Source organism: Streptomyces sp. NEAU-YJ-81 (assembly GCF_017592595.1).
Classification (GTDB): Bacteria; Actinomycetota; Actinomycetes; order Streptomycetales; family Streptomycetaceae; genus Streptomyces; species Streptomyces hygroscopicus_B.
In genome coordinates, this window is the sequence record NZ_JAGFNO010000024.1 from 1 (window position 1) to 186,489 (window position 186,489).

The 186,489-nt window shown below is 69.7% G+C and carries 167 protein-coding genes, 1 tRNA gene, 14 pseudogenes and 1 riboswitch; of the genes and pseudogenes, 102 read left to right on the plus strand and 80 right to left on the minus strand.

The genetic code is table 11. The annotated features are described in order from the left end of the window. Positions 1–165, minus strand: a pseudogene (locus J5X86_RS35945) (methylmalonyl-CoA carboxyltransferase); the annotation flags it as partial. Positions 166–431: 266 nt separating this feature from the next. Between J5X86_RS35945 and J5X86_RS35950 the strand changes: the two are divergent. The 6 genes from J5X86_RS35950 to hutH all read left to right on the plus strand — a co-directional run bounded on the left by J5X86_RS35950 (position 432) and on the right by hutH (position 8,481). Next, positions 432–1,319 carry a biotin--[acetyl-CoA-carboxylase] ligase gene (locus tag J5X86_RS35950; RefSeq protein ID WP_208520875.1) on the plus strand — a complete coding sequence of 296 codons (888 nt, stop codon included), beginning with the start codon at positions 432–434 and terminating at the stop codon, positions 1,317–1,319. Between the two features lie 147 nt (positions 1,320–1,466). Next, positions 1,467–2,657: an adenylate/guanylate cyclase domain-containing protein gene (locus tag J5X86_RS35955; protein WP_208520876.1), complete on the plus strand. Its 1,191-nt coding sequence runs from the start codon at positions 1,467–1,469 to the stop codon at positions 2,655–2,657. A gap of 234 nt (positions 2,658–2,891) precedes the next feature. Continuing rightward, the gene (locus J5X86_RS35960) at positions 2,892–4,424 is read left to right on the plus strand and encodes a cytochrome P450 (protein ID WP_208520877.1); all 1,533 of its coding nucleotides are present in this window, start codon (positions 2,892–2,894) and stop codon (positions 4,422–4,424) included. 93 nt (positions 4,425–4,517) lie between these two features. After that, complete coding sequence (locus J5X86_RS35965; RefSeq protein ID WP_208520878.1) at positions 4,518–5,312, plus strand: enoyl-CoA hydratase/isomerase family protein; 795 nt, start codon at positions 4,518–4,520, stop codon at positions 5,310–5,312. 353 nt (positions 5,313–5,665) lie between these two features. Beyond that, entirely contained in the window at positions 5,666–6,787 is a 1,122-nt protein-coding gene (locus J5X86_RS35970; RefSeq protein ID WP_208521010.1) for a sensor domain-containing diguanylate cyclase, read from the plus strand. Between the two features lie 149 nt (positions 6,788–6,936). Further along, entirely contained in the window at positions 6,937–8,481 is a 1,545-nt protein-coding gene (gene hutH, locus J5X86_RS35975; protein ID WP_208520879.1) for a histidine ammonia-lyase, read from the plus strand. 55 nt (positions 8,482–8,536) lie between these two features. Here hutH and J5X86_RS35980 read toward each other — a convergent pair whose 3' ends face one another. Further along, complete coding sequence (locus tag J5X86_RS35980) at positions 8,537–8,833, minus strand: hypothetical protein (protein WP_208520880.1); 297 nt, start codon at positions 8,831–8,833, stop codon at positions 8,537–8,539. A 99-nt stretch (positions 8,834–8,932) separates the two neighbouring features. Here J5X86_RS35980 and J5X86_RS35985 point away from each other — a divergent pair, with 99 nt between their 5' ends. The 3 genes from J5X86_RS35985 (at position 8,933) to J5X86_RS35995 (ending at position 11,829) form a co-directional block, all read left to right on the plus strand. Next, positions 8,933–9,259, plus strand: coding sequence for a hypothetical protein (locus J5X86_RS35985; protein ID WP_208520881.1), 327 nt, complete (start codon positions 8,933–8,935; stop codon positions 9,257–9,259). 286 nt (positions 9,260–9,545) lie between these two features. Continuing rightward, on the plus strand, positions 9,546–10,808 hold the full coding sequence (locus tag J5X86_RS35990) for an Ig-like domain-containing protein (RefSeq protein ID WP_208521011.1): 1,263 nt from the start codon (positions 9,546–9,548) through the stop codon (positions 10,806–10,808). A 238-nt stretch (positions 10,809–11,046) separates the two neighbouring features. Further along, complete coding sequence (locus J5X86_RS35995; protein ID WP_208520882.1) at positions 11,047–11,829, plus strand: VOC family protein; 783 nt, start codon at positions 11,047–11,049, stop codon at positions 11,827–11,829. 22 nt (positions 11,830–11,851) lie between these two features. Here J5X86_RS35995 and J5X86_RS36000 read toward each other — a convergent pair whose 3' ends face one another. Next, positions 11,852–13,315 (minus strand): DUF2079 domain-containing protein, encoded by a 1,464-nt coding sequence (locus tag J5X86_RS36000; RefSeq protein WP_208520883.1) that lies wholly within the window; start codon positions 13,313–13,315, stop codon positions 11,852–11,854. Positions 13,316–13,398: 83 nt separating this feature from the next. On the opposite strand from J5X86_RS36000, the gene J5X86_RS36005 reads away from it, so the two are divergent. The 4 genes from J5X86_RS36005 to J5X86_RS36020 all read left to right on the plus strand — a co-directional run bounded on the left by J5X86_RS36005 (position 13,399) and on the right by J5X86_RS36020 (position 16,394). Next, the gene (locus tag J5X86_RS36005) at positions 13,399–14,109 is read left to right on the plus strand and encodes an HNH endonuclease family protein (protein WP_243982351.1); all 711 of its coding nucleotides are present in this window, start codon (positions 13,399–13,401) and stop codon (positions 14,107–14,109) included. A gap of 144 nt (positions 14,110–14,253) precedes the next feature. Next, on the plus strand, positions 14,254–14,871 hold the full coding sequence (locus J5X86_RS36010; RefSeq protein WP_208520884.1) for a SurA N-terminal domain-containing protein: 618 nt from the start codon (positions 14,254–14,256) through the stop codon (positions 14,869–14,871). Beyond that, positions 14,832–15,890, plus strand: a complete 1,059-nt coding sequence (locus tag J5X86_RS36015) for a nucleoside triphosphate pyrophosphohydrolase (RefSeq protein WP_243982352.1) — start codon at positions 14,832–14,834, stop codon at positions 15,888–15,890. Before J5X86_RS36010 ends, J5X86_RS36015 begins: the two co-directional genes overlap by 40 nt. A 120-nt stretch (positions 15,891–16,010) precedes the next feature. Continuing rightward, positions 16,011–16,394 carry a DUF6479 family protein gene (locus J5X86_RS36020; protein ID WP_208520886.1) on the plus strand — a complete coding sequence of 128 codons (384 nt, stop codon included), beginning with the start codon at positions 16,011–16,013 and terminating at the stop codon, positions 16,392–16,394. A 210-nt stretch (positions 16,395–16,604) separates the two neighbouring features. On the opposite strand, the gene J5X86_RS36025 is transcribed toward J5X86_RS36020, so the two are convergent. The 7 genes from J5X86_RS36025 to J5X86_RS36055 all read right to left on the minus strand — a co-directional run bounded on the left by J5X86_RS36025 (position 16,605) and on the right by J5X86_RS36055 (position 23,358). Further along, positions 16,605–17,978 (minus strand): tryptophanase, encoded by a 1,374-nt coding sequence (locus J5X86_RS36025; protein ID WP_078641891.1) that lies wholly within the window; start codon positions 17,976–17,978, stop codon positions 16,605–16,607. 47 nt (positions 17,979–18,025) lie between these two features. After that, positions 18,026–19,171 carry a tryptophan dimethylallyltransferase family protein gene (locus tag J5X86_RS36030; RefSeq protein ID WP_208520887.1) on the minus strand — a complete coding sequence of 382 codons (1,146 nt, stop codon included), beginning with the start codon at positions 19,169–19,171 and terminating at the stop codon, positions 18,026–18,028. 342 nt (positions 19,172–19,513) lie between these two features. Further along, positions 19,514–20,860, minus strand: a complete 1,347-nt coding sequence (locus J5X86_RS36035; RefSeq protein ID WP_208520888.1) for a cytochrome P450 — start codon at positions 20,858–20,860, stop codon at positions 19,514–19,516. A 9-nt stretch (positions 20,861–20,869) separates the two neighbouring features. Continuing rightward, the gene (locus J5X86_RS36040) at positions 20,870–21,460 is read right to left on the minus strand and encodes an ATP/GTP-binding protein (RefSeq protein WP_208520889.1); all 591 of its coding nucleotides are present in this window, start codon (positions 21,458–21,460) and stop codon (positions 20,870–20,872) included. Beyond that, complete coding sequence (locus J5X86_RS36045; protein ID WP_014061272.1) at positions 21,435–21,806, minus strand: DUF742 domain-containing protein; 372 nt, start codon at positions 21,804–21,806, stop codon at positions 21,435–21,437. The genes J5X86_RS36040 and J5X86_RS36045 overlap by 26 nt, the downstream gene beginning before the upstream one ends. Beyond that, positions 21,803–22,204, minus strand: coding sequence for a roadblock/LC7 domain-containing protein (locus J5X86_RS36050; RefSeq protein WP_014061271.1), 402 nt, complete (start codon positions 22,202–22,204; stop codon positions 21,803–21,805). The genes J5X86_RS36045 and J5X86_RS36050 overlap by 4 nt, the downstream gene beginning before the upstream one ends. Continuing rightward, complete coding sequence (locus J5X86_RS36055; RefSeq protein WP_208520890.1) at positions 22,201–23,358, minus strand: sensor histidine kinase KdpD; 1,158 nt, start codon at positions 23,356–23,358, stop codon at positions 22,201–22,203. The genes J5X86_RS36050 and J5X86_RS36055 overlap by 4 nt, the downstream gene beginning before the upstream one ends. A gap of 651 nt (positions 23,359–24,009) precedes the next feature. Between J5X86_RS36055 and J5X86_RS36060 the strand changes: the two genes are divergently transcribed. From J5X86_RS36060 to J5X86_RS36100, 9 genes are all read left to right on the plus strand, one after another. Then, complete coding sequence (locus tag J5X86_RS36060) at positions 24,010–25,287, plus strand: cytochrome P450 (RefSeq protein ID WP_208520891.1); 1,278 nt, start codon at positions 24,010–24,012, stop codon at positions 25,285–25,287. Between the two features lie 146 nt (positions 25,288–25,433). Then, a complete protein-coding gene (locus J5X86_RS36065; protein ID WP_208520892.1) occupies positions 25,434–26,471 on the plus strand; it encodes a transglycosylase family protein in 1,038 nt (345 codons plus the stop codon). A gap of 255 nt (positions 26,472–26,726) precedes the next feature. Then, a riboswitch (cyclic di-AMP (ydaO/yuaA leader) is annotated at positions 26,727–26,894 on the plus strand. Positions 26,895–26,901: 7 nt separating this feature from the next. Beyond that, positions 26,902–27,597, plus strand: coding sequence for a transglycosylase family protein (locus J5X86_RS36070; RefSeq protein WP_208520893.1), 696 nt, complete (start codon positions 26,902–26,904; stop codon positions 27,595–27,597). 254 nt (positions 27,598–27,851) lie between these two features. Next, positions 27,852–29,132: a phosphopyruvate hydratase gene (gene eno, locus J5X86_RS36075; RefSeq protein ID WP_208520894.1), complete on the plus strand. Its 1,281-nt coding sequence runs from the start codon at positions 27,852–27,854 to the stop codon at positions 29,130–29,132. A 118-nt stretch (positions 29,133–29,250) separates the two neighbouring features. After that, a complete protein-coding gene (locus J5X86_RS36080) occupies positions 29,251–29,733 on the plus strand; it encodes a septum formation initiator family protein (RefSeq protein WP_014061265.1) in 483 nt (160 codons plus the stop codon). Positions 29,734–29,802: 69 nt separating this feature from the next. Then, positions 29,803–30,351 carry a DUF501 domain-containing protein gene (locus J5X86_RS36085; RefSeq protein ID WP_208520895.1) on the plus strand — a complete coding sequence of 183 codons (549 nt, stop codon included), beginning with the start codon at positions 29,803–29,805 and terminating at the stop codon, positions 30,349–30,351. Further along, positions 30,348–31,307 carry a Ppx/GppA phosphatase family protein gene (locus J5X86_RS36090; protein ID WP_208520896.1) on the plus strand — a complete coding sequence of 320 codons (960 nt, stop codon included), beginning with the start codon at positions 30,348–30,350 and terminating at the stop codon, positions 31,305–31,307. The genes J5X86_RS36085 and J5X86_RS36090 overlap by 4 nt, the downstream gene beginning before the upstream one ends. A 395-nt stretch (positions 31,308–31,702) precedes the next feature. Beyond that, the gene (locus J5X86_RS36095) at positions 31,703–33,082 is read left to right on the plus strand and encodes an NAD(P)/FAD-dependent oxidoreductase (protein ID WP_078641881.1); all 1,380 of its coding nucleotides are present in this window, start codon (positions 31,703–31,705) and stop codon (positions 33,080–33,082) included. Positions 33,083–33,280: 198 nt separating this feature from the next. Continuing rightward, positions 33,281–34,594, plus strand: a complete 1,314-nt coding sequence (locus J5X86_RS36100) for a cyclopropane-fatty-acyl-phospholipid synthase family protein (protein ID WP_208520897.1) — start codon at positions 33,281–33,283, stop codon at positions 34,592–34,594. A gap of 76 nt (positions 34,595–34,670) precedes the next feature. Here the strand turns inward: J5X86_RS36100 and J5X86_RS36105 are convergent, their stop codons facing one another. Both J5X86_RS36105 and J5X86_RS36110 read right to left on the minus strand, forming a co-directional pair. Continuing rightward, entirely contained in the window at positions 34,671–37,214 is a 2,544-nt protein-coding gene (locus J5X86_RS36105; RefSeq protein WP_208520898.1) for an ABC transporter permease, read from the minus strand. A 66-nt stretch (positions 37,215–37,280) separates the two neighbouring features. Beyond that, positions 37,281–38,063 carry an ABC transporter ATP-binding protein gene (locus tag J5X86_RS36110; protein WP_208520899.1) on the minus strand — a complete coding sequence of 261 codons (783 nt, stop codon included), beginning with the start codon at positions 38,061–38,063 and terminating at the stop codon, positions 37,281–37,283. 403 nt (positions 38,064–38,466) lie between these two features. Here J5X86_RS36110 and J5X86_RS36115 point away from each other — a divergent pair. Together J5X86_RS36115 and J5X86_RS36120 are read left to right on the plus strand one after the other, a co-directional pair. Then, a tRNA-Leu gene (locus J5X86_RS36115) sits at positions 38,467–38,549 on the plus strand. A 185-nt stretch (positions 38,550–38,734) separates the two neighbouring features. Further along, positions 38,735–39,613, plus strand: a complete 879-nt coding sequence (locus J5X86_RS36120; protein ID WP_208520900.1) for a Bax inhibitor-1/YccA family protein — start codon at positions 38,735–38,737, stop codon at positions 39,611–39,613. 158 nt (positions 39,614–39,771) lie between these two features. On the opposite strand, the gene J5X86_RS36125 is transcribed toward J5X86_RS36120, so the two are convergent. After that, positions 39,772–40,002, minus strand: coding sequence for a DUF4287 domain-containing protein (locus tag J5X86_RS36125; RefSeq protein WP_014061257.1), 231 nt, complete (start codon positions 40,000–40,002; stop codon positions 39,772–39,774). 141 nt (positions 40,003–40,143) lie between these two features. Between J5X86_RS36125 and J5X86_RS36130 the strand changes: the two genes are divergently transcribed. Then, positions 40,144–40,464, plus strand: a complete 321-nt coding sequence (locus tag J5X86_RS36130) for a hypothetical protein (RefSeq protein ID WP_243982376.1) — start codon at positions 40,144–40,146, stop codon at positions 40,462–40,464. A 42-nt stretch (positions 40,465–40,506) separates the two neighbouring features. Here the strand turns inward: J5X86_RS36130 and J5X86_RS36135 are convergent, their stop codons facing one another. From J5X86_RS36135 to J5X86_RS36145, 3 genes are all read right to left on the minus strand, one after another. Beyond that, positions 40,507–41,427 carry a hypothetical protein gene (locus J5X86_RS36135; protein ID WP_208520902.1) on the minus strand — a complete coding sequence of 307 codons (921 nt, stop codon included), beginning with the start codon at positions 41,425–41,427 and terminating at the stop codon, positions 40,507–40,509. A 300-nt stretch (positions 41,428–41,727) separates the two neighbouring features. Next, complete coding sequence (locus J5X86_RS36140; RefSeq protein WP_208520903.1) at positions 41,728–42,948, minus strand: acetyl-CoA C-acetyltransferase; 1,221 nt, start codon at positions 42,946–42,948, stop codon at positions 41,728–41,730. A 1,078-nt stretch (positions 42,949–44,026) separates the two neighbouring features. Then, positions 44,027–45,055, minus strand: a complete 1,029-nt coding sequence (locus J5X86_RS36145) for an SGNH/GDSL hydrolase family protein (protein WP_208520904.1) — start codon at positions 45,053–45,055, stop codon at positions 44,027–44,029. A 198-nt stretch (positions 45,056–45,253) separates the two neighbouring features. Between J5X86_RS36145 and J5X86_RS36150 the strand changes: the two genes are divergently transcribed. Next, the gene (locus tag J5X86_RS36150; protein WP_208520905.1) at positions 45,254–46,639 is read left to right on the plus strand and encodes a cystathionine beta-synthase; all 1,386 of its coding nucleotides are present in this window, start codon (positions 45,254–45,256) and stop codon (positions 46,637–46,639) included. Positions 46,640–47,222: 583 nt separating this feature from the next. Here the strand turns inward: J5X86_RS36150 and J5X86_RS36155 are convergent. Further along, positions 47,223–47,660, minus strand: coding sequence for a hypothetical protein (locus J5X86_RS36155; RefSeq protein ID WP_208520906.1), 438 nt, complete (start codon positions 47,658–47,660; stop codon positions 47,223–47,225). 119 nt (positions 47,661–47,779) lie between these two features. On the opposite strand from J5X86_RS36155, the gene J5X86_RS36160 reads away from it, so the two are divergent. The 4 genes from J5X86_RS36160 to J5X86_RS36175 all read left to right on the plus strand — a co-directional run bounded on the left by J5X86_RS36160 (position 47,780) and on the right by J5X86_RS36175 (position 52,602). After that, a complete protein-coding gene (locus tag J5X86_RS36160; RefSeq protein WP_208520907.1) occupies positions 47,780–49,159 on the plus strand; it encodes an acyl-CoA synthetase in 1,380 nt (459 codons plus the stop codon). A gap of 103 nt (positions 49,160–49,262) precedes the next feature. Then, positions 49,263–49,538 carry a hypothetical protein gene (locus J5X86_RS36165; protein WP_078641870.1) on the plus strand — a complete coding sequence of 92 codons (276 nt, stop codon included), beginning with the start codon at positions 49,263–49,265 and terminating at the stop codon, positions 49,536–49,538. After that, positions 49,525–50,148: a DUF6879 family protein gene (locus J5X86_RS36170; RefSeq protein WP_243982356.1), complete on the plus strand. Its 624-nt coding sequence runs from the start codon at positions 49,525–49,527 to the stop codon at positions 50,146–50,148. The genes J5X86_RS36165 and J5X86_RS36170 overlap by 14 nt, the downstream gene beginning before the upstream one ends. Positions 50,149–50,202: 54 nt before the next feature. After that, positions 50,203–52,602: a tetratricopeptide repeat protein gene (locus J5X86_RS36175; protein ID WP_308124819.1), complete on the plus strand. Its 2,400-nt coding sequence runs from the start codon at positions 50,203–50,205 to the stop codon at positions 52,600–52,602. 16 nt (positions 52,603–52,618) lie between these two features. Here the strand turns inward: J5X86_RS36175 and J5X86_RS36180 are convergent, their stop codons facing one another. Genes J5X86_RS36180 through J5X86_RS36200 form a run of 5 tightly spaced genes read right to left on the minus strand, consistent with a single transcriptional unit; the run spans position 52,619 to position 57,603 of the window. Further along, the gene (locus J5X86_RS36180) at positions 52,619–54,094 is read right to left on the minus strand and encodes a cytosine permease (RefSeq protein WP_208520908.1); all 1,476 of its coding nucleotides are present in this window, start codon (positions 54,092–54,094) and stop codon (positions 52,619–52,621) included. A 16-nt stretch (positions 54,095–54,110) separates the two neighbouring features. After that, the gene (locus J5X86_RS36185; protein ID WP_208520909.1) at positions 54,111–55,049 is read right to left on the minus strand and encodes an ABC transporter substrate-binding protein; all 939 of its coding nucleotides are present in this window, start codon (positions 55,047–55,049) and stop codon (positions 54,111–54,113) included. A gap of 37 nt (positions 55,050–55,086) precedes the next feature. Further along, the gene (locus J5X86_RS36190; RefSeq protein ID WP_208520910.1) at positions 55,087–55,764 is read right to left on the minus strand and encodes an ABC transporter permease; all 678 of its coding nucleotides are present in this window, start codon (positions 55,762–55,764) and stop codon (positions 55,087–55,089) included. Position 55,765: 1 nt separating this feature from the next. After that, entirely contained in the window at positions 55,766–56,407 is a 642-nt protein-coding gene (locus tag J5X86_RS36195) for an ABC transporter permease (protein ID WP_014061241.1), read from the minus strand. Next, a complete protein-coding gene (locus tag J5X86_RS36200) occupies positions 56,404–57,603 on the minus strand; it encodes an ABC transporter ATP-binding protein (RefSeq protein WP_208521015.1) in 1,200 nt (399 codons plus the stop codon). Before J5X86_RS36200 ends, J5X86_RS36195 begins: the two co-directional genes overlap by 4 nt. 160 nt (positions 57,604–57,763) lie before the next feature. On the opposite strand from J5X86_RS36200, the gene J5X86_RS36205 reads away from it, so the two are divergent. The 3 genes from J5X86_RS36205 to J5X86_RS36215 all read left to right on the plus strand — a co-directional run bounded on the left by J5X86_RS36205 (position 57,764) and on the right by J5X86_RS36215 (position 61,108). Next, a complete protein-coding gene (locus J5X86_RS36205; protein ID WP_208520911.1) occupies positions 57,764–59,290 on the plus strand; it encodes an aromatic amino acid ammonia-lyase in 1,527 nt (508 codons plus the stop codon). A gap of 31 nt (positions 59,291–59,321) precedes the next feature. Further along, complete coding sequence (locus J5X86_RS36210) at positions 59,322–60,365, plus strand: MurR/RpiR family transcriptional regulator (RefSeq protein ID WP_208520912.1); 1,044 nt, start codon at positions 59,322–59,324, stop codon at positions 60,363–60,365. A gap of 152 nt (positions 60,366–60,517) precedes the next feature. Beyond that, positions 60,518–61,108 (plus strand): hypothetical protein, encoded by a 591-nt coding sequence (locus J5X86_RS36215; RefSeq protein WP_208520913.1) that lies wholly within the window; start codon positions 60,518–60,520, stop codon positions 61,106–61,108. A 25-nt stretch (positions 61,109–61,133) separates the two neighbouring features. Here the strand turns inward: J5X86_RS36215 and J5X86_RS36220 are convergent, their stop codons facing one another. Next, positions 61,134–62,489 (minus strand): diaminopimelate decarboxylase, encoded by a 1,356-nt coding sequence (locus J5X86_RS36220; RefSeq protein ID WP_243982361.1) that lies wholly within the window; start codon positions 62,487–62,489, stop codon positions 61,134–61,136. A 4-nt stretch (positions 62,490–62,493) separates the two neighbouring features. Then, positions 62,494–63,415 (minus strand): annotated as a pseudogene (locus J5X86_RS36225) (helix-turn-helix transcriptional regulator). 427 nt (positions 63,416–63,842) lie between these two features. On the opposite strand from J5X86_RS36225, the gene J5X86_RS36230 reads away from it, so the two are divergent. Continuing rightward, positions 63,843–64,784, plus strand: a complete 942-nt coding sequence (locus J5X86_RS36230; protein WP_208520914.1) for an SDR family NAD(P)-dependent oxidoreductase — start codon at positions 63,843–63,845, stop codon at positions 64,782–64,784. A gap of 64 nt (positions 64,785–64,848) precedes the next feature. On the opposite strand, the gene J5X86_RS36235 is transcribed toward J5X86_RS36230, so the two are convergent. After that, a complete protein-coding gene (locus J5X86_RS36235; RefSeq protein ID WP_208520915.1) occupies positions 64,849–65,865 on the minus strand; it encodes an NADP-dependent oxidoreductase in 1,017 nt (338 codons plus the stop codon). Positions 65,866–66,065: 200 nt separating this feature from the next. On the opposite strand from J5X86_RS36235, the gene hutU reads away from it, so the two are divergent. The 4 genes from hutU to hutI all read left to right on the plus strand — a co-directional run bounded on the left by hutU (position 66,066) and on the right by hutI (position 71,705). Further along, positions 66,066–67,724, plus strand: a complete 1,659-nt coding sequence (hutU, locus tag J5X86_RS36240; RefSeq protein ID WP_208520916.1) for a urocanate hydratase — start codon at positions 66,066–66,068, stop codon at positions 67,722–67,724. Positions 67,725–67,858: 134 nt separating this feature from the next. After that, on the plus strand, positions 67,859–69,046 hold the full coding sequence (locus J5X86_RS36245; RefSeq protein ID WP_208521017.1) for an allantoate amidohydrolase: 1,188 nt from the start codon (positions 67,859–67,861) through the stop codon (positions 69,044–69,046). Beyond that, positions 69,037–70,455, plus strand: coding sequence for a formimidoylglutamate deiminase (locus J5X86_RS36250; protein ID WP_208520917.1), 1,419 nt, complete (start codon positions 69,037–69,039; stop codon positions 70,453–70,455). Before J5X86_RS36245 ends, J5X86_RS36250 begins: the two co-directional genes overlap by 10 nt. A 44-nt stretch (positions 70,456–70,499) precedes the next feature. Beyond that, entirely contained in the window at positions 70,500–71,705 is a 1,206-nt protein-coding gene (gene hutI, locus J5X86_RS36255; RefSeq protein ID WP_208520918.1) for an imidazolonepropionase, read from the plus strand. A 120-nt stretch (positions 71,706–71,825) separates the two neighbouring features. On the opposite strand, the gene J5X86_RS36260 is transcribed toward hutI, so the two are convergent. Then, positions 71,826–72,773, minus strand: a complete 948-nt coding sequence (locus J5X86_RS36260; RefSeq protein ID WP_119989190.1) for an RNA polymerase sigma factor SigF — start codon at positions 72,771–72,773, stop codon at positions 71,826–71,828. Between the two features lie 252 nt (positions 72,774–73,025). Between J5X86_RS36260 and J5X86_RS36265 the strand changes: the two genes are divergently transcribed. The 6 genes from J5X86_RS36265 (at position 73,026) to J5X86_RS36290 (ending at position 78,659) form a co-directional block, all read left to right on the plus strand. Beyond that, on the plus strand, positions 73,026–73,394 hold the full coding sequence (locus tag J5X86_RS36265) for an STAS domain-containing protein (RefSeq protein ID WP_014061225.1): 369 nt from the start codon (positions 73,026–73,028) through the stop codon (positions 73,392–73,394). Positions 73,395–73,577: 183 nt separating this feature from the next. Continuing rightward, a complete protein-coding gene (locus J5X86_RS36270) occupies positions 73,578–74,096 on the plus strand; it encodes an ATP-binding protein (RefSeq protein ID WP_208520919.1) in 519 nt (172 codons plus the stop codon). A gap of 304 nt (positions 74,097–74,400) precedes the next feature. Further along, positions 74,401–75,138, plus strand: coding sequence for an LPXTG cell wall anchor domain-containing protein (locus J5X86_RS36275; protein ID WP_208520920.1), 738 nt, complete (start codon positions 74,401–74,403; stop codon positions 75,136–75,138). A gap of 26 nt (positions 75,139–75,164) precedes the next feature. Next, entirely contained in the window at positions 75,165–76,133 is a 969-nt protein-coding gene (locus J5X86_RS36280) for a hypothetical protein (protein ID WP_208520921.1), read from the plus strand. Then, positions 76,130–77,251: a hypothetical protein gene (locus J5X86_RS36285; protein WP_208520922.1), complete on the plus strand. Its 1,122-nt coding sequence runs from the start codon at positions 76,130–76,132 to the stop codon at positions 77,249–77,251. Before J5X86_RS36280 ends, J5X86_RS36285 begins: the two co-directional genes overlap by 4 nt. 1 nt (position 77,252) lies before the next feature. After that, on the plus strand, positions 77,253–78,659 hold the full coding sequence (locus J5X86_RS36290; RefSeq protein ID WP_208520923.1) for a hypothetical protein: 1,407 nt from the start codon (positions 77,253–77,255) through the stop codon (positions 78,657–78,659). Between the two features lie 94 nt (positions 78,660–78,753). Here J5X86_RS36290 and J5X86_RS36295 read toward each other — a convergent pair whose 3' ends face one another. Beyond that, positions 78,754–80,280 carry a peptide MFS transporter gene (locus tag J5X86_RS36295; RefSeq protein WP_208520924.1) on the minus strand — a complete coding sequence of 509 codons (1,527 nt, stop codon included), beginning with the start codon at positions 80,278–80,280 and terminating at the stop codon, positions 78,754–78,756. A 325-nt stretch (positions 80,281–80,605) separates the two neighbouring features. Between J5X86_RS36295 and J5X86_RS36300 the strand changes: the two genes are divergently transcribed. Together J5X86_RS36300 and J5X86_RS36305 are read left to right on the plus strand one after the other, a co-directional pair. Then, complete coding sequence (locus J5X86_RS36300) at positions 80,606–81,286, plus strand: response regulator transcription factor (RefSeq protein ID WP_014061218.1); 681 nt, start codon at positions 80,606–80,608, stop codon at positions 81,284–81,286. A 31-nt stretch (positions 81,287–81,317) separates the two neighbouring features. Beyond that, positions 81,318–82,568: an ATP-binding protein gene (locus J5X86_RS36305; RefSeq protein ID WP_208520925.1), complete on the plus strand. Its 1,251-nt coding sequence runs from the start codon at positions 81,318–81,320 to the stop codon at positions 82,566–82,568. Between the two features lie 24 nt (positions 82,569–82,592). On the opposite strand, the gene J5X86_RS36310 is transcribed toward J5X86_RS36305, so the two are convergent. Then, entirely contained in the window at positions 82,593–83,120 is a 528-nt protein-coding gene (locus J5X86_RS36310) for a GtrA family protein (protein ID WP_059145136.1), read from the minus strand. A gap of 43 nt (positions 83,121–83,163) precedes the next feature. Between J5X86_RS36310 and J5X86_RS36315 the strand changes: the two genes are divergently transcribed. From J5X86_RS36315 to J5X86_RS36330, 4 genes are all read left to right on the plus strand, one after another. After that, positions 83,164–84,432 carry a 5-(carboxyamino)imidazole ribonucleotide synthase gene (locus tag J5X86_RS36315; protein WP_374229324.1) on the plus strand — a complete coding sequence of 423 codons (1,269 nt, stop codon included), beginning with the start codon at positions 83,164–83,166 and terminating at the stop codon, positions 84,430–84,432. Further along, entirely contained in the window at positions 84,429–84,953 is a 525-nt protein-coding gene (purE, locus tag J5X86_RS36320) for a 5-(carboxyamino)imidazole ribonucleotide mutase (protein ID WP_208520927.1), read from the plus strand. Before J5X86_RS36315 ends, purE begins: the two co-directional genes overlap by 4 nt. A 194-nt stretch (positions 84,954–85,147) precedes the next feature. Next, complete coding sequence (locus J5X86_RS36325; protein ID WP_208520928.1) at positions 85,148–86,347, plus strand: dipeptidase; 1,200 nt, start codon at positions 85,148–85,150, stop codon at positions 86,345–86,347. A gap of 188 nt (positions 86,348–86,535) precedes the next feature. Further along, the gene (locus tag J5X86_RS36330) at positions 86,536–87,963 is read left to right on the plus strand and encodes an alkaline phosphatase family protein (RefSeq protein WP_208520929.1); all 1,428 of its coding nucleotides are present in this window, start codon (positions 86,536–86,538) and stop codon (positions 87,961–87,963) included. A gap of 71 nt (positions 87,964–88,034) precedes the next feature. Here J5X86_RS36330 and J5X86_RS36335 read toward each other — a convergent pair whose 3' ends face one another. Continuing rightward, positions 88,035–89,375 (minus strand): UDP-glucose/GDP-mannose dehydrogenase family protein, encoded by a 1,341-nt coding sequence (locus J5X86_RS36335; RefSeq protein WP_078641845.1) that lies wholly within the window; start codon positions 89,373–89,375, stop codon positions 88,035–88,037. A 164-nt stretch (positions 89,376–89,539) separates the two neighbouring features. Here J5X86_RS36335 and J5X86_RS36340 point away from each other — a divergent pair, with 164 nt between their 5' ends. The 3 genes from J5X86_RS36340 to J5X86_RS36350 all read left to right on the plus strand — a co-directional run bounded on the left by J5X86_RS36340 (position 89,540) and on the right by J5X86_RS36350 (position 92,660). Then, complete coding sequence (locus J5X86_RS36340) at positions 89,540–90,721, plus strand: acyl-CoA dehydrogenase (protein ID WP_279595601.1); 1,182 nt, start codon at positions 89,540–89,542, stop codon at positions 90,719–90,721. Next, positions 90,718–91,605, plus strand: a complete 888-nt coding sequence (locus J5X86_RS36345) for a 3-hydroxybutyryl-CoA dehydrogenase (RefSeq protein ID WP_208520930.1) — start codon at positions 90,718–90,720, stop codon at positions 91,603–91,605. Before J5X86_RS36340 ends, J5X86_RS36345 begins: the two co-directional genes overlap by 4 nt. Positions 91,606–91,829: 224 nt before the next feature. Continuing rightward, a complete protein-coding gene (locus J5X86_RS36350) occupies positions 91,830–92,660 on the plus strand; it encodes an oxidoreductase (RefSeq protein ID WP_208520931.1) in 831 nt (276 codons plus the stop codon). 85 nt (positions 92,661–92,745) lie between these two features. On the opposite strand, the gene J5X86_RS36355 is transcribed toward J5X86_RS36350, so the two are convergent. Continuing rightward, on the minus strand, positions 92,746–94,098 hold the full coding sequence (locus J5X86_RS36355; RefSeq protein WP_208520932.1) for an MmgE/PrpD family protein: 1,353 nt from the start codon (positions 94,096–94,098) through the stop codon (positions 92,746–92,748). Positions 94,099–94,418: 320 nt separating this feature from the next. After that, the gene (locus J5X86_RS36360; protein ID WP_208520933.1) at positions 94,419–95,696 is read right to left on the minus strand and encodes an MFS transporter; all 1,278 of its coding nucleotides are present in this window, start codon (positions 95,694–95,696) and stop codon (positions 94,419–94,421) included. Between the two features lie 738 nt (positions 95,697–96,434). On the opposite strand from J5X86_RS36360, the gene J5X86_RS36365 reads away from it, so the two are divergent. The 7 genes from J5X86_RS36365 (at position 96,435) to J5X86_RS36395 (ending at position 103,605) form a co-directional block, all read left to right on the plus strand. Continuing rightward, the gene (locus tag J5X86_RS36365) at positions 96,435–97,517 is read left to right on the plus strand and encodes a zinc-binding dehydrogenase (RefSeq protein ID WP_208520934.1); all 1,083 of its coding nucleotides are present in this window, start codon (positions 96,435–96,437) and stop codon (positions 97,515–97,517) included. Then, positions 97,514–97,675, plus strand: coding sequence for a hypothetical protein (locus tag J5X86_RS36370; RefSeq protein ID WP_208520935.1), 162 nt, complete (start codon positions 97,514–97,516; stop codon positions 97,673–97,675). The genes J5X86_RS36365 and J5X86_RS36370 overlap by 4 nt, the downstream gene beginning before the upstream one ends. Before the next feature lie 38 nt (positions 97,676–97,713). Next, complete coding sequence (locus J5X86_RS36375) at positions 97,714–98,484, plus strand: IclR family transcriptional regulator (RefSeq protein ID WP_208520936.1); 771 nt, start codon at positions 97,714–97,716, stop codon at positions 98,482–98,484. A gap of 552 nt (positions 98,485–99,036) precedes the next feature. Next, positions 99,037–100,107 carry an MBL fold metallo-hydrolase gene (locus tag J5X86_RS36380; RefSeq protein ID WP_208520937.1) on the plus strand — a complete coding sequence of 357 codons (1,071 nt, stop codon included), beginning with the start codon at positions 99,037–99,039 and terminating at the stop codon, positions 100,105–100,107. Positions 100,108–100,118: 11 nt separating this feature from the next. After that, complete coding sequence (locus J5X86_RS36385; RefSeq protein ID WP_208520938.1) at positions 100,119–100,856, plus strand: alpha/beta hydrolase; 738 nt, start codon at positions 100,119–100,121, stop codon at positions 100,854–100,856. A gap of 251 nt (positions 100,857–101,107) precedes the next feature. After that, on the plus strand, positions 101,108–102,523 hold the full coding sequence (locus J5X86_RS36390) for an aldehyde dehydrogenase family protein (protein WP_208520939.1): 1,416 nt from the start codon (positions 101,108–101,110) through the stop codon (positions 102,521–102,523). Between the two features lie 41 nt (positions 102,524–102,564). Next, positions 102,565–103,605: an NAD(P)-dependent alcohol dehydrogenase gene (locus J5X86_RS36395; protein ID WP_374229325.1), complete on the plus strand. Its 1,041-nt coding sequence runs from the start codon at positions 102,565–102,567 to the stop codon at positions 103,603–103,605. Between the two features lie 73 nt (positions 103,606–103,678). Here the strand turns inward: J5X86_RS36395 and J5X86_RS52125 are convergent, their stop codons facing one another. The 3 genes from J5X86_RS52125 to J5X86_RS36405 form a co-directional block, all read right to left on the minus strand. Then, the gene (locus J5X86_RS52125; protein WP_279595603.1) at positions 103,679–103,810 is read right to left on the minus strand and encodes a hypothetical protein; all 132 of its coding nucleotides are present in this window, start codon (positions 103,808–103,810) and stop codon (positions 103,679–103,681) included. 234 nt (positions 103,811–104,044) lie between these two features. Next, positions 104,045–104,794 carry an N-acyl homoserine lactonase family protein gene (locus tag J5X86_RS36400; RefSeq protein WP_208520940.1) on the minus strand — a complete coding sequence of 250 codons (750 nt, stop codon included), beginning with the start codon at positions 104,792–104,794 and terminating at the stop codon, positions 104,045–104,047. Next, positions 104,791–106,176 (minus strand): MFS transporter, encoded by a 1,386-nt coding sequence (locus J5X86_RS36405; protein ID WP_208520941.1) that lies wholly within the window; start codon positions 106,174–106,176, stop codon positions 104,791–104,793. The genes J5X86_RS36400 and J5X86_RS36405 overlap by 4 nt, the downstream gene beginning before the upstream one ends. Positions 106,177–106,568: 392 nt before the next feature. Here J5X86_RS36405 and J5X86_RS36410 point away from each other — a divergent pair, with 392 nt between their 5' ends. Next, entirely contained in the window at positions 106,569–108,053 is a 1,485-nt protein-coding gene (locus J5X86_RS36410; RefSeq protein ID WP_208520942.1) for an aldehyde dehydrogenase, read from the plus strand. A 99-nt stretch (positions 108,054–108,152) separates the two neighbouring features. Here J5X86_RS36410 and J5X86_RS36415 read toward each other — a convergent pair whose 3' ends face one another. Continuing rightward, a complete protein-coding gene (locus J5X86_RS36415) occupies positions 108,153–109,757 on the minus strand; it encodes an FUSC family protein (protein WP_208520943.1) in 1,605 nt (534 codons plus the stop codon). Positions 109,758–109,842: 85 nt separating this feature from the next. Here J5X86_RS36415 and J5X86_RS36420 point away from each other — a divergent pair, with 85 nt between their 5' ends. Further along, entirely contained in the window at positions 109,843–110,463 is a 621-nt protein-coding gene (locus J5X86_RS36420) for a TetR-like C-terminal domain-containing protein (protein ID WP_208520944.1), read from the plus strand. 82 nt (positions 110,464–110,545) lie between these two features. Here J5X86_RS36420 and J5X86_RS36425 read toward each other — a convergent pair whose 3' ends face one another. The 6 genes from J5X86_RS36425 to J5X86_RS36450 all read right to left on the minus strand — a co-directional run bounded on the left by J5X86_RS36425 (position 110,546) and on the right by J5X86_RS36450 (position 117,466). Continuing rightward, positions 110,546–111,316: an IclR family transcriptional regulator gene (locus J5X86_RS36425; RefSeq protein ID WP_208520945.1), complete on the minus strand. Its 771-nt coding sequence runs from the start codon at positions 111,314–111,316 to the stop codon at positions 110,546–110,548. A 38-nt stretch (positions 111,317–111,354) separates the two neighbouring features. After that, positions 111,355–112,101: an enoyl-CoA hydratase/isomerase family protein gene (locus tag J5X86_RS36430; RefSeq protein ID WP_208520946.1), complete on the minus strand. Its 747-nt coding sequence runs from the start codon at positions 112,099–112,101 to the stop codon at positions 111,355–111,357. Beyond that, on the minus strand, positions 112,098–113,702 hold the full coding sequence (locus J5X86_RS36435; RefSeq protein WP_208520947.1) for a class I adenylate-forming enzyme family protein: 1,605 nt from the start codon (positions 113,700–113,702) through the stop codon (positions 112,098–112,100). The genes J5X86_RS36430 and J5X86_RS36435 overlap by 4 nt, the downstream gene beginning before the upstream one ends. Continuing rightward, entirely contained in the window at positions 113,699–114,874 is a 1,176-nt protein-coding gene (locus J5X86_RS36440; RefSeq protein ID WP_208520948.1) for a MaoC family dehydratase N-terminal domain-containing protein, read from the minus strand. Before J5X86_RS36440 ends, J5X86_RS36435 begins: the two co-directional genes overlap by 4 nt. 45 nt (positions 114,875–114,919) lie before the next feature. Then, positions 114,920–116,089 (minus strand): iron-containing alcohol dehydrogenase family protein, encoded by a 1,170-nt coding sequence (locus J5X86_RS36445; RefSeq protein ID WP_208520949.1) that lies wholly within the window; start codon positions 116,087–116,089, stop codon positions 114,920–114,922. A gap of 189 nt (positions 116,090–116,278) precedes the next feature. Next, on the minus strand, positions 116,279–117,466 hold the full coding sequence (locus J5X86_RS36450) for a CaiB/BaiF CoA-transferase family protein (protein WP_208520950.1): 1,188 nt from the start codon (positions 117,464–117,466) through the stop codon (positions 116,279–116,281). A gap of 335 nt (positions 117,467–117,801) precedes the next feature. On the opposite strand from J5X86_RS36450, the pseudogene J5X86_RS53025 reads away from it, so the two are divergent. The 6 genes and pseudogenes from J5X86_RS53025 to J5X86_RS36480 form a co-directional block, all read left to right on the plus strand. Beyond that, positions 117,802–118,737: pseudogene (locus tag J5X86_RS53025) on the plus strand (NAD(P)-dependent oxidoreductase); the annotation flags it as partial. Positions 118,738–118,773: 36 nt separating this feature from the next. Then, positions 118,774–119,160, plus strand: a complete 387-nt coding sequence (locus tag J5X86_RS36460; protein ID WP_208520952.1) for a carboxymuconolactone decarboxylase family protein — start codon at positions 118,774–118,776, stop codon at positions 119,158–119,160. Between the two features lie 253 nt (positions 119,161–119,413). Further along, complete coding sequence (locus J5X86_RS36465) at positions 119,414–120,826, plus strand: aldehyde dehydrogenase family protein (protein WP_208520953.1); 1,413 nt, start codon at positions 119,414–119,416, stop codon at positions 120,824–120,826. 13 nt (positions 120,827–120,839) lie between these two features. Next, a complete protein-coding gene (locus J5X86_RS36470) occupies positions 120,840–121,889 on the plus strand; it encodes an NAD(P)-dependent alcohol dehydrogenase (RefSeq protein ID WP_208520954.1) in 1,050 nt (349 codons plus the stop codon). Between the two features lie 63 nt (positions 121,890–121,952). Then, the gene (locus J5X86_RS36475) at positions 121,953–122,720 is read left to right on the plus strand and encodes an N-acyl homoserine lactonase family protein (RefSeq protein WP_208520955.1); all 768 of its coding nucleotides are present in this window, start codon (positions 121,953–121,955) and stop codon (positions 122,718–122,720) included. A gap of 177 nt (positions 122,721–122,897) precedes the next feature. After that, on the plus strand, positions 122,898–123,581 hold the full coding sequence (locus tag J5X86_RS36480) for a response regulator (protein ID WP_208520956.1): 684 nt from the start codon (positions 122,898–122,900) through the stop codon (positions 123,579–123,581). On the opposite strand, the gene J5X86_RS53030 is transcribed toward J5X86_RS36480, so the two are convergent. From J5X86_RS53030 to J5X86_RS36495, 3 genes are all read right to left on the minus strand, one after another. Beyond that, positions 123,485–123,832, minus strand: a complete 348-nt coding sequence (locus J5X86_RS53030; RefSeq protein ID WP_374229326.1) for an STAS domain-containing protein — start codon at positions 123,830–123,832, stop codon at positions 123,485–123,487. The genes J5X86_RS36480 and J5X86_RS53030 overlap by 97 nt on opposite strands. Positions 123,833–124,146: 314 nt before the next feature. After that, a complete protein-coding gene (locus J5X86_RS36490) occupies positions 124,147–125,166 on the minus strand; it encodes an aldo/keto reductase (RefSeq protein ID WP_208520958.1) in 1,020 nt (339 codons plus the stop codon). Between the two features lie 25 nt (positions 125,167–125,191). Further along, complete coding sequence (locus J5X86_RS36495; protein ID WP_208520959.1) at positions 125,192–126,088, minus strand: helix-turn-helix transcriptional regulator; 897 nt, start codon at positions 126,086–126,088, stop codon at positions 125,192–125,194. A gap of 283 nt (positions 126,089–126,371) precedes the next feature. Here J5X86_RS36495 and J5X86_RS36500 point away from each other — a divergent pair, with 283 nt between their 5' ends. From J5X86_RS36500 to J5X86_RS52615, 5 genes are all read left to right on the plus strand, one after another. Further along, the gene (locus J5X86_RS36500) at positions 126,372–127,406 is read left to right on the plus strand and encodes an alcohol dehydrogenase catalytic domain-containing protein (RefSeq protein ID WP_208520960.1); all 1,035 of its coding nucleotides are present in this window, start codon (positions 126,372–126,374) and stop codon (positions 127,404–127,406) included. A gap of 118 nt (positions 127,407–127,524) precedes the next feature. Next, positions 127,525–128,967, plus strand: a complete 1,443-nt coding sequence (locus J5X86_RS36505) for an MFS transporter (RefSeq protein ID WP_208520961.1) — start codon at positions 127,525–127,527, stop codon at positions 128,965–128,967. Continuing rightward, positions 128,967–129,851 (plus strand): aldo/keto reductase, encoded by an 885-nt coding sequence (locus J5X86_RS36510; protein ID WP_208520962.1) that lies wholly within the window; start codon positions 128,967–128,969, stop codon positions 129,849–129,851. Before J5X86_RS36505 ends, J5X86_RS36510 begins: the two co-directional genes overlap by 1 nt. A 37-nt stretch (positions 129,852–129,888) precedes the next feature. Then, a complete protein-coding gene (locus J5X86_RS52610; protein WP_308124821.1) occupies positions 129,889–130,161 on the plus strand; it encodes an alcohol dehydrogenase catalytic domain-containing protein in 273 nt (90 codons plus the stop codon). Between the two features lie 160 nt (positions 130,162–130,321). Continuing rightward, positions 130,322–131,710, plus strand: coding sequence for a hypothetical protein (locus J5X86_RS52615; protein ID WP_308124822.1), 1,389 nt, complete (start codon positions 130,322–130,324; stop codon positions 131,708–131,710). A 122-nt stretch (positions 131,711–131,832) separates the two neighbouring features. Here the strand turns inward: J5X86_RS52615 and J5X86_RS36530 are convergent, their stop codons facing one another. Beyond that, the gene (locus J5X86_RS36530; RefSeq protein ID WP_208520963.1) at positions 131,833–132,087 is read right to left on the minus strand and encodes a hypothetical protein; all 255 of its coding nucleotides are present in this window, start codon (positions 132,085–132,087) and stop codon (positions 131,833–131,835) included. On the opposite strand from J5X86_RS36530, the gene J5X86_RS36535 reads away from it, so the two are divergent. Then, entirely contained in the window at positions 132,068–132,454 is a 387-nt protein-coding gene (locus tag J5X86_RS36535; protein WP_308124823.1) for an SDR family NAD(P)-dependent oxidoreductase, read from the plus strand. The two genes, J5X86_RS36530 and J5X86_RS36535, sit on opposite strands and share 20 nt — an antisense overlap. A gap of 58 nt (positions 132,455–132,512) precedes the next feature. On the opposite strand, the gene J5X86_RS36540 is transcribed toward J5X86_RS36535, so the two are convergent. Then, complete coding sequence (locus tag J5X86_RS36540; RefSeq protein ID WP_208520964.1) at positions 132,513–133,115, minus strand: TetR/AcrR family transcriptional regulator; 603 nt, start codon at positions 133,113–133,115, stop codon at positions 132,513–132,515. Between the two features lie 204 nt (positions 133,116–133,319). Between J5X86_RS36540 and J5X86_RS36545 the strand changes: the two genes are divergently transcribed. The 7 genes from J5X86_RS36545 to J5X86_RS36575 all read left to right on the plus strand — a co-directional run bounded on the left by J5X86_RS36545 (position 133,320) and on the right by J5X86_RS36575 (position 139,265). After that, complete coding sequence (locus tag J5X86_RS36545; RefSeq protein WP_208520965.1) at positions 133,320–134,639, plus strand: MFS transporter; 1,320 nt, start codon at positions 133,320–133,322, stop codon at positions 134,637–134,639. After that, complete coding sequence (locus J5X86_RS36550) at positions 134,632–135,600, plus strand: D-2-hydroxyacid dehydrogenase family protein (protein WP_208520966.1); 969 nt, start codon at positions 134,632–134,634, stop codon at positions 135,598–135,600. Before J5X86_RS36545 ends, J5X86_RS36550 begins: the two co-directional genes overlap by 8 nt. A 50-nt stretch (positions 135,601–135,650) precedes the next feature. Then, complete coding sequence (locus tag J5X86_RS36555; protein ID WP_208520967.1) at positions 135,651–136,562, plus strand: MBL fold metallo-hydrolase; 912 nt, start codon at positions 135,651–135,653, stop codon at positions 136,560–136,562. 1,183 nt (positions 136,563–137,745) lie between these two features. Further along, positions 137,746–138,024, plus strand: a complete 279-nt coding sequence (locus J5X86_RS36560; RefSeq protein ID WP_208520968.1) for a hypothetical protein — start codon at positions 137,746–137,748, stop codon at positions 138,022–138,024. 84 nt (positions 138,025–138,108) lie between these two features. Next, positions 138,109–138,501 (plus strand): ANTAR domain-containing protein, encoded by a 393-nt coding sequence (locus J5X86_RS36565; protein WP_208520969.1) that lies wholly within the window; start codon positions 138,109–138,111, stop codon positions 138,499–138,501. 9 nt (positions 138,502–138,510) lie between these two features. Next, positions 138,511–138,867 (plus strand): PRC-barrel domain-containing protein, encoded by a 357-nt coding sequence (locus J5X86_RS36570; RefSeq protein WP_208520970.1) that lies wholly within the window; start codon positions 138,511–138,513, stop codon positions 138,865–138,867. Between the two features lie 89 nt (positions 138,868–138,956). Next, on the plus strand, positions 138,957–139,265 hold the full coding sequence (locus J5X86_RS36575) for an ANTAR domain-containing protein (RefSeq protein ID WP_308124829.1): 309 nt from the start codon (positions 138,957–138,959) through the stop codon (positions 139,263–139,265). Between the two features lie 192 nt (positions 139,266–139,457). Here the strand turns inward: J5X86_RS36575 and J5X86_RS36580 are convergent, their stop codons facing one another. The 5 genes and pseudogenes from J5X86_RS36580 to J5X86_RS51225 form a co-directional block, all read right to left on the minus strand. Beyond that, a complete protein-coding gene (locus tag J5X86_RS36580) occupies positions 139,458–140,174 on the minus strand; it encodes a GAF and ANTAR domain-containing protein (protein ID WP_208520972.1) in 717 nt (238 codons plus the stop codon). Positions 140,175–140,253: 79 nt separating this feature from the next. Then, positions 140,254–141,015: a GAF and ANTAR domain-containing protein gene (locus J5X86_RS36585; protein WP_308124824.1), complete on the minus strand. Its 762-nt coding sequence runs from the start codon at positions 141,013–141,015 to the stop codon at positions 140,254–140,256. Next, positions 141,005–141,874: a hypothetical protein gene (locus J5X86_RS53035; protein ID WP_374229328.1), complete on the minus strand. Its 870-nt coding sequence runs from the start codon at positions 141,872–141,874 to the stop codon at positions 141,005–141,007. Before J5X86_RS53035 ends, J5X86_RS36585 begins: the two co-directional genes overlap by 11 nt. 22 nt (positions 141,875–141,896) lie before the next feature. Continuing rightward, positions 141,897–141,959 (minus strand): annotated as a pseudogene (locus J5X86_RS53040) (hypothetical protein); the annotation flags it as partial. 310 nt (positions 141,960–142,269) lie between these two features. Further along, a pseudogene (locus J5X86_RS51225) lies at positions 142,270–142,647 on the minus strand (hypothetical protein). Positions 142,648–143,092: 445 nt separating this feature from the next. Between J5X86_RS51225 and J5X86_RS36600 the strand changes: the two are divergent. Then, positions 143,093–143,491: a DUF5994 family protein gene (locus J5X86_RS36600; RefSeq protein ID WP_208520973.1), complete on the plus strand. Its 399-nt coding sequence runs from the start codon at positions 143,093–143,095 to the stop codon at positions 143,489–143,491. Between the two features lie 52 nt (positions 143,492–143,543). Here J5X86_RS36600 and J5X86_RS36605 read toward each other — a convergent pair whose 3' ends face one another. Both J5X86_RS36605 and J5X86_RS36610 read right to left on the minus strand, forming a co-directional pair. After that, positions 143,544–143,840, minus strand: a complete 297-nt coding sequence (locus J5X86_RS36605) for a DUF5994 family protein (protein ID WP_208520974.1) — start codon at positions 143,838–143,840, stop codon at positions 143,544–143,546. A 317-nt stretch (positions 143,841–144,157) separates the two neighbouring features. Then, a pseudogene (locus tag J5X86_RS36610) lies at positions 144,158–144,388 on the minus strand (IS701 family transposase); the annotation flags it as partial. Between the two features lie 242 nt (positions 144,389–144,630). Here J5X86_RS36610 and J5X86_RS36615 point away from each other — a divergent pair. Genes J5X86_RS36615 through J5X86_RS36625 form a run of 3 tightly spaced genes read left to right on the plus strand, consistent with a single transcriptional unit; the run spans position 144,631 to position 145,776 of the window. Next, complete coding sequence (locus J5X86_RS36615) at positions 144,631–145,179, plus strand: hypothetical protein (protein WP_208520975.1); 549 nt, start codon at positions 144,631–144,633, stop codon at positions 145,177–145,179. Positions 145,180–145,201: 22 nt separating this feature from the next. Then, complete coding sequence (locus J5X86_RS36620) at positions 145,202–145,588, plus strand: hypothetical protein (RefSeq protein ID WP_208520976.1); 387 nt, start codon at positions 145,202–145,204, stop codon at positions 145,586–145,588. A 14-nt stretch (positions 145,589–145,602) separates the two neighbouring features. Next, positions 145,603–145,776 (plus strand): CsbD family protein, encoded by a 174-nt coding sequence (locus J5X86_RS36625; RefSeq protein ID WP_208520977.1) that lies wholly within the window; start codon positions 145,603–145,605, stop codon positions 145,774–145,776. 103 nt (positions 145,777–145,879) lie between these two features. Here the strand turns inward: J5X86_RS36625 and J5X86_RS36630 are convergent, their stop codons facing one another. Further along, complete coding sequence (locus J5X86_RS36630) at positions 145,880–146,131, minus strand: transposase (protein ID WP_208520978.1); 252 nt, start codon at positions 146,129–146,131, stop codon at positions 145,880–145,882. Positions 146,132–146,587: 456 nt separating this feature from the next. Between J5X86_RS36630 and J5X86_RS51230 the strand changes: the two are divergent. Further along, positions 146,588–146,731, plus strand: a pseudogene (locus tag J5X86_RS51230) (LD-carboxypeptidase); the annotation flags it as partial. Between the two features lie 94 nt (positions 146,732–146,825). On the opposite strand, the gene J5X86_RS36640 reads toward J5X86_RS51230, so the two are convergent. The 3 genes from J5X86_RS36640 to J5X86_RS36650 form a co-directional block, all read right to left on the minus strand. Continuing rightward, on the minus strand, positions 146,826–147,437 hold the full coding sequence (locus tag J5X86_RS36640) for a hypothetical protein (protein ID WP_308124825.1): 612 nt from the start codon (positions 147,435–147,437) through the stop codon (positions 146,826–146,828). A 214-nt stretch (positions 147,438–147,651) separates the two neighbouring features. Further along, positions 147,652–148,062 carry an integrase core domain-containing protein gene (locus J5X86_RS36645; protein WP_243982372.1) on the minus strand — a complete coding sequence of 137 codons (411 nt, stop codon included), beginning with the start codon at positions 148,060–148,062 and terminating at the stop codon, positions 147,652–147,654. Positions 148,063–148,229: 167 nt separating this feature from the next. Then, complete coding sequence (locus J5X86_RS36650; protein WP_208520980.1) at positions 148,230–148,640, minus strand: hypothetical protein; 411 nt, start codon at positions 148,638–148,640, stop codon at positions 148,230–148,232. 551 nt (positions 148,641–149,191) lie between these two features. Between J5X86_RS36650 and J5X86_RS36655 the strand changes: the two genes are divergently transcribed. Continuing rightward, entirely contained in the window at positions 149,192–149,449 is a 258-nt protein-coding gene (locus tag J5X86_RS36655) for a hypothetical protein (RefSeq protein ID WP_243982373.1), read from the plus strand. 474 nt (positions 149,450–149,923) lie between these two features. Here J5X86_RS36655 and J5X86_RS36660 read toward each other — a convergent pair. Then, a pseudogene (locus J5X86_RS36660) lies at positions 149,924–150,851 on the minus strand (transposase). Here J5X86_RS36660 and J5X86_RS52620 point away from each other — a divergent pair. Further along, positions 150,795–150,968, plus strand: a complete 174-nt coding sequence (locus J5X86_RS52620; protein ID WP_308124831.1) for a hypothetical protein — start codon at positions 150,795–150,797, stop codon at positions 150,966–150,968. The pseudogene J5X86_RS36660 and the gene J5X86_RS52620 overlap by 57 nt on opposite strands. A 452-nt stretch (positions 150,969–151,420) precedes the next feature. Here J5X86_RS52620 and J5X86_RS53045 read toward each other — a convergent pair whose 3' ends face one another. After that, the gene (locus J5X86_RS53045; RefSeq protein WP_374229327.1) at positions 151,421–151,759 is read right to left on the minus strand and encodes a transposase; all 339 of its coding nucleotides are present in this window, start codon (positions 151,757–151,759) and stop codon (positions 151,421–151,423) included. 250 nt (positions 151,760–152,009) lie between these two features. Here J5X86_RS53045 and J5X86_RS36670 point away from each other — a divergent pair, with 250 nt between their 5' ends. Together J5X86_RS36670 and J5X86_RS36675 are read left to right on the plus strand one after the other, a co-directional pair. Next, positions 152,010–153,020 (plus strand): aldo/keto reductase, encoded by a 1,011-nt coding sequence (locus J5X86_RS36670; RefSeq protein ID WP_208520982.1) that lies wholly within the window; start codon positions 152,010–152,012, stop codon positions 153,018–153,020. Between the two features lie 315 nt (positions 153,021–153,335). After that, positions 153,336–154,175 (plus strand): annotated as a pseudogene (locus J5X86_RS36675) (IS5 family transposase). A gap of 98 nt (positions 154,176–154,273) precedes the next feature. Here the strand turns inward: J5X86_RS36675 and J5X86_RS36680 are convergent. Continuing rightward, complete coding sequence (locus J5X86_RS36680) at positions 154,274–154,996, minus strand: TetR/AcrR family transcriptional regulator (RefSeq protein WP_308124826.1); 723 nt, start codon at positions 154,994–154,996, stop codon at positions 154,274–154,276. Between the two features lie 79 nt (positions 154,997–155,075). On the opposite strand from J5X86_RS36680, the gene J5X86_RS36685 reads away from it, so the two are divergent. Next, positions 155,076–155,390: a DUF1330 domain-containing protein gene (locus J5X86_RS36685; RefSeq protein WP_208520983.1), complete on the plus strand. Its 315-nt coding sequence runs from the start codon at positions 155,076–155,078 to the stop codon at positions 155,388–155,390. A gap of 84 nt (positions 155,391–155,474) precedes the next feature. On the opposite strand, the pseudogene J5X86_RS36690 reads toward J5X86_RS36685, so the two are convergent. The 3 genes and pseudogenes from J5X86_RS36690 to J5X86_RS36700 form a co-directional block, all read right to left on the minus strand. Continuing rightward, a pseudogene (locus J5X86_RS36690) lies at positions 155,475–156,343 on the minus strand (IS5 family transposase); the annotation flags it as partial. A gap of 177 nt (positions 156,344–156,520) precedes the next feature. Further along, positions 156,521–157,156 (minus strand): CBS domain-containing protein, encoded by a 636-nt coding sequence (locus tag J5X86_RS36695; protein ID WP_208520984.1) that lies wholly within the window; start codon positions 157,154–157,156, stop codon positions 156,521–156,523. Positions 157,157–157,580: 424 nt separating this feature from the next. Continuing rightward, the gene (locus J5X86_RS36700; protein ID WP_208520985.1) at positions 157,581–158,261 is read right to left on the minus strand and encodes a PepSY domain-containing protein; all 681 of its coding nucleotides are present in this window, start codon (positions 158,259–158,261) and stop codon (positions 157,581–157,583) included. Positions 158,262–158,424: 163 nt separating this feature from the next. On the opposite strand from J5X86_RS36700, the gene J5X86_RS52140 reads away from it, so the two are divergent. Continuing rightward, on the plus strand, positions 158,425–158,550 hold the full coding sequence (locus tag J5X86_RS52140; protein ID WP_279595605.1) for a hypothetical protein: 126 nt from the start codon (positions 158,425–158,427) through the stop codon (positions 158,548–158,550). Between the two features lie 573 nt (positions 158,551–159,123). Here J5X86_RS52140 and J5X86_RS36705 read toward each other — a convergent pair. Further along, positions 159,124–159,294: a hypothetical protein gene (locus J5X86_RS36705; RefSeq protein ID WP_208520986.1), complete on the minus strand. Its 171-nt coding sequence runs from the start codon at positions 159,292–159,294 to the stop codon at positions 159,124–159,126. Between the two features lie 104 nt (positions 159,295–159,398). Here J5X86_RS36705 and J5X86_RS36710 point away from each other — a divergent pair, with 104 nt between their 5' ends. After that, positions 159,399–159,833, plus strand: a complete 435-nt coding sequence (locus J5X86_RS36710; RefSeq protein ID WP_208520987.1) for an integrase core domain-containing protein — start codon at positions 159,399–159,401, stop codon at positions 159,831–159,833. A gap of 18 nt (positions 159,834–159,851) precedes the next feature. On the opposite strand, the gene J5X86_RS36715 is transcribed toward J5X86_RS36710, so the two are convergent. The 4 genes from J5X86_RS36715 to J5X86_RS36730 all read right to left on the minus strand — a co-directional run bounded on the left by J5X86_RS36715 (position 159,852) and on the right by J5X86_RS36730 (position 162,663). Further along, positions 159,852–160,046 (minus strand): hypothetical protein, encoded by a 195-nt coding sequence (locus J5X86_RS36715; RefSeq protein ID WP_208520988.1) that lies wholly within the window; start codon positions 160,044–160,046, stop codon positions 159,852–159,854. 485 nt (positions 160,047–160,531) lie between these two features. After that, positions 160,532–161,671 carry a hypothetical protein gene (locus J5X86_RS36720; RefSeq protein WP_208520989.1) on the minus strand — a complete coding sequence of 380 codons (1,140 nt, stop codon included), beginning with the start codon at positions 161,669–161,671 and terminating at the stop codon, positions 160,532–160,534. Then, entirely contained in the window at positions 161,668–162,222 is a 555-nt protein-coding gene (locus J5X86_RS36725) for a hypothetical protein (RefSeq protein ID WP_208520990.1), read from the minus strand. The genes J5X86_RS36720 and J5X86_RS36725 overlap by 4 nt, the downstream gene beginning before the upstream one ends. Positions 162,223–162,510: 288 nt before the next feature. Continuing rightward, a complete protein-coding gene (locus J5X86_RS36730; RefSeq protein WP_208520991.1) occupies positions 162,511–162,663 on the minus strand; it encodes a hypothetical protein in 153 nt (50 codons plus the stop codon). Between the two features lie 247 nt (positions 162,664–162,910). Here J5X86_RS36730 and J5X86_RS52625 point away from each other — a divergent pair, with 247 nt between their 5' ends. After that, positions 162,911–166,549, plus strand: a complete 3,639-nt coding sequence (locus tag J5X86_RS52625) for a hypothetical protein (RefSeq protein WP_208520992.1) — start codon at positions 162,911–162,913, stop codon at positions 166,547–166,549. A gap of 521 nt (positions 166,550–167,070) precedes the next feature. Beyond that, a complete protein-coding gene (locus tag J5X86_RS36740; protein ID WP_208520993.1) occupies positions 167,071–167,655 on the plus strand; it encodes a hypothetical protein in 585 nt (194 codons plus the stop codon). Between the two features lie 420 nt (positions 167,656–168,075). Here J5X86_RS36740 and J5X86_RS51245 read toward each other — a convergent pair. The 9 genes and pseudogenes from J5X86_RS51245 to J5X86_RS36785 all read right to left on the minus strand — a co-directional run. Beyond that, positions 168,076–168,362, minus strand: a pseudogene (locus J5X86_RS51245) (integrase); the annotation flags it as partial. A gap of 397 nt (positions 168,363–168,759) precedes the next feature. Further along, the gene (locus J5X86_RS36750; RefSeq protein WP_208520995.1) at positions 168,760–170,583 is read right to left on the minus strand and encodes an ABC transporter substrate-binding protein; all 1,824 of its coding nucleotides are present in this window, start codon (positions 170,581–170,583) and stop codon (positions 168,760–168,762) included. A gap of 109 nt (positions 170,584–170,692) precedes the next feature. After that, entirely contained in the window at positions 170,693–171,697 is a 1,005-nt protein-coding gene (locus tag J5X86_RS36755; protein ID WP_208520996.1) for an ABC transporter permease, read from the minus strand. Next, positions 171,681–173,198: a sugar ABC transporter ATP-binding protein gene (locus J5X86_RS36760; RefSeq protein WP_208520997.1), complete on the minus strand. Its 1,518-nt coding sequence runs from the start codon at positions 173,196–173,198 to the stop codon at positions 171,681–171,683. The genes J5X86_RS36755 and J5X86_RS36760 overlap by 17 nt, the downstream gene beginning before the upstream one ends. A 31-nt stretch (positions 173,199–173,229) precedes the next feature. Then, complete coding sequence (locus J5X86_RS36765; protein ID WP_208520998.1) at positions 173,230–174,261, minus strand: sugar ABC transporter substrate-binding protein; 1,032 nt, start codon at positions 174,259–174,261, stop codon at positions 173,230–173,232. A gap of 10 nt (positions 174,262–174,271) precedes the next feature. Further along, a complete protein-coding gene (locus J5X86_RS36770) occupies positions 174,272–175,114 on the minus strand; it encodes a polysaccharide deacetylase (protein ID WP_208520999.1) in 843 nt (280 codons plus the stop codon). 79 nt (positions 175,115–175,193) lie between these two features. Further along, positions 175,194–176,066: a nitrilase-related carbon-nitrogen hydrolase gene (locus J5X86_RS36775; RefSeq protein WP_208521000.1), complete on the minus strand. Its 873-nt coding sequence runs from the start codon at positions 176,064–176,066 to the stop codon at positions 175,194–175,196. Positions 176,067–176,097: 31 nt separating this feature from the next. Beyond that, on the minus strand, positions 176,098–176,832 hold the full coding sequence (locus tag J5X86_RS36780; RefSeq protein WP_208521001.1) for an SDR family NAD(P)-dependent oxidoreductase: 735 nt from the start codon (positions 176,830–176,832) through the stop codon (positions 176,098–176,100). 21 nt (positions 176,833–176,853) lie between these two features. Beyond that, complete coding sequence (locus J5X86_RS36785) at positions 176,854–177,573, minus strand: SDR family NAD(P)-dependent oxidoreductase (protein WP_208521002.1); 720 nt, start codon at positions 177,571–177,573, stop codon at positions 176,854–176,856. A 335-nt stretch (positions 177,574–177,908) separates the two neighbouring features. On the opposite strand from J5X86_RS36785, the gene J5X86_RS36790 reads away from it, so the two are divergent. Then, on the plus strand, positions 177,909–178,589 hold the full coding sequence (locus tag J5X86_RS36790; protein ID WP_208521003.1) for a nitroreductase: 681 nt from the start codon (positions 177,909–177,911) through the stop codon (positions 178,587–178,589). 235 nt (positions 178,590–178,824) lie between these two features. Here J5X86_RS36790 and J5X86_RS36795 read toward each other — a convergent pair. Further along, a pseudogene (locus tag J5X86_RS36795) lies at positions 178,825–179,058 on the minus strand (Tn3 family transposase); the annotation flags it as partial. Positions 179,059–179,144: 86 nt separating this feature from the next. Here J5X86_RS36795 and J5X86_RS36800 point away from each other — a divergent pair. After that, positions 179,145–179,966, plus strand: a pseudogene (locus tag J5X86_RS36800) (helix-turn-helix domain-containing protein). Here J5X86_RS36800 and J5X86_RS36805 read toward each other — a convergent pair. Further along, the gene (locus J5X86_RS36805) at positions 179,939–180,679 is read right to left on the minus strand and encodes a class I SAM-dependent methyltransferase (protein WP_243982374.1); all 741 of its coding nucleotides are present in this window, start codon (positions 180,677–180,679) and stop codon (positions 179,939–179,941) included. The pseudogene J5X86_RS36800 and the gene J5X86_RS36805 sit on opposite strands and share 28 nt — an antisense overlap. 229 nt (positions 180,680–180,908) lie before the next feature. On the opposite strand from J5X86_RS36805, the gene J5X86_RS36810 reads away from it, so the two are divergent. The 5 genes and pseudogenes from J5X86_RS36810 (at position 180,909) to J5X86_RS36830 (ending at position 185,700) form a co-directional block, all read left to right on the plus strand. Continuing rightward, positions 180,909–181,502 (plus strand): hypothetical protein, encoded by a 594-nt coding sequence (locus tag J5X86_RS36810; RefSeq protein ID WP_208521005.1) that lies wholly within the window; start codon positions 180,909–180,911, stop codon positions 181,500–181,502. A 307-nt stretch (positions 181,503–181,809) separates the two neighbouring features. After that, the gene (locus J5X86_RS36815) at positions 181,810–181,950 is read left to right on the plus strand and encodes a hypothetical protein (RefSeq protein ID WP_208521006.1); all 141 of its coding nucleotides are present in this window, start codon (positions 181,810–181,812) and stop codon (positions 181,948–181,950) included. 795 nt (positions 181,951–182,745) lie between these two features. Further along, a pseudogene (locus tag J5X86_RS36820) lies at positions 182,746–183,237 on the plus strand (nucleotidyl transferase AbiEii/AbiGii toxin family protein); the annotation flags it as partial. Between the two features lie 146 nt (positions 183,238–183,383). Continuing rightward, positions 183,384–184,157 carry a GNAT family N-acetyltransferase gene (locus tag J5X86_RS36825; RefSeq protein ID WP_208521007.1) on the plus strand — a complete coding sequence of 258 codons (774 nt, stop codon included), beginning with the start codon at positions 183,384–183,386 and terminating at the stop codon, positions 184,155–184,157. Positions 184,158–184,830: 673 nt separating this feature from the next. Continuing rightward, positions 184,831–185,700: an IS5 family transposase gene (locus J5X86_RS36830; protein WP_208521008.1), complete on the plus strand. Its 870-nt coding sequence runs from the start codon at positions 184,831–184,833 to the stop codon at positions 185,698–185,700. A 108-nt stretch (positions 185,701–185,808) separates the two neighbouring features. Here the strand turns inward: J5X86_RS36830 and J5X86_RS36835 are convergent. Further along, positions 185,809–186,489: DNA/RNA non-specific endonuclease (locus J5X86_RS36835; protein ID WP_208521009.1), on the minus strand; the 681-nt coding region annotated here is incomplete at its 5' end.

Below are 186,489 nucleotides of genomic sequence, written 5' to 3' on the forward strand. Positions count from 1 at the left end.
GTCGATGCGCTCGCGCGCGGTCAGCTTGCCCTTGGCGTGCTGCTTCTCCACCGCGCGCGCGGACCCCGCATGGGTCGCCTCTTCGATACGGCGCTGCAGATCCGCGAGCTTCCCCGCGGTGGTGTGACGGTCTGGAATCTCGGGGGCGATCTCCGGCTCGGACATCGGGATGCGGCTCCTGCTCGTCCTGGGGGTGGATACGGCGGACTTCTGGATACGGCGGGCTTCTTCGGGGTCGGGGGGAATCGGGGGAAGCGGTGGAAACGGGGTGAGGGGGCGGAATCGTGATCAGTGGGGCCTATGGACGTTCGGTGGTTACGGACCGTTCGGCGGCTGTTGCGCCGGCTGGGCTACCGGCACGTAGCGTATCGGCGGCACCGCTTGGTGGCACTGCGTCGTTGGCCACACCTCCTGACCCTAGGCTGGCCCTCATGACGCCTTCTGACACCTCAGGGAGCCCAGGTGACGGGCCCGGTCGCTGGTCCGATCTTGAGCGGCCCCCGCTGAACGCCACCGGGCTGCGCCGGGGGCTGGTGCTCCCCGGTGGGCTGTGGACCGAGTTCGAGGTGGTGCAGGCGACCGGCTCGACCAATACGGATCTGGTCACCCGGGCCCGGGCCGGAGCCCCCGAGGGCGCGGTGCTCGTCGCCGAGGAGCAGACCGCGGGGCGCGGTCGGCTCGACCGCGCCTGGACGGCCCCGGCCAGGTCCGGGCTCTTCTTCTCCATCCTGCTACGGCCCGCCGACGCCGGCGTGCCCACGGAGCGCTGGGGCTGGCTGCCGCTGCTCGCGGGGGTCGCGAGCGCCGGGGCGCTCAGCCGCACGGCGGGCGTGGACACCGCGCTGAAGTGGCCGAACGACCTGCTGGTGACGGTCGCGGGCGAGGAGCGGAAGTTCGGCGGGATCCTCGCCGAGCGAGCCGGGGACGCGGTGGTCATCGGCATGGGGCTGAACGTTTCGCTACGCGCTGATGAGCTTCCGGTGCCCACCGCCGGGTCGCTGGCCCTGGCCGACGCGATTTCCACCGACCGCGATCCGCTGCTGCGGGCGGTGCTGCGCTCGATCGCGGAGTGGTACGGGGAGTGGTGCCGCTTCGAGGGCGACCCCGGCGCGAGCGGCCTCCAGGAGAGCTACGCGGCGGGCTGTGCGACCCTCGGGCGGCAGGTGCGCGCCGAGCTTCCGGGCGGCCGGGAGCGGGTCGGCGAGGCGGTCGCGGTCGACGGCGACGGACGGCTGGTTCTGGCCACCGAGGGCGGGGTTCAGGAGCCGGTCTCCGCCGGGGACATCGTGCATCTACGCTCCGTACCGAGGGAGGAATGAACCCCTGCCGTGGAGAGTGAGCTACGGCACACCTGACGTATCGTGGTCGCGGTCGCTCCAGCTCGGGGCGGCTGTGGGCGATTCGGAACCCCAACCGGGAAGAGGGAACGGAAGGGCAGTGCGCAGGGATCTGACAGGGGGCGGGCGGTGACCGCCGACGACGCGGGTTCCGGCACGGCCGAGGAGCGCGAGGCGTGGGACGCCGCCGCGCCGGACGGGGCCGTACGGGACACCGGGGCGCGGGAGAGCGCCGCCGCGGAGGCCCCCGAAGAGGCCCCCGAGGATGAGGACCAGCCGGATCCCATCGCGCTCCGGCTGGAGCAGCTCATCCTCGGCGCCGAGCGGCGCTACACCCCCTTCCAGGCCGCCCGCAGCGCGGGCGTCTCGGTCGAGCTGGCCACCCGCTTCTGGCGGGCCATGGGCTTCGCCGACATCGGCCAGGCCAAGGCGCTGACCGAGGCCGATGTCCTGGCGCTGCGCCGGTTGTCCGGTCTGGTGGAGGCCGGGCTGCTGAGCGAGCCGATGGCCATCCAGGTGGCGCGGTCCACCGGCCAGACCAGCGCCCGGCTCGCCGACTGGCAGATCGACTCGTTCCTGGAGGGGCTCACCGATCCCCAGGAGACCGGGATGACCCGGACCGAGATCGCGTATCCGCTGGTCGAGCTGTTGCTGCCGGAGCTGGAGGAGTTCCTGGTCTACGTCTACCGGCGCCAGCTCGCGGCCGCGACCGGCCGGGTGGTGCAGGCGGCGGACGACGCGGAGATGGTGGACCGTCGGCTGGCGGTCGGCTTCGCGGACCTGGTGAGCTTCACCCGGCTGACCCGGCGGCTGGAGGAGGAGGAGCTCGGCGAGCTGGTCGAGGCGTTCGAGACCACGGCCGCCGACCTGGTGGCGGCGCACGGCGGGCGGCTGATCAAGACGCTGGGCGACGAGGTGCTCTACGCGGCCGACGACGCGGGCATCGCCGCCGAGATCGGGCTGCGCCTGATCGAGACGCTCACGCACGACGAGACGATGCCGGAGCTGCGGGTCGGGATCGCCTTCGGCACGGTCACGACCCGCATGGGCGACGTGTTCGGGACGACGGTGAACCTGGCGAGCCGGCTGACGTCCATAGCCCCCAAGAACGCGGTCCTGGTGGACGGCGCGTTCGCGGAGGAGCTGAGCCGCACCGGGGACGCCCCGGTGTCGGAGGCGGAGGCCGCGGAGGCGGCCGCCGCGGCGGAGAAGGAAGGCGAGGAGCCGCCCTCGTACCGGTTCGCGCTCCAGCCGATGTGGCAGCGGCCGGTGCGTGGTCTGGGGGTCGTGGAGCCGTGGCTGCTGAGCCGTCGCGCATGATCCCGGGTGGCCGTCGCGTATGACCCCGGGGCGCCGCCGGGCTGCCCGCGGCGGGCGACGTTCGTCCGGATCCCTTCGGTGGCTTCGGCCGGATCGTTGAACTGGGCGCGGATCCGGGCCTGTTGGGCTAGCCTACGTCCGCAAGATCCACTCGGTGGATCCCAGGTCCTGTCGTCGAAGTAGCACCGTCCGCGTCCGCCCGCGGGGTGGGCCCGGCGGTGTCCAGGAGCACGTGTGACCCCGCTTTACGATTCGAGTGCTCAGCGTCCGGGCGCCTTACCTCCGCCGGGCTGCCCCGCCCATGAGGGGGCCGGTGCCGAGCCGCTCCACGCGCCCGAGTTCGGAAGAGACCCCTTCGCGGTCTACCGGCGCCTGCGCGAGACCCACGGCCAGCTCGCGCCGGTGGAGCTGGACAGAGGCGTCCCGGCCATGTTGTGCCTGGGGTACGACACGGCACTGGAGATCATGCGGCGCCCCGAGACCTTCTCCAAGGACCCCCGTCACTGGCGGGCCAGGAACGAGGGCGTGCTGCCCGGGACCAGCTTCGCCCCGCAGGTCATCAGGCCCCGGCCGCAGGCCGACTTCGTGGACGGTGAGGAGCACCGGCGGCTGCGCGGCGCCATCGAGGACTGCACCGGCCGGATCGACTCCGGTGCGCTGCGGAACTATGTCGAGCGCATCGCCGACTCGCTGATCGACCAGTTCTGCGAGGCGGGCGAGACCGAGCTGATCGGGACGTACTGCGCACTGGTCCCGGTGCTCGTGACCAGCCAGCTCTTCGGCTTCCCGCAGCAGGCCATGGACCCGCTGCTGCGGGGCGTGGTGGCGTTCATCGACGGCTCGGATCCCGCGGGCGGGGACCGGGCCGCGGCCGCGGCGCTGCGCGAGCTGATCGGCCTCAAGCGGCGCGAGCCGGGCGCCGACATCACGTCCTGGCTGATCGCGCATCCGGCGCGGCTGACCGATGAGGAATTGGTCGAGCAGCTTCTGCTGCTGATCGGGATGGTGACCGGGCTGGTGCCCGGTCTGATCGGCAACTCGCTGCGGGTGCTGCTCACCGACGAGCGGTTCTCGGGCGAGCTGATGGGCGGCAGCATGCTCGTCGAGGACGCCTTGGACGAGGTGCTCTGGACCGACCCGCCGCTCGCCAACATGGGGCTCTACTTCCCGGTCCATGACACCAACCTCGCCGGGAAGCGGCTGCGCGCGGGCGACGCCGTGATGATCAGCTTCGCGGCGACCAACCGGGACGCCCTGCTGAGGTCCCCGCACAAGCAGGGCAACCGGGCCCATCTGGCGTTCGGCGCGGGCCCCCACGCCTGCCCCGGCCGGAGCTCGGCCCGGCTGATCGCCTCCGTCGCCCTGGAGAAGCTGCTGGACCGGATCCCGGACCTCGCGCTGGCCGGGGATGTCGAGGAGCTGAAGTGGCTGTCCGGGATCTTCGTACGGGGGGTGGTCTCCCTGCCGGTGCGGTTCGCCCCCGTCGCCAGGCCGGGGGGACGGCGCCCCGGCCCGCCCGCCGCCCGCCCCGGCGAGCGGGATCCGCAGGACCAGCGGTACGAGGCGCCGGGCATGCCGCAAGGGATGCCGCAGGGGGCGCCCCCGCCGCCGCCCATCCCGCCGCTCTCGCTGCCGCTCGCCACCGAGGGGGCGTCCGTGTCCGGAGGCGAGCCCCTGGAGGGGACGGACCTGGAGCAGCAGGGGGAGGACGGGCAGAAACAGTCGATCCTGCTGGGCTTCCTGAACCGGTGGCGGCGGGCCCGCTAGGCCCGGTCCGGGCGGCTCACAGGTTCCGCACACCCCGGGGAGCTGAAATGATCGCCGCATTGGGTTCACGGTCGTTAACCGGGAGAGTGCGTGATGAGTGAGCAGCGGTACGGGGAGTGGGTCGCGGTCCGTAAGGACGGCTTCGTGGCAGAGCTGGTGCTGGACCGGCCCAAGGCCATGAACGCCGTCTCCTCCGAGATGGCGCGCTGCATCACGGCGGCCTGCGCGGCACTGTCCGAGGACCGTGACGTCCGGGCCGTCGTGCTGACCTCGACCCATGAGCGGGCCTTCTGCGTGGGCGCGGACCTCAAGGAGCGCAACTCGCTCTCCGACGCCGAGATGCTGCGGCATCGGCCGGTCTCCCGCGCCGCCTACACCGGGGTGCTGGAGCTGCCGATGCCCGCCATCGCCGCGGTGCACGGCTATGCGCTGGGCGGCGGCTTCGAGCTGGCCCTGTCCTGCGACGTGATCGTCGCCGACCCCACCGCCGTGGTGGGGCTGCCCGAGGTGTCGGTCGGGGTGATCCCGGGCGGCGGTGGCACCCAGCTGCTGCCGCGCCGGGTGGGCGCCGCGCGCGCCGCCGAGCTGATCTTCTCCGCACGGCGGGTGGCCGCCGCGGAGGCCCATGAGCTGGGCCTGGTGGACCGGCTGGCGGCGGAGGGCGAGGACCGGGCCGAGGCGCTGGAACTGGCCCGGGGCATCGCCGCCAACTCCCCGGTGGGCGTGCGGGCCGCCAAGAAGGCGCTGCGGCTGGGGCAGGGACTGGATCTGCGGGCCGGTCTGGAGGTCGAGGACGCGGCGTGGCGGACGGTGGCCTTCTCCGGCGATCGCGCGGAGGGTGTTGCCGCGTTCAACGAGAAGAGGTCGCCTAACTGGCCGGGGGAGTGAGAAGCGGGTCGGCCGGACCGGCCGGGCCGTCCGGAGAGTGAGAAGCACGTCCGCCGTCCGCCGGACTGGCCGGGGGCCGGGGGAGTAGGGATCCCGGACCGGGGAAGCCGACCGGGTCCGGGGAGTGGCCCCGGCCCGGCGAGCGCGCGGTCACCGGGGGTGACCGTTCGCTCGGATACCCGGGGTGAACGGCCCGCAGCGGATTGTTCTCGACGTTCTTACGCTGGAGAGCAGAGCGAACGATGCATGGCCGTGAGGAATGCGAGGCCGTCGTGACGGACAACGGGGAGATCGGCGGACGGCCCGTCGGGGCCGATGGACGATTGCGGGCCGTCGTGGGGCTCGCCCAGGAGATGGCGGCGGCGCACACCTCGCAGGAGTCGGTGAGCGCGGCGGCCGAGGTGGCCCGCCGCGCCCTCGACGGCGGCTTCGCGGCGATCTCGGTGTGGGAGCGCGCACGGGGGCGGCTGCGGGTGCTGGTCAACGTGGGCGAGCTGATGGCGGGCGAGGAGCCGCTGCCGGAGGACGAGTCGTATCCGGTGCACGACTTCCCGGAGATCGCCGAGTTCCTGCATGAGCACTGGGCCGCGGGCGGGGAGCCGCACGCCTGGGTCGAGACCGCGGACGGCGTACGCCCCGGCGCGGCCCCGCCCGGCCACCAGGGGGCGCCTGCCAGCGGTAGCTGGGGGAGGGCGGCCGCCCTGCGGCGGCGCGGCCGGGGGAGCTGTGTGGTGGCCCCGATCGTGCTGCACGGGCGGGCGTGGGGCGAGCTGTATGTGGCCCGGGCGGCCGGACGTCCCGTCTTCGACCGCGACGACGCCGACTTCGCGACCGTGCTGGCCTCGGTGACCGCCGCCGGGCTGGCCCAGACCGAGCGCCTGGAGGAGGCCCGCCGCCTCGCCTTCACCGATCCGCTGACCGGCCTCGGCAACCGCCGCGCGGTGGACATACGGCTGGACGAGGCGCTGGAGGCGTATCACGCGGACGGCACGGTGGTGAGCCTGGTGGTCTGCGATCTCAACGGCCTGAAGCGGGTCAACGACACTCTTGGCCATGCGGTCGGCGATCGCCTGCTGGAACGGTTTGGCTCATTGCTCTCGCTCTGCGGCGCGATGCTGCCCGGGGCGCTGGTGGCGCGGCTGGGCGGCGATGAGTTCTGTCTGCTGGGGGTCGGCCCCCCGGCGGACGAGGTGGTCCGGGTGGCGGATGAGCTGTGCCGCCGGGCCGCCGAGCTGGAGATGGGCGAGGGGGTCGCCTGCGGGATCGCCTCCACGGGCGATCCGATCGGGCCCGTGCCGTCGGCCCGCCGCCTCTTCCGTCTGGCGGACGCGGCGCAGTATCGGGCCAAGGCGGCGCGCTCGCTGAAGCCGGTGGTGGCGGGGCGGGATGGAGAGACGGAGGACTCGGTGATTCGGCTGGCCGACACGTCTGCTGCGCACCCGCCGGAGCGGCGCCGCTTCCGGGGCCGCCGCTAGGGCGCACGACGCGCTCCGTATCCCACCCCGCCCCGGACCCCGCCCCGGACCCCGCTCCTCAATCGCCGGAGGGGCTAGAAGATCGGGCTCCGGTGGGGGAAGGGCCAGCGGGGTGACAAGGGGCGATTCACTCTCTAGGGTGCCTGAATATGGATATGCACTCTGTGGTCGTGGGGACGTCCGGAACGACCGCCGACGATGTCATCGCCGTGGCGCGCGGCGCCGCCCGGGTCGAGGTCTCCGAGGCGGCACTCGACGCCGTCTCGGCCTCACGGCAGGTGATCGACGATCTCGCCGCCAAGCCCGAGCCCGTCTACGGCGTCTCCACCGGTTTCGGCGCGCTCGCCGTACGCCACATCAGCCCCGAGCTCCGCGCCCAGCTACAGCGCAACATCGTCCGTTCGCACGCCGCCGGCATGGGCGCGCGGGTCGAGCGCGAGGTCGTGCGGGCGCTGATGTTCCTGCGGCTGAAGACGCTCGCGTCCGGCCGTACCGGGGTCCGGCCCGTCGTGGTCGGCACGATGGCCGCGATCCTCAACGCGGGGATCACTCCCGTGGTGCACGAATACGGCTCGCTGGGCTGCTCCGGGGACCTCGCGCCGCTGTCCCACTGCGCGCTGACCCTGATGGGCGAGGGCGAGGCCGAGGGCCCCGACGGGGCCGTGCGGCCGGCCGCCGAGCTGCTGGCCGAGCACGGCATCGAGCCGGTCGAGCTCCGCGAGAAGGAGGGGCTCGCGCTCCTCAACGGCACCGACGGGATGCTCGGCATGCTGATCATGGCCTGTGCCGATCTCGCCCGGCTGTTCACCGTCGCCGATGTGACCGCCGCCCTCTCGCTGGAGGCGCTGCTCGGCACCGACCGCGTCCTCGCGCCCGAGCTCCACGCCATCCGCCCCCATCCGGGGCAGGCCGCCAGCGCCGCCAACATGCTGCGGGTGCTGGAGGGTTCGGGGCTCACCGGGCACCACCAGGACGACGCGCCGCGCGTCCAGGACGCGTACTCGATCCGCTGCGCCCCGCAGGTCGCGGGCGCCGGCCGGGACACCCTCGCGCACGCCCGGCTGGTCGCCGACCGCGAGCTGGCCTCCGCCGTGGACAACCCCGTCGTTCTCCCGGACGGGCGGGTGGAGTCCAACGGCAACTTCCACGGCGCCCCCGTGGCGTATGTCCTGGACTTCCTGGCCATCGCGGCGGCCGACCTCGCCTCGATCGCCGAGCGCCGCACCGACCGGCTGCTGGACAAGAACCGCTCCCACGGCCTGCCGCCCTTCCTGGCCGGCGACCCGGGCGTGGACTCGGGGCTGATGATCGCCCAGTACACCCAGGCGGCGCTGGTCAGCGAGATGAAGCGGCTGGCGGTGCCCGCCTCGGTCGACTCCATCCCGTCCTCCGCGATGCAGGAGGACCATGTCTCGATGGGCTGGTCGGCGGCGCGCAAGCTGCGTACGGCGGTGGACAACCTGGCCCGCGTGCTGGCCGTCGAGCTGGTCGCCGCCACCCGCGGCGTCGAGCTGCGCGAGGGGCTGGAGCCCGCGCCCGCGAGCCGGGCGGTGCTGGCGGCGGTGCGCCGCGCGGGCGTCGAGGGACCGGGCGGGGACCGCTATCTGGCGCCCGACTTGGCGGCGGCGGACGCGTTCGTACGATCCGGAGAGCTGATCGATGCCGTGGAGTCGGTGACGGGTCGCCTGGACTGAACAGTTCAAGTGGATTGAGCGGTCCGCCCGGACCGAACGCGCCGCGCCGGCGGTGTCAGTACGCCTCCGGGCGGGTCCGCCGTACGGAGGCCGTCACCATCGCGACGCCCAGGCCCAGGAAGGCCGTGCCGCCGAAGAGATACGGGGTGACGTCCACACTGCCGGTGTCGGCCAGATCCCCGTCGGGCACGGCCTCGGTCCTGGGCCCGGATCCGGGCGAGGTCTGCGAGGGCGCCGACGACGACCCCGGGTCCTCCACCGTGGCGTTGGCGGACGGAACGAACCACAGGGCGCACAGCAGCGAACCGGCAGCGGCGGCCGTCAGCAGCGGTCGGCGTGCGGACAACGGCATCCTCCTTGAGGCTGCGGCAAATTGACCCCGTGCGCCGATCGTAGTGACAACTGCGGGTCGTGCGGAAGCGAGACGGGTAGGACCCCTAACCTCCGTCGCATGACGAGTACCGAGACATCCCGGTTTGTCCGGCTTCGCGTGGAGCTCGTGGTGGAGATCACCGATCCGGACGAGCTGCGGCGCGCGACGTACGAGCGGATCGACGGCGATGAGTCCCTGGCCGCGGAGGAGCGAGGACATGCGCGCCGCATGGTGGAGTCGGACGAGGCCGAGGCGCTGGCGTATCTGGTCGATCCGTTCGAGATGGTGGAGGAGGTGCCGGGGGTCGAACTGGCCCAGGCGTCCTGGAGCAGCGAGCACATCGACTACGATCCTCGCGCCGCCGAGTGGTCCGGGGCCTTCGCCGAGCTGGACGAGGATGACTAGGACGACTGAGCCGGCGGCGGCGCCCATGGCGGCCCCCAGGGCGGCGCACGCGGCGGCTCAGGGCGGCACCGAGGGGGCTCAGGGCGGCGAATCCGGGGCGAAGACGGCTGAGCCGTACGGGTCCGGGTGCCGGCGGGTCTTAGGCTTGTCCGGTGTCTTTGCTAAGTGGCCTTGCGCACAGTTTTACTGTGCGTGGAACCGGCCAAAAGGTACAGGCGTTCTTTTCAGGCAGGTCCGGGGTTTCTGGGGTCCAGATCAAGATCCAGGTCAAATGGAGAAGCGTGTGATGACGGACGGCAAGCGCCGTAAGGGGCTGGTGGCCGCGGCCGCCGTGCTCGGCGGCGTACTCACTCTCGCCGCCTGCGGCGGGGATGGCGGCGGCGACGACGCCAAGAACGACGGGAACAAGTCGCAGTCGCAGGTCGACGAGGCAGCGGCCAAGGACGCGTCGGACGCCCACATCAAGATCACGCCGAAGGCCGGTGCGACGAACGCGGGCATCAACAGTGACACCAAGGTCACGGTCAGCGGGGGCAAGCTCAGCTCCGTCACGATGACGTCCGCGGCGACCGGCGACACCGTGGCCGGGACCATATCTCCCGACAAGACGTCCTGGAAGCCGAGCGGGCAGCTGGAGCGGGCCACCCAGTACAAGATCGCCGCGTCCGCCGAGGACTCCAAGGGCCGTAAGGCGACCGAGAACTCGTCCTTCACCACCGTCTCGCCCTCCAACAGCTTCATCGGCAACTTCACGCCGGAGGACGGCTCCACGGTCGGCGTGGGCATGCCGGTGTCGATCCGGTTCGACAAGGCGGTGACCAACAAGAAGGACGTCGAGTCGCACATCAAGGTCACCTCCAGCAGCGGCCAGCAGGTGGTCGGCCACTGGTTCGACGGGAACCGGCTCGACCTGCGCCCGAAGGACTACTGGAAGGCCGACTCGACCGTCACCCTGAAGCTGGACCTGGACGGCGTCGAGGCGGCGCCCGGTGTCAAGGGCGTCCAGGAGAAGACCGTCAACTTCAAGATCGGTCACTCGCAGGTCTCCACGGTGGACGCCGAGTCCAAGGAGATGAAGGTCGTCCGCGACGGCAAGCTGCTGAAGACCATCAAGATCTCGGCCGGCAGCCCCGACAACACGACCTACAACGGTCAGATGGTGATCTCCGAGAAGTTCAAGGAGACCCGGATGAACGGCGCGACGGTCGGCTTCACGGACGATGACGGCAAGGGCGAGTACGACATCAAGGACGTGCCCCACGCCATGCGGCTGTCCACCTCGGGCACCTTCATCCACGGCAACTACTGGGGCGCCAAGTCCATCTTCGGCAGCGTCAACACCAGCCACGGCTGTGTCGGCCTGTCGGACACCAAGGGAGCGGGCGACGCCAACACGGACGGCGCCTGGTTCTACGACAACTCCCAGGTCGGCGACGTCGTCGTCGTGAAGAACTCCAACGACAAGACCATCCAGCCGGACAACGGCCTCAACGGATGGAACATGGACTGGAGCAAGTGGGTGGCCGGAAGCGCCGTCGGCGGCGCCTGACACACCCTCTTCTCACCACCGCCGGGCGGCGGTCGGCCTTCGGGCCGGCCGCCGCCCGGCGGTTTCACGGCAGACTCGGGAACGGCCGGTAAGCCGTGTGCACGGCCGGTCATGGATCGGTGCGCGCGGTGGCGATCCCCGTCGAGTGGCGTGCCGCCCCGGCCGGAGGAGAATGGGCCGAAGGGGGCCATCCCATCCGGCCATGCCCGGCCGGAGGTGGCGATACGGAGGCGGCCCCATGCCCGAAGTCACGTCCTATCAGCCCGGAACGCCCTGCTGGATCGATCTGATGATCCCCGACCAACGGGCCGCCCTGGACTTCTACTCCGGGCTGTTCGGCTGGGAGGCGGAGGTCGGCCCTCCGGAGACCGGCGGCTATGCGATGTGCACTCTGAAGGGCAAGCCCGTCGCGGGGGCCATGTCCGCGCAGTCGATGTCCGGTGAGGGCCCGCCGCCGACCGTGTGGACCACCTACTTCTGCTCCGCCGACGCCCAGGCCACCTCGGAGGCCATCAGCCGGGCCGGCGGCACCGTGCTGCTGCCGGTCATGGATGTGATGGACCTCGGGCGGATGCTGGTGGCGGCCGACCCGCTGGGGGCCGTCTTCGGCGTCTGGCAGCCGCTCGGCTTCTCCGGCGCGGGCCTCGTCAACGAGCCGGGCACGCTGATCTGGAACGAGCTCAACACCACCGACCGGGAGGCGGCTTCGGCCTTCTACGCGGAGGCGCTGGGCCTGGAGTCGACCCCGATGGAGGGCGCCGAGGGCTACTTCGCGCTCTCCGTCGACGGCCGCACGGTCGGCGGGCTCCAGCCGCTGCGGGAAGGGACGCCGGCGGAGGTGCCCCCGCACTGGCTGGTCTACTTCGCCGTCGAGGACGCCGACCGCTCCGCGGCCAAGGTGTCCGCGGAGGGCGGCACGGTCCTCCGCCCGCCGTACGACATGGTCGCGGGCCGGATGTCCCTGGTGAAGGACCCGCAGGGGGCGCCGTTCGCCCTCATCGCGCCGAAGCCCATGAGCTGAGCCGCGGCCCCGCTTGAGGACCTCAGCCCCGCTTGAGGACGAAGTAGCCCGAGGTGGAGCCGATGGGCGTGTACCGCGTGTCCGGGTGGAGCTGCCCCGCGTAGTCGACCACCTGCCGCACGGTGCGCTCCGGCGGCTCCTGCAGGGCTATGTAGTCCGGCTGTACGTCCCGCGTGGCGCCGACCCACAGCACCCGGCAGCGGCTGGTGAGCCGGCTTATCGGCCCGACGTTGGCCTCCACCGTCGCCCCGTCCGGGATCCGGTCCAGCAGCCGCTCCACCGCACCGGCCTGCGGCGGCTTGTCGTAGGTGGCGCCCTGGGTGAGGCTGTACAGCGGCATGGAGGACGACAGCGCCAGGGCCGCGCCGCACACCGCGGCGGGTAGCTGGCGGGCGTACGAGGCGAGCCAGGGCCGCTGGGTGGCGCGGGTGCGGTCCAGGGCGTCCACCAGGGCCAGCAGGACGACCGGCATCAGGACCGCGTTGTAGTGCCAGTCGGTGCCCCAGTAGTGGTCGTCGTGGGAGAGGAAGCGCCAGCCGAGGGTGGGCACGGCGGCCAGCAGCAGCGGGGAGCGCAGCGCCAGCAGACCGGTGGTCGGCAGCAGGATCCACAGCAGGGTGCGCAGCGCGGTGCCGAAGGGGATCGTGCCGGTCTGCTCACCGCCGTTGCCGACCTTGTCCCAGTAGTCGTACGAGCCCCCGCCGTTGAAGCCGGGGATGACGACGCCGAGCGCGAGCGCCGAGACCATGACGCCGAAGCCCATCAGCGCGACGGCGAGCGGAACGGCGCGGGGGCCGCGCTCGGGGTCGCGCCGGGCGCGGATCCACACGACCGCGCCGATCGCGGCCACGGTGGCGCCCATGTCCTCCTTGACGAAGACCAGCGGGGCGGCCCACAGCATCGCCGGATACCAGCGCCCCCGGATCACCGCCTCCAGGGAGAAGGCGATGAGCGGAACGGCGAAACATATCTCGTGGAAGTCGAAGTCCACAGCGCGCTGGATGCCCCAGGAGACCCCGTAGGCGATGCCGATCGCGAGCCCCCGGCCGCGCCCCAGCAGCCGGGCGGCGACGCGGGTGACGGGGACGGCGGAGACGGCGAACAGCGCCGCCTGCGCGACCAGCAGCGTGACGGGGCCGGGGAAGAGCCGGTAGACGGGCCCGAGCAGCGCCGTGATGGGGCTGAAGTGGTCGCCGAGGATATTGGCGCCGGGGCCCTTGAGATCGGCTATGGGGGCCTGGAAGTGCGCGTACGCCCGTATCGCCTGCTCGAAGATGCCCAGGTCCCAGGACATGGTGGCCATGCGGCGGAAGCGGCAGACCGACAGCGCCGTGAAGGCGGCGAAGAGGGCGAGGGCCAGCCAGTACGGATCGGCCCGCGGATGCCGCAGTAAACCTGCTCGCGCGACGAGCCGGGTACGCCCCGTGGTGACGGCGGTGGCCCTCTCGGCGCCGGTGCCGGGCGGAGCGGTTGCGGCCGTGTCCATCCAGGGTCCTTATCGTGTGGGCGGTCTGTGCGAAAAGATACGCGAAGGGGGCGGGAAGGTTGCAGGGACGGTTTCGCATACCGATGCGGAGTTCTGTGGCGGTGCTGGCCGCGCTGTTGGCGGTCGGCGGCTGCAAGGCCGGTGACCAGGACGGTGACCAGGGCGGCGGCAAGGGTGGCGGCAAGAGCGGGGGCGCTTCGAGCGGGCCCGCGGCGTCCGGATCGGCCCTCGCGGCTGTGTCCTCGCTCACAGTCAAAGGGCGTGCGCCGAAGACGGGTTATGAGCGCAGTGAGTTCGGCAGCTCGTGGGTGGACACCGACGACAACGGCTGCGGGACCCGCGATGACATCCTCAAGCGGGACCTGAAGGACGTGAGGTTCCGCGACGGCCACTGCCTGGTCGCCTCGGGCACGCTCACCGACGATCCGTACACCGGCCGCGATGTGCGGTTCGTCCGGGGCCGCAGCAAGGTGGACATCGACCATGTGGTCGCGCTGTCGGACGCCTGGCAGAAGGGCGCCCAGAAGTGGGACCGGGACAAGCGCCTGGCGTTCGCCAACGATCCGCTCAATCTGATCGCCGTGGACGCGTCCGCCAACCGCCGTAAGGGAGACGGCGACGCGGCGACCTGGCTGCCGCCCAACAAGGCGTACCGCTGTGCCTATGTGGGGCATCAGGTGGCCGTGAAGAAGGCGTACGGGCTGTGGGTGACCGAGGCCGAGAAGGGGGCGATGAAGCGGGTGTTGGGCGGCTGCCCCACGGCCAAACTGCCCGCGCGCTCCGGCGGCCGCTAGGCCCGCACCGGCCGATGGCGGCCGGAGGCTGACCAAGACCGCCGTGAATCGTTGTCCAAGCAGTGGCCTAGGCCGCGCCGACTCCATACCATCGATCAACGCCAGATCGTTTGTCGCGCCGCACGATCTCTGCCGGGAGGCTCAATGATCCGCCGCCATACTGCGCTCTCCGTCTCCGCCGCGTCCGCGCTCCTCCTCTCCGCCCCGCTGCTCACCGCGTGCGGCGAGGCCCCGCGGCCCGGCGCCGCGGCGGTCATGGACGGCGGCCGGATCACCGTGTCCGAGCTCCAGGGGCAGGTCAAGGCCGTCCGGGAGGCGCAGCGTCATGATCCGAGGGCGGCTCAAATGGTCGCGGGCAGCGGCCGGCTGAGCCAGGACACGTTGATCCGGATGATCCAGTTCCGGGTGATCGAGCGGGCCGGTAAGGACAACGGGATCAGCCTCACCCGCCGCGAGATCCAGCGCGCCCGCTCCGCCGCCGAGGGGCAGAGCGGCGGGGCCACCGCCCTGCGCGCCCTGTATCTGCAGCAGGGCATCGCGCCCGGCGGGATCGACGAGGCCGTCCGGATGGACCTCACGCGCAACGCCCTGCTGCGCAAACTGGGCACCTCCAAGGTCAACGAGGTGTTCGCCCAGACCTCCAAGGCGCTCGACATCAAGGTGAACCCCCGCTACGGAAAGTGGGACAACACCCAGGGCACCGCCGTCCTCGCCAGGGAGGCATGGCTGCGCACCTCCGGCGGCACCCCGGAGCAGGCGTAAGTTACGTTGCAAGGGTGACCGCAGCCGACTCGCCCGTCCCCGCCCACGCCGCCGCCCCCACCGGCCGCATCGTCCTCCTCACCACCACCCACCGGGTGGCGCCGGGGCTGCTGTCCTGGCCCGCCTGGCAGGCGCTGCACGGCGCGGACCGGGTGCTCTCCGGCGATCCCGGCCATCCGCAGCTCCCGTATCTGCGGGAGGCGGGCGTCGAGGTGGAGCCGGGCTCACCGGCCGCGCGCGAGCTGGTCGACTACTGCGTGGCCAAGGGCGGCCGCACGGCCGTCGTGCTCACCTCCGCCGAGGGCGAGTCCGAGCTGACCGACGGGCTGGCGCGGCTGGCCGGATCCGGCCGTGAGGCGATGCCGGACCTGGAGCTGCTGCCCGGTTCCTACGATCTGCCGGGCGCGCGGCTGCTCGATCTGGTGCAGGTCATGGACCGGATCCGCGCCGAGTGCCCGTGGAGCGGCACCCGGACCAACGAGGAGCTGGTGAAGTACGGCATCGAGGAGGCGTACGAACTCGTCGAGGCCATCGAGGAGGGCGACCGCGAGGCGCTGCTGGAGGAGCTCGGCGATGTGCTGCTGCAGGTCGTCTTCCACGCCCGGATCGCCCAGGACGACCCCGAGGACCCGTTCTCGATCGACGATGTGGCGGGCGGCATCGTGGACAAGCTGATCCACCGCCATCCGCATGTCTTCGGCGACGAGACCGCCGAGACCGCCGAGGACGTCCAGAGGCACTGGCTGCGGACCAAGGCGGCCGAGAAGCAACGCGATTCGGTCACCGAAGGGGTGCCACTCGGTCAGCCCGCGCTCGCGCTGACCGCCAAGCTGGCCTCTCGCGCCCGTACGGCCGCCCTCGACGTGGCCCTGCCGGACGGGGCGGGCGTCGGTTATGAGCTGTTGGCGCTCGCGGTGCGCGCCGAGGCGGACGGCGTGGACCCGGAGGCGGCGCTGCGCGCGGCGGCCCGTGCCTACCGTGACGCGATACGGGCGGCGGAGGGCTCCGCGGGGCGGTGACGCGGCGCGGTGATCCGGGGGCGGGGGCGCGGCGCGGGTGACGCGGCGCGGTGACGCGGGCAGGGCGTGACGCCCATGGGGCCGGAGTGATATCCGGGCCGGTCCGGGTACCCGGCCGCCATGGATACGTACACCGAGGATCTCGCTGTGACCCGGGGCCTGTTGATCGGGACCGGGCCGTTCATCGTCGGTCTGGTGGTCGTCATCCTGTGCCTCGGGGCCGTGTGGTGGGGGATACGGCTACGGGCCCGTGAACCGGTCCCGCCCCAGCAGCCGCAGCCCCGCGCCGGTGCCTGGCAGAAGGCCCAGGAGGCCGACCACGAGGCACGGGCGGCGGGCCACGGCCCGGGGCATCAGGACGACGACGGCAGCGTCGGCTATGTGACCCAGCACCGCGAGCCGGATGAGCTGGACCGGGACCGTGGCCGCCGGTTCCCGTCCGAGCTGGGCGGCTCGGGGACGCGGGACTCCGGCAAGGGCGGCGCCGAGGGCCGGCCGACCTGAACCGAGGGCGGCAGCGGCTCGTTCGGCAAGGGCTGAGGCGCGGACCCGGCCACGGGGCGCCGGGGACCCGGCCACAGGGCGCCGGGGTACGGGTCGCCCACCGCGGCGCGGGCGCATGACGCGGGCGCGCGATACGGGCGCATGACGCGGGCCCGGCACCGGTGGTGTCCGGTGCCGGGCCCTTGGCCGTGCCCCTGTCGTGCGGCGCGGTCAGCCCGTGATGGGCACCGGCACCAGCGTGGCGCGGAAGTGGCGCAGGATCGGCGACTGGTCGGTGATCCGGAAGCCGTACACCTGGTCCGCGTTCTTGGCGATCTTCGCGAGCGTCTCGCCCACGTGGTCGTAGTGGCTGCGGGTGTAGACCCGGCGCGGCAGGGCGAGCCTGACCAGCTCGTACGGCGCGCTCTTGATCGGGTTCCCGTGCTCGTCCTCCTCACCGAGGTAGAGCGAGCCCAGCTCGGCCGAGCGGATGCCGCCCTCCAGGTAGAGCTGGCAGGCCAGGGCGTGGCCGGGGTACTGGTGCGGCGGGATGTGCGGCAGCAACCGCCCGGCGTTGAGGTAGAGCGCGTGCATGCCCGGCGGTTCGACGATGTCCACGCCCGCGGCGCGGACCCGATGGGCGAGGTGGGAGGCGATCTCGGCGCGCTCGGCGAGGTAGCTCGGCTCGGTCACCTCAGTCAGCCCCTGCGCCATCATGTCGAGGTCGCGTCCGGCCAGACCGCCGTAGGTCGCGAACCCCTCGGTGGCGATGAGGAGCAGCTCGCACTTCTGGGCGAGCTCCGGGTCGTTGGTGCCGATGAAGCCGCCGATGTGGACGATGCCGTCCTTCTTGGCGCTCATCATGCAGCCGTCCGCCAGACGGAACGCCTCCTCCGCGACCTGCCGGGGGGTGCGGTCGCGGTAGCCCTCCTCATGGCGGGTGACCAGCCAGGCGTTCTCGGCGAACCGGGCGGCGTCCAGGAAGAGCGGGACGCCGTGCTGACGGCACAGGGCCGCCGTCCGCTTGAGGTTGTCCATGGAGACGGGCTGGCCGCCCCCGCCGTTGTTGGTGATGGTCATGACCACCACGGCGACCCGGGAGCCGTCGGGCCCGGACAGCGTCTGAGCGAGCGCCTCCAGGTCGATATTGCCCTTGAATGGCTCGGTGCTGTCGAGGTTCTTGGCCTCGGGACACGGCAGATCGCGCGCCTCGGCCTCGTTCAGCTCGACATTGGCCCGGGTGGTGTCGAAGTGGGTGTTCGACAGCACGAGGTCGCCGCGCTCCAGCAGGGTGGTGAACAGCACCCGCTCGGCGGCGCGCCCCTGGTGGGCGGGGAGGATATGCGCGTAACCGGTGAGCTCGGTGACCGTCTCGTGGAACCGGTAGAACGAGCGGGAGCCCGAGTAGGACTCGTCGCCGGCCATCCCCGCGGCGAGCTGGGCGGCGGAGAGCGCTCCGGTGCCCGAGTCGGTGAGCAGGTCGATGGTCACCTCTTCGGCGCGCAGATCGAAGAGGTTGTAGTTCACACGCTGCAGCGCCTCTTCGCGCTGCTGCCGGGTGGTGAAGGGTATCGGTTCGACGACCTTGATCCTGTACGGCTCCACGCTGACCGCTGCTCCTGTCTTTTCGTTGTTCCGTGTCTCGGCGGATGTCACAGCCGTGCCCGCACCCGGTCGCGGGTGGGGACCGTCTCGCGGGGCGGCCGGGTCCGGTACGCCTCGGAGGAGACGTAGACGGTCACCCGCTGCGGCCGGCCGCGCTCGTGGACCAGCGCCAGGTAGGCGATCAGGCCCACCCCGTCGCCGAGGGGGCGCGGGCTCACGGCGGCCAGCGCCCGGTCGAGGGCTGTACTGTCCATGTCATGGCTGCGCAGCACGGCGACCGCCCGCTCGCGCGCCTCGCCGTCGTGCCGGACGTAGTCGCGGACGGGCACGTGGAGGGTGTATCCGCTGGGCAGCCCGGTCGCCGTCTCCGTGAAGGAGTGGCAGGTGAGGGCGGGGCGTCCGGTGAGCCGGCCGGCGTCCTCATCGGCGGTGAGGCCGTCGGCGGCGGGGAGGTCCCCCGCGGTGCGGAAGAACTCCTCCAGCCGCTCCCGGCCCGGTGCGGGCGACATCCGGGGGAGGGAGCCCGCCTCGGTGGGGGACAGACCGGGGTGCTTGAGGTAGACCTTCACCCGCGGGGCGTCCCAGTCGCCGAGGTCCAGGGCGAAGAACGGGAAGCCGTCCGCCCGGGGCAGCGAGTCGAACGCCTGCCGATGGCCCAGCCTGGCCAGCGCCTCGCGTACGGTCTCGGCGGCCCGGCCGGCGCCGTTCGCCGAGGGGTTGAGGTAGACCTTGACCCCGGGGACGCCGCCGGGGCGGAGCTCCAGGGCGCACCACAGGGCCAGCGGGCCCTCGGGGGAGTGGGGGAAGAACAGGTCCTCGAGCCGGTCGAGCTGGTCGGTCGAGAACCCCCAGCGGTCCGCCATGGCGTGGATCGCCTGCAGACCGGCCCGGCCGTTCTCCGCGAGGTCGTCGCCCCGGGAGCAGCCCGGTTCCACCAGGACCCGCAGGTCCGGAGCCTGGCCCGGCAGAAAGGCCAGGGAGAACTCCACGGGGCTGTGGTCGTCGGACAGAAAGGTCCGTGACGGGGGTGGCAGCGCCAACGGCCGTCCGGCCGAGGCGCCCAGACTCTCGATCAGTACCCCTGTGTAGGCGGCCGTATCGGCCTCGCTGAGCCGCGCCACCTGACACAGCCGGGTGAGCTGGCCTGTGGCGAGGTCGCCGAGCAGTGCCTCACTCGAATTGAAACCGTTCATCGAACCTCCCGCTGAATCGAGAGGAACGGCTGTTTGGGTTTGTGCGGCGGGGTAATCGGGCGGTCATGCCCCACGAGAAGATACCCGCCCCGAGGGGCGGGTATCTCGGCTCCCATCGCGTGTGCTTCCGCGAAATTAGGGTAGGTGTTCGATTGGCCGCGGGGGTGGTGCAGTCGGGATATGAGTGAAACCGCGGATCGTCGACCGACAGTGGTGTCGTCGGCGGCGGGAGACCTCACGACAGCTCCTCTTAGGAATGGGCCAACAAAATTTGCGCGATAGTGCCTACCCGTTCAGTTGAACATTCATGCGGTATGAAATGGGTTCCGGATGTGGCGTGGATCACGCTCTCCACCACGAGAGGAACGAACTCCACAAGCCGCCCTTCTCCTGCTTGTTCTGGGCGTGGCCGCGATGGTCGCCCATTGGGATCTGTTGCTGTGCAACGGGCTGTTTGTCCGTACGTATCGGAGTGAATCGGGCAGGCAGTGCGGTCAGCCCGCGGTTGAACGGACCGGGGCGCCAAGTCAGGCTCGACTCGGGCACCGCGAGTTCAATATCGGGCAGCTGGTTGAGCAGTTTTTCGATGGCCACCACACCGATGAGCTGAGCGGTGTCCTTGGCCGGGCAGGCGTGCGGACCCGCGCTCCAGGCGAGGTGCGCCCGCTTGCTGAGCTGCTGGCGGGAGGCGGACAGCGCGGGATCGGTGTTCGCCGCCGCGATGGAGACCATCACCAGATCGCCCGCCCGCAGCCGGGTTCCGGCGAAGTCCACGTCGGAAACCGGGTAATGGGGGGCGTAGTTGGACATCGGCGGGCTGTTCCACAGCACATCGTCGAGGGCGTCCTCGACCAGCAGCCCAGCACCCGCGTACCGCTCGTCGGAGAGCAGCAGGAGAAGCGCGTTGGCGATGAGATTCCGCTGGGGCTCGGCGCCGGAGCCCAGCAGCAGCACCAGCTGGTGAACCATTTCCTCATCGGTCAGCTGGGCATGGTGCTGCATAAGCCAGGAGGTGACATCTTCCCCGGGCTGCCTGCGCTTCAGTGCGACGAGTTCGCTGACGCTCTGGCCGAGGACCTCGTTCGCCTTCTCCGCATTGATCCCGTCGAAGATCCCGGAAATGCCGAAGATGACCCGGTCGCCAATTTCCGCCGGGCATCCGAAGAGCTCATTGAAAACAAACAGCGGCAGCAGTTTGGCATAGTCATTGAGCAGATCGGCCGAGCCGCGGGAGATGAACTGGTCCATCAGGTAGTCCGCGACGCGCTCGACATGGCGGCTCAGTCGATGCGTATCGACCCGGGCCAGGCTGTCGGTCACCGCCTGACGCAGTCGCATATGCTCGGCGCCATCGGTGAACATGCAGTTCGGCCGGTATTCCAGCAACGGGACGACCGGATTGTCCCGGGTGACCTTGCCCTCGTTGTAATCGCGCCAGCGGCGCGAGTCCTTCCGGAAGGTGTCGGGGTTCTGCAGCAGCTGAAGCGCCGCCGAGTAGTCCGTGATCAGCGTGGCCTCGACACCCGGGGAGAGCTCGACCGGTGCGGCCGGGCCGTACGAGCGCATATACGTGTAATAGGCACCCGGATCGGCGGCAAACTCCGTCCCGTACAGCGGCACCCGCTTGCCACTGCCATGGGCGGGGCAGCCGGGTGGCGGTACCGCCGAAAAATCCGATTGCGTGTTCATCAGGTGCTCCTAGCGGGTACGTTCCTGTAGGTAACGGACAAGCGCCATCAGGGCATTGGCCGATGACTTCTCGTCACGTGCGTCACAGGTGACGATGGGGGTCTCGGGCAGCAGATCGAGCGCCTCGCGCAATTCTGCGTCGGGGCGGGTCGGCGTGCCGTCGAAGTGATTGACGGAAATCGCATAGGGAAGTCCGTAGTGCTCCACCAGGTCGATCACCGGGAAGGATTCCTTGATGCGTTCGGGATCGACGAGGATCAGTGCCCCGAGAGCGCCTCGGGTCATGTCCTCCCACACCTGGACGAAGCGCTCCTGTCCGGGCGTGCCGAAGAGATACAGGACAAGTCTCTCGCTCAGCGTGAGACGTCCGAAGTCCATGGCCACGGTGGTCGTGGTCTTGCCCCGGGTGCCCATGAGGTCGTCGACGTGGGCTCCGGCCTGAGTCATCCGCTCCTCGGTGCGCAGCGGAGGAATCTCGGACATGGTGCCGATGAACGTCGTCTTTCCGACCGCGAAATGCCCCACGACGAGGATCTTGGCCGCGATCTGCACCGCTTCGTTCAGATAGACGTCGTCATCCGAAACGGGCCTGGAGCCCATCCAGCACCTCCTGAAGGAGCGAAACGTCGACAAGCTGCGCGGGAGGCGCGGGGGCACGGGTGATGAGGTATCCGTCCGATGAGAGATCGGACAGCAGGACCTTCACGATGCCGATCGGCAGCCCCATATGCCCCGCTATCTCGGCAACCGAGAGATAACCACCCGCGCACAGCTCCAAGAGGCTGCGCTTCTCCGGATCGAGCTGACTGGGGGGTCTCTGTTCGGACGCGGTGACCAGCGTGATCAGGTTGAACTGGTCATTCTCCGGAAGCCCGCGACCGTTCGTGATGACGTACGGTCGCACTAATTGAGCGGACTGGGGCTCCTGCTCGCCTGGTGCCGTCATGCCTGAATTCCGGTGTTTTCGCGAGGTGGTGTGGACAGCGCCTTGCCGAGCTGCCCGACAAGCTGCTGCATCCGGAAGGTGATGTCGGCCATGTCGACATCCGGGGCGGAGGAGACCGCCAGATACGCGCCCTCACCCGCGGAGATGAGGAAGACCCAGCCACCGTCGAACTCGACCAGGGTCTGGCGCCATGTCATATGGGAGCCACCGCAGAAGCCGGCCATGGTGCGGCTCAGCGACTGGATGCCGCTCATCGCCGCGGCGACGGTGTCGGCCTCGTCCTTTTTGACCTCTTGAGAACGGGCCATCAGCAGACCGTCGGCGGAGACCAGGATCGCATGACGAGCCCCTGGTACTTCCAGGGCGCTCTCAAGCATCCATGACAGGTCGTTGTTCACTGAGGATCATGCCCTTCCCTGTTCGGGTTTGCTGAGCGTCCGGACTGCGTGCCGCGCTGGAACGCGCCCATGATCGATGCGGATTCCTCGCTCGTCCGGGCCGGGGCACTGGTGGAGTCCGCTCTGGGGACGATGGAAATCGAGCCCTTACGGCGACGTTTGGGCAGGCCCCCGGCGGTGGCACCGCTCACGGTCGAACCGCTGACGGTGGAACCGGTCATGGTGGAACCACTCGGCTGCGGCTGCTCGGCCTCGGCGGGAACGTGGGTCGTCGGCTGCTCTTCCGGCTCGGGCATATTGGTCAGAAGGTCCTCGGGGAGAAGCACGACCGCGCGTACACCACCGTAGGGAGAGGCCGAATCGACGGACACCGTGAAGCCGTAGCGCGCGGCGAGCACACCGATCACCGCGAAACCGAACTGCGGCGGATTGCCGAGTCCCGTTACACCGGTGGCGTGCGTGGCCGAGAGCAGCTTGTCCGCCCGGTTCTTCTCCTCCTCGTTCATACCGACACCGGCGTCGTCGATGATGACGCAGACGCCCTTGGGGACGGTGCGGATGGTGATGTCGATCGGCGAGTCGGGCGCGGAGTAACTGGTCGCGTTGTCCAAAAGCTCGGCCAGCGCCAGCGCGACCGGTTCCACGGCCCGGCTGACCAGGGCGAAGTTGCTCTGTGAGCGGATTTCCACCCGGGTGTAGTGACGGATGCGGCCCTTGGCGCTGCGGACCACGTCGTACACCGACGCGACCGCGCGCTGCCGGCCCAGCCAGCCGTCACACAGCACCGCGATGGACTGCGCACGCCGCCCGAACTGCGAGTTCATGTGGTCGATCTCCAGGAGGTCCTGGAGAAGCTGATGCTCGCCGTATTTGTCCTGCGTCTTGGAGATGGCCAACTGCTGCTCGTTGGCGAGGCCCTGAAGCGTACGCATAGCAGACTTCAGCGCGCTCTTGGTGGCCTCCTCAGCGCGGTTGTGCGCCTCCTGTACCGCGTCGGCGTAATTGTTCTCGAGGTCGGCCGCGCGTTTCTCTAGCTCCGCCTTCTCCTGGCGCAGATTCGCCCGCGCCTTTCGCCCGCGAATAATGGCGGTTGCGGCGAGAGGCGTGCCAGCGATCAGGGCCCAGAGTGCTGGATCCTGTAGATATTGCGTCATTAAGACTCTCTTTAAACGACTAGACCGCCAGGGACTTTAGGGAGGTGTGGTGCGTTATGCGTCTGGAATGTGCCTGAGCAGCGGTAAGTCAGCGCCCGTACGGCGCCCGCGGGTTCCGGGGACATCGCACTCGTCTTGCCGACGGCAGCGCACAGGCATCGGTGCGCCGGGACGGCTCCATATGCCCAACTGGCGGCATAATGCTCCTCAGAGTGGGGATCCTCTCGGCTGATGTGCCGGATCGCCGTGTGTCTTACGCGCCCTTGGCTCGCCTGGCAAGCGCGGTGATCGTATCACCGGTATCACTGGGCCCCGTGCATGTGCCCCAGTCCCATTCGTTCACCTGACGTCCTTTCAGCCACACCGCCAGTTCACCGCGTTGACCGACGTCAGGGCATGTCCCGGGGGTTCGTATCGGGGCGGCGCGGGCAACCACCGAACGGCGGTCGCAGCCATCAGATATCCGGGCATTCGACCCGCGCTGTGCATGGGTGGTGAAGGGTGTGTGGAGATGAATGGGGAATTCCGCTAGACATTCATCCCGGTCATTACTCTCTTATTCTCTTTGTTCTGCTTATTCACTTATTTCTCTTGTTGCCCGTTACTTCCGACAGGCCGGAGGGGGCGACTCCGCACGGGTATCGTCGGGGCGTGTCGGAACAGCCCCGTGACAGCTCCGCTCCCACCCTCTTCACCTGGGAGTTCGCCACCGATCCCTACCCTGCGTACGCCTGGCTACGCGAGCACGCCCCGGTGCACCGGACCACGCTGCCCAGCGGTGTCGACGCCTGGCTGGTGACCCGTTACGCAGATGCCAGGAAGGCGCTGGCCGATCCCCGGCTCTCCAAGAACCCCCAGCGGCACAGTGCGGCGGCCCACGCAAAGGGCAAGGTGGGCATTCCCGGCGAACAGCGTGCCGACCTGATGACACATCTGCTCAATATCGACCCTCCCGATCACACCCGGCTGCGGCGCCTGGTCTCCAAGGCGTTCACCCCGCGCCGGGTGGCCGCGTTCACCCCTCGGGTACAGACCCTCACCGATCAGCTCATCGACGCCTTCGAGGAAAGGGGAGAGGCGGACCTCATCCATGAGTTCGCCTTCCCTCTCCCTATTTATGCGATCTGCGATCTGCTCGGGGTGCCGCGCGAGGACCAGGACGACTTCCGGGACTGGGCCGGCGCGATGATCCGGCACGGCGGAGGCCCGCGCGGCGGAGTGGCCCGCGCCGTGAAGCGGATCCGCGCGTATCTCGGCGAGCTGATCCACCGCAAGCGCCTGGAGCTCGTGGAGCGGAGGGAAGGAGAGGACGGGGAGGACCTGATCTCGGGGCTGATCCGGGCCAGTGACCACGGTGAGCACCTCACCGAGAACGAGGCCGCGGCCATGGCCTTCATCCTCTTGTTCGCCGGCTTCGAGACCACCGTCAACCTCATCGGCAACGGCGTCTACGCACTTCTGCGCCATCCGGAGCAGCGCGCCGTCATGCAGCGGGCCCTGGAAGAAGGGGATGAGCGGCTGCTGGCCGCCGGGGTCGAGGAGCTGCTGCGCTACGACGGGCCTGTGGAGATCGCCACCTGGCGGTTCGCGACCGAGCCGCTCACCCTCGCCGGGCAGCACATCGCCGAAGGGGAGCCGGTGCTGGTGGTGCTCGCCGCCGCCGACCGGGACCCCGAGCGGTTCGCGGCGCCCGATGTCCTCGACCTCACCCGCCGCGACAACCAGCACCTCGGCTATGGCCATGGCATCCATTACTGCCTCGGCGCCCCGCTCGCCCGGCTGGAGGCGCAGACCGCGATCGCCACCCTGCTGCGGCGCCTGCCCGGACTGCGGCTCGCGGCGGAGCCGGAGGATCTGCGGTGGCGCGGCGGGCTCATCATGCGCGGGCTGCGCACGCTCCCGGTGACCTGGAATTCCGCGGACCGCTGAGGCTGCCAAGCCCCGTACGTACGGACATTGGTGACGAATGATCAGTCGTGTGACCGTGGCGTGACCTGGGATACATCGACTTGTGATGATCGAGTGCCCTCGCTATGTTCACCGGCAACCGAGTTCGCCATAGAGAGGGCAATCGCATGCGTTCCGGTAATGGTCGACACCGTCGCCCCCGTCAGGCTCCGGCCATCATCGTCGCGGCGGGGGTCACGGGAGCGAGCATCGCCCTGCCCCTCTTCGGGGCGTCCGGCGCACAGGCCGCCCAGACCGCCACCTGGGATCAGGTCGCCGAGTGCGAGAGCGGCGGTATGTGGAGCGCCAACGAGGGCAACGGCTTCTACGGCGGACTGCAGCTCACCCTCGACATGTGGAAGGACTACGGCGGTACGGAGTACGCCCCGCGCCCCGACCTGGCCAGCCGCTCCCAGCAGATATCCGTCGCCGAGTCGATCCTCGGCGACCGCGGTCCCGACGCCTGGCCGAGCTGTGCGCTGGGTGCGGGGCTCACCGACGGCTCCGGCGCCCCCGATGTGGACCCCGGTGGCACGGCCACCCGGGACCCGGGGGCGGGCCGGGGCGAGGCGGGGGACCGGGAGCGGGACGGCTCCTCCTCCCCGGAGTCGGACCGTTCGGGGACGTCCGACGGCGCCGGTAAGCCGGATTCGTCCGGATCGACCGAGAAGCCGGAGGCCCCCCACACTTCCAAGTCCCCCGACGGACTGGACGGCTCGGCATCGGACACCCCGACGTCGGACGGTTCGGCCTCGGACACCCCGACGTCGGACGGTTCGGCCTCGGACGACCCGGCCTCGGACGGCTCGGACGACTCGGCGTCGGACGGCTCGAAGGGATCCTCGGCGGATCCCTCCGCCGACCCCTCGCCCTCCGGCCGCCACCGCGGCTCCCCGGATGCCGGGGAGCGGGCCGAGGACGGCGATTCGGCGGACGGGCAGCCCTCCGGACGCCACGCCTCGCGCGACGCCGCGGACCGCGACCAGAGCCCCACGGACGACGATTACACCGTTCGCCCCGGTGACAATCTGTCAGGCATCGCCGAGGACCGGAATGTGTCCCGAGGTTGGGAAGGGCTCTACGAGAGCAACGAGGACCTCATCGGAATCGACCCCGACCTGATCATCCCTGGTCAGCGACTTGACCTCGCCATCAGGGAGCAGTGATTCGGGGGGAATTGCCCGATCTGGTTCCGGTGAGACATACATCTCGTCACAATTTCCGGGGCGCACCTCGTGTCCGTTCTCTCCTCACCCGGCCCTACCTGCGCCGATGTGGGCCGGGTGAGATCAATTACAGCCCCATTCGCTGCCATTGGGGTGTTTGAACGTTCTCGGGAGGTGTGTTTAACGTCTTTCCGCTCGCCACCGCGGGCACCGTCGATCGTCACGCCGAATCCTGCCGGCGGTCGGGGGGAATCCGACGCGTCAGCGCCGAAGGCAGGAGCGGGGGACCCAAGGTAGGTGCCGAGTGGCCTGTGGACACGGGCTCGTCGGCTAGGGGTGAAGCCGGGAGCGATCATCGCGACCGGCCGGGCAACTCACGTCCGAACCCGACAGCTCACCTCGTAGGCGTCGGTGAGGAAACGAACCAACGATGCTGAAGTCCAACGGGAAGCACCGCCGTCCCTCCAAGGCCACCCGTATCGCCGCGCTCACCGGTCTCGCCGGTGCCGCCGTGGCGGCGCCCCTCATCGGGGCGACCTCCGCCTCCGCCGCCACCAGCTCCCAGTGGGACCAGGTCGCGCAGTGCGAGGCCGGTGGCAACTGGTCGATCAACACCGGCAACGGCTACTACGGCGGCCTGCAGTTCTCGAGCTCCACCTGGGCCGCGTACGGCGGCACCGCCTACGCGCCCACCGCGGACAAGGCCAGCAAGAGCCAGCAGATCCAGATAGCCGAGAAGGTCCTCGGCAGCCAGGGCAAGGGCGCCTGGCCGGTCTGCGGCAAGGGTCTGACCTCCGGCGGCAGCCCGTCCGCGCCCTCCGCGCCGTCCGCGCCCTCCGGTTCGCAGGACCAGCCGTCGGCCTCCACCAAGTCGGCTCCGGCCGCCCAGCCTGCCCAGCCGAAGGCCCAGCCGCACACCGCGCCCGAGCGCGCCACGCGTGAGCAGCCCCGCGGCCCGATCAAGAAGGGTGACGGCGAGTACAAGGTCAAGTCCGGCGACACTCTCGGCAAGATCGCCAAGGAGCACCACGTCAAGGGCGGCTGGAAGAAGCTCTTCAAGCTGAACGACGACATCGTGGAGAAGGCCGACCTGATCTACCCGGGCCAGAAGCTGCACCTCGGCTGAGTCACGGTCGCAGCCGCGGCCTGAGGCCGCCGCGCGAGAACCCCTGAGACGAGCCCCGGTCGGGCGTGCCGCCTCTATGGCGCGCCCCATCGGGGCTCCCTCATTGCCCGATTCACCAGAAATCTGGATATGTGATTCGGAATCTGGCTTTTTGTGTCACGCCCTCGTCTCGTGGGGCGGGCGAACGCGGGGTGCAGCCCTCCCGGCCCGTTAGGCTCGTGCTGCTACCGCAGACCCATACGAAGGAGAACCTCGTGCCGTCCATCGACGTCGTCGTAGCTCGCGAGATCCTCGACTCGCGAGGCAACCCCACGGTCGAGGTCGAGGTCGGCCTCGACGACGGCAGCACCGGCCGTGCCGCCGTTCCGTCCGGCGCCTCCACCGGCGCCTTCGAGGCCCTCGAGCTCCGTGATGGCGACAAGAACCGCTACAACGGCAAGGGCGTGGAGAAGGCCGTCCTCGCCGTCATCGAGCAGATCGGCCCCGAGCTGGTCGGCTACGACGCCACCGAGCAGCGTCTGATCGACCAGGCGATGTTCGACCTGGACGCCACCCCGGACAAGTCCTCGCTCGGTGCCAACGCCATCCTCGGCGTCTCCCTCGCGGTCGCGCACGCCGCCTCCGAGGCGTCCGACCTCCCGCTCTTCCGTTACCTCGGCGGCCCGAACGCCCATCTGCTGCCGGTCCCGATGATGAACATCCTCAACGGCGGGTCGCACGCCGACTCCAATGTGGACATCCAGGAGTTCATGATCGCGCCCGTGGGCGCGGAGTCCTTCTCCGAGGCCGTGCGCTGGGGCGCCGAGGTCTACCACACCCTGAAGTCCGTGCTGAAGGAGCGCGGCCTGTCCACCGGCCTCGGCGACGAGGGCGGCTTCGCGCCGAACCTCGGCTCCAACCGTGAGGCCCTCGACCTGATCCTCGAGGCGATCAAGAAGGCCGGCTACCAGCCGGGCCAGGACATCGCGCTCGCGCTCGACGTCGCCGCCTCCGAGTTCTACAAGGACGGGTCGTACGAGTTCGAGGGCAAGTCCCGCACCGCCGCCGAGATGACCTCGTACTACGCCGAGCTGGTCGCCGCGTACCCGCTGGTCTCCATCGAGGACCCGCTGAACGAGGAGGACTGGGACGGCTGGAAGACCATCACCGAGCAGCTCGGCGACAAGGTCCAGCTGGTCGGCGACGACCTCTTCGTCACCAACCCGGAGCGGCTCGCCCGCGGTATCGACAGCGACACCGCGAACGCCCTGCTGGTCAAGGTCAACCAGATCGGCTCGCTGACCGAGACCCTGGACGCCGTCGAGCTGGCCCAGCGCAGCGGCTACAAGTGCATGATGTCGCACCGCTCCGGTGAGACCGAGGACGTCACCATCGCCGACCTGGCCGTCGCCACCAACTGCGGCCAGATCAAGACCGGCGCCCCGGCCCGCTCCGAGCGGGTGGCCAAGTACAACCAGCTGCTGCGCATCGAGGAGATCCTCGACGACGCCGCGGTGTACGCGGGCCGCTCGGCCTTCCCGCGCTTCAAGGGCTGACCTGCGTACGACCTCACGTAGCAGACACGTCTGACACCCGTCCCCGGCCGCGGTCCCGTACCGTGACCGGGGACGGCGTTACGCGTCACTCAAGCGAAGTCATCTCCGGGGAGGCGACGTGCCGGCGGATCGCGAACGGTTCTCCACCGCGACCAGGCTCAAGGCGCTCGGCGAGCACGCCGCCGCCCGGGTCTACCGGGTGCGGACCAAGCGCCGCCGGGGCCGGCTGACCGGCCGCGCGGCCCTGCTCGCGCTGGTCGTCTGCTCCCTGGTGGTGGCGCTCGCCTACCCGATGCGGCAGTACATCTCCCAGCGCTCCGACATCGCCGAGCAGCGGAGCGAGGCCCAGCGAGCCCGCGAGGACGTGAAGAAGCTGCGCGAGCGGAAGGCCCGGCTGCGCGACCCCGCCTACACCGAGCAGCAGGCCCGGGAGCGGCTGCACTTCCTGATGCCGGGGGAGACCGGCTACAGCGTGGTGGACGGCAGCGGCTCCACCGAGCGCTCCACCGACCAGGGCGCGGCCGGCCGCCCCTGGTACTCCAACCTCTGGGACGCCGTGGACACGGCGGACGCGGCGGGGGCGGGCAGCGCGCGCCGCTGAGGCGCCGCGCTGTGGCCGCCGGTCGCACCCGGTGACGAATCGAAACGAAGAAGAAGAACTTTCCCACTCATGGATACGCCCCCGCCCCAGACGGAGCCCACCGCGCCCACCGACGCGGACATTCACGCCGTACGGGAGCAGCTCAGCCGCGTGCCCCGGGGTCTGCGTGCGATCGCGCACCGCTGCCCCTGCGGCAATCCGGACGTCGTGGAGACCGCGCCGCGGCTCGAGGACGGTTCGCCCTTCCCCACCCTCTATTACCTGACCTGTCCGCGCGCCGCGTCCGCGATCGGCACGCTGGAGGCCGAGGGCGTGATGAAGGAGATGACGGCCCGGCTGGCCACCGACCCCGAGCTCGCCGCCGCCTACCGCGCCGCCCACGAGGACTACATCGCGCGCCGTGACGCCATCGAGGTGCTCCAGGGCTTCCCCAGCGCGGGCGGGATGCCGGACCGGGTGAAGTGCCTGCACGTCCTGGTCGCCCACGCCCTCGCGGCCGGGCCCGGTGTCAATCCGCTCGGGGACGAGGCGCTCGCGATGCTGCCGGAGTGGTGGCGCAAGGGCCCGTGTGTGAGCCCCTGTGGGGCCGAGGGCGCGAGCCGGGAGGGGAGCGCATGACCCGCGTCGCCGCCGTGGACTGCGGCACCAACTCGATCCGGCTGCTGGTGGCCGACGCCGATCCGGCCACCGGGGAGCTGATCGAACTCGACCGCCGGATGAAGATCGTCCGGCTGGGCCAGGGCGTGGACCGCACCGGCCGGCTCGCCCCCGAGGCCCTGGAGCGCACCTTCGCCGCGTGCCGCGAGTATGCGGAGGTGATCAGTGAGCTGGGCGCCGAGCGCATCCGCTTCGTGGCCACCTCCGCCTCCCGCGACGCCGAGAACCGCGAGGAGTTCGTGCGCGGGGTCGTGGAGATCCTGGGCGTGGAACCCGAGGTGATCACCGGGGACCAGGAGGCGGAGTTCTCCTTCACCGGGGCCACCAAGGAGCTCAAGGGCCATGATCATGTGGCCGGGCCGTATCTGGTGGTGGACATCGGCGGCGGTTCGACGGAGTTCGTCGAGGGCGGCGAGCGGGTGCGGGCGGCCCGCAGTGTGGACATCGGCTGCGTCCGGCTGACCGAGCGCCATCTGGTGGCGGACGGCCAGATCACCGATCCCCCGACGGAGGATCAGCTCGCCGCCATAAAGGGCGATGTGGACGCGGCGCTGGACCTCGCCGAGCGGACCGTGCCGCTCACCCGTGCCTGCCGTCCCGCGGACGGCCACGCACTGGTCGGGCTGGCCGGTTCGGTCACCACCGTGGCCGGGATCGCGCTGGGTCTGCAGGAGTACGACTCCTCCGCGATCCATCACTCGCGGATCACCGTCGACCAGGTCCGCGAGATCACCGCGAAGCTGCTCGGCTCCACCCACGCCGAGCGGGCGGAGATTCCGGTGATGCACCCGGGGCGGGTCGATGTGATCGGCGCGGGGGCCCTCATCCTGCTCTCGATCATGGAACGGACCGGCGCCGAGGAGGTCGTGGTGAGCGAACATGACATCCTCGACGGGATCGCCTGGAGCATCGCCTGAGCGGGCGGAATAACGTATGAGCGGCCACGGAACCCCCTTCGGGGGCCTTCCGTGAACCGCCTCCGAGAAAGTTCGTGAAACTCTTCACATGAAAAAGGCGCCTGGTGGCCGACCGATGCGGCCCTCCGGGGCGGTTTCGGTGGCCGTGCCCCGTCGCTGACCGGATCGTGAGGTGTCAGCGGGGTGTCGCGGGCCCCGGCGCGGACCGCTTGGTCTACTCCCGAGTTCAACCACAAGCCCTGCTCAGAGGGGGCGGGAACGTGCCGATCCGCCTTGTGGTTCCCCTCTGCCGATATGGCATCCATCACGGGGGCGGCGGAGTGTAGCAGATACTGTCACCATGCTTGTGAAGGGGCTCACGAGGTCCCCCTCGGGGGGTGCTGGATACTCGAAACATGAGCACCACGGAGCGTCCCAGGATCCTCGTTGTAGGCGGTGGGTACGTAGGCCTGTACGCGGCACGCCGCATCCTCAAGAAGATGCGGTACGGCGAGGCGACCGTCACGGTCGTCGACCCCCGCTCGTACATGACGTACCAGCCCTTCCTCCCCGAAGCTGCGGCCGGCAGCATCTCCCCGCGCCACGTCGTGGTTCCGCTGCGGCGCGTGCTCCCCAAGGCGGAGGTCCTCACCGGCCGAGTGTCGACCATCGACCAGGACCGCAAGGTCGCCGTCATCCAGCCGCTCGTCGGCGAGACGTACGAGCTGCCCTTCGACTACCTGGTCATCGCCCTCGGCGCGGTCTCCCGCACCTTCCCGATCCCCGGTCTCGCGGAGAACGGCATCGGCATGAAGGGCATAGAGGAGGCCATCGGCCTGCGCAACCACGTCCTCGAGCAGCTCGACAAGGCCGACTCCACCACGGACGAGGAGATCCGCCGCAAGGCGCTCACCTTCGTCTTCGTCGGCGGTGGCTTCGCCGGCGCGGAGACCATCGGCGAGATCGAGGACATGGCCCGTGACGCGGCCAAGTACTACCCGAACGTGAAGCGCGAGGACATGCGCTTCGTCCTCGTCGACGCCGCCGACAAGATCCTCCCCGAGGTCGGCCCGAAGCTGGGCCAGTGGGGTCTGGAGCACCTCCAGAAGCGCGGTGTCGAGGTCTACCTCAAGACCTCGATGGACTCCTGCATCGACGGCCATGTCGTCCTCAAGAACGGCCTCGAGGTCGACTCCAACACCATCGTGTGGACCGCCGGCGTCAAGCCCAACCCGGCGCTGGCCCGCTTCGGCCTGCCGCTCGGCCCGCGCGGCCATGTGGACACCGCCCCGACCCTCCAGGTCCAGGGCACCGACTACATCTGGGCCGCGGGCGACAACGCCCAGGTGCCGGACCTCGCCAGCGGCGAGGGCGCCTGGTGCCCGCCGAACGCCCAGCACGCGCTGCGCCAGGCCAAGGTCCTCGGCGACAACGTGATCTCGGGCATGCGGGGCTTCCCGCAGGGCCAGTACAAGCACGCCAACAAGGGTGCCGTCGCGGGCCTTGGCCTCCACAAGGGCGTCGCGATGATCGTCTTCGGCAAGATGAAGATCAAGCTGAAGGGCCGTCTCGCCTGGTACATGCACCGTGGCTACCACGGCATGGCCATGCCGACCTTCAACCGCAAGATCCGGGTGATCGCCGACTGGACGCTGGGGATGTTCCTCAAGCGCGAGGTCGTCTCGCTCGGTGCCATCGAGAACCCCCGCGAGGAGTTCTACGAGGCCGCCTCCCCGGTCAGCGCCGCCGCCGCGGTCAAGCCGTCGGCACCGGCCGAGAAGGCCAAGGCGTCCTGACCTCCGGGCCGGACCCGCACATCTGACGCCGAGGGCGTCCGCCATCCGTGGGGCGGACGCCCTTTCGTCTGCCCGCCGATGGCCCGCCTTTTGCAGCTGTTTTACCGATTCCAGACGTGTCGGCGGGACTGTAAAGCGGGTTCCATGGTGTTTACGTGGTGAGTGAATCTTCTTGACTCGCCATCACGGAGGTGTGACATGTCCGACGCCGCTGGGCGGATCGCCACCCTGGCCGAGGAGGTGCTGGGAGACCCCCTGCCCATCCGCGTCCGCGCCTGGGACCACAGCGAGACGGGCCCGCCCGGCGCCCCCACCCTGGTCATCCGGCGCCGCCGCGCGCTGCGCCGGCTGCTGTGGCGGCCGGGCGAGCTGGGCCTGGCCCGCGCCTGGGTCGCCGGTGACCTGGATGTCGAGGGCGATCTGTACGACGCCCTGGACCGGCTGTCCGGGCTGCTGTGGGAGCGCGGCCCCGCCACCGCGCCGCGGTCCCGGCTCCGCACCGCCATCCAGGCGCTGCGCGACCCCGCGCTGCGCACCGCCGCCGGGAAGCTGATCGCGCTCGCCGGACCGGGGCTGCCGCCGACCCCGCCCCGCGAGGAGGCGCGGACCGGCTTCGGTCCGCTGCACTCCCTGCGCCGCGACAAGAAAGCCATCAGCCACCACTACGACGTCGGCAACGACTTCTACGAACTGGTGCTCGGCCCCTCGATGGTCTACTCCTGCGCCTACTGGGACACCCCGGATTCGACGCTCGAGGACGCCCAGCGCGCCAAGCTGGACCTCGTCTGCCGCAAGCTGGCCCTGCAACCGGGCCAGCGGCTGCTGGACGTGGGGTGCGGCTGGGGCTCGATGGTGCTGCACGCGGCGCGCGAGTACGGGGTGCGCGCCGTCGGCGTCACGCTCTCCGAGGAGCAGGCGGCGTACGCCCGTAAGCGCATCGCGGACGCCGGGCTCACCGACCAGGTGGAGATCCGGGTCCAGGACTACCGCGAGGTTCCGGACGGGCCCTACGACGCCATCTCCTCCATCGGCATGGCCGAGCATGTGGGCTCCGTGCGCTACGCCGAGTACACCGCCATCCTGCACCGGCTGCTGCGGCCCGGCGGGCGGCTGCTGAACCACCAGATCGCCCGGCGCCCCCAGCCGGACGAAGAGGCTTACCACGTGGACGAGTTCATCGACCGGTATGTCTTCCCCGACGGTGAGCTCGCCCCGGTCGGCCGGACCGTCACCCAGCTGGAGGAGGCGGGCTTCGAGGTACGCGATGTGGAGGCCATCCGCGAGCATTACGCGCTCACGCTGCGCGGCTGGGTCGCCAACCTGGAGCGGTCCTGGCCGCAGGCCATGCGGCTGACCAGCCCGGGCCGGGCCCGGGTCTGGCGGCTCTACATGGCGGCCTCCGCCCTCTCCTTCGAACGCAACCGGATCGGGGTCAACCAGATCCTCGCCGTCCGCACCCCCGAGAGCGGGACCTCGGGGCTGCCGCTGCGCGCCCGCGACTGGCGCGGCTGAAACGCGGACGTCCCCGTCCGCCCCGGAGAGGGGGCGGACGGGGACGTCCGGTAGCGGTTCGCCGATCGGCTCGCCGCTACTCGGCCTTGATGGCCGCCAGCATGTTGAGCTTGGAGGCCCGCCGGGCCGGCCACAGCGCGGCGATCACGCCGACCAGCGCGGACATCAGCACGAACAGACCCATCCGGGCCCACGGCAGCACCAGCTCGTAGCTCGGCAGCTCGGTGGCGATCAGCTCACCGGCCGCCCAGCCGAAGAAGACGCCGAGGCCGAGGCCGAGCACCCCGCCGAAGAGCGAGATGACCAGGGACTCCAGCCGCACCATCCGCTTGATGCCGGCCCGGTCCAGGCCGATCGCCCGCAGCATGCCGATCTCCTTGGACCGCTCGAAGACCGACATCGCCAGGGTGTTGATGACCCCGAGCACCGCGACGATCACGGCCATGCCGAGCAGCCCGTAGAGCATGTTCAGCATCAGGGTGAAGGCACTGGCGATCTCGTCGGAGGTGTCCTGCTTGTTCTGGATCTTGATCGCGGGGTTCTCGCCGAGCGTCTTCTTCAGCAGGTCCTTGGTGTCCTGCGTCGCGCCGCCCTTGGTCTTCAGCATCACCTGGAAGTCGGCGACGGTCGTCATATGCGGGGTGACCGTGGCGTTGTCGAGCATGACCCCGCGGATCATCTGGTTGCCCTCGTAGACACCGCCCACGGTCAGCCGGCCGCTGCTGCCGTCCTCGTAGGTCACCGGGATGGTGGAGCCGACCTTCCAGTGGTTCTCATCGGCGATCTTGTCGTCGATGAGGACCTTGGTGCCCCCGAGCGCGCCGAACGAGCCCTCGGTGAAGTCCACGTTCACCAGGTCCTTGATGGCCTTGGGGTCGACGCCCGTCAGGGTGTCGCTGTCACCGGCGACCCGGGCCGGGGAGGAGCGCAGCGAGCTGATCGCGGTGACCTCGGGCACCTTGGCCAGGGTCTTGGACACATCCGGCGACATCGGCCGCGGGGTGGTCCCGCCCATGCTGACGACGTAGTCGGACTTCAGCCCGTCGGCGGCCATCTTGTCGATGCCCTTCTGCATGCTCCCCGCGATCACCGTCATACCGGTGATCAGCGTGAGGCCGACCATCAGGGCGGAGGCGGTGGCGGCGGTACGGCGCGGGTTGCGCACCGCGTTCTGCCGGGCCAGCTTGCCGGGCATCCCGAAGAGTCGCAGCACCGGGGAGGAGGCGGCGATCAGCGGGCGGGACAGCAGCGGGGTGAGGATGAAGACGCCGATCACCAGGACGGCCGCACCGAACGCCATCGGGCCCTGGCCGTCGCTGCCGCTCATGCCCGCACCGGACACCACCAGGGCGATACCGGCCGCGGCGAAGAGCGAGCCGATGGTGTTGCGGACCACCAGACCGCGGGTGGTCGGCGCGGCGTGCACGCTGTTCATCGCGGCGACCGGCGGGATCTTGGCGGCGCGGCGGCCGGGCAGCCAGGCGGAGAGCACGGTCACCACGACGCCCACGAGCACCGAGACCAGCACGGTGGTCGGCGCGACGATCAGCGGGCCGTCGGGGACGTTGGCCCCGGAGGAGTTGAGCACCGAGCGCAGCGCGGCGCCGATGCCGACACCGGCGGCGAGGCCCACCACCGCCGCGACGGCGCCGACGAAGGTGGCCTCGATCAGCACCGAGCGGGTCACCTGACGGCGGGTCGCACCCACCGCGCGCATCAGGGCGAGCTCCTTGGTGCGCTGGGCGACCAGCATGGAGAAGGTGTTGACAATGATGAAGATGCCGACGAAGAGCGCGATCCCGGCGAACACCAGCATCGCGGTCTGCATGCTGCTCATGCCCTCTTCGATCGCCTTGGCCTGGTCCTTGGCGAGCTTCTTGCCGGTGGTGGCCTTGGCCTGCTCGGGCAGGACCTTGTCGAGCGCGGTCTTCAGCGTCGCCTGCGAGGTGCCCGCGGCGGCCTTCACGTCGATCTCGTCGAACTGCCCGGGCTTGGCGAACAGCTTCTGGGCGGTGACCGTGTCGTACAGCGCGAGGGTGCCGCCGGCCGCGACATTGCCGTCGTCGGTGGTGAAGACGCCGACGACCTTCTCGGTGCGCACCGGGCCGTCGACGGACACCCGGATGGAGTCCCCGGCCTTGTACTCGCCGCGCTCGGCGGTCTTGAAGTCGAGCGCGATCTCACCCGGGGTCTTGGGGGCGCGGCCCTCGGTCATCGTGTACCGGGGGTCCTTGCCGTCGGCCCCCGGGTAGTAGTTGCCGCCGACGTTGGAGAAGCCGCCGCCGAGCAGGTCGCCCTTCTTGTCGGCGAGGGCGGCGTTGCCCTTCACGACACCGAAGGCGGAGTCGGCGCCGGGCGCCTTGGCGGCCTTGTCGAGCACCTGCTGGCTCAGCCGGGGGGCATCACCGGGGTTGGCGGAGTCGTCATCCTTCTTGTCGGGGGCGATGGCGACGTCGACGCCCTTGAAGCCCTTCTGGGAGCTCTTCTGATAGGCGTCGGAGATGGTGTTGGTGAAGACCAGGGTGCCGGCGACGAAGGCCACACCGAGCATCACGGCGAGCACGGTCATCAGCAACCGGGCCTTGTGCGCAAGCACATTGCGCAGGGCTGTACGGAGCATGAGTGTCAGTCCTGAGGGGTGGGGAGGGGAGTGCGAGGCGGCGTACGGATACGGGCGCGCCCCGCGTCAGCTCGTACGGCCCTTGGCGTCGAAGCGCCTCATGCGGTCGAGGACCGAGTCGGCGGTGGGGTTGGGCAGGTCGTCCACGATCCGGCCGTCGGCGAGGAAGACCACGCGGTCGGCGTAGGACGCGGCGACCGGGTCGTGGGTCACCATCACGATCGTCTGGCCCATCTCCCGCACCGAGTTGCGCAGGAAGCCCAGGACCTCGGCGCCGGAGCGGGAATCCAGGTTTCCGGTCGGCTCGTCGGCGAAGATGATCTCCGGCTGGCCGGCCAGGGCGCGGGCCACCGCGACGCGCTGCTGCTGACCACCCGACAGCTGGTTGGGCCGGTGCTTGAGCCGCCCGGCCAGACCGACCGTGGCCACGACCTGGTCCAGCCACGCCTGGTCGGCCTTGCGACCGGCGATGTCCATCGGGAGGGTGATGTTCTCCAGCGCGTTCAGCGTCGGCAGCAGGTTGAACGCCTGGAAGATGAAGCCGATCTTGTCGCGGCGAAGCTGGGTGAGCTTCTTGTCCTTGAGCGTGGTCAGTTCGACGTCGCCGATCCGGGCCGAGCCGCTGGAGATCGTGTCGAGACCCGCCATGCAGTGCATCAACGTCGACTTGCCGGAGCCCGAGGGGCCCATGATCGCGGTGAACTGCGCCTGGCGGAACTCGACGGAGACCGAGTCCAGGGCGATGACCTGGGTCTCGCCCTCGCCGTAGACCTTGGAGAGATCGGTGGCCCGGGCGGCCGCCGCTGACGTGCGGTAGGCGGTTTCGACGCCGAAGGGGGTGGTGGTCACGGTGGATGACTCCTGTCGTGCTCTACGGGAGTGGGCGGGACGTCACTCCATGGTTCCGGTTGTGAAGGGGGACGGGATCAGCCCGTGCTCCGGTTCTGCGGGGGGTCTCGCGATGTAGGTGGTGGTGGCGGAGTCCTCCTTGAGGAGGAGAAGACACCCCGGGCGGGGCGTCGAGATTGCGTCAATCCCCAGTTAATGGGGGTTCAGGGCATATCGGCAGGTCCAATGGCCGTCGGCATCTTCGGGTACCCCGCCCCGCTGCTGATGCACCCTCAGTTGCCAATAAAATAAGACAACCTCGGTCCGCGGATTCACTGTGCGGGGGCATGTCCCCGGATAGGCTCGTGCTGCTCTCTTCCAGGGGAGGGCCGTATGCGCTCCGTACGGCCCAGGGGGAACCGCCGCCCGGATGGTGGAATGCAGACACGGCGAGCTTAAACCTCGCTGCCCCTCGCGGGCGTACCGGTTCAAGTCCGGTTCCGGGCACCTTCAGATCCGGTGGGCGCACTCAGCGTGTGTGGATGGTCGCCCAATGTGTGTGCGCGGGGCCCGCAGGGGCCTCGCGCGGTCTCTCCCTGCGTGAAAAGATCCTCCCTGGGCACTAGGGTGCTTTCTTTGCTTACCTATTACTCTTGAGTCAAGGTCGCGCCCGGCGGCCATGGAGGAGTGAGATGAGGAGCAGCAACCCGGTCTTCTCGCGACGGGGGTTCAGCCGCAGCGGCGGCTACGCCGGTTTCGGCGCGGCACCGCAGGCCGGGAGCCCCGTCGCCGGTCAGGGCAATCCGTACGCGCAGACACAGGCGCCCACGAACCCCTATGCGGCGGGCGACCAGCAGAATCTGACCCCCCAGCAGCTGCAGCAGATGTACGGCGCGCCGCCGGCGGGCCCGCTGCAGACCGGCCGGATGACGATGGACGACGTCGTCATGCGCACCGGTATGACGCTCGGCACCGTCATCGTCGCCGCCGCGGCCGCGTGGATCGCGCAGCTTCCGGTGGGCGTGGGCATCGGCGCCGCGCTCGTGGCGATGGTGCTCGGTCTCGTCCAGGCGTTCAAGCGCACGGCCTCGCCTGCGCTGATCATGGGTTACGCCCTCTTCGAGGGCCTCTTCCTCGGCGTCATCAGCCAGGTGTACAACGAGCGCTGGTCCGGCATCCCGATGCAGGCCGTGCTCGGCACGATGGCCGTGTTCGTCGGTGTGCTCGTCGCGTACAAGACCCGTCTCATCCGGGTGAACGCGCGATTCCAGCGCTTTGTGCTCGCCGCCGCCATCGGCTTCGTGCTGCTGATGGCGGTCAACCTGCTGTTCGCCGCCATCGGTGGCGGGGACGGCCTCGGCTTCCGCAGCGGTGGCCTCGGCATCGTCTTCGGCCTCGTCGGTGTCGTGCTCGGCGCGGCGTTCCTGGCGATGGACTTCAAGCAGATCGAGGACGGCGTCCAGTACGGCGCTCCGCGCGAGGAGTCCTGGCTGGCGGCCTTCGGGCTGACGCTCTCGCTGGTGTGGATCTACCTGGAGCTGCTCCGGCTGATCTCGATCTTCAGGGACTAGCGTCGGGTGGTGCGGGCCCCGTCCGCACCACCGGCTCGGACCCGGCGCACCTGAAAGGGCCCGCGGAGGCGATGACCTCCGCGGGCCCTTCTTCCTGTGCGGCTTAAGCCGCCCGGTTCGGTGGGTCTGTCATACACGCTTCTGCCTCCGGGCAGCGGCTACAGCAGCTTGCGTGCCGCACGCCTCAAGTCGTGTTCATGGATGATGGCTTTCGCATGGCCGTAGGCGAGCTGGTGCTCGCCGCGCAACCAGCTCACCTTCTCCTCGAAGCGGAAGAAAGCGGGGCCATCGTCGACCGTGCGCAGCCAGTCGGCAACTTCACGGCCCGTGCACTGGGGGATGCGGGAGAGTAGGTTCCGGTGAGTCTCGTCGGAGAAGATTTGGGACATCGGCGCCTCCGGACGCTTCCATGCCGGCCCCCGGGTCCATGGCCCGGGTTTCCTTCAGCTCACCGTGCCTGAGTGTTCGCCCGTTGGCAACAGTCCCTCAGTGGCGCATACGCTCGGAGCGTGGACGATACGACCCCCCTCATGACCGCCGTCGACCGGCTCGCCGACCGGCTGCGGGCCCTTCCGCGGTCCCGGCTGCGCGCGGGCGCGGCGGCCGAAGGACTGGCGCTGGCCAGGGAATTGTCGGCGCGCGCACAGCGTCTGGAGGAGCCGGGAACCCCGCCGCGGATCATGCCGGACGCGGGGCTGTTCGTGGTCGCCGACCAGGTGGCGGTGGCCGGACATGACTTGGTGCACGCGCTGGAGCGTGCGCCGGGCGGCTCCGGGGGCGGCCAGGCGGCGCAGGGGGTCACCGAGGCGGTGGCGCTCGTGGTGGAGACGGCCGGGCGCTGCGGGGTCTGAGGGCGCCGGTCGCCGAGGCTTACCGCGGGTTCGTACCGGGGTTCACAGCGAGGCGATGACGCGGTCGGCCAGAACGTACACATTGTCCTCGCCGCAACCGAACGTGAGCGCATACGCACCGGAGACGCCCGAGCCGCCGAGCAGCACCGGGGTGGTGCCCTCGCGCAGCGCGTCCGCCAGCCGCTCGGCCGTCTCCCGGTGGCCCGGGGTCATGCAGATCGTGGTGCCGTCGGCGAAGACGTAGACATCCAGGGTGCCGAGGGGCCCGGGGCGCACATCGGACAGCGGGGTGCGGGCGTCGGCCAGCTCGGTGATCCGGGTCACCGTACGGTCGTGGTCGGCCACGGGTGACGACGGGGAGAAGTCGGGGTGGGACGGATGGCGTCGGCGGGCCGCCGCGAGCTCGGCCGACTCCCTGGGCTCGACCGCCGGCTCCGGCTCGACGCCCAGCTCCAGCTCCACCTCGGCCTCGACCTCGGGTTCCTGGTCCCCGGCGGAGTCCAGCGCCTCGGGGCCCAGCGCGTCCAGGCCGAGCAGCGGTTCGAGCCCGGCCAGATCGGCCTGGCGGGGCACGAAGAGCTGCGCGTCCTGTACGGCGTCCTCGCCGTACCCGCCGGGCCCGCCCAGCAGGGAGTGGGCGTCGGCCGTTCCGGCGGAGTCCCTGGCCTCCTGGGCGGCCCAGAACGCCCGCGCCTCGGCCAGCTCGCGCTCCCGCTCCTCGGCGAGCGCCTCGGCCACGGCCGCGCGTATCTCGGCGGCCGGGGTGGCGCGGGGTGCGGGCACCGTCACACCGTTCTCCTCGCCGCCGCTGCCCGCCTGGGCGCCGGCGGCGACGGTGGCCGCGAGCTCGGCGCGCAGCTCACAGATCTGCCGGCGCATACCGCGCGCGGTGTGCAGGGCGGCCGCCCCTACGGCCGTGGCGGTCACCGCGGCCAGGAGGAGGGCAAGAGTCGTGGGGCTCACTGACGTACTCCCGGTTGGCTGTTGATCCCCCGAATTCCTACCTCAGCTTGAGGCTTATCGCCTCTCGACGTCAGTGCATACCATCACCAAATGGACAGAATTCGGTACCGGAAGGGCCTTTGGTCACCCGTGCTGAGCTGGGCAGACGGCTCTCCCCCAGGACCTTTGTCACATCCTGGGGGAGATTCGGTCACGGCTCGATCGAAACCAGTGTCTCAGACGCGAGGCGGCTCGGCCCCTCGGCCCGGCCCGGCTCAGCCCGGCGGCTCGGCCGGACTCGGCCGCCCGGCTCAGCCCGGCTCAGCTCAGGCGCTCGATGACCATCGCCATGCCCTGGCCGCCGCCGACGCACATGGTCTCCAGGCCGAACTGCTTGTCGTGGAACTGCAGCGAATTGATCAGCGTGCCGGTGATCCGGGCGCCGGTCATGCCGAAGGGGTGGCCCACGGCGATCGCGCCGCCGTTGACGTTGAGCCGGTCCAGGTCGATGCCCAGGTCGCGGTAGGACGGGATGACCTGCGCGGCGAACGCCTCGTTGATCTCCACCAGGTCGATATCGCCGATCGACATCCCGGCGCGGGCCAGCGCCTGCTTGGACGCCTCGACCGGTCCGTACCCCATGATCTCGGGGGAGAGGCCGGAGACGCCGGTCGACACGATCCGGGCCAGCGGGGTCACGCCCAGCTCCCGCGCCTTGGTGTCGGACATGATCACCAGCGCCGCGGCGCCGTCGTTGAGCGGGCAGCAGTTGCCCGCGGTGATCCGGCCGTCGGGGCGGAAGACCGGCTTCAGGCCCTGCACGGCCTCCAGGGTGGTGCCCGCGCGGGGGCCGTCGTCCTGGCTGACGACCGTGCCGTCCGGGGTGGTCACCGGGGTGATCTCACGCTCCCAGAAGCCCTTCTTGATGGCTTCCTCGGCGAGGTTCTGGGACCGGACGCCGAACTCGTCCATGTCCTCGCGGGTGACTCCCTTGAGCCGGGCCAGGTTCTCGGCGGTCTGGCCCATGGCGATGTACACATCGGGGAGCAGGCCGTCCTCGCGCGGGTCGTGCCAGCCCTCGCCGCCCTGCTCGGCGCGCGTGGCCGTACGGGCCTCGGCGTCCGCGAACAGCGGGTTGTGGGTGTCCGGCAGCCCGTCCGAGGTGCCCTTCTTGGCCCGCGAGACCATCTCGACGCCCGCCGAGATGAAGACGTCGCCCTCGCCCGCCTTGATGGCGTGCATCGCCATCCGCGAGGTCTGGAGGGAGGAGGAGCAGTAGCGGGTGATCGTGCAGCCGGGGAGGTGGTCCATCCCCATCTGCACGGCCACGACCCGCCCCAGGTTGTGCCCCTGCTCACCGCCGGGCGCCCCGCAGCCGAGCATCAGGTCGTCGATCTCGCGCGGATCGAGCTCGGGGACCTTGGCGAGCGCGGCCTGGATGATCTCGGCGGTGAGGTCGTCCGGGCGCAGATCTTTGAGCGATCCCTTGAAGGCGCGGCCGATGGGAGAACGGGCTGCAGAGACGATCACTGCTTCGGGCATCACGGCTCCATGGGGGCGGGGGTGCGGGTGGGACTCTGAGGGAAGTTACCCGTACGTATCGGCAGGGTCACGGGGTGCGGGCTGTGACGCGGAACTCTTTTTTCCAAGCGTACGCTCAGCGGCCCCGGGGTTCGCCCTGCCCGCGGCGCTCTCCCTCGCGCCCTACGGGGCGCCGATACGCGCCCGGGTGCCGCCTCCAGGACCCAGCGGCCCCCGGGCCCCGAACGCGGGCCGCGCGCCCGCTACCCGAACGAGCGGGAGGTTCCGGGGCCGGGTGCCCCTGCCCCCGGCGCGCCAAGTACTTGACCTGAAGCAACTAATCCATCAAGCGATTTCCAGAGGGGTACCCCACCCCCTGCCCCCGGCATGGGCCTCGCCCCGGCCCACGGAAGCCGCCACCGCCCCAGCCGCCGACGGCGCGGCCCCGGCCCGGCCCCGCCTGCTGTCCGGCATCGGCCTTGACCCCCGCCGGCGGGAGCCGCGACCGGCTCTCGCCCCCCACCGGCCCGGCGGTCGGTGGCGAGGGTTCGGCTGGGCACTGCCTGCTGTCCGGCGTCGGCCTTGGGCCCTGTTGGCGGGGGCCGCGACCGGCTCTCGCTCCCTGCGGCCCGGCGGTCGGCGGCGAGGGCTCGGCCGGGCACGTCCGCCGCCGTTGCTCAATTGCGCCGAAGGCGCGAGATGAAGGGCGCGCTCGGCCGGGCAGATCAGCCCGCCCCGGAGGGGCACGGCAGCCGGTGTGCGGCCGCAGGAGCCGCGACTGGCTCTCGCCCCTGCGGCCTGGCGGTCGGCGGCGAGGGCTTGGCCGGGCACCTCTGCCGCCGCTGCTCAATTGCGCCGAAGGCGCGAGGCGAAGGGCGCGCCCGGCCGGGCAGATCAGCCCGCCCCGGGGAGGGCACGGCAGCCCGAGGAGGGGCCGCCGCCGTGGCGGCGTGGCAGCCGGAGTCCGGCGATGGCGTGGCAGCCCGGCCCGGGGCCCGCAGGCCCGGGTGGGCTGCGGTCGCAGACCCCGGGTGGCCCGGGGTCCGCAGGCCCGGGTGGGCTGGGGCCCCAGCCCAAGGGGAGCTGGGCCCGGCGGGGGTCAGGAGCCCGAAGGGGGCGGGGAGGTCGGGGACGAGGTGTCGGGGGAGCCGGACACGGTCGCGGGCTCCTTGGCGGGGCCCTGGCGCCGCAGCAACCGGGCCCAGGGCCCGCGAGCCGCGGTGACCTCGGTGCCACCCTCGGCGGCCGCCTCGGCCGCCGCCGTGGCGACCGGCAGGATGCCCTCGTCGAGCGTCTCCGCCGCCTCCTCGGGCCACAGGCCCAGCGAGTCGCACAGGGTCGGCAGAACGGCCATCGAGGCCGTGGCGTACCCCTCCGCCGAGGGGTGGAAGTTGTCCGGGCCGAACAGCTCGCGCGGATTGGCCGCGAACTCGGGGCCGAGCAGATCGCCCAGCGAGACCGTGCGCCCGCCCTGCTCCACCACCCCGATCGTCTGCGCGGCGGCAAGCTGTCGGCTCAGCCGCCGCGCGACCCAGCGCAGCGGCTGATAGACGGGCTCGATCGTGCCGAGGTCGGGACAGGTGCCCACCACCACCTCGCAGCCGCTCTCGCGCAGTCTGCGCACCGCGTCCGACAGCAGCCGCACCGACTTGGCGGGCGGCATCCGACGGGTCACGTCATTGGCGCCGATCATGATCACGCACACGTCGGGAAGCAGCTCCGCATCCCCCAGCACCAGCGTGACCTGGCGCTCCAGATCGCTGGACTGCGCCCCCGGCAGCGCCACATTCCGCAGGTCCACCGGGCGCTCGGCAACCGCCGCGAGCCCTGAGGCGAGCAGCGCGCCCGGTGTCTGACTAGGGCGGTGGACGCCCTGTCCGGCGGCCGTGGAGTCGCCGAGAAAGGCCAGCCGCAGTGGGGGCTGGCCGGTCCTGCGGGCGAAGGCGAAGCCATATCGGCCGTCCGCGCGCGGCGGAGGATCGTCCGACCCGCCCACGACCCGCTTCGCATGGGACACCTCAGTGAGCAACAGCACGGCGGTCACCCCGCCCAGCAGCCCGATCCCGCCGCCCCCGTACGCCGCCGCGGCCGCGATCCGCCGCGCCACCCTCGCCCTCGACATCGACATGGGTCCAGGCCACCTCCGTCCGCACGCGCACGCGCTTCCTTCTCCTTTGTACGCCTCGCTAACAACTTGTTGCCCCGCACAGCCTTCCTCCCAACGCACGGGTCGCAGGGCGGGGGGCGCGCAATAAGCTGACAGCACGGCGCCGCGATGGCGGCCGCCCCGACGCGGAGATCCCGCGGAACCGGACCAGGAGCAGGTGTGCAGTACTACGAATCGATGATTGAGCTGGTCGGCAACACCCCGCTGGTGAAGCTCAACACCGTGACCGAGGGCATCCGGGCAACCGTCCTGGCCAAGGTCGAATACTTCAATCCCGGTGGCTCGGTGAAGGACCGGATCGCGGTCCGGATGATCGAGGCAGCCGAGCGCTCCGGTGAGCTCGAGCCGGGCGGCACCATCGTCGAGCCGACGTCCGGCAACACGGGCGTGGGCCTCGCGATGGTCGCCCAGCGCAAGGGCTACAAGTGCATCTTCGTCTGCCCGGACAAGGTGTCCACGGACAAGATCAACGTGCTGCGGGCCTACGGCGCCGAGGTGGTGGTCTGCCCCACCGCCGTGGACCCCGAGCACCCCGACTCGTACTACAACGTCTCCGACCGGCTGGTCCGCGAGACGCCGGGTGCCTGGAAGCCCGACCAGTACAGCAACCCGAACAACCCGCTCTCCCACTACGAGTCCACCGGCCCCGAGCTGTGGGAGCAGACCGAGGGGAAGATCACCCACTTCGTCGCGGGCGTCGGCACCGGCGGCACGATCTCCGGCACCGGCCGCTATCTGAAGGAGGCCAGCGAGGGACGGGTCCAGGTGGTCGGCGCCGACCCCGAGGGCTCGGTCTACTCCGGCGGCTCCGGCCGCCCGTATCTGATCGAGGGCGTCGGTGAGGACTTCTGGCCGACCGCCTACGACCAGACCGTCGCGGACGAGATCGTCGCGGTCTCCGACAAGGACGCCTTCCAGATGACGCGGCGGCTGGCCAAGGAGGAGGGGCTGCTGGTCGGCGGCTCCTGCGGAATGGCGGTCGTGGCCGCGCTGAAGGTCGCCGAGCGGCTCGGACCGGACGATGTGGTGGTCGTGCTGCTGCCCGACAGCGGCCGTGGCTATCTGTCCAAGATCTTCAACGATGAGTGGATGGCCGACTACGGCTTCCTGGAGGAGGGCGGCCCCTCGGTGCGCGTCGGCGACGTCCTCCAGGGCAAGCAGGGCGGACTGCCCTCGCTGGTCCATATGCACCCGGACGAGACGGTGGGCGAGGCCATCGACGTGCTGCGCGAGTACGGCGTCTCGCAGATGCCGATCGTCAAGCCGGGCGCCGGGCACCCGGATGTGATGGCCGCCGAGGTCATCGGTTCGGTGGTCGAACGCGAGCTGCTGGACGCCCTGTTCGCCCGGCGCGCGGAGCTGACCGACCCGCTGGAGAAGCACATGAGCCCGCCGCTGCCGCACGTCGGCTCCGGCGAGCCGGTCGAGGACCTGATGGCGGTGCTGGGCACGGCGGACGCGGCGATCGTGCTGGTGGAGGGGAAGCCGAAGGGCGTGGTGAGTCGGCAGGACCTGCTGGCGTACCTGGCCAGCGGCGTCAAGTAAGGGCTCCCAAGGGGGCTCATCAGGGGGGCTCAAGCGGACCTGAACGGCGCCCAACTGCCCTTCGAGGGAGGCCCGCCATGGCTTCGGGGAAGTGGTACGTACGTGTCACGCGCCCGCAGCACAGGGTTAACACAGCTCCGGCAGATTAGTGGGTGTCGGAAGGACGACACCGACACCCAGGATGAGGCGACAGGACATCCGGAGCGGCTCCCGGACCTCCATGGTCGCCTGGACGCGGAAGTCCGGCCCTGACCCGGCCCGCGTCCCCCGCGGGGACCGCCGTCGTCCCGCCCTCGGTGCCCAGCACCGGGGTGCGGCGGTCCCCGCGCACGCCTCTTTTTTGGGGCTCGGTTCGCCTCCGGGGCGCTCAAGTCGCTGTCGACGGTCGACCGTGCTCGGTCGCTCGTTCCTCGCTCCCTGCGCGCGCTCTCCCTTTCGACAGCGACGCCCCCCTTCGGCTCACTCGCCGGTAAGCCCAAGCACTCGGACGCGCTTTGGCACCCTGCGGCTTACCCGGTCACCCTGGGGCGCGCCCCCGGCCGGTCGGACCAAGCGCCCGGAGGCTCTACGGCGTCCGCGAAACCTACTCCCGGCTCTCCTCCGGGCTCCGACCCCGGCGCAGCCAGGAGAAGCCGCCCGCCGCGTGGACCGCGTTGACCCCGAAGATCCCCGCCCAGGTGATCAGCAGGCCGGGCAGGCCCTCGTTCACCACGCCGATCGCCGACAGCGGGATCGCCAGCACCAGGGAGATCCCGACGAAGGCGAAGCGCTCGCCGATGCCCATCCCGTGGGGCTGGTCCGGATGGGCGCCGGTAACGTACGGGCGGGTGCCGCGTGCCGCCGCCATCTGCTGTTCGGCGAGCTGGCGGCGGACATGCCGGTCCGCCGTATCGTTGAAGCGCTGCTCGACCTTCTCCATGAAGGAGTCGACCAGTTCCGACTCGTACTCCGCACCCAGTTCCTTACGGGTCTGCAGGGCCGCGTCGAGTTCCTTTTTCAGATCCGGGTCACGGGCGTCCATGCTTAATGACGGTACGGTCACGGGGACGCTTTGTCGGTAGGGCTAGCCCCCGAAAGACGCGCGGGCGCGAAGAGGTACACCCCTGGTACCCCCGGCCCGCTGTGGAAGGAGTCAGTTCCGTGACCGCACCTCTCCTCACGTCCCTCGCCGCGCCCGGCGGCGACCGCCCCGACGCGCTGAGCGTCGGCGGCCGCTCCCTCTCGCGCGAGGAACTGCTCGGTGCCGCGGGCGCGGTGGCGGCCCGTATCGCCGGTGCGCCGGTCGTCGCGGTCCGGGCGACCGCGACCCCGGAGACGGTGGTCGCGGTGGTCGGCGCGCTGCTGGCCGGGGTGCCGGTGGTGCCCGTACCGCCGGACTCCGGCCCGGCCGAACGCGACCACATACTGCGGGACTCGGGCGCCACCCTGCTGCTCACCGGGGAGGCCATAGCGGCCCCGATCGAGACCGTCCCGGTGGACCCGGCCGAGCGGGCCGCGTGGACGAAGCCGGAGCCGGACGCGGAGTCCACGGCGTTCATCCTCTACACCTCGGGGACCACGGGGGCGCCCAAGGGCGCGCTGATCTCCCGGCGGGCGGTGGCCGCCGACCTGGACGGGCTCGCCGCGGCCTGGGCCTGGACCGCGGAGGACACCCTGGTCCACGGGCTGCCGCTGTTCCATGTGCACGGCCTGGTGCTGGGCGTCCTGGGCGCGCTCCGCACGGGCAGCCGTCTCGTCCACACCGGCAAGCCGACCCCGGCGGCGTACGCGGCGGCGGGCGGCAGCCTCTACTTCGGGGTGCCGACGGTCTGGAACCGGATCGTCCAGGACCAGGACGCCGCCCGCGCCCTGGCCTCCGCCCGGCTGCTGGTCTCCGGCAGCGCCCCGCTGCCCGCCCCGGTCTTCCGTGACCTCGAGCGGCTCACCGGGCAGCGCCCCATCGAGCGCTACGGCATGACCGAGAGCCTCATCACCCTCTCCACCCGGGCCGACGGAGAGCGCCGCCCCGGCTACGTCGGCACCCCGCTGGCGGGCATCCGCACCCGGATCGCCACCGAGGAGGGCGCCGAGATCGGCGAACTCCAGCTCACCGGCCCCACCCTCTTCGACGGCTATCTGAACCGGCCCGAGGCCACGGCCGGTTCGTACACCGAGGACGGCTGGTTCCGCACGGGCGACATCGCCGCGGTCGACCCGGACGGCTTCCACCGCATCGTGGGCCGCGCCTCCACTGACATGATCAAGTCCGGGGGCTACCGCATCGGCGCGGGCGAGGTCGAGAACGCCCTCCTCGACCACCCCGCCGTCCGCGAGGCCGCCGTCGTCGGCGCCCCGCACGAGGATCTGGGCCAGGAGATCGTCGCCTACGTCGTCGCCGACGGCATCGGGGAACAGGAGCTGATCGACTTCGTCGCCTCCCAGCTCTCCGTCCACAAGCGCCCCCGCAAGGTCCGCTTCCTGGAGGCCCTGCCGCGCAACGCCATGGGCAAGCCCCAGAAGAAGCTCCTGCCCCCGGCCTGACCTCGGCCCTCGGCCTGATCCCGCCACCGGCTCCCGGCCGCCGTTGCCATCCGTGACGCTCATTCCTACACTCAGTGACCACGACGGATGAGTGGAGAGACCGATGGTCCGCGCATGGGAAGCCGACCCGTCCGCATCGTTCGCGCGCCGATTAGGAAAGTCGGCGCGCGAGCTCGGAAACACCGGTGGACGCGACGGGTGTCCCGACATCTGGCAGCTCGACAACGGTGACATCGCGGTCATCGGCCGCGACCTCACCGACGCCTACCGGGCGAAACTCCCCGACGACGCCAGCATCGCCCCGGACGAGCGCCTCGTCGTCATCCCGGGTTCCACCCTGAGCGCCGCGAAACCGGACATCCCCGATGCTCGGACTTGACGGCCCTCGCCTCGACACCACCCGGGGCGAAGTGCTCACCCTCGACGCCTACCGCCGCGACTTCCGCGAGCGGCAGTGGACGATCGACGGCCAGGACTCCTGGAAGCTGGAGCGTCAACAGAGCTTCAGGGAGCCGGGATTCGCCAGCTGGGAGGCGTTCGCCCGGGGCGACTGGGACGAATCCCTGCGTCTCATCGAGGAGGAGCGCGATTATCTGCGGGAATTCTCGCAGGAGGTCGAAGACCACCGGATCACCCTCTACCGGGTCCGGGTGGTCGAGGAGCCCATCGCCCCGTACCTGCAATGGGAGCTGCATCTGCTGCGGCTGCGCGCCGAATGCGGGGAGAGGATCCGGGTGGTCGGCCCCGAACACCTCGGCGAGCTGGAGAGATCCGAAAAGCTGCCGGAGCTTTTGACGCTGGGCGACCGTACGACCTATCGGATCCGCTATACGGACCAGGGGATTCTCGACGGCGCGGTGCGGTTCACGGATGCCGGGACCACCGCCCGCTGCCGCGCGTTCACCAGGGATCTCTACGGTGCCGGTGAGGACCTGGAGTCGTATTTCGCTCGCGAAGTAGCGCATTTACCGCCACCACAGCCGGAGTAGCAGATCAACGAGGATCGTGGGACGCATTCCGAACTGTCCGGATCCGCGGGTGAGGTGGTGCAGGCCCGGGACATCAGCGGAGGCATCCACTTCCACAGCGGCGGCCACCGCGACCGCCCCAAGCCCCGGCAACTGCCCGGGGACGCCCGGGGATTCGTCAACCGGGGCCAGGAGCTGGGACGGCTCGACGCCATCCTGACCGACGGCGGCGGTGAATCCGTCTCCGTCCCGGTCTGTGTCCTCGCCGGGACCGCGGGCGTCGGCAAGACCTCCCTGGCGTTGCGCTGGGCACACCGCGCGCAGGACCGCTTCCCGGACGGCCAGCTGTATGTGAACCTGCGCGGCTACGACCCGGGCGCGCCGGTCACCCCGCAGGAGGCGCTGCACCGGTTCCTCTCGGCCCTGGGCGTACCGGTGGCGGCGATTCCGGCGGACCTGGAGGCGGGCGCGGCGCTCTACCGGTCGCTGCTGGCCGGGCGCAGGGTGCTGGTGATCCTGGACAATGCGGCCACCGTGGGCCAGGTCAGACCGCTGCTCCCGGGCGCCGCGGGCTGCCTGGTCGTCGTGACCAGCCGGAGCCGGCTGCCCGGACTGGCCGTCCGCGACGGGGCGCACACGCTGACCCTGAGCACGCTGGACGAGACGGAGGCCGTCGCGCTGCTGAGCGTCGTCACCGCCGCCTACCGCCCCCAGGACGACCAGGACCAGCTCATTGAGCTGGCGCGGCTGTGCGCCCGCCTTCCGCTGGCCCTGCGCATCGCCGCGGAGCGGGCCGCCAGCCGTCCGCGGATGGGGCTGGACGAGCTGATAAGAGACCTTCGCGACGAGTCAGCCCTGTGGGATGCCCTGAGCGTGGGGGACGACGAGGAGGCCGAGGCGGTGCGTACCGTGTTCGCTTGGTCCTATCGGGCGCTGCCCGCGGCGGCGGCGCGTCTCTTCCGGCTGCTCGGGCTGCATCCGGGCGCCGAGTTCGGCACCGCGGCCGCCGCCGCTCTCGGCGGGGGCGCGGGCACCGGCCGCATACGGCATCTGCTGGACGTGCTGGTCGGCGCCCATCTGCTGGAGCAGACCGGACCGGACCGTTACGAGTTCCACGACTTGCTGCGCGCCTACGCGGCCGACCAGGCGCGGCACGAGGAGCCCCCGGAGGAGCGCGCGGCGGCGCTGCGCCGGGTGCTGGTCTGGTACCTGCACTCCGCGGACGCGGCCCAGACCTGGATCAACCCCCAGGAGGCCCATATCCCGCTCGATCCGCCGGGCGATGACCTCACCCCCGCGTCCTTCGCGGACTACGAGGAGGCCATGCGGTGGTACGAGGCGGAGCGCGGCAATCTGCTGGCCGCGACCCGCGCCGCCGGTGAAGCCGGTCTCGATGTGATCGCCTGGCAGCTTCCCGCGGTGCTGCGCAGCGTGCACATGCTGCTGAACCCGTTCGAGGAATGGCTCGCCATGGGCCGTATCGGACTGCGCGCCGCACGCAGGCTGGGCGACCGCACCGCGGAGGCCGAGCTGCTGGAGAGCCTGGGGATGGCCTGTACGCAGTCGCATCGCCTCGCCGAGGGCGCGGAGTACCACCAGAGCGCCCTCGCCGCCCGTCGGGAGACCGGCGACCGGCTCGGGGAGGCGCTCTCGCTGAACGACATCGGGCTGATCCACTTGCGGGGACGCCGGCTGGAGGAGGCGAAGGAGCGGTTCGAGCAGGCCGCGGCGGTCTTCCGGGAGCTGGGTGCCGCCCAGTGGGAGGCCGTTGTGCTGGCGAACCTGGCCGAGGTGACGTACGAGCTCGCCCGGCCCGAAGAGGCGTCCGGCTTTGTGCGGCGGGCCCTGGAGATGCACCGCGGACTGGGCAACCAGGGCGGCGAGGGCAACGCGCTGCGCATCCTGAGCGCCGTTCAGCGGGACCGCGGGCAGCCGGAGGAGGCGCTGGGCTCCGCCGAGGGCGCGCTGGAGATCGCCCGAACCCACCGCAACCACATGTGGGAGGGGTACTGGCTGCTGGAGCTGGGCCGGGCGCAGCAGGCCAACGGCGCGTTCGACGCCGCCCTGGTCTCGTTCCAGCGGGCCGCCTCGCTCCAGCGCCGCCTCGGCGACCGGGCGCGGGAGGCCCGGGCGTGGGACGGCGCGGGGGAGACCTACCGGCGGCTCGGGCGGCCCGGCGAGGCGGCCGACTTCCACCGCCGCGCCGCGGCGGCCCACCGGGAGCTGGACGACCTGTGGCACGCGGCGCTCGCCCTCGACGGCCTCGCCGCCGCGCTGCGCGAGGCCGACGAGGCGGGCGGTGCCGACGAGGCGGACGGCGCCCAGGAAGCGGGCGGTGCCGAGGAAGCGGGCGGCGCCGAGGAGGCGCGGCGGCACTGGACCGAGGCCCTGCGCGCGCTCGCCTCGTACGACGATCCCCGGGCCGCCGCGCTGCGCGAACGCGTCCTCGCCGCCCTGGAGTCGGGCGGCAGATGAGCGGTGCCGGTCCGGCTCACCCGGGTTCGGTGGCGTACGGGCGGTCGGGGGACGGCTCCGGGGCGAGGATCATGTGGTCGGGGACGTGGGCGGTGTCGCGGTGGGCCAGGAGCCAGTAGAGGGCGGCGGGGATGGCGAGGCCGACGAGCCAGGAGATGTCCGCGCCGCCCAGCGGGGCGACGAAGGGGCCGGTGTAGAAGTGGGTGGCGAGGAAGGGGAGTTGGGCCAGGACGCCCACGGCGTAGGTGGACAGGGCCTTCCAGCGCCAGGCGCCGTAGCGGCCGTGGGGGTCGCTGAGGGCGGGGATGTCGTAGCGCTCCTTGGCGATGGCGTAGTAGTCGACGAGGTTGATCGCGCTCCACGGGGTGAAGAAGGTCAGCAGGAACAGCAGGAAGTCCTTGAAGGAGGACAGGAAGCTGTCCTTGCCGAGCAGCGCGACCGCCGTGCCCGCGACCATGATCCCGGCGATATAGGCGGCCCGGCCGCGCGGGGAGAGGGTGGCGTTGCCGCGGAAGCCGCTGATGCTGGTCACCATCGACATGAAGCCGCCGTAGGTGTTCAGGACGTTGATCGTCAGCTTGCCGAGGGCGATGACGAAGTAGAGCAGTGAGGTGATCACGGCCGCGCCGCCGCCGAGGCCGACGATGTAGGAGACCTCGTTGCCGACGAAGGCGTGGCCGGCCGCGGCGGCCGCGAGGGCGCCGAAGGTCATGGACCACTGCGAGCCGAGGACGGTGCCGGCCAGGGTCCAGGAGAAGGTGGCCTTGGGGGAGGTGGTGCGCGGCAGGTAGCGGGAGTAGTCGGCGACGTACGGGCCGAAGGCGAGCTGCCAGGAGGCGGACAGCGACACCGCGAGGAGGAAGAGCGGGAAGTCGAAGGTCCGGTCGTGGAGGAGGGTGGCCAGGTCGGTGCGGTCCAGCAGCCGGATGCCCAGGTAGACGAAGGCCAGGGCGCAGACGACGCCCGCGATCCGGCCCAGGGTGTGGATCAGGCGGTAGCCCACGGCGGCCGCCACGCCGGTGATGAGGGCGAAGAGGATGATCCCGGTGGTGTCGCCGAGATGGGTGAGTTCGCCGACCGCCTGGCCCGCCAGCACGCTGCCGCTGGCGAAGAAGCCCACGTACATGACGATGACCAGCAGCAGCGGGACGATCGCGCCCCGGACCCCGAACTGGGCCCGGGAGGAGATCATCTGGGGGAGGCCGAGCCGGGGCCCCTGGGCCGAGTGGAGCGCCATGACGGCTCCACCGAGCAGGTTGCCGAGCAGCAGGGCGATGATCGACCAGAAGGCGCCCGCGCCGAAGACGACGGCCAGCGCGCCGGTCACCACGGCGGTGATCTGGAGGTTCGCGCCGAGCCACAGGGTGAACTGGCTGAAGGCGGTGCCATGGCGCTCCGCGTCCGGGACGACGTCGATCGAGCGCTTCTCGACGAGAGAGTCGAGGGCGTCGAGCGAGTCGCGGGAGCCGGGGGAGTCGAGAGAGTCGGGCATAAGGGTGCTCCTGCCGCTATTTCTTGGTGAGGCCGTTCTTGGCCGCCCAGTCGGCGGCGACCCGGTCCGGGTCCTTCTTGTCGTTGCTCACCAGCTTGTTGAGACGGGCCAGTTCCTGGGTGGTGAGGGCGCCGCCCAGGCGGGCCAGGGCCTTGCGGACCTTGGCGTCGGCCTTGGCGGAGCGGACGACGGGCACGATGTGCTGGGCGGGGATGAGGGCCTTGGGGTCGGCGAGGATCACCCAGTCATTGGCCTCGATGTCGGGGTCGGTGGAGAAGAGGTTGGCGACGTCGACATCGCCCTTCTTCAACGCGCCCTTGACCAGCGGGCCGGAGGCGTCGAGGGCCTTGAACTCCTTGAAGGTCACGCCGTAGCGGTCCTTGAGGCCCACCAGGCCGACCACGCGGTTCTTGTCCTCGGCCGGGCCGCCGAAGATCAGCTTGCCGTTCTGCTTGGCCAGGTCGGCGAAGCTGCGCAGACCGTGCTTCTGCGCGGCCTCATGGGTGACGCAGAAGACGTCCTTGTCCTCGGCCGCCGCGTACGACAGGGCCTCCAGGCCGCTGGGGAGGGCGACGGTGAGGGCGTTCTGGAGGTCGCCGGCCTCGGTCTGGGGGGCCTTGTCGTCGAAGTGGAGCAGCAGATTGCCCTGGTACTCGGGGAGCAGATCGATATCGCCCTGCTGGAGGGCGGGGATGACGATCTCGCGCGAGCCGAGGTTGGGCCGCACGCTCGTCTTGATGCCCGCGCCCTTCAGCGCCTCGGCGTAGAGATAGCCCAGGAGCTGGTTCTCGGTGAAGTTGGCGGTGCCGATGACCAGGCCGCCCAGGCTGCTGCCGCCGCCCGACCCACCGCTGCCGCCGTCGCCCTTGAGCGAGGTGACGCCGCCGCTACAGGCGGCCAGCGCGGGTACGGAGGCGCCGGCGAGCAGGCCGCCGAGCAGTTTCCTGCGGTTCATGGGGTGCTCTCCTCGGATCCGGAGTGAGTCGGTGACGTCAGTGCGCGTGGGCGCGCGGGGGGCGGTTGCGGAACAGCAGGCGTTGCACTCCGGCCAGCGCCAGGTCCAGGGCGATGGCCAGCACGCCGACCAGCACCGCCCCGCCCAGCACCTGCACCAGATCGCGCTGGGCGAGCCCGTCGAAGACGTAGCGGCCGAGCCCGCCGAAGCTGACGTACGCGGCGATGGTGGCGGTGGCCACGACCTGGACGCAGGCCAGCCGCAGCCCGGTCATGATCAGCGGGAGCGCGAGGGGCAGCTCGACCTGGAACAGCACCTGGTACCAGCGCATGCCCTGGCCCCGCGCCGCGTCCCGGACCTCGGGGTCGACGGCGGCCATGCCCGCGTACGTATTGGTGACGATCACCGGGACCGCGAGGGCGACCAGCGAGATGTACACCGGCCACATGCTCAGCCCGCTGGCCAGGAAGACCAGGGTGACCAGGCCGACGGTGGGCAGCGCCCGCCCGAAGCCGGAGAGGTTGATGGCGATGAACGCGCCGCGCCCGGTGTGCCCGATGAGCAGTCCGACCGGGAGGGCGATGGCGGCGGCGACCAGGGTGGCCAGCAGGGAGTACTGGAGGTGTTCCAGAAGGCGGGTCGCGATGCCGTCGGTTCCGGACCACTGGGAGCCGCTGGTGAGCCAGCGGAGGAGGTCCTTCAGCAGTTCGATCATGTCAGGCACGCCTCCTCAGCCACGGGGTGCACAGCCACTGGATGGTGACCAGCACGGCGTCCGCGACCAGCGCGAGCAGCAGGGACAGAAGGACCCCGGCCACGACGGGGGTGGGGTAGTTGCGCTGGAAGCCGTCGGTGAACAGCTGGCCGAGACCGCCGTACCCGATGTAGCTGGCCACGCTGACCAGGGATATCGCCATCACCGTGGCGACCCGTACGCCCGCCATGATCACCGGGAAGGCGAGCGGCAGCTCGACGGTGAGCAGGGTGCGCAGCGGGCGGGCGCCCATCGCGGTGGATGCCTCGCGGACCTTGGTGGGGACGCTGTCGAGCCCCTCGACGGTGTTCCGGAGCAGCACGACCAGGGTGTAGACGGTCAGGCCGGTGATGGCGGTGGTGCGGGTGAGGCCGGTGACCGGCAGCAGCAGGACGAAGATCGCGATGGAGGGGATCGTGAACAGGATGTTCGAGAGCCCGAGCAGGAGTCCGCGCAGCGCCCGCACCCGGTGGGCGATCACGGCCAGCGGCAGCGCGATCAGCAGACCGAAGAGGACGGCGGGGACGGCGGTGGAGAGGTGGTCGAGGGTGAGCGTGACCAGGTCGCTTTGATGATCGGGGAACCAGCCCCAGTCGACGGTCATGCGGTCACGCTCGGGTCGGAGGCCGGGGTGTCGCCGGAGCCCTGGGTGCCCTCGTCGTCGGTCTCGCCGCGGGTCTTGACTGCTTCGGGGGCTTCGGCGGTCTCAGAGGCCCCGGCGGCTTCCGTGGCGTTCTTGAGGGCAGCCGCGCGGCCCGCCTCCGCGTGGCGGCGCCCCGCGAACTCGTGTATTCGCTCGCGCCCGGTGACCCCGGTCAGGACGCCGTCGGCGTCCACGCGGGCCACCAGACCGGCGGGGGACGCCAGCGACTCGTCCAGGGCGGTGAGCAGCGAATCGCCGTCCCGCAGCGCCCGCACCGGCAGCAGCGGGGCCCGGTCGCCTTCCGGCCCCTCGGTGTCGCGCCAGCCCAGCGGCTCACCGCGCTCGGAGGTGACCAGCCGCCAGCGGTCCCCATCGGCGGGGGCGGGTTCCTGCGGCAGCTCCGCGAGGGTGGACAGGGAGAGCAGCTTCAGCCCGCGCTCGGCGCCCAGGAAGCCCGCCACGAAGTCGTCGGCGGGGCTCGCCAGCAGCTCGGCGGGGGGCGCGCACTGGACGAGATGGCCGCCGGTGCGGAAGATCGCGATGCGGTCGCCGAGCCGTACCGCCTCGTCGATGTCGTGGGTGACGAAGACGACCGTCTTGCGCAGCTCGCTCTGCAGCCGCAGCAGCTCGTTCTGGAGCTGGGTCCGTACGACCGGGTCGACCGCCCCGAACGGCTCGTCCATCAGCAGCACCGGCGGATCGGCGGCCAGCGCGCGGGCGACCCCGACGCGCTGCTGCTGACCGCCCGAGAGCTGGTGCGGATAGCGCTTGCCGGAGTCGGTGGGCAGCCCGACCAGCTCCAGCAGCTCGGCGGCGCGGGCCCGCGCTTTGCGGCGGCCCCAGCCCAGCAGCAGCGGGACGGTGGCGATGTTGTCGAGGATCGTGCGGTGCGGGAAGAGCCCGGCCTGCTGGATCACATAGCCGATTCCGCGCCGCAGCTCGGCGGCGTCCGCCGCGAGGACATCACGCCCGGCCACGCTCACCGTGCCGCTGCTCGGTTCGACCATGCGGTTGACCATGCGGAGGGTGGTGGTCTTGCCGCAGCCCGACGAGCCGACGAGAACGGTGATGCCCCCTTCCGGGAGTTCGAGGCTGAGGCGGTCCACCGCGGTGGTGCCGTTCGGGTAGTGCTTACTGACGTCCTTGAAGCTGATCATCCGCTTCCCCTTGCCCTGTCTGCATATAGTCATGCACAGTCATAGTCGAGTGAATAGAAGTCAAGAGGTCTGCGTTAATCACCGGTTACTTCTGCTCGCGATGTGGACGAAGTGCCTGGCGGCTGGCCCGGAATGGGCGTTTCGAGAGGGGTTGCCCTGGATGTTGTCTCACATGCTGGATACTGATGCCGCGGCGGCCGACGGCACAGGCGGCACAGCTCAGCGGATCACATTGGACGGCCGGAGCCTACGCGTCGTCGATATCGCCCGCTTGGCCGATCGCATCAGCCGGCCCACAGCGCCCGACCCGACCGCGCTCGCCCTGGCCGAGCGCGCCTGGGAGACCGCGGACCGGCTGGCCGCCACCGGCCGCGTCTACGGCCGGAGCACCGGCGTGGGCGCCAACCGTACCGAGGACGTCGGCCCGGCCGACTCCGACCACGGGCTGCGGCTGCTGCGCAGCCACGCCGGCGCGATCGGCGCACCGCTGCCCGCGCGCGAGGTGCGCGCCATGATGACCGTCCGCGCCAATCAGCTACTGGCGGGCGGTGCCGGGCTGCGTCCCGCCGTCGTCACCGCGCTCGTCGAGGGGCTCGACAGCGGCGCCCACCCGGTGATCAACGAATACGGCGCGGTCGGCACCGGAGACCTCGCCGCGCTCGCCCAGACCGGTCTCGCGCTCGTCGGCGAGCACCCCTGGGACCTCACCGAGGCCGCCCCGGGGCGCCGCGCCCCCGACCCCATCGTGCTCGACAGCAACGACGCCCTCGCGCTCATCAGCAGCAACGCCCTCACCCTCGGCCAGTCCGCGCTCGCCCTCGCCGAGCTGCAGCGGCTGCTGTCCGCCTCGCTCTCGGTGGCCGCGCTCTCGCTGATCGCGGTCGGCGGGTCGTACGAGGCGTACGCCGAACCCGTGCACGCCGCCCGGCCGCACCCCGGCTCCGTCGCGGCCGCCGCCCGGATGCGCGCGCTGCTCGGCGCCCCGGCCCGGCCCACCCCGCCGCTCGGGCGCATCCAGGACCCGTACGGCTTCCGCTGTCTGCCGCAGATCCACGGACCGGCGCTGGACGCGGCGGAGTCGCTGGAGCGGGTGCTGACCGTCGACTTCAACGCGGCCACCGAGAACCCGCTGATCAGCTCCGCCGACGAGGCCGCCTACCACCACGGCAACTTCTACGCCGCGCACGCCGCCCTCGCCCTGGACGCCTTCCGGCTCGCCGCACTGCAGACCGCCCGGCTCTCCACGGCCCGGCTCGCCGCGCTCAGCGAACCGGACTTCACCCGGCTGCGCCCCTTCCTCGGCGACGCCGCGCCCGCGAGCTCGGGCGTGATGATCCTCGAATACGCGGCGGGGGCGGCCCTCGGCGAGATGCGCGCGGTCTCCCACCCCGCCTCGCTGGGCCATGCCGTACTCTCCCGCGGTGTCGAGGAACAGGCCAGCTTCGCCTCGCTCGGCGCCCGCCAGACGCTCCGGGTCGCCGATCACTACCGGCTGGTGCTGGGCTGTGAACTGGTCGCGGCCGTACGGGCGTTGCGCCAGCGCGGTCTGGAACCGGACCCGGAACTCCCGGCCGGTGTCGCCTTCGCCATGGCGTCGGAAGTGCTCGATCCCCGGATGGAGGACCGGCCGTTGACGGAGGATGTGGCGGTGGCCGCGCGTCTGCTCGACCGGCTGGCAGGGGTATGAGGGACGAGGGTACGAGGGTCAGGAGGACGCGATGAGTACGGACAATGGGGTGAGCGACGGGGTGAGCGGTGCTCGGATGGCGCCGGCGGGCGAGGATGCCGCGGTGGCGTCGGCGGGGGTGCCGGTGGGCGCGGGGGGCTCGGCCGGTGCGGGTGGCGCGGGTGGCGCGGTCGCTACGACGGGTTCGGTCGCGTCGGCCGCTTCCGGTGCCTCGGCCGCTTCCGGTGCCTCGACCGCTTCCGGTGCTTCGACCGCCGCTCGGCTGCAGGCGCTCTTCGAGGGCCACCGGCTGACCCCGACCCAGCGGCGGATCGCCCACTGCATGGTGCGGCGGGCCGCGGACGCGCCGTTCCTCTCCAGCGTCGAGCTGGCCGAACTCGCGGGCGTCAGCCAGCCGTCCGTGACCCGCTTCGCGGTCGCCCTCGGCTTCGACGGCTATCCGGCGCTGCGCAAGCATCTGCGCGATGTCGCCCCCGCCGAGCCGGAGGCGGACGAGGGGTCGTACAACGAGTACCAGCAGGCCGTGCAGTCCGAGATCGACAATCTGCGCCATCTCGCCGCGCTGCTGGCCGACCCGGCCCCCGTCGTCCGCGCCGGCCGGCTGCTCGCCGACTCCCGCCCACTGCTGGTCCTCGGGCTGCGCGCCGCCTCCGCGCAGGCGCGCGGCTTCACCTACTTCGCGCGCAAGGTCCATCCGGACGTCCGGCTGCTCGACGAGGGCGGCACGATGCTCGCCGACCGCGTCGACGCGGCGAAGCGCGCGGGCGCCACGGCACTGCTGTGCTTCGCGCTGCCGCGGCATCCGCGGGAGGTCGTGGAGGGTCTGGAGTACGCCCAGGAGGCGGGCCTGACCGTGGTCGCCGTCGCCGACAGCGCCTTCGCCCCGATCGCCCGCCACAGCGATCTGCTGCTGCCCGCGGCGGTCGGTACGGGCCTGGCCTTCGACACCGCGTGTGCGCCGATGCTGCTGGGGCGGGTGCTGCTGGAGGCGATGTGCGACGCGCTGCCGGATGCGCAGTCGCGGCTGGAGGAGTTCGACGCGAAGGCGGCGGAGCGGGGCCTGTTCGTGGAGTGAGCGGCGGCCCAAGGCTCTCGGGGCGCGCGGGATTTCCGGGCCGCTGTGTGTCCCGACCCCGTCCCTCTCACCCAATTCTCAGGCATCCTGGCTAGATTCCTCGATTCGACAGGGATTTCATCAGGGATTCGCCAGGGTGAGGGAGGTCGGTCGTGGGGCGCGGGGCGTATGCGCTGGCACGGGTGGCGGTGGTCGTGAGGGCCCCTGCGGGGTGGCTGTGGTGGCCCGGTGTGCTGGCCGCGGGAATCGGAGCGCTGGTGCCGGGGCTGACCGGGCGCCGGATCGGAGTGCTCGCGGGGGCGGCGCTCTTCCTGATCGCGGCGGTCGTGGTGTTCACGGCGCGTAGGAAGCGGTATCTGGAGTTGGCGCGCGGCGCCTCGCGCGCGAGCAAGTCGGTCTTCCTCCAGGACCGCGCGGTGACCGTACGGACGCGCCGACGCGCCCTGCGGTGGTGGCTGCTGTTGGCCTTCCTCGCCGCGATGGGCTCGTCCTTCGCCGTTCCGGCGGCGGGCGGGATGCTGATGGCGGGGCTCGGCGCCGGGCTGTGGGCCAAGGCGCTGTGGCTGGGCCGCTGGGAGCGCGCGAACGATGCGCTGCTGTGGGTACGCACCGAGCGGGTCTCCGGCGGGCGACCCGCGGGCAAGACGGTGGATGCGTACCAGACGACGGGGATCGTGGCCGGGGACGCGGGCCCGGGCGGCGCGCGCCGCTCCTCGCGGACCGTGGCGGCGGCCACGCGCTGAGAGGTCGCGGGCGCAGCGCGGAGGGCTACCGGAGTCGGCTGAGCCCCAGCGCATGCGCCGCGCCGCTCTCGACCACGATCTCGTCCACCGTCTGCGGCTCCCGCACCGTCGCGAAGCGCACCTGGTCGCCGGTGGCGTCGAAGCCGTAGATCCCGGGGCGGGGCAGGCTGTTGTACGCGAAGTGGTTGGAGAAGTAGTACGCGCCCGTGTCCAGCAGGCCGACCAGGTCGCCCGCCGCCAGCTTCGGCAGGGGCCGGTCTCGTGCGACCAGGTCGCCCGCGAAACAGCAGGGACCGGCGATGTCCTGGGGGACCTGGCCGTCGCCGGTCTCCGCCTTGGGGCGGCCCTCCGCGTCGTAGGCCAGGACGCGCAGCGGCCAGGCATCGGGGGCGAAGACCGTACGGGTGGCGAGCTGGGCGCCCGCGTGGGTGACCGCGATCGGGCGGCCGCCCGCGGACTTCGCGTACTCGACCCGCGCCAGCACCAGGCCGGACTTGGCCAGGAGGGACCGTCCGAACTCGGTGACCAGCTTGTACCGCCCGTCGAAGAGGCCCGGCACGGTGGTCCGCAGCAACTGTGCGTACTCCCGGTAGCTGGGGGTGATCTCGTCGGAGGCGAAGTTCACCGGGAGGCCGCCGCCGATGTCGAGGGCGTCGATCTGCTGTCGGCCGACCGCCTCGTTGATCTCTTCGGCCAGTTCGTAGGCCGCCCGTATGCCCGCCGCCATCAGCTCCAGCGGACAGCCCTGGGAGCCGACGTGTGCGTGCAGCCGGGTCAGCCAGGGGCGCTCGGCGAAGGCGCGGATGACCCACTCGCGCGCCCCGGGGTCCTGGAGGGCGACGCCGAACTTGGAGGTCGCGGTGGCCGTGCTCATCGCGTTGATGCTGCCGCCGCCCACCTGCGGGTTGATCCGCAGGCCCAGGGGTGCGGGCGGGTCCGCGCGGTGCCCCACCAGCGCACCGAGCCGGTCCAGCTCCTGTGGGTTGTCGGCGTTGACGGCGATGCCCAGGTCAAGGGCCTCGCGCAGCTCGGCCGGGGTCTTGGCGGGGGAGTCCAGGACGATCCGGTCGGGCGTCACCCCCGCCGCGCGGGCCAGCGCCAGTTCGCCGGGGCTGGCCACCTCGCAGCCCAGGCCCTCGTCGGCCAGCAGCCGCAGGACCGGGACGAGCGCGGCGGCCTTGACCGCGAAGGCGTGCAGGACGGGGGTGCCGGGCGTGACGACCTCCTCGAAGGCCGCGCGCAGTTCGGCGGCGGCGGCACGGATCCCGGCCACGTCCAGCAGCCCGACGACGGGCTGATCCGGGCCCAGCAGCCTCTGCTCCACGGCGGCCCGAACGGCCCGTTCGCGCCGGGCGGCCATCGCCACCGGTTTCGAAGTCATGACCTCAGCCAACCATCCGGGGACGGCTGCGGACCAACTGCCCCGGGTCGCTCCCGGGGCCGCTCCGGGGGCTGCTCCCGGGGTTGCTCCGCGGGCCTTGCCCGGCGTCGGCCGCGAGCCCCGACAGCAGCGCCAGGGCCTGTTCGGCGGGGCTGCCCGGGGCGGCGTGGTAGACCACCAGGAGCTGGCCCTCGGTGCCGGTGACGGCCAGCTTCTCGTAGCTCAGCTCGGATCGGGCCGATCTGCGGGTGCTGGAAGGTGGACGTACCGGCGCCGGCCTTGGGCTTGACGTCATGGCGGGCCCACAGCCGCCGGAACCGCTCGCTCCTGACCGACAGCTCACCCACCAGCTCGGCGAGGGGCGGATCGTCGACATCGGGGCCGACGAGCGCGCGCAGGCCGGCCACGACACCGGCGGTGGCGGCCTCGCTGCCGTGCGCCTCGCGGATCTCCGGGTCGAGGAAGAGCGCGCGGACGACGTTCACGCCGGGCCTGCAGAGCGGGGAGAGGGCGATGGCCAGCGGATTGGCGAAGAGGATGTCCATATAGCGGCTCTGGACGAAGGCTGGGTTCCGCGTCCAGGACAGCACGAGCTGCTGGATCCCGGCGGGCACCCGCTCCGGCCGCCGCGGACGACGGCGGCGGGGCGCGGGGCGGGCCAGCCGGTGCAGATGGGCGGTGGCGTCGTCGTCGAGCCGCAGCACGCGGGCCAGGGCGTCGAGCACCTGCTCGGAGGGGTGGCGGTCGCGGCCCTGCTCCAGCCGCAGGTAGTAGTCGCTGCTGATGCCCGCGAGGAGCGCGAGCTCCTCGCGGCGCAGCCCCGGCACCCGGCGCCGCCCCACGGCAGGCAGCCCGACGTCCTCGGGCCGCACCAGCTCGCGGCGCGCCCGCAGATACTCGCCCAGCCGATTCGCGCTCTCCGCCATACCTCCACGCTAGGCGCCCGGCGCGATCTGAGCCTGTCCCTGTGACTCCCGGGATCCGGCTGTGCGGCGGGCTGGACCGGCGGGCGGTGGGGAGGGGCGCGGCCCCTCCTCACCGGGAGCGGCCCGTCCGTCGTCCGGCATGAGGTCGTAGGTGAGGGTGGGGCGCCCGGCGCGGGCGGGGCCCGTGCCTGTCGCTCCCGGGGCAAGCGATCAGCCGTGAGCCCGGTTGATCGCGGCGGGCGGGCGGCTGCCCTCCCCGGCGTGCCGAAGAGGGCCCCGTGCCGTCCGGGGCGCGGGCGCGGCCCGCGTGGCCGTAGGGGCGGCCCGCGTGGTCGTGGGGGCGGTGGCGCGATCTGGAGCCTGTCCCTGTGACTCCCAGGATGCGTGGGGCCTGGCTGGGGGTGGTGGGCGGGGTGACGCTAGGAGCATGGACCGTAACGAAACACGCATCACGACACCTTTCGGCGCCCGTTCCACCGCCGCCGAGGTGGTCGACGGCATCGACCTGTCGGGCAAGCGCGCGGTGGTCACCGGGGCCGCCTCCGGCATCGGTATCGAGACCGCGCGGGCGCTGGCCGGGGCGGGGGCCGAGGTGACCCTCGCGGTGCGGAACCTCGAGGCCGGGGCCCGGGTGGCCGAGGACATCACCGCCACCACCGGCAACAAGCGGCTGCAGGTCGCACCGCTGGACCTGGCCGACCGGGTCTCGGTCGCCGCGTTCGCCGACGGGTGGGACGGGCCGCTGGACATCCTGGTGAACAACGCGGGCGTCATGGCCCTGCCCGAGGGACGTACGCCCGAGGGCTGGGACCGGCAGTTCACCGTCAACCACCTCGGCCACTTCGCGCTGGCGCGTGGCCTGCACGGCGCCCTGGCGGCGGCCGGGGCCGCGCGGATCGTCTCGGTCAGCTCGGCCGCGCATCTGCGCTCACCGGTCGTCTTCGACGACCTCCACTTCGACTACCGGCCGTACGAACCGATGCAGGCGTACGGGCAGTCCAAGACCGCGAACGTGCTCTTCGCGGTCGGCGCCCACGCGCGCTGGGCGGGCGACGGCATCACGGCCAACGCCCTCAGCCCCGGGGGCATCCGGACCAATCTGCAGCGCCACGTCGGGAACATCACGGCCCCGGCGATGGTGTGGAAGACCCCGGAGCAGGGGGCGGCCACCTCGGTGCTGCTGGCCGCCTCGCCACTGCTGGAGGGCGTCGGCGGGCGCTACTTCGCGGACTGCGCCGAGGCCGAGCCGGTGAGCCGCCGCCCCGAGGACCTCATCGCCATGATGGCGGGGGTCGCCCCGTACGCCCTCGACCCGGAGGGCGCCGACCGCCTCTGGGCGACGTCGGAGCGGCTCCTGGCCTCGGACTGACCGCGCTCGACAACCCCCACCAGCACCGCCCCGAGGGCTACCAGCCCCAGCACACCACCCAGGTCTACAGCTCCACCAGCACCGCCCCGAGGTGACGGCCCGCCACCAACTCGCAGAGCGCGCGCGGCGCTTGGCCGATCCCCGTCAGCCGGGTGTACGGATACGTGAGGGCGCCCTCGCGCAGCGCCCGGCCGAACTCGCGCATGTAGGCGGGCATGGCGTCCTGGTGGTCCATCGCGCTGATGCCGCGCAGCGTGACGCCCCGGGCGATGAGGGCCGGCGTGCTGATCCCGGTCGGGGCCGACGCGTCGTCCGAGAGCTGCGCGGCCAGCGCGCCGACCAGGGCGAAACGGGCGTTGCGGCGGGCCAGCGCCAGGGCGGCCCGGAGCTGTTCGCCGCCGACGGTGTCGAAGAGGACGTCGATGCCGTCGGGGGCGACCGCGCGGAGCTGCTCCTCGATCGGCCCGGCGCCCCGGAGGACGACCGCGTCGTAGCCCAGCTCCCGCGTCAGCCGGTCGGCCTTGTGGCGGGAGCCGGTGGAGCCGATGACTCGTTCGGCCCCGTGCAGCCGGGCGAACTGCCCGGCCAGGGAGCCCACGCCGCCCGCCGCGCCGGTGACGAACACCGTGTCGCCGCCCCGCACCTCAGCCCCGCGCACCACGCCCAGCCAGGCGGCGAATCCCTGTGACAGATGGGCGGCGGGGTCCGGCAGCGCCTCGGGGTCGACGGGCGACGCCTGCGCGGCGTCGAGCAGCGCGTATTCGCGCCAGCCCGCGCGGTGGCGGACGAGGGTCCCGGGGGCGAGTTCCGTGCCGGGCGAGCTGATCACTTCCCCGAGGGCCGGGCCCCGCATCACCTCGCCGGCCTTGTGTAGCAGCCGGGGAAGGCCGAGGGTGGCGGGGTCGGCGCGCGTGAGCGGGCGCATCACGGCGGAGACGCTCATCAGCCGGTTGCGCACCAGCACCTGTCCGGGGCCGGGGGTGGGGACGGGAGCGGTGACGACCTCGAAGTGACCGGGGGTGAGCGCCCCTTCGGGCAGGGCCGCCAGACGGACCTCGCGGTGGGTGGCGGGAAGGGACACGCAGGGCTCCTCGGCGGGCGGAGCGGACACCTCCCGGTGACGCTACCCCGGAGGGCCGGACCGTGCCGTTCGTGCCACCGCGAGCCCGCGCCGCTGAACCACCCGGGTGTATGCGCAGCTCCGTGGTATTGACTAGTCATATTCATCGGCATCAAGATGTGAATAACTCGATCCAATCGATGGCAGGGAGGCTTGGCCCCATGACAGGACCGCGACCCGTACGGGCGCCGCGTGGTGCAGAGCTCAGCACTCGGGGGTGGCAGCAGGAAGCCGCCCTGCGGATGCTGCAGAACAACCTCGACCCGGAGGTCGCCGAGCACCCCGACAAGCTCGTCGTCTACGGCGGCACCGGTAAGGCGGCCCGCGACTGGCGCTCTTTCGACGCCATGGTCCGCACCCTGCGCACGCTCAAGCAGGACGAGACGATGCTGGTCCAGTCGGGCCGCCCGGTGGGCGTCATGCAGACGCACGAATGGGCGCCGCGGGTGCTGATCGCCAACTCCAACCTGGTCGGCGACTGGGCCAACTGGGAGGAGTTCCGCCGCCTGGAGGCGCTGGGCCTGACCATGTACGGCCAGATGACCGCGGGCTCCTGGATCTACATCGGCACCCAGGGCATCCTCCAGGGCACCTACGAGACCTTCGCCGCGGTCGCCGCGAAGAAGTTCAACGGCACCCTGGCCGGGACGATCACCCTCACCGCGGGCCTCGGCGGCATGGGCGGCGCCCAGCCGCTGGCGGTCACCATGAACGACGGCGTCGCGATCTGCATCGACTGCGACCCGCGCGCCATCGAGCGCCGTATCGAGCACCGCTACCTGGACGTCCGCGCCGACAGCCTGGACCACGCCCTGCGGCTGGCCACCGAGGCGCGCGACGCCCGGCGCCCCCTGTCGATCGGCGTGCTGGGGAACGCGGCCGAGCTGGTCCCGCAGCTCCTCGCGATGAACGCCCCGATCGACATCGTCACCGACCAGACCAGCGCCCACGACCCGCTGGCGTATCTGCCGATCGGCGTGGACTTCGACGAGATGGCGTCGTACGCCGCCGAGAAGCCCGCCGACTTCACCCAGCGGGCGCGCGAGGCGATGGCCCGCCACGTGGAGGCCATGGTCGGCTTCATGGACGCGGGCGCCGAGGTCTTCGACTACGGCAACTCGATCCGCGGCGAGGCCCAGCTCGCGGGCTACGACCGCGCCTTCGCCTTCCCCGGCTTCGTGCCCGCCTACATCCGGCCGCTCTTCTGCGAGGGCAAGGGCCCCTTCCGCTGGGCAGCCCTGTCCGGCGACGCGAGGGACATCGCGGCCACGGACAAGGCGATGCTGGAGCTCTTCCCGGAGAACGAGTCGCTGGCCCGCTGGATCAAGATGGCGGGGGAGCGGGTCCACTTCCAGGGGCTGCCCGCCCGGATCTGCTGGCTCGGCTACGGCGAGCGCGACAAGGCGGGCGAGCGGTTCAACGAGATGGTCGCCGACGGCACGCTCGCCGCACCGCTGGCGATCGGCCGCGACCACCTCGACTGCGGCTCGGTGGCCTCCCCGTACCGCGAGACCGAGGCCATGCTGGACGGCTCGGACGCGATCGCCGACTGGCCGCTGCTCAACGCCATGGTCAACGTGGCCTCGGGCGCGTCCTGGGTCTCCATTCACCACGGCGGCGGCGTCGGCATGGGCCGCTCGATCCACGCGGGCCAGGTCACGGTCGCCGACGGCACCGCGCTGGCGGGCGAGAAGATCCGCCGGGTGCTGACGAACGACCCCGGCATGGGCGTGATCCGCCACGTGGACGCGGGCTACGACCGCGCGGACGAGGTGGCGGAGGAGCGGAACGTGAGGATCCCCATGAGGGAAGCGCAGTGAGCCGGGTTGTGGGCAATCGTCCCGCAGGGCGGGACGGGTGGGCACAACCCGACCACCGGGCCGCACCCGCGCATGAAACGGAAGGACCGGCGGCGGCAGGCGCACCCGCGACCACCGGCGCGTCGTTCCACGAGATGTGGCGCGACCTGGCGCCCATCGGCCGCAACACAACAACAAACGGTTACCGCCGCTACGCCTGGACGGAAGCCGACGCCGACTGCCGAACGTGGTTCAAGGAGCAAGCCCAGAACCGCGGCCTCACCTACGAGGTGGACCGCAACGGCAACCAATGGGCCTGGCTCGGCGACCCCACCGCCCAAGGCGCCGTGGTCACCGGCTCCCACCTCGACTCCGTCCCCGACGGCGGCGCCTTCGACGGCCCGCTGGGCGTCGTCTCCTCCTTCGCCGCCCTCGACGAGCTGCGAGCACGGGGTGCGCACCCCACCAAACCGCTCGCCATCGTCAACTTCGGCGACGAGGAGGGCGCCCGGTTCGGCCTGGCCTGCGTAGGCTCCCGGCTGACCGCCGGGCAGCTCACCACGGACCAGGCGCACTTGCTGCGCGACGCTGACGGGCTGAGCCTCCCCCAGGCGATGGAGCGCGCCGGATACGATCCGGACGCCATCGGCCCCGATCCGGAGCGGCTGGCCCGCATCGGCGCGTTCGTCGAGCTGCATATCGAGCAGGGGCGTGCCCTGGCGGACACTGACGACGCCGTGGGCGTCGCGTCCGCGATCTGGCCGCACGGCCGCTGGCGGTTCGACTTCCACGGCGAGGCCAACCACGCCGGGACGACCCGGATCGAGGACCGCCGCGATCCGATGCTCACCTACGCCAACACCGTCCTCGCGGCCCGTAAGAAGGCCAGGATCGCCGGGGCGCTGGCGACGTTCGGCAAGGTCAGCGTCGAGCCGAACGGAGTCAACGCGATTGCGAGCCTGGTCCGCGGCTGGCTGGACTCGCGCGCCGCCGACGAGGAGACCCTGGCCGCCGTGGTCGGCGAGATCGAGCGTGCCGCGCTGGAGCGCGGGGAGCGTGACGGGGTGGACGTGCGGGTCACCCGGGAGTCGTTCACACCGGTCGTCGAGTTCGCCCACGACCTGCGTGACCAGCTCTCGGGCCTGCTCGGCGGGGTCCCGATCCTCCCCACCGGGGCCGGGCACGACGCCGGCATTTTGTCCGCGTCCGTTCCTACGGCCATGCTGTTTGTAAGGAACCCCACCGGCGTCTCGCATTCACCCGCGGAGACGGCGGGCGAGGACGATTGCCTCGCCGGTGTGGCCGCACTCGCGGAGGTACTGGAGGGCCTGGCGTGTCACTGACGGCGCAGACGTACTGGGCGGAGCACGCCTGGGTGGACGGAAGCGTGCGGTCGGACGTGGTGATCGTGGCCGCGGCCAACGGACGGATCACGGCGGTGGTGCCCGAGAGTCCGCGCCCGCCCGCCGGATCCGTCACTCTCCGTGGTCTGACGATCCCCGGTCTGGCCAACGCCCACAGCCACGCCTTCCACCGGGCCCTGCGCGGTGTCGTACAGGCGGAGAGCGAGGCGGAGACCGAGGCGAAGGGCGCGCCGGCCCGGCAGCGCGAGGGACAGGGGAAGGGCGCGCCGGACTCCTTCTGGACCTGGCGCGAGGTGATGTACGAGGTCGCCGACCGGCTGACCCCGGACAGCTACTTCGAGCTGGCCCGCGCCGTCTACGCCGAGATGGCGATGGCCGGGATCACCTGTGTGGGGGAGTTCCACTACCTCCACCACGCGCCCGGCGGCGCCCGCTACGGCAACCACAACGCGATGGGGGAGGCCCTGATCGCGGCCGCGGCCGAGGCCGGTATCCGGATCACCCTGCTCGACACCTGCTATCTCTCCTCCGGTTTCGGGGCCGAGCCCAACGAGCATCAGTTGCGCTTCTCCGACGGCACGGCGGAAGCCTGGGCCGAGCGGGTCTCCGAGCTGAAGAGCGACGGCAACACCCGCATCGGCGCGGCGATCCACTCGGTGCGGGCCGTCCCCGCCGATCAGCTCGCGACCGTGGCCGGGTGGGCCCAGGAGCGCACGGCGCCCCTGCACGTCCATCTCTCCGAGCAGACCGCCGAGAACGACGCCTGTGTGGAGGCGCACGGCTTCACCCCCACCCGGCTGCTCGCCGACCACGGCGTGCTGGGCCCGGAGACGACCGCCGTGCACGCCACCCATCTCACCCCCGGCGACATCCGGCTGCTGGGCCACGCCGCCACCGGTGTCTGTATGTGCCCGACCACCGAGCGTGACCTCGCCGACGGGATCGGCCCGGCCGCCGAGCTGCAGAGCGCGGGCTCACCGCTCTCGCTGGGCAGCGACAGCCATGCCGTGATCGACATCCTGGAGGAGGCCCGCGCCATGGAGCTCGACGAGCGGCTGCGCACCCGCGCCCGGGGCCACTGGACCGCGGCCCAGCTGCTGCGGGCCGCCACCGTGGACGGTCACGCGGCGCTCGGCTGGGGCGCGGAGGCAGGCCGGATCGAGGTGGGCGCGCTCGCCGACCTCACCACGGTCGCGCTGGACTCGGTGCGCACGGCGGGGCCGCCGCCCCGGCTGGGCGTCGAGACCGCCGTATTCGCGGCGACCAACGCGGACGTCCGGCACACCGTGGTCGGCGGCCGCCATGTCGTACGGGACGGCACCCATCAGCTCGTCCCGCGCGTCCCGCAAGCGCTGGCCGAGTCCATCGAAGCCCTGCACGGGCGGTGATCCGGCCGCCACCGCAACGGCCGACGAAGGAGAACACCCCCACGATGACCACCGCGACGACTGCGACGACTGCGACGACCGCGCCGACCACGACCGCCATCACCGACATCGCCGGTCTGGTCACCAATGACCCCTCCCTCGGTGAAGGCCCCCTCGGCCTGATCCGGGACGCGGCTGTCGTCATCGACGGCGACCGCATCGCCTGGGTCGGTGAGTCCAGCAAAGCACCCGCCACCGACAACCGGGTCGACGCCGGTGGCCGGGCCGCCATTCCGGGCTTTGTGGACTCCCACTCCCATCTGGTCTTCGCGGGCGACCGGACCGAGGAGTTCAACGCCCGGATGTCCGGCCGCCCGTACAGCGCCGGCGGCATCCGCACGACCGTCGCCGCCACCCGCGCCGCGTCGAACAACGTGCTGCACGCCAACGTCGGCCGCTATGTGGCCGAGGCGCGCCGCCAGGGCACCACGACCGTCGAGATCAAGTCCGGCTACGGGCTGACCTCGCAGGACGAGGCCCGCGCGCTGACCATCGCCGGTGCCCACACCGACGAGGTGACCTTCCTCGGGGCGCATATCGTCGCCCCCGAGTTCGCCGACGACCCGGCCGCGTACGTGGATCTGGTCACCGGCCCGATGCTGGACGCCTGCGCCCCGTACGCCCGCTGGATCGATGTCTTCTGCGAGCAGGGCGCCTTCGACGGCGACCAGGCCCGCACCATCCTGACCGCGGGCAAGGAGCGCGGGCTGATCCCGCGGGTCCACGCCAACCAGCTCTCCTACGGCCCAGGGGTGCAGCTCGCGGTGGAGCTGGGCGCCGCCTCAGCCGACCACTGCACCCATCTGACCGATGCGGACGTCGACGCGCTGGCCCAGGGGGAGACGGTCGCAACCCTGCTCCCCGGGGCGGAGTTCTCCACCCGCTCGACCTATCCGGACGCGCGCCGGCTGCTCGACGCGGGCGCCACGGTCGCGCTGTCCCCGGACTGCAACCCGGGCTCGTCCTTCACCAGCTCCATGCCGTTCTGCGTCGCCCTGGCCGTACGGGAGATGGGGATGACGCCCGACGAGGCGGTGTGGGCCGCCACGGCCGGTGGGGCGCGGGCCCTGCACCGTACCGACGTGGGCCGGGTGAGCCCGGGTGCCCGCGCCGATCTGGTGCTGCTGGACGCCCCGTCCCATGTGCACCTCGCCTACCGCCCCGGTGTCCCGCTGGTCTCGGCGGTGTGGCACAACGGCAACCTGATCTGACGTGACCTGATCTGACGGAACGGCAGCGATCTGACGAGACCTGAGGGCGAACGGCAGCGCGCACGAATAAGGGCCCGTCCCGGTCGGCCGGGGGCGGGCCCTTACCCGTCTGCGGAGGCGTCACTCCTCGATCATCAGACCCTTACGGAGCCGACGGAGGGTGCGCGACAGCAGCCGCGAGACATGCATCTGGGAGATGCCCAGCTCCTCACCGATCTCCGACTGCGTCATATTCGCCACGAAGCGCAGGGAGAGGATCTTCCGGTCGCGCGCGGACAGATCGGCGATCAGCGGCTTCAGGGACTCGACGTACTCGATGCCTTCGAGTCCGTGGTCCTCGTAGCCGATCCGGTCCGCCAGCGCTCCCTCGGAGTCGTCCTCCTCCGGCTGGGCGTCCAGCGAGCTCGCGGTGTACGCGTTGCTCGCGGCCATGCCCTCGACGACCTCGGCCTGGCTGATGTCCAGCCGCTGGGCCAGCTCGCTGACGGTGGGGGCGCGGTCCAGCCGCTGGGCGAGTTCGTCGCCGGCCTTGGCCAGGTCGAGACGGAGCTCCTGCAGCCGCCGCGGTACGCGCACCGACCAGCTCGTGTCGCGGAAGAAGCGCTTGATCTCGCCGACGATCGTCGGCATCGCGAAGGTCGGGAACTCGACGCCCCGGCCGGTCTCGAAGCGGTCGATGGCCTTGATCAGGCCGATGGTGCCGACCTGGACGATGTCCTCCATCGGCTCGCTGCGGGAGCGGAACCGGGAGGCGGCGAACTTGACCAGCGCCAAGTTGAGCTCGACCAGGGTGTTACGCACATAGGCGTATTCGTGGGTGCCTTCCTCCAGCACCTCGAGACGCTCGAAAAGGGTCTTCGACAGAGCCCTCGCGTCTACCGGTGCTACCGTGTCATAAGGAGGTATTTCCGGCAGATCGGACAATTCCGGCAGCTCGTCGAAGAGGTGGCCAACGGTCGCCTGGGCGTCGGCGTCGGGGGTGAACTGCTCGGGCAGGGGGGCCGACGAAACGGTGGTCCGAGTACTCCCCGAGGGTTCGGTACGCGTGTCGTCGAGGCGGGGTGACATAGTCTCCTCCATCGTTCTCGGCATATGGCTGCCGGTGCCATAACGTGCTGCTCCGGTGAGCGGCGCCTCCAAAGCCGGGCCGTAAGCGGATGTGACTCTCTACGCCTACCTGCATCAGCCACCAAGTGGCAAGTCCACGTTGTCCATATTTGCCGAACTATGCGAAATGTTCAGCTACCAGAGGACCGGGTAGAAGGCGTAGGGTTCGATGCGCGCAATCGAAAGCAACGAGACGCCAGAAGAGGTGCGCAGATGGACCGCGGGATGGTCGGCAGCGCCAGCAAAGGCCGGCTCCAGGTCGAGGTTCGGCACCACGGGGCGAGCGCGATCGTGACACCGGCGGGTGAGCTGGATCACCACACCGCCGAAGTGCTGCGCGAGCCGCTCGAGAAGTGCGTAGAGGGGGGACGTGTCCGGCTGGTGGTGGACTGCTCGAAGCTGGAGTTCTGCGACTCCACCGGGCTCAATGTCCTCCTCGGCGCACGACTCAAGGCCGAGGCCGAAGGCGGTGGCGTCCATCTGGCCGGGATGCTGCCGATCGTTGCCCGAGTGTTCGAGATCACGGGCGCGGACGCCGTCTTTACGGTGCATGAGTCGCTTGACGCGGCCCTTGTCGAGTGACATAGATCACTCCTGTTTCCGGCGTGTCATCGGTGGGTCATCGATGCGTTGCCCGCGTCACATCGGTGGGGCGGAAGTAGTGGGTGTTCTCACGCTTTGGCCGGGCAGGAGACAGGCTGAAACTGTTGAAGAGATCAGGTATCCCTTGACCCTGAATCGGTGAATCGGTGAGGTGAAGCGCTGATGAGCACCACCCGGCCGTACCCGCCGGGCGACCGCGGCCCGGACCCGGACGGCCCCGCGGCTTCGGCCTCCCCACCGGCACCCCCGGCACCCCCGACCGCCGGCCCCATCCGCCAGACCCGCAGGCTCGCTCTGATCGGGGCCAGCGGGGCCGTTCCGCGCGCCCGCGACTTCACACGCGAGGCGCTGCGCGACTGGGGGTGGCTTCCGGCCGCGACCGCCGACCACCGGGCCGCCGCCGAGGACGTCCTGCTCGTCGTCTCCGAACTGGTCACCAACGCCTGTCTGCACGCCGAGGGCCCCGAGGAGCTGCGCGTGAGCTGCAACGCCAAGGTGCTCCGCCTCGAGGTCGTGGACCTCGGCACCGGTACGCCCGCGCCGCGCACCCCGCACCGCGCCGGCCGGCCCGGCGGCCACGGCATGTTCATCGTCCAGCGGCTGTGCCTCGACTGGGGGGTCGTGCGGAACGTGGAGGGATCCGGCAAGACGGTCTGGGCCGAACTCGCCGCGCCGGGCTGAAGAGCGCGGCTCAGGCCCCACCGTGATGCCACCGTCCACCCGCAGGCCCGGCTGATCCGCCGCGCCGGCCCGGCCGTGGTCGACCCGGCCGTGCCATCCACGGCCGGGGTCTCCTCCGGCTTTTCCGGCCCCGGGCCCGCCTGATCCCCGCCGCCGCGGCGGCCACTTCACCCCTCTTCTCCGCTTCGCGCCGATCCGGCGTGCTTTTTGTCTTCCCTTGGCAAGGTCCCCGGCGTACCGTCAGCGCCCAATCTGATGTGCCGTCAGTTACATTCGGCTGCGGCGCTTGACGAGAGGGGATCTCGTGGTGTCCCACAACCAACGGCGCCCGGCCGGCCGTGGCGGCGCCCTCACGCTCGCGGCGGCCCTGGCCGGCTCCGTGGTGCTCCTCACCGCCCCGGCCGCGCACGCCGACACCGTGGACGTCGACTACCAGTGCAAGACACCGATCGGCGACAAGAGCGCCGTATCGCCCATCGATATCAAGAGCGTCGCGAGCGGCGGCTCCTACAAGCTCACGATGTCCTTCGAGAAGGGCGTCTCCTCCAGCCCCGTCGAGCTCGGTAAGGGCGCCATGCACCCCAGCGCGCTCATCAAACTGGGCGGAGCGGAGAGCGGCACGCTGTCGGTGTCGGGGCCCGCCAACGACAAGGCCATCCCGGCCAACACCCCGATCAAGATCAGTGATCTGTCGGGCACCTACACCCCCAAGAAGAGCGGAAAGGTCACCTTCACCGCCTCCACCCTCACCATCAAGGCGCTGGGAACGACCACCACCTGCACCCCGGGCAACAACCCCAAGCCCTCGCTGACGCTGGACGTCAAGGGCGCGGGCGGCGGGGACTCCGGCTCCACCGGCGGTACGGGCAGTACGGGCGGCACAGGCGGATCCGGCGGTGCGCAGGGCGGCTCCGGCAACGACCAACTGCCACAGACCGGACCAGCGGACTCCGCCGTCGCGCTCGGCACCCTCGGCGGCACGGTGCTGCTCGCCGGAGTGGCCGGGGCGCTCTGGCTGACCCGCCGTCAGCGGACCCCCTGACGCTCGCGGCAGCCGAGGAGCCGCCGATGCCGTCGCGTATCCGTGCAGTGAGCCGAGCGGTCAGCCGTGCAGCCATGCACGCCGTCATCCGCCCAGCCGTCCGCGTCTGTGCCCCGGCCCTGCTGGCCGCCTCCCTGGTGACCCCGGCGAGCCCGGTGTCCTGGGCCTCCCCGGCTGCCGCCGCCGGACCCGACTGGTCGGCGGCTCCCGCCGCCGGGGGCGGCAGCGCACCGGGCGCGGGCGACCGGCCGTACATCTACCTCGAAGGCGGGCCCGGCGCCGTCCTGGAGGACAAGCTGTCGGTCACCAACAAGGGCGAGCGCCCCCGCACCGTCCGGCTGCGCGGCGCCGACGGCGCCCGTATCGCGCTCGCCGAACAGCGGGTGACGGTGCCGCCCCGCACCCGCGCCGACATCCCCTTCACCGTCACCGTCCCCTCCGACGCGGTGCCCGGCGAACGCCCCGGCGCGGTCATGGTCTCCTCCGGCGACCGCGAGATCGCGGTCCGGCTGCGGCTGCGGATCAGCGGCGCGACGCTGTCCGCCCTCGCCGTGGAGGACGTGACGATCCAGGGCCGCGGCGACCGGGCGGCCATCCGCTACGCCCTCGTCAACCGCGGCAACACCGTGCTCACCCCGCGGCTGGCCGTACGCGCCGACGGGCTCTTCGGCCAGGTGCTGCGCCGGGACCCCCGCACCCTGCCGGTCGAGCTGCCGCCGGGCAAACGGGTGCGGCTCACCGAGAGCTGGCCGCACCCGCCCGCCCTCGACTCGGTGGACGTGCGGCTCACGGTCACCGCGGACGGGGGCGCGCACGCAACGGCGACCGCCGGATACACGGCCGTCCCCTGGTGGCTGCTCGCCCCCGCGGCGGCGGCTCTGGTGGGCGCGGGCACCGGCGGAGGCGTCTGGCTGCTGCGAAGACGACGGCGCCGACCCCGCACCCCGCGACCGCAGCCACAACCGCAGAGCACAGGGGCAGGAGCGACCACGTGAACGCATGCCGATTCGCAGGCACCCCGGCCCGGCCCTCAGCCGTGGTCACCGTGCTCGCCCTGGTCCTCCTCACCCTCGGCGCGCCCCTTACGGGCGGCGCCAAGGCGGCCGAGGGCCCGACCGCGAAAGTCTCCCAGGCCGAGGCGGGCACGGGCGGCACGGTCACCGTGACCGGCGCCCGATGGCGGCCGCGTGCCCTGCTCACGCTGCTCATCTGCGGGCAGAACATGATCGGCGGCACCAACTCCTGCGCCAACGGCGACGGCAGGGCGGTCACCGTCGGCGCGGACGGCACCTTCACCAAGAAACTGCCGGTCGCCGAGCCGCCCAAACCCTGTCCCTGTGTCATCCATATAGCGACCGCGACCGGTGAGGCCGCCGCCGCGGACGTGGCGTTCAAGGTCGCCGGGCATCCGGTCGCGCCGCTGCCGAAGGAGCGGAGCGGAGGCGAGCGGCTGAGCGTGCTCTCGGCCCGGCTCGACGGGTCCAGCGGGCTGCTGACCTGGTTCGGCGCACCGCCGAGTCGACGGCTCGTCGTCACCGTCGGCAATCTCGGCTCGACCCCCGCCCGCGATCCGGTCTTCGAAGTGGGCACCTCGCATGGCGTCTTCGCCCCCTCCTGGGAGGAGCAGCGATGGCGGGGGACGCTCCAGCCCGGGAAGAAGACGCAGGTCAAGCTGGACGTCGAACTGTCGGCCGGGGCCCATGGCGACTATCTGGTCTCGCTGCGCTACGGAGCCAAGCTGCTCGTCGAACAGCCGTGGACGGTGGGGCGGCCCTGGGGCGTCACGCTCTTCTGGGTCCTGCTGTGCGTGGTGGTCGCGGCGACGGTCTTCCGGATCGGCATGGCCGTCGTGGACAAGGTACGGCCCCGTACGTCCCGGGCCGCGCCACCGCCGCGCCCATCCACGCCCCCGTCGTCCGGATCAACCGCGTCCGGATCAACCGCGTCCGGATCAACCGCGTCCGGATCAACCGCGTCCGGACCGGCCGCGGCGAACGGCGCGCATCCGGCGCTGCCCTGGTTCACCCCCGACACGGCGCCGGAGGCACCGCCGCACCACCAGATTTCCGCACCGTCCGAGGAGATCCGATCGACTCCGAAAGGAACCACCTGAGATGCGACGAAGAGTGAGTGCGGCCGCCGTCGCGCTGCTGCTCGGCGGTGCGGGCGTGCTGCTCGGCGCGGGCAGCGCAGAGGGCGCCGAGGTCTCGTACAAGACCGAGTGTCTACCGCCTCCGATCTCCGGTCTGCCGCCGGTGGAGGGCACCACGACCGTGGCCGTGACGGCACCGGCGACGGCCAAGGTCGGGGAGGAGGTCGAGGTGGTGTGGAAGACGGTGCAGGCCGCCTCCAAGAACCCGCCGATCCTCGACCTGGAGGCCAACACCATCCTGCCGACCGGCACCATCACGGTGGGCGGCGCACAGACCGGTGACCTGTCCCTGGAGGGGCCGCGGGAGAACCCGGCGATCCCCAAGGGCGGTGAGATGAAGCTCTCCGACATGAAGGGGAAGCTGAAGCTCACGAAGGCGGGCGAGGTGACGCTGACGCCCGGCGGCTACAACATCAATGTCAGCAAGCCGCTGTCCACGGACACCAAGTGCTCGGCTAAGGAGGCCGTCAAGGCCGCCGCGACCATCAAGGTGACGGACGGCGGCAGCGGTCCGGGCGGCACGACGAGCGGCACCACGAGCGGGACGACCAGCGGCACGACAAGTGGCACCACCAGTGGTACGACGAGCGGGACGACCAGCGGTACCACCAGTGGCACCACGAGCGGCACGACCAGTGGCACCACCAGCGGGAACACCGGTGGCGGGGGCGGCGGAGACGATTCGTACACCGGCAAGGAGGTTGAGGTCGCCTACGCCTGCAAGACCCCCATCGGCGACAAGAACGCGACCTCCCCGGTCCAGATCAACGCCACCAAGAGCGGCGGGAGCTTCGCGCTGACCGTGAAGTTCGGCAAGTCCGTGATGGACAGCCCGGCCGATATCCCCGCCGATTCGGTCAAGCCGTCGATGGCCGTCAAGGTCGGCGGTGCGGACAAGGGCACCGTCGCCGTGGCGGGGCCGACCAACAAGGGGCCCATCAAGTCCGGTGATCCGATCGAGATCCCCGACCTCACCGGCACCTACAAGCCGGGCGCGAGCGGCAAGTCGACGCTCACTCCCGGCGTGCTGACGGTCAAGGCGCTCGGTACGACCACCACCTGCACCCCGTCCAAGGACCCCGGCGCCTCGCTCGAACTGGACACCACCGGCCAGCCCGGCGGCACCACCGGCGGTGACACGACCGGCGGTGGCACGACCGGGGGCAGCGGCTCCGGGGGTGGCACCTCCGGCGGCAGCGGCACCTCGGGCAGCGGCGGTTCGGCCACCAGCGGCGGGCTCGCCGACACCGGTGCCAGTGACCACGGCGGGCTGAAGGCGCTCGCCCTGATCGCCGGTACCACCGTTCTGCTCGGCGGCGCCATCTTCACCCTCACCCCGTGGCGCAAGCTGCGCGGCACCACCCGCTGAACCGAGTAGTCACCCGGAACGGCGAAGGGCCCGGCGCGGTTTCCCGCGCCGGGCCCCTCGTATCGCTACGGAGTACGGCGTACCGCTGCCAACGTCAGTGGACGTCGGCCATCAGGGCCACGACCTTCTTCCGGTACATGAAGACCGCGAAGCCCGCGAGCGCCGCCATGGCCGCCTCCAACGTGATCACCCCGACGCCGCTCAGGTCGACCCCGGCGATGGACAGCAGCCCCGTGATGCAGTCGCCCGCGGTCACGGCCAGGAACCACACGCCCATCATCTGGCTGGCGTACTTCGCCGGCGCCATCTTGGTGGTCACCGACAGGCCGACCGGCGACAGGCACAGCTCACCCATCGTCTGGACCATGTAGATCGACACCAGCCACAGCGGGCTGACCTTCGTCCCGTCCTGGGCCATCCCCATCGGCACGACGAAGACGAAGAACGAGGCGCCGATCAGGACCAGGGCCATCGCGAACTTCAGCGTGGTGTTCGGCTCCCGGTCACGCCGCGCCAGCCACAGCCACAGCCAGGCGAAGACCGGGGCCAGCGCCATGATCATCAGCGGGTTGACCGACTGGAACCACGAGGACGGGAAGTGCAGCCCGAAGATCGTGTCCGCGGTCTTGGACTCGGCGAAGGCGGACAGCGTCGAACCGCCCTGGTCGTAGATCATCCAGAACACCGCGGCGGCCACGAAGAACCAGATGTAGCCGCTCACCTTGGTCTGCTCGACGGCCGAGAGGTCCCGGTCGCGCTTGATCCGGATGAGCACCCCGGTCGGAATGATCAGGCCCAGGATGGTGATCGGGATCAGCACCCAGTTGAGGGTCCAGCTCCCGCTGAGCACCACGCCGGTGTAGAAGACCGCGGCGACGATCAGCCAGATCATCGCCTTGCGCAGCCAGGAGCGGCGCTCCTCGGTCGCCAGCGGGGTGGGGACGACGTTGCTCTCCGGGCTCAGATGGCGGGTGCCGATCAGGAACTGGACCAGACCCAGCGCCATGCCCAGCGCGGCGAGTGCGAAGCCCAGGTGCCAGTTGTACGACTGGCCGACGGTGCCGATCACCAACGGAGCGGCGAAGGCACCGACGTTGATGCCGATGTAGAAGAGGGTGAAGCCGCCGTCCCGGCGCGGGTCCTGCGGACCGTCGTAGAGCTGGCCCACCATCGTCGAGATGTTGGCCTTGATCAGACCGGAGCCGAGCGCCACCAGGGCGAGGCCGACGAAGAAGGTCGCCTGGCCGGGGACGGAGAGCGCCAGATGCCCGGCCATGACGATCCCGGACGCGATGACCACCGTCTTGCGCGGGCCCCACACCCGGTCGCCGAACCAGCCGCCCGGCATGGCCAGCAGATAGACCATGGCCAGGTAGACCGAGTAGATGGCCACCGCGTTGCCCTCGGTCAGCCCGAGCCCGCCGCCCTGCCCGCCGGCCTTGGCGTCGGGGCCGCCGGAGATCAGATAGACCACGAGGAGGGCCCGCATGCCGTAGAAGCTGAACCGCTCCCACATCTCGATCATGAAGAGAGTGGCCAGGCCGCGGGGGTGGCCGAAGAAGGTCTTGCCGCCGGCAGGGGTCCCCTGCGCGGTGGCGCCCTTCGTCAGGCTGGACGCCATGGTGGTTTCCTTGCGTGCTCAGAGAGCGCTGCCGACAGGGCCAGCGCCCATGGGGGGATGGCTGAGCGACTGAGCGCCGGACGTGGTCCGGGCCGGTCGTGCCGGCCCCTTCCTCGCTCCGGACATGACAGAGACCCTTGGGTGCGTCGTCGTCACCAAAGGTCCCGGAGGAGTGCTACAGACGTTGTTTCACCATACGACACGTACTTGACACTCTTGGAGACGGTGAGAGATAGCTCACGGCGGAGGCGTGCAACCTTCCGTGCACCGTCCGTCGCGCCGTACGCGCCCCGTGCCCCGACCTCAGCGGACTACCATCACCCCCATGACCCGAGTACTGCTCGCCGAGGATGACGCATCCATCTCGGAGCCGCTCGCCCGCGCCCTGCGCCGCGAGGGGTACGAGGTCGAGGTGCGCGAGGATGGACCCACCGCGCTCGACGCCGGTTTGCAAGGAGGCGTCGACCTGCTCGTCCTCGACCTCGGCCTGCCCGGGATGGACGGGCTCGAGGTCTGCCGTCGGCTCCGTACGGAGGGCCACGGCTTTCCGGTGCTGGTGCTCACGGCCCGCGCGGACGAGGTGGACACGGTGGTCGGCCTGGACGCCGGTGCCGACGACTACGTCACCAAGCCCTTCCGGCTCGCCGAACTGCTCGCCCGGGTCCGGGCGCTGCTGCGGCGCGGTGCCGTCGAGACGCAGCAACAGCAGCCGGCCACCCATGGGGTGCGGATCGACGTCGAGTCGCACCGCGCCTGGATGGGCGACGAGGAGCTGCAGCTGACCGCCAAGGAGTTCGATCTGCTGCGCGTCCTGGTGCGGGACGCCGGGCGGGTCGTCACCCGCGATCAGCTCATGCGCGAGGTGTGGGACACCACCTGGTGGTCCTCCACCAAGACCCTCGACATGCACATCTCCTGGCTGCGCAAGAAGCTCGGTGACGATGCGGCCAACCCCCGCTATATCGCCACCGTTCGTGGCGTCGGCTTCCGATTCGAGAAAAGCTGAAGAAACTGACCAGGGCTGACACGGTAGGGCAATGCGCCGTCGCTTGATCAACTCCACGCTGGCCGTGGTGCTCGTCGTCATCGCGGTCTTCGGCCTGTCGCTGGTCATCGTCGAGACGCGGACCATCGAGAACAGCGCCCAGGAGAGCGTGAGCTCCGACGCGGTGCGCCTGGTCAGCATCGTCGACAGCAGGCTGCTGGGGGGCGAGGGGGTCACCCCCAGAGTGCTGCGCGAGCAGATCGAGCCCGGCCGCTATGCCGTGATCAGGATGCCCGACCACCGCAATGTGGAGATCGGCAAGCGCCCCACGGGCAGTGTCATCTCCGCCGAGGAGGCGGGTGAGCAGGGCGAGGTCGTACGGGTCGAGGCGTCCCGGACCACGGTGAGCCGCGAGGTCGGCCGCACCATGCTGATCATCCTCGCCGTCGCGCTGCTCGCCGTGCTCGCCGCCGTCGCCCTCGCCGTACGCCAGGCGCACCGGCTCTCCGCCCCGCTCACCGACCTCGCGGAGACCGCCGAGCGGCTGGGCTCCGGGGACCCCCGGCCGCGCCACCGGCGCTACGGGGTGCCGGAGCTGGACCGGGTCGCCGACGTGCTGGACGGGAGCGCCGAGCGCATCGCCCGGATGCTCACCGCGGAGCGGCGGCTGGCAGCGGACGCCTCTCATCAGCTCCGTACGCCGCTGACCGCGCTGTCGATGCGGCTGGAGGAGATCACGCTCACCGACGACCCGGAGACGGTGAAGGAGGAGGCGACGATCGCGCTGGGGCAGGTGGAGCGGCTCACCGACGTCGTCCAGCGGCTGCTGACCAATTCGCGCGATCCGCGCAGCGGCTCCGCGGTCGCCTTCGACCTGGACGAGGTCGTCAAGCAGCAGATCGAGGAGTGGCGCCCGGCCTCCCGCAGCGAGGGCCGCGCCATCGTGCGCTCGGGCAAGAAGGGGCTGCGCGCCGTGGGCACCCCGGGCGCGGTCGCCCAGGTGCTGGCGACGCTGATCGAGAACTCGCTGATGCATGGTGACGGCACGGTCGCGCTGCGTACCCGGGTCACCGGCAACCAGGCCGTGGTGGAGGTCTCCGACGAGGGGCCCGGGGTCTCCCCGGATCTGGGGGCGCGGGTCTTCGAGCGGACCGTCAGCGGACGGAACTCCACCGGGCTCGGGCTGGCCGTCGCACGGGATCTGGCCGAGGCGGACGGCGGCCGGCTGGAGCTGCTGCAGCAGCATCCGCCGGTGTTCGCGCTCTTCCTCAGCCGGGAGGCCGAGGACGCCTCGGGCTCCTGAGCGGCGCCCGAGGCCCCTCGGGCGCTACTTGCGGACCGGCTGCTTACGGGTGGCCTGGGCGGGCGGCGCGTCGGACAGGAAGGCTTCCGCGCGCACGACGGCGTCCCGCGCGGGCAGTGTCCGGAACACCCAGGTCCGGTAGGACCAGAAGCGGAAGAGGGTGCCCAGGCCGATGCCGAGGAACTTGAACACATTGCTCTGCAGCGAGCTGTCCCACCCGAAGCCGTAGGTGGCGGCGTAGAGCACACCGTTCTCGATGATCAGGCCGATGGCGCTGAACAGCAGAAAGAGGCTGAGCTCCTTGGTGCGGCCCTGCTTGTCGCGGTCCCGGTAGGTGAAGTAGCGGTAGCCCACGTAGTTGAAGCCGGTGGCGACCACCGTGGCCACGATGCTGGCCCGCACCACCGGCAGTTCGGTGACGCTGCGGACCAGGTTGAACACCGCGAGATTGACGAAGACGCCGGCACCGCCGACCACCCCGAACTTCGCGATCTCGCGGGCCAGTTGCCCCATCTGGGCGCGCAGCCCGCCGAGTGTGCTCCGTTCACTCATGGTGATCGTTCAGCCCCGTCCCGTCGGTGTCGTCCATCCCCCCATGCTAACCAGCGGCCGTGCCCCGTGCCCTTCAGGTCGCGATCAAGTGTCCGGTGCGTATCTCTGGAGGTTCCTCCGACGCAGGTCAGGGCCGGTCGGCGGAGGAAGTTACCCTGGGAGGGTGACATTCCCGGTAGTCGGCATGGTCGGTGGCGGCCAGCTCGCCCGTATGACCCATGAGGCGGGCATCCCCCTCGGCATCAAATTCAAGCTCCTCAGTGACACCCCCCAGGATTCGGCGGCCCAGGTGGTCAGCGATGTCGTCATCGGCGACTACCGCGACCTGGACGTTCTTCGTGCTTTCGCACAAGGCTGTGATGTGGTCACTTTCGACCACGAGCATGTCCCGGCGGAGCATCTGCGCGTCCTGGAAGCGGATGGGGTGGTCATCCGCCCCGGAGTCGAGGCGCTGCTGCACGCCCAGGACAAGGGGGTGATGCGCGAGCGGCTGAGTGAGGCCGGTGTGCCGTGCCCCCGCCACCGCATCGTGACCGACCCCGAGGACGTCGCGCGGTTCGCGGCGGAAGCGGGCGAGGGCGACGGATTTCCGGTCGTCCTCAAGACGGTGCGCGGCGGTTACGACGGCAAGGGCGTCTGGGTCGTCCGCGGTGTGGAAGAGGCGGCCGAGCCGTTCCGCGCGGGGGTCCCTGTCCTCGCCGAGGAGATGGTCGACTTCGCCCGTGAGCTCGCCGCCAACGTCGTACGGTCCCCGCACGGCCAGGCCGTCGCCTACCCCGTCGTGGAGTCGATCCAGGTGGACGGGGTCTGCGACACCGTGATCGCTCCGGCCCCCGGCCTCTCCGAGGAGCTGTCCGGCACGGCGCAGGAGATGGCGCTGAAGATCGCGGCGGAGCTCGGGGTGGTCGGCCATCTCGCGGTCGAGCTGTTCGAGACCCGCGACGGCCGGCTGCTGGTCAACGAGCTGGCGATGCGCCCCCACAACTCCGGTCACTGGACCCAGGACGGCGCCGTCACCTCCCAGTTCGCCAACCATGTGCGGGCCGTGCTGGACCTCCCGCTCGGCGATCCGCGGCCGCGCGCGCCGTGGACCGTGATGACCAATGTGCTCGGCGGCGACTACCCCGATATGTACGGGGCGTATCTGCACTGCATGGCGCGCGACCCGGCGCTCAAGATCCATATGTATGGCAAGGACGTGAAGCCCGGGCGCAAGGTCGGCCACGTCAACACCTATGGCGACGACCTGGCCGATGTGCGCGAGCGCGGCCGGCACGCTGCCGACTACCTCCGAGGGACCATCACCGAATGAGCGCTCCTGTGATCGGCATCGTCATGGGCTCCGACTCCGACTGGCCCGTCATGGAAGAAGCGGCCAAGGCCCTGGACGAGTTCGAGGTCCCGTATGAGGTGGATGTCGTCTCGGCCCACCGCATGCCGCGCGAGATGGTCGCCTACGGGGAGAACGCGGCGTCCCGCGGCCTCAAGGCCATCATCGCGGGCGCGGGCGGCGCCGCCCACCTCCCGGGCATGCTCGCGTCCGTCACCCCGCTGCCGGTGATCGGGGTGCCCGTACCGCTGAAGTACCTCGACGGCATGGACTCCCTCCTGTCGATCGCCCAGATGCCCGCGGGCGTCCCGGTGGCCACCGTCTCCATCGGCGGCGCCCGCAACGCGGGCCTGCTCGCCGCCCGGATCCTGGCCGCACACGACCCCGGACTCCAGGCGCGCATGTGCGAGTTCCAGGACGAACTCAACGCCCAGGCCACGGAAAAGGGCAAGCGCCTGCGGGCCAAGGTGGACGGGGCGGACTCTTTCGGCTTCGGCCGCTGAATTCCGTGCCCGGGGAGGCGCATCCCGGTCCGAGCTGGTGACTCCCGGCCCGGGCCGCATTTCCAGCCCCTCCGGCGTTTGAGGAGCGGGGTCCGGGGCGGAGCCCCGGTTCGGGAAGGGGCGGGGTGGGGGCCGGCCCGCCGCAGGCGCCCCCAACACGTGACTTCGACCCGGCCGCATACGAAAATGCCAGGATGACCGATCACCTCGCGCAAGCCCACGACCTGCTGGCCGCCCACCCCGTCGTCGACGGCCACAACGACTTCCCCTGGGCCCTGCGCGAGCAGGTCCGCTACGACCTCGACCAGCGCGACATGGCCGCCGACCTCACCCCGTACACCCACACCGACATCCCCCGCCTCCGCGCGGGCGGCGTAGGCGCCCAATTCTGGTCGGTGTACGTGCGCTCGGACTTCAGCGGCGACACCGCCGTCAGCGCCACCCTCGAACAGATCGACGTCGTCCGCCGCTTCACCGACCGCTACGCGACCGACCTGCGCCCCGCCCTCACCGCCGACGACATGGAGGCGGCGCGGGCCGAGGGCCGGATCGCCTCCCTCATGGGCGCCGAGGGCGGCCACAGCATCAACTGCTCCCTGGCCACCCTGCGCACCCTGTACGACCTGGGCGTGCGGTACATGACGCTCACCCACAACGACAACGTCCCCTGGGCCGACTCGGCGACCGACGAGCCGAAGGCGCACGGCCTCACCCGCTTCGGCGAGGAGGTGGTGCGCGAGATGAACCGTCTGGGCATGCTCGTCGACCTCTCCCATGTCTCGGCCGACACCATGCGGGACGCGCTCCGGGTGACCGAGGCGCCCGTGGTCTTCTCGCACTCCTCCGCACGCGCTGTCTGCGACCATCCGCGCAACATCCCGGACGATGTGCTGGGGCTGCTGCCCGCCAACGGGGGCGTGGCGATGGCCACCTTCGTCCCCAAGTTCGTCCTGCCCGAGGCGGTCGCCTGGACCAAGGCGGCGGACGAGAACATGCGCGCCCACGGGATGCATCCGCTGGAGATGACGCCCGCCGGGATGAAGGTCCAGCGGGCCTTCGAGGAGGCCAACCCGCGTCCCCTGGCGACCGTGTCGACCGTCGCCGACCACCTCGACCATATGCGCGAGGTGGCGGGCATCGACCACATCGGCATCGGCGGCGACTTCGACGGCACCGCCTTCACCCCCGAGGGCCTCACCGATGTCGCGGGCTATCCGAACCTGATCGCCGAGCTCCTCGACCGCCGCTGGTCACCGGCCGACCTCGCCAAGCTGACCTGGCAGAACGCGGTCCGTACGCTGCGCGGTGCCGAGGACGTGGCGCGCGCCGCGCAGAGCACTCGCGGCCCTTCCCTCGCGACCATCGACCAACTGGACGGCGTGGCCACCGCCTGACACACCGCCGCCCGGCGCACTGACCAACTGACCAACCTGACGCACCAACAGCCGCTTTAGCGGCTCTTGGTGCCTTTGCGATGCCTTGATGCATCGTTCACGCAACTCTCCTCTTCCTCGTTGCCTTGCGGGCGAGAGAGTCGAAGCGGTCTGACGATCTCTCACGCGCTCAACGAGAAAGAGGCGTTATGCCCGACTTCACCCGCCGTAGACTTCTCGGTGCCGCCGCCGGCTCGCTCGGTATGGGCGCGGCGGCGTCGCTGTTGCCGCCGAATGTGCAGCAGGCGATAGCCGCCGGCCCGGCCAAGGGCGGCTCCCTCCACGACATCGAGCACGTCGTCCTGCTGATGCAGGAGAACCGCTCGTTCGACCACTACTTCGGCACCCTCAAGGGAGTGCGCGGTTTCGCCGACCCGGACGCCCTGACCCTTTCCACCGGCAAGTCCGTCTTCTACCAGCCGGACGAGGAGAACCCGGACGGCTATCTGCTCCCGTTCCATCTGGACACCCACTCCACCAGCGCCCAGGCGATCCCCTCCACCAGCCACGCCTGGTCGGTGCAGCACGAGGCGTGGAACAACGGCGCCATGGACAAGTGGCTGCCCGCGCACCGTAAGGCCGACGGCAAGAACGGCCCGTACGTCATGGGCTACCACACCCGTGAGGACATCCCGTTCCAGTTCGCGCTCGCCGAGGCGTTCACGATCTGCGACAACTACTTCTGCTCGGTCTTCGGCCCCACCTGGCCCAACCGGCTGTACTGGATGACGGGCACCATCGACCCGACGGGCGGCAAGGGCGGCCCGATCCTGGACAACACCGCCCCGCAGCCGTACCGCTGGACGACGTACGCCGAGCGCCTCCAGCAGGCGGGTGTGAGCTGGAAGGTGTACCAGGAGGAGGACGACTACGGCTGCAATCTGCTGGAGCAGTTCCAGCAGTTCCGGGATGCCAAGCCCGGCGATCCGCTGCACGACCGCGGCATGGTGGTCAGCCCCGCCGGGACGTTCGAGGAAGACGCCCGCAACGACCGGCTGCCGACCGTCTCCTGGATCATCCCCACCAGCACCCAGTCCGAGCACCCGGACTATCTGCCCGCCGCCGGCGCCGACTACGTGGCCTCGAAGATCGAGGCCATCGCGGCCAACCCGGAGGTCTGGCGCAAGACCGTCTTCATCCTCAACTACGACGAGAACGACGGTCTGTTCGACCACGTCCCGCCGCCCACCCCCAAGCAGGGGACCGTGGACGAGTTCGTGGGCGGACTGCCCATCGGTGGCGGCTTCCGGGTGCCCTGCCTGATCGTCTCGCCGTGGACGGTGGGCGGCTGGGCCGCGGGCCAGGCGTTCGACCACACCTCGGTACTGCAGTTCCTGGAGCGGCTGACCGGGGTCGAGGAGCCGAACATCAGCCAGTGGCGCCGCCGTACCTTCGGCGACCTCACCTCGGCCTTCGGCTTCTCGCACGCCGCGCCGAAGCCGCCGAAGCTGCCGGACGACACGGCCGAGCAGTTGGAGCAGGCCAAGAAGGACGTCGAGAACCTCCCGAAGCCGACCCTGCCGGGCGCCGACCAGAAGCCCCCGCAGCAGGAACGCGGTCACCGCCCCCGCCGCTGAAACCGACCCGACGCCGCCCCCGCCGGAGACCGTCCGGCGGGGGCGACGGTTACGTCGGGGGAGGGCGACGGCTACGCCAGCGGGCGCCCCAGCGCGCGGTAGGTCCAGCCGGCCTCGCGCCAGTGGTCGGGGTCCAGGGCGTTGCGCCCGTCCAGGATGCGGCGCTCGGCGACAACGCTGCCGAGGGCCGCCGGGTCCAGCTCGCGGAACTCGCGCCACTCGGTGAGATGCAGCACCGCATGGGCGCCCTGTGCCGCCTCGGCCGCGGTCGCCGCGTAGGCGAGGGTCGGGAAGAGGGCCCGGGCGTTCTCCATGCCCTTGGGGTCGAAGACGGTGACCTGGGCGCCCTGGAGCTGTATCTGACCGGCCACATTGAGTGCGGGGGAGTCCCGGACGTCGTCGGAGTCCGGCTTGAAGGTCGCGCCCAGCACGGCGACCCGCTTGCCCAGGAAGCTGCCGCCGACGGCCTCGCGGGCCAGCTCGACCATGTGGCCGCGGCGCCGCATGTTGATCGAGTCGACCTCGCGGAGGAAGGTCAGCGCCTGGTCGGCGCCGAGCTCACCGGCGCGCGCCATGAAGGCACGGATGTCCTTGGGCAGACAGCCGCCGCCGAAGCCGATCCCGGCCCGCAGGAACTTCTTGCCGATGCGCTCGTCGTAGCCGATGGCCTCGGCCAGCTTGACCACATCGCCGCCCGCGGCCTCGCAGACCTCGGCCATGGCGTTGATGAAGGAGATCTTCGTCGCCAGGAAGGAGTTGGCCGCGACCTTCACCAGCTCGGCGGTCGGGAAGTCGGTCACCACGAAGGGCGAGCCCTCGGCGATGGGCGTCTCGTACACCTCGCGGAGCAGCTTCTCGGCCCGGTCGCCGGCGACGCCGACCACGATCCGGTCCGGGTGCAGGGTGTCCTGGACGGCGAACCCCTCGCGCAGGAACTCCGGGTTCCAGGCGAGCTCCGCGTCGGCCCCCACCGGGGCCAGCTCGGCCAGCCGGGCCGCGAGCAGGTCGGCGCTGCCGACCGGCACCGTGGACTTGCCCACGACCAGCGCGGGGCGGCGCAGATGCGGGGCGAGCGAGTCCACCGCGGCGTTCACGTAACTCATGTCACAGGCGTACTCGCCGTGCTTCTGCGGGGTGTTCACACAGATGAAGTGGATGTCGCCGAACTCCCCGGCCTCCTCGTAGGAGGTGGTGAACCGCAGCCGCCCGGTGGCGCCCTCGATCCCCGCGACGTGGCGCCGCAGCAGGTCCTCGAGGCCGGGCTCGTACATGGGCACCCGGCCCTCGGTGAGCATCGCGATCTTCTCGGGCACGATGTCGAGGCCGAGCACCTCGAAGCCCAGTTCCGCCATGGCCGCTGCGTGGGTGGCGCCGAGGTAGCCGGTGCCGATCACAGTGATCTTGAGGGCCATGCAGTGCTCCAGAACGGTCGATCGCAGATGCGGTGCCTGAGCATAGTCGGGACCACGGGACGGGCTCAGCCGACTCTGTCAGGTAACTCACGTATACCTACCGGGGCCTCGCCCCTAGAATTCAGTTACTTAACGGTAGTTAGCACTCTTGGGGAGTGAGAGGCTTGGCGTCCTCGGTGAACGACTTCGACCTGTACCGGCCGTCCGAGGAGCATGACATGCTCCGTGACGCCGTCCGCTCTCTCGCCGAGGCGAAGATAGCCCCCTTCGCGGCAGAGGTCGACGAGGGGGCCCGCTTCCCCCAGGAGGCGCTCGACGCCCTGGTCGCGAACGATCTGCACGCGGTGCACGTCCCCGAGTCCTACGGCGGCTCCGGCGCGGACGCGCTGGCCACCGTGATCGTCATCGAGGAGGTGGCCCGGGTCTGCGCCTCGTCCTCCCTGATCCCGGCGGTCAACAAGCTGGGGTCGCTGCCGGTCATCCTCTCCGCCTCCGAGGAGCTGAAGAAGAAGTACCTGGCCCCGCTCGCCAAGGGCGACGCGATGTTCTCGTACTGCCTCTCCGAGCCGGACGCGGGCTCGGACGCGGCGGGGATGAAGACCAAGGCGGTGCGCGACGGCGACTTCTACGTCCTCAACGGTGTCAAGCGCTGGATCACCAACGCCGGGGTCTCCGAGTACTACACGGTGATGGCCGTCACCGACCCCGAGAAGCGCTCCAAGGGCATCTCCGCCTTCGTCGTCGAGAAGTCCGACCCGGGCGTCTCCTTCGGCGCCCCGGAGAAGAAGCTCGGCATCAAGGGCTCCCCGACCCGTGAGGTCTATCTCGACAACGTCCGCATCCCCGCGGACCGGATGATCGGCGCCGAGGGCACCGGCTTCGCCACCGCCATGAAGACCCTCGACCACACCCGGATCACCATCGCCGCGCAGGCCCTCGGCATCGCCCAGGGCGCCCTGGACTACGCCAAGGGGTATGTCCAGGAGCGCAAGCAGTTCGGCAAGCCGATCGGCGATTTCCAGGGCGTCCAGTTCATGCTCGCCGACATGGCCATGAAGCTGGAGGCCGCCCGGCAGCTCACCTACGCCGCCGCCGCGAAGTCCGAGCGGGGCGACAGCGACCTCACCTTCCAGGGCGCCGCGGCCAAGTGCTTCGCCTCGGACGTGGCGATGGAGGTCACCACGGACGCCGTCCAGCTGCTCGGCGGCTACGGCTACACCCGTGACTACCCCGTGGAGCGCATGATGCGCGACGCGAAGATCACGCAGATATACGAAGGCACGAATCAGGTCCAGCGGATCGTCATGGCCCGCAACCTGCCCGGCACCCGGGGGAGCGCACGATGAGCACGAACGACCCCGTCATACGCAAGGTCGGCGTGGTGGGCTGCGGACTGATGGGCGCTGGGATCGCCGAGGTATGTGCACGCCAGGGCCTGGATACACTCGTGTACGAGGTCGACGGCGCGGCGCTGGAATCCGGCCGAGGCAGGATCACCCAGTCCCTCACCCGAGCCCTCGAACGAGGCAAGCTGACGGCGCAGGATCGTGACGCCGTGGTGGACGCACTCGCGTTCACGACCGATCTGAACGACTTCGCCGACCGGGACCTGGTGATCGAGGCCGCGCCGGAGGACGAGGCACTCAAGACCGACATCTTCGCCACCTTGGACCGGGTCGTTCTCCGGCCCGACGCCCTGTTCGCTTCCAACACCTCGTCGATCCCCATCATGAAGCTCGGCGCGGCTACTTCACGGCCGGGCCAGGTGATGGGGCTGCACTTCTTCAACCCCGTTCCGGTGCTCGATCTGGTCGAGCTCGTGCCGTCTCTGGTCACCGCCGACACGGCATGGGATCGAATGCGCCACTTCGCTGCTGACGTCCTGGGCCGGCATGTCATCGTCTCTCAGGACCGAGCGGGATTCGTGGTCAACTCCCTGCTGATTCCCTATCTTCTCGCGGCCATCCGTATGTTCGAGTCCGGATTCGCCGTTGCCCAGGACATAGACGAAGGCATGGTGCGCGGCTGCGCGCACCCGATGGGGCCCCTCGCGCTGGCCGACCACATCGGCCTCGACACGACCCTGGCCGTTGCGGAGTCCCTCTACGGCGAGTTCAGGGAGCCGCTTTACGCACCGCCGCCACTGCTGTCCCGGATGGTCGAGGCCGGCCACCTCGGGCGCAAGGCCGGCCGGGGCTTCTACACCTACTCGGCACCTGTGGCCCGATGATCGCGCTGTACGGATCGTCGACAGCCGCCGCGCGTTTCCGTCCTGTGCAGGGGGGCCTTGTCACACCCCTGAACGCTGTTACCCGGCACAGCTCGGTCCCCCACAAGGAGGTCGAAGCGAGGAAAGTGGATGGGGGGCGAGCCACCCGTGAGGCGTGCGTCCCCCGAGTAACACGGTGATGCATGCTGCGCACACCATCCCGCACTGAAGAAAGCGCACTTCACATGCCCACATGGCTGATCACAGGATGCTCGACCGGACTCGGCCGCGCCCTCGCCCGGACAGTGCTCGAACGGGGCTGGAACGCGGTCGTCACGGCACGCAACGCGGCCTCGGTCCAGGACTTCCCCGCGCTGTACCCCCGCACCGCGCTCGCGCTCCCGCTCGATGTCTCCGACACAACGCAGGTCGGAGAGGCCGTCCGGGCGGCGGAGGACCGGTTCGGGGGTGTGGATGTGCTGGTGAACAACGCCGGGCACGGTTATCGCGCCGCTGTCGAGGAGGGCGAGGAAGAGGACGTCGCCGAGCTGTTCACGACCAACTTCTTCGGCGCGGTCGAGATGATCAAGTCGGTGTTGCCCGGTATGCGAAAGCGCCGCAGTGGGGCGATCGTGAACGTCTCGTCCATCGCCGGTCGGCTGGCGCTGCCGGGGTCCGGTTACTACTCGGCCACCAAGTTCGCCCTCGGGGGCGTGTCCGATGCGCTGCGCAAGGAGGTGGAACCGCTCGGTATCAAGGTGATCCTGGTCGAGCCCGGCGCCTTCCGCACGGACTTCGCTGGGCGTTCGCTCCAGCAGTCACGGGTCGTCATCGCGGACTACGACGACACCGCGGGCCTTCGGCGCAAGCAGAACGACACCAGTCATGGGCGCCAGCCCGGCGATCCCGCTCGCGCCGCGCAGGCCATCATCACGGCCGTGGACTCCGCCGACACGCCGTTCCGGTTGTTGCTGGGCAGTGACGCGGTCAAGGTCGTCGGGGATGAGCTACAAGCTCAGATCGAGGAGCTCCAGGCGTGGAAGGAGACGAGTCTGAGCACCGATTTCCCCGAGTGACGTCCGGCGTTCCGCGCCCCGGCGCCGCTGTGGGCCTCGGCGTCACTCTCCCGAGGCCCACAGTCCTAACGGTCGCGTGCGGCGGTCACGGACGCCCGGTGAACAAGGCGGTCAACCGCTCCACGTTCTCAAGGCATTCAAGGCTGCGGGCGTCCGCGATCCAGGCACTCACGTCCTGGTCCGGCTCGGCTTGGAGCCACTTGGCGGACAGGTCGTCCCAGGTGACCCCGCCCCGCGCGCTGTGGCCGCGCGGGTGGTCGACGCGTTCGGTGACCGTCCTGCCGTCCTTGGTCCTGATGGTGACGACCGCTCCCCGGCCGTCGGGGGCTTGAGCCTCCAGAAGCGGATTCACGACCACGGTGATCCGGGCTCGCATCCTGGTGAAGGCAGGATCGTCGAGGACGGAGGGGAAGTACGTCTCGTTGAGCCGGAGCCCTCCGCGCAGGAGAGCCACGGCGAGCATGTCCTGCACACAGATGCTGTGCATCCGCCGGTCGTCCACCACCCGCAGTGCGCGGGCCGGCATCCCCACCTGTACCGCGGAGATGGTCTCGGAGTCCAGGCGGTGGCGTGCGACGAGCGACAGGGCCGCTTCGACCGGGGAGTGGATCGGGTATCCGGCCCGCAAGAACTTGAAGTTCGCCCCCAGCACGGCGAAATCCCTTCCGAGGTCGCGCGTCACCGTCTCCAAGGCGTTGTCCGTTCCCCAGGCGTCGAACAGGCCGTGCCGGTCACCCAGGATGTCATCGCACCCTTCGAATCCGGTGGCCGCCATCAGGGCCGCACTGACGCCCGCCATGGCGTACTGGCCGTTGCAGAACGCCTTGCTGATGTGCCGCCGCTCCTGGAACAGCGCGCAGAGCCCGTTCGCCTGGAACGTCGCCAGCGCCATCGCGTGACAGTGCTGCTCCGGGGACAGGCCCATGAGCCGGCTGCACGCCACCGAGGCGGCGACAGCGTGCAGAAAGTCCGAGTTCAGGTGATGTCGTTCCTTGACGCCGAAGAGACCACCGCAGGCTTCGATGAGCCGGACACCGACGTCGTAGCCCAGCACCACGGCGTTGAGGAGTTCTCCGCCACTCGCCCTCTGCCGCTCTGCCATGGCGACCGCGGCGTGGACGAGTGTCGCGCCGGGGTGACCGCCGACGACATGCGCGCCGTCGATCTCGTCCGCGTGTCCCGCCGTTCCGTTGGCGAGAGCGGCGAGCGGCGCGCAAACGCGCAGGGAAGTGCCGAGGACAGAGCACTCCGCAGGACCGGCCATCCCGGCGACGTAGCGCGCCGCGAGCGCGCCGGCCGGCTGTTCTCTGCCGAAGTGGGCACTGCCCATCTCGTCCAGGATCACCTGTTTCGCGCGCTCGCGTACCTCTTCGGGAATCGCTGCCAGCGAGGTGGAGGCCGCGTACTGCGCCAGTGTGAGGGTGGGCGATCCGGTCACCGGTTCACCGCCTCCAGGCGGGGTTCGGTCAGCGCTTCGGGTGCGGTGATCACGGCGTCGTTCGCCGTGTGACGGACGGGTGGACGCCACGAGATCGGGCTTGCCGACATCGCAGTCACCTCCTGGCTTCCAGAGGGAGGAAAGATGGGTACCGCCGAGGACGAGAGGGCGGAGGGCGTCGGTGAGGTCGTAGTGCAGAGTGCGGGCGACACCCCGCCCGGAGGCGCCTGTGCCACCAGCGCCCGGATCACGGATGCTGGTGACAGCGGGCGCCTCGCACCGTGCGCTGATCCGCCGTCACCCACTTGGCGCTCGAATCCTCAGGTCGGGTCTGCCGGCGTGGCGCGTTCGAGGTCGAGCTGTCGTGTCTCGCCGACGGTGAGCACGCTGATCAGGCTGATGAGGCAGACGCCGGCCAGCATGCAGCCGAAGACGAACCCGCCGAAGGAGTCGATGACGGAGGCCGCGACCAGGGGTGGTACACCGCCGCCGAGCATGCCGGCGAGGCTGTAGCTGAGACCGGCCGCGGTGTAGCGGTAGCGGGTGTGGAAGAGCTCGGAGAGGAACGCGCCCTGAGGCCCGGTGGCGACCCCGGAGATGAACATCGTCACGGGGAGTCCGATCGCGAAGACCGCGCGGGAGCCGATGTCGAGGATGGGGAACAGGGCCAGTGCCCATACGACGGCTGCGGAGGCCGCGCCGACGATGACCCAGCGCCGTCCGATGCGGTCGGAGAGGACCGCGCCGAGCACAACCCCGGCGGAGATCGACAGGCCGCCCGCCATCGCCATGCCCAGGACGAAGGTGTGTGGCAGTTCGAGTACCGCCGTGCCGTAGCTGACCAGGTAGGTGCCGCCGATATAGGTCAGCGCGAAGCCGACCATCACCGTGCCTGCGCCGAGCAGCACCTGGAGCGGCTGGTGCTTGAACGCCTCGACGAACGGCATCCGGGAGGTGCCCGACTGTGCGATCTGCTTCTTGAACACCGGGGTTTCGTCCATCCGCAGCCGGACCCAGAGGCCGAAGATGACGAGCAGGAAACTGGCGACGAAGGGGATCCGCCAGCCCCAGCTGGTGAAGGTGTCGTCGCTCATGAGCAAGGTGGTCAGGAAGAAGGTGAGGTTGGAGAGCGTGATGGCGGCGCCCCCGCCGAAGTTGGGGAACATCGACCAGAAGCCGCGTTTGCCCTTGGGGGCGTGCTCGGAGGAGAAGAGGACGGCGCCGGCGAACTCGCCGCCCGCGGCCAGCCCCTGCAGGATGCGCAGCACCACGATCAGGATGGGTGCGGCCACGCCGATCTGGTTGGCAGTGGGCATGCAACCGACGAGGATCGTGGCCAGTCCCATGAGCAGCATGGTCGCGATGAGGGACTTCTTGCGTCCCAGGCGGTCGCCGAAGTGCCCGAACAGGATGCTGCCGAACGGCCGGGCCACGAAGGCGACGCCGTATGTGGCGAATGAGGCGACGGTGCCTTCGGCCTCGCCCAGGGCTGGGAAGAATACGTGGGGGAAGACCAGGGCTGCGGCTGTGCCGTAGATGCCGAAGTCGTAGAACTCGATCACGGTGCCGATGAAGCTGGCGGTCGCGACTCGTTTCATCCCTGGAGGAGGTGTTTCTTCGGCCGGCGGGTGGGGTGCTCCGACTGGCGGAATCGTCTGTTCCTGTGAGTGCGTCATTGCATCTCCCTGTTGTCGACGCGGCTTCGTCGCGGCGTCAGAAGGGCCGACAGCCGGGGAAGCCGGTCCGTCGACAGGGCGCGGCGTTGACCGCGCACGTTCTGATGGGCGTCAGTCGAGGAACTCGCCGGTTCGCGGCACCTCTTCCGCGATCCGGAGAATCTCGGTGTTCATGGCGCCGAGCCCGTTGAAGTCAACCTTCATGAACGCGTCCTTTTCGTGGAGGGACGAGGTCTCGGCGGGCCGGCTGGGGACACGGTCGTACTGTGTGGTTCGTATATAAGAACTCAAGACCGTATGTGCGATTGACCGTAAGACCCCGTGCTGAGCGTGTCAACGCTCGCGCGCAGGGCTTTTTGATTGGCGCAACGCCCTCGGCCCCATTGACATCACCCGGCCCGACTCATAGCCTCATGGCTGTAAATACGCACTAGAGTTCGTAAATACGTCCAGTCGGCGACATGCTCGCACGACTGCCTTGCGGATGTGCAAGTGATCAATGCCGGGCAGTGCTGCTTCGTCCCGTGCGGCTCGGTGCTGATGGCCCCGTCTGGATGCGGAAGTCGTCGAGGCCGAGCCTCCTGAGGCCCCTGTCGGCGGCTGCTCGCCGTCGACGAAGACGGATCCGAGCGACCGCAGAAGGTAAGGAGCTGAACCATCATGGCAGTTGACGCAGGCATCGCGGTCCTTCCGCCCGGGCAGCAGAAGCTGGAGATCCGGGAAGTGGCGCTGGACGCCCTTGGTCCCTACGAAGTCGTTGTGCGGCAGAAGGCTTTCGGGGTGTGTCACAGCCAACTGGACCGGATTTACGATCCCTCGCGGACCGAGTCGATGCTGCTCGGGCACGAGTCCATCGGAACGGTGGCCACGGTGGGCGACCAGGTCCGCCACGTGGCGCCCGGAGACGAGGTGCTCATCACCTGGATCCCGCGTACGCCGCTCGACGGCCGCCCTCCGGTGCCCTCGCAGGTCGCCTTTCCGGATGGTGACCTGGCCAGGACCCACAACACCTTCACCTGGGGCACCCACGCCGTCGTCGACGAGCAGTATGTGGTCAAGGCCCCGGCGGGCACCCCGCTGGACCTCGGCTCGATCATCGGATGCGCGCTCATGACCGGCGCCGGTGCGGTGATGAACAGCGCCCAGGTCCGTCCGGGCCAGAGCGTCGCCGTCTGGGGCGCCGGAGGCGTCGGACTGTGCGCCATCGCCGGAGCCGCCATTCTCGGGGCCTCTCCGGTCGTCGCCGTCGACGTCGACGACGACAAACTGAAGCTCGCGCGGCAGTTCGGGGCGACCGATGTGGTCAATGCCAAGAAGATCGACCCGGTGGCGGCCATCCGTGCGCTGACCGGGCATGACGACGGGACGCGAGGCGTCGACTACGCCCTCGACTGCACCGGTATCGGCGCGAACATCCCGGTCAGTCTCGCGTCCGTGCGCCCAGGTGTTCGCGGAGCCGGCATCCGCGGCGGAGCCGACGTGCTCGTCGGTATTCCGCGGGTGCCCTTCCAGCTGGACAGCATGGATCTCCTCAACGGCGAGAAGAGCCTCCTCGGCTGCGTCGGCGGGAGCTGTGATCCGGCCCGCGACTTCGAGACCTTCGTCGAGTGGACCCGTGACGGGCGGTTCGACCCGAGCGCGCTGGTCACCGACCGGTTCTCGCTGGACGAGCTCAACACCGCGGTCGAGGCACTCCATGAGGGCCGGATCCGCGGCCGTGCCGTCGTCGAACTCGAGGGATGAGCCAGTTCGACGGCGTCGCCGAACACAGCCCGCTCCCCGAAGTGGTGCAGGCGCGACAGTTCCTCGCCGCCCAGGCCGCCCTGCTGGGCACGGCGGACTTCGCCGAGGGTCATCACCGCCCCTGCGCAGGAAGCGGCCTCCGCTTCGCGGGTTCGTAATTATGAATACCTGGTCGGTCTCGGCTACATTGGGCATCGTGACGGACACGTCTTCAGCTTCCGACGACAGCGGCCCGAAGAACCACCGGACCGTCGACCGGGTGACGCAGATCCTCGAGGAGGTCGTCTACCACCCGGGCATCGGCTTCGCCGAAATCGCCCGGGCGCTGGGTGCCCCCAAGAGTTCGGTGCACGGCTTCATCCGGGGCCTTCAGGCCAAAGGGTGGTTGTACGAAGACAATCACCGTTTCTACCTCGGCCCCGCCGTCTACGGTCTCACCCTGGCCAGTGGTCACATCCGCGCTGGGCAGGTGACGCAAGCCGATCTCGACGCGCTGCACGAGGCGACCGGGTTGACCGTCTTCCTCGGGGTTGAGGCCGGCGACCACCTGATCTACATCGGAGAGTCGGGCACGGACGCGCTCACCGGCTTCGCGGCACGCAGCAACATTCGCCGCACGCTGCTGTCCACGGCAGGCGGCAAGGCCCTGCTGGTGGCGCGGCCTGATGCCGACCGGGAGGCCTACCTGCGTCGCCAGCAGTCGGAGAATGCCGAGCTCGTCTCCGAGTTCCTGGCCGAATTCGCCGACATCAGCAAGAGCCGTGTCGCGAAAAACCTCCGCCACCACGGGGCCCAGCTCGCGCTCGCTGCCGTCGTGCGCAACCAAGCCGGAGACAGCGTCGCCGCGGCCATCCTGATCGGCCAGGCAGCGGAGATGAAGCGCCGCGAGGCCAAGCTGCGCAGGACACTCCTCAAGCACGTCGACTCCTGGTCACTGCATACTGTTTCAGCGCGGGAGCCCATCTGACCGCCGTGTGACCTGGGAGTTCGGAAACTTATGGACCTCGCGGGTGGAGACGTCGTCGTCACCCGCGATCATGTGTTGCGGTGACGTGACAGGCGGCTCGGATCATCCTCTTCGCGGGGGTGTTCGCCGGATCGCTCGTGAAGCTCAGGAACTCCGGGTCCCAGGGCCAGTGCCGCCGGTCGTCCTCACGCGGCCGGCCGTTCTTCTTCAGCCTCCCTGCACCTGACGTCGGGCGACGACGCGGGTTCTCAGGCGTGTACTGCCTCAGCGATCTCCTCCAGTGAGGAGGATCCGTGCGGGGTGCCGCGCATGAAGGCGCGGACCCTGGCCTGCCCCGCCGTCGTTCATCGTGGCGGCGCTCGCCGTCCCCGCCCTGACCCACCGGCTGGGCAACGGGATTCGCCGGCGGCCTCGGTGCGAGGGCTGTCCGCATGGCCTGGCCGAGCCGGGTCGGTCCAGACCATGACGGCATTGACCGTGTGCTCGGCGGGGGCCTACTGTAATTGCCATAATAACGATCCGTCGTTCATTATTGCGAACTGCTGAGGTGTGATGCAGACGTCGTCGCAGGCCGAGCTCGCCGAGGCATACCGTCGCCCGGAGGAGCGGCCCACCCGCCGGATCGAGGGATTCGCGGTGGCGGGCGGCGCGTGGGCGACGACGGTCCCGTTCCCCAGCCCGCTGGCGTACTCGTACTCCTACGCGCTGCGCTATCCCGACGGGCTCGTCATCGTCGATCTCGGTTGGGACTCCGATGAGGCCTGGCATGCCTTTCTCGCCGGTCTCTCGCGGGCGGGGGCCGACCTCGACGAGGTGATCGGCGTCGTCGTCACCCACGCGCATCCGGACCACTACGGGCTCGCTTCCCGTATCCGGGAGCACACTTCGGCGTGGATCGGGGCCCACCCGGGTGAGCGTGCCCAGATCCGGGTCGACGCCGCGGAACGCCGTGCGCGGCTCGCCGAGATCACGGACTGGCTGCGGGACTGTGGCGTACCGGGATCGCTGCTCGCCGAGCTGGACGGCGAACTCGGCGCACTCGACGCCGTGTTGCCGACGATCGAGCCGGACGTGGAGCTCCAGGACGGTGTCCCGGTTCCCGGCACGGGCGGAGCCCTGGTCCCGGTGCACACTCCTGGCCACACCGCGGGACACCTGTGCTTCCACGAACGCGAGCGGAACCTGCTGCTGACCGGTGACCACATCCTGCCGAAGGTGACGCCGAACGTCGCGCGCAGGCCGGGCTCCGACCCGGATCCGCTGCGGGACTTCCTAACGTCCCTGGGCCGTCTGCACCGGATCCCGGACTCCGCGGTGGTGCTCCCGGGCCACGAGTGGCCGTTCGACCGGCTGTCCCGTCGCGTCGACGTCCTGCGTCAGCACCACCACGAGCGGCTCGCGGAGATCGAGCACGCCGTCGTGCGCGGGTGCGACACGGTGTGGAAGGTCGCGGAGGCGGTGTCGTGGGCGCGGGACTTCTCGGCCTTCACTCCGCGCTCACTGCGATCGGCGCTCGCCGAGACCTCGGCGCATTTGATCCGGCTGGCCGAGGAAGGGCGTATCCGGCGTAGCGGATGCGGGCCGGAGCGTTGGACCACCGAGCAATCCGACCCCACTCAGTGACGAGGAGACCCATGGTGACATCGCAGTCCCGACAGTTCGTGCTGGTCCATGGCGGGCGACACGGGGGGTGGTGTTGGCGGCCGGTGGCGCGACGGCTGCGCGCCGCCGGACACGAGGTGTTCACCCCGACGCTGACCGGACTCGGTGATCGGGCACACCTGCTCACCCGCGAGGTCGGTCTGGCCACCCATGTCGAGGACATCGTCGCGACGTTCGAGTACGAGGACATCCGCGACGCGGTGCTCGTGGGTCACAGCTACGGAGGCATGCCGGTCACGGGCGCGCTGGAGCGGATCGGCGACCGTGTCCGGGCGCAGGTCCTGCTCGACGCCCAGGTGCCGCGGACCGGCGAGTCCGTGTTCGACCTCAACGGCCCCCAGCGCGCGGAGGCGATGATCGCGCTGGCGGACGAAACGGGCGAGGGGTGGTACATCCCGCCCGCGGACGCAGCCCGCTACGGCGTGACCGACCCGGTCGACGTGGCCTGGGTGAACAGTCGAATGACCGCCCAGCCGCTCAGGACCTACCAGGATCCGAGCGGGCCGACCGACCGCGCCTGGCGGCACCCGGGGATCTTCGTCGAGTGCGTCCCCTCGTCCCAGGAACCGCACATACTCGAGCGTATGCGGATCCGGAGCGCCGAGGACCCCCACTTCGGCTACCGGGTATTGAAGACGGCGCACAACGCGATGGTCACCGATCCCGAGGCCGTCACCGCGTTGCTCATCGAGGCGCTCGAGCTGGGCTGAGCGGGGCGGGACCGGTGCCCACCGCCGACGGCCCGGTGCGGGTCGGTGCCCCGTCGGCGAAGCCGACTGTGCTCATGATCGCGGCCGCGCCTGGATGGTGCGGTCCGAGCGCGGTTCGGTGTCGTGTGCATTGACCGCGCGTAGCGATGGACTGTAGCGTCGAAGTCGCAATAAGGGACACTGGTTCGTATATGCGATCCCCGTGTGTGTGCTGCGGCGGCCTCGGTGGTGATCGCGCGAGGGAGTCAGCCGTGATCGAGCGAGACACGATCTTCATCGACGGCAAGTGGGTCGGGTCGGCGGGCACCGGGACCCTCACCGTGGTCAACCCGGCGACCGAGGAGCCGATCGCGACGGTGCCACGGGGCCACACCACCGACGTCGACCGCGCCGCCCAGGCCGCCGCCCGGGCGTTCGAGACCTGGTCACGGTCCTCGCTCGAGGAACGGGCAGCGGTGCTCACCCGCATCGCCGACATCCTCGAGGCGAAGGCCGAAGAACTGACGCGATCGACCGTGAGCGAGATCGGCACGCCGATCGCGCTGGCCCGCTGGTCCCACGTCGCCGCCCCCATCAACGACCTGCGTATCGCCGCGGCGAGCATCAAGGACATCCTCTGGGAGGAGCGGTTCGACGACACGATCGTGCGGCGCATCCCCGCAGGTGTGGCAGGGGCGATCACCCCGTGGAACGGCCCCATGCGGATGATCGCGCTCAAGGCGGGGGCCGCCATCGCGGCGGGGTGCACCATGGTGCTCAAGGGAACCGAGGTCGCGCCGCTGAGTTCGTTCGTGTTCGCCGAGGCCGCTGCCGAGGCCGGGCTACCGGACGGCGTGTTCAACCTGGTCAGCGGGACGGGCCCGGAGATCGGTGAGGCGCTCGCGACCCACCCGCTCATCGACATCGTGTCGCTGACCGGCTCGGTGCGCGCGGGCAGCCGGGTGATGGAGCTCGCGTCCAAGTCGGTCAAGCGCGTGGCACTGGAACTCGGCGGCAAGTCCGCCAACATCATCCTCCAGGACGCCGACCTGGAGAAGGCCGTCACGGACGGGCTCACCGACGCCTTCCGCAACGCGGGCCAGGTCTGCGGCGGACTCTCACGGACGCTGGTTCCGCGGTCGCGGCTGGTCGAGGCCGAGGAGATCGCCGCGGCGAAGGCCGCGAGCTTCGTCATCGGCGACCCCTTCGACGAGGCGACGACCCTCGGACCGGTCGTCTCGGACGCCCAGCGCGAGCGCGTGCGCCGCTACATCCGGACCGGAATGGAGGAGGGGATGCGGCTGGTCACGGGGGGCCCGGAGGCGCCGGTCCACCTCGACCGGGGCTACTACGTGCGGCCGACCGTATTCAGCGGCACCAACAACGACACGCTGGCGCGGCAGGAGGTCTTCGGGCCGGTCAACGTCATCATCCCGTTCGACGACGAGGATGACGCCGTCGCGATCGCCAACGACTCCGACTACGGGCTCGCCGGCGGCGTCTGGTCCGCCGATCCCGAGCGGGCCCGCGAGGTCGGGCGGCGTATCCGCACCGGGCGCGTGCGCATCAACGGCGCTCCCATCGACATGCGCGCTCCGCACGGCGGTCTGAAGCTGTCGGGCATCGGCCGCGAGATGGGCCGGTACGGGATCGAGGAGTACCTCGAGTACCAGTCGCTCATCAGCTGACCGTCGGACGGACACGGCCATCCCCTCGGAAGGAGTCAGCGTTGATCACCGCACGCGCCCGGGCCATGACCGGTCCGACCGCCCCGTTCAGCACCATCACCATCGAGCGCCGCGACGTCGGCCCGACGGATGTGCTGCTGGACATCGCCTACGCCGGTGTCTGCCACACCGACGTGCACCACGCCCGCGCGGAGTTCGGGCACACCCACTACCCGATCGTCCCGGGTCACGAGATCGCCGGTGTCGTCCGCGAGGTCGGCTCCGAGGTCACCGGGCTCGCGGTGGGCGACCAGGTCGGCATCGGATGCCTGGTCGACTCCTGCCGGGAGTGCGCGGTGTGCCGTGCGGGGCAGGAGTCGTACTGTCGCCGCGGAAAGGTTCTGACCTACAACGGGATCGGTCGCGACGGGCAGGTCACGCTCGGCGGCTACAGCGAACGCGTGGTCGCCGACCAGCGCTTCGTGGCCCGTATCCCGGACGCGTTGCCGCTGGAGTCCGCGGCGCCCCTGCTGTGTGCGGGCATCACGATGTACCAGCCGCTGCGCTTCTGGGATGCCGGGCCCGGCAAGCGGGTCGGCATCCTCGGGTTCGGTGGGCTCGGGCACATCGGGGTCCAGATCTCGCACGCCCTCGGCGCGCACACGACGGTCCTCGAGCTCACCGAGAACCGGCGTGCCGACGCCGAGCGCCTCGGGGCGGACGACTACCGCACGACCGGCGACCTGGAGGCGATACGGGACTCGTTCGATCTCATCGTCTCGACGGTCCCATCGAACTACGACCTCTCCGCCCATCTCGACCTGCTCGACTTCGACGGCACCTTCGTCAACCTCGGGGTGCCGGACGAGCCGCTGCGGATCGACCCCTACACACTGCTGACCAATCGGCGCAAGCTCGCCGGCTCCATGAGCGGCGGCATGCCCGAGACGCAGGAAATGCTGAACTTCTGTGCCGCGCACGGGATCAAGGCCGAGACCGAGATGATCGCGGCAAAGGAGCTGGACGAGGCGTACGACCGCCTCACCGCGGGCGACGTGCGGTACCGGTTCGTGCTCGACACCTCCACCATCGCCGCGACCTGAGCGATGCGGCACCGACACCGACGGCCGGTCCGGCACCCCCGCAGGAGGTGTGCCGGACCGGCCGTCGTTCGACCTACTGCCTGTCCCGCTCGGCGGTCAGCTTCTCGATCAGCGTGTCGGCGAAGCGGACGAGCAGGTCGGCGGCCGCCGGGTCCGCCCGCCCCTCGCCGGGCATGCCCGCCACCTCCTCGCGATACTTCCGCACGAGCGCGAGCGCCCTACCGAACGCCTCCGTCGGGCGATGACGTCCGAGTGCCGGTCCGCCGCGTAGCCCTTGGCGGCCGAGGTGACGGCCCGGTCGAGGGTGCCGAGCAGATACGGCACACCGCCCACCTGCTCGATCACGATCTCGCGCCCCCTGAGGGCGCGACCGTACCGCTCATCGATGGCCCTCCTTGTCGTGCGGTGCAGGCGTCGTCGTCGGCCCCACCAGGGTCGTTCAGCGGAACTCGCGGCGCTCGACCACAAGCGGGTCGTGGCTCGGGATGACTTCACACCCGAGCTTCTTGATCCGTTTCAGGCTGTCCTCGTAGGCCACGATGTCGGTGAAGATGCCGGACGGGATGGGCTCCTCCTCGGCGTCGCCCGGCCAGTTCTCGTAGAGATCGATACAGTCGCCGGCGAGCAGGTAGCGCGTCGTCCCTGCCGCGACGACGACCCCTTGAGATCCGGGCGTGTGCCCGGGCAGGGTGATCACCGAAACGCCGGGTGCCACCTCGGCGTCGCCGTCGATCGCGTCGATCCGGTCCTCGGCGCGGCGCCATGCCGCCGTCAGCTCGGGCAGGTGCTCGAACTGACGGTGGTGCCACGGCACGGGATTGCTCGCGTAGTCGATCTCGCGCTGCTGGACGACGATGCGGGCGTTCGGGAACAGGTGGTTGTTCGAGCTGTGGTCCCAGTGCAGGTGGGTGTTGACGACGACACCGACCTCCGCCGGATCCACACCCAGCGCCCTGAGCGCCGCTTCGGGCCGCTCCTCGGGGGTCTGCTCCATCCGGATCCCGTGGTGCTCCGCGGCTCGGTCGAGGTCGGCGCCGGTGTCGACGACCACGGGGGCGCCGCCGCCCTGGATCACGAACATGATGAGCGGGATGTCCAGGGTCTCACCCCATCCCCGTAGGTAAGTGAGCGACGGCTTGGGGAGACCGAACGCGCGGCCGACGGACACGGCGGTGATGCTCAGGGTCATGCGGTCTTCTCCTCGGACTGCGTTACCTCGGTGAGTTCGCGGTGGCGTGTCTCGCGCAGGGCGAGCGTGCAGCCCAGCCCGACCAGGCAGTAGGCGGCCAGGAAGATGCCGAACACGAAGCCGCCGTAGCTGCCGATGAGGCTCGCTGCCACCAGCGGCGGGATGGCTCCGCCGAGCACGCCGGCCAGGCTGTAGGACAGCCCGGCAGCGGTGTAGCGGTAGCGGGTGTGGAAGAGCTCGGACAGGAACGACCCGGCGACGCCGAATCCGACACCGGCGATCAGGAAGGTCACCGACATGCCGAGCCAGAAGGCGCCGAGCGAAGCGGTGTCCAGCAGCGGGAACAGGATCAGGGCCCACGGGATGCCCGCGACGTTGGCGATGAGCAGGACCGGCCGACGCCCGAACCGATCGGTCAGCATGCCACCCGCGATGATCGCCAGGCAGTTCAGCAGATTGCCGAACATGCCGGCACCCAGCACCTGGGGCCGCGGCAGGTGCAGCGTCGCGGTGCCGTAGTTGGTGAGGAACCCGATGCCGATGTAACCGAGCGAGAAGGCCATGACCAGCGCGCCGGCGCCGAGCAGGACCTCCTTCCACTGGTGTACCAATGCCTCCTTGAACGGCAGGCCGTCGCCTGCCCGGCGACGCTTGGCCTCCGCCTCGAAGGCGGGGGTCTCCTCGATCCGCAGCCGGACGTAGAGACCGACGACGATGAGCAGGATGCTGAGTATGAACGGCAGCCGCCAGCCCCAGGCCGCAAAGGTCTCGTCGCTCATGTACAGGCCGGTGATCAGGAACGTCCCCAGCGCGAGGATGTTCGCGAACGCCCCGCCCAGGTTGGTGAACATCGCCCAGAAGCCGCGACGGGCCTTCGGCGAGTGTTCGGTGGTGAACAGGGCGGCGCCCGCCCACTCGCCACCGGCGGCCAGACCCTGGGCGATCCGCAGCACGACGAGCACGATGGGCGCCACGACCCCGATGCTCGCCGCGGTGGGCAGCAGGCCGATGAGTACGGTGGACACGCCCATCAGCGACATCGTGACGATGAGGGTGCGCTTGCGTCCGAGACGGTCGCCGAAGTGCCCGAACAGGATCGAGCCCAACGGGCGGGCGACGAAGGCGACGCCCAGGGTCGCGTACGACACAACGGTGCCGGCGTGCTCGCCCAGTGCCGGGAAGAAGGCGTCGGCGAAGACCAGCGCCGCCGCCGTGGCATAGATGCCGAAGTCGTAGAACTCGATGACGGTGCCCATGAAGCTGGCCAACGCCACCTTGCGCATCTTCACCGGCGTCGCCGCCGTGGCTGCGGGCACCGAACGGGCCTGTACGGGCCCGAGGGCTTGAGGTGCCGGCCCCTTGGGGGGAGATTGTGCGGACATCGGACCAACTCCTCGAGTGCTCATCATTGAGGGCGAGGCGGACGAAGAGCGGTTCATCCGTCGTCGGCCGCGAGCGCACGGCTCGCCGGCCGCTCCAGTGGAGTTCGGATATAAGAACTGGTATCTGAAATTGGGAACCGCTCATGGGAAGGTAGCCGCGTCGGTCACTGTCGGTCAATAGCGTGCCGGGCGGTCTCGGAGGGTGAGTCCGGGTCGGTCGGCGACGTTGACACTCCTCGGTCAGGGCGATTCATAATGACGGCTGGTCGTTCTTAATTAGGAACTGGCACGTCTGGTCCGGATGGTGCTGTGCGCGTTCCTCCGCATCGGGACGACCCCTGACGTGGCCATCAATCCGGCCGCGGTGACATCTGGAAGGTTTGGCGACAGCGATGTCCGTACCCACAACTGCCTGGCCCCGACAGCTGCCCCAGAGCGACGACCCCGTCGCCATGCTCATCGACGGGCAGTGGACGAGTCCGTCGACGTCCACTATTCCGGTGTTCGACCCCAGTACCGGCGGCGTCATCGCGTCCGTGCACGATGGTGGTGCGCAGGCAGTCGACACGGCGGTGGTGGCGGCCCGACGCTCCTTCGAAGAAGGGCGGTGGCGCGGCCTGTCCGGGGCCGACCGCGGCGCCGTACTCTGGCGCGCCGGCGACCTCATGCGTGAGCGAGCTGATGACCTGGCGCAACTGGAGAGCCTGAATCTCGGCCTGCCGGTCGCACAGGCCAAGAACATGGTGCTCGAGGCTGCGGCTCAGTTCCGGTACTACGCGGGATGGGCGGACAAAATCCACGGCCGCACGGTGGACCTCGGACCGGCGGACCGCCGCGTCCAGGGGTACACCCTGCGGGAGCCGATGGGCGTCGCCGGGCTCATCACGCCGTGGAACGCGCCGTTGAGCATGGCGGCCAAAAAGCTCGCTCCGGCGCTGGCGGCGGGGTGCTCGTGTGTGCTGAAGCCTGCCGAGGAGACGCCGCTGACCTCTCTCTGGCTCGGGCAGCTGCTGATCGAGGCGGGTGTCCCGGCGGGCGTGGTCAACGTCGTCACCGGAGTCGGTGAGCGTGCGGGCGCTGCACTGGCGGAGCACGCGGACGTCGACACGGTGTCGTTCACGGGATCGACCGAGGTCGGCCGGCTCATCGTGCAGGCGGCCACGGGCAACATGAAGAAGCTGTCGTTGGAGCTCGGCGGCAAGTCCCCGGTCATTGTCTTCGGCGACGCCGACCTCGAGACGGCGATCCCGGGTGCGGCGTCGGCGATCTTCTGGAACTCCGGTCAGGTGTGCGCCGCCGGGACGCGGCTGTTCGTGCACGAGTCCGTGTTCGACCAGGTCGTCCAGGGCGTGGCGGAGATCGGTCGCACGATGCGGCTGGGCGCCGGCTCGGATCCCACCGCCGACCTCGGCCCGCTCATCTCGCGGAAGCAGCTCGAGCGGGTGTCGGGGTACGTCGGTCGTGGCATCGAGGACGGCGCCCGTGTAGTCAGCGGTGGCACCCGCGTCGGGGACCGTGGCTTCTTCTTCGAGCCCACCGTCCTCGTGGACGTCGACCAGTCGATGACCGTCATGCGGGAGGAGATCTTCGGCCCGGTGCTGGGCGTGATGCCCTTCTCCGACACCGACGAGGCTGTCGCGCTGGCCAACGACAGCTCCTACGGTCTCGCCTCCAGCGTCTGGACCCGCGACGGCGCGCTGGCACACTCGGTGGCCCGCCGGCTGCGCGCGGGACGAGTCGGGATCAACCTGCACCGTGCCGGCGGGGCCTACATGCCCGCCGGCGGCTACCGTCAGTCGGGCTGGGGGCGCGAGAGCGGACCGGAGGCCCTGGAGAACTACCTCGAGACCAAGTCAGTGGTGTCGCAGCTTTCCTGACCACCGCATACGAGACGACGGCGGCGAGCGCACCGGGCGCCCGCCGCCGCTTCGTCGGGAAAACGCATGAGGTCGACGAACAGCCCTGTCCTCGTGCGCTCAAGCGCTCTCGGCAACGCACACCGGACGGACTTGCCAGGCGCGGCCCAGGGCCGCGTAACCAGCGTCAGCCAAGCGATGCTCGGCATCCGCGAGGTCGGCCAGTCTCGGGTCGTCGCGTACGGCGCGTTCCAGGACGCTGAGGTGGTGGATGAGCTCGTACTGCAGCTCTACGCGTGCCCTCCGGCCTTCCGGGCTGAACTGGTCTCCGGTGCGATTGACGTCCTCCACAGCGGCAAGTGCCGCGGCCGTGCGAGGAGACTGCGCACGCACCAGTCGGCGTGGAAAGAACCAACTGGTGCCCCAGGTGACGGCCACTGCGGTCATGGCTCCGATCAGGGTGTCGCTGAAGCGGTCGAAGCTGAGAGATGCCATCGTGCCGCCGGTACCGCTGGCCTCGACAGCCAGCAGTGCCATCGGGGTGATGAACATCAGCGCGAACGCGTAGTTCATGGGCAGGACGAGGTATTGACCGACCATGCACAGCAACACAATGACGACGGACCACCACACGGAAGGGTTCAGGGCGGAGACCGCCCAGACGACGCCGATGCCCAGCAGGGTTCCGACCGTGCGGTGTGCGGCGCGGCGCGTGGCCGCGCCCCGGTCCATCCACTGATTGATCACTACGGTCGCGGTGAGGATCGCCCAGTACGGGTGACCTATACCGATCAGTTGGCTGATGGTGCCGGCGATGCCGGCGGCCAACGCCATCCGCCAGGACGTGAAGCACTCCACTGAGTGGCCGCGCAGAGCACGGCTGATCAGGAAGCGCCGGCTCGGCCGCCCGAGCAGCAGCGGGGTGTCCGGGGTCAGCGGACGTATCGCGGAATCAACGCCGAGTCGACCCAGAATGGTCGCGGCCAGGCTGCGGTTGATCTGCATCAGTTCGGCGGCGAGCTCCCGGTGCCGGGGGCCCCGGTCGGCGGGCCACGCGGACCGCAGGGTCAACCAGGCACTGCTGACCGCTTGGTAGGCGTTGTTGCGACTGATTCGTTGTGTCTCCGGGTCGGCGCCCGGTCGTTTCTCATAGGCGGCCACGGCACTCCTGGCCTGTACCACGGCGCGCCGCTCCGGTGCGTGCGGTACGAAGACGAGCGGCACGAGCAACAGGACGGAGGTGAAGATCGCCGCTGAGGCCGTGATGCCTACCGCCTGCCAGCCAACGCGCTGGTCGGCGCCGAAGAACGTGCCGAGCACGGCGGCGTAGAACATCATGACCGGGCTCGGGCCGGCCGTCAGCGTGAAGGCGTAGTAGGCAAGCGAGACAAGCAGGATGATCAGCACGCTGGCCGGGACGATGGCCCACTGGTACGGGGCGACCAGGACACCCGCGGACATGGACGCGGTCAACGCGGCCGACACCAGCAAACCGTTCCTGATTCGGGCCCACAGTGGCCGCCCGGTCTCCCAGAACGTGGTCAGTGCGCCAAGGAGCGAGACCATCCCGAGTTGTGGCCCGAACAGGAGGCAGGCGCAGACGACTGTGACGGTGGAGATGGCGGCTGACACCAGATTCGGTGCGATCGTGGCCGCCGCGGGCCGCAAGGCGAAGAATCCTGCGACTGCCTGCACGGCACGGTTGAAACCGGACGCCGAGGACAAGGGGCTTCCTTCCTGGGACGGCGTAAATGAAGAGTGGCTTCATATTCTACGATGGTGGAGTCGGACACGATGACAGGAGCCTGTGATGACCGCACCGCAGCGCCCGGCGCGTCGCGGCCGTGGCCGTCGGCCGATCGCGCAGGTACGGGCAGAGGTACTGGAGGCCGCCGCTGCGGTTCTGATGCGTGAGGGCGTCGGCGGGTTCACGATCGAGAAGGTCATCGTGCACTCCGGGGTCAGCTCTGCCACCGTCTACAAGCACTGGCCTTCCCGCGGGGCGCTGGCTCTGGACGGCTATCTGCACGCGGTCGGTGATGAGATCGCGTTGCGCGACACGGGCGACATCCGTGCCGACCTGGTCCGTGGCATTACCGCCTTCGTGCGCATGGTCGGCGTCGAACCCGCCGGTCCGGTCTTCGCGCAGCTGATCGGCGCCGCCCAGACGGACAGCGAACTGGCCTCCCAGTTCGATCAGCATTACTTCGGCCCACGGCGACGCCAAGCCTTCGCTCTGTTGGAGGCGGCGAAGGAGCGCGGGCAGATCCGGTCCGACGCCGACCTCGGCGTCATCGTCGACATCATCTGGGGAGCGTGCTACATCCGCCTACTCCTGCCGCACCTGACCGGCACGCTTACCGTGGACTTCGCCCGGGACGTCGTCCATCAGGCCCTCAACGGAGTGACGCTCGTGGAAAAGTCGGGTTAGTCGGGGACCGAGTCATGACTCTGAGCTGGAGCGGCGCCCGACGTGCCCCGCCCTGGACAGTGAGCGTGTGCCGCCGACCTGGCTAGATCGGTTCTCGAGCAGTGGTCTTCTGTCGCCGCCACGAGGCGACATGCTTCAGCAGGATTTTCCGGACCTTGTCCTCGCGGGGCTCCACGTCCGCTGTCCGCCCGACAAGAATCGCAGTGGCCACACTCTCGCCCGCCTGTGTGCGCACCACGCTGGCGAAGGCGATCTGCGTCCCATGATGCCGGAGGTTTCGCGAGATGCCCGTCTTCCTTGTCTCGGCGAATTCCGCGAGGAATTCGGAGACCGCTTCGCCGTCGTCAGCCTGCTGTCTGCGCAGGTAGGCGTCTCGCTCCGGGTCGGCCTTGGCCGCCAGCAGGGCCTTCCCCCCTGCCGTCGAGATCAGCTTGCGGCGGATGTTGCTGCGTGCCGCGAACCCGGTCAGGGCGTCGGTGCCGGACTCGCCGATGTAGACGAGGTGGTCGCCGGCCTGGACCCCGAGGAACACGGTCATCCCCGTGTCCTTGTGGAGGGCGTCGAGGTCGGCCTGGCTGACCTGGCCGGCGCGGATGTGCCCGCTCGCCAGCGTGAGCCCGTAGATGGCGGGCCCGAGGTAGAAGCGCCGGTCGGCCTCGTAGAGCCAGCCCTTGGTGTGCAGTCCGCGGATGAAGCCGTGTACCGAGCTCTTCGGCGCGTCCAGGGCGCGGGCGAGCTCGGCGAACCCGATGCCTGGGTGGTACACGACCTCTTCGAGGATTTGGGTCACCCGGTCGATGGTGCGGTGGCTCTTCGGGCCGCCGGGTTCGGGTTGGGTGGCGTCGTCGGTCACGAGCGCCACCCTAACCGAATCCGACCCATCATTCGTCATTACGAACCGGTGAAGTGCGGTGGGCGCTTCGCGATCGAGGCCGCGACGCCCTCGGCGAAGTCGGCGGTGCCGAGCAGCGCGGCCTGCGCGTCCGCCTCGAGGTCGAGGGCGGCGGAGACCTCCGACACCAGCGACCGGCGCAGCGTGGCGCGGATCGACGGCACCGACAACGGTGCCGAGGCCGCGATCCTGCCCGCGAACTCGACCGCGGCCTCGCGCGGGTCGTCCGCGACGGCGTCGCACAGGCCAATGGCGGACGCCTCCTCACCCGAGACCGACCGGCCCGTGTAGAGCAGTTCCTGGGCTCGCTGCGAGCCGACCGCCCTGGGCAGCGTCACCGACAACCCGAAGCCCTGGTGGAAGCCCAGCTTGGCGAAGTTGGCGGTGAGCCGTGCACCCGGGGCCGCGATGCGGAAGTCCGCGGAGAGCGCCAGCCCGAGGCCGCCGCCGATCGCGCCGCCCTGCACGGCCGCCACCACCGGCGTGCGACCGGAGAAGAGCCGGAGGGCCTGCCGGTAGACGCGCCGGATGCCCGCGGCCCCCATTCCACGCAGGTCGGCCCCCGCGCAGAAGTGCTTGCCCTGTGCGCACAGCACCACAGCGCTCACGTCCCTCTCCTCGTCGAAGGCGAGGAGCGCGTCGGCCAGCTCGGTCAGCAGTGCCTCGTCGAAGAAGTTGTTGGGGGGACGCCGCATCTCGAGCAGGGCGACCCGGTCGGCGACCGTCTCCACGGCTACGTCGCTCATTCGGTACCTCCTGGAGTGGCGGTGAGTTCGGCGCGGGCCTCGGCGGCGATCCTCTTCTTGTCGATCTTGCCGGAGTGGGTCGTCGGCAGTGGCTGGTGTTCGACCCGCCACCGGCTCGGCACGGCGAAGGACGCCAGCCGGGGCCGCAGCTCACGGGTGAGGTCGTCGGCCGTCAGATCGTCGTCGACGACCACCACGGCCATCACCTCCTCGCCGAGGTCGGGATGCGGCACCCCGAACACCGCCGACTCCACCACCCCGTCGATCCCGGCCAGGGCCTGTTCCACCGAGGCCGGAGCGATGTTCTCCCCACCACGGATAATCATGTCCTTGGCCCGGCCGGTGATCCAGAGGTAGCCGTCCTCGTCGACGTGCCCCAGGTCGCCGGTGTGCAGCCAGCCCTCCGCGTCGATGGGCGAGTCATCGACCCCGAAGTACCCGATCATCTGCGTGGGGCAGCGGACCAGGATCTCGCCGTCCTGGAGCTCGCCCGGGTCGAGGATCTTCAGCTCGACGCACGGCAGCGGGCGCCCGGTGCTGCCAGGCCGCTCGGTCGTGTCCTTTCCCGACGCCGCGGTGGCCTGACCGCCGTTCTCGGTCAGTCCGTAGCCGGTCGCCACTCGGGGCTCGACGCCCGGCAGTCCGGCGCGCAGCTGGGCGAGGAAATCCGAGTGCACCGGGGCGCCACCCACAGTGATCGACTTGATCGAGGTCAGGTCACGGGTGTGGACGTCCGGGTGTTCCAACACCCGGGAGACCATCGTGGGCACCGCACTCCACCGGACGATCCGCCACTGCTCGATCAGCCGCAGCACCTCGGCCGGATCGAACTTACCGGTCGGCATGACGAGCGTGTCGCCGACCGTGATCGCGCGGATCAGGGTCTGGATCCCACCGATGTGGAACATCGGGCCGGTGTGCAGGCCCGCGTCCCCGGTGGACTCGTCCACCTGCTGAGGCAGCCGCCGGGTGATGTGCAGCAACATGTGCAGCCCCGCGAGCAGCGAACGGTGCGAGAGCACGACGGCCTTCGGCTTGCCGGAGGTGCCCGAGGTGAAGACGAAGGCGGCCGGATCGTCCTCGTGGCGCGCGGCCCCACGGTGCGCGACAGCGGGGACGGCCCCGGGCTCGGGGACGGTGCAGGCCCAGCCGCCGGCGGGGGCTGCGTCGGGGAGGGCCCGCGCGGCCCGGGTGTCGGCGAGCACGAGCGCCGGCTCGAGCAGCTCGAGCGCGTCGGTCAACTCGGCCTGACCCCACCAGGCGTTGCCCAGCACGGGCACCGCCCCGACCGTCACGCACGCCCAGAAGTTGATGATCCACTCCGGGCTGTTGAAGCCCAGCAGCAGCACCCGGTCACCCGGCCGGAGACCATCGTCGGCGAGCTGGGCGGCCTTCGCCTCGGCCGCACTGCGCAGCCCCGTGAACGTCACCACCCGATCGCCCTGGACGATGTGCGGACGATCGCCCCAGCGGTCGGCGAAGGCGAGCAGGGCGCCGATGTCGCGGGGACGCTGCGGGTAGGTGCGGAACGGAATGCCCCGGACCACCTCCGTCCCGATCTCCTTGCCCCACACAGCCGGCGGACCGGCTGGCCGCGTCACAGTGCCTCCTCCGGGCGCCGGGGGAGGACGACCGTCGCCGTGCCCGGCATGCAGTTCTGCTCACGCTGGTTGTGTGCCCAGGTCTCCAGGTGCACCACGGCGTCGCCGTCGGCGTCGATCTCCTTGCCCACGACCTTGCCGCCCAGCCGGACGACGTCCGACAGGTAGACATGCGCCCGGTACTGGCCGTGGACCGCTTTCACCGAACCGGTGTCGCCGATCCAGTGCGTCAGGGTGTGGATCTGCCAGCAGGTGCGCTGGATGCCGACGTCGTAGGCGATCTGCGCGCCCTGCAGCCGCGCGGCGTAGTCGTTGTAGTGCACCGAGTACACCGGCTCGAGGGCGTGCGTATTGGGGTCGCGGAAGGCCCACTTCGGATGCTTGCGGTACCGGCGCAGCGCGACTCCGTGCGCGGACAGGCGCGGGATCGGAGCGGCGCCGGAGGCGACGTAGGCGATCTCGTCGGTGAGCCCGATCGGACCCTTGGTCAGGGTGTCGAGCTCGTCGCCGATCCGTACGTCCTCCCAGTACCGCGGCTCGGCACCGCGCGGGGTCTCGGCGAGGATGTCCTCCTCGACCTTCGCGAGTTGCTCGTCCGTCCACGGGTGCGGGATCTCGATCTTGCGTGAGCTGCGGCGCTTCTGCATCTCGCCGCGCTCGAAGCGCATCCGCGAGCAGATGAACCTCGCGACGAGGCGGCCGTCCTGGTTCCAGTACTCCTGACGCAGGTAGTCCTTGATCCGGCGGCCACCGAAGGTGCTTTCGATCGGGTCCTCGAAGCCGTCGAACCAGACGCGTGCCGTGATCTTGTCGCCGACCCGGATGGGGGCGTGGAAGGTCACGTCGGTCTCGGCGTGGAACCCACCGAGACCGCGCCACCCGACCTGGACCGAGCCCAGACAGGCGAAGATGAAGCTCGGCGGGGCGACGATCCCGCCGAACGGGCCTGCGGCGGCGTACTCCTCGTCCGTCCACAGCGGGTTGTCGTCGCCGATGCCCTCGGCGAATCGCAGGATGGCCAGTCGGGTGGCGTACTCGTTGTTCACGCACGCGTCCGTGCGGAGTTCGGTCCCGATCAGGTTCCGCATGCTCGTCAGCATCTCGTCGGTGAACTTGCCGGTGGCAAGTTCCTTGCTGATTCCCGCGTTCTGCGGGGTCTCCGTCGTCGTCATCGCACTTCCTTCGGTGATCGTCGTGGCGGTTCCGGGAGTCCGCCTCTACCAAGTCCCGGTGATCAGGTCGCGAACGTCCTGCTCCTCGGGAGGACGCGGTCCGGCGGTGATGGCCCAGTCGTCCATGGCGTGGGCGACGACCTCGGCGAGCGACTCCCGTGCCACCCCGATGTCCTGGAGACGACGAGGCACCTCGAAGACCTCCAGCAGGCGCTCGACCTCCGCGATGACTCCGTCCGCACTGCGGTCGGCGAGCCCCAGGTAGCCCGCGACGGCCGCAAGACGGTCGGGAACCACGTTCGCGTTGAAACGCATGGCGTGCGGCAGCAGCAGGGCTTCGACGACGCCGTTGGGGGCCGACGACCTCGGTCCGATCGCGTGCGACAGTGCTTGTGCGAGACCACCGCCGCTGTGATCGCTCCCTTGGCCGCTCATGATTGCCGCAAGCATCAACTGCAGGCGCGGAGCCGCCTGGTCCGGGTCCTTCAGGACCTGAGGCAGCCAGGTCACGACGGTGCGCAGCGCATGCGTCAGCAGCGCGTCGGCGAGTGGATCGACCCGACGGGACTGCAGGCCCTCCACCGCCATCGAGAAGATGTTCAGGGCGGCCGACCAGCTGAGCCGCGGGGGAGCGGTGAGCGCCATGCCCGCGTCGAGGACGACACCCTGGGCGCGGGACTTCGGGTCGTAGAGTGCGAGCCGCTCTCCCGTCTCCGGATCCAGCACGGCGGCGCCGGCCTTGGCGTAGGCCGTCGTCGGCGAGCTCGGAACCACCCACTGCGGCAGCTTCGGCGCGGACAGTTTCGGGCTCACGAGTCGGCCGCTCTCCCGCCGGGTGCACAGCTGCCGTACGTCCCTGTCCTCGCCCAGCAGGATCGTGGCCGCACGGGCGGTGACGACGGACGACCCACCGCCGACCGCGATCACCGCGTCCGCCTCGTGATCGGCCAGGAAGGCCCTGGCCCGTTCGACGGAGGGCAGCGGGCTGTGCTCCTCGACCCCGTCGAACTGCCCGACGAGGCGCTCACCGAGCACCTCGTGGACACGGCCCATCGCCTCGGCGTGCGCCGCCACCGCGGGAATGCAGATGATCACCGCGCGGCGTGCCCCGACCCGCGTCAGCTCTCGCGGCAGAGCGTCCAGCGCGCCCTCACCACAGAAGGTGCGGAAGGCCGGGCTCAGGTGCCGGATCCTCAGATCGGGTTCAGCGCTCACGTGCTGTCGCTCCTTTTGCCGTGTCGCGTCGCGGGCGCGTGGGCCGTACGCGGGTCACGTACTCGGAATTGGGTCGGGCTTCGGGCGGGTCTTGCCTCGGAGGCAGGACGGCGATGCGGGTGTCCACGGTCATGTCTGTCTGTTCCTTCTCGGTGTCCGAGCCCTCCGGTGCCGTCTGGCGAGCGGCGCTCAGATGACGCCTGCATGGCGCAGCTTGGCGATGTCGTCGGCGGACAGGCCGAGCTCCTCGCTGAGCACCTCGTCGGTGTGCTCGCCCAGCTCGCCGGACCGCGTCGGCTCCACGATGGGGGAGTCGGAGAGGAACAGCGGGCTGCCCAGGGTCATGAACGGCCCCCGCTCGTCGGTGACCGTGCGCAGCACCCCGCGCTCACGGACGTGCGGGTCCTCCAACAGCTCCGGCAGGGTCACGACCGGCGCGCACGGAATCTTCAGATCCTTCAACGTCGCGGCGATCTCGTCCTTGCTCCGAGTTCGGGTCCAGCGGGCGACGACGGCGTCCACCTCATCCATGTGGTCGCAGCGCCCGGGCATCGTGCCGAACCGCGGATCGTCGGCCGCCGGGTCGTTCATCAGCTCACACAGCCGAGACCAGTGCTGGTCGGTCGGGCACAGCACCGTCACCCATCCGTCCGCGGCCGGGTACGCGTTGTAGGGAGCGACCGACATTCCTCCGTGCCGGTTGCCGGTTCGTTCGAGGCTCTCGGTGTTCTCGCTGAGCAGGCCGGCGATGTTGGAGGTCAGCGAGGGGACGATGGCGTCCTGGAGGGCGACCTCGACATGTTGCCCGCGGCCGGTGCGGGTTCGCTGGAACAACGCGGCCAGTACCCCGGCGAGAATGTGCGTGCCCGCCATGAAGTCGACGACCGATGGTCCGGTGCGGACCGGTGCTCCGTCGGCGAAGCCGGTTGTGCTCATGATCGCGGTCCGCGCTTGGATGGTGAGGTCCATGGCGGATTCGCCGGCGTAGGGGCCGAAGGACCCGAAACCGGTCCCGGAGGCCATGATCAGGCGCGGGTTGATTGTGCTGAGCTGGTCGTAACCGAGGCCGAAGCGGTCCATCGCCCCGGGGGACAGGTTCTGCACCAGCACGTCGGCGTTGCGGACCAGTTCGCGCAGGACGTCCTGTCCGGCGGGGGTGGCGAGGTCGAGGCGGATGTTGCGCTTGCCGGAGTTGAGGAAACGGAACTGGATCGGGTGACCGTCGTCGTCGACCGCTGGCAGCCGCCGGTAGGGATCACCCTGGGGTGCTTCGACTTTGATGACGTCGGCGCCGAGACGGGCCATCAGCATGGTGCAGTACGGGGCGAAGTAGAACTGTCCGACACAGATCACCTTCACGCCTTCGAGGGCGGTCATTCCGTGCCTCCGTCGCTTCGGGCGTCACTCAGGTCGTGGAGGACGTCACGTCGTCCGATCACGGCAGCCCTCCCGGGTCGCAGCACCGTCGGCGAGGTCGAGGCTCACTCGACACCGAGATGCTAGTTCGTTATTACGAACTTCAGTCCGTATTTACAGCCTCACGCTACGATCGCGCTCCGTTGATGTCAACGGGCGCGAGGCCCTCCGGTGGTGTTGACACCCGAGTGCTCGCGACTTACTTTTCATTCGTCCATGCGGTCGCTAGTTCGTAATTACGACCACATGGTGGTTGCGGCTTTGGACGGGGCCGCAGCTGTCCGTTCTCCAACGAAAGGACAACCATGAAGGTCGGCTTCATCGGGCTGGGGGCTATGGGTCAGGGCATGGCCCTCAACCTGCGTCGAGCGGGCTACGACCTCGTCGTGCACGACCTCAACCGGTCGAGCGGCGCGCCTCTCGAGGCGGCCGGGGCGACGTGGGCGGACTCCGTCGCCGACCTCGCGGATTCGGCCGACGTGGTGTTCACCTCCCTACCGGGCCCGGTGGAGATGCGGCAAATCGGCCTGGGCGACGACGGGCTGCTGAGGGCGCTCAAGTCGGGCAGCACGTGGTTCGACCTGACCACGAACTCACCCACGGTCGTGCGCGAGGTCCACGCAACCTGCCGTGAGCACGGCGTCGAACTGTTCGACGCCCCGGTCAGCGGCGGCCCCAAGGGCGCACGCTCCGGCAAGCTCGCCATCTACGTGGGTGGGGACCGACAGGCGTTCGACCGCCTGGGCTCTGTCCTCGACGCCATCGGTGACCAGATCCTGTACGTCGGAGAGATCGGCGCGGGTAACACCGCGAAGCTCGTGCACAACTGCGCCAGCATGATCATCCGCTCCGGGATCGCCGAAGTCTTCACCATGGGGGTCAAAGCCGGTGTCGAGCCTGCCGCCCTCTGGCACGCCCTGCGCCAGGGCGCCATCGGCAGGGCCCGGACCTTCGACCGCGTCGGTGACCGGTATCTGCAGGAGGCCTTCGACCCCCCGTCGTTCGCGCTGGCTCTGGCGAACAAGGATCTCCGGCTGGCTCTGGAGCTGGCCGATCAGCTCGACGTCCCGATGCGCGCCGCCCGCCTGGTCCAGGAGGACTTCAAGGAGGCTCTCGACCGCGGGTGGGGCAACCGGGACTCGCAAACCCCGCTGCTCCTGCAGAACGAGCGAGCGGGAGTGAAGATCAAGCTTTCCGCCGACGAGGTCCAGGCCGTTCTCGACCGCGGCTGATCAGCTCGCACTCCACCGATGACGAGGAGAGACGACGTGGACACCACGGACACCAAGACCACCGGGCGCCGGATCATGAACGAGCTCATGGGCGACGGCTATGTGGAGAAGAAGGACCAGAATCGGAACAGCTTCAACGATGTCATCCAGGACTACTCAGAAGAGGTCTGTTTCGGTCGCATCTGGGCCCGTGACGGCATCGACCGCAAGACCCGCAGCATCATCAATCTCTCGGTACTGACCGCGCTGGGCCGGCCTGCCCAGCTCGCCCATCACGTCGAGGGTGCGATCAACAACGGCGCGACAGTTGCCGAGATCAAGGAGGTCCTCCTTCAGACCGCGGTGTACTGCGGCCTGCCCGCGGCCGGTGAGGCATTCAAGGTCGCTGAAGGCGTTCTGCGGGCCGGCGGCCACCTCGACTGACCGCACCCCACCACAGCGGCCGACCTCAGCGGCCGACCTCAGCGGGCGGCCGTACGACGGCGGCTGTACGACGGCTGCCGTTCCGCCTGGTGCGGACATTCAGACCGCGTGGCTACGATCTCGCCGGCTCAGCGTCGGCCGTGGGCGGGCCGATGTCCGTGGCGAGACAGCCGTAATGACAGTCATCAGTTCTTGTACATAACCGCTGTGGTCATGTCGTGACCGCTGCGACGATGCTCGAGGAGTGTGTTCGGTGATCGAACGCGATCAGATCTTCATCGACGGCAAGTGGGTGCCCTCCGCGGGCACCGATGTCATCGAGGTGATCAACCCGGTCACCGAGGAGGCTGTCGCCACCATCCCGGCCGGTACCGCGGCAGATGCCGACGCTGCCGCCCGGGCGGCAGCCGCGGCCTTCCCGACCTGGTCGAAGACCACGGTCGAGGAGCGTGTGGGGTTCCTGCGCAAGCTGGCCGAGCTGACGGAGAAGCGTTCCGACGAGATCACCAGGGCCATCGTCAGCGAGATCGGCCAGCCCTACGCGATCGCCGCCGAGGCCCAGGGATCCTCCGCCGTGGTGGACCTCGTGAGCCTCGCCGAAAGCCTGCCCGAGATCACCTGGCGGGAGCAGGTCGACCACACCGTCGTTGCCCGGGAGCCTGCCGGGGTGGTCGGCGCGATCACACCGTGGAACGGGCCCATGCGGATGGTCTGCATGAAGGCCGGAGCGGCCATCGCGGCCGGGTGCACCGTCGTGCTCAAGGGGACCGAGGTGGCGCCGCTCAGCTCGTTCATCTTCGCCGAGATGGTCGCCGACGCCGGGCTGCCCGACGGGGTGTTCAACCTCGTATCAGGTACCGGACCTGAGGTCGGCGAGGCCATCGTCACCCATCCGCTGGTCGACATGGTCTCCCTCACCGGCTCCGTCCGGGCGGGCCGCCGGGTGATGGAGCTGGCCGCCCAGGGGATCAAAAAGGTCGCCCTCGAGCTCGGCGGCAAGTCGGCGAACATCATCCTGGAGGACGCCGATCTGGCGCGGGCCATCGAGGTCGGAATGGAGGACGCCTTCCGTAACTCCGGGCAGGTGTGCGGCGGGCTGTCGCGCGTCCTCGTCCCGCGCTCGCGGCTGGCCGAGGCCGAGGACATCGCGGCCCGCAAGGCGGAGAGCTACGTCCTGGGCGACCCCTACGACCCTGCCACTAACCTCGGCCCGGTCGCCAACATCCACCAGCGGCAGCGGATCCGCGACTACATCCAGTCCGGCCTCGACGAGGGCGTACGGCTGCTGACCGGCGGCCCGGACGCTCCCGAAGGACTCGACCGCGGCTTCTTCGTCCGGCCCACCGTCTTCTCGGGTGACAACACCTCGCGCATCGCGCGCGAGGAGATCTTCGGCCCGGTCGTCGTGATCATCCCGTTCGACGACGAGGACGACGCCTTCCGGATCGCCAACGACACCCAGTACGGGCTCGCCGGGGCGATCTGGGCCGGGGACGACGATCGTGCCCGAGCCCTCGCCGGCAAGCTGCGCGCCGGGCGGATCCGGATCAACGGCTCCGCGGTCAACCAGCGGGCTCCGCACGGGGGATTCAAGCTCTCCGGCATCGGCCGCGAATTCGGCCGGTACGGCATCGAGGAGTTCCTCGAGTACAAGTCCATCGGCTGACGGGGAGAGAGACATGATCACGGTCAACGCCCGCTCGGTCTCCGGCCCTGATGAGCCGTTCAAGCCGATGACGCTGGAGCGCCGGGAGGTCGGCCCGGGTGACGTCCTGATCGACATCGCCTACTGCGGCATCTGCCACACCGACGTCAGCCGCGCGCGCGGCGAGTTCGGATCGACGCACTACCCACTCGTCCCCGGCCACGAGATCGCCGGCACTGTGTGCGCCGTCGGATCCGCATGCCGGAAATTCGCGGTCGGCGACCGGGTGGGTGTCGGGTGTCTGGTCGACTCCTGCCGGGAGTGCGACTACTGCCGCGCCGGCATGGAGCCCTACTGCCGCAACGGCCACATACGGACCTACAACTGCCTCGACCGCGCCGGGCAGTACACGCAGGGCGGCTACAGCGAGAAGATCGTCGTCGACGAGGGCTACGTCGTCCGCATTCCGGATGTCATCCCGCTCGAGTCGGCCGCCCCGTTGCTGTGCGCGGGGATCACCCTGTACTCCCCGTTGCGGCACTGGAAAGCCGGGCCGGGCGTCAAGGTCGCCATCATCGGATTCGGTGGGCTCGGGCACGTGGGAGTACCGATCTCGGCGGCGCTCGGGGCGCACACCACCGTCTTCGACCTCACGATGGACAAGGAGGCCGACGCCTACCGTCGCGGGGCCGACGACTACCGGCTGTCCACGGATCCGGCGATCTTCACCGACTTCGCCGGCGCGTTCGACCTCGTCCTCTCCACGGTGCCCGCGGACCTCGACTACGACGCCTTCCTGCGATTGCTCGCACTCGACGGGACGTTCGTGAACCTCGGCGTTCCGAAGAAGCCCATCTCGCTCGACGTGTTCTCGCTGCTGTACAACCGGCGTTCGCTCGCGGGCACGCTGGTGGGCAGCATCGAGGAGACGCAGGAGATGCTCGATTTCTGTGCCCGGAACGGGATCACCTCGGAGGTCGAGGTCATCACGGCCGACGAGATCGACGCGGCATACGACAGGGTCGCCGCGAGCGACGTCCGGTACCGGTTCGTCATCGACATCGCGACCATGGCGACCGGCTGAGCCAGGGTCGGTGACGCGGCTTCCCGAGCAGAGCCCAGAACACTGAGGAAAGGCCGTTCGCAGATGACGACGACGAAGTGGGTCATCGACGCCGTGAAGCTCGGCGAGCTTCGGGACGTTCCCGCCGAGGAGGTCTACCTCCAGGACCGCTCCCGACAGGTCGTCAGCATGCCGCTGGTGATGTTCGTGCTGAGGTCGGGCGACCGGACCGTCGTCGTGGACACCGGCGGCCCGGCGGACGAGGAACAGATCCGCCGCATGATTCCCTTCGGGTACGAGGTGGGGGAGGAGGAGCGCCTGGAGAACGCGCTCGCCCGCTTGGGGGTGCGCGCCGACGACGTCGGTCTTGTTGTCAACACCCACCTGCACTGGGACCACTGCTCGAACAACAACGCGTTCCGCAACGCCGAGATCCTCGTCCAGCGCGCAGAGCTGGGCTACGCCGCGGCGCCGTGCCCGGCGCATCTGCGGGCGTACGGGATCCATGGCGACTCGGTACCGCCGTTCGCCCGGTGCCTGGAGCGGGTCCGGGCCCTCGACGGCGGGAGCGAGATCGCGTCCGGGTTGGGGGTCCTGCCGCTGCCGGGGCACTCGCCCGGGTCGCAGGGCGTCCGTGTCGACACGGGCGAGGGCACCTTCGTCATCACGGGTGACTGCGTGGACACCCTCGACAACTGGGGCAACGGAGGTGCCGACCTGCCGTTGCCGTCCGGCCGGTTCACGGACCTCCCCGCCTTCTACGCGAGCCTCGCCCACCTCAAGGGCACCGGCTGGACACCGCTGCCCAGCCACGACCACACGGTGGTCGAGAAGGCGACCTTCGGCTACTGACACCTCCGGACGCCCGTCGGCGGTGCCGGCGTCGCGGGCCAGAAAGGAACGTGTACAGAAGTGACCGTGTTACGTACGGGCAGGGGCCCGTCGGCAGGCTAACCCTCTGGGGCATCTCGGGATCGGTGGTGCTCCCGTCCATCGCTCATCAGGCAACAACAGGAAGGCGACTCGCACATGACCCGGGTGCTGGTGGTGGAGGACGAACCACAGCTCGTACGGGCACTCGAGGTCAACCTGAAGGCGGGCAAGTACGAGGTGGAAAGCGCACCCGACGGAGCCACCGCTCTCCGGGTGGCCGCCGCGCTCCCTCCGGATGTCTTCGTGCTCGATCTCGGCTTGCCCGACATGGACGGCCTTGACGTGATCAAGCACCTGCGCCGCTGGAGCCGGGCGCCGATCCTCGTTGTCTCCGCCCGCCGGACCTCCGACGAGAAGGTCGAGGCGCTCGATGCGGGCGCCGACGACTACGTCACCAAGCCTTTCAGCATGGACGAACTGCTGGCCCGGCTGCGGGCGGCGGTCCGCCGTACGCAGACCGAGACGATCGACGACGACACCTCGGTCGTGACAACGGAGCAGTTCACTGTCGATCTGTCCGCGAAAAAGGTGCAGAGGGACGGCCGCGATGTCCGGCTCACCCCGACCGAGTGGCATCTGCTGGAAGTGCTGATCCGGCACCCGGGGCGGCTGGTCACCCAGAAGTCGCTGCTTCAAGAGGTGTGGGGGCCCACCTACAGCAGTCAGACCAACTATCTCCGGGTTTACATGACCCAGTTACGACGCAAACTTGAAGCGGACCCGTCCCATCCCCGGCATCTGATCACCGAACCCGGCATGGGATACCGCTTCGAAATCTGAAGACAGTCGTCATCCTCGAAATGCGGGACGGCGCATAGCCGCAGCTCGACGTCACGGACTCGAGCGGTGCGGGCGGCGGCCAGCAGCGCGCTCAGCCCCGTGCAGTCGCAGAACGTCAGCCCGCCGAGGTTGACGACCACCACACGGTTCTCCCCGACGGCGCTCTGGAGTGCCTGGGCCAAGCTCACCCGACACCGCGACCCGGCCGCTGTCGGGTCCGGTGGCCTTCCGGTCCACCCTGATCGTCTCATGCACCGGCATGCCCCCTTGGCGCGAGGCGGCCCGAAGGGCCCGTATCGAGGAAAACCCCGGACCAGCGGTCCTGTCCACCTCCACCGGGGACGTCAGCGGCCATGCGGGATGCGGGGGCGTATCCGTCGTCGTGAGCGCTCCTCCATGGCCGAGGCCGAGGAGCTGTTCCCAACCCAACGACCCCGGACCACGTAGGCCCGGGGTCGTCTGATCTGCCGCGCACGGAGACCACGGGCGTGCCAGGACGCCTTTCAATCTGCATCTCCAATCCTGCTGCGCTTGAAGACGACCCAGGCGCCGGGCCGGGCCCATGTCAGCGGCGGCGCTGGTCGGCCCGCAGCTCGAAGTCGCCGTAGCTGTTGTCGGCGGGGTTGACGGTCACTCCGGGTGCCACGATCTCGTCGATGCGGTCGAGGACTTCGGCCGGGAGTGTGACGTCGGCGGCGGGCAGGAACGCCTCCAGCTGTTCCATGGTGCGCGGTCCGATGATCGCCGAGGTGACGCCGGGGTGGTGGACGACGAAGGCGACGGCCAGCTCGATCAGGGTGAGGCCCGCCTTCTCCGCCAGGACCGCGAGCTGTTCGACGGCGTCGAGCTTGCGCTGGTTGGCCGGGCGGCTCATGTCGAAGCGGGCCTGCGGGCGCGCCGCGGAGGCCGGGCCGGAGGTGCTGTCCTTGCGGTAGCGGCCCGAGAGCCAGCCGCCGGCGAGCGGGCTGTAGGTCAGGGTGCCCATGCCATGGCGGCGCACGGTGGGAAGGACGTCTTCCTCGATGCCGCGGACCAGGATCGAGTACGGCGGCTGCTCGGTCACGAACCGCTCCAGACGCCGTTCCCGGGAGGTCCACTGCGCCTCGACGATCTGGGAGCCGGAGTAGGACGAGGAGCCGATGTAGCGGACCTTGCCCTGGTGTACGAGGTCGGAGAGGGCGCCGAGGGTCTCGTCGACGTCGGTGTCCGGGCTGGGGCGGTGGACCTGGTAGAGGTCGATGTGGTCGGTGCCCAGGCGCTTGAGGGAGTTCTCGACCGCGCGCATGATCCAGCGCCGCGAGCCGCCGCGCTGGTTGGGGTCGTCCTGGTCCATCGGCATGAAGAACTTGGTGGCGAGGAACACGTCGTCGCGCCGGTTTCCCAGCGCCTTGCCGACGATCTCCTCCGAGACGCCGCCGGAGTAGACGTCGGCGGTGTCGATGAAGTTGATGCCCGCGTCCAGGGCGCGGTGGATGATCCGTACGGAGTCCGCCTCGTCCTCGTTGCCCCAGGGGCCGAACATCATCGCGCCCAGGCAGAGCGGGCTGACCTGGACGCCGGTGCGGCCGAGCGGTCGGTACTGCATGAAGTGGTTCTCCTCGTTCGTGTGGTCAGTCGTTCCCGGAGGGGACGACCGTGCCGGTGCTCGCCCAGCTGGCGAGAAGGCCGAGGGCCTCCCGCTCCGGCGAGTCCGGCTCGGGGGTGTAGAAGTTCAGGCGGAGGCCCGGGTCGGACGGCAGATCCATCGCCTCGTAGGGCAGCGCGAGATCGCCGACCAGCGGATGGTGCAGGTTCTTCACACCGGAGCGGTGGAACTTCACGTCGTGGCGGGCCCACCTGCGGGCGAAGTCGTCGCTCCTGGTCGTCAGCGCTCCGACCAGGTCGGTCAGCGCCTTGTCGTGCGGCGCCCGGCCCGTTTCGGTGCGCAGGAAGGCCACCGCATCGTCGGCCCCCTTGTCCCAGTCGACCCAGAAATCCTGGCTCGCAGGGTCCAGGAACATGAAGCGGGCGCTGTTGACCGGCCCGCGCTGGGCGAACAGCGGCGAGTCGAAGACCGGTGCGTACAGCGCCCGCCCCAGCGCGTTGGCGGCCACGATGTCGAACCGGGCGTTGCGTACGTACGCCGGCACGTCGGTCATGGAGTCGAGTAGACGCAGGATCGTGGACCGTACCCGGGAGGAGGTCACCGTGGGCCGCTGACCGGAGGGGGCCGACGCGCGGGCCAGGTCGTAGAGGTGGGTGCGCTCGGCCTCGTTGAACTGCAGGGCGTGCGCCAGGGCTTCGAGGACGGAGTCGGAGGCGCCGCTGAGGTTTCCGCGTTCGAGGCGGACGTAGTAGTCCACGCTCATGCCCGCGAGCAGGGCGACCTCCTCGCGGCGAAGGCCCGCGACGCGGCGGTTGCCGCCATAGACCGGCAGCCCGGCCTGTTCTGGAGTGATCCGTGCCCGCCGGGTGCTCAGGAACTCGCGGACCTCGGCGGCCAGGTTCTTCCTGTCAGTGCCGGCCATGGTCGGACTCCGCGCAGGTGTTCCGTAGCGATGCGAGACGGCATGACGCGTCGCGGATGGTGGCTTCGGCGGGGACCAGGGACACGGGGAACTCCTTCAGATCGGCGTGAATCTTGTGCCGGCTCCTCCACGGTAGGTCGGTCGGGGAGCCCCTGCGAGGTACTGCCATTACCTGGAAGAGCAGGGACTCCCACCTGCGGACCGGCGCGCGGTTTGCTGGAGAAGACCGAGGCCGGCACTCCGGGAGCACGACCTCGACTTTCCACCGACCTGAAGGAACACCGTGCGCGCAGCACTCATGTACGAAGCCGGCGACGTCCGCGTCGAAGGCGTGGCCGACCCGAGCCTCAAGGAACCCACCGACGCGCTCGTCCGCATCACCACGGCCTGCGTGTGCGGCAGCGACCTGCACCCCTACCGCTCCATGTCCGCCGCTGACGGCCCGGTCCGGATGGGTCACGAGTTCATCGGAGTGGTGGAGGCGACGGGGAGCGATGTCCAGACAGTGAAGAAGGGCGACCTGGTCCTCGCTCCGTTCGCCTACTCGGACGGTACCTGCGAGTACTGCCGAGCCGGGCTGCAGACCTCCTGCCGGCACGGCGGCTTCTGGGCCGTGAACGGTATCGACGGTGGCCAGGGCGAGGCGGCTCGCGTGCCGCTGGCCGACGGCACCCTGGTCAAGCTGCCGGTCGATGCCGACGACGCGCTCATCCCCTCCCTGCTGACCCTGTCCGACGTGCTCGGCACCGGCCACCACGCCGCCGTCCGCGGCTGCGTGCGACGGGGCAGCACCGTCACGGTGATCGGGGACGGCGCCGTCGGTCTGCTCGCCGTGCTCGCCTCGAAGCGGCTCGGCGCCGAGCAGATCGTGCTCATGGGCCGGCACGCCGCCCGCACCGACCTCGGACGTGTGTTCGGAGCGACCGACGTGGTCCCCGAGCGTGGCGGCGAAGGCATCGAGAAGGTGCGCGAGCTCACCGGTGGCGGCAGCCCGATCGTCCTCGAAGCCGTCGGACACCGCCCGGCCTACGAGCAGGCATACGGAGTGGTCCGCCCCGGCGGGACCATCAGCCGCGTGGGCGTGCCCCAGTATGAGGAGGCCCCGGTCGGCTTCGGCAGCCTCTTCGGCCACAACGTCACCCTGACCGGGGGCCCTGCCCCTGCTCGCGCCTACATCGAGGAACTTCTCCCCGACGTCCTGGAAGGCCGTATCGAGCCGGGCCGGGTCTTCGACCGCACCGTCGGTCTCGATGCAGTCGCCGAGGGCTACCGGGCGATGGACGCACGCGAGGCTCTCAAGGTGCTGGTGCGGCCGTGACCAGGCAAGCTGTGATCCGCACGGTGGAAGCCTCTGCGTGCCTCGCCAGCGCTTCGTTCGCCGTCCGGGCGATCACGGGAACCTACGCCAGAGAGCTGACGATGGGGCTGGTGACGCGATGACCACCACCGCACAGCGCGCGCCGGTCCCCGCGTCGCAGCGGCCGAAAGAGACCCCGGTCCACGCGGCGCTGATCCTCGCGATCATCTGCGTCAGTTACTTCATGGTCATCCTCGACAACTCCATCGTCTTCACCGGGCTGCCGCAGATCCGCTCCGCCATGGGATTTTCGGAGACCGGCCTGTCCTGGATCACCAACGCCTACGTCCTCGTCTTCGGCGGACTGCTGCTGCTGGGAGCCAGGGCCGGTGACCTGTTCGGACACCGCAGGGTGTTCCTGCTCTCCCTGGTCGTCTTCTCGCTGACCTCGCTCCTGGTGGGCGCCGCGCAGACCCAGTGGTGGCTGATCGGCGCCCGGGCGCTCCAGGGCATCGGCGCCGCGGTTCTGGCACCCTCCGCCCTGTCGCTGCTCACCCGCAGCTTCGCCGAGGGCCGGGCCCGCAACCGCGCGATGGCCGCCTACAGCGCCGTCGCCGGTCTCGGCGCGGCTTTCGGCCTAGTCGTCGGAGGACTGGTCGCCGACCTGATCTCGTGGCGGGCCGGGTTCTTCCTCAACGTCCCGGTCGGCATCGTGATGATGGTGCTGGCCCTGCGTTTCCTGCCAGAGACCGAGCGCCGGCGGGGCCGCTTCGACGTGGCCGGCGCGCTGCTGGCGACCCTGGGTTCCACCGCTCTGGTCCTCGGCATCGTGGACGCCGCTGACTTCGGGTGGACCGCTCCCGCCTCGCTGGTGCCGCTCGTGGCCGGTGCAGCGATGCTGGGGCTCTTCGTCCGGGTGGAGCGGCGGGCCGCGCAGCCGATCGTGCCTCTGCGGCTGTTCACCAGCCGGGAGCGCAGCGGCGCCTACGTCACCCGGATGCTCTACATGGGCGCGATGATGGGGTTCTTCTTCTTCACCGCACAGTTCGTACAGAGCGTCTACCACTGGACACCGCTGCAGGCCGGCCTCGCGTTCCTGCCGATGACGCTGGTCAACTTCGTCCTCGCCGTCCAGGTGCCCCGACTGCTGGAACGAGCCGCACGGCCGCTGGTGCTCCTGACCGGGGTCGCCCTGACCACGGCGGGCATGGCATGGCTCAGCCGCCTCGGCCTGCACACGCCCTACCTGACGGGCGTGGCGCTGCCGATGGTGCTCATCGGCGCCGGGCAGGGCCTGGCACTGGCTCCGATGACCTCCAGCGGTGTCGATGGCGTCGCCCCCGGTGACGCGGGAGCAGGCTCGGGCCTGATCAACACCGTGCACCAGATCGGCAGCGCGCTGAGCCTGAGCATCCTGACCGCTGTCGCCGCCGCCGTCTCCACCGGCCACACGGCCGCCGACATCGCGGCCCGCTCGGGCGCGGCCCTGACCGGCTCCGCCGTCCTGCTCACGCTGGCGGTCGTGGCCGTTCTCACCCTCATCGTGCCCGCACGGGCTACCCGCAACGAAAGGTCCCTGTGATGCAGACCCTCACCCTTAACAACGGCGTCGACATGCCAGCCCTAGGACTCGGCGTCTTCCAGACCCCTCCGGAGGAGACCAAGGCCGCCGTCAAGGCCGCGCTCGACCTCGGCTACCGGCACATCGACACCGCCGCCGCTTACGGCAACGAGCGCGAGGTCGGCCAGGCCATCCGCGACTCCGGGGTGCCCCGCGACGAGATCTTCATCGAGACCAAGATCTGGATCAGCGACTACGGGTACGACGAGACCCTGCACGGCTTCGACAAGAGCGCCGCCAAGCTCGGCGTCGACCGGATCGACCTGCTCATCCTGCATCAAGCCCTGCCGTCCGACTTCGACAAGACCCTCGCCGCCTACCGCGCCCTGGAGAAGCTCCTGGCCGACGGCAAGGTCCGCGCCATCGGCGGCAGCAACTTCATGGTCGATCACCTGACCACCCTGCTCGACGCCACCTCCGTCGTCCCCGCCGTCAACCAGTTGGAGATCCACCCCTACTTCCAGCAGCGCGCTGTCCTCGACTTCGACGACCAGCACGGCATCCTGAACCAGGCGTGGTCGCCTATCGGCGGGATCACCTTCTACCCGGGCTACGGCGAGGACCGCAAGAGCGTCCTCCAGGACCCGGCCGTCACCCGCATCGCCGAGGCACATGGCAAGAGCCCTGCCCAGGTGCTGCTGCGCTGGGGCCTCCAGCAGAGCCGCTCGGTCATCCCCAAGTCCACCAAGCGCGCACGCATCGCCGAGAACATCGACGTCTTCGACTTCGAGCTCACCGCCGACGAACTGACCGCTCTCGACGCCCTGGAGACCGGCCGGCGCGGCGGCCCCGCTCCTGAGGCCGTCACCCTCGCCGAGTACGGCCGCGCCATCCCCGAAGCCTGACGCGGCCTTCCAGACAGACTTCTCAGAAGGACCCACTGTGCCCACCACCGTCAAGGCGTTCGGCGCCCACGACGTACGTCAGCCGCTCGTTCCCCTCACCATCGAGCGCCGCGACGTCGGCCCGCACGACGTCGAGCTCGACATCCTGTACTGCGGCATCTGCCACTCCGACATCAACTTCGTCGGCGGTGAGTTCGGCCCGCTGCCGACCAGCCCGCTCGTCCCCGGCCACGAGGTCGTCGGCCGGGTCACCCAGACTGGCTCCGCAGTCACCCGCCACCAGGTCGGGGACCTGGTCGGCATCGGCTGAGGAAGTGGTGGCTGCGGCGATCGGTGAGGGAGGCCGCGGCCCGTTTGTCGAGGAGGCGTTGCCGGCCGAGGGCCCGGGTCCTCTCTGGGCGGCCGGCGAGGGGCGACGTGTAGTGCTGGGTGAGCCCGAGTGCACGGGTGGATGCTGTGGCTGCCTGTCCGTGTTCGTGCAGCGTGACGGCGGGATCGTGGAGTGGTCCGACTGGCAGGTGCCGCACTTCTCGGACCAATCTTCGCCGCCGGCCAGCCGGGAGCTGCGTCAGTGGGGGCTGCGTGCCGAGTACTGGATCAAGGGTGACGGCGAGCCGTTCGACGAGGAGGACGCCACCGAGTCGGGCAGCTTCCTGCGGCTGCGCACCGATCAGGTGCGCTTTTACCCGATCGACGCCCTGGAGAACGAGTATTACCCCTTCGACGACTCCGGGTACCGGCAGTATCCGCGCGCCGGTGAGGACCCCGTCGAGCCGCTGCCCCTCACCGAGATCCCGCCCCTCGTCCTCTCCGAAGTGCTGCGCGACGTCGACCTGTTCGTGGGCGTGGCCAGCGTCGGCAACGACCCGGCGTGGCAGGACGGCGGCCCCGGCGGCCGCTTCCGGGAGTACTGGACGTCGTACGGCTTCGGCGAGCTGAACCAGAGCGCAGAGATCCGCCGGGCGCTCCTGGAGCGTCTGATTCCGCGGCTGGCGATAGCGGACCGCTGCCACCTGGAGGGCCGCTTCCTGTATGTCAAGGGCGAGCGCCACACATACAAGATCCACCTGGGCTCGGGCAACATCCTGATGAGCCCGAACGACCAGTACCTGTGCATCGTCTCGAAGTCGGGCGACGCAGGCGCGGAGACCGGCTATCTGCCCTTCGAGGGCGACCGGATCCTGGCCGTCGTCCTCAGCAAGGCGATGCTGCTCGCCGACGACACGAAGATCACGGATCCGACCATCCTGAGCCAGTTGTGGCCCCGGTACGACGGCCTTCGTACGCTTGTCCGGGCCCAAGGCCAGCATGTGCCTTGGGCCGATGGAAAGTACGAGGGTCTGAGCGTCGCCGAAGGCCATGCCGTACGTGGTTCTGCTTCCTGCCGTTCGTATGGTCAGGGCCGGGTTGTCGCCGATCAGGAACTGGCCCGTCTCGGGCGTGATCACCTCCAGCCGCCGCGTCGACGCCAGGTCCCGCATCTTGTAGAAGGTGTCCTCGATGCTGGTGCGGAAGAGCTTGCCGCTCTCGTAATCGTGGGTGACCGAGGACCGTTCCACGAGACGATCAGCGAAGGCGCCCAGGGAAGCCGGGCCGGACAGATGCAGGCCCGTCTCGCGCTCGCGCAGCACGGCCACGTGAAGCAAGTCCGTCGGCGAACGGAGTGCCGGCGTGCACGGGGGAGAACGCCGCAGGAGGGAGTCTCTCCACCTCGCCCCACAGTGCTTCGGCGGAAGGGGAGTCGACGGCGACGAAGTTCTCGACCCAGCCGCATCGGCTGGTGGGCATCCGCTTGTGCAGGTCGAACGGGAGCAACTGCTCGCCGGCGCCCTTCGGTCCGGGCATTGGGAACTGCTTGAGCAAGACCTGGGAGATGAGGTGCTGCTGCGATGTGTGCTGTGCCGGTGCCACCCACCTGATTCTGCCAAGCGCCCTCTCCACCGCTACGGGTTTCTGGACCGCCGACCGACGTCATTGCTGGTCAGCGCAGCCGCACCACGGTGACGACGGCGTGCCGGGTCGTGCCCGCTACGACCTCCACCACGGCATCGCCTTCGGCGGGCGTGCAGGAGTCACCGGCCTTCGTGAACTCTTGCCCGTCCTGGGGGACGACCATGTGCGGGGCGATGCCGGAGGCGAGCGCCGTGCTCAGCCGCTGGGTCAGCGCTACACGCCCGTCGGGGAGCCGTACGGCGAGCGCCTTCGGATGCCGCGCCGTGCCGGTGAAGCCGACCACGGCGACGTCGACCGTGTCCGCGTGCCGGACCTTCCTTCTCTGCACTAACAGCTCCTATCACGCGGGCAAGTGGGGGCTGGAGGGCTTCACCGAGAGCGTCAGCCGCGAGGTCTCCGATTTCAACATCCACCTCACTCTGGTCGAGCCCGGCGCCACCCGCACCGGCTTCGCTTCGGCCCGCCAATACACCATCGAAACGACCGTCTACCGCGACAATGCCGTCGGCCAGACCCGGCGCTATCTCGAAACCGCGGACGAGAACGTCTTCACCGGTGACCCCGCCAAGCTCGCCGCCGCCATCTACGAATGTCTCACCGCGCTCGAAACGCAGAAGGATCTCGCTGAATCCGTCGCCTTCGCCCACTGATCCACCCCAGCAGTACCTGGTCACGGGCGCCCCCTCCGCACACGGCGGGCCGGCTGCACTATCCGCAGCTCCAGTTGCCGAGCAGCATGTCGACCGCCGAGTGCAGAGCCGCTGCGGGCACTCCGTCACGCAGCTGCGTGGAGATCCCCAGGAGGAAGCCGTGGATTATGGTGGTCACGCCGTCGATGTCGGTGTCGATAGCGAGTTCGCCCGCGGTGACGCCCCGCTCCACGCACGCCCTGATGCGCACCCGGTCTGCTTTTCGCCGCGCCGATACGGTCGCGCATACGCTGGCGTGCTCTTCCCCCGGCGGCCGCATCGTGCCGGACAGGGCGATGAGGCAGCCGGTGGGGTGGGACGAGTCGGCCTGCATGTCGATCGAGCCGTGCAGCATGCCGGCCACGGCCTCTCGCGAGCTGAGCGTTCGGTCCTCGATGGCATCGGCGGCGCGGCCCGGTCCCTGCATGTAGTGCCCGACGGTCTGTTTGAACAGTCCCTCCTTTGAGCCGAAGGCGCCGTACAGGCTCGCGGAGGACAGTCCGGTGGCGGCGCGCAGCTGTGCCAGGGAGGTCGCTTCGTACCCCTGCTCCCAGAACAGCAGCATCGCGGCCTCCAGTACGGCCTCCATGTCGAAGGTGCGGGGACGGCCGGCCGGCGGCATATGAACCTCCTGCATCACAAGACGAGCGTTCCGCTACGGGAGCGCTTTTCTGCCTCCCATATTGGACCAACTGCTCCACAAAGCGCCAAGCGCCAAGCACTCAAGCGTCCGCGTACCGACGGCTCACAGTGACCTCGATCACTTATGGATCAATCAATCCGAAATGGCTTGACCGGCATGTCGAGCCGGAGCGAGCATATCGGCATGAACGATCCAGAATTCGGGACGGGCGGCGTCGACGTCCCCTCCCCACTGAGCCGCGCGATGGTGCTGTTGCTGGCAGTGACGTGTGGCGCGGCCGTCGCGAACATCTACTACGCGCAGCCGTTGCTGCCCGTCATCTCCCAGGCGCTGGGGGTCTCCGAGGGAGCCGGAGGGCTGATCGTCACGGCGTCGCAGATCGGCTACGCGCTCTCGCTGGCCCTGCTGGTGCCTCTGGGTGACGTGCTGGAGCGGCGCCGGCTGGTGAGCGGACTGCTCGCCCTGAGTGCCGTCGCTCTCCTCGGTGCGGCGGCCGCTCCCTCAGTGGGCGCGCTCTACGCTGCGGTCGCGCTGGTCGGGGTGACCTCCGCCGTGGCGCAGATCGTGGTGCCGATGGCGGCCTCGTTGTCCGCCGACCATGAACGTGGCGCGGTGGTGGGCACAGTCATGAGCGGCCTGCTCATCGGCATCATGCTCGCGCGGACCGTCGCCGGGGCGCTGGCCGAATTCGGGAACTGGCGGTTGGTGTTCGTCTTCGCGGCGTTCGTCATGGTGGTGCTTGCGATCACCCTGCGCCTGGTTCTGCGTCGTATCCCGCCGACCGCGAAGACGCCCTATCCCCGGCTGTTGCTTTCGGTGGTGACCCTGGTGCGCACCGAGTCGCTGCTGCGCAGGCGCATGGCTCTGGCCGCGGTCGGCATGGGTGGCTTCACCGTCCTGTGGACCGCCTCGTCGTTCCTGCTGGCCGGACCCGTCTACGGGTACGGTCCCGCGGTCATCGGCCTGTTCGGTCTGGTCGGGGTCGTCGGCGCCGCCGCCGCGTCAGTGGCAGGCCGGTTGGCGGACCGCGGCCGTGGCCGCCAGGTGACCACCGGCGGGCTGATCGTGCTGACGGGCAGCTGGGCCGTGCTCGCCCTCGCCGGCCAAGGAGGTCCGTTCGGCCTGAGCGCGCTGATGGTCGGCATCGTGGCGCTGAACCTGGCCCAGCAGGCACTGCTGATCAGCCACCAGAGCGTCCTGTACCGCCGCATCCCGCACGCCCGCAGCCGGGTCACCACAGCGCTCATGGTCTCCGCGTTCGCCGGCAGTACCGTCTCGTCCGCCCTGACAGCTGCGCTGTATCCGCTCGTGGGCTGGGCGGGCATCGCCGCGCTCGGCGCGGTGATCGCACTGATCGGCCTCGCGATCTGGACCGTGGAACTCCTCCGCCCGAGCCCCGCGGAACCACTCCCCGACCCGTCAGCGGACGAAGCCGCCCACGCAACCGCCCCCTCTTCCCCGGGCACAGACCGCGCAGACGTCCAGGAGACCGCTCATGCCTGAGATCCGCCGAGTGGCGATCCTCGACGACTACCAGCGCACGGCACACCGGTACGCCGCCTGGGATTCCCTGCCCGAGGGGACCCAACTCACTTACTTCTCCGAGCACTTGGGCGGCATTGAGGAAGTCGTCGCCGCACTGCGACCGTTCGACGTGGTCGTAGCCATGCGCGAGCGCACCCCCTTCCCCGCAGAGGTGCTCGACCAGCTGCCGAACCTGCGTCTGCTGGTGACCACGGGCCCGGCCAACGCCGCCATCGACACGGCCGCTGCCGCGCGGCAAGGGATCGTGGTGTCCGGCACCCGCCCCGCGGGACTGACCTCAACGGCCGAGCTGACCTGGGGGCTCCTGCACGCCCTGACCCGCTCGCTCCCCGCCGAGGACCGCAACCTGCGCGCGGGCGGTTGGCAACAGACCGTGGGTCGCGACCTGCACGGCGCCCGCCTGGGCGTCATCGGCCTCGGCAACGTGGGCAGCCGCGTGGCCCAGGTCGGAGTCGCCTTCGGCATGGACGTCGTCGCCTGGAGCGCCCACCTTGACCCCGGGCACGCGAAAACACTGGGCGTCACCCCCGTCAGCAAACAGGAACTACTCACCACCTCGGACGTGGTGACGCTCCACGTCCGACTCTCCCCACGCACCGTCGGCCTCATCGGCGCCGCCGAACTCGCCCTCATGCGGCCGGACACGCTGCTGATCAACACCTCCCGCGCCCCAGTCGTCGACGAGCAGGCACTGCTGGCCGCGCTGCACGCCGGGACTCTGGGCGGAGCCGCCCTGGACGTCCACTTCACCGAGCCGCTGCCCACCGATTCGCCGTGGCGCAGCGCTCCGCGAACCGTCCTCGCCCCGCACCTGGGCTACGTCACCGCCGACGCCTACGAGACCTTCTACCGCGACGCACTCGGCGACATCCTCGCCTACGCCGCCGGCGCACCGATCCGCGTACTCACAACACCGTGAACGGACCGCACCCCTACACCCTCACTCACGTACGACGAAAGGGACCCACCATGCCCCCCAGCGAGCAGACCACCACCGCACACCTCCAGTACGATCCCGCCGACGATTCGGGGGGCCGCCTGCCGCACCTGTGGACACGGACCATGGGCGACCTCACCATCACCTACGTCCCCGACGCCGGTGTCCACATGATCCCCACCCGGGTCTACCCCGCCTCCGCCCACGAGGACTGGACGGAGCACGGCCCCCACATGACGGATGCGGGCCACCTGGCCATGGGATGCGGCGCGCTGCTCGTCGAGCGTCGTGGGAAGCGCCTGCTCCTCGACGCGGGCCACGGCAGCATCTCGGGCGAGGACCCGGAACACTTCCAGCACGGCTTCGACCACGTACAGACCCTCCCCGATCACCTTCGAAGCCTGGGCGTCGACCCGGCCACGCTGGAGACGGTCGCCTTCACCCACCTGCACGACGACCACACCGGATGGGCCAGGCCGGACGCCGTCGACGACCCGCGCAGCCTGTTCCCCCACGCGCGCTGGATCGTCGGGGAAGGAGAACTGCGGGGCCTGGACCCCGCCGACGGACCCCGGCTCGCCGGACAGAGCGAACGAACCACCGCCGTCGCCGACGGAACCGAGATCACCGAGGGTGTACGTGCCTGGGCGCTGCCCGGACACACCCCCGGGCACACCGCCTTCATCCTCGACACCGGCGACGGCCGCCGAATCGTGGCCTTCGGTGACGCCATGCACTCTCCCGTCCAGACCCGGCACCCCGACTGGGAAGTCGTCCTCGACCACGACCGGGCCCAGGCCGAGACCTCACGCCGCCGGCTCGTGGAATTCCTCTCCCAGGACGACGTCTTCGGCTTCGGCGTGCACTTCGCCGACCAGCAACTCGGCACCGTCGACGACACCGGCCGCTGGCGCCCCTGGCAGGACACGACAGACAACCGGTAAGCCCTCGCCCGCCCGAGGTATCACCCAGACGTCCATCAACATGGCATTGTGCCCGGCCGGGTGGCGGTCGGGCCTCTGATCAGCTACGCCTATGACCTCGCTGAGCAGGGCTTCGAGACGTCAGCGGCGTGGGGCGCGGCGCGGTCATGGGGATCAACGGCAGTGAGGTCGGTCTGCAGCGGGGTCCGGCTGACAGTCGGACCCCCGTCGCCCGGGACCATGGACGGATCGGCGGCCAGAGTGCAGATCCGGGCGAGCAGGTCGCGGTGACGATGCGTCGCATCCGCAATGCGCCGGTGCGAACCTGTGCGTGACAGCGGCCCCACGAGGCCCGCACCGGCACCCGTGATGACGGCCACGCGGCCGGAATTTCCTGGTTCACGGGTCTCTCGTCTTTCAAGTACGTCGGGCTTACAACCGCTCGGGTTTCCGCTGCTTCCGCAGCCTGGGAAGTTCGGCACAGCGCAGACTTGAACCAGAGCGACGTTCCGCTAGAACATCAGCGCCACAAGCAAGCGTCGCAGCGACGAACGCGAGGGACGGGTCGGCGGTGAACAGCGCTGGAGCGGAGGTCGACGGGGCCATCGGGCGTTGTCCCTGGACACCACCATCCCGGGCGCCGTACCGCGCGGGTTCGACGCCTTCTTACGCGAGTGGGAGAGGAAGATCGGCGACGGCTTCCCACAACCGACCCACTGCCCGGGCATAATCGGTGACCTCCCGGCCAGGGCCCGCGCCACCAGGGTGAGCGACGTGGCGATCACCGATGTCCACGGCGCGCCGGCCATCCGGACCGCGGGCACCCCGGGCGGCATGGAGGATCAGGTCAGGCAGGCGATGCCGAGCATGGCGTGGTGTAGCAGGCGCAGCAAGGCGGCGCGTGCGTGGTCACAGTCAGGTAGCCCAGTCGGAGCGGCACGGCCGACCATCATTCCGCGCCATCGACAGCCCGCGAGCTGCGTGCGACGCGGCGGGCAGCGGATCGGTGCCCGCTTGGGACGCATCGGGGCGCGCCGGGATCCGTGACGACCGGCGCTTTCCCGACAGATGTCAAGCAGCCATCCATGCCGGACGGGACGGTCTTACCTCGCACGGTATCCACAACCGCTGGGCAGGACTACGCTGTGGGGTGAGCCCCAGTCCCCGGTATCGATGCTGTGTCCTGCTCCCGGGGAGGCCCACCGTGTTCGTCCTGCTCCTCATCCTCATCATGGTCCTGTTCGGCTTCGGCTTCCTCAATCCCATCTGGTGGGTGGCCGCGGCGGTGTTGGTCTACGGCGCCACCTCCTACGGCCGCGATCGTGGCGGAGGCCGGAGCGGTAGCGGCAGTTCCGATCTCGGGGACTACCGGGACTACCAGGGGCGCCGGAATCGTCAGGAACGCTGGGACCGCCGCTACAGCCGCCAGAACCGGGCGCGCTGGCGGCGCGAGGACCGTCGGGACCGCGAACACCGCAGGTGAACCGCGAAGTGGCCCGATGGCCACGGGGTCTGGGCACAGCTTCAGCCAGGCCGGAAACGTCGAGATGGTTAAGAGGTACATGCCATGCAGCGCGCAAGCGTGATTCAAGAGGAGTGGTGGGAGCAGCGGGCCGAGGCCACGTGGGGGAACGCACCTGCGGGCCAGGACGTCGTCGCACTGCGTGCCGAGAACGATCAGCTGCGGCGGGCGCTGGCCGGCCGTGCGGTCATCGACCAGGCCCGCGGCATGGTGATGGTCCTGACCCCCTGCCGCCGTGGGGCGGCCGGGGACCTGCTGGTGGATGTCTCACGGCAGTGCGACGCCGGACTTCCAGAGGTGGCCGCGGCGTTGGTCGGCGCCTGGGAGGGCAAGCCGCTCCCGGGCCGTATACAGCGGGAGCTGCGTCGTACGCTGCGGCGATTTCACGCGGAAAACCAGGGGTGCGACTCACGACAACCGGGCGGATCGTCCAGGTAGGGAGAGGCCATGATTCACGCGGCCGACGTCCGAGAATGGCGCAACCACGATGTCGTCGACATCGAGTCACACAAGATCGGTGTCCTTGAGGCGGTCTATGTGGACACCACCACCGATGAGCCGGCCATGGCCACGGTACGGACCGGACTGCCTACCCGGCATCGTCTGGTCTTCGTCCCTATCGAGGACGCGATCGCCGGGCCGGGCTATCTCAGGGTCGGCTATGTCAGAACGCTGGTGAAGCAGGCCCCTTCGATCGGCACCGATGACGTGCTGCCCGCCGAACAGGAGGAAGCGATCTTCAAGCACTACGGACTGGCCTACAAGCCCGGTGCGGCCGGCGAACGGCAACTGGCGCGCCGCTGACCACCTACGGACAGGATGACTGCCCTGTGAGGTACGCACCATGCACCAGGGTGACCCCGCCCCGTGAAGAAGCGCGGCTGTTGAGCACTGTGCCTTCAGCGGAGGACGCCGCTTTGCTGGCCGAGGTCGCCGAACTGCGCTCCAGAAACGAACAGTTGGGGCAGGCGCTGGAGAGCCGTGCGGTGATCGACCAGGCCCGCGGCATGGTGATGGCCCTGGCGCCGTGTTCCAGCGACCGGGCCTGGGACCTGCTGGTGGACGTGTCGCAGCACTGCAACATCAAGCTCCGGGACGTGGCTGCGGCGCTGGTCGCCATGACGACGGACAGGCTCCCCGAACCGATACAGCGGGAGCTGCGCCGAGCACTGCGGCGCCTCCATATGGCGGACCGGAGATGAGGGCGTACATGCCCAGCGGACGGCACCGGGAGCTGTGAGCTCAACTCTCCGGTGCCTTCGTCCAGGCCGGCCGTCGGACACCTCTGCTGTGTAGCCCACCTCGTGGATCTCAATCACCGGTCGTGCGGCTCCTCGTCCGTTCCGCCTGATCACTGCTTCGCCGTCGACACTTCACTGGCGCAAGGGCATGGGTCAGGACCCCAGACCGGCGAGGGGTTCCGAGTCGTTGATGAAGGCACGGGCCACGTCGCCCAGGCGCCGATTGTGAGCGCGGGCGTAACCACGCAGCGCGGTGAACGCCTGCTCCATGTCGATGCCCTGGCGTTCGGCGAGTTTCCCCTTGGCCTGTTCGATCAGTACCCGGCTGTTCAGCGCCCTCTGCAGCTGTTCGTTGAGCACCGTGCCGCGGTGGACGGTGCGTTGTTGCAGCAGGCTGATGGTGGCGACGTCGGCCAGGGCCTGGGCGATGGGTGCGGCGGCCGGGTCGAAGGGGCCGGGGGTGGTGCGGAAGAGGTTCAGCGCGCCGACGACCTCGTCCCGCAAACGCATCGGCAATGCCTGGACTGCCGCGAACCCGCTGCGCTGGGCGGCCACCGCGAGGCGCGGCCAGCGGGCGGTCACCGTGCTGAGGTCGGGGACGATCACCGGTGTGCCGGTGCGGAAGCACTCGAGGCAGGGGCCTTCGTCGTTTTGGAGCTGGAAGAGCTCCAGCAGGCGCACCTGTTCGTCGGAGGCGGCCATGACGCGGAGTTTGCCGTCCCGGTCGGCGAGCAGCACCCCGGCGGCGCTCGCGTCGAGCATGCCGACGCAGCGGTCGGTCAGCAGGCGCAGGAAATCGATGAGGTCGAAGTCGGCGACGAGGTTGTCGGCCAGCTCGACGAAGGTCTTGGCCAGAAGCTGTTGATCCATCATGGGCACCCTCGGTTGAGACTAGTTCCTGCCCGAAGGGGCGGGAAGTACGGCACGTTCGTGGGCCGGCACCGATACCTCAGGTCTCCTCCTCGGTCTGATCCGGCGGCGCGTCCGGGGAGAAACGAAGCCGACGGGCCACCACGTCCGCGGCCACGTCGGCGAGCCGGCGTCCCTGTGCATAGGCGTAGGCGCGGAGCCGGACGAAGGCTTCTTCGATGCCGACTCCGAGTTGAACGGTCAGGATGCCGCTGGCCTGGTCGATCTCCGCCCGGTACGCGCCCAGGTCCTCGAAGCTGCGGTCCGGCATCGGCCCTCCGGCCGGCGCGCCCGTCCCCTCGAGCCTTGTATCGAGCAGGAGCAGCGTCGCGAGATCGGCGAAGGCCAGTGCGTCGGCCAGTTCCTCCGTGTCCAGTACGGTCGGAACATTGGCGTACAGGTCCAGGACTCCCGGGCTGATCGCCCCCAGCTGCAGGGGGAGCGAGAAGACCGCGCGGGCTCCGGCTTCCAGGGCCGCATCGGCGAACACGGCCCAGTGATCCTGCAGTTCGGTGGTGCGCAGATCGGGTGTCAGGACGGCCGAGCCGCGTAGATAGGCGTCCACGCAGGGCCCCTCACCCAGCATGAGCTGGAGCTCTTCCAGTTGCTCACTGATGTCGTCGGTGCTGCACAACGGATGACTCGCCGCGGTCCGGGACATCGCCGACAGCCCGGCCCCGCCGACCGGCAGCGCGGCCACGGCCGCGGTGCACACATCCACCACACCGACCCGGGCACCTCGTCGGACCGCCTGTTCGGCCACCAGCATCCCAATGCGGGCCGACCGGCTGTCAGGCCCCACCCGGGCCACCGCCTCCAGGCATCGTGACGAGGTCCTCCAGCCTCGCCGTGGTGCATTCCCCGAGGGGAAATACCAGCGCGCGGAACGTGGTGGGCTCCGCCGGCCTGCGAAGCTCTCCGATGTCCAGCCACCCCCAGGAGCGGAGCGCGGCGAGAGCCGGGCGATCGGCCTGGTCCACCAAGGTGGCGCCGAGTGATGCCTGGTGGCCGGTCAGCAGCCGCTCCGGCAAACGACGGGCGAGACCTCCATCCTGCGGGTGCGGCCCGATCAGGATGTCGTCGAACGCGAAGACGCTGCCAGCCGCGGTGAGTTGCTCGATGCTGCGCGGCAATGGTCCTTCGAAGCCGAGCCACCAGGAGCCGTCGCCGCGTACCGGGAATCCGAAGGCGCATCCCATCAGGCTGTCCGTCCCGGCGATCACCATGACGAATCCCAATCGGCGCATATCCGTGGTGAGACGGCCCAAGAAGTCCTGACGGCTGGGACGGCGGTATGGATCACCCGGCGCCGTTACACGGGACTCCGCATACAGATCCGCCAGATCCTCACGCAGGCCCTCCACCAGCCAACGGTTCAGCCCACGCAACCGCACCAGAGCCATGGCGCAGGGCTCGCCGTCCCCCGCCTTCCGTGACTGTCCCCATCCGGGCTCGGCCGTCATCGCCATCGCCCGAGAACAGGCGCAAGCGGGACAGACCAGTGCGGCCGCGGACACCGAGGAGGCGCCGCCTTCGTACTCCCATGTCTCCTCCGGGTCCAGTGGCTGGTCGGCCGCGGAGACGGCGTGCCCGGCCTCGTCCGCGGCGATGAGCGCGCTCGCGGTCAATGGCGGGCCGTCGTAGTCGGACGCGGCAGCCATCCACGGGAACCTTGCGGGGGATGACCGGCCAGTACTTCGGGTTGACGGCGATGCGGGTGATGCGGCCCCACAAGGGGGCCAACACGTCGGTCAATGCGGGCAGTTCGCTCAACAGATCCCGGGAGCGGGGCCACCAGGGCGCCGTCCAGGAGTCCGCGGGACGTGCCGTCGGTCTTCAATGCGAGACGCGCGGCCGGGGCTGCGGCGGACTCGTGGTGCGGCAGGGTTGGATGCAAGGTTGCCGACATGATGCGGACCCGTCTCCGGGCCGCCTCTGCGGCGGCCCGGGTTTCATCTCTCGCCGAGAACGACCCGGCATGGAAGCCGGTGTGCGAAATGCCCTCAGCGTTCTCCACACTACTCCCCGCTCCGCCGCAGCGCGGACCTGCGGCCGCCTAGAGGTGGAGCAGTCGTTGTGTGATCTCCCGGTACTGCCTCGCCGCGCCCCGGAGTTCGTCCGGAACGGTGTCTCGGGGGCCTGCTCCTCCAGCCGGCGCGGAGGAGACGCCGCCGTTCCGCGAGGGCGTTCACCAGCTGGGCGGTGGCTTCGCCGTAGGCGCTCTCGGCCTCTTCCAGCGCCTCGCGCGAACTGTCGGCGAAGGTGTTGAGGGCGCGCCGGAGGCAGGACTCTCGTCCCCTTCGGCTGACGGGAGCAGCGGCTCCGGGCCCGGGGTACGGCGTTCTGCAGCACCCCCGGATCGCCCCGCGGGTCCCCGCGGGGTCTGGGCGGGGCGGGAAGACGGAATGCTTCGCCGTGTGTTCCGGAGCGGCATGGCCCTACGCCGTGCTGCCAATCAGCGTCCGCCGACACCCCTGTCAACGCGGTGGCCACGCGATCCGGCCCGCCTCGTTTCGGAGCGCGGGAGTACGGTGGGCGAAGCGAGGGCTCTTCGCATACCGGTGTCCGAACCGGCCCCGTCCCCGCGACTCCCATCACAGGGGCAGCCCCTGACCCCGGCCGCGCCACCCGCACCGAGGCCGAGGAGCCCCGCATGTCGCTCATGACCACCGCATCCACGACAGCGATAGCGATTCCGTCGGACACCGCCTCGCCGTCCCAGGGCTACGACGGGACGTCCCTCTTTCCGCCGGACGACCCGGTGCCCGCGCGCGACGGCGGGGAGCGGCTGTATGTCGCGGTGACGGCGCGCCCGTGTCGCCGCCCGTCGTACCTGGCAGCAACCACCCATCCGTGTAAGGCAGTTGGCAGGAGCCTTCATGACCACCGCACTGCAACCCCCGCTTCCCTCCCATCCCGTTCTCCGTCTGCGCCTGGCCCCCCTCGGCGGTCTGCCCCGACCCATTGACGGCGCGTGGTGGCCTCGTTCGTACGACCTGCTCGCGGAGCTCCCACGACTGCTCGCCGGGTTGCCGCGTGCGTGGGGCCACATCAGTAGCGTTACGGTCAACGGGGCGAAATGGTCCGCGAGGCCCGGCCGGATGCTCGTCTCCAACCAGGTCGTACGACTGCGCAGGATCCTGGCGGCATCCACCCCGCACACGGTCGTCCTGCTCGCCCCCGGCCGGGGGCGCTGGGACTTGCTGGTCATCCCTCCGAACACGACCGAGGAGGCCGCGGAACCGCTCCTGGCATCCGCCGCGGGCGGTCACGTCTGATCCAGACTACCACGGACGCGCCGGCTGATCACCAGGGCACTGACGACGACCGTCACACGAGGAAGTGTCGCCGGCCTGTTCCGCCGTCATGAGTGCGGTCGCGGTCGGCGCCGGGCCGGTGCTCGCACTCGCGGCGGCCATCAGCCGGGCCGCCGAGGAGACACTGGTCTCCGGGGGTATGACCAGGAGGTCCCAGCGGCCCGCCGTACCAACCGACCTTCACCACATCGCCATTGCCAAAGATCTCGCGCGGGATGATCGACCAGTAGCGCGGGTTGACGGAGATACGGGTGATCCGTCCCCACAGCGGATCCAGTACGTCCGCCAGAGCGGCGAGTTCGGGTGTCATGTCATGTGAACGAGGCCACCAGGCGCCGTCCAACTCGACTCGACGTGCCCTGGTGAAGGACTCAGGGGTTTCAGCGCGAGGCGTGCGGTCGGGGCCCTGAAGGGCACGGCCCGTAGCGGGTTGCTCACCAAGAACGACACCGGCATCGGGGCCGGTGTGCGAAATACTCCCGATGAGTTCACGCTACTCCCCGAAGAGGCCGAACGGACCGCGCCTGGACGCGGCTCACTTCCGTCGGCGACAGTCCTCCGAGGAGTAGCAGGCGGGAGAGTGCGACCGGTGCGGGATGTGGTCGGTCAGGCGGGTGATCAGGCGTCTGACCATGGACTGCCGGCGACGCGGATCAGGTCGTCCAGAGTGGTCTCGGCCGGGCAGTAGGCGATGTAGTAGGAGATTTCCTCGGGCCGGGCAACGCTGCGGCGGGCGATGACCCAGTGGCGGCGGTCGGGCCGGTGCCAGGGCCGCACCTCGACGCGGGCCCAGTCGTAGATCCGCCGGCCGTGGGCCCCCTCGCCGCAGGAGCGGCGCTTCCACTTCTGCCGGGGCAGGTGGCCATGACGTGGAAGACGTCCGCCCCCTCCAGCTCCGAGCACGTCACCGCGGGCAGTCTGCCGGCGGTGGCGCGGGCACACACCGGAATCGACAGTTATGTGAGGTACACCCCGATTCCGGGTAAAAGAGCTTCGTGACCACCAAACCGTGGCGCCCGGACACGCTAGCGCTGGCCGCACCCGTCCCTCTGGCGGCGGCACTCCTCACGGCCGGGGGTACCGCTCACGCTGAAACCAGCGTGCACAAGATCGCCCACGCGCTGCGGAGCAGCCTCGTCTACGTGGATCGCGCGTCCGGCGCACTGAGTGCCGGGCAGGCGCGCGAGCTGGCAGGCAGCATCCGAGACACGGGCGTGCCGATCTACGTCGCTGTCCTGCCGGACGACCCCGCGTACGGAGGAGAGCGCATCTTCGACCGGCTGCGTGCCGCCGTCGCCCGGCCGGGCGTGTACGCGGTGGCGCTCGGCTCATCGTTCGGCGCGGCCTCCGACGCCTCGGTGGTACTGCCGGGGCACGTCTCGCAGGCACTGGCGCGGCAGAACCTGCGCCGGCACCACGGTGACCTCCCGGCGGTCCTGGACGGATTCGTGGCCGATGTGGCGGCGCGGACCGGCGGCGGGGGCGACCACGGAGACGGCTACGGCGACGGGAGCGACTTCGGAGGCGGCTTCGGTGACGGCGGGGCTTCGGAGGCGGCTTCGGTGACGGAGGTTAGGCGGACCTTGCGAGGTCGAACGGCGGACGACGGCGAGACGGGCGTGGGCCGCAACCTTTCATTTGACACATAGGTCTCAAGGCAAGGAGAGCGACATGCTGCTCATAGGGCTCATCATCCTGGCCGCGGCGGCCGTCATCGGCGTGGTGGGCGTACTGGGTAACCTCGGCGGTGGGCACGCGCTCACCGAGGGCTTCTCTGTGTTCGGTTTCAACGGCGCCGGCTACACCGGAACGGTGTTTCTCTCCGGGATCGTGATCGGGGCCGCCGCCCTGCTCGGGCTGAGCCTGATGATGGCCGCCGTGCGCCGCAGGCACGCCGCGCGCCAAGGGCTCACACGGCACCGCCGGAAGGCCGCGCCGGTCGACCGGGATCGCGATGAGGTGGCTGGCAGAAACGAGCCCGCGGACGACGAGTCCGCCCGCGGCACTCGGCGCCATGGCCGACCGCATCTATTCGGGCACCGCACCGCCCATCGATAGGAAGGCACTCACTCATGAATGTCGGGAAGAAGATGGCCCACACGGCCGAAGCAGTCCGAGGCAGCGCCAAAAAGACGCTCGGCCGGGTCACCGGTAACCGCCGCATGCAGGCGGAAGGGCGCGGCGGCAAGGTGAAGGGCAACACCAAGCAGTCCGGTTCGAAGATCAAGGACGCCTTCCGGCACTGATCCGCGGTAGACGATCACAGGACGCGGCTGGGGGTGGCAACCTTTCCGGGGCCGTGACGACGTTGAGGACTGGGATCAAAATGAGGTTACTGACTTCGGCGTATTAGGGTCCGTCCGGTCTGTCGAGAGCGAGCCCCGTCCCGGCGAGGAATCCGTCGAGGATGCTGTGCCGGTACTGCAGCGCCTTGAGCCGCTTGCGGAGCAGAGTCTCCAGTTCGCTGAGGGTGCGGGCGGCCAGGTTGGCCAGGCTCCGCTTGATGTGCGCCCACAGGCCCTCCACCGGGCTGAGGTCAGGTGCATACCCGGGCAGCAGGACCACTGTCAGCCAGTCCCGCTCGGCCACGAGTGCCTTCATCGTCTTGGAGATGTGGGTGCTCAGCCGGGCAGGCGGATGCAGTCCGTCTCGCCCAGCGAGGGACGCTCGCCCTTGCGGCGCGTTCATCGGCTTCGAGGACGAAGCGGGCGTGACCGGTCGGCGGCCAAAGGGCCGCACCTGGGGCCGGCGCGGGATCACCCCGGAAATCCTTCGAGGGTTGACATCTGGGCCCGATTCCACATCAGTCCGTTAGTGGTCTGGGGTGGCGAAGTGGGGCTGGCAGGCACAGTCGAAGGAGTCCTCGGGGTGCCGACGAACCCGTCATCGGCACCGGCCCTTCCTGGGTTGTCCGCGTGGAGGCGGTCGGTGGGCCCAGCTGGGGTTTCGGGGCTTGACTTGGTTCCGGCGACCTCGTGGTCGTTACCGCGCCCTCGGGCCAGCTTGAGCCGGGTGAGGAACCACTGCTTGCCCGTGGCGTGGCGGATACTCGAGCGGATGGGTTTCCGCGTGCGGGTCAGCCCGGCGCGGAATCGCTGGTGGGCGTCGGGCACTCCGGCGGAGCAGGCCGACGAACTCAATGTTCTGCTCCGGGACCCGCAGGTGCGGGCCATCATCGCGCATACCGGTGGACAGACGACCATCGGCTATCTTGATTCGATCGATCTGGACGCGATCCGGGCCGACCCGAAACCGATCCTCTCGGCTACAGCCCGGATGTTCTGTGCAATCCCTCTCAGGAAGGGGTTGCTTCGCTGGGCTCAGCTGTACCGGCAGCCGTGTTTGGGGCGGTGGTCGAGTAGAAGACGGACCTCTTTTGCTTGGTGCGGTGAGCTTCGCCCTTGGCGACGAGTGACTCCAGAGTGCTGCGCACGACAGCGGCTTTGATCTCCCGGTCTGGAAGAGCCTGAGTGAGGGCGGCGGTGACCTCGGTTGCCGAGCGTGGTTCACCGTGCAGGGCGAGGTCGTCACGGATGAGGTCCCGGAGCGTGGGTGCACCCGCTTTCCGTGCCCGCTTGGGGCGGTTCCCGGCTGCCTCTGCCCCTTTCCGCTTGCCGGTGGCCGTACTGGTGTTCTCCTTCGGCTTGCGTGCCGCTGGCAGCGATGCAGACTTCCGTGCAGCGGACGAGCCATTCTCCAAGCTGCTGACGTTGGTGTTCTCGGGTACGTCACCGGTGGCTTCGTCACCGAGGGCCTGCTGCATGCTGAGCAGGAGCGCCCGGTTGGTTTCCAGCGCCGACAGTTGCCGGTGCAGTGCTGTGATTTCGGAGCTGAGGCGTTCGAGATCGGCGGTGATCTGCGCCGCGTATTGGGACTTCAGGTTGGTGTTGCTGGCGGAGGTGTCCACCACAAGCTCCCTCGTCTGGGCCGATTTCATGTTGGTGGTGGATGGTACCTCTGCGCGACGGCTAGGCCTCCAGTTGCGCTTCTCCATTTGCCCTGGTCAGGGTGCCCGTTTCGGGTCTAGAGGGCTGACGCTGCATCAGGGGGGTGGTGGTTCGTGACTCACCCGATCGGGGCGCGTTGAGCCTTGTAGGTGCCGAAAAGTACGTCCGTGCAGGTCATGCGACATGGTGGTACTCGTAGAGGATGCCGCTGAGGCGGTCGCGTCGGCGGTCGTTGAGGTGGGCGAGGCTGTTCGGTTGGACGATCGGCGCGGGTAGTGGGCGGAGGGGCGCGGCGCCTTCGAGGGTGCGGTGGGGTCTGTGATCGTTGTAGAACTGCTCGTACTCGCGTAGTGCGTGGAGCAGGTGGGTCTCGTTCCATATGAGGGTGCGGTCGAGGGGCTCGGCCCGGCATGACCGTACCCACCGTTCTGTGATGGCGTTCATGCGGGGCATCCGGACGCCGGTCTGGATGGCCTTGATGCCCTCGGCCTGCAGGACTGCGTCGAAGGCAGCTGGGTAGCGGACGTCCTGGTCCCGGATCAGGTACCTCGCCCTGGCGTTTGCGTCTTGGAGGTCTATGGCCATAGCGACAAGTGGTGTCAGCTTCCAGGCTCAGGCACGTATCTCGTGAGGACGATCAACGGGCCTGTCGCTGGTTACTGGAAGTGACGCTGTGTGCCAGACCTTCGGTTTACGCCGGGACGCAGTCCATCGCGCGGCTCATTCGATGGCGTAGGTGATGAGGACCGCGGTCAGCGGACGGCCTGGGACTGGACCGTCCACGTGGTGTGAAACGTCATCCCTTGACAGCGGATGTCGGCGTCTTCCTTCAGTTTCACAGCCGCAGCCAGCACGAATGGCAGGTTGGCCTGGCTAAGGTCAAGCGTGGGCAGGGGGCCCACGCCGGCTGTGGACAGTTCGATCTGATCGTGGCAGTACGCCATGTCGTCGGCGTTCGCAACGGTGTCGACAACGACATCGCCGGCGGCAATGGAGATCAGCTGGGCCCTTACATTGCTGTTCGGGTTGGTGAAGGTGAGGGTGACGTCTGCGGTTTCACCAGGCAGCAGTGGGGTGGTTTGCCCGCCAGTGACCGTGATGGGGGCGAAGGACTCGGCGGAGCCTGTCACTGGGCCCGATGTGCTCTGCTGGATGAAAGGCATGATGTGCCTCCTGCTCAGACGGACTGGATGTGCGCAGGAACGGTCTGTCCTCGGCGTCCCGTGCTTCACCGACGCTCGTCAGCGATCAGTGGGCGCTGCCGTGGATGTTTTTGCCGGGGCCTGGAGCCGGCGGCTCACAGCCGCCCGGGAGCCCGATCGGCCGACGTGGCCACATCGGCCTATGGGCCTGGGAAGGGGCCAGCGCTCTGTCGCCGAGAACGTGGACGGCCCTCCCGCTCAGGCCGATCGAAACAGTGGTGAGGGAACACGCCGGCCCGAAACCGCTGCCTCTGCGGGCACTCAGGGAATCGGTCAGGACGGCAACCGAACCCCGACCCGGCACACCGGCCTGGAACGCCGTTCTAGGGGCCGACGGTGGGCCAGTGGGCCAGCTGCCACTCTCCCGTGGAGGGATGGGCGGCCCACCTGTTCGGATGCGTACAGTAACCCATTTGCGCTACATCGCTGACAACCGTATTGACGTCACGTCACCCGAACAGTGGAGCGCTCGGAGTCGGTAATCTGCGGGAAGTGCGCTTTTTGGGTCCCTCTTGGACGACTTCGGCGCCACCGTCAACCTGCGCGAGAACTGGAAGGCCGCCAAGGGGCTGACCGCGCCGTTCAATGAGGAACACAAACTCGGCACCCTCGAAGCAGGTAGCCCGATCGACCGCGAACGGCAGCCGCCCGGCGACCCGGTGGACGACCTCGACAGCCTCCAGATTCCCGGCGAACCCGTCGTGTTCGAGTACGTCCTCCTCCGGGAGATACGTGAGATCCGCATCCCGGTGCTGGTCTGGTTCCGCTGACCGAACCGTTGGAGTGTGAAGCGACCCCGGCAGGCGTAGTGCCGGGGTCGCTTCGTTCCTGAAGGTACGCGGCCGCGCCGACGCCTGAGGGAGGCCTTCCGCGCGGGTGCGTGCCAGCAGGCCGATCGCCGAACCTCGGCGCTCCAATTCCGAGGTACGGGCCGCGGCCCGGTGAAGCAGGGGCTGAAGGGCCCTACGCCAGGGCGGTGGCGTTCAGTTCGGTGATGCGCTGGTGGCGCTCTTCAGGGGCGGTACGGCCATCGCCCGTTGGAGTAGTAAACAAAGGCCCTGCCCGGGGCGGCAGGGTCCAGCTACGCTACATGGCGTCCAACTCCTGCCTGGTCAACGGCTTCCACAGCATGGGCAGTGGCCACAAGTTGACCGGCTGCCCCCGCCCGCTCGCCGACGCTGACGACCGACGGGAGATCACGCGTTCGTGCAGCTTGTGGGTGCCGATTATTACATCCGAGCTGGTCAGGCGGCATGTTCATAGGTGTGGAGAGTGCCGCCGAGTTCGTCCTTCCGCCGGATGTCGAGGTGGTTGAGCTGCTCGGGATTGGTGAGGGGATGGGGGAGTGGGCGCAGGGGTGCCGCGGCGTGGAGGGTGCGGTGGGGCCGGTGCTGGTTATAGAAGGTCTCGTATTCGCGGAGGGTGTGGAGGAGGTGTGCTTGGTCCCAGATGAGTGTGTGGTCGAGGAGTTCGGTTTTGCAAGAGCGGATCCAGCGTTCCATCACTGCGTTCATGCGGGGTACACGGATATCGGTCTTGATGATTGCGATGCCTTCGTCTTCGAGTGCGGCGTCGAAGGCATCCGTGTATCTGCTGTCGCGGTCACGGATCAGGTACTTCACAGTCGCGCCGGCCTCGTGGAGGTCCATGGCGAGGTTCCGGGCGAGTTGTGTGGTCCACGCTGCGGTGGGGTGGGCGGTTGCGCCGAGAACGCGGATACGCCGCGTGGCGTGCTCGATGACGGCGAAGACGTACAGGCGTGCACCGGTCAGCGTCCGGGTTTCGAAGAAGTCGGCGGCAAGATTTGCCTGTGCTTGGCCGCGGAGGAAGGTGGTCCAGGTCTGGCGGTCGTGCTGAGGTGCGGGATCGATGCCGCTGCGCTGGAGGATTTCCCATACCGTGGAGGGGGCTACTTTGACCCCGAGGGCGGCGAGTTCGCCGTGGATTCTTCTGTATCCCCAGCTGGGGTTCTCTCTCACTATGCGCAGGATGAGGGTTTGGACGGCTGCGGTGGGTAGGCGGTCGGCCTGGCCGTTTGGGGCGGGAGGCGGTGGCGTGGCGGCGGCGTAGGAGGTCGTGGTGCCAGCGGAGGACCGTGTCGGGGGAGACCATCAGGTGAAGTCGCCGGAGTGTGGTGCGGGGGAGCCGGTGGAGCAGGGCGGCGAGGAATATGCGGTCGGGCGGAGTGAGCCGGGGTTTGGCGACCTGGCGTTGAAGGACGGCCAGTTGGTGGTGCAGGGTGAGAATCTCGATGTTCTTGTCGGCGTCGGTCATCGGCGGCATCCGTAGGAGAGCGAACACGTTGGTAAGCGTGAGGTAGAGGAGTCGCAGCAGCACGATGGAACATCCTGGCGTACCAGCCCGGTGACTCTCAGCCGCATCCTTAATCCTGCAGGTCACAGCCTACGGATGAGGTTTTCGGCACCCACACCGCCGCGACGCAGCAGCCGCTTAACACCGGCCCCAACTGGGTGCAGTCGGCCCGCTGGCCGGGCGTGACAATGAGAGACAGCGGGCGGCAGCGGCCTTCCGCACTCAGGTGGACCTTGGTGGTGAAGCCGCCTCGGGACCGGGTCAGTCCCTCGCCTGCTTCACCACCTCCACCAGCCCGGCGTGCAGGCCGAGCTATGGCGGTTCGTTCTGGTGTTCCACGGCTGCGGCCCCCTTTGAGACGTGCGGCGCCGGTGACGGCGCGGTGCGGGCTCTGGCCGCGTGATGGTGTGCGCACATGATGGTGGAGTTCACCGCGATGTCCCAGTCGCTCTCCCCGGCGGCGTCCGCCGCAGCCTGGCCCGCTGCAGGAGACATTCCCAGGTGCCGTCGGCCGACCACAGCCGGTGCCGTTCGTAGACCGTCTTCCACGGCACGTATCGTTCTGGCAGGTCACGCCACTGCACCCCAGTCCGCACCCGGTGCAAGACCTCGTTGATCACCTGCCGGTGATCGCGCCGCCTGTCACAACGCCCGTTGCTGACCGGCAGGAACGGGCGCAATCGCTCCCACTTCTCGTCAGTTAAGAGATGCCGCGGGTAGGGGCGCCGTCGCGAGCGCCGCGATACCGCCGCCCGGACCAGCGGAATCTCTTAGTGATCGAGCGATGATCGGTCGTGGCGACGGACCCGCGAGGGCGGTTTGCCGTCGGGGGGGGGCTGAGTAGTGCCCCACGCGCTCGGCCGAGAATTGACAGTTTGTTACTCGCTACCACTGGGTTCTCTGGTACGTCTGGCCGAAACGGTCGAAACCTGACAGGGCGCACATGCCCCACGCCTCCGAATTCCGGACCGAGACGTATTTGCGTTAGAGCGCACTTCAAATCCTAGGTTCGGAAGCATGCGATACATCAAACTCGGAACGACCGGACTGGAAGTCTCCGCCATCACCCTCGGCTGTATGAGCTTCGGCGAGCCGGACCGGGGCGGCGAGCCCTGGTCGCTGGGCGCGGACGCCAGCCGGGACATCATCAAGCAGGCCCTCGAGGGCGGCGTCAACTTCCTCGACACGGCCAATGGGTACAGCGCCGGAAGCAGCGAGGAGATCGTCGGCAAGGCGGTCAAGGACTTCACCCGGCGCGAGGAGGTCGTTCTCTCCACCAAGGTCTGGATGCGGATGCGCCCCGGCCCGAACGGCGCCGGGCTGTCCCGCAAGGCGATCTTCGCCGAGCTCGACGCCTCTCTGAAGCGACTGGGGACCGACTACATCGACCTGTACCAGATCCACCGCTGGGACTACGACACCCCGATCGAGGAAACCCTCGAGGCGCTGCACGACGCGGTCAAGTCCGGGAAGGTCCGCTACATCGGAGCCTCTTCCATGCACGCCTGGCAGTTCGCCAAGGCCCTGTACCTGGCTGACCTGAACGGCTGGACCCGGTTCGTGTCGATGCAGGACCACTACAACCTCATTCACCGAGAAGCAGAGCGGGAGATGCTCCCGCTCTGCGCCGACCAGGGCATCGGCGTGATCCCGTGGAGCCCGCTGGCGCGGGGCAGGCTGACGCGGGCCAGGGACACCGCCACGGCGCGTGCCGAGACCGACGAGGGCGGCAAGATCCTCTACCGCGACGGGGACCAGGCAGTGGCCGAGCGCGTCCACGAGATCGCGGGCAAGCGGGGTCTGTCCGCGGCCCAGGTCGCCCTGGCCTGGGTCATGCGCAACCCGGCGGTGACCTCGCCCATCGTCGGGGTCACCAAGCCGGCCCAGCTGGCCGACGCGGTCGCCGCGGTGGACGTCGAACTCGACGAAGACGAGGCCGCCTACTTGGAGGAGCCCTACCAGCCGCACGAGGCCGCCTACCTGGAGGAGTCCTTCTACAAGCCGCACCCTGTGGCGGGCTCCCGGTAGTCCGGGCTACCGCCGGGCCTTCGACGAGTCCTTGGCCTCGGCTTCACAGCCCTGTGGTCGGCCCGGCGGTGCTTGCGGGCGGTCGCGCGCAACTGTATGACCCGCGCGCTGCCCGCCACCGCGGCCAGCAGCAGGGCCACGCGCAGCGGAACGTGCCCGTGGGCACCGAAGTAGCTGAGGTCCACCGACTGCTCCTGAGTTTGGTCAATTGGTAAGAGGGTTCGGGGGTAGGGGCGTCAGGCTGATGTGACGCGGGCCCCGGGATCCGTTTTGACGTGGGACTCCTACGTCTCTACATCTGAAAACGGAGCACCGGTGCCCGCCGTCGAAGCATGGGCGATCGAGCCCTTGTGGGTCCAGTTCGAGGCCCTCCTGCCACCGCATCTCGAGACACATCCGTGGGGCTGTCACAACCCACGGATCCCGGACCGGATCGTGTTCGACAAGCTCGTCGCGAAACTCGTCTTCGGCGGCTCGTACGAGAAGCACGCCGATCAATCGTGCTCGGCAACCACGATGAGAACCCGACGCAACGAGTGGATCGCGGCCGGTGTCTTCGCAGGGCTGGAGCAGATCGTGTTGGAGACCTACGACCGCGTCGTGGGCCTGGACCTGGCCGACATCACCGTCGACGGGCAGATCACCAAAGCGCCCTGCGGTGGCGAGGTCGCCGGGAAATCACCGATTGACCGGGGAAAACTCGGGATCAAGTGGTCGGGGATGACCGACGGACGCGGGATCCCGCTGGGCTGTGTCGTGACCGGCGCGAACCGGCACGACTCCCCGTTCCTGCGCCCGACGCTAGAGATGCTCGGGCGTTTCGAGCTCGCGTTGCCTGAGCAGATCACGGTGCACCTTGACGCGGCCTACGACTCCACGGTCACTCGCAAACTGCTGACCGATCTCGGCTGAGAGTGGCGGATCCAGCCCAAGGGCGTCGTGATCCCGATCAACCACACTCGCCGCTGGGTCGTCGAGCGCACCAACTCCTGGTACAGCCGCGGCTTCAACTTCACCCTGTCCTGCACGGAACGTCGAGCGGTCGTCATCAACGCACTGCTCGCGTTGATGACCGCGATCATCGTGATCCGACGCCTCATCCGCGAAGCCTGGACCAGCCAACGCTGGGACACACGGCCAGCCCGCCGACCATGACGCCTTGTCCTCTACCCGCGGAATCTCTAAGTCACCCCGGCCCACATCAGGACAACGAGCCGACTGTCAGACAGTCGCATGGTCGCCCGGAGTGGAACCTAATCCAGGCCCAGTGACCTGACCAAATCGAGCATTTCGGCGCGGTGCAGGGCGGCCGGGTTGCCCGCGACCGGGTGGATGTGGCCGTCGATCTCCAGGGCCACCAGACCGTGCATCCGGCCCCAGACGCGCAGCGCCAACGCGGCCGCAGCGGGTGGCACGTCCGGGAGGTCTTCCTGGATCTTCGCGACGTAGTCCGGGTGAAGATCGGCCCAGGAGGTGTCCTCGGGCTGGCGGTGGCGGGCGTTGGGCCATGCGGCGGCCACCAGGCGGGTGAGCTCACGGCATACACGGCGTGCCGTCCGGTCCACCGGTCCGTCCTCGGGGGGTTGGTAGCCGGGGATGGGGTGGCCGTAGAAGAGCCGGAAGCTCTCCGGGTGCGCCAGCGCCCACTCTCTCAGGGCCTGGCCCCACGCCAGCAGCCTGCCGCCGGGGTCGGTGTCGGGCACGGCGTTGCTGGCGGTCTCCACCGCCTCCGCAAGCGAGGCGGCGATTTCGCTGATCAGTGCCGTGATCAGGTCGTCCCGGGTGGGGAAGTAGCTGTAGATCGCGCGAGCGGTCATTCTCATCTCCCGTGCGATGCCGCGCAGCGAGATCGCTCCGGGCCCCCCTTCTGCCATCTGCCGCAACGCGATGGCCTTGATCTCCCTGCTCGTCTCCACCCGCAGCCGCTCCCGGCGGCTCATCACACCCGTGACGCTTTCGCTCTCGTCGATGCCCACCTTGAGAAGGTTACAGGGATGCAATAGCCTCTGCCGTGACATTAGTACACGCCGTGTCCAAAGGAAACGGGGAACCCCCATGCCCGCTTACGTCATCGTCAACGCTGATGTGATCGATGAGGAGGCCGGCTTGGCCTACGCCCCCGTGGCCCAGCAGTCCATCCTCGACCACGGCGGCCGTTACCTGGTCGCGGGCCCCACGCCCAAGCCCGTCGAAGGCACCTGGGGCTCCTCCCGGTTCCTGGTCATCGAATTTCCCGACATGGACCGGATCCGGGAGTGGTACGACTCCCCCGAGTACCGGCGGGCCCGGGAGATACGAGAGGACAAGGTTCGGGTGGGGATGCTGTTCGTCGAGGGCGCGCCGCCTGAGGGCTTCTCCCTCCCGGCCTAGGGTGTTTCTGGTGGCTTTTGGGCGGTGTCGCGGTGTCAGATGGTGATCGTGGTGGCGGTCAGGGTGTTGTTGGGGGTGTAGTCGTCGCTTGTTGTATTGGGTGGCCACGGGGCGGGACTGTTTCGGCTTGTTCACGCTCTGCTCGACCGTGTTGTGGTGACGGTACTGGGTCTTGTCGAAGGCCGGGGGCCGACCGCTGGAGTGTCCGCGGCGCTTGTGGTGGGCCCGCTGGTCGTCGGGCTGCGCGGTGGTGGCTTTGATGCTGGGGCGTCGCAGGTTGTTGCGGTTGTTGCGGTTGTCGTGGCTGGAGTATGCCTTGTCGCCGTGCACCTGGTCCGGCTGGCTGCGCGGGCGGCCCGGGCTGTGGTGCTGGATGTGTAAGCCGTTCAGCACGGGGGTGAACCTCGGGTTGTCGCCGGGCTGGCCAGGGGAGGTCAGCCGGTGCAGTGGGCGGGCCTGGTCGTGGGAGAGCAGATGCACTTTGCTGGTCAGCCCGCCCCGCGGGCGTCCCAGCGCCTTGCGCTCATCTGTCTCCTCACGGGCCCCGCCCCCCTTTTTTTTGCGGGTGGTCGGCCGGGGGCTTGCGGGGTGCGCCGGCCGCGTGCTGATGCGCCGGGTGGGAGGTCGAGTGGATGTTCACGGTCCACTCCTGCCGGGGTAGCTGGCGGGCGAGCGCCTCGTCCGGGTCACCTGTATCTGCCTCGATCTGCAGGTCCTGATGGATGATCTGCCAGGTGCCGTCGGCCGACCAGCGCCGGTGACGCTTGTAGACGGTTTGCCAGGGACCGTACCGTTCCGGCAGATCCGGCCAGGGCAGCCCCGTCCGGGCCCGGAAAAGCATCCCGTTGTTCACTCTGCGGTGATCCGCCCGCTGCCCCGCCCGGCTTGCCGTTGCCGGGCAGCGGGAGTTCGATCTTCTGCCAGTGCGCGTCCGTGAGCTCGTGTCGCCGCACCATACGGGCGTTCTGCCCGACCAACCACGAGATCCACCCAGTCCACCAAGAGTCATCAGAAATGGCCTCGTGCTGGAGCAGTCGGGGGAGTCGGAGAACGGTTTCGTGCCGGGGTCTGCTCGGCTGCGCCTGGTGGCTGGCCTGCGGCTGCTGTGGCCGGAATCCCAGGGTGGGCGCCTAGTCCGCGGCGGCGAGGTGGGCGTCTACGGTGACGACACCGTCGACGCCCTGGCAGAGGCCCACGACCACCGGGATGAGACGCGGTTCCGGGACGTGGCCCCGAAGGGTGATGTCCCCGTCGCGGACCTCGACCGCGACGGTGCCTTCGTCCAGGCCGAGGATGCGGCCCAGGACGGTCTGCTCGACCTCGTCGCGGATCTCGGTGTCGGAGCGGATGAAGGCGTCGAGCAGGTCGCTGCGGCTGACGATGCCAAGGAGCCTGTTGTCGCCGACCACCGGCAGTTGCTTGACGTGTCGCCTGCGGAGTTCGCGCGCGGCGCGGGGGATGGTCCAGTCGGCGCGGGCGGTGAAGACGGGGCTGCTCATGAGCGTGCCTGCGGTCTGGGCCCGGGCCTTGCCCCAGGCGCGCTCGTCGTTCCCGTCCTGCCCTTGTGGGTCGGGCATGCCGGTCTCGTGCCGCAGTACGTCGGACGCGGACACCATGCCGAGGGGGGCGCCGTGGTCATCGACGACCGGAGCTGCGGCAATGTCGTTCGCGTCCAGCAGGGCGGCGACTTCCTGGAACGGTGTGTCGGGCCGGAGGGTGACGACCTCTTCGGTCATCACGTCACCGACCGTGCGGCGGCGCAGCATGGTATCGGCCTCCTCCGCTTCGCGACGGGGCGCGGTGCGGCCGCGGCCGGTCCGCCCGGGCGGACCACGCGCGGCGCGCTGACCTCCGCGGCTCTGCCAGCTCGCCCACGCCGTCTTCCCTACCTATGACAGCACCGCGCCGCTCCGGCGACCACTGACGTTCGGCCTGGCGGGGAAGGCCGGCGGTCCTACGGCCGGGAGTGCGGCCGAGCGCGCGGTAGATGGCGGCACGCTGGGCGCCTGGCTCTTGCGCTTATCGAAGGGGGATGGTCAGGCCGCCCTCCTGACCGCTCACTGAGCGTCCGCGCCCACGCCCACGGGCCCGGCCCCTGGAACGGACGAAGGGGCCGCGGCCGCCGGACAGTGGCGGGCGCGGCCCCTTCGGGCTCTGGGGGAGGCTTCAGGCAGGCGGCCTGGTGCCTGATCAGTCGTCGTCGCCGTCGTTGTCGTCCCGGTCGTCCTGGTCGACGTGCTGGTTGAGGACCTTGCCGGCGGCGGCGTCGACGGTCACGTCGTGGTTCTTGTGGTCCTTGCCGAGGACGTCGACCTCGTAGACGGCGGCGCCGTTGCGGTCGTTGTCATCCAGGCTGAAGGAGGTGACGGTGCCGGGGACAGCCTTCAGGGCCTGGTCGGTGGCCTTGCCGTGGCCGATCTTGTCGCCCTTGAGCAGGGTCTGGGTCTCGGCGGCGTCCTCGGCGTCGTCGTCGCGGTCGGTGTGCTTGTTCAGGACGGTGCCGTTGCCCGCGTCGATGGTGACGTCGTGGTTCTTGTGGTCCTTGCCGAGGACGTCGACCTCCCAGATGAGGGAGCCGTTGCGGTCCGCGGTGTCGAGTTCGGCGGAGGTCGCGGTGCCGGGGACGGCCTTGAGGGCCTTGGCGGTGGCCTTGTCGTAGCTGACCTTGTCGGCCTTGACCTGGGCGCGGTCCTGGGCGGTGTCGTCCAGGTGGTGCTCGCTGGGGGAGAGCTGGACCGAAGACTTCGGCGCGGGGCCGTCGTCGTCCGCGAAGGCGTTCGCGGCACCCGTGCCACCGATCAGGGCGACAGCGGCGGCCGTGCCGAGGACGATGGCACGGGGGGTGAGCGTGCGCTTGGCTGTGGCCTTCATGAGGACGTTCCTCCGGAATCGTTGTGCGGTTCGTTCCGCCGGCGGGCCCTGTCGCGCCCTTCCGACACCCACTACGTTGCCGAACCGAACCTGAACGCAGCCTGAAGTGCTGAAGCACTCTTCAGCTTCAGGCCCCGTAACGGACGAAGGGGCCGCGGCCACCGTGCTGGTGCCCGCTGGGCTCGTGGGGTGCTGCTCCCTCGAGCTGGGCCTCCTCGCCAACGACCTCGCCCCGCGGACCGTCCGCGACCTCATCGACGTCCACGCCGCCTCCCGTACCAGTACCTGACACGGGGCCGACATTCCGACTCGCCGACTACCTCGAACAGCATGGTCGTGCTGCCCGACGGGCGAAGTGCCCGCCTCTGTCGTTCTGGCACGCCTGAAGGGTGTCTTTATTGCCGTACGGTGGTTGACCTGGGGCTTTTCGTTCGCCCAAGTATGGGCACGATCACTGATCGTGGGTCTGCGACTGCCCTATCTGATCTTCTGCCGGCTACTGGGCTGTCTTATCCTGCTGGGCCGTTCTTCCGCCGCGAGCAACGCCGAGATCCTGGCGCTTCGTCATGAGGTGGCTGTGTTGCGCCGACAGGTTGAGCGCCCGCGGCTCTCTTGGGCCGATCGTGCCGTGCTCTCCGCTCTCGCGCGGCACCTCCACCCGTCTTGCGCCGCCACCGGCTGGTCACCCCGGGCACCGTGCTGAACTGGCACCGCCGTCTCGTGCGCTGGAAATGGCGCCAGATCCCAACCGGACCCGGCCGACCACCGCTGGCGGAAGAGACGGTCGCGCTCATCCAGCGCCTGGCGCGAGAGAACCGGACCTGGGGATACGCAGGATCCAAGGCGAACTCCGACGGCTCGGTCATAGGGCTGCTGCCGCCACGATCCGGCGCGTCCTGCGCTGCTCCGGCTTGCCCCCCGCACCGCAGCGGGCATCCCCGCAGACCTGGCGCTCCTTCCTGCGCTCCCAGGCCGACACGCTTCTGGCCTGCGACTTCATGCACGTGGAGACCGTCTTCCTGAAACGTCTCACGTCTTCTTCTTCGTCATGGAGATCGCCACCCGGCGCGTTCACGTCCTGGGCGTCACCGCCTGCCCTACCGGCGCCTGGGTCACCTACTCGCCGGCAACCTGCTCATGGACCTCGAGGACAGAGCCGGATGGTTCCGCTTCCTCATCCGCGACCGGGACAGCAAGTTCACCGCCGCATTCGACGCGGTCTTCGCCGGCAACGGCACTGCCGTCGTCCCGACTCCGCCGCAGATCCCCCGATCAAACGCGTTCGCCGAACGATGGATAGGCACAGCCCGCGCCGAATGCACCGACCGCCTCCTCGTCACCGGCGAAAGACGCCTACGCACGGTCCTCACTACGTACGCCGAGCACTACAACACCGGACGGCCCCACCGCAGTCTGGACCTGCGCGCCCCGGACGACGCCCCGAACATCATCCTGCTACCCGCCGCCACGGTCAGACGCACGCAGGTACTCGGCGGACTGCTCAACGTGTACCGGACCATGTCACCCCGAGCGCATCAACATCCACAGGAAACGCCCAGCTCAGCAGCCTGATCGGAATAGCGACACCCTTCAGGGGTGCCCCCGTAGTTCTGCATTGCCGTGATCCCATTGGCGATCCCGAACGGCGGTGCGGACGTCGGCGAGGTACTCGGTCTGCTTCCCCTGGGTGGGAACGGGCAGATCTGCATCGGCGGTGACGTACATTCCGGGGGCCTCGCGGACCCGGCCGTCGAGTCCGCTGGGCCGCCCGGCGGCAATCCCCATCCGCCCGTCCTCGCTGACCCTGCCGGTGAGCCCGGGTGCCTCATAACCCCCCGTCGTCACCGCCGGGCACGATGTCCTCGGTTTTCAACGTCATCGGCATCCGGGGGAGGAGCGCCACGGCCCACACTCGTACCGACCCGTGGCCCGGCCAACTGACGGCGCAGTTCACCATGAATGGAACGGCTCTCCTCATCAGGCTCCAGCACGCTGCCGTACTGGCTCACTTCGCCCTCGACCTCGTCGGGTACGAGGCTCCTCAGTTCCTCGTACGGCGGCAGTCCGGCACAGGTACGCTTCAATGCGCTCGATTCGCTGCCGCATGTTGGCCGCCCGAACGTCGACTCTGACAAGGACCACTGCTCCCTGACGAGCAACCGGGGGCAGCCCTATGAACAGCGTGTCGGCGTGCTCGTACACGGTTCGCTGACGACATGCCGGCCCGACGGCACGCGCTTCCATCGCCTTCGTCATGTCGATCGAAGGTGTCAGTGGTCGGCCGGATCGATGCGCTCGGTCCACACCATGCGTTCCTTGATATTCGCACCCCAGCCCTCCTCACGGTTCAGCCTCTCCTGCGACTTCTGATAGCCGGGCATGAACGACTCCATGTCGGTGTCGTTCTTCGCCGTGTACTGCACCACGATCTTGCCGTCGGGATCGGTGCCCTTGACGACGTAATCGATGTCGTAGGAGCCGAGCAGGGACTGTGCCTCGTTGGTGTCGCCGCCCCAGAGGTTGTCGACCCCTGACAACCCCGCCATATCCCTGCCGTAAGTACGCGCCTGGTCCACGAGCGACTTGCCCTTGATCCGATGGTGGAGCTTGCCCTCCGGATGGCCGTTCTTCCATTTCTCCATGGTGTCGCTGCGGATCTTGTCCATGCTCTCGCTCTTGCGGAGCTGCTCAACGAACGGATCTTGCCGCGAGAAGTGGTACACGGGCCTACCCGTGCCGGTCGTCCATTGCAACAGCAGCCTGCGGGGGGTGAGGTCGTTCCGTGCCGGGTCGGGGTCCAGGCCCCGGAGCTCACGGCCAATCTGGTCGAAGCGGTCCGTGCTGATACTGCCAGTGTGGTTGATATCGGTGCGGACCTTCCCGCTGTTGAACCAGAGGTCCAGGCCGATGTTGTCCATGAGCGTGATGGCCAGGTTCTGGTCGGCCTCAAAGCCGTCCCGGAGGATCATGTTGAGCTTCCGTTGGGCGGCGTCCCTCTTCTTGGCGTCCTTTTCGGGGAGATTATCCTGCACATCGCATGCGCTCCCCAGTATCACCTTGCCCTTGGGGCCGACGCACATCCCCTCCTCGCCGAACCCCCTCACCGCCTCGAGCAGCCTCTTCTGGACGGCCTTCAGCTTTGCCGCCCCGTCCTCGAGGGCCCTGCGCACCGCATCGACGACCTTGGCGGCGGCGGTGGCCTGGCGCTGGACGTCGTCGATCTGCGCCCAGGCGTAGGGGGCGGCCATGCCCTCCCAGTACCCCTTGTCCTTCAGGGGTCTGAGCACCTGGTCACGTATCTTGTCGTCCAGGTTCTTGATCTTGTCGTGAACGTCCTTCCAGTTGTCGGCGAGGGTGTCCAGGGCCCCGAAGTCGGCCGATCGAAACGACTCGTAGTAGGAGGAGGTCACAGGTACCTCCAGATCGACGAGGCGGACGGATCCAGGGGCGATGCGGCCTGCCCCTGGAGAATCGGATCCTGATTGCGGCTGCTGAACATGCCGCTGGTGTCGAGGTCCTGCTTCACATGGACGTTGGCTGCCTGCCGCAGGCTCTCCGAGATGTGGGCGAGCCACGCGGTGACCGTGCCCGCCTGCTTCTCCCAGTGTTGGTGCGAGCGGGTCAGCGCGCTCTCCACCCCCAATCCGTCAACAGCCCTGGCCGCCGTGGTCGTCGGCTCTTCCAGCGATGCCGCCTGCTTGTGCAGGATGTCGTAGGCGTGGTCCGCCGCGCCCGCCGCGCCGCGCAGCACACCGGGCGCGATCGCGAGGTTCTGCGGTACGGGGCCCTGCGCTCCGGGGGCCAGCGGCCGTTTCGGTGGTGGTGCCCCGGGATCGTAGATGTTCGGGTCGCCCGTCGGCGCCTTCGATGGGGGCGGGGCGACCGGCCCATCACTGAGCGGCTTGCCCGGAGGTAGGGGTAGTTCGTTGTCCTTCGGTTCCGGAAGGTCATCACTGCTCATTATTTCCCCGTTCATTACGATGTTCGTTGAGTACGGCTGACCAGGAAGCCCTGGTCATCGCCCAGGGGTTCATGCTGGACGGCTCCGTTGGGCGATCCGCTGGAACGATCGCTGGGTCAACCTCTGGGGTGGTCGTTCCGGTTCGGTCTGCGGTGTCCGCCCCCGCTCGGTGGAGCCCGGGACCGCGCCGGCACGACGCCGAAGGCGCACCGTGGCGACAACAGCGCAGCAACGCCTCGTGCTGCCGACGGGCTATCGCGCTGAACGTTGGACTTGGTGTGAAAGGGGTTATTCATCCCAGCGCAGGCATTGTCCGGCCACCCAACTCCTCGTGCCGGCGACCACGGTCTGGTTGCGTTCGGCGAGCGCGGGGCTGGCCGAGGTCGCGAACATGCCCGTGGCCAGGGCCCAGAGAACGACTGTCTTCTTCGTGCGCGTCACGTCAACTCCTCAATGTGAGACGAGGCTGGATGCCCGGGCTGCGGTGCGGCACGTCCCCCGTCGTGTCTCCCGCAGCCCGGACATCACCGAGTTCACCCGGCAGGGCGTTGTTTGGCAGCCCGTCTGAGCTGGTCTGATCAATCCGGCTGCTCTCGGCCCTTTGTGTCGGCGGCATTGCCGTGGCCGCGAGCCGATCTTTACGGTGGTTGAAGGGGCAGGTGGACTGTGCCGGGGGAGGGGAGGGCGAGTGGGGCGTCCGGAGAAGCCGATCGATCCGCAGGACGGGCCCGTCGCGCGGTTCGCCTACGAGTTGCGCAAGCTCCGTGACGAGGCGGGTGCTCCCGCCTATCGGAGCATGGCCCGTCGTGCGGGCTATTCGGCCGCGACCTTGTCACAGGCGGCGGGTGGTGAGCGGCTGCCGACCCTGCCGGTCGCTCTGGCCTATGTGCGGGCCTGCCACGGAGACACCGAGGAGTGGCGGCACCGGTGGGAGCAGGCGGATGCGGAGATCACGGCGGTGCCGCGGCCGCCCGAGGAGGACGACGAGCCGCCGTACCGGGGGCTGGAGCGCTTCGAGCCGGGTGATGCGGAGCTGTTCTTCGGCCGCGAGGAGACCACCGCACAGCTGGAGGAGATGGCTCGCCGGCACCGTCTGAGCGTGGTGGCGGGGGCTTCGGGCAGTGGCAAGTCCTCCCTGCTGCGCGCCGGCCTCATCCCCCGGCTCCGCCGTCCCGAACAGGACGCGGACGAGAGGCCGGCCGCGGTGCGGGTTCTCACCCCCGGCGCCCAGCCGATGGACCGTGTCGATCTGCTGGCACCGGCCAAGGGCCGGGGAGATACCTGGGTGCTGGTGGACCAGTTCGAAGAACTGTTCACCCTCTGCACCTCTCCCGATGACCGTGTTGCCTTCCTGGAGCGATTACTCGCTGCCCGAGAGCCCGGAAGCCGGTTACGGGTGGTACTGGCGCTGCGCGCCGACTTCCTGGGCCGGTGCACCGAGAACCACGCCCTGGCCGCCGCGCTCAACGACGCCACCCTCCTGGTCGGCCCAATGAACACCGAACAGCTCCGCGCGGCCATCGTGCGCCCGGCGCAGGTGCGCGGGCTGAACGTGGAACGCGACCTGACCGCCCACATCCTCGACGAGGTCACCGACGAGCCCGGCGCGCTGCCGCTGATGTCCCACGCACTGATGGAGACCTGGCGCCGCCGCCGCGGACACATCCTCACCCTCCAAGCGTACGAGGCAGCTGGCGGCCTACGCGGCGCCATCGCCCGCACCGCCGAGGACGCCTACCACCAGCTCTCCCCCTCCCAGGCCACCCTCGCCCGACGCATCGTGCTACGCCTGATCGCTCCCGGCGACGGGACCGAGGACACCCACCACCCCACCCCCCGCACCGAATTCGCGGCCGCTGACTCCGGGGCCACGGCCGACACCGACGTCGTTCTGGATCGGCTGGCACGCGCCCGCCTGCTCACCGTCGACGACGGAACGGTCTGCCTCGCCCACGAAAAGCTGATCACCACATGGCCCCGTCTGCAGGGCTGGATCAGCGAAGAACGCGACCGTATCCGCCTGCACCGCCAGCTCACCCACGACGCCCTCGCCTGGCACAAGCTCGACCGCGATGCAGGGGTTCTCTACCGCGGTGCGCGCCTGGTCCAGGCCGACGAAGCTTTCACCGGCCGGTCACACGAGGTACTCAACCCGCTGGAAGCCGCTTTCCTCGACGCCTCGGTCACCGCCGGACGCCGTAATGAGCGCCGTACCCGCCGCGCCGTGATCACCCTTGCCACACTGCTCGTCCTTGCCCTCACCGCGGGCGTGGTTGCTTGGGATCAGTACCGGACCAGTGAGCAGCAGCGGCACAAAGCGGTGACTGCGCAGCAGGTGGCAATCTCCCGTCAGTACGCCGCCCAGTCGGGGGAGTTGCGCGACCAGCAGCCCGAGGCAGCAGCACTCATGGCACTGAAGGGTTATCAGCTGGCTCACACCGCTGCGGCCAGAGGCAGCCTGCTCAGCGCCAATGCCGCCTTCAGGGCCAACCAGCTCACCGGACATACCGGATTCGTGGATGCGGTGGCCTACTCGCCCGACGGCCGGACCATCGCCACCGGGAGCGAGGACCGCACGATCAAACTGTGGGATGCGCGCACCCATTGGCTGCGCGGCACACTCATCGGACACACCGAGGGGGTCTCCGCGCTCGCCTTCAGCCGAGACGGCCGCACCCTGGCCAGCGGTGGAAAGGACCGGACCGTGCGGCTGTGGAATCTGCGCACCCAGCGCACCACCGCCATTCTTCCGGGCCCCACGAACGCGGTGATGTCGGTGGCGGTCTCCGCGGACGGCCACGCCGTGGCTGCGGCCACCGGCTCGGCTGTCCGCCTGTGGGATGCGCGGTCAGGTCGCGTAATGGCCGACCTGACCGGCCACTCCGCCTATGTGGTTGCCGTGGCCTTCTCGCGCGACGGCCGGACGTTGGCCAGCGCCGGCGGTGACAGCACCGTCCGCCTGTGGGACGTGGCCGGGCTGCGGACCACGGCCGTCCTCCGGGGCCACACCGGACCCGTCAACGCCCTTGCCTTCACCTCTGACGGACGCACTCTCGCCAGCGGGAGCACCGACCACACCGTGCGGATCTGGGACGTCGGCGCTCGCCGCACATCCGCCGTCCTCAGCACTCGTGCTGCGGCGCTGGCGATCTCTCCGGACGGCCGCACCTTGGCCACCGGCGGCGCCGATCAGGTACGGATCTGGGATGTGAAGACCCGTCGCAGCACTGCAGTCACCAGTGCGCACTTCAGCTTGACCAGCCCCCTGCTTGCGTTCTCCCCGGACGGCCGCACCCTGGTCACCCCCGACGGCGAAGAAAAGGGAAAGGTGCTGCTGTGGAACACCCGCTCCCACCGCACAGCTGCCACCCTCGGCGGTCGCCGCGACGCGGTGAGATCGGTGGCACTCTCCTCCGACGGTCGAGTGATTGCCACCGCCGACCACTCACTGCGCCTATGGACTGCCAAGAACCCACGACCGCTGCGCACTCTCACCACCTCCGCCGAGCGCACCTATAGTCTCGTGTTCTCCCCGGGCGGGCGGAGACTCGCCTCCGTAGAAAACGACGGCACCGTGCGGCTTTGGGACGTGGCCACCGGTCACGCGGTGGCCACATTCAAGGGGCACACCGTCGCGGCCTTCTCACCGGACGGAAAGACACTCGCCACACTTTCCGACGACCGTACGGTGCGGCTGTGGGACGTCGAGACCCACCAGGAGAAGGGGGTGCTGAGGGGGAAAACCGGCGGGCTGTCTGCCATCGCCTACTCGCCCGACGGCCGGACGTTGGCCGCCACGTACAACGGCAGCGACTACGGAACCCGCAGCACGGTGCGACTGTGGGACGTTGCCGAGCAGCATCCCGTGGCCACCTTTTCCGGCCGTGCTCCCGCCCTGTTCACGGCCGCGTTCTCACCGGACGGCAAGACGCTCGCCACCGCGGGAGCGGGCTTTGTGGTGCGCCTGTGGGACGTGGCGTCCCGTCGGCCGGCCGGCACCCTGGAAGGCCACTCCAACAACATCCCCTCAATCGCCTTCAGCCCAGACGGGCGGAAGCTGGCCAGCGCCAGCTTCGACAACACCGTCCGCCTGTGGGACGTGACAGCGCGGCGGACCACAGCCGTCCTCAGCGGCCACAAAGGCTGGCTGGAGTACGTGGGATTCAGCTGGGACGGGCGCAGCATCGTGACCACAAGCGACGACGGTTCGGCCCGGCTGTGGGACACCGACGCGGACCGGGCCGCAGCGGACATCTGCGCCCTCAGCCGCGCCAACCGCTGGAGAGACCTGAACCCGGAGCTGCTGGAGAAATCCCTCTGCGCCTGATGGGAATACCGCTGCGCACCCTCGCCGGCTCCGCCCAGCTCACCTCGGGCTTCGTGTTCTCATCGGGCGGGCGAACGCTCGCCTCCACTTGCGGTGGCACCGTCACCGCCTGGAGGCCGTCGCCATCGGCCTGTGGTACACCCTGGGCCGGGAGATTGAGAATGTCGTGCGCTGCCCGGTCTGCGGTCCCGGCGCGCTGAGCCCTCGGCGCGCCGGGAGCACGCCACCGCTTGGACCAGACCGCGGCCAGCGGAGGGACGGGGTGGCCGCTCATATCGGTCGAAGGCGCTTCGGCGGGATCTACGCCCCGGGCGGGCGGTACGGAGTAAGTTCATCACTGTGGGCTCGGACCGGGAGTGCACAGGTCGGCGCGCCAGGTTCCCTCCGACGGCGCATCCCAGTGGAAACGAGACCCATGGCAGGGATACAGCGACGAGCCTCTCTTCTAGGGATAACTGACGCACCGGGACTTGCGAGGTGTCTCGGTAATTGATTGGCTCTCATGTCGAGCTGGGGGTGGGATGTTCAAGCGGTGGCGTTGGCGCTGGCGCGGTCGGTTGCAGACGATCAGCTTCTCGTTCTTCGGTCAGAGCGCCAGTTTGGAGTTCAGCCAGAGTGAGCGCGAGCGAGCACGTTCGATCCTGCTCCGCTTGGAGGACCACCGGGTACTCCACGCGCCCTATGACCTGGAAGAGGAAAACGGGAGTTGGGGATCCATCGAAGCGCTGCGCGCCTATCTGAGCGAGCAGGTTGAGCAGTGCGAGTCCGAGGAACTGCGGGAGCAAGTGCGTACGATGCGCGCCGCGGTGAGGCAGTGGCTGACCGATATGGAATCAGCACGCAAGCTCATGGAAAGAACATGGCCAGACGAGCCGCCCCTGGGACGGGACCCGAAGCGATATGCTATAGATCGGGATCGGGTCCAATGGGCGTATGGGCTTCAGGCGCTGGGTTTGCTGCGCGGCCGGGTTGGAGTCGCTATCGCCGAGATCGGCCGGAAGTTCGACATCCCGATCGACGGTGACCTCGCCCACGTCACGCCGCCTGACCTGGATGAGTCGGAGCGGGGCGCCAGGCTGTCGCCGTTGTACTTCGGCGAGGGGTAGCTGCCCCCCGAGGATTCGCCGCCTACTGGCCGTGCCAGGAGGGCGGCGAGGGCGTTCCTCGTAGCGTACGGCGCTGAGGGCCACGGTCAGGTTCTCCTTCGACGCCTCGGGCTCGAAGAAGTGGTCCGGGTCGGTGCATGCCCCATGTACACGGCGCGCCGCCGCCAGGACCTCGTCCGCATCGAGCGCGGGGGTCGGCATCGGCGCCTCGCTCTGAGGCGCCGCAGCGGGGGACTGGTTGCCGAAGGCGGGCGAGTAGCTGGCCGTTGGATCCGGCTCTGCGGGTGCCGATAAATCATACGTGCAGCTCAGGCGGCGTGCTAATACTGGTTGGAGGGTTCCACCGAGTCTCTCTCGTTTGCGGACTTCCAGGTGGGTGAGCCGGGCTTGTTGCGTGATGGGAACAGGTAGTTGGCGGGTCGCGGCATGGTGTCGCCTGAGCAGTTCACGATGCCAGCGCAAGACTGTGTCGGGGCGGACCAGCAGCAGAAGGTGCCGCAGTCTGTCTTTGGGGAGGTGGTGGAGCAGGCCGGCGAGGATGGCGCGGTCAGTGTCGGTGAAGGTCGGCTTGCCAGCCCGGCGTTGCAGGACCAGCAGTTGATGACGGAGTACGAGGATCTCGATGTCTTTATCTCTGTTGCTCATCGGCAGGAGGCGTAGGAAGGCCAGGGTGTTGGTCGCGGCGAGTAGGCCAGGCGCAGCAGCACGACAGATCATGATGCCGTCGGGGCCTTGTGCAGGTGAAGACCTCGGGGCGAGGGTCGGCCAAAGTCGAAGATCTTTAATCAAGCTCTCACCTGCGTGGATGATGTACCGGCACCCGCAGGGTCTGCGCGGCCAGCCCGGTCAGCAGAACGCAGAACGTGCGGAACGTCGGAGCGGTGAAGCAGGAACGGCAGACAGCCGGCAAAGCGGACAAGGACGGCGGTATCGTGCCCACTGGAAGCATCGGCGGATCACTCTCAACTGGGTGAAACAGACACCGCCGATGCTCCTGTCTACCCGTCACATCCCAAGAGCAGTACGGTCTCGCGCCACCCGATCGCACGCATCAACACACCCGTTCACCGACCCGGTGATCCCAAAAGTGCGAAACACGAGGGCTCAGTCCTGCCACCACGGTGGCAGGCGAAAGCGCGCCTCCGTGTAGGGAGCGGGATAGACGATGCGCTGCCGGTTGTCCTGGATCTGGAAGACCAGATGGGCCATCGCGAGCGACGGATCGGAGGTCGTGAGGGGATAGGCCAGCGTGGACTGGCCCGCGCCGGCGAAGCTGTACGTGCCGTTGACCCCGCGGTGCACCCACTCTCGCAGTGCTTCGGTGACGGAGGCGAAGTCGCGCGGGGAGTCGCTCGCTGCCCAGGCACCGGCGAGTATCCGGACCCGGTCGTACGCGATTCCCGCGTGGGACCGGCCGGGGCTGACCGCCCAGGCGCTGCGGTACCGGTCGGTGAACCGGTGGGCGACCGGGTCGGAGTAGGTCCCTGTGGTCGTCGCCCAGAGCAGCCCTTCGGCCAGTGAACCGATCTCGACACGGAACCGCGGGATCGAGGGGGCGTAGAGCGCGTAGAGAACTGTCGGCGACGGGTTGGTGAGGAAGCCCCGTACGAAGGGAATCGCCTCGTCGGCGAAGTAGCTACCGATCATGACCGCCGCAGGGGCCAGCTGCGCGATCCGGTGGCCCTGCTCACGCCAGGCCCTCTCGCCGACAATGTCGTCGGCTACGTAGTCCAGCCGCCAGCCCTGGCGCTCGGCCAGTTCCGCTGCGGCGGTGATGCCGAGGTCCCCGAACTTCCAGCGGCCGCGCACGATGGCGAGCGACCGGGACCGGACGGGAACCTGCCGGTTGTTCCTGAGGCATGACATCGCGTCGACGAAGCCCGGGCCGTAGCACGTGTCACTGGGGCATATCTGGAAGACGTTGCCGTAGCGCCCGGGGTTGTCCTCCACCAGGCGTGTCATCGAGTCGAGCGTGGCGGCGTGGAGGTAGGGGGCGCCGTGGTCGGCCGCGATCTCGTGTGCGACCTCCTGGTCGCCCAGGTACCCCGAGACCATCGCGTCGACGTCCTGCCCGGCCAGGTACTGGAACGCCCGCGCGATGGAGGCGGCGTCCTTGATATCGAGGTCCACGCTGACGAGTTCGACGGGCGTGCCCGCGACGCCCCCGTGCCGATTGATCTCGTCGATCGCGAGTTGGCTGGCCCGCAGCATCTCCCTGCCGTCCTCGGCGATCTGCCCGGTGACCGGAAACGCGCCGCCGAGCAGGATCGGTCGGCGTATGGACCGCCGTTTGCCGAGCAGCGGTCCGGTCCGGCCGGGACCGCACCGCACCACACCGTTTCGCACGCCGGGGCGTGCGGTGGCCGGAAGGCCGGTGGCGGGAGCCGAGCTGCCCACCATCCCCATGAGCAGCTTCTCAAACCCCTCCGTTCCGCCCGGGACCGGCAGCACCAGGAGGCTCTCCTCAAGTGCCAGGGCCGCGGCGGCCGCGCGGGTACGGACATCGAGCTTGGCGAGAATGCGCTCGACGTGCGTGCTCACGGTACGCGGACTCGTCCCCAGCCGGTCGGCTATCTGCGTGTTGCTCAGGCCACCGATCAGGAGCGTGACCACGTCGAGCTCGCGGTCGGTGATCCCATACGGAACGGTGGCGTGCTCCACCCACGACAGCGTGGTGCGCGCGGCGGGCCCGGTGGCTCGTACGGTGGCGAACAGCAGGTCTCCCGTGCCGTCGTGGTCCGCTCGCCAGAAGAACGACAGCTCGAACTCGGCGATCCGCCCGGCCCGGCCGGCCATCTCCACCAGCCCGGCGAGCCGGTCCGGGACCACGGCGCTCCCGGATCCCGGGGCACCGGTGAGGGCGGAGCCGGGCTCGAGCACGATCTCGTGGACTGCCGGGGCGCCGGTCGAAGCGGCTGAGGAAGACACGGCTGCTCCTTCTCAGGAGATCTCTGCGGGCCGGGGGCCGCGGCGACAGCGTAACCAGGCGCGCCGGGCCCGCGGATCCCGGAGACGGCATTTTCATACGTTCGTGACATCACGCCCTGCGGTTGCGCGACCACGAGTCGACGGCTACGGCGAGGAGGACGATCACGCCCTTGGCGATGAGCTGCCAGTTCTGCGACAGGTTGAGGCTGAAGAAGAGGTTGGTCAGGGTGGCGAAGACCAGCAGTCCCACGGCGCTGCGCCAGACGGCACCCTCGCCGCCCCGCAGCGATGTACCCCCCACGATCACGATCGCGATGGCGTCCAGTGCCATGTTGGCGCCGACGTCGGCCTGCCCGACCCCGAGACGTGAGGCGTCGATCGTGCCGGCGAAGGCCGCGAGCAGCCCTGTCATCACGTAGACGCTCGCGGTCAGGCGGGCGACCGGCAGCCCGGAGAGCCAGCCGGCCTCGTGGTTGCCGCCGATGGCGTGGACGTTGCGGCCATAGCGGGTCATCGCCAGCAGCACCCCGCCGGCCACAAAGGTCGCGGCGAGGATCAAGACGGGGGTCGGGACACCGGCGAGGCTGGAGCGGGCCAGGACCTTGAAGTACGGGTCGGAGACGATGAAGGGCGCCGAGTTCGAGCAGATGAAGGCGATGCCCGAGATGATCGAAGCGCTGCCCAGCGTCGCGACGAAGGGGTTGATGTGCAGCCGCGCGACCAGGAGCCCGTTGACGATGCCGCAGACCGCCCCCGCTCCGGTCGCCGCCATGATGCCGAGGGTGGGCGAGCCGGTGGAGATCGCGGCTCCCGCCGAGACGGTCGCGCCGAGGGCGTAGGTGGCGCCGACGGACAGGTCAAAGCCGCCTGAGATGATCACGAAGGTCATTCCGAGCGCGATGATGCCGACGGCCGTGTTCTGGAGCAGCACGTCGCGCAGGTTCGCCAGCGAGAGGAAGCCGGGGTAGAGCACCGTCGCCAGGACGACCAGCGCGGCGAGCACAACGATCATCGCGTACCGCGACAGGAGGTGCCCGCCGGCGGACTGCCCGCATGCTCGGGCGTCCTTGGCAGCCGCAGCGGTGGGAGATGCGAGGTCAGCGGACCGGTTCATCGGTTGCTCCTGAGGTGAAGCCGTGACGTACGACGGTGTCGACGTCGAATTCGGGGTGCCCGGACGGGATGTCGCGGACCACCTGTCCGTGGGCGAAGACGAGGAGCCGGTGCGCGATGGCGAGGACCTCCTCCAGTTCGGAGGAGGTCACGAGGATCGCCGCGCCGTCGCGGGCGAGCCGGACGAGCGAGGAGAGCACCTCCGCCTTCGCGCCGACATCGATGCCGCGTGTCGGCTCGTCGATGAGGAACACATCGGGCCGGTGCCCGGCCCACTTGGCGAGCAGCACCTTCTGCTGGTTGCCGCCCGACAGCCGGCGCACCGGAGCACCGAGCCGTGACCGGTCGAGTGCGAAGAACTCGCCCGTGTCGCCCGCGTCGGCCGTCTCGGCGCGGCGGTCGAGGAAGGGGGACCGGCCGCGGGCCCGCCCCAGCCAGTAGTTGCCGGTCCCGTCCATGCCCAGGACCAGGGCCTGTTTGCGGGACTCCGGCACCATCACCACACCGGCCCGCATGGCGTGCCGTACGCTGCGGGGCCAGTCCCGGGCCGCGCCGCGCAGCCGGAGGTGGCCGGACGACCCGGGTTCCGCTCCGGCGAGCGACCGCAGGAACGTCGTCCGCCCCGAGCCCACCAGCCCCCAGAGGCCGACGATCTCACCGGCCCGGACCGTGACCGAGATGTCGTCCAGGACGCCCGGCAGCGAGACCCCCTCGGCCGCGAGCACCTCGTCGCCCAGCGGGTGGGTCCCTCGTTCCGCGAGCCGGTCGACGCTGCGCCCGACCATGTGCTCGATGAGGACCGGCCGGGTCCACCGCGCGCGGGGGGCGCTGCGCACGACGTGTCCGTCGCGCAGGACCGTGATGGTGTCGCTGAGGTCGAGCACCTCGTCGAGGTTGTGGCTGACGAAGACGATCGTGGTGCCACGCGCGGTGAGCGTGCGCAGCACCCGGTAGAGCGTCGCGCGCTCCTGTTCCGCGAGCGCGGCGGTCGGCTCGTCCAGGACGAGGATCCGGCCGTCGCTCTGGACGCCGCGCATGATCTCGAGCATCTGCTGCTGGGACACCGACAGGTCGCGGGCGGGTGCGGTCGGCGGGATCCGGATGTCCAGCTCGGCCGACAGTTCGTCGTACCGCAGTCGCATGGCGTGGCGGTCGAGCAGCCCGCGGCGGGTCCGGACCTGGCCGAGGAAGACGTTCGCCTCGGCGGACAGGGTCGGGACCATCGTCAGTTCCTGGTAGACCGCGATCAGCCCGTGGGCGCGGCTCTCCCGGGGGTCGCCTCCGTGGAGGCGGTGCCCGAAGACCTCCACGGTGCCGCGGTCCGCCGCCAGCCGACCGCTGAGCAGGCCGAGCAGCGTGGACTTGCCGGCGCCGTTCTCACCCACGAGGGCGTGCACTTCACCGGTGCGGATCTCCAGGTCCGCCCCGTGGACGGCGACCGATCCGCCGAAGACCTTGCGGGCTCCGCGGGCGACGATCGCGTGTTCGGACGTGTCGTTCATGGCCGCCTCCGCTGCGGTTGCGTCATCCCGGTCAGTACTGCGCGGTGAACTCGTCGACGTTGTCCGCAGTGGCGAACGGCGTACCGGGAAGCTCACCGGACGTGGCGAGGTTGATGAACGGCGGTACACGCCTGCCCTTGACGTAGGCTGCGAGCGCCTCGATGGCCTTGCGGGTCTCCAGACGGGGAAGCATCATGACGCTGCCGGCGAGCGTGCCCTGCTCGATCTGCCGCAGAGCCCACGCGTCGCCGCCGAAGTCGAACACCTTGACGCCCTTGCCGCCCGCGGCCTCGGCGACGCCGCGGGTCATGCCCGAGAAGTTGGACATGATCACGTCGAGGCCGGGATTCGCACGCAGCATCGTCTGGGCCGCGCTGAACGCCTTGGGCGTGGTGTAGTCGGTCGTCTGCCGGGCGACCACCTTGAATCCCCTGGTCTTGCCGAAAGCCTTCGCGGCCTTGAAGAACGACAGCGTGTTGGCGTTGAGGTCCGGTCCGGAGATCAGCCCCACCTTCGCCCCGCGAGGGCACGCTTCGATGACGCTCCGGACCCAGGAGTCGTAGACGTCGAGGGTCTGGCCGCCCACGTAGGTGACCGTGCCCGGCTGGTACGTCCTGGCCCCGCGGTTTGTCTCCCGGCCGCAGATCGGCAGGTTGAACACCGACACCAGGACGTGTTTCCTCGGGGCCTCCTGGGTGAGGAGGTCGCAGACCAGATTGCCGTCGTTGGGCTCGACGGCGAAGGCGTTGTACCTGCCGCTGGTCAGCGCCTGCTGCATCTGGTCGAACTGGGTCTGGGCGCTGAACTTGCCGTCGAAGACGTCCAGATGGGCCCCGAGTTCCCCCGCGACGGTCTTCGCCTCGGCGATCGACGCCTGGAGGTAGGAGTTGCTGGCACCGGCCGAGAAGTAGGCGATCTTCAGCTTGGCCGGGTCGGAGACGGGCGCGTCGATGATCTCCTTCGAGGCGCCCGCTCCGGTGTCGATGCCGGTCGAACAGCCGCTGCCCGCCACACAGACGGTGAGGGCGAGAGCCGCGGTTCCGATGAGCCGTGCTGTGGTCATGGCGATCCGCTCAGTCCTCGGTCCACGTGTCGTAGATGTCGCTGAGCGAGGCGAACCAGACGCCGTCGTGGCCGCTCATGTGGTCGAGCAGCCTCTCCAGCCCGAGGATGTGATGGGCGCGGCCGACCGTCTGGGGATGCACGGTGATCGCGAGGACGGGGTTGGACTCGCGGGCGTACGCGTAGTCGAAGTGGTCCTGGAACCGCTGGAACATGACCTCGCTGGAGCCCAGGCCCTGGTTGACGCCGGGGATGTACTCACCGGCCGGGAAGTCGTCGAGGTACCACGACACCGGGAACTCCAGGATCGGGCTCGGCGCGCCGAAGACCGAGCCCTCCTCCCAGCGGACCTCGACCGGCCGCGGGTGGTACGGCTGGAAGTCCCGGCCCATGAGCGAGGAGTCCCAGTCGAACCCCGTCCTCTCCAGCAGCTCCAGGGTGTGCTCGGTGAAGTCCCACGCCGGCGACCGGTACCCGCGGGGCCGCACACCCGCATGCTTGAGGTGGCCTTCGATGGTCTTCTCCATCAGCCGGACCTCGGTCTCCAGGTCCAGGGAGGGAACCGCCTCGTGGTAACAGCCGTGGGCGGCGATCTCCTGGCCGGCGTCGACGATGCGGCGCAAGGCGTCGGGGAAGGTGGCCATCGAGTGCACCGGGGTGCACCAGGTGCCGGGCACGCCGTACCGCTCGAAGAGGGCGAGCAGCCGGGGGACGCCGACCTCGGCGCCGAACTCGCCCCGGGAGAGATAGCTCGGGCTGGTCTTGCCGAACGTACCCATCCACACGGAGTGTGCGTCGAAGTCGGCGCCGATGTTCACGGCGATCTTCTTGCCTTCGGGCAGATTGAGGGGCATGACGGGGTTCCTCTCCGGTCGGGGGTGGAGGGGGGAGGGGCGGAGGGGCGAAGCGAGTGCGGGCGGGTGGGGGCGGGGCCTAGCCGGACAGCTGTGCGTGCGTGGTGTACAGCGCCCTGCGACGGATGCGGTCCCTGTGGGTGGGGGCGGCGCCGGAGGCCCTGTTCCGGTGCAGCAGATCGAGGTCGAGCTCGTAGGTGATGACGTCTTCCTCGTTCGTCCGGGCCTCTGCCAGGACACCGTTCGCGGGGAAGGCGAGGTCGCAGGGCGAGAGCAGCGAGGCGCGGCCGAAGCCGGGCGCCAGCGGCTCGGGCAGGCGGGAGACGGTGGGACAGTGCACGACGTACACCTGGTCCTCGATCGCTCGGGCCGCGGCGCAGTGCCTGACCCGCCAGAAACCGGCCTCCGTGAAGGTGTACGACGGTGTCAGCAGCACCTCCGCCCCGAGCGCGGTGAGCGCGGTGCAGACCTCGGGGATCTCGGCCTCGTAGCAGATGGCGATGCCGACGGTGACGCCGTCGACGTCGTGAACGGCGAGTTCGTCGCCCTCCACCGTTCCCCAGTCGGCCTCGGCGGGAAAGATGTGGGTCTTGGAGTGGGTGTGCACCTCCCCACCGGGCCCGAACAGGTGGGCGATGTTCTCGTGGCCGTGCTCGGTGGCCGTCAGATGGCTGCCGGCGAGGATCCACTGGCCGCGCGCCCGGGCCTCGGCGGTGAACAGCTCGACGTACTCATCGGTGAAGTCGGCTATGCGCGTCAGCCGGCCCACCTCGTGCGACCGCCAGTCGGAGTCGATGGTGAACAGTGCCTCGGTGAACAGCTCGGGCAGGACGACCAGCCGCGTGCCGGCCGTCCGGTCGAGCAGGGCACGGACCTGCCCGGCGAAGGCGTCGAAGGAGGGCACGGCGCGCATCTGGAACTGCGCGGCGGACACGGACAAGGTGCGGGGCATGGGTTACCTCCCGAAACGGGTGGGTGCGGGATCACTGCGCGAGCAGGCCGCCGTCGACGGCCAGCTCACTGCCGGTCACATAGCGGGCCTCGTCACTGGCGAGATAGACACACCCCCAGGCGACGTCGCGGGGATCCGCGCCGTACCCGACCGGTGTCAGGGCGATGACCTCGGCGTTCTTCTCAGCGGACTGACGGTCGGTGAGCGGTGTGGCCACCCAGCCGGGGATGACGGTGTTCACGCGCACGCCCGACCGGGCGTAGGTGACGGCGGCGTTCCGGGTCAGTCCCCGCACCGCGCCCTTGGCAGCCTGGTACGCGGCCACGCCCTCGGAGCCGACCACGCCCCAGGCCGAGGAGAGGTTGATGATGGAGCCGGAGCGCTGGGAGAGCATGGGGCGCAGCGCGGCACGCATCCCCAGGAAGACCCCGGTCTGGTCGACGGCGATCACGCGGTCCCAAGCCTCGCGCTCCAGCTCGGCGATCCCGGCGTAGTCGATGACACCGGCGTTGTTGACCAGAACGTCGAGGTGACCGTACCGGGCGACCACGTCGCCGACCACCCGGTCCCAGGACCGCTCGTCGGTGACGTCCAGTTCCATGTGCGCGATGTCGTCGGTGTCCTGGTCGTCGGCGCCCGTGGCGGGCCGCGTCAGATCGGCGGCCACGACGGCCGCGCCCTCCTCGGCGAACAGCCGGGCCGTCGCCCGACCGATACCGCTCGCGCCGCCGGTGACGACGGCGATCTTGCCGGTGAGACGGTTCATGCCGCACTCCTCTCTCGAACGTCAGCGGGCCAGGTATCCGCCGTCGACCGGAAGGTCGACGCCGGTGACGAAACGTGCCCGGTCGGAGGCCAGGAAGCAGACGGCGGCGGCCACGTCGCGCGGCTCACCGCCCACACCCATCGGAGTGGCATCCAGGAAGGCCCTGTTGAGCTCGTCGGTCTGGCCGAGGGTGAGCGGCGTCCGGATCCATCCCGGCAGTACGGCGTTGGCGCGGATGCCCTCACGGGCGTAGGAGACCGCAACATTCTTGGTCATCGTGAGCACGGCGTGCTTGGACGCGTGATACGCCGCGACACCCGTGACCGAGGAGGCCCCGCAGATCGACGCGATGTTCACGATCACGCCGGAACGCCGCGGGCGCATCAGACGGAGCGCCTGCCGCATGCCCAGCATCACCCCGGTCTGGTTGATGCCGATGATGCGGTTCCACTCGCTCAGCGAGAGCTCGTGGAGCTGGTCGTAACCGGAGACCCCGGCGTTGTTGACGAGGATGTCAAGGCATCCGTACGAGTCCTCGACCTCGGCCACGATCTCCGCCCACTGCCCGGCGTCGGTCACGTCGTGCGAACGGGTACGGATCGTGTCGTCCAGGTCGGACTGGTCGCGGACGTCGGTCGCGGTCACCACCGCCCCCGCCTCGGCCAGCGCGGTCGCGACCGCGTGCCCGATGCCCTGGGCGCCACCGGTGACCAGCGCCACCCTGCCCGTGAGATCGTCCATCGTGTCTCGGCTCCTTCACCTCTGGCGCCTTCGCCGGGGACCGTTGTCCGCCGGCCGTGCAGGAACCGTAGGAGTGCCGCCGAGGAGCCGCGTCGGTCGATTGACGTATGCGTGGTCTGGAAGTACCGGCGAAATCTGTACGGGTCAACCATTCAGCCCGCGGGCGATCGTCGCAGGGTGGCATGTAGGTGAGTTTCGGTAGCACTTCGTGATCGGTCGGCGGAGGAATGTCGGTCAGTTTTGACAACACCAAAGCTCCGCCCGGTCTGCTCGCCAGGTGCGACGATCATCCTCGTGCCCTCGCGGCCCGCCATGGAGTGAGAGGACGAGAAGACGTGGATGTGTATGAAGCCGTGGACAGTCGTAGGGCCGTGCGGGCGTTCAGCGATAAGCCGGTAACCAGAGAGGTACTCGAACGAGTGCTGGCAGCAGCGATGCGGGCTCCGTCGAGTGGGAACCTCCAGCCGTGGCATGTGTATGTCGTGATCGGCGAGCCCTTGGCCGAACTGAAGAAGCGTGCAACGGCCAGGGCACTGGCGGGAGACTCGGGTGACGAGCGGGAGTATCCGATGTACCCGGCCGAACTGGCCTCGCCGTATCTGGACCGGTTTTCCGCCGCGGCCGCCCAGCGGTACAAAGCGCTGGGAATCGAGCGCGACGACCCCGACAGGCCCACGAAGATCGCCGCCTTGAACTCTGAGGCGTTCGGGGCGCCGGTCGTACTGTTCTGCTACCTCGACCGGACGATGGGACCCGGGCAGTGGGGGGACGCGGGGATGTACTTGCAGACGGTCATGCTGTTGTTGAGGTCGGAAGGGTTGCACAGCTGCCCGCAGGTGATGTGGACGATGTATCGCGAGACCGTCAGCCAGATTGTCGGAGCCGATGACGGACTCGTACTGTTTTGCGGTGTCGCGGTAGGATTCGAGAAGGAAGGCGCGCCACGGCTGCGTACCGGGCGGGCGGACATGGCAGAAACGGTGAGCTTCATCGGAGGGTGCCCCGCTGACCGGTGATCCTCACAGCAGACGGGTCGTCAGTCGGTGTCGTCGCTCCGCTCATTGCGGGCTCGGGTTTGGGCGAGGCGGAAGGAGTCGATACTGCTCCCCGATGAGACCCGGTGGTGTCGTCGCTGACGGACAGGCGGTGTCACTACTCATGCACACAGCCAGGCCGGGTCGGCACCTGCGGGCATGCCCACGGTCCGGCCCCCGGGAAGACCTGGGAACCGGACCGGTCCCAGGTCCACTGTCACGTGTCGTCGGTGGCGTTCTTGTCGCGCAGGGGACGCAGGCCGTCGGTCAGCTCCGGAAGTTGGAATGAGTACCGGCCGAGCATGTTGCTGTGGTGCCGGACGAACGGGGAGAGGCGGGCCACGTCCTCGTCGCGGACGTCGAAGCGGTCCGCACGCAGCTGGTTCATCGCGGCGTCCGTGTACCGCGTCGTGAACAGCACGAGGGCGTTGAGGGCCAGACCGAGCGCACCTGGTGTTGTGGCCGCATAGGTTCGCGTGGGTGGCGGTCGGAGCGGTTGGATGTGTGGTGACGTCCGTTCCGACCGCTGGAGGTGTGGTGGCCGAGCCTGTGCGGGTGTGCAGACTGACCGATCAAGAAGGGCAGAAGCTGCAGGAGATCGTGCGCCGGGGCAGTACCAGCTCGGTGCGCTACCGCCGGGCGATGATGCTGCTGGCGTCCGCCGGCGGAAACCGCGTCCCTTCCACCGGTCCGGTAATTGCCCAGCTGGTCCGGGCCGACTAGGACACGGTGCGGGAGGTGATCCACCGGTTCAACGAGATCGGTCTGGCTTGCCTGGACCCTCAATGGGCGGGAGGCCGTCCCCGTCCGCTCGGCGATGACGACGAGACCTTCGTCATCCAGACGGCCATCACCCGCCACGGCTGCTACTCCATCGGCGACGACACCCTCTGGGGCGTCAACCGCCGTCGCAAAGGCACCGCCAACAGTCTGGCCGCGCTGAAGTCGATCCGCGCCGCCCGACCCGACGGCGCCCCGATCTACGTCATCCTGGACAACCTCTCCGCCCAAACCAGCGCGGACATGCACCGCTGGGCGAAGAAGAACAAGGTCGAGCTGTGCTTCACCTCGACCTACGCCTCTTGGCCAACCCGATCGAGGCCCGCTTCGGCCACTGCGGCAGTTCAGCCTCGCCAACTCCCACCGTCCGAACCACGCGGTGCAGACCCGGGCCCTGCACCGCTACCTGCGCTGGCGTGCAACGCCAAGGTCCGCCACCCTGACGTGCTCGCCGCCCAAGGCCGCGAACTCGCTCGCATCCGCAGCGAGAGGGACATCGACTGGGGCGGACGCCCCCTCTCTGGGCTGACCAATCTTGACGGACTTCCCGGTCAATGCAATCCGAGCTCAGCTCGATAGCACTCAGTCACATAGGGCATCTCCATCGGATGCTTTGCGTCCAGCAGCCCGCGGACCCGCCCCAGCAGTTCCTCCCGCGTTGCGGGCTCCAGAGTGATCACGTAGCTGCGGGAGGCGACCATGTCCATGACCTCTTCAGCCGTCATCGGATGGCTCCAGCGGAAGTCCTGACGCTCGACGGGACCGAACGGCTTGCCCACGCACTTCACTTGACGGTCTTCCGTCGGCGCTGCGGCGCAGTCGCGCAGGATCCGGTCCAGCTCTGCGACCCAGGGCACCGATACGTCACGGCAGTTCCACACCAGGCTCAGCCGCCCGCCTGGGCGCAGCACCCGGGCAGCTTCCGGGACCGCCCGCTCCGGGTCCACCCAGTGCCAGGCCTGTGCGCAGACCAGGGTGTCCACGCTCGTGTCCGCTAGTGGGATCGACTCCCCTGTCCCTGCCAGAACCTGCACATCAGGGAGCACTTGGGAGAACCGCTCGCGCATCCCGACGGAGGGCTCCACCGCGACGACCTCCCGGCCTGGGACCCGCAGCGCACGGGTCAGCTTGCCAGTGCCTGCGCCGAGATCAACCACGGTCCGTGCGTCCTCGGGCACCAGCCAGGCCACCGCCTCCGGCGGGTAGGGCGGGCGCCCACGCTCATAGGCGTCCGCTGCGGCTCCGAACGAGCCCGCCTGACGGTATTTCTCCTGCTCCTCGGCTGTCGTCATGCCCGGCATCCTGCCAGGTGGCCGCGCGGTGCAACCTCTCGGACGAGGACGCGTATGCCGATTTGGACCGGATGTCGCATCACAACAAGGTTGCACCGCCGGAACTGGCCCTCGCTCAGCATGTCCTCAAGCAGTCCCGCCAGGCCCAGCTCGCCTGGTACGAGCGCAACACCCGCGCCATGCGGGCCTGTAACGTGCGCCCCCGGTTGGGCATCGATGGGAGCCGCGGATGATCTGGTGGTTCAAGGCCCGCGCCGTACCCGCACTGACTGTGTCCCTCGTTGTGACCAATGCGGTGGGGTTGCTCATGGGCAACGCCGAACTCCCTGTGCCCGTGCTGACCGGCCAGTCCGGACACTTCCTTGTCGGCCACCTCATCACGCTGCTGCCCGCGGTGATGCTGCTCCACGGAATGGGGCGCGGCGACCTGCGCACCGAAAGCGTCGCCTGCCGGCCCCTTCGGAGGTGGGACGCCGCACTCGGCTCGGCGGCCGCCGCCACCGGGGCGGGGATGGCAGGCCTCTGCTATGCCCTGGGGGCTGACAGCATCGCCTTGGTACTGGGGCGCAACATCGCCGGATGCGTCGGACTGGCGCTGCTGCTGTTTCCCTTCCTCGGCCACCGCATCGCTGCCGTCACCGTCGCCATCGTGCCCCTTGTGTGCGCGGCGGCCGGCTGGAGGAGCGGCGGTCGCCCCGAGCCGTGGGCCTGGATCCTGTACCCCGCGAACTCCCTGGCTGCCCCGCTCATCACGGCAGCCATCGTCGTTGTGGGCATTCTCGTTTGCCTCACGCGACAGGAGCCTTTGCGGTCCACTCACTGAGGAAGCCATCAGTACAGCTGAACCCGACTACTTGGGATCGCTGGCGAGACGTTCTCCTGCCGGTGGCGCGACCCGGGTCAGGTGACGGGTGCGGTGGGTTCGCCGCGCAGCAGGTCGGGGCGGGCATCGGCGATCGCGAAGGCCCGCCTGAGCCTTTCCACCAACCAGCGCCCGGTCGATCTGAGAGCCGGGCGCGCTCGTCCCGCTGGAGCAGCTGGGGCGCGTCGGTCGGGGCGACGCGGCGCTGCACCACCTTGATGTTGGCCAGGGTTCCGCCCATCTTGGCCGGGGCGATCGAGGTGGTCGGATGGTGGGCGAAGTACTGCTGGACTTCGTTGAACGAGGTGGTTCCGCCCAGGTCGGTGATCCGGCGCGGCACCGCGCGAGCCCCGGGCGGCAGCGCGAAAGCTTCCTTTCCGGCGCCGGGGAGGAAGCTTTCGCGCTGTGAAGCGCATCTACGTGGGGGACTGTGTGGTTCGCCACCCTCGGCGCGGGTGCTGATCGACAACTCCTAAGGACGACTCCAGGTAGGAGCTCTGCATGTCGTCCATGGGATCGACGTCATCAAGGAGCGCCAAGGATTCGGCGTCAGCAATGACTCGGCCGCTACCCGCGCTGGTCGGGAATCCCCCTTCGTGCCAGAACGGACGCAGCTGCCCTTCCCCAAGCCGCACGGGGTGTCGGACACGTGCGTCAAACTGGCCTCGGCGCCTGCGGGTTGTCGCCGAACGTGGCGACGGCCCCCTGCTCGCAACAGGAGGCCGCCAACGCGAAGCACTGACCGTCGACCATTGGAGACCGCGATCTGCACTTCCCCTGAGCCTAAGCGCTCCCACTGTCAGTCCACCACTGACGATCACCTTGACGGTCCGCCGCTCGGCGCTGAGCAGCCAGAACACTGCTGTAGGAGCGGGCGTCGTCAGTTCCGCCGCCTGGTCAGCACGGCCACGGACGAGCTGACCAGGACGGCCATCCAAGCCATCAGCAGCGGTGGCCTGCTCTTCCTCGCCTACTGGTGGAATCGCCACTGATCAAGCGCACTGGGCTGGCTCACGGGCCGGTCCAGTGGCCGAGCCGACCTGTCATAGGGTGGGCGGCTGCCGGCGGGCTCGTTGTCAGTGGCTGCTGACAACATGCGGCTGTGACGACTCCTTTCGGTGGCGACGGGCTGCCGCAGTGGATCAAGGCGGCGGTGGGAAGAGGCTTTCCCCGAGTTGGCCGCCGCCCGCCCGGCAGCCGCAGCGTGAACCTCAGCGACCTGCACCGCCGGCTCCTCTCCGACGTCCTGGCCATCGGCACCCCCTACCCCCTGGTCATCACCGGCGGGTACGCCGTCCAGGCGCACGGTCTGATCAACCGGCTCAGCCAGGACCTCGACGTCGCCACCGAGAACCCCGCGCCCATGGCGGAGATCGGCCGCACCCTTACCGCCGGGCTGACCGACCGCGGCTGGCAGGTGCGGGAGATCGGCGTGGACCCGCTCTCCGGCCGCCTCGTCGTCACCGACCCCGCCAGCGGCGAGGAGTGCGAGGTCGACATCCTCAAAGAAGCCTTCTGGCGCCCACCCACAGTGACCGAGCACGGCCCCGTCCTTGCCCTGGACGACGTCATCGGCACGAAAGTACGCGCGCTGGCCGACCGCGGCGCCGTGCGCGACCTCATCGACGTCCACGCCGCCTCCCGCCTCCACACCACCGCAGACCTGGAAACACTCGGCCGCCGCCACGCCCGCGACGGCCCGTCCAGCGCAGTCGGCAAAGTAACCACGGCATCGCCCCAGGTCAGCGATATCCGTTGTTTTTGCGGCCGCTGATCCGGCTCCCCTTCCAGGTGGGTGGAAATCCGCTTGGTGAGCCCTCTCGCCCGTGCTGAAATGCGCGGATGGATACTTCTGAAGTACTCGCCCTCTTCGACCGTCAGATGCGGCGGGATACCCTCGCCGACGCGCCCGGCCGGGTCGAGCGGGTCGGCAAGGTGGTGCGGCAGGTCGGCGTCGAGGGCGGCTGGAGCGCGGTCGTCTGGTCCAGCCTGGACCAGGCCACCGCGCGGTCGGCGATCGCCGAGCAGGTGCGGTACTTCACCGAGCTGGGCCGTGAGTTCGAGTGGAAGCTCTACTCGCACGACCAGCCGGAGGATCTCGGCGAGTTGCTGCTGGCGGCCGGGTTCGAGGCTGAGCCCGACGAGGCCCTGATGATCGCCCGGATCGCCGACCTGCCCGATGGTGGCGGGCTGCCCGAGGGTGTCCGGCTGCACCCGGTGACTACCCCGGCCGACGTAGAACTCATGCTGTCCGCGCACGAGGGGGCGTTCGAGACGACTACGGACTGGCTGCGGCCGAGCCTGTTCGACATGCTGGCCGAGAGCCCGGGGACGGTCAGCATGGTCGTCGCGATGGCCGGCGACATACCGGTCTGCGGGGCGCGGATGGAACTACACCCGGGCACCGAGTTCGCCAGCCTCTGGGGCGGCGGCACCGTACCCGCCTGGCGCGGCCGGGGGATCTACCGGGCGCTGGTTGCGCACCGCGCCAATATCGCCGCTGAGCACGGCTACCGTTACCTGCAGGTGGACGCCTCCGACCAGAGCCGCCCGATCCTGCAACGGCTCGGCTTCGCCGCTCTGAGCACCACGACCCCGTACGTGTACAAGCCGTAGCCGGTATCCCCTGCTCAACGCTTCTCGCTCGCAGGCTGGAGCACTTCGGCCGGGCAGGGGTGAGGAACTTCCTGGGCCTGGAGGGCGGCAAAGTCGGCGTGAGCCCGCTCGACGACCTCGGGGTATACCTGGGCTGTAGACGCCGCCCGCGCTCACCGCAGTGACGGCCACGCTGAACTGCCCCGACCTGCGCAGGCGACGGAGCAAGACCGTCGTTTGCGGCTGGTGACACGGTTCTTACCGGCACCCCAACAGCGAGAACAGAGCGCTTCAGCGCCACACCTCAGCAACGCCAAGCAGCGGCTGCCCTGTACGGCTGCGCGGTCTGGCACATCGGCCCCTGCGCCGCCTGTGCCTCGCCAATCCACCGGTACGGCCCAGGAGGGTCCCATGTCTGCCGGGCATGCAGGAGTTCGAGTCGCCCAGGACCGCCACGATTGGGGTGTTCTCAGAGGTCGTTTTCATCTTGGATGCCCCGATATTTGACGATTCTCGGGGTGTGAGGTCGTGATGGTGGTGATGCTGTCGGTGTGGGTGAGGCGTGTTGGCCGGGTGGGGTGACAGCTGGGGCGGGAGGCGGTTTATGCCTGTCTCATTCCAGGACGCCCCATCTTCGGGGCTGTGCTTCCGTCGTCGGTGTTGTGCGCCTGGGCGCACTCGGCTCCGGGCGGACATGCAGCAACGACGGCCGTATCCGAGTGATTTGTCAGACGCCCGCTGGGAGTTGATCGAACCAGTGCTGACCGCCTGGAGCTTTGAGCGCCGAGGCAGGGCGCTGGACTTCGGCCGGCCGCCCGAACGCGACCTGCGCGAGATCATGAACGCGATCCTGTACGTGGACCGCACCGGCGTGCAGTGGCGCTATCTCCCGCACGATTTCCCACCCTGGGAAACCGTCTACGGCTACTTCGCCAAGTGGCAGAAGGAAGGCATCTTTGCCCAGCTCAACGGCTTGCTACGGGAGTTAGTACGACGCCAGGGCGGCCGGAATACCGAGCCCTCGGCATGCGTCATTGACGCGCAGAGCGTCAAGACATCCACCAGCGTTCCCGCTGCCAGTCAGGGCATCGACGCCGGCAAGAAGATCGTCGGCAGGAAACGCAGCATCATCACCGACACGCTCGGACTGCTTCTGGCCGTGCTGGTCACCGCGGCCGGCGTGCAGGACTCTATGGCCGGCGCCCACCTGCTCGAGCAGGTGGCCGCGGACCATCCCACGATCCGCAAAGTCTGGGTCGACGGCGGCTACCGCAAACATTTCGTCGAACACGCCGCCGCCCTCGGCATCGACCTCGAAATCACCCACCGCACCCCCGGGACCAGGGGGTTCACCCCGATCCCGAAACGCTGGGCGGTCGAGCGGACCTACGGCTGGCTGATGCTCCACCGCCGCCTGGCCCGCGACTACGAAACCCTTCCCGCCCGCTCCGAAGCCATGATCCACCTCGCCATGACCGACCTCATGGCCCGCCGCCTCACCGGTGAGAACACCACCTCCTGGCGCGACCCCGCAAAGACCCACCAACCGCAGATTCCAGGATGAAACAACGGGAGAAAACGACCTCTCAGTGAATAGGTCGGCGTGCGGACCGCCGAGCGGGCCTGAGAAGCAGCGCCCGTCAACGGCGGTGTCCACAGCTCGGTCGGGGCCTCATGTGTCCTTCTTCCAGGTGGGCATGGTGATGTCGTCGTAGGACTCCAGGAGGGTCCAGCGTCGTGCTGCCCGCATTCCGGTGGGGAGCTGGTCGGCGGTCGGCAGTGGGCCCAGATCCAGACCGGTGAGGTTGGCGATGTCCAGGACAGGTACCTGGAAGGTGCGGAAGGCGCCGAGCGGGGGAGGGTCTCCCGCTCGTGCGGCTTTGGCGAGTGCTTGGGCTGCGGCGTCTTTGGTGAGGTCGGGACTCTGGTCCAGCACGTAGGCGGTGGCCGCCAGGTCCCCGTCGTGCATGAACGCGGCGACTTTCCAGAACCGGAGCGGTACCTGGATGCCCCGGTAGGGCGGATCGGAGTCCTCGAGCACCGGCCCGGTGAAGACCGTCAGTTTGCGGTCGAAGTCTTCTGCGTGGTCGAGCAGGAAGTTCTCCAGGCCCTGCCAGAGTTGCTTGCCCTGGTTGAAGATGTCCATCTGCGGAGCGGCGTTCGTGTAGTGGAAGGTGTCGCTGTCCGCTGTGGAGGCTTCCGTGCCCCATACCGGGTCGAGTCGGCGGACCAGGTGGCCTTTGTCCAGGGGGTTGTCTTTGTAGACGGGGTGGCCGGCCTGCTGGGCTTCGGGAAGGCGGGGGTCGAAGCGCCAGTCGTCATTGCGTGGCACATCGACGAGGTTCGCGCCGTC

Coding starts and splice junctions, on each gene's coding strand:
- J5X86_RS35950 (WP_208520875.1), top strand. CDS start 432: ATGACGCCTTCTGACACCTCAGGGAGCCCAGGTGACGGGCCCGGTCGC.
- J5X86_RS35965 (WP_208520878.1), top strand. CDS start 4,518: ATGAGTGAGCAGCGGTACGGGGAGTGGGTCGCGGTCCGTAAGGACGGC.
- J5X86_RS35970 (WP_208521010.1), top strand. CDS start 5,666: ATGGCGGCGGCGCACACCTCGCAGGAGTCGGTGAGCGCGGCGGCCGAG.
- hutH (WP_208520879.1), top strand. CDS start 6,937: ATGGATATGCACTCTGTGGTCGTGGGGACGTCCGGAACGACCGCCGAC.
- J5X86_RS35980 (WP_208520880.1), bottom strand. CDS start 8,833: ATGCCGTTGTCCGCACGCCGACCGCTGCTGACGGCCGCCGCTGCCGGT.
- J5X86_RS35985 (WP_208520881.1), top strand. CDS start 8,933: ATGACGAGTACCGAGACATCCCGGTTTGTCCGGCTTCGCGTGGAGCTC.
- J5X86_RS35990 (WP_208521011.1), top strand. CDS start 9,546: ATGACGGACGGCAAGCGCCGTAAGGGGCTGGTGGCCGCGGCCGCCGTG.
- J5X86_RS35995 (WP_208520882.1), top strand. CDS start 11,047: ATGCCCGAAGTCACGTCCTATCAGCCCGGAACGCCCTGCTGGATCGAT.
- J5X86_RS36000 (WP_208520883.1), bottom strand. CDS start 13,315: ATGGACACGGCCGCAACCGCTCCGCCCGGCACCGGCGCCGAGAGGGCC.
- J5X86_RS36005 (WP_243982351.1), top strand. CDS start 13,399: ATGCGGAGTTCTGTGGCGGTGCTGGCCGCGCTGTTGGCGGTCGGCGGC.
- J5X86_RS36010 (WP_208520884.1), top strand. CDS start 14,254: ATGATCCGCCGCCATACTGCGCTCTCCGTCTCCGCCGCGTCCGCGCTC.
- J5X86_RS36015 (WP_243982352.1), top strand. CDS start 14,832: ATGGCTGCGCACCTCCGGCGGCACCCCGGAGCAGGCGTAAGTTACGTT.
- J5X86_RS36020 (WP_208520886.1), top strand. CDS start 16,011: ATGGATACGTACACCGAGGATCTCGCTGTGACCCGGGGCCTGTTGATC.
- J5X86_RS36030 (WP_208520887.1), bottom strand. CDS start 19,171: ATGAACGGTTTCAATTCGAGTGAGGCACTGCTCGGCGACCTCGCCACA.
- J5X86_RS36035 (WP_208520888.1), bottom strand. CDS start 20,860: ATGAACACGCAATCGGATTTTTCGGCGGTACCGCCACCCGGCTGCCCC.
- J5X86_RS36040 (WP_208520889.1), bottom strand. CDS start 21,460: ATGGGCTCCAGGCCCGTTTCGGATGACGACGTCTATCTGAACGAAGCG.
- J5X86_RS36045 (WP_014061272.1), bottom strand. CDS start 21,806: ATGACGGCACCAGGCGAGCAGGAGCCCCAGTCCGCTCAATTAGTGCGA.
- J5X86_RS36055 (WP_208520890.1), bottom strand. CDS start 23,358: ATGACGCAATATCTACAGGATCCAGCACTCTGGGCCCTGATCGCTGGC.
- J5X86_RS36065 (WP_208520892.1), top strand. CDS start 25,434: ATGCGTTCCGGTAATGGTCGACACCGTCGCCCCCGTCAGGCTCCGGCC.
- J5X86_RS36070 (WP_208520893.1), top strand. CDS start 26,902: ATGCTGAAGTCCAACGGGAAGCACCGCCGTCCCTCCAAGGCCACCCGT.
- J5X86_RS36085 (WP_208520895.1), top strand. CDS start 29,803: ATGGATACGCCCCCGCCCCAGACGGAGCCCACCGCGCCCACCGACGCG.
- J5X86_RS36090 (WP_208520896.1), top strand. CDS start 30,348: ATGACCCGCGTCGCCGCCGTGGACTGCGGCACCAACTCGATCCGGCTG.
- J5X86_RS36095 (WP_078641881.1), top strand. CDS start 31,703: ATGAGCACCACGGAGCGTCCCAGGATCCTCGTTGTAGGCGGTGGGTAC.
- J5X86_RS36100 (WP_208520897.1), top strand. CDS start 33,281: ATGTCCGACGCCGCTGGGCGGATCGCCACCCTGGCCGAGGAGGTGCTG.
- J5X86_RS36105 (WP_208520898.1), bottom strand. CDS start 37,214: ATGCTCCGTACAGCCCTGCGCAATGTGCTTGCGCACAAGGCCCGGTTG.
- J5X86_RS36120 (WP_208520900.1), top strand. CDS start 38,735: ATGAGGAGCAGCAACCCGGTCTTCTCGCGACGGGGGTTCAGCCGCAGC.
- J5X86_RS36125 (WP_014061257.1), bottom strand. CDS start 40,002: ATGTCCCAAATCTTCTCCGACGAGACTCACCGGAACCTACTCTCCCGC.
- J5X86_RS36130 (WP_243982376.1), top strand. CDS start 40,144: ATGACCGCCGTCGACCGGCTCGCCGACCGGCTGCGGGCCCTTCCGCGG.
- J5X86_RS36140 (WP_208520903.1), bottom strand. CDS start 42,948: ATGCCCGAAGCAGTGATCGTCTCTGCAGCCCGTTCTCCCATCGGCCGC.
- J5X86_RS36145 (WP_208520904.1), bottom strand. CDS start 45,055: ATGTCGATGTCGAGGGCGAGGGTGGCGCGGCGGATCGCGGCCGCGGCG.
- J5X86_RS36155 (WP_208520906.1), bottom strand. CDS start 47,660: ATGGACGCCCGTGACCCGGATCTGAAAAAGGAACTCGACGCGGCCCTG.
- J5X86_RS36165 (WP_078641870.1), top strand. CDS start 49,263: ATGGTCCGCGCATGGGAAGCCGACCCGTCCGCATCGTTCGCGCGCCGA.
- J5X86_RS36170 (WP_243982356.1), top strand. CDS start 49,525: ATGCTCGGACTTGACGGCCCTCGCCTCGACACCACCCGGGGCGAAGTG.
- J5X86_RS36180 (WP_208520908.1), bottom strand. CDS start 54,094: ATGCCCGACTCTCTCGACTCCCCCGGCTCCCGCGACTCGCTCGACGCC.
- J5X86_RS36185 (WP_208520909.1), bottom strand. CDS start 55,049: ATGAACCGCAGGAAACTGCTCGGCGGCCTGCTCGCCGGCGCCTCCGTA.
- J5X86_RS36190 (WP_208520910.1), bottom strand. CDS start 55,764: ATGATCGAACTGCTGAAGGACCTCCTCCGCTGGCTCACCAGCGGCTCC.
- J5X86_RS36195 (WP_014061241.1), bottom strand. CDS start 56,407: ATGACCGTCGACTGGGGCTGGTTCCCCGATCATCAAAGCGACCTGGTC.
- J5X86_RS36200 (WP_208521015.1), bottom strand. CDS start 57,603: ATGATCAGCTTCAAGGACGTCAGTAAGCACTACCCGAACGGCACCACC.
- J5X86_RS36205 (WP_208520911.1), top strand. CDS start 57,764: ATGTTGTCTCACATGCTGGATACTGATGCCGCGGCGGCCGACGGCACA.
- J5X86_RS36210 (WP_208520912.1), top strand. CDS start 59,322: ATGAGTACGGACAATGGGGTGAGCGACGGGGTGAGCGGTGCTCGGATG.
- J5X86_RS36220 (WP_243982361.1), bottom strand. CDS start 62,489: ATGACTTCGAAACCGGTGGCGATGGCCGCCCGGCGCGAACGGGCCGTT.
- J5X86_RS36230 (WP_208520914.1), top strand. CDS start 63,843: ATGGACCGTAACGAAACACGCATCACGACACCTTTCGGCGCCCGTTCC.
- hutU (WP_208520916.1), top strand. CDS start 66,066: ATGACAGGACCGCGACCCGTACGGGCGCCGCGTGGTGCAGAGCTCAGC.
- J5X86_RS36245 (WP_208521017.1), top strand. CDS start 67,859: ATGTGGCGCGACCTGGCGCCCATCGGCCGCAACACAACAACAAACGGT.
- hutI (WP_208520918.1), top strand. CDS start 70,500: ATGACCACCGCGACGACTGCGACGACTGCGACGACCGCGCCGACCACG.
- J5X86_RS36260 (WP_119989190.1), bottom strand. CDS start 72,773: ATGTCACCCCGCCTCGACGACACGCGTACCGAACCCTCGGGGAGTACT.
- J5X86_RS36265 (WP_014061225.1), top strand. CDS start 73,026: ATGGACCGCGGGATGGTCGGCAGCGCCAGCAAAGGCCGGCTCCAGGTC.
- J5X86_RS36270 (WP_208520919.1), top strand. CDS start 73,578: ATGAGCACCACCCGGCCGTACCCGCCGGGCGACCGCGGCCCGGACCCG.
- J5X86_RS36280 (WP_208520921.1), top strand. CDS start 75,165: ATGCCGTCGCGTATCCGTGCAGTGAGCCGAGCGGTCAGCCGTGCAGCC.
- J5X86_RS36290 (WP_208520923.1), top strand. CDS start 77,253: ATGCGACGAAGAGTGAGTGCGGCCGCCGTCGCGCTGCTGCTCGGCGGT.
- J5X86_RS36295 (WP_208520924.1), bottom strand. CDS start 80,280: ATGGCGTCCAGCCTGACGAAGGGCGCCACCGCGCAGGGGACCCCTGCC.
- J5X86_RS36300 (WP_014061218.1), top strand. CDS start 80,606: ATGACCCGAGTACTGCTCGCCGAGGATGACGCATCCATCTCGGAGCCG.
- J5X86_RS36305 (WP_208520925.1), top strand. CDS start 81,318: ATGCGCCGTCGCTTGATCAACTCCACGCTGGCCGTGGTGCTCGTCGTC.
- J5X86_RS36310 (WP_059145136.1), bottom strand. CDS start 83,120: ATGAGTGAACGGAGCACACTCGGCGGGCTGCGCGCCCAGATGGGGCAA.
- J5X86_RS36315 (WP_374229324.1), top strand. CDS start 83,164: ATGCTAACCAGCGGCCGTGCCCCGTGCCCTTCAGGTCGCGATCAAGTG.
- purE (WP_208520927.1), top strand. CDS start 84,429: ATGAGCGCTCCTGTGATCGGCATCGTCATGGGCTCCGACTCCGACTGG.
- J5X86_RS36325 (WP_208520928.1), top strand. CDS start 85,148: ATGACCGATCACCTCGCGCAAGCCCACGACCTGCTGGCCGCCCACCCC.
- J5X86_RS36330 (WP_208520929.1), top strand. CDS start 86,536: ATGCCCGACTTCACCCGCCGTAGACTTCTCGGTGCCGCCGCCGGCTCG.
- J5X86_RS36335 (WP_078641845.1), bottom strand. CDS start 89,375: ATGGCCCTCAAGATCACTGTGATCGGCACCGGCTACCTCGGCGCCACC.
- J5X86_RS36345 (WP_208520930.1), top strand. CDS start 90,718: ATGAGCACGAACGACCCCGTCATACGCAAGGTCGGCGTGGTGGGCTGC.
- J5X86_RS36350 (WP_208520931.1), top strand. CDS start 91,830: ATGCCCACATGGCTGATCACAGGATGCTCGACCGGACTCGGCCGCGCC.
- J5X86_RS36360 (WP_208520933.1), bottom strand. CDS start 95,696: ATGAAACGAGTCGCGACCGCCAGCTTCATCGGCACCGTGATCGAGTTC.
- J5X86_RS36365 (WP_208520934.1), top strand. CDS start 96,435: ATGGCAGTTGACGCAGGCATCGCGGTCCTTCCGCCCGGGCAGCAGAAG.
- J5X86_RS36370 (WP_208520935.1), top strand. CDS start 97,514: ATGAGCCAGTTCGACGGCGTCGCCGAACACAGCCCGCTCCCCGAAGTG.
- J5X86_RS36380 (WP_208520937.1), top strand. CDS start 99,037: ATGCAGACGTCGTCGCAGGCCGAGCTCGCCGAGGCATACCGTCGCCCG.
- J5X86_RS36385 (WP_208520938.1), top strand. CDS start 100,119: ATGGTGACATCGCAGTCCCGACAGTTCGTGCTGGTCCATGGCGGGCGA.
- J5X86_RS36400 (WP_208520940.1), bottom strand. CDS start 104,794: ATGACCCTGAGCATCACCGCCGTGTCCGTCGGCCGCGCGTTCGGTCTC.
- J5X86_RS36405 (WP_208520941.1), bottom strand. CDS start 106,176: ATGTCCGCACAATCTCCCCCCAAGGGGCCGGCACCTCAAGCCCTCGGG.
- J5X86_RS36410 (WP_208520942.1), top strand. CDS start 106,569: ATGTCCGTACCCACAACTGCCTGGCCCCGACAGCTGCCCCAGAGCGAC.
- J5X86_RS36420 (WP_208520944.1), top strand. CDS start 109,843: ATGACCGCACCGCAGCGCCCGGCGCGTCGCGGCCGTGGCCGTCGGCCG.
- J5X86_RS36430 (WP_208520946.1), bottom strand. CDS start 112,101: ATGAGCGACGTAGCCGTGGAGACGGTCGCCGACCGGGTCGCCCTGCTC.
- J5X86_RS36440 (WP_208520948.1), bottom strand. CDS start 114,874: ATGACGACGACGGAGACCCCGCAGAACGCGGGAATCAGCAAGGAACTT.
- J5X86_RS36450 (WP_208520950.1), bottom strand. CDS start 117,466: ATGACCGCCCTCGAAGGCGTGAAGGTGATCTGTGTCGGACAGTTCTAC.
- J5X86_RS36470 (WP_208520954.1), top strand. CDS start 120,840: ATGATCACGGTCAACGCCCGCTCGGTCTCCGGCCCTGATGAGCCGTTC.
- J5X86_RS36475 (WP_208520955.1), top strand. CDS start 121,953: ATGACGACGACGAAGTGGGTCATCGACGCCGTGAAGCTCGGCGAGCTT.
- J5X86_RS36480 (WP_208520956.1), top strand. CDS start 122,898: ATGACCCGGGTGCTGGTGGTGGAGGACGAACCACAGCTCGTACGGGCA.
- J5X86_RS53030 (WP_374229326.1), bottom strand. CDS start 123,832: ATGAGACGATCAGGGTGGACCGGAAGGCCACCGGACCCGACAGCGGCC.
- J5X86_RS36490 (WP_208520958.1), bottom strand. CDS start 125,166: ATGCAGTACCGACCGCTCGGCCGCACCGGCGTCCAGGTCAGCCCGCTC.
- J5X86_RS36495 (WP_208520959.1), bottom strand. CDS start 126,088: ATGGCCGGCACTGACAGGAAGAACCTGGCCGCCGAGGTCCGCGAGTTC.
- J5X86_RS36505 (WP_208520961.1), top strand. CDS start 127,525: ATGACCACCACCGCACAGCGCGCGCCGGTCCCCGCGTCGCAGCGGCCG.
- J5X86_RS36510 (WP_208520962.1), top strand. CDS start 128,967: ATGCAGACCCTCACCCTTAACAACGGCGTCGACATGCCAGCCCTAGGA.
- J5X86_RS36540 (WP_208520964.1), bottom strand. CDS start 133,115: ATGCCGCCGGCCGGCCGTCCCCGCACCTTCGACATGGAGGCCGTACTG.
- J5X86_RS36545 (WP_208520965.1), top strand. CDS start 133,320: ATGAACGATCCAGAATTCGGGACGGGCGGCGTCGACGTCCCCTCCCCA.
- J5X86_RS36550 (WP_208520966.1), top strand. CDS start 134,632: ATGCCTGAGATCCGCCGAGTGGCGATCCTCGACGACTACCAGCGCACG.
- J5X86_RS36555 (WP_208520967.1), top strand. CDS start 135,651: ATGCCCCCCAGCGAGCAGACCACCACCGCACACCTCCAGTACGATCCC.
- J5X86_RS36565 (WP_208520969.1), top strand. CDS start 138,109: ATGCAGCGCGCAAGCGTGATTCAAGAGGAGTGGTGGGAGCAGCGGGCC.
- J5X86_RS36570 (WP_208520970.1), top strand. CDS start 138,511: ATGATTCACGCGGCCGACGTCCGAGAATGGCGCAACCACGATGTCGTC.
- J5X86_RS36580 (WP_208520972.1), bottom strand. CDS start 140,174: ATGGATCAACAGCTTCTGGCCAAGACCTTCGTCGAGCTGGCCGACAAC.
- J5X86_RS53035 (WP_374229328.1), bottom strand. CDS start 141,874: ATGGCTGCCGCGTCCGACTACGACGGCCCGCCATTGACCGCGAGCGCG.
- J5X86_RS36600 (WP_208520973.1), top strand. CDS start 143,093: ATGACCACCGCACTGCAACCCCCGCTTCCCTCCCATCCCGTTCTCCGT.
- J5X86_RS36605 (WP_208520974.1), bottom strand. CDS start 143,840: ATGACACCCGAACTCGCCGCTCTGGCGGACGTACTGGATCCGCTGTGG.
- J5X86_RS36620 (WP_208520976.1), top strand. CDS start 145,202: ATGCTGCTCATAGGGCTCATCATCCTGGCCGCGGCGGCCGTCATCGGC.
- J5X86_RS36625 (WP_208520977.1), top strand. CDS start 145,603: ATGAATGTCGGGAAGAAGATGGCCCACACGGCCGAAGCAGTCCGAGGC.
- J5X86_RS36630 (WP_208520978.1), bottom strand. CDS start 146,131: ATGAAGGCACTCGTGGCCGAGCGGGACTGGCTGACAGTGGTCCTGCTG.
- J5X86_RS36645 (WP_243982372.1), bottom strand. CDS start 148,062: ATGGCCATAGACCTCCAAGACGCAAACGCCAGGGCGAGGTACCTGATC.
- J5X86_RS36650 (WP_208520980.1), bottom strand. CDS start 148,640: ATGCCTTTCATCCAGCAGAGCACATCGGGCCCAGTGACAGGCTCCGCC.
- J5X86_RS36670 (WP_208520982.1), top strand. CDS start 152,010: ATGCGATACATCAAACTCGGAACGACCGGACTGGAAGTCTCCGCCATC.
- J5X86_RS36685 (WP_208520983.1), top strand. CDS start 155,076: ATGCCCGCTTACGTCATCGTCAACGCTGATGTGATCGATGAGGAGGCC.
- J5X86_RS36695 (WP_208520984.1), bottom strand. CDS start 157,156: ATGCTGCGCCGCCGCACGGTCGGTGACGTGATGACCGAAGAGGTCGTC.
- J5X86_RS36700 (WP_208520985.1), bottom strand. CDS start 158,261: ATGAAGGCCACAGCCAAGCGCACGCTCACCCCCCGTGCCATCGTCCTC.
- J5X86_RS36710 (WP_208520987.1), top strand. CDS start 159,399: ATGGACCTCGAGGACAGAGCCGGATGGTTCCGCTTCCTCATCCGCGAC.
- J5X86_RS36715 (WP_208520988.1), bottom strand. CDS start 160,046: ATGGGGATTGCCGCCGGGCGGCCCAGCGGACTCGACGGCCGGGTCCGC.
- J5X86_RS36725 (WP_208520990.1), bottom strand. CDS start 162,222: ATGAGCAGTGATGACCTTCCGGAACCGAAGGACAACGAACTACCCCTA.
- J5X86_RS36740 (WP_208520993.1), top strand. CDS start 167,071: ATGTTCAAGCGGTGGCGTTGGCGCTGGCGCGGTCGGTTGCAGACGATC.
- J5X86_RS36755 (WP_208520996.1), bottom strand. CDS start 171,697: ATGAACCGGTCCGCTGACCTCGCATCTCCCACCGCTGCGGCTGCCAAG.
- J5X86_RS36760 (WP_208520997.1), bottom strand. CDS start 173,198: ATGAACGACACGTCCGAACACGCGATCGTCGCCCGCGGAGCCCGCAAG.
- J5X86_RS36765 (WP_208520998.1), bottom strand. CDS start 174,261: ATGACCACAGCACGGCTCATCGGAACCGCGGCTCTCGCCCTCACCGTC.
- J5X86_RS36770 (WP_208520999.1), bottom strand. CDS start 175,114: ATGCCCCTCAATCTGCCCGAAGGCAAGAAGATCGCCGTGAACATCGGC.
- J5X86_RS36775 (WP_208521000.1), bottom strand. CDS start 176,066: ATGCCCCGCACCTTGTCCGTGTCCGCCGCGCAGTTCCAGATGCGCGCC.
- J5X86_RS36780 (WP_208521001.1), bottom strand. CDS start 176,832: ATGAACCGTCTCACCGGCAAGATCGCCGTCGTCACCGGCGGCGCGAGC.
- J5X86_RS36785 (WP_208521002.1), bottom strand. CDS start 177,573: ATGGACGATCTCACGGGCAGGGTGGCGCTGGTCACCGGTGGCGCCCAG.
- J5X86_RS36805 (WP_243982374.1), bottom strand. CDS start 180,679: ATGACGACAGCCGAGGAGCAGGAGAAATACCGTCAGGCGGGCTCGTTC.
- J5X86_RS36810 (WP_208521005.1), top strand. CDS start 180,909: ATGATCTGGTGGTTCAAGGCCCGCGCCGTACCCGCACTGACTGTGTCC.
- J5X86_RS36815 (WP_208521006.1), top strand. CDS start 181,810: ATGGTGGGCGAAGTACTGCTGGACTTCGTTGAACGAGGTGGTTCCGCC.
- J5X86_RS36825 (WP_208521007.1), top strand. CDS start 183,384: ATGGATACTTCTGAAGTACTCGCCCTCTTCGACCGTCAGATGCGGCGG.
- J5X86_RS36830 (WP_208521008.1), top strand. CDS start 184,831: ATGCAGCAACGACGGCCGTATCCGAGTGATTTGTCAGACGCCCGCTGG.